The 222,458-nt window shown below is 58.6% G+C and carries 225 protein-coding genes, 6 tRNA genes, 2 other RNA genes and 1 pseudogene (1 of these 234 running past the window's edge); 110 read left to right on the top strand and 124 right to left on the bottom strand.

Features of this window, described 5'->3' with window-relative positions; translation table 11 throughout:
* The 5 genes from mukE to ACF8MC_RS16720 all read left to right on the top strand — a co-directional run.
* Nucleotides 1-475 carry the 3' portion of a chromosome partition protein MukE gene (mukE, locus tag ACF8MC_RS16740; protein WP_033637863.1) on the top strand. 254 nt of this gene lie to the left of the window's left edge, so only the last 475 of its 729 coding nucleotides appear in the window; its start codon lies off the left edge, out of view; the stop codon is at nt 473-475.
* On the top strand, nt 472-4,920 hold the full coding sequence (gene mukB / locus ACF8MC_RS16735; RefSeq protein ID WP_164104759.1) for a chromosome partition protein MukB: 4,449 nt from the start codon (nt 472-474) through the stop codon (nt 4,918-4,920). The genes mukE and mukB overlap by 4 nt, the downstream gene beginning before the upstream one ends.
* 220 nt (nt 4,921-5,140) lie before the next feature.
* Nucleotides 5,141-6,949, top strand: coding sequence for a L,D-transpeptidase (ldtD, locus tag ACF8MC_RS16730; RefSeq protein WP_164104760.1), 1,809 nt, complete (start codon nt 5,141-5,143; stop codon nt 6,947-6,949).
* 180 nt (nt 6,950-7,129) lie between these two features.
* Nucleotides 7,130-7,678, top strand: coding sequence for a YcbK family protein (locus ACF8MC_RS16725; RefSeq protein ID WP_033637866.1), 549 nt, complete (start codon nt 7,130-7,132; stop codon nt 7,676-7,678).
* 64 nt (nt 7,679-7,742) lie between these two features.
* Complete coding sequence (locus ACF8MC_RS16720) at nt 7,743-8,390, top strand: MBL fold metallo-hydrolase (protein ID WP_033646596.1); 648 nt, start codon at nt 7,743-7,745, stop codon at nt 8,388-8,390.
* A gap of 76 nt (nt 8,391-8,466) precedes the next feature.
* On the opposite strand, the gene ACF8MC_RS16715 is transcribed toward ACF8MC_RS16720, so the two are convergent.
* The 5 genes and pseudogenes from ACF8MC_RS16715 to ACF8MC_RS16695 form a co-directional block, all read right to left on the bottom strand.
* Complete coding sequence (locus ACF8MC_RS16715; RefSeq protein WP_033637868.1) at nt 8,467-9,657, bottom strand: amino acid aminotransferase; 1,191 nt, start codon at nt 9,655-9,657, stop codon at nt 8,467-8,469.
* A 244-nt stretch (nt 9,658-9,901) separates the two neighbouring features.
* Nucleotides 9,902-11,011 (bottom strand): annotated as a pseudogene (gene ompC, locus ACF8MC_RS16710) (porin OmpC).
* A 301-nt stretch (nt 11,012-11,312) separates the two neighbouring features.
* Nucleotides 11,313-12,713, bottom strand: coding sequence for an asparagine--tRNA ligase (gene asnS, locus ACF8MC_RS16705; protein ID WP_033637870.1), 1,401 nt, complete (start codon nt 12,711-12,713; stop codon nt 11,313-11,315).
* 213 nt (nt 12,714-12,926) lie between these two features.
* Complete coding sequence (pncB, locus tag ACF8MC_RS16700) at nt 12,927-14,132, bottom strand: nicotinate phosphoribosyltransferase (protein WP_033637871.1); 1,206 nt, start codon at nt 14,130-14,132, stop codon at nt 12,927-12,929.
* Between the two features lie 255 nt (nt 14,133-14,387).
* Entirely contained in the window at nt 14,388-16,088 is a 1,701-nt protein-coding gene (locus ACF8MC_RS16695; protein ID WP_164104761.1) for a GGDEF domain-containing protein, read from the bottom strand.
* 336 nt (nt 16,089-16,424) lie between these two features.
* Here ACF8MC_RS16695 and pepN point away from each other — a divergent pair, with 336 nt between their 5' ends.
* On the top strand, nt 16,425-19,043 hold the full coding sequence (pepN, locus tag ACF8MC_RS16690; protein WP_164104762.1) for an aminopeptidase N: 2,619 nt from the start codon (nt 16,425-16,427) through the stop codon (nt 19,041-19,043).
* Between the two features lie 56 nt (nt 19,044-19,099).
* Here the strand turns inward: pepN and ssuB are convergent, their stop codons facing one another.
* Genes ssuB through ssuE form a run of 5 tightly spaced genes read right to left on the bottom strand, consistent with a single transcriptional unit; the run spans nt 19,100 to nt 23,413 of the window.
* Complete coding sequence (gene ssuB / locus ACF8MC_RS16685) at nt 19,100-19,873, bottom strand: aliphatic sulfonates ABC transporter ATP-binding protein (RefSeq protein WP_033637874.1); 774 nt, start codon at nt 19,871-19,873, stop codon at nt 19,100-19,102.
* Nucleotides 19,870-20,664, bottom strand: coding sequence for an aliphatic sulfonate ABC transporter permease SsuC (gene ssuC / locus ACF8MC_RS16680; RefSeq protein ID WP_033646585.1), 795 nt, complete (start codon nt 20,662-20,664; stop codon nt 19,870-19,872). The genes ssuB and ssuC overlap by 4 nt, the downstream gene beginning before the upstream one ends.
* An 11-nt stretch (nt 20,665-20,675) precedes the next feature.
* Nucleotides 20,676-21,824: an FMNH2-dependent alkanesulfonate monooxygenase gene (gene ssuD / locus ACF8MC_RS16675; protein WP_033637877.1), complete on the bottom strand. Its 1,149-nt coding sequence runs from the start codon at nt 21,822-21,824 to the stop codon at nt 20,676-20,678.
* Between the two features lie 20 nt (nt 21,825-21,844).
* A complete protein-coding gene (locus ACF8MC_RS16670) occupies nt 21,845-22,810 on the bottom strand; it encodes a sulfonate ABC transporter substrate-binding protein (RefSeq protein ID WP_033637878.1) in 966 nt (321 codons plus the stop codon).
* Nucleotides 22,811-22,834: 24 nt separating this feature from the next.
* The gene (gene ssuE, locus ACF8MC_RS16665) at nt 22,835-23,413 is read right to left on the bottom strand and encodes an NADPH-dependent FMN reductase (RefSeq protein ID WP_033654227.1); all 579 of its coding nucleotides are present in this window, start codon (nt 23,411-23,413) and stop codon (nt 22,835-22,837) included.
* Between the two features lie 258 nt (nt 23,414-23,671).
* Here ssuE and pyrD point away from each other — a divergent pair, with 258 nt between their 5' ends.
* Complete coding sequence (pyrD, locus tag ACF8MC_RS16660) at nt 23,672-24,682, top strand: quinone-dependent dihydroorotate dehydrogenase (protein ID WP_019454516.1); 1,011 nt, start codon at nt 23,672-23,674, stop codon at nt 24,680-24,682.
* 176 nt (nt 24,683-24,858) lie between these two features.
* Nucleotides 24,859-25,407, top strand: coding sequence for a cell division protein ZapC (locus tag ACF8MC_RS16655; RefSeq protein ID WP_033637882.1), 549 nt, complete (start codon nt 24,859-24,861; stop codon nt 25,405-25,407).
* A 6-nt stretch (nt 25,408-25,413) separates the two neighbouring features.
* Here ACF8MC_RS16655 and ACF8MC_RS16650 read toward each other — a convergent pair whose 3' ends face one another.
* Nucleotides 25,414-26,517 carry a YcbX family protein gene (locus ACF8MC_RS16650; protein WP_164104763.1) on the bottom strand — a complete coding sequence of 368 codons (1,104 nt, stop codon included), beginning with the start codon at nt 26,515-26,517 and terminating at the stop codon, nt 25,414-25,416.
* Between the two features lie 103 nt (nt 26,518-26,620).
* On the opposite strand from ACF8MC_RS16650, the gene rlmKL reads away from it, so the two are divergent.
* The 6 genes from rlmKL to rmf all read left to right on the top strand — a co-directional run bounded on the left by rlmKL (nt 26,621) and on the right by rmf (nt 34,678).
* The gene (rlmKL, locus tag ACF8MC_RS16645; protein WP_174158912.1) at nt 26,621-28,747 is read left to right on the top strand and encodes a bifunctional 23S rRNA (guanine(2069)-N(7))-methyltransferase RlmK/23S rRNA (guanine(2445)-N(2))-methyltransferase RlmL; all 2,127 of its coding nucleotides are present in this window, start codon (nt 26,621-26,623) and stop codon (nt 28,745-28,747) included.
* A gap of 5 nt (nt 28,748-28,752) precedes the next feature.
* A complete protein-coding gene (locus tag ACF8MC_RS16640; RefSeq protein WP_033637886.1) occupies nt 28,753-30,657 on the top strand; it encodes an ABC transporter ATP-binding protein in 1,905 nt (634 codons plus the stop codon).
* Nucleotides 30,658-30,730: 73 nt separating this feature from the next.
* The gene (gene pqiA / locus ACF8MC_RS16635; RefSeq protein ID WP_071883795.1) at nt 30,731-32,047 is read left to right on the top strand and encodes a membrane integrity-associated transporter subunit PqiA; all 1,317 of its coding nucleotides are present in this window, start codon (nt 30,731-30,733) and stop codon (nt 32,045-32,047) included.
* Nucleotides 32,034-33,680, top strand: a complete 1,647-nt coding sequence (pqiB, locus tag ACF8MC_RS16630; RefSeq protein WP_033646578.1) for an intermembrane transport protein PqiB — start codon at nt 32,034-32,036, stop codon at nt 33,678-33,680. Before pqiA ends, pqiB begins: the two co-directional genes overlap by 14 nt.
* Nucleotides 33,677-34,237 carry a membrane integrity-associated transporter subunit PqiC gene (gene pqiC, locus ACF8MC_RS16625; protein ID WP_039566678.1) on the top strand — a complete coding sequence of 187 codons (561 nt, stop codon included), beginning with the start codon at nt 33,677-33,679 and terminating at the stop codon, nt 34,235-34,237. The genes pqiB and pqiC overlap by 4 nt, the downstream gene beginning before the upstream one ends.
* 270 nt (nt 34,238-34,507) lie before the next feature.
* Nucleotides 34,508-34,678, top strand: coding sequence for a ribosome modulation factor (gene rmf, locus ACF8MC_RS16620; RefSeq protein WP_004928150.1), 171 nt, complete (start codon nt 34,508-34,510; stop codon nt 34,676-34,678).
* Nucleotides 34,679-34,741: 63 nt separating this feature from the next.
* On the opposite strand, the gene fabF (ACF8MC_RS16615) is transcribed toward rmf, so the two are convergent.
* The 4 genes from fabF (ACF8MC_RS16615) to ACF8MC_RS16600 form a co-directional block, all read right to left on the bottom strand.
* Nucleotides 34,742-36,019 carry a beta-ketoacyl-ACP synthase II gene (gene fabF, locus ACF8MC_RS16615; protein ID WP_033637889.1) on the bottom strand — a complete coding sequence of 426 codons (1,278 nt, stop codon included), beginning with the start codon at nt 36,017-36,019 and terminating at the stop codon, nt 34,742-34,744.
* The gene (locus ACF8MC_RS16610; protein WP_033637890.1) at nt 36,016-36,543 is read right to left on the bottom strand and encodes a helix-turn-helix domain-containing protein; all 528 of its coding nucleotides are present in this window, start codon (nt 36,541-36,543) and stop codon (nt 36,016-36,018) included. Before ACF8MC_RS16610 ends, fabF (ACF8MC_RS16615) begins: the two co-directional genes overlap by 4 nt.
* A 313-nt stretch (nt 36,544-36,856) precedes the next feature.
* Nucleotides 36,857-37,375 carry a bifunctional 3-hydroxydecanoyl-ACP dehydratase/trans-2-decenoyl-ACP isomerase gene (fabA, locus tag ACF8MC_RS16605; protein ID WP_004928144.1) on the bottom strand — a complete coding sequence of 173 codons (519 nt, stop codon included), beginning with the start codon at nt 37,373-37,375 and terminating at the stop codon, nt 36,857-36,859.
* Nucleotides 37,376-37,443: 68 nt separating this feature from the next.
* Entirely contained in the window at nt 37,444-39,192 is a 1,749-nt protein-coding gene (locus ACF8MC_RS16600) for a Lon protease family protein (protein ID WP_033646573.1), read from the bottom strand.
* A gap of 210 nt (nt 39,193-39,402) precedes the next feature.
* Between ACF8MC_RS16600 and matP the strand changes: the two genes are divergently transcribed.
* Nucleotides 39,403-39,861, top strand: coding sequence for a macrodomain Ter protein MatP (matP, locus tag ACF8MC_RS16595; RefSeq protein ID WP_004928138.1), 459 nt, complete (start codon nt 39,403-39,405; stop codon nt 39,859-39,861).
* A gap of 88 nt (nt 39,862-39,949) precedes the next feature.
* Here matP and ompA read toward each other — a convergent pair whose 3' ends face one another.
* Nucleotides 39,950-41,029 (bottom strand): porin OmpA, encoded by a 1,080-nt coding sequence (gene ompA / locus ACF8MC_RS16590; RefSeq protein ID WP_033638719.1) that lies wholly within the window; start codon nt 41,027-41,029, stop codon nt 39,950-39,952.
* 357 nt (nt 41,030-41,386) lie between these two features.
* A complete protein-coding gene (sulA, locus tag ACF8MC_RS16585; RefSeq protein ID WP_047568282.1) occupies nt 41,387-41,893 on the bottom strand; it encodes an SOS-induced cell division inhibitor SulA in 507 nt (168 codons plus the stop codon).
* A gap of 229 nt (nt 41,894-42,122) precedes the next feature.
* On the opposite strand from sulA, the gene ACF8MC_RS16580 reads away from it, so the two are divergent.
* Nucleotides 42,123-42,779, top strand: coding sequence for a TfoX/Sxy family DNA transformation protein (locus ACF8MC_RS16580; RefSeq protein WP_033646570.1), 657 nt, complete (start codon nt 42,123-42,125; stop codon nt 42,777-42,779).
* A 4-nt stretch (nt 42,780-42,783) separates the two neighbouring features.
* Here ACF8MC_RS16580 and yccS read toward each other — a convergent pair whose 3' ends face one another.
* Nucleotides 42,784-44,919 (bottom strand): YccS family putative transporter, encoded by a 2,136-nt coding sequence (gene yccS, locus ACF8MC_RS16575; RefSeq protein WP_033646568.1) that lies wholly within the window; start codon nt 44,917-44,919, stop codon nt 42,784-42,786.
* Between the two features lie 26 nt (nt 44,920-44,945).
* The gene (locus ACF8MC_RS16570) at nt 44,946-45,398 is read right to left on the bottom strand and encodes a YccF domain-containing protein (RefSeq protein ID WP_164104765.1); all 453 of its coding nucleotides are present in this window, start codon (nt 45,396-45,398) and stop codon (nt 44,946-44,948) included.
* A 166-nt stretch (nt 45,399-45,564) separates the two neighbouring features.
* On the opposite strand from ACF8MC_RS16570, the gene helD reads away from it, so the two are divergent.
* Nucleotides 45,565-47,619 (top strand): DNA helicase IV, encoded by a 2,055-nt coding sequence (gene helD, locus ACF8MC_RS16565; RefSeq protein ID WP_164104766.1) that lies wholly within the window; start codon nt 45,565-45,567, stop codon nt 47,617-47,619.
* Nucleotides 47,620-47,651: 32 nt separating this feature from the next.
* On the opposite strand, the gene ACF8MC_RS16560 is transcribed toward helD, so the two are convergent.
* On the bottom strand, nt 47,652-48,110 hold the full coding sequence (locus ACF8MC_RS16560) for a methylglyoxal synthase (RefSeq protein WP_015377363.1): 459 nt from the start codon (nt 48,108-48,110) through the stop codon (nt 47,652-47,654).
* 123 nt (nt 48,111-48,233) lie between these two features.
* Nucleotides 48,234-48,899 (bottom strand): DUF2057 family protein, encoded by a 666-nt coding sequence (locus ACF8MC_RS16555; protein ID WP_060429882.1) that lies wholly within the window; start codon nt 48,897-48,899, stop codon nt 48,234-48,236.
* A 255-nt stretch (nt 48,900-49,154) separates the two neighbouring features.
* Between ACF8MC_RS16555 and ACF8MC_RS16550 the strand changes: the two genes are divergently transcribed.
* Nucleotides 49,155-49,568, top strand: coding sequence for a CoA-binding protein (locus ACF8MC_RS16550; protein WP_033637899.1), 414 nt, complete (start codon nt 49,155-49,157; stop codon nt 49,566-49,568).
* A 57-nt stretch (nt 49,569-49,625) separates the two neighbouring features.
* Here the strand turns inward: ACF8MC_RS16550 and hspQ are convergent, their stop codons facing one another.
* Both hspQ and rlmI read right to left on the bottom strand, forming a co-directional pair.
* Nucleotides 49,626-49,943, bottom strand: coding sequence for a heat shock protein HspQ (gene hspQ / locus ACF8MC_RS16545; RefSeq protein ID WP_033637900.1), 318 nt, complete (start codon nt 49,941-49,943; stop codon nt 49,626-49,628).
* A 60-nt stretch (nt 49,944-50,003) separates the two neighbouring features.
* On the bottom strand, nt 50,004-51,188 hold the full coding sequence (gene rlmI, locus ACF8MC_RS16540; RefSeq protein WP_033637902.1) for a 23S rRNA (cytosine(1962)-C(5))-methyltransferase RlmI: 1,185 nt from the start codon (nt 51,186-51,188) through the stop codon (nt 50,004-50,006).
* Nucleotides 51,189-51,567: 379 nt separating this feature from the next.
* Here rlmI and ACF8MC_RS16535 point away from each other — a divergent pair, with 379 nt between their 5' ends.
* The 3 genes from ACF8MC_RS16535 (at nt 51,568) to yccX (ending at nt 53,741) form a co-directional block, all read left to right on the top strand.
* On the top strand, nt 51,568-51,948 hold the full coding sequence (locus ACF8MC_RS16535) for a hypothetical protein (RefSeq protein ID WP_164104767.1): 381 nt from the start codon (nt 51,568-51,570) through the stop codon (nt 51,946-51,948).
* Between the two features lie 394 nt (nt 51,949-52,342).
* Entirely contained in the window at nt 52,343-53,305 is a 963-nt protein-coding gene (locus ACF8MC_RS16530; protein WP_164104768.1) for an acyltransferase family protein, read from the top strand.
* A 157-nt stretch (nt 53,306-53,462) separates the two neighbouring features.
* Complete coding sequence (gene yccX / locus ACF8MC_RS16525; RefSeq protein ID WP_033646563.1) at nt 53,463-53,741, top strand: acylphosphatase; 279 nt, start codon at nt 53,463-53,465, stop codon at nt 53,739-53,741.
* A 34-nt stretch (nt 53,742-53,775) separates the two neighbouring features.
* Here the strand turns inward: yccX and tusE are convergent, their stop codons facing one another.
* Both tusE and yccA read right to left on the bottom strand, forming a co-directional pair.
* On the bottom strand, nt 53,776-54,105 hold the full coding sequence (gene tusE, locus ACF8MC_RS16520) for a sulfurtransferase TusE (protein ID WP_004928095.1): 330 nt from the start codon (nt 54,103-54,105) through the stop codon (nt 53,776-53,778).
* Between the two features lie 111 nt (nt 54,106-54,216).
* Nucleotides 54,217-54,876 (bottom strand): FtsH protease modulator YccA, encoded by a 660-nt coding sequence (gene yccA / locus ACF8MC_RS16515; protein WP_004928091.1) that lies wholly within the window; start codon nt 54,874-54,876, stop codon nt 54,217-54,219.
* A gap of 230 nt (nt 54,877-55,106) precedes the next feature.
* On the opposite strand from yccA, the gene ACF8MC_RS16510 reads away from it, so the two are divergent.
* Both ACF8MC_RS16510 and ACF8MC_RS16505 read left to right on the top strand, forming a co-directional pair.
* Nucleotides 55,107-55,194: transfer RNA gene (locus ACF8MC_RS16510), tRNA-Ser, on the top strand.
* A 227-nt stretch (nt 55,195-55,421) separates the two neighbouring features.
* Nucleotides 55,422-55,637 (top strand): hypothetical protein, encoded by a 216-nt coding sequence (locus tag ACF8MC_RS16505; protein WP_016928277.1) that lies wholly within the window; start codon nt 55,422-55,424, stop codon nt 55,635-55,637.
* A 93-nt stretch (nt 55,638-55,730) separates the two neighbouring features.
* Here ACF8MC_RS16505 and ACF8MC_RS16500 read toward each other — a convergent pair whose 3' ends face one another.
* Together ACF8MC_RS16500 and ACF8MC_RS16495 are read right to left on the bottom strand one after the other, a co-directional pair.
* Nucleotides 55,731-56,213, bottom strand: coding sequence for a hypothetical protein (locus ACF8MC_RS16500; protein ID WP_033654214.1), 483 nt, complete (start codon nt 56,211-56,213; stop codon nt 55,731-55,733).
* Nucleotides 56,214-57,011 carry a winged helix-turn-helix domain-containing protein gene (locus ACF8MC_RS16495; RefSeq protein WP_164104769.1) on the bottom strand — a complete coding sequence of 266 codons (798 nt, stop codon included), beginning with the start codon at nt 57,009-57,011 and terminating at the stop codon, nt 56,214-56,216.
* Nucleotides 57,012-57,414: 403 nt separating this feature from the next.
* Here ACF8MC_RS16495 and ACF8MC_RS16490 point away from each other — a divergent pair, with 403 nt between their 5' ends.
* From ACF8MC_RS16490 to ACF8MC_RS16470, 5 genes are all read left to right on the top strand, one after another.
* Entirely contained in the window at nt 57,415-58,026 is a 612-nt protein-coding gene (locus tag ACF8MC_RS16490) for a response regulator transcription factor (protein ID WP_164104770.1), read from the top strand.
* A gap of 181 nt (nt 58,027-58,207) precedes the next feature.
* Complete coding sequence (locus ACF8MC_RS16485) at nt 58,208-58,792, top strand: fimbrial protein (protein ID WP_164104771.1); 585 nt, start codon at nt 58,208-58,210, stop codon at nt 58,790-58,792.
* 49 nt (nt 58,793-58,841) lie between these two features.
* Complete coding sequence (locus ACF8MC_RS16480) at nt 58,842-59,537, top strand: molecular chaperone (protein ID WP_033637911.1); 696 nt, start codon at nt 58,842-58,844, stop codon at nt 59,535-59,537.
* 15 nt (nt 59,538-59,552) lie between these two features.
* A complete protein-coding gene (locus ACF8MC_RS16475) occupies nt 59,553-62,045 on the top strand; it encodes a fimbria/pilus outer membrane usher protein (RefSeq protein ID WP_049195825.1) in 2,493 nt (830 codons plus the stop codon).
* 18 nt (nt 62,046-62,063) lie between these two features.
* Entirely contained in the window at nt 62,064-63,134 is a 1,071-nt protein-coding gene (locus ACF8MC_RS16470; protein WP_049212751.1) for a fimbrial protein, read from the top strand.
* A 48-nt stretch (nt 63,135-63,182) separates the two neighbouring features.
* Here ACF8MC_RS16470 and ACF8MC_RS16465 read toward each other — a convergent pair whose 3' ends face one another.
* Entirely contained in the window at nt 63,183-63,443 is a 261-nt protein-coding gene (locus ACF8MC_RS16465; protein ID WP_033637916.1) for a DUF1471 domain-containing protein, read from the bottom strand.
* Nucleotides 63,444-63,593: 150 nt separating this feature from the next.
* Between ACF8MC_RS16465 and ACF8MC_RS16460 the strand changes: the two genes are divergently transcribed.
* Nucleotides 63,594-64,523 carry a LysR substrate-binding domain-containing protein gene (locus ACF8MC_RS16460; RefSeq protein ID WP_033637917.1) on the top strand — a complete coding sequence of 310 codons (930 nt, stop codon included), beginning with the start codon at nt 63,594-63,596 and terminating at the stop codon, nt 64,521-64,523.
* A gap of 7 nt (nt 64,524-64,530) precedes the next feature.
* Here ACF8MC_RS16460 and soxR read toward each other — a convergent pair whose 3' ends face one another.
* Complete coding sequence (gene soxR / locus ACF8MC_RS16455; protein ID WP_033637918.1) at nt 64,531-65,001, bottom strand: redox-sensitive transcriptional activator SoxR; 471 nt, start codon at nt 64,999-65,001, stop codon at nt 64,531-64,533.
* Between the two features lie 144 nt (nt 65,002-65,145).
* Here soxR and ACF8MC_RS16450 point away from each other — a divergent pair, with 144 nt between their 5' ends.
* From ACF8MC_RS16450 to ACF8MC_RS16440, 3 genes are read left to right on the top strand one after another with little or no spacing between them, the layout of a single operon-like run.
* Nucleotides 65,146-65,574 carry a DoxX family protein gene (locus ACF8MC_RS16450; protein ID WP_033654208.1) on the top strand — a complete coding sequence of 143 codons (429 nt, stop codon included), beginning with the start codon at nt 65,146-65,148 and terminating at the stop codon, nt 65,572-65,574.
* On the top strand, nt 65,571-66,656 hold the full coding sequence (locus ACF8MC_RS16445) for an efflux RND transporter periplasmic adaptor subunit (RefSeq protein ID WP_164104772.1): 1,086 nt from the start codon (nt 65,571-65,573) through the stop codon (nt 66,654-66,656). The genes ACF8MC_RS16450 and ACF8MC_RS16445 overlap by 4 nt, the downstream gene beginning before the upstream one ends.
* A gap of 10 nt (nt 66,657-66,666) precedes the next feature.
* Nucleotides 66,667-69,747 carry a MexW/MexI family multidrug efflux RND transporter permease subunit gene (locus tag ACF8MC_RS16440; RefSeq protein ID WP_033646554.1) on the top strand — a complete coding sequence of 1,027 codons (3,081 nt, stop codon included), beginning with the start codon at nt 66,667-66,669 and terminating at the stop codon, nt 69,745-69,747.
* A 49-nt stretch (nt 69,748-69,796) separates the two neighbouring features.
* Here the strand turns inward: ACF8MC_RS16440 and ACF8MC_RS16435 are convergent, their stop codons facing one another.
* From ACF8MC_RS16435 to ACF8MC_RS16415, 5 genes are all read right to left on the bottom strand, one after another.
* Nucleotides 69,797-70,597 carry a DNA/RNA non-specific endonuclease gene (locus ACF8MC_RS16435; RefSeq protein ID WP_015377376.1) on the bottom strand — a complete coding sequence of 267 codons (801 nt, stop codon included), beginning with the start codon at nt 70,595-70,597 and terminating at the stop codon, nt 69,797-69,799.
* 152 nt (nt 70,598-70,749) lie between these two features.
* Nucleotides 70,750-72,210, bottom strand: a complete 1,461-nt coding sequence (locus ACF8MC_RS16430) for a TrkH family potassium uptake protein (protein ID WP_033654205.1) — start codon at nt 72,208-72,210, stop codon at nt 70,750-70,752.
* Nucleotides 72,211-72,327: 117 nt separating this feature from the next.
* Nucleotides 72,328-72,642, bottom strand: coding sequence for a hypothetical protein (locus ACF8MC_RS16425; protein WP_033646551.1), 315 nt, complete (start codon nt 72,640-72,642; stop codon nt 72,328-72,330).
* Between the two features lie 236 nt (nt 72,643-72,878).
* Nucleotides 72,879-73,478 (bottom strand): NAD(P)H:quinone oxidoreductase, encoded by a 600-nt coding sequence (gene wrbA / locus ACF8MC_RS16420; RefSeq protein WP_164104773.1) that lies wholly within the window; start codon nt 73,476-73,478, stop codon nt 72,879-72,881.
* 147 nt (nt 73,479-73,625) lie between these two features.
* Nucleotides 73,626-74,201: a helix-turn-helix domain-containing protein gene (locus ACF8MC_RS16415; protein WP_033654204.1), complete on the bottom strand. Its 576-nt coding sequence runs from the start codon at nt 74,199-74,201 to the stop codon at nt 73,626-73,628.
* 67 nt (nt 74,202-74,268) lie between these two features.
* Between ACF8MC_RS16415 and ACF8MC_RS16410 the strand changes: the two genes are divergently transcribed.
* The gene (locus tag ACF8MC_RS16410; protein WP_049235539.1) at nt 74,269-75,192 is read left to right on the top strand and encodes a DMT family transporter; all 924 of its coding nucleotides are present in this window, start codon (nt 74,269-74,271) and stop codon (nt 75,190-75,192) included.
* 50 nt (nt 75,193-75,242) lie between these two features.
* Here the strand turns inward: ACF8MC_RS16410 and cycA are convergent, their stop codons facing one another.
* Nucleotides 75,243-76,643 carry a D-serine/D-alanine/glycine transporter gene (gene cycA / locus ACF8MC_RS16405; RefSeq protein WP_033637927.1) on the bottom strand — a complete coding sequence of 467 codons (1,401 nt, stop codon included), beginning with the start codon at nt 76,641-76,643 and terminating at the stop codon, nt 75,243-75,245.
* A gap of 348 nt (nt 76,644-76,991) precedes the next feature.
* Here cycA and ACF8MC_RS16400 point away from each other — a divergent pair.
* Nucleotides 76,992-77,067: transfer RNA gene (locus tag ACF8MC_RS16400), tRNA-Lys, on the top strand.
* A gap of 220 nt (nt 77,068-77,287) precedes the next feature.
* On the opposite strand, the gene ACF8MC_RS16395 is transcribed toward ACF8MC_RS16400, so the two are convergent.
* Nucleotides 77,288-77,791 carry a DedA family protein gene (locus ACF8MC_RS16395; protein WP_039566658.1) on the bottom strand — a complete coding sequence of 168 codons (504 nt, stop codon included), beginning with the start codon at nt 77,789-77,791 and terminating at the stop codon, nt 77,288-77,290.
* A 74-nt stretch (nt 77,792-77,865) separates the two neighbouring features.
* Nucleotides 77,866-79,179: an MFS transporter gene (locus ACF8MC_RS16390; protein WP_164104774.1), complete on the bottom strand. Its 1,314-nt coding sequence runs from the start codon at nt 79,177-79,179 to the stop codon at nt 77,866-77,868.
* Between the two features lie 382 nt (nt 79,180-79,561).
* On the opposite strand from ACF8MC_RS16390, the gene ACF8MC_RS16385 reads away from it, so the two are divergent.
* On the top strand, nt 79,562-79,864 hold the full coding sequence (locus ACF8MC_RS16385) for a putative quinol monooxygenase (RefSeq protein WP_033637930.1): 303 nt from the start codon (nt 79,562-79,564) through the stop codon (nt 79,862-79,864).
* Nucleotides 79,865-79,974: 110 nt separating this feature from the next.
* Here the strand turns inward: ACF8MC_RS16385 and ACF8MC_RS16380 are convergent, their stop codons facing one another.
* From ACF8MC_RS16380 to ACF8MC_RS16350, 7 genes are all read right to left on the bottom strand, one after another.
* A complete protein-coding gene (locus tag ACF8MC_RS16380) occupies nt 79,975-80,535 on the bottom strand; it encodes a hypothetical protein (protein ID WP_060430799.1) in 561 nt (186 codons plus the stop codon).
* The gene (locus ACF8MC_RS16375) at nt 80,519-81,085 is read right to left on the bottom strand and encodes a GNAT family N-acetyltransferase (RefSeq protein WP_060420529.1); all 567 of its coding nucleotides are present in this window, start codon (nt 81,083-81,085) and stop codon (nt 80,519-80,521) included. The genes ACF8MC_RS16380 and ACF8MC_RS16375 overlap by 17 nt, the downstream gene beginning before the upstream one ends.
* A gap of 122 nt (nt 81,086-81,207) precedes the next feature.
* Entirely contained in the window at nt 81,208-81,927 is a 720-nt protein-coding gene (locus tag ACF8MC_RS16370) for an enoyl-CoA hydratase-related protein (protein ID WP_164104775.1), read from the bottom strand.
* A complete protein-coding gene (locus ACF8MC_RS16365) occupies nt 81,920-83,092 on the bottom strand; it encodes an MFS transporter (protein ID WP_033646543.1) in 1,173 nt (390 codons plus the stop codon). The genes ACF8MC_RS16370 and ACF8MC_RS16365 overlap by 8 nt, the downstream gene beginning before the upstream one ends.
* Nucleotides 83,089-84,300, bottom strand: a complete 1,212-nt coding sequence (hemA, locus tag ACF8MC_RS16360) for a 5-aminolevulinate synthase (protein ID WP_164104776.1) — start codon at nt 84,298-84,300, stop codon at nt 83,089-83,091. Before hemA ends, ACF8MC_RS16365 begins: the two co-directional genes overlap by 4 nt.
* A gap of 15 nt (nt 84,301-84,315) precedes the next feature.
* Nucleotides 84,316-85,527, bottom strand: coding sequence for an acetyl-CoA C-acyltransferase (locus tag ACF8MC_RS16355; RefSeq protein WP_033654197.1), 1,212 nt, complete (start codon nt 85,525-85,527; stop codon nt 84,316-84,318).
* Nucleotides 85,528-85,536: 9 nt separating this feature from the next.
* Nucleotides 85,537-87,066 (bottom strand): 3-hydroxyacyl-CoA dehydrogenase NAD-binding domain-containing protein, encoded by a 1,530-nt coding sequence (locus tag ACF8MC_RS16350; protein ID WP_164104777.1) that lies wholly within the window; start codon nt 87,064-87,066, stop codon nt 85,537-85,539.
* Between the two features lie 335 nt (nt 87,067-87,401).
* Here ACF8MC_RS16350 and ACF8MC_RS16345 point away from each other — a divergent pair, with 335 nt between their 5' ends.
* The 3 genes from ACF8MC_RS16345 to ACF8MC_RS16335 all read left to right on the top strand — a co-directional run bounded on the left by ACF8MC_RS16345 (nt 87,402) and on the right by ACF8MC_RS16335 (nt 89,586).
* Nucleotides 87,402-88,118 (top strand): LuxR family transcriptional regulator, encoded by a 717-nt coding sequence (locus ACF8MC_RS16345; RefSeq protein ID WP_164104778.1) that lies wholly within the window; start codon nt 87,402-87,404, stop codon nt 88,116-88,118.
* Between the two features lie 181 nt (nt 88,119-88,299).
* Nucleotides 88,300-88,728 (top strand): universal stress protein, encoded by a 429-nt coding sequence (locus ACF8MC_RS16340; protein WP_033637941.1) that lies wholly within the window; start codon nt 88,300-88,302, stop codon nt 88,726-88,728.
* 177 nt (nt 88,729-88,905) lie between these two features.
* Complete coding sequence (locus tag ACF8MC_RS16335) at nt 88,906-89,586, top strand: hypothetical protein (RefSeq protein ID WP_033637942.1); 681 nt, start codon at nt 88,906-88,908, stop codon at nt 89,584-89,586.
* 45 nt (nt 89,587-89,631) lie between these two features.
* Here ACF8MC_RS16335 and ACF8MC_RS16330 read toward each other — a convergent pair whose 3' ends face one another.
* The 5 genes from ACF8MC_RS16330 to ACF8MC_RS16310 all read right to left on the bottom strand — a co-directional run bounded on the left by ACF8MC_RS16330 (nt 89,632) and on the right by ACF8MC_RS16310 (nt 95,929).
* The gene (locus ACF8MC_RS16330) at nt 89,632-90,645 is read right to left on the bottom strand and encodes an Ldh family oxidoreductase (RefSeq protein ID WP_164104779.1); all 1,014 of its coding nucleotides are present in this window, start codon (nt 90,643-90,645) and stop codon (nt 89,632-89,634) included.
* A 19-nt stretch (nt 90,646-90,664) separates the two neighbouring features.
* A complete protein-coding gene (locus ACF8MC_RS16325) occupies nt 90,665-92,230 on the bottom strand; it encodes an APC family permease (RefSeq protein WP_033646537.1) in 1,566 nt (521 codons plus the stop codon).
* Nucleotides 92,231-92,274: 44 nt separating this feature from the next.
* Entirely contained in the window at nt 92,275-93,891 is a 1,617-nt protein-coding gene (locus ACF8MC_RS16320; RefSeq protein WP_103773890.1) for an aldehyde dehydrogenase (NADP(+)), read from the bottom strand.
* 54 nt (nt 93,892-93,945) lie between these two features.
* The gene (locus tag ACF8MC_RS16315) at nt 93,946-94,866 is read right to left on the bottom strand and encodes a dihydrodipicolinate synthase family protein (protein ID WP_164104780.1); all 921 of its coding nucleotides are present in this window, start codon (nt 94,864-94,866) and stop codon (nt 93,946-93,948) included.
* Nucleotides 94,867-95,074: 208 nt separating this feature from the next.
* The gene (locus ACF8MC_RS16310; RefSeq protein WP_033637947.1) at nt 95,075-95,929 is read right to left on the bottom strand and encodes an AraC family transcriptional regulator; all 855 of its coding nucleotides are present in this window, start codon (nt 95,927-95,929) and stop codon (nt 95,075-95,077) included.
* 389 nt (nt 95,930-96,318) lie between these two features.
* Between ACF8MC_RS16310 and ACF8MC_RS16305 the strand changes: the two genes are divergently transcribed.
* Genes ACF8MC_RS16305 through ACF8MC_RS16290 form a run of 4 tightly spaced genes read left to right on the top strand, consistent with a single transcriptional unit; the run spans nt 96,319 to nt 99,908 of the window.
* Complete coding sequence (locus ACF8MC_RS16305) at nt 96,319-97,266, top strand: 4-hydroxyproline epimerase (RefSeq protein WP_101426773.1); 948 nt, start codon at nt 96,319-96,321, stop codon at nt 97,264-97,266.
* Nucleotides 97,266-98,390, top strand: a complete 1,125-nt coding sequence (locus tag ACF8MC_RS16300) for an FAD-binding oxidoreductase (RefSeq protein ID WP_103773891.1) — start codon at nt 97,266-97,268, stop codon at nt 98,388-98,390. The genes ACF8MC_RS16305 and ACF8MC_RS16300 overlap by 1 nt, the downstream gene beginning before the upstream one ends.
* On the top strand, nt 98,387-98,647 hold the full coding sequence (locus ACF8MC_RS16295) for a (2Fe-2S)-binding protein (protein ID WP_072269985.1): 261 nt from the start codon (nt 98,387-98,389) through the stop codon (nt 98,645-98,647). Before ACF8MC_RS16300 ends, ACF8MC_RS16295 begins: the two co-directional genes overlap by 4 nt.
* Nucleotides 98,640-99,908, top strand: coding sequence for an FAD/NAD(P)-binding oxidoreductase (locus tag ACF8MC_RS16290; protein ID WP_164104781.1), 1,269 nt, complete (start codon nt 98,640-98,642; stop codon nt 99,906-99,908). The genes ACF8MC_RS16295 and ACF8MC_RS16290 overlap by 8 nt, the downstream gene beginning before the upstream one ends.
* Before the next feature lie 41 nt (nt 99,909-99,949).
* On the opposite strand, the gene ACF8MC_RS16285 is transcribed toward ACF8MC_RS16290, so the two are convergent.
* Entirely contained in the window at nt 99,950-100,309 is a 360-nt protein-coding gene (locus tag ACF8MC_RS16285) for a hypothetical protein (RefSeq protein WP_033637955.1), read from the bottom strand.
* Nucleotides 100,310-100,853: 544 nt separating this feature from the next.
* On the opposite strand from ACF8MC_RS16285, the gene ACF8MC_RS16280 reads away from it, so the two are divergent.
* Both ACF8MC_RS16280 and ACF8MC_RS16275 read left to right on the top strand, forming a co-directional pair.
* Complete coding sequence (locus ACF8MC_RS16280) at nt 100,854-101,168, top strand: hypothetical protein (protein ID WP_033637956.1); 315 nt, start codon at nt 100,854-100,856, stop codon at nt 101,166-101,168.
* Nucleotides 101,169-101,339: 171 nt separating this feature from the next.
* Nucleotides 101,340-101,771 carry a hypothetical protein gene (locus tag ACF8MC_RS16275; protein WP_047568120.1) on the top strand — a complete coding sequence of 144 codons (432 nt, stop codon included), beginning with the start codon at nt 101,340-101,342 and terminating at the stop codon, nt 101,769-101,771.
* Nucleotides 101,772-101,789: 18 nt separating this feature from the next.
* Here the strand turns inward: ACF8MC_RS16275 and ACF8MC_RS16270 are convergent, their stop codons facing one another.
* Together ACF8MC_RS16270 and ACF8MC_RS16265 are read right to left on the bottom strand one after the other, a co-directional pair.
* Nucleotides 101,790-102,131, bottom strand: coding sequence for a GlpM family protein (locus ACF8MC_RS16270; RefSeq protein ID WP_033637958.1), 342 nt, complete (start codon nt 102,129-102,131; stop codon nt 101,790-101,792).
* 121 nt (nt 102,132-102,252) lie between these two features.
* Entirely contained in the window at nt 102,253-102,477 is a 225-nt protein-coding gene (locus ACF8MC_RS16265; protein ID WP_164104782.1) for a DUF2594 family protein, read from the bottom strand.
* A 701-nt stretch (nt 102,478-103,178) separates the two neighbouring features.
* Here ACF8MC_RS16265 and uvrY point away from each other — a divergent pair.
* From uvrY to ACF8MC_RS16235, 6 genes are all read left to right on the top strand, one after another.
* The gene (uvrY, locus tag ACF8MC_RS16260; RefSeq protein ID WP_004927947.1) at nt 103,179-103,835 is read left to right on the top strand and encodes a UvrY/SirA/GacA family response regulator transcription factor; all 657 of its coding nucleotides are present in this window, start codon (nt 103,179-103,181) and stop codon (nt 103,833-103,835) included.
* Nucleotides 103,828-105,660, top strand: coding sequence for an excinuclease ABC subunit UvrC (gene uvrC, locus ACF8MC_RS16255; RefSeq protein ID WP_103829385.1), 1,833 nt, complete (start codon nt 103,828-103,830; stop codon nt 105,658-105,660). Before uvrY ends, uvrC begins: the two co-directional genes overlap by 8 nt.
* A 58-nt stretch (nt 105,661-105,718) precedes the next feature.
* Entirely contained in the window at nt 105,719-106,267 is a 549-nt protein-coding gene (gene pgsA / locus ACF8MC_RS16250) for a CDP-diacylglycerol--glycerol-3-phosphate 3-phosphatidyltransferase (RefSeq protein ID WP_033637960.1), read from the top strand.
* A 144-nt stretch (nt 106,268-106,411) separates the two neighbouring features.
* Nucleotides 106,412-106,487: transfer RNA gene (locus ACF8MC_RS16245), tRNA-Gly, on the top strand.
* 673 nt (nt 106,488-107,160) lie between these two features.
* Nucleotides 107,161-107,234: transfer RNA gene (locus tag ACF8MC_RS16240), tRNA-Cys, on the top strand.
* A 10-nt stretch (nt 107,235-107,244) separates the two neighbouring features.
* Nucleotides 107,245-107,330 (top strand) — tRNA-Leu (locus ACF8MC_RS16235).
* A gap of 178 nt (nt 107,331-107,508) precedes the next feature.
* On the opposite strand, the gene ACF8MC_RS16230 is transcribed toward ACF8MC_RS16235, so the two are convergent.
* Nucleotides 107,509-108,849, bottom strand: a complete 1,341-nt coding sequence (locus ACF8MC_RS16230) for an anaerobic C4-dicarboxylate transporter (RefSeq protein ID WP_033646470.1) — start codon at nt 108,847-108,849, stop codon at nt 107,509-107,511.
* Nucleotides 108,850-109,080: 231 nt separating this feature from the next.
* On the opposite strand from ACF8MC_RS16230, the gene ACF8MC_RS16225 reads away from it, so the two are divergent.
* The 3 genes from ACF8MC_RS16225 (at nt 109,081) to ACF8MC_RS16215 (ending at nt 110,473) form a co-directional block, all read left to right on the top strand.
* Nucleotides 109,081-109,533 carry a PaaI family thioesterase gene (locus ACF8MC_RS16225; protein ID WP_033638002.1) on the top strand — a complete coding sequence of 151 codons (453 nt, stop codon included), beginning with the start codon at nt 109,081-109,083 and terminating at the stop codon, nt 109,531-109,533.
* Between the two features lie 141 nt (nt 109,534-109,674).
* Nucleotides 109,675-109,956 (top strand): hypothetical protein, encoded by a 282-nt coding sequence (locus ACF8MC_RS16220; protein ID WP_033638003.1) that lies wholly within the window; start codon nt 109,675-109,677, stop codon nt 109,954-109,956.
* A complete protein-coding gene (locus tag ACF8MC_RS16215) occupies nt 109,922-110,473 on the top strand; it encodes a hypothetical protein (protein ID WP_033638004.1) in 552 nt (183 codons plus the stop codon). The genes ACF8MC_RS16220 and ACF8MC_RS16215 overlap by 35 nt, the downstream gene beginning before the upstream one ends.
* 68 nt (nt 110,474-110,541) lie before the next feature.
* On the opposite strand, the gene ACF8MC_RS16210 is transcribed toward ACF8MC_RS16215, so the two are convergent.
* From ACF8MC_RS16210 to ACF8MC_RS16185, 6 genes are all read right to left on the bottom strand, one after another.
* Complete coding sequence (locus tag ACF8MC_RS16210; protein WP_033654147.1) at nt 110,542-110,811, bottom strand: hypothetical protein; 270 nt, start codon at nt 110,809-110,811, stop codon at nt 110,542-110,544.
* Between the two features lie 91 nt (nt 110,812-110,902).
* Nucleotides 110,903-111,040 (bottom strand): hypothetical protein, encoded by a 138-nt coding sequence (locus tag ACF8MC_RS16205; protein WP_162062229.1) that lies wholly within the window; start codon nt 111,038-111,040, stop codon nt 110,903-110,905.
* Nucleotides 111,041-111,180: 140 nt separating this feature from the next.
* Entirely contained in the window at nt 111,181-112,683 is a 1,503-nt protein-coding gene (proP, locus tag ACF8MC_RS16200) for a glycine betaine/L-proline transporter ProP (protein ID WP_063989496.1), read from the bottom strand.
* Nucleotides 112,684-113,100: 417 nt separating this feature from the next.
* Nucleotides 113,101-114,468 (bottom strand): TolC family protein, encoded by a 1,368-nt coding sequence (locus ACF8MC_RS16195; protein WP_164104783.1) that lies wholly within the window; start codon nt 114,466-114,468, stop codon nt 113,101-113,103.
* 3 nt (nt 114,469-114,471) lie between these two features.
* Nucleotides 114,472-116,409: a MacB family efflux pump subunit gene (locus ACF8MC_RS16190; protein ID WP_164104784.1), complete on the bottom strand. Its 1,938-nt coding sequence runs from the start codon at nt 116,407-116,409 to the stop codon at nt 114,472-114,474.
* A complete protein-coding gene (locus ACF8MC_RS16185; RefSeq protein WP_060418754.1) occupies nt 116,406-117,587 on the bottom strand; it encodes an efflux RND transporter periplasmic adaptor subunit in 1,182 nt (393 codons plus the stop codon). The genes ACF8MC_RS16190 and ACF8MC_RS16185 overlap by 4 nt, the downstream gene beginning before the upstream one ends.
* 239 nt (nt 117,588-117,826) lie before the next feature.
* Between ACF8MC_RS16185 and cho the strand changes: the two genes are divergently transcribed.
* The 5 genes from cho to ACF8MC_RS16160 all read left to right on the top strand — a co-directional run bounded on the left by cho (nt 117,827) and on the right by ACF8MC_RS16160 (nt 120,197).
* Nucleotides 117,827-118,675, top strand: a complete 849-nt coding sequence (cho, locus tag ACF8MC_RS16180; RefSeq protein WP_033647447.1) for an excinuclease Cho — start codon at nt 117,827-117,829, stop codon at nt 118,673-118,675.
* Between the two features lie 112 nt (nt 118,676-118,787).
* A tRNA-OTHER gene (locus ACF8MC_RS16175) sits at nt 118,788-118,884 on the top strand.
* Nucleotides 118,885-119,069: 185 nt separating this feature from the next.
* Complete coding sequence (locus ACF8MC_RS16170; RefSeq protein ID WP_016928230.1) at nt 119,070-119,369, top strand: sigma-S stabilization anti-adapter protein IraP; 300 nt, start codon at nt 119,070-119,072, stop codon at nt 119,367-119,369.
* A 123-nt stretch (nt 119,370-119,492) separates the two neighbouring features.
* The gene (locus ACF8MC_RS16165) at nt 119,493-119,996 is read left to right on the top strand and encodes a YlaC family protein (protein ID WP_033638009.1); all 504 of its coding nucleotides are present in this window, start codon (nt 119,493-119,495) and stop codon (nt 119,994-119,996) included.
* 69 nt (nt 119,997-120,065) lie between these two features.
* Entirely contained in the window at nt 120,066-120,197 is a 132-nt protein-coding gene (locus tag ACF8MC_RS16160) for a hypothetical protein (RefSeq protein ID WP_015377413.1), read from the top strand.
* A gap of 63 nt (nt 120,198-120,260) precedes the next feature.
* On the opposite strand, the gene ACF8MC_RS16155 is transcribed toward ACF8MC_RS16160, so the two are convergent.
* The 5 genes from ACF8MC_RS16155 to mdoC all read right to left on the bottom strand — a co-directional run bounded on the left by ACF8MC_RS16155 (nt 120,261) and on the right by mdoC (nt 125,532).
* Complete coding sequence (locus tag ACF8MC_RS16155) at nt 120,261-120,389, bottom strand: hypothetical protein (protein WP_033638010.1); 129 nt, start codon at nt 120,387-120,389, stop codon at nt 120,261-120,263.
* Between the two features lie 249 nt (nt 120,390-120,638).
* The gene (locus ACF8MC_RS16150) at nt 120,639-122,360 is read right to left on the bottom strand and encodes a potassium/proton antiporter (protein ID WP_033638011.1); all 1,722 of its coding nucleotides are present in this window, start codon (nt 122,358-122,360) and stop codon (nt 120,639-120,641) included.
* Nucleotides 122,361-122,643: 283 nt separating this feature from the next.
* Entirely contained in the window at nt 122,644-122,868 is a 225-nt protein-coding gene (locus tag ACF8MC_RS16145; protein ID WP_033638012.1) for a hypothetical protein, read from the bottom strand.
* Between the two features lie 302 nt (nt 122,869-123,170).
* Nucleotides 123,171-124,187, bottom strand: coding sequence for an acyltransferase (locus tag ACF8MC_RS16140; RefSeq protein WP_033638013.1), 1,017 nt, complete (start codon nt 124,185-124,187; stop codon nt 123,171-123,173).
* Nucleotides 124,188-124,401: 214 nt separating this feature from the next.
* Nucleotides 124,402-125,532, bottom strand: a complete 1,131-nt coding sequence (gene mdoC / locus ACF8MC_RS16135; protein WP_033638014.1) for a glucans biosynthesis protein MdoC — start codon at nt 125,530-125,532, stop codon at nt 124,402-124,404.
* Nucleotides 125,533-125,791: 259 nt separating this feature from the next.
* On the opposite strand from mdoC, the gene mdoG reads away from it, so the two are divergent.
* The 3 genes from mdoG (at nt 125,792) to ACF8MC_RS16120 (ending at nt 130,321) form a co-directional block, all read left to right on the top strand.
* Nucleotides 125,792-127,360, top strand: a complete 1,569-nt coding sequence (mdoG, locus tag ACF8MC_RS16130; protein ID WP_170310366.1) for a glucans biosynthesis protein MdoG — start codon at nt 125,792-125,794, stop codon at nt 127,358-127,360.
* Nucleotides 127,353-129,911 (top strand): glucans biosynthesis glucosyltransferase MdoH, encoded by a 2,559-nt coding sequence (gene mdoH, locus ACF8MC_RS16125; RefSeq protein WP_033638017.1) that lies wholly within the window; start codon nt 127,353-127,355, stop codon nt 129,909-129,911. Before mdoG ends, mdoH begins: the two co-directional genes overlap by 8 nt.
* 164 nt (nt 129,912-130,075) lie before the next feature.
* On the top strand, nt 130,076-130,321 hold the full coding sequence (locus ACF8MC_RS16120) for a YceK/YidQ family lipoprotein (RefSeq protein ID WP_033638018.1): 246 nt from the start codon (nt 130,076-130,078) through the stop codon (nt 130,319-130,321).
* Nucleotides 130,322-130,327: 6 nt separating this feature from the next.
* On the opposite strand, the gene ACF8MC_RS16115 is transcribed toward ACF8MC_RS16120, so the two are convergent.
* The gene (locus ACF8MC_RS16115; RefSeq protein ID WP_033654142.1) at nt 130,328-130,873 is read right to left on the bottom strand and encodes a GNAT family N-acetyltransferase; all 546 of its coding nucleotides are present in this window, start codon (nt 130,871-130,873) and stop codon (nt 130,328-130,330) included.
* A 33-nt stretch (nt 130,874-130,906) separates the two neighbouring features.
* Complete coding sequence (locus tag ACF8MC_RS16110) at nt 130,907-131,284, bottom strand: MysB family protein (protein ID WP_033638020.1); 378 nt, start codon at nt 131,282-131,284, stop codon at nt 130,907-130,909.
* A 210-nt stretch (nt 131,285-131,494) separates the two neighbouring features.
* Between ACF8MC_RS16110 and leuA the strand changes: the two genes are divergently transcribed.
* Nucleotides 131,495-133,183, top strand: coding sequence for a 2-isopropylmalate synthase (gene leuA / locus ACF8MC_RS16105; RefSeq protein WP_164104785.1), 1,689 nt, complete (start codon nt 131,495-131,497; stop codon nt 133,181-133,183).
* Here leuA and ACF8MC_RS16100 read toward each other — a convergent pair.
* Nucleotides 133,134-133,934: a helix-turn-helix transcriptional regulator gene (locus tag ACF8MC_RS16100; protein ID WP_164104786.1), complete on the bottom strand. Its 801-nt coding sequence runs from the start codon at nt 133,932-133,934 to the stop codon at nt 133,134-133,136. The genes leuA and ACF8MC_RS16100 overlap by 50 nt on opposite strands.
* 135 nt (nt 133,935-134,069) lie before the next feature.
* Here ACF8MC_RS16100 and ACF8MC_RS16095 point away from each other — a divergent pair, with 135 nt between their 5' ends.
* The 4 genes from ACF8MC_RS16095 to ACF8MC_RS16080 are packed head-to-tail and all read left to right on the top strand — an operon-like array spanning nt 134,070 to nt 135,630.
* Complete coding sequence (locus ACF8MC_RS16095) at nt 134,070-134,387, top strand: helix-turn-helix transcriptional regulator (RefSeq protein ID WP_033638023.1); 318 nt, start codon at nt 134,070-134,072, stop codon at nt 134,385-134,387.
* Entirely contained in the window at nt 134,377-134,811 is a 435-nt protein-coding gene (locus ACF8MC_RS16090; RefSeq protein WP_033638024.1) for a YeeE/YedE family protein, read from the top strand. The genes ACF8MC_RS16095 and ACF8MC_RS16090 overlap by 11 nt, the downstream gene beginning before the upstream one ends.
* Nucleotide 134,812: 1 nt before the next feature.
* Nucleotides 134,813-135,241, top strand: coding sequence for a YeeE/YedE family protein (locus tag ACF8MC_RS16085; protein WP_060428481.1), 429 nt, complete (start codon nt 134,813-134,815; stop codon nt 135,239-135,241).
* On the top strand, nt 135,232-135,630 hold the full coding sequence (locus ACF8MC_RS16080; protein WP_164104787.1) for a VOC family protein: 399 nt from the start codon (nt 135,232-135,234) through the stop codon (nt 135,628-135,630). The genes ACF8MC_RS16085 and ACF8MC_RS16080 overlap by 10 nt, the downstream gene beginning before the upstream one ends.
* 51 nt (nt 135,631-135,681) lie before the next feature.
* Here the strand turns inward: ACF8MC_RS16080 and ACF8MC_RS16075 are convergent, their stop codons facing one another.
* From ACF8MC_RS16075 to ACF8MC_RS16060, 4 genes are all read right to left on the bottom strand, one after another.
* The gene (locus ACF8MC_RS16075) at nt 135,682-137,235 is read right to left on the bottom strand and encodes a peptide MFS transporter (protein ID WP_033638027.1); all 1,554 of its coding nucleotides are present in this window, start codon (nt 137,233-137,235) and stop codon (nt 135,682-135,684) included.
* A 474-nt stretch (nt 137,236-137,709) separates the two neighbouring features.
* Nucleotides 137,710-138,948 carry a multidrug efflux MFS transporter MdtG gene (gene mdtG / locus ACF8MC_RS16070; protein WP_047568085.1) on the bottom strand — a complete coding sequence of 413 codons (1,239 nt, stop codon included), beginning with the start codon at nt 138,946-138,948 and terminating at the stop codon, nt 137,710-137,712.
* A gap of 201 nt (nt 138,949-139,149) precedes the next feature.
* Nucleotides 139,150-139,434: a YciI family protein gene (locus tag ACF8MC_RS16065; RefSeq protein ID WP_033655070.1), complete on the bottom strand. Its 285-nt coding sequence runs from the start codon at nt 139,432-139,434 to the stop codon at nt 139,150-139,152.
* Between the two features lie 101 nt (nt 139,435-139,535).
* Nucleotides 139,536-140,456 (bottom strand): Kdo(2)-lipid IV(A) acyltransferase, encoded by a 921-nt coding sequence (locus ACF8MC_RS16060; RefSeq protein WP_164104788.1) that lies wholly within the window; start codon nt 140,454-140,456, stop codon nt 139,536-139,538.
* A gap of 261 nt (nt 140,457-140,717) precedes the next feature.
* Here ACF8MC_RS16060 and ACF8MC_RS16055 point away from each other — a divergent pair, with 261 nt between their 5' ends.
* On the top strand, nt 140,718-140,876 hold the full coding sequence (locus ACF8MC_RS16055; RefSeq protein WP_033638031.1) for a hypothetical protein: 159 nt from the start codon (nt 140,718-140,720) through the stop codon (nt 140,874-140,876).
* Nucleotides 140,877-140,995: 119 nt separating this feature from the next.
* Nucleotides 140,996-142,063 carry a rhodanese-related sulfurtransferase gene (locus tag ACF8MC_RS16050; RefSeq protein ID WP_164104789.1) on the top strand — a complete coding sequence of 356 codons (1,068 nt, stop codon included), beginning with the start codon at nt 140,996-140,998 and terminating at the stop codon, nt 142,061-142,063.
* A gap of 45 nt (nt 142,064-142,108) precedes the next feature.
* Here the strand turns inward: ACF8MC_RS16050 and ACF8MC_RS16045 are convergent, their stop codons facing one another.
* Together ACF8MC_RS16045 and ACF8MC_RS16040 are read right to left on the bottom strand one after the other, a co-directional pair.
* Nucleotides 142,109-142,687 (bottom strand): YceI family protein, encoded by a 579-nt coding sequence (locus tag ACF8MC_RS16045; protein WP_164104790.1) that lies wholly within the window; start codon nt 142,685-142,687, stop codon nt 142,109-142,111.
* A 23-nt stretch (nt 142,688-142,710) separates the two neighbouring features.
* Nucleotides 142,711-143,265 (bottom strand): cytochrome b, encoded by a 555-nt coding sequence (locus ACF8MC_RS16040; protein ID WP_004927830.1) that lies wholly within the window; start codon nt 143,263-143,265, stop codon nt 142,711-142,713.
* 442 nt (nt 143,266-143,707) lie between these two features.
* Between ACF8MC_RS16040 and ACF8MC_RS16035 the strand changes: the two genes are divergently transcribed.
* On the top strand, nt 143,708-144,766 hold the full coding sequence (locus ACF8MC_RS16035; RefSeq protein ID WP_033646455.1) for an AI-2E family transporter: 1,059 nt from the start codon (nt 143,708-143,710) through the stop codon (nt 144,764-144,766).
* On the opposite strand, the gene ACF8MC_RS16030 is transcribed toward ACF8MC_RS16035, so the two are convergent.
* The 8 genes from ACF8MC_RS16030 to pyrC form a co-directional block, all read right to left on the bottom strand.
* A complete protein-coding gene (locus ACF8MC_RS16030) occupies nt 144,714-145,718 on the bottom strand; it encodes a zinc-dependent alcohol dehydrogenase family protein (RefSeq protein WP_164104791.1) in 1,005 nt (334 codons plus the stop codon). The genes ACF8MC_RS16035 and ACF8MC_RS16030 overlap by 53 nt on opposite strands.
* Nucleotides 145,719-145,721: 3 nt before the next feature.
* Nucleotides 145,722-145,838: a DUF2770 family protein gene (locus ACF8MC_RS16025; RefSeq protein ID WP_033638034.1), complete on the bottom strand. Its 117-nt coding sequence runs from the start codon at nt 145,836-145,838 to the stop codon at nt 145,722-145,724.
* Between the two features lie 122 nt (nt 145,839-145,960).
* On the bottom strand, nt 145,961-146,587 hold the full coding sequence (locus ACF8MC_RS16020) for a LuxR C-terminal-related transcriptional regulator (RefSeq protein WP_164104792.1): 627 nt from the start codon (nt 146,585-146,587) through the stop codon (nt 145,961-145,963).
* Between the two features lie 216 nt (nt 146,588-146,803).
* Nucleotides 146,804-147,919, bottom strand: coding sequence for an N-methyl-L-tryptophan oxidase (gene solA, locus ACF8MC_RS16015; protein WP_041034628.1), 1,116 nt, complete (start codon nt 147,917-147,919; stop codon nt 146,804-146,806).
* 141 nt (nt 147,920-148,060) lie between these two features.
* Entirely contained in the window at nt 148,061-148,315 is a 255-nt protein-coding gene (bssS, locus tag ACF8MC_RS16010) for a biofilm formation regulator BssS (protein WP_004927812.1), read from the bottom strand.
* Between the two features lie 201 nt (nt 148,316-148,516).
* On the bottom strand, nt 148,517-148,795 hold the full coding sequence (locus ACF8MC_RS16005) for a hypothetical protein (RefSeq protein ID WP_033646451.1): 279 nt from the start codon (nt 148,793-148,795) through the stop codon (nt 148,517-148,519).
* Nucleotides 148,796-148,925: 130 nt separating this feature from the next.
* Entirely contained in the window at nt 148,926-149,165 is a 240-nt protein-coding gene (gene dinI, locus ACF8MC_RS16000; RefSeq protein WP_019455849.1) for a DNA damage-inducible protein I, read from the bottom strand.
* Nucleotides 149,166-149,240: 75 nt separating this feature from the next.
* Nucleotides 149,241-150,287 carry a dihydroorotase gene (gene pyrC / locus ACF8MC_RS15995; protein WP_047568077.1) on the bottom strand — a complete coding sequence of 349 codons (1,047 nt, stop codon included), beginning with the start codon at nt 150,285-150,287 and terminating at the stop codon, nt 149,241-149,243.
* 213 nt (nt 150,288-150,500) lie between these two features.
* Here pyrC and ACF8MC_RS15990 point away from each other — a divergent pair, with 213 nt between their 5' ends.
* Entirely contained in the window at nt 150,501-150,788 is a 288-nt protein-coding gene (locus tag ACF8MC_RS15990; protein WP_033647446.1) for a putative quinol monooxygenase, read from the top strand.
* Nucleotides 150,789-150,850: 62 nt separating this feature from the next.
* On the opposite strand, the gene rne is transcribed toward ACF8MC_RS15990, so the two are convergent.
* Nucleotides 150,851-154,231: a ribonuclease E gene (rne, locus tag ACF8MC_RS15985; RefSeq protein WP_164104793.1), complete on the bottom strand. Its 3,381-nt coding sequence runs from the start codon at nt 154,229-154,231 to the stop codon at nt 150,851-150,853.
* A gap of 552 nt (nt 154,232-154,783) precedes the next feature.
* Here rne and rluC point away from each other — a divergent pair.
* Nucleotides 154,784-155,743: a 23S rRNA pseudouridine(955/2504/2580) synthase RluC gene (gene rluC / locus ACF8MC_RS15980; protein ID WP_033646448.1), complete on the top strand. Its 960-nt coding sequence runs from the start codon at nt 154,784-154,786 to the stop codon at nt 155,741-155,743.
* Between the two features lie 6 nt (nt 155,744-155,749).
* Here the strand turns inward: rluC and ACF8MC_RS15975 are convergent, their stop codons facing one another.
* Nucleotides 155,750-156,331 (bottom strand): nucleoside triphosphate pyrophosphatase, encoded by a 582-nt coding sequence (locus ACF8MC_RS15975; protein WP_128884684.1) that lies wholly within the window; start codon nt 156,329-156,331, stop codon nt 155,750-155,752.
* 141 nt (nt 156,332-156,472) lie between these two features.
* On the opposite strand from ACF8MC_RS15975, the gene yceD reads away from it, so the two are divergent.
* The 14 genes from yceD (at nt 156,473) to ptsG (ending at nt 168,782) form a co-directional block, all read left to right on the top strand.
* Nucleotides 156,473-156,994, top strand: coding sequence for a 23S rRNA accumulation protein YceD (gene yceD, locus ACF8MC_RS15970; protein WP_004927780.1), 522 nt, complete (start codon nt 156,473-156,475; stop codon nt 156,992-156,994).
* A 16-nt stretch (nt 156,995-157,010) separates the two neighbouring features.
* Nucleotides 157,011-157,178, top strand: a complete 168-nt coding sequence (gene rpmF, locus ACF8MC_RS15965) for a 50S ribosomal protein L32 (protein WP_004927778.1) — start codon at nt 157,011-157,013, stop codon at nt 157,176-157,178.
* 11 nt (nt 157,179-157,189) lie between these two features.
* Nucleotides 157,190-158,224, top strand: coding sequence for a phosphate acyltransferase PlsX (gene plsX / locus ACF8MC_RS15960; protein ID WP_071883797.1), 1,035 nt, complete (start codon nt 157,190-157,192; stop codon nt 158,222-158,224).
* A gap of 6 nt (nt 158,225-158,230) precedes the next feature.
* Nucleotides 158,231-159,184 (top strand): beta-ketoacyl-ACP synthase III, encoded by a 954-nt coding sequence (locus tag ACF8MC_RS15955; RefSeq protein ID WP_025302411.1) that lies wholly within the window; start codon nt 158,231-158,233, stop codon nt 159,182-159,184.
* Between the two features lie 18 nt (nt 159,185-159,202).
* Nucleotides 159,203-160,132: an ACP S-malonyltransferase gene (gene fabD / locus ACF8MC_RS15950; protein ID WP_033646444.1), complete on the top strand. Its 930-nt coding sequence runs from the start codon at nt 159,203-159,205 to the stop codon at nt 160,130-160,132.
* Between the two features lie 11 nt (nt 160,133-160,143).
* Nucleotides 160,144-160,878, top strand: a complete 735-nt coding sequence (gene fabG / locus ACF8MC_RS15945) for a 3-oxoacyl-ACP reductase FabG (RefSeq protein ID WP_016928193.1) — start codon at nt 160,144-160,146, stop codon at nt 160,876-160,878.
* 154 nt (nt 160,879-161,032) lie between these two features.
* On the top strand, nt 161,033-161,269 hold the full coding sequence (acpP, locus tag ACF8MC_RS15940; RefSeq protein WP_004719003.1) for an acyl carrier protein: 237 nt from the start codon (nt 161,033-161,035) through the stop codon (nt 161,267-161,269).
* A gap of 82 nt (nt 161,270-161,351) precedes the next feature.
* Nucleotides 161,352-162,593 carry a beta-ketoacyl-ACP synthase II gene (gene fabF / locus ACF8MC_RS15935; protein WP_033638042.1) on the top strand — a complete coding sequence of 414 codons (1,242 nt, stop codon included), beginning with the start codon at nt 161,352-161,354 and terminating at the stop codon, nt 162,591-162,593.
* 145 nt (nt 162,594-162,738) lie between these two features.
* The gene (gene pabC, locus ACF8MC_RS15930) at nt 162,739-163,536 is read left to right on the top strand and encodes an aminodeoxychorismate lyase (RefSeq protein ID WP_164104794.1); all 798 of its coding nucleotides are present in this window, start codon (nt 162,739-162,741) and stop codon (nt 163,534-163,536) included.
* Between the two features lie 13 nt (nt 163,537-163,549).
* Nucleotides 163,550-164,575: an endolytic transglycosylase MltG gene (gene mltG / locus ACF8MC_RS15925; RefSeq protein WP_033646443.1), complete on the top strand. Its 1,026-nt coding sequence runs from the start codon at nt 163,550-163,552 to the stop codon at nt 164,573-164,575.
* Nucleotides 164,565-165,203 carry a dTMP kinase gene (tmk, locus tag ACF8MC_RS15920; protein ID WP_033646442.1) on the top strand — a complete coding sequence of 213 codons (639 nt, stop codon included), beginning with the start codon at nt 164,565-164,567 and terminating at the stop codon, nt 165,201-165,203. Before mltG ends, tmk begins: the two co-directional genes overlap by 11 nt.
* The gene (gene holB, locus ACF8MC_RS15915) at nt 165,203-166,210 is read left to right on the top strand and encodes a DNA polymerase III subunit delta' (RefSeq protein ID WP_033655059.1); all 1,008 of its coding nucleotides are present in this window, start codon (nt 165,203-165,205) and stop codon (nt 166,208-166,210) included. Before tmk ends, holB begins: the two co-directional genes overlap by 1 nt.
* Nucleotides 166,211-166,229: 19 nt before the next feature.
* Nucleotides 166,230-167,006: a metal-dependent hydrolase gene (locus ACF8MC_RS15910; RefSeq protein ID WP_016928186.1), complete on the top strand. Its 777-nt coding sequence runs from the start codon at nt 166,230-166,232 to the stop codon at nt 167,004-167,006.
* A gap of 342 nt (nt 167,007-167,348) precedes the next feature.
* Complete coding sequence (gene ptsG, locus ACF8MC_RS15905; RefSeq protein ID WP_016928184.1) at nt 167,349-168,782, top strand: PTS glucose transporter subunit IIBC; 1,434 nt, start codon at nt 167,349-167,351, stop codon at nt 168,780-168,782.
* 176 nt (nt 168,783-168,958) lie between these two features.
* On the opposite strand, the gene ACF8MC_RS15900 is transcribed toward ptsG, so the two are convergent.
* Nucleotides 168,959-169,207, bottom strand: a complete 249-nt coding sequence (locus ACF8MC_RS15900) for an ogr/Delta-like zinc finger family protein (RefSeq protein WP_072062302.1) — start codon at nt 169,205-169,207, stop codon at nt 168,959-168,961.
* A gap of 45 nt (nt 169,208-169,252) precedes the next feature.
* A complete protein-coding gene (locus ACF8MC_RS15895) occupies nt 169,253-170,407 on the bottom strand; it encodes a phage late control D family protein (RefSeq protein WP_049300621.1) in 1,155 nt (384 codons plus the stop codon).
* A gap of 151 nt (nt 170,408-170,558) precedes the next feature.
* Between ACF8MC_RS15895 and ACF8MC_RS15890 the strand changes: the two genes are divergently transcribed.
* Genes ACF8MC_RS15890 through ACF8MC_RS15865 form a run of 6 tightly spaced genes read left to right on the top strand, consistent with a single transcriptional unit; the run spans nt 170,559 to nt 176,235 of the window.
* Nucleotides 170,559-171,740 (top strand): phage tail sheath subtilisin-like domain-containing protein, encoded by a 1,182-nt coding sequence (locus tag ACF8MC_RS15890; protein ID WP_049300577.1) that lies wholly within the window; start codon nt 170,559-170,561, stop codon nt 171,738-171,740.
* Nucleotides 171,741-172,256, top strand: a complete 516-nt coding sequence (locus ACF8MC_RS15885) for a phage major tail tube protein (protein ID WP_048233361.1) — start codon at nt 171,741-171,743, stop codon at nt 172,254-172,256. It abuts the gene before it with no gap.
* Between the two features lie 56 nt (nt 172,257-172,312).
* The gene (locus ACF8MC_RS15880; protein WP_048233363.1) at nt 172,313-172,612 is read left to right on the top strand and encodes a tail protein; all 300 of its coding nucleotides are present in this window, start codon (nt 172,313-172,315) and stop codon (nt 172,610-172,612) included.
* A gap of 8 nt (nt 172,613-172,620) precedes the next feature.
* Nucleotides 172,621-172,785: a GpE family phage tail protein gene (locus ACF8MC_RS15875; RefSeq protein ID WP_072055827.1), complete on the top strand. Its 165-nt coding sequence runs from the start codon at nt 172,621-172,623 to the stop codon at nt 172,783-172,785.
* On the top strand, nt 172,775-175,729 hold the full coding sequence (locus ACF8MC_RS15870) for a phage tail tape measure protein (RefSeq protein ID WP_049300578.1): 2,955 nt from the start codon (nt 172,775-172,777) through the stop codon (nt 175,727-175,729). Before ACF8MC_RS15875 ends, ACF8MC_RS15870 begins: the two co-directional genes overlap by 11 nt.
* A 14-nt stretch (nt 175,730-175,743) precedes the next feature.
* Entirely contained in the window at nt 175,744-176,235 is a 492-nt protein-coding gene (locus ACF8MC_RS15865; RefSeq protein ID WP_049300579.1) for a phage tail protein, read from the top strand.
* Between the two features lie 93 nt (nt 176,236-176,328).
* On the opposite strand, the gene ACF8MC_RS15860 is transcribed toward ACF8MC_RS15865, so the two are convergent.
* The 18 genes from ACF8MC_RS15860 to ACF8MC_RS15775 form a co-directional block, all read right to left on the bottom strand.
* Nucleotides 176,329-177,414: a phage tail protein gene (locus tag ACF8MC_RS15860; RefSeq protein ID WP_049300580.1), complete on the bottom strand. Its 1,086-nt coding sequence runs from the start codon at nt 177,412-177,414 to the stop codon at nt 176,329-176,331.
* 9 nt (nt 177,415-177,423) lie between these two features.
* Complete coding sequence (locus tag ACF8MC_RS15855; RefSeq protein ID WP_049300581.1) at nt 177,424-178,335, bottom strand: hypothetical protein; 912 nt, start codon at nt 178,333-178,335, stop codon at nt 177,424-177,426.
* Nucleotides 178,332-180,668 (bottom strand): hypothetical protein, encoded by a 2,337-nt coding sequence (locus ACF8MC_RS15850; RefSeq protein WP_049300582.1) that lies wholly within the window; start codon nt 180,666-180,668, stop codon nt 178,332-178,334. Before ACF8MC_RS15850 ends, ACF8MC_RS15855 begins: the two co-directional genes overlap by 4 nt.
* Entirely contained in the window at nt 180,661-181,275 is a 615-nt protein-coding gene (locus tag ACF8MC_RS15845) for a phage tail protein I (protein WP_049300583.1), read from the bottom strand. The genes ACF8MC_RS15850 and ACF8MC_RS15845 overlap by 8 nt, the downstream gene beginning before the upstream one ends.
* On the bottom strand, nt 181,268-182,167 hold the full coding sequence (locus tag ACF8MC_RS15840; RefSeq protein ID WP_049300584.1) for a baseplate J/gp47 family protein: 900 nt from the start codon (nt 182,165-182,167) through the stop codon (nt 181,268-181,270). Before ACF8MC_RS15840 ends, ACF8MC_RS15845 begins: the two co-directional genes overlap by 8 nt.
* Entirely contained in the window at nt 182,154-182,522 is a 369-nt protein-coding gene (locus ACF8MC_RS15835; protein ID WP_049300585.1) for a GPW/gp25 family protein, read from the bottom strand. The genes ACF8MC_RS15840 and ACF8MC_RS15835 overlap by 14 nt, the downstream gene beginning before the upstream one ends.
* Nucleotides 182,519-183,103 carry a phage baseplate assembly protein V gene (locus tag ACF8MC_RS15830; RefSeq protein ID WP_049300586.1) on the bottom strand — a complete coding sequence of 195 codons (585 nt, stop codon included), beginning with the start codon at nt 183,101-183,103 and terminating at the stop codon, nt 182,519-182,521. The genes ACF8MC_RS15835 and ACF8MC_RS15830 overlap by 4 nt, the downstream gene beginning before the upstream one ends.
* Nucleotides 183,103-183,741 (bottom strand): phage virion morphogenesis protein, encoded by a 639-nt coding sequence (locus tag ACF8MC_RS15825; protein WP_049300587.1) that lies wholly within the window; start codon nt 183,739-183,741, stop codon nt 183,103-183,105. The genes ACF8MC_RS15830 and ACF8MC_RS15825 overlap by 1 nt, the downstream gene beginning before the upstream one ends.
* Nucleotides 183,738-184,199 (bottom strand): phage tail protein, encoded by a 462-nt coding sequence (locus tag ACF8MC_RS15820; protein ID WP_049200214.1) that lies wholly within the window; start codon nt 184,197-184,199, stop codon nt 183,738-183,740. Before ACF8MC_RS15820 ends, ACF8MC_RS15825 begins: the two co-directional genes overlap by 4 nt.
* Nucleotides 184,196-184,318, bottom strand: coding sequence for a hypothetical protein (locus tag ACF8MC_RS15815; RefSeq protein WP_255612211.1), 123 nt, complete (start codon nt 184,316-184,318; stop codon nt 184,196-184,198). Before ACF8MC_RS15815 ends, ACF8MC_RS15820 begins: the two co-directional genes overlap by 4 nt.
* A gap of 22 nt (nt 184,319-184,340) precedes the next feature.
* Nucleotides 184,341-184,724: a DUF2570 domain-containing protein gene (locus ACF8MC_RS15810; RefSeq protein WP_049200213.1), complete on the bottom strand. Its 384-nt coding sequence runs from the start codon at nt 184,722-184,724 to the stop codon at nt 184,341-184,343.
* Nucleotides 184,721-185,275, bottom strand: a complete 555-nt coding sequence (locus ACF8MC_RS15805) for a lysozyme (RefSeq protein WP_049300588.1) — start codon at nt 185,273-185,275, stop codon at nt 184,721-184,723. Before ACF8MC_RS15805 ends, ACF8MC_RS15810 begins: the two co-directional genes overlap by 4 nt.
* The gene (locus tag ACF8MC_RS15800) at nt 185,272-185,553 is read right to left on the bottom strand and encodes a hypothetical protein (protein WP_049300589.1); all 282 of its coding nucleotides are present in this window, start codon (nt 185,551-185,553) and stop codon (nt 185,272-185,274) included. Before ACF8MC_RS15800 ends, ACF8MC_RS15805 begins: the two co-directional genes overlap by 4 nt.
* Entirely contained in the window at nt 185,544-185,744 is a 201-nt protein-coding gene (locus ACF8MC_RS15795) for a tail protein X (protein ID WP_033640714.1), read from the bottom strand. The genes ACF8MC_RS15800 and ACF8MC_RS15795 overlap by 10 nt, the downstream gene beginning before the upstream one ends.
* Nucleotides 185,744-186,241 carry a head completion/stabilization protein gene (locus ACF8MC_RS15790; protein ID WP_049300590.1) on the bottom strand — a complete coding sequence of 166 codons (498 nt, stop codon included), beginning with the start codon at nt 186,239-186,241 and terminating at the stop codon, nt 185,744-185,746. The genes ACF8MC_RS15795 and ACF8MC_RS15790 overlap by 1 nt, the downstream gene beginning before the upstream one ends.
* Nucleotides 186,242-186,344: 103 nt before the next feature.
* Nucleotides 186,345-187,214 (bottom strand): phage terminase small subunit, encoded by an 870-nt coding sequence (gene gpM, locus ACF8MC_RS15785; RefSeq protein WP_049300591.1) that lies wholly within the window; start codon nt 187,212-187,214, stop codon nt 186,345-186,347.
* Nucleotides 187,215-187,258: 44 nt separating this feature from the next.
* On the bottom strand, nt 187,259-188,305 hold the full coding sequence (locus tag ACF8MC_RS15780) for a phage major capsid protein, P2 family (RefSeq protein ID WP_049300592.1): 1,047 nt from the start codon (nt 188,303-188,305) through the stop codon (nt 187,259-187,261).
* 39 nt (nt 188,306-188,344) lie between these two features.
* A complete protein-coding gene (locus ACF8MC_RS15775; RefSeq protein ID WP_049300593.1) occupies nt 188,345-189,178 on the bottom strand; it encodes a GPO family capsid scaffolding protein in 834 nt (277 codons plus the stop codon).
* Nucleotides 189,179-189,337: 159 nt separating this feature from the next.
* Here ACF8MC_RS15775 and ACF8MC_RS15770 point away from each other — a divergent pair, with 159 nt between their 5' ends.
* The 3 genes from ACF8MC_RS15770 (at nt 189,338) to ACF8MC_RS15760 (ending at nt 193,891) form a co-directional block, all read left to right on the top strand.
* Complete coding sequence (locus ACF8MC_RS15770) at nt 189,338-191,059, top strand: terminase large subunit domain-containing protein (protein ID WP_049300594.1); 1,722 nt, start codon at nt 189,338-189,340, stop codon at nt 191,057-191,059.
* A 1-nt stretch (nt 191,060) separates the two neighbouring features.
* Nucleotides 191,061-192,116, top strand: a complete 1,056-nt coding sequence (locus tag ACF8MC_RS15765; RefSeq protein ID WP_049300595.1) for a phage portal protein — start codon at nt 191,061-191,063, stop codon at nt 192,114-192,116.
* A 413-nt stretch (nt 192,117-192,529) separates the two neighbouring features.
* Nucleotides 192,530-193,891, top strand: coding sequence for a P-loop NTPase fold protein (locus ACF8MC_RS15760; RefSeq protein ID WP_049300596.1), 1,362 nt, complete (start codon nt 192,530-192,532; stop codon nt 193,889-193,891).
* A 491-nt stretch (nt 193,892-194,382) separates the two neighbouring features.
* Here the strand turns inward: ACF8MC_RS15760 and ACF8MC_RS15755 are convergent, their stop codons facing one another.
* The 13 genes from ACF8MC_RS15755 to ACF8MC_RS15695 all read right to left on the bottom strand — a co-directional run bounded on the left by ACF8MC_RS15755 (nt 194,383) and on the right by ACF8MC_RS15695 (nt 202,468).
* Nucleotides 194,383-195,078 carry a DNA adenine methylase gene (locus tag ACF8MC_RS15755; protein ID WP_049300597.1) on the bottom strand — a complete coding sequence of 232 codons (696 nt, stop codon included), beginning with the start codon at nt 195,076-195,078 and terminating at the stop codon, nt 194,383-194,385.
* Between the two features lie 120 nt (nt 195,079-195,198).
* Nucleotides 195,199-197,739: a replication endonuclease gene (locus ACF8MC_RS15750; protein WP_049300598.1), complete on the bottom strand. Its 2,541-nt coding sequence runs from the start codon at nt 197,737-197,739 to the stop codon at nt 195,199-195,201.
* Complete coding sequence (locus tag ACF8MC_RS15745; RefSeq protein ID WP_049300599.1) at nt 197,736-198,740, bottom strand: phosphoadenosine phosphosulfate reductase family protein; 1,005 nt, start codon at nt 198,738-198,740, stop codon at nt 197,736-197,738. Before ACF8MC_RS15745 ends, ACF8MC_RS15750 begins: the two co-directional genes overlap by 4 nt.
* 38 nt (nt 198,741-198,778) lie before the next feature.
* Nucleotides 198,779-199,039, bottom strand: coding sequence for a DUF3850 domain-containing protein (locus ACF8MC_RS15740; protein ID WP_239504653.1), 261 nt, complete (start codon nt 199,037-199,039; stop codon nt 198,779-198,781).
* Nucleotides 199,036-199,857, bottom strand: coding sequence for a Dam family site-specific DNA-(adenine-N6)-methyltransferase (locus tag ACF8MC_RS15735; RefSeq protein WP_049300601.1), 822 nt, complete (start codon nt 199,855-199,857; stop codon nt 199,036-199,038). Before ACF8MC_RS15735 ends, ACF8MC_RS15740 begins: the two co-directional genes overlap by 4 nt.
* Before the next feature lie 3 nt (nt 199,858-199,860).
* Nucleotides 199,861-200,079 (bottom strand): TraR/DksA family transcriptional regulator, encoded by a 219-nt coding sequence (locus ACF8MC_RS15730; protein ID WP_049300602.1) that lies wholly within the window; start codon nt 200,077-200,079, stop codon nt 199,861-199,863.
* On the bottom strand, nt 200,072-200,626 hold the full coding sequence (locus ACF8MC_RS15725) for a hypothetical protein (protein ID WP_152903375.1): 555 nt from the start codon (nt 200,624-200,626) through the stop codon (nt 200,072-200,074). The genes ACF8MC_RS15730 and ACF8MC_RS15725 overlap by 8 nt, the downstream gene beginning before the upstream one ends.
* Nucleotides 200,627-200,785: 159 nt before the next feature.
* Complete coding sequence (locus ACF8MC_RS15720) at nt 200,786-200,983, bottom strand: hypothetical protein (protein ID WP_049300604.1); 198 nt, start codon at nt 200,981-200,983, stop codon at nt 200,786-200,788.
* A 74-nt stretch (nt 200,984-201,057) separates the two neighbouring features.
* Complete coding sequence (locus ACF8MC_RS15715; protein ID WP_049300605.1) at nt 201,058-201,366, bottom strand: hypothetical protein; 309 nt, start codon at nt 201,364-201,366, stop codon at nt 201,058-201,060.
* Nucleotides 201,367-201,469: 103 nt separating this feature from the next.
* A complete protein-coding gene (locus ACF8MC_RS15710) occupies nt 201,470-201,733 on the bottom strand; it encodes a hypothetical protein (RefSeq protein ID WP_049300606.1) in 264 nt (87 codons plus the stop codon).
* Complete coding sequence (locus ACF8MC_RS15705) at nt 201,730-201,978, bottom strand: hypothetical protein (RefSeq protein ID WP_049300607.1); 249 nt, start codon at nt 201,976-201,978, stop codon at nt 201,730-201,732. Before ACF8MC_RS15705 ends, ACF8MC_RS15710 begins: the two co-directional genes overlap by 4 nt.
* Entirely contained in the window at nt 201,975-202,187 is a 213-nt protein-coding gene (locus ACF8MC_RS15700) for a DUF4761 family protein (protein ID WP_049300608.1), read from the bottom strand. The genes ACF8MC_RS15705 and ACF8MC_RS15700 overlap by 4 nt, the downstream gene beginning before the upstream one ends.
* 11 nt (nt 202,188-202,198) lie before the next feature.
* Nucleotides 202,199-202,468: a hypothetical protein gene (locus tag ACF8MC_RS15695; protein ID WP_049300609.1), complete on the bottom strand. Its 270-nt coding sequence runs from the start codon at nt 202,466-202,468 to the stop codon at nt 202,199-202,201.
* Nucleotides 202,469-202,555: 87 nt separating this feature from the next.
* On the opposite strand from ACF8MC_RS15695, the gene ACF8MC_RS15690 reads away from it, so the two are divergent.
* The 4 genes from ACF8MC_RS15690 (at nt 202,556) to ACF8MC_RS15675 (ending at nt 204,819) form a co-directional block, all read left to right on the top strand.
* On the top strand, nt 202,556-202,855 hold the full coding sequence (locus ACF8MC_RS15690) for a DNA-binding transcriptional regulator (protein ID WP_049300610.1): 300 nt from the start codon (nt 202,556-202,558) through the stop codon (nt 202,853-202,855).
* Nucleotides 202,856-202,919: 64 nt separating this feature from the next.
* Entirely contained in the window at nt 202,920-203,900 is a 981-nt protein-coding gene (locus tag ACF8MC_RS15685) for a tyrosine-type recombinase/integrase (RefSeq protein WP_049300611.1), read from the top strand.
* The gene (locus tag ACF8MC_RS15680; RefSeq protein ID WP_080353583.1) at nt 203,897-204,382 is read left to right on the top strand and encodes a hypothetical protein; all 486 of its coding nucleotides are present in this window, start codon (nt 203,897-203,899) and stop codon (nt 204,380-204,382) included. The genes ACF8MC_RS15685 and ACF8MC_RS15680 overlap by 4 nt, the downstream gene beginning before the upstream one ends.
* A complete protein-coding gene (locus tag ACF8MC_RS15675; RefSeq protein WP_232094701.1) occupies nt 204,382-204,819 on the top strand; it encodes a hypothetical protein in 438 nt (145 codons plus the stop codon). The genes ACF8MC_RS15680 and ACF8MC_RS15675 overlap by 1 nt, the downstream gene beginning before the upstream one ends.
* A 145-nt stretch (nt 204,820-204,964) precedes the next feature.
* Here ACF8MC_RS15675 and ACF8MC_RS15670 read toward each other — a convergent pair whose 3' ends face one another.
* Together ACF8MC_RS15670 and mntR are read right to left on the bottom strand one after the other, a co-directional pair.
* The gene (locus ACF8MC_RS15670; protein ID WP_049194621.1) at nt 204,965-205,330 is read right to left on the bottom strand and encodes a DUF4180 domain-containing protein; all 366 of its coding nucleotides are present in this window, start codon (nt 205,328-205,330) and stop codon (nt 204,965-204,967) included.
* Nucleotides 205,331-205,344: 14 nt separating this feature from the next.
* The gene (gene mntR, locus ACF8MC_RS15665; RefSeq protein WP_033638048.1) at nt 205,345-205,815 is read right to left on the bottom strand and encodes a manganese-binding transcriptional regulator MntR; all 471 of its coding nucleotides are present in this window, start codon (nt 205,813-205,815) and stop codon (nt 205,345-205,347) included.
* A 230-nt stretch (nt 205,816-206,045) separates the two neighbouring features.
* On the opposite strand from mntR, the gene ACF8MC_RS15660 reads away from it, so the two are divergent.
* The gene (locus tag ACF8MC_RS15660; protein WP_004928764.1) at nt 206,046-207,350 is read left to right on the top strand and encodes an Nramp family divalent metal transporter; all 1,305 of its coding nucleotides are present in this window, start codon (nt 206,046-206,048) and stop codon (nt 207,348-207,350) included.
* Between the two features lie 37 nt (nt 207,351-207,387).
* On the opposite strand, the gene ACF8MC_RS15655 is transcribed toward ACF8MC_RS15660, so the two are convergent.
* A complete protein-coding gene (locus ACF8MC_RS15655) occupies nt 207,388-208,137 on the bottom strand; it encodes an SDR family oxidoreductase (protein ID WP_047568056.1) in 750 nt (249 codons plus the stop codon).
* 99 nt (nt 208,138-208,236) lie between these two features.
* Here ACF8MC_RS15655 and ACF8MC_RS15650 point away from each other — a divergent pair, with 99 nt between their 5' ends.
* Nucleotides 208,237-208,614 (top strand): helix-turn-helix domain-containing protein, encoded by a 378-nt coding sequence (locus ACF8MC_RS15650; protein WP_072264913.1) that lies wholly within the window; start codon nt 208,237-208,239, stop codon nt 208,612-208,614.
* On the opposite strand, the gene ACF8MC_RS15645 is transcribed toward ACF8MC_RS15650, so the two are convergent.
* Complete coding sequence (locus ACF8MC_RS15645) at nt 208,611-209,516, bottom strand: transporter substrate-binding domain-containing protein (RefSeq protein WP_164104795.1); 906 nt, start codon at nt 209,514-209,516, stop codon at nt 208,611-208,613. The two genes, ACF8MC_RS15650 and ACF8MC_RS15645, sit on opposite strands and share 4 nt — an antisense overlap.
* A gap of 221 nt (nt 209,517-209,737) precedes the next feature.
* On the opposite strand from ACF8MC_RS15645, the gene hinT reads away from it, so the two are divergent.
* The 9 genes from hinT to ACF8MC_RS15600 all read left to right on the top strand — a co-directional run bounded on the left by hinT (nt 209,738) and on the right by ACF8MC_RS15600 (nt 216,889).
* Complete coding sequence (gene hinT, locus ACF8MC_RS15640; RefSeq protein WP_004928776.1) at nt 209,738-210,088, top strand: purine nucleoside phosphoramidase; 351 nt, start codon at nt 209,738-209,740, stop codon at nt 210,086-210,088.
* Between the two features lie 11 nt (nt 210,089-210,099).
* Nucleotides 210,100-210,489 carry a YcfL family protein gene (locus ACF8MC_RS15635; protein WP_033646437.1) on the top strand — a complete coding sequence of 130 codons (390 nt, stop codon included), beginning with the start codon at nt 210,100-210,102 and terminating at the stop codon, nt 210,487-210,489.
* Nucleotides 210,490-210,515: 26 nt separating this feature from the next.
* Nucleotides 210,516-211,106, top strand: coding sequence for a penicillin-binding protein activator LpoB (gene lpoB / locus ACF8MC_RS15630; protein ID WP_033646436.1), 591 nt, complete (start codon nt 210,516-210,518; stop codon nt 211,104-211,106).
* A complete protein-coding gene (thiK, locus tag ACF8MC_RS15625; RefSeq protein ID WP_101426787.1) occupies nt 211,087-211,953 on the top strand; it encodes a thiamine kinase in 867 nt (288 codons plus the stop codon). Before lpoB ends, thiK begins: the two co-directional genes overlap by 20 nt.
* A 38-nt stretch (nt 211,954-211,991) precedes the next feature.
* Complete coding sequence (gene nagZ / locus ACF8MC_RS15620; protein ID WP_164104796.1) at nt 211,992-213,011, top strand: beta-N-acetylhexosaminidase; 1,020 nt, start codon at nt 211,992-211,994, stop codon at nt 213,009-213,011.
* Between the two features lie 79 nt (nt 213,012-213,090).
* Nucleotides 213,091-213,633, top strand: coding sequence for an alpha/beta hydrolase YcfP (gene ycfP / locus ACF8MC_RS15615; RefSeq protein ID WP_015377468.1), 543 nt, complete (start codon nt 213,091-213,093; stop codon nt 213,631-213,633).
* Between the two features lie 332 nt (nt 213,634-213,965).
* The gene (locus tag ACF8MC_RS15610) at nt 213,966-215,270 is read left to right on the top strand and encodes an NAD(P)/FAD-dependent oxidoreductase (protein ID WP_060420608.1); all 1,305 of its coding nucleotides are present in this window, start codon (nt 213,966-213,968) and stop codon (nt 215,268-215,270) included.
* 338 nt (nt 215,271-215,608) lie between these two features.
* Complete coding sequence (locus ACF8MC_RS15605; RefSeq protein ID WP_004928798.1) at nt 215,609-216,145, top strand: glycine zipper 2TM domain-containing protein; 537 nt, start codon at nt 215,609-215,611, stop codon at nt 216,143-216,145.
* Between the two features lie 264 nt (nt 216,146-216,409).
* On the top strand, nt 216,410-216,889 hold the full coding sequence (locus ACF8MC_RS15600; protein WP_025302433.1) for an Rrf2 family transcriptional regulator: 480 nt from the start codon (nt 216,410-216,412) through the stop codon (nt 216,887-216,889).
* A 65-nt stretch (nt 216,890-216,954) separates the two neighbouring features.
* Here the strand turns inward: ACF8MC_RS15600 and sdeB are convergent, their stop codons facing one another.
* Entirely contained in the window at nt 216,955-220,098 is a 3,144-nt protein-coding gene (sdeB, locus tag ACF8MC_RS15595) for a multidrug efflux RND transporter permease subunit SdeB (protein WP_039566581.1), read from the bottom strand.
* Nucleotides 220,099-220,122: 24 nt separating this feature from the next.
* Entirely contained in the window at nt 220,123-221,310 is a 1,188-nt protein-coding gene (sdeA, locus tag ACF8MC_RS15590) for a multidrug efflux RND transporter periplasmic adaptor subunit SdeA (RefSeq protein ID WP_164104797.1), read from the bottom strand.
* 294 nt (nt 221,311-221,604) lie between these two features.
* Here sdeA and ACF8MC_RS15585 point away from each other — a divergent pair, with 294 nt between their 5' ends.
* The gene (locus ACF8MC_RS15585; RefSeq protein ID WP_004928813.1) at nt 221,605-221,961 is read left to right on the top strand and encodes a helix-turn-helix domain-containing protein; all 357 of its coding nucleotides are present in this window, start codon (nt 221,605-221,607) and stop codon (nt 221,959-221,961) included.
* Between the two features lie 218 nt (nt 221,962-222,179).
* Here the strand turns inward: ACF8MC_RS15585 and ACF8MC_RS15580 are convergent.
* Both ACF8MC_RS15580 and ACF8MC_RS15575 read right to left on the bottom strand, forming a co-directional pair.
* A non-coding RNA gene (locus ACF8MC_RS15580) (RtT sRNA) lies at nt 222,180-222,299 on the bottom strand.
* A 47-nt stretch (nt 222,300-222,346) separates the two neighbouring features.
* Nucleotides 222,347-222,452: non-coding RNA, RtT sRNA (locus ACF8MC_RS15575), on the bottom strand.
* Between the last annotated feature and the right edge of the window lie 6 nt (nt 222,453-222,458).

The following is a 222,458-nucleotide window of genomic DNA, read 5'->3' as shown; positions in this document are numbered from 1 at the left end:
CTCGGTGCTGTCCGAGCTGGATATGATGGTGGGTAAGATCTTGTGCTACCTGTACCTCAGCCCCGAGCGCCTGGCGCACGAAGGCATTTTCAGCCATCAGGAGCTGTACGACGAGTTGCTGAGCCTGGCCGATGAGAACAAGCTGCTGAAGTTCGTTAATCAGCGCTCCACCGGTTCGGATCTCGATCGGCAGAAGCTGCACGAAAAGGTGCGCACCTCGCTGAACCGCCTGCGCCGCCTTGGCATGGTCTACTTCATGGGCAATGACAGCAGCAAGTTCCGCATTACCGAGGCGGTGTTCCGCTTCGGCGCCGACGTGCGCAGCGGCGACGATCCGCGTGAAGCGCAGCTGCGCATGATTCGCGACGGCGAGGCGATGCCGGTTGAAACCAGCCTGTCGCTGAACGATGAGAATGAGGCTGAGGATCAGCAGGTTGATAACGCTCCTGACGGTGCAGAGGATGAACAGGAATGATTGAACGCGGTAAATTTCGCTCGCTGACGCTGGTTAACTGGAACGGCTTCTTTGCCCGCACCTTTGATCTGGATGAGCTGGTGACCACGCTGTCTGGCGGTAACGGGGCAGGGAAATCCACCACCATGGCGGCTTTCGTCACCGCACTGATCCCCGATCTGACGCTGCTGCACTTCCGTAACACCACCGAAGCGGGCGCCACCAGCGGTTCGCGCGATAAAGGCCTGCACGGCAAGCTGCGCGCCGGCGTGTGCTACTCCACCCTCGACGTCGTCAACTCGCGCCACCAGCGCGTGGTGGTCGGCGTGCGTCTGCAGCAGGTAGCGGGGCGCGATCGCAAGGTCGACATCAAACCATTCACCATTCAGGGCCTGCCGACCGCGGTGCAGCCGACCGAGCTGCTGACCCAGACCGTGGGTGAGCGCCAGGCGCGCGTGCTGTCGTTGCAGGAACTGAAGGATCGCGTGGAAGAGATGGAGGGCGTGCAGTTCAAGCAGTTCAACTCCATCACCGATTACCACTCGCTGATGTTCGATCTGGGCGTGATCCCGAAACGCCTGCGTTCGTCCGCCGATCGCAGCAAATTCTACCGTCTGATTGAAGCGTCGCTGTACGGCGGTATTTCCAGCGCTATCACTCGCTCGCTGCGCGATTACCTGCTGCCGGAAAACAGCGGCGTGCGCAAGGCGTTCCAGGATATGGAAGCGGCGCTGCGCGAAAACCGCATGACGCTGGAAGCGATCCGCGTCACCCAGTCGGATCGCGATCTGTTCAAGCATTTGATCTCCGAGGCTACCTCCTATGTGGCGGCGGACTATATGCGTCACGCCAACGAACGCCGCATCCATCTGGACGGCGCGCTGGCGCTGCGCAGCGATCTGTTGGGCAGCCGCAAGCAACTGGCCGCCGAACAGTATCGCCATGTGGAAATGGCGCGCGAGCTGAGCGAACAGAGCGGTGCCGAATCCGATCTGGAAACCGATTACCAGGCCGCCAGCGACCACCTGAATCTGGTGCAGACGGCGATGCGTCAGCAGGAGAAGATCGAACGCTATGAAGCCGATCTGGAAGAGCTGACCTACCGTCTGGAAGAGCAGAACGAAGTGGTGGCCGAGGCGAGCGAGCAACAGGCCGAAAATGAAGCGCGCGCCGAAGCGGCCGAGCTGGAAGTGGATGAGCTGAAGAGCCAGCTGGCCGACTACCAGCAGGCGCTCGACGTGCAGCAGACCCGCGCCATTCAGTATCAGCAGGCGCTGCAGGCGCTGGAGCGCGCACGCGCGCTGTGCCAACTGCCGGATCTGACCGCCGATAACGCCGAACAGTGGCTGGATACCTTCCAGGCCCGCGAGCAGGAGGCGACCGAAGCGCTGCTGATGCTGGAACAGAAGCTGAGCGTGGCCGACGCCGCGCACGGCCAGTTCGAACAGGCCTATCAGCTGGTGGGTAAAATCGCTGGCCAGGTCAGCCGCAGCGAAGCCTGGCAGTGCGCGCGCGAATTGCTGCGCGACTGGCCTTCGCAGCAGCACCTCGCCGAGCGCGTTCAGCCGCTGCGCCTGCGCCTGAGCGAACTGGAACAGCGCCTGCGCTCGCAGCAGGACGCCGAGCGCCTGCTGCAAGAGTTTTGCAAACGCCATGGCCAAGAGTACCAGCCGGACGATCTCGACATGCTGCAGCAGGAGCTGGAAGAGCGCCTGGAAGCGCTGTCGCAGAACGTCAGCGAAGCCGGCGAACGCCGCATGGAGATGCGCCAGGAGCTGGAGCAGATCCAGCAGCGCATCCGTGAGCTGACGGCGCGCGCGCCGGTGTGGCTGGCGGCGCAGGACGCTCTGAGCCAGCTCAGCGATCAGAGCGGAGAGCCGCTGGAAAACAGCCAGCAGGTGACCGAATACATGCAGCAGCTGCTGGAGCGCGAGCGTGAAACCACCGTCGAGCGCGACGAAGTGGCGACCCGCAAACGTGAAGTGGAAGCGCAGATCGAACGTCTCAGCCAGCCGGGCGGCGCGGAAGATCAACGCCTGGTCACGCTGGCCGAACGTTTCGGCGGCGTGTTGCTGTCGGAAATCTACGATGACGTCACCATCGACGACGCGCCTTACTTCTCGGCGCTGTACGGCCCTTCGCGCCACGCCATCGTGGTGCCGGATCTGTCGCTGGTGCGCGAGATGCTGGAAGGGCTGGAAGATTGCCCGGAAGATCTCTACCTGATCGAAGGGGATCCGCAGTCGTTCGATGACAGCGTATTCGCCGTCGAAGAGCAGGAAAAAGCGGTGGTGGTGAAAATCGCCGATCGCCAGTGGCGTTATTCCCGCTACCCGGAAGTGCCGTTGTTCGGCCGCGCGGCGCGCGAAAACCGCCTGGAAGTGCTGCATGCCGAGCGTGAAACGCTGGCGGAGCGCTATGCCACGCTGTCGTTCGACGTGCAGAAAACCCAGCGCTCGCACCAGGCTTTCAGTCGCTTTATCGGCACCCATCTGGCGGTGGCGTTCGACGCTGACCCGGAAGCGGAGATCCGCGGCCTGAACGCCCGCCGTGGCGAAATCGAACGCGCGCTGAACAATCACGAAGCGCAGAACCAGCAGCAGCGTCAGCAGTACGATCAGGCCAAAGAGGGCATTTCCGCGCTCAACCGCCTGATGCCGCTGGTGTCGTTGCTGAACGATGAAACGTTGCAGGACCGCGTCGACGAGATGCGCGAAGAGCTGGAAGAAGCGCAGGACGCCGCGCGTCATATTCAGCAGCACGGCGTGTCGCTGGCCAAGCTGGAGCCGCTGCTGTCGGTGCTGCAGAGCGATCCGCAGCAGCATGAACAGCTGCAGCAGGATTACGCGCAGGCGCAAAGCGTGCAGCGTCAGGCTAAACAGCAGGCGTTCGCGCTCACTGAAGTGGTGCAGCGTCGCGCGCACTTCAGCTACACCGACTCTGCCGGCATGCAGAACGCCAACAACGATCTGAACGACAAGCTGCGCCAGCGTCTGGAGCAGGCGGAAGCCGAACGCGCCCGCGCCCGTGAGCAACTGCGCCAGTATCAAACCCAGTTCACCCAGTACAGTCAGGTGCTGGCTTCGCTGAAAAGCTCGTACGACGCCAAGCGCGACATGCTGAAAGAGCTGAGCCAGGAGCTGGTGGACATCGGCGTGCAGGCCGACGCCAATGCCGAAGCGCGCGCCCGCGCGCGTCGCGACGAACTGCATGCGGCGCTGAGCAACAACCGCGCTCGCCGCAATCAGTTGGAGAAACAGCTGACCTTCTGCGAAGCCGAAATGGACGGCCTGCAGAAGAAACTGCGCAAGCTGGAACGCGATTATCATCAGCTGCGCGAGCAGGTGGTGACCGCCAAGGCGGGCTGGTGCGCGGTGATGCGCCTGGTGAAAGACAACGGCGTGGAACGCCGCCTGCACCGCCGCGAGCTGGCGTATATGGATGGCGACGAGCTGCGCTCGATGTCGGATAAGGCGCTCGGCGCGCTGCGTCTGGCGGTGGCGGATAACGAACACCTGCGCGACGTGCTGCGCCTGTCGGAAGATCCGAAGCGGCCGGAGCGTAAGATTCAGTTCTATATCGCGGTGTACCAGCACCTGCGCGAGCGCATCCGTCAGGACATCATCCGCACCGACGATCCGGTCGAAGCCATCGAACAGATGGAAATCGAGCTGGGCCGTCTGACCGAAGAGCTGACCGCGCGCGAGCAGAAGCTGGCGATCAGTTCGAAAAGCGTGGCCAACATCATTCGGAAAACCATTCAGCGCGAACAGAACCGCATTCGCATGCTGAACCAGGGGCTGCAGGCCGTTTCCTTCGGCCAGGTGAAGAGCGTGCGGCTGAACGTCAATGTGCGCGAAGCGCACGCCACTCTGTTGGACGTGCTCTCCGAGCAGCAGGAACAGCATCAGGATCTGTTCAACAGCAACCGCCTGACCTTCTCCGAAGCGTTGGCCAAACTGTATCAGCGCCTGAATCCGCAGATCGACATGGGGCAGCGCACGCCACAGACCATCGGCGAGGAGTTGCTGGACTACCGCAACTACCTGGAGATGGAAGTGGAGGTATACCGTGGCTCCGACGGCTGGCTGCGTGCGGAAAGCGGCGCGTTGTCTACCGGTGAAGCCATCGGTACCGGGATGTCAATCCTGGTGATGGTGGTGCAGAGCTGGGAAGAAGAGTCCCGTCGCCTGCGCGGCAAAGACATCTCGCCGTGCCGCCTGCTGTTCCTCGATGAAGCGGCGCGTCTGGATGCCAAGTCGATCGCTACGCTGTTCGAACTGTGCGACCGTCTGGAGATGCAGCTGATTATCGCAGCACCGGAAAACATCAGCCCGGAGAAGGGCACCACCTATAAACTGGTGCGTAAGGTGTTCCAGAACCACGAGCATGTGCACGTGGTGGGGCTGCGCGGTTTCGCCGGCGAGCCGCCGGCGCTGGGTGCTGCGCCGGTTGAAACGCCGTAACGCAGAAAAACGCCCTAAAAATCCGAAAATAGCCGCCGCAGGGTGGCTATTTTTTTGTGCGCGTGGATGATAGTCCTGCTTTTTTATCCGTTGAAAAGCGGTTAGTTTAATCACATAAACAGTTATTCGGCGCCCGCAGGGCGAAACGGCCTTTCTGTTTGTATACTGAAACTATATGCAGTTTTTGACGTTTTTTTTGTGAGCATACAGGGGGCAAGGGATGTTGCTTAAAAAGGGAAACTCTCTACGACGTTTGGCGCTGAGTGGCGCTATCGCCTGTAGTCTTGTGTCGTTGTTTTCCGCATCGGCCACCGTCCCGGCGTTGCCGGTGGCATCAGCAGGCATGTCCGTTGCGCAGAGCCGTTCTGAACTGCTGGCCGCGTTGCCGCGCGGCATGGATTTGCACTACCTGTCCACGCTGGCGCCGCTGTATGCGGCGAATCACATGCAGCCGATGTGGCAGGATCGCGAAGCCGTTCAGCAGTTTCAACAGCAACTGGCCGAGCTGGCGATGTCCGGCGTGCAGCCGCAGTTCACCCAATGGGTGAAGATGTTGACCGATCCGGCGCTCAGTGAAGCGGGCCGCGATGCGGTGCTGTCCGATGCGATGCTGGGCTATTTGCAGTTCGTCTCCGCCATCGGTGCCAACGGCAACAACTGGCTGTACAGCAATATTCCCTACAAGCTTGGCTTGCCGCCCACCGCGGTGATCAACCAATGGCAGCTGGCGGTGCGCCAGGTGCGTACTCTGAGCTACGTGAATTCGCTCGCGCCGCAGCATCCGCAATACGCCAAGATGCATCAGGCGCTGCGCGACATGCTGGCGGACAATCGTCCCTGGCCGCAGGTGGGCAGCGGCCCGAGCCTGCGTCCAGGCCAAATGAGCAATGATATTCCGGCGCTGCGTGAGATCCTGACGCGCACCGGTATGCTCGCCGCCGCGGCGCCGGAAGCGGAGCCGGAACCGGCGGTGGTTTCGGCGAAGATCAATGAGCCCGACGACGGCGGGCTGACGGTAGACGAAGAGAAAAGCCGCGTGACGGTCAGCCCATCGGCAGCGCCGGTGACGGAGCTGACCGCGGAACAGACGCCGCCGCAGATTGGCAGCGTGGTGAGCGATAATCTCTATACCGACGAACTGGTGGAGGGCGTCAAGCGCTTCCAGAAATGGCAAGGGCTGACGGCGGATGGCGTGATCGGCGTGCGCACCCGCGAGTGGCTCAACGTGTCACCGAAAACCCGCGCCGCGCTGCTGGCGCTGAATATCCAGCGCCTGCGGATCCTGCCGGGGCATGTCGGCACCGGCATCATGGTGAACATTCCCAACTATTCGCTGACCTACTACCAGAACGGCAATGAGGTGCTGTCTTCCCGCGTTATCGTCGGGCGGCCGAGCCGCAAGACGCCGCTGATGAGCAGCGCGTTGAACAACGTGGTGGTCAACCCGCCGTGGAACGTGCCGACTACCTTGGTGCGTGAGGACATCGTGCCGAAGGCGATGCGTGACGGTAACTACTTCCAGAAACACGGCTATACCGTGCTGTCGGGCTGGAGCAACGATGCGGAAGTGATCAACCCGGCGATGATCGACTGGAGCATGGTCTCTGCGCGCAACTTCCCGTATCGCGTGCGTCAGGCGCCGGGCGCCACCAACTCGCTGGGGCGCTTCAAGTTCAATATGCCGAGCTCGGACGCTATCTACCTGCACGATACCCCGAACCACAGCCTGTTCCAGAAAGACATCCGCGCGCTCAGCTCCGGCTGCGTGCGGGTGAACAAGGCTTCCGATTTGGCGAATATGCTGCTGCAGGACGCCGGCTGGAACAACAGCCGCGTGTCTTCCACGCTGAAAGAAGGGAATACCACTTATGTGAATATTCGCCAGCGTATTCCCGTAAAACTGTATTATCTGACCGCCTGGGTTTCGGATGACGGCCAACCGCAATTCCGTACAGATATTTACAATTATGATAATACGGTGCGATCGGGCGCACAAATTTTGGCTCAGGCCAAAAAATTAATGCAGTAAATGCAGTAATTATAAATAAATAACGGTCAGAATGTTTGGCTATACCGCAGGCCCTCGTAGCCGGGGGCCTGTAAACCTAGGCGTATCGCGGGTTGACTCAGCATACGCAGGCGGTTATGGTTCGGACAGTGCGCTGCTTTGTGCATTTATTTTGACATTCTTGCCGGGTTTAACAGAGTCATGGACAAAATTGATCATCACCGCCGTAAATGGCTGGCGCTAGGTGGCGCCGCTATGGGCATAGCGCTGCTTCCAGGGCAAGCGTTTGCCAGTATTTCCACCGCTCGACCGCGTATTTTAGTGTTGAATAACCTGAATACCGGTGAATCTATTAAAGCCGAGTTCTTTGACGGCAAAGGTTACAATAAAGAAGAGTTGGTGCGGCTAAATCATCTGTTCCGCGATTATCGCGCCAACAAGGTTAAATCGATCGATCCCCGCTTGTTTGATCACCTCTATCGTCTGCAGGGGCTGCTGGGCACCAGCAAGCCGGTGCAGCTGATCTCCGGATACCGTTCCGTAGACACCAACAACGAACTGCGTGCGCATAGCCGCGGCGTGGCTAAGCACAGCTACCACACCAAAGGCCAGGCGATGGATTTCCACATCGAAGGTATCCAATTGAGCAATATCCGCAAAGCGGCGTTAAAAATGCGCGCCGGTGGTGTAGGATATTACCCACGTAGCAACTTCGTACACATCGATACCGGCCCGGTTCGGACCTGGTAATCGCTGTGCCGTCAGTGAATAACGCCGCCCCTTGCGGAAGCGGCGTTATTGTCGTTGGAGCCTTATGAAATACCATCTTATTCCCGTTACCGCCTTTAGCCAGAACTGCAGTCTGATTTGGTGTGAAAACACGCAGCAGGCGGCGTTGGTCGATCCCGGCGGTGAAGCGGAAAAAATCAAAGCGGAAGTCGCGCGTCAGGGGGTGACGGTCACCCAGATTTTGCTGACGCACGGCCATTTGGATCATGTCGGCGCGGCGGCGGAGCTGGCGGACCATTATCAGGTGCCAATCTATGGCCCGGATAAAGAAGACGCGTTTTGGCTGGACGGTTTGCCGGCGCAGAGCCGGATGTTTGGGCTGGAAGAGTGCGCGCCGCTGACGCCGACCCGCTGGCTGTCGGAAGGCGATGAGATGCAGGTGGGCGAGATGACGCTCAAGGTGTTGCATTGCCCTGGGCACACGCCGGGCCACATCGTCTTTATCAATGAGCAGGCGCGTTTGGCGCTGGTGGGCGACGTGCTGTTTAACGGCGGCGTGGGGCGCAGCGACTTCCCGCGCGGTGACCATCAGGCGCTGATCGCCTCTATTCGCACCAAACTGCTGCCGTTGGGCGACGACATGCGCTTTATTCCCGGCCACGGCCCGATGTCGACCTTCGGCCACGAGCGCCAGACCAACCCGTTCCTGCGCGAAGAGCCGGCGGTGTGGTAACGATTATTTCCCGGTAGAAATAATCAAGGGCGCATAGAGCGCCCTTTTTTACGATTTATGACCTGCGTCGATGCCTTTAGAGCACGGCGACGATGGCTTCACACAGCGGCGCCATGTTGTCCGGCGTCATGCCGGCCACGTTTACCCGGCCCGAGTTCACGGCGTAGACGCCGAACTCTTCGCGCAGACGCAGCACCTGTTCTTTGGTCAGGCCGCTGAACGAGAACATGCCGTTCTGCTGGATGATGAAGCTGAAGTCCTGCTGCGCGCCTTTCTCCTGCAGGGTGTTCACGAACAGCTGACGCATGCGGTGAATACGCTGGCGCATGTCGGTCAGCTCCTGCTCCCACATCGCGCGCAGCGCATCGTTGCCCAGAATGGTGGCGACAACCGCCGCGCCGTGTGACGGCGGGTTGGAGTAGTTGGCGCGAATGGCCGCTTTCACCTGGCTGAAGGCGCGATCGGCGGTTTCGGCATCGGCAGCCACAATGGTGCAAGCGCCGACGCGCTCATTGTACAGGCCGAAGTTTTTCGAGTAGGAGCTGGCGACGATCAGCTCTTGATGTTTGGCGGCGAAAATACGCAGGCCCTGCGCATCTTCTTCCAGACCGTTGGCGAAGCCCTGGTAGGCGAAATCGAACAGCGGCAGCCAGCCATTGGCGACGGAAAGCTCAGCCAGCTGTGCCCACTGTTCCGCCGTTGGATCGATACCTGTCGGGTTATGGCAGCAGCCGTGGAACAGCACCACATCACCGGCCTGTGCCTGTTTCAGGCTGTTCAGCAGGCCGTCAAAGTCCAACGCGTGGTTGGCGGCGTCGTAGTAGGCGTACTCCAGCACTTCCAGGCCTACGGCGCTAAAGACGTTCTTGTGGTTTGGCCAGCTTGGGTTGCTGATCCAGATGCGCTTGGCGCTGGTCTGGTTGGCGATAAAGTCTGCCGCCACGCGCAGGCCGCCGGTGCCGCCGGGCGTCTGTGCGGTACGCGCGCGCCGCGCGGTAACGATCGGGCTCTCTTTGCCGAACAGCAGCTCTTGCGTGCAGCTGGCGAACGCCGGGATGCCTTCAATGCCGAGATAGTTTTTGGTGGTCTCGTTTTCCAGCAGATACTGTTCAGCTTTTTTTACGCTGGTCAGCACCGGCGTTTTGCCGGTTTCGTCTTTATAAACGCCAATCCCTAAATTGATTTTATTCGGGCGGGCGTCGGCGCGGAAAATGTCGGTCAGGCCCAGGATCGGGTCGGCGGGTGCGGCGGTGATTTTTTCAAACATGTCAGGTGCTTCCAAATCTCGGAGTTAAGCAGACAGAAGCATCAGGGTAGCGCCAGTTATCGGCTTTGCCAACCGTTTGCGATAAAAACACCGCGATCTTGTGAACGGGAAGGATTCGACAGAAAAAATGATGGGGAAGGGGAAATCTGCAGGATAAAACGTTACCGGGAGAAACAAATAAAAACAGGGCCGAAGCCCTGTTTTTTAACTTAGCCGACGGTAAACCGCCGTTAAGCGAGACAACTTAGAACTGGTACACCAGACCAACGGCTACGATATCGTCGGTAGCGGTGCCGGTTGCTTTGGTGAACTCGTTGTCATCCAGCAGGTTGATTTTGTAATCAACGTAGGTGGACATGTTTTTGTTGAAGTAGTAAGTGGTACCAACAGAAACATATTTAACCAGATCGGCATCGCCGCCGGCGAAGCTTGAACCGTGAGCGGTACGGCCAGCCAGGTTTTTGCCTTTAGACTGCAGGTAAGATACTTCTGGACGCAGACCGAAGTCGAATTGGTACTGTGCGGTCACTTCAAAGTTCTGAGTTTTGTTCGCAATGCCGCTATCGAAATCGCCATACGGAGTCATGTTGCGGGTTTCTGCGTACATCGCTGCCAGGTAGACGTTGTTGGCGTCGTATTTCGCGCCCACGGTCCAAGCGTCAGCCTTGTCGCCGCCAGCGGTTGACTGACGGGTCTAGGCATCTGTGCGGTCAGAGGACGCGTATGCAGCACCGAAGCTTACGCCTTCGCCGATGTCATACGTTGAAGACAGGCCCCAACCGTCGCCGTTTTGTTTCTTCAGCGCGCGGCCATCGTTTTCGTTCTTGCCCTGGTACTGAACGGCGAAGTTCAGACCGTCAACCAGACCGAAGAAGTTGTTGTTACGATAGGTCGCAACGCCGTTGGTACGGCCGGTCATGAAGTTGTCGGAGTAGGTGTAGGTATCGCCACCGAACTCTGGCAGCATATCGGTCCAGCCTTCCACGTCGTACAGTACGCCGTAGTTACGGCCGTAGTCGAAGGAGCCGTAGTCAGCGAATTTCAGACCGGCGAAGCCCAGACGGGTTTTGGTGCCTTCGGTGCCCTGAGATTCGGCGTGGTTGGACTGAACGTTGTATTCCCACTGGCCGTAACCGGTCAGTTGGTCAGTAATCTGGGTTTCACCTTTGAAGCCGAAACGAACATAGGTCTGATCGCCGTCATTGCCTTTGTCGTCGGAGAAGTAGTGCAGACCGTCAACTTTGCCGTACAGATCCAGCTTGTTGCCGTCTTTGTTGTAGATTTCAGCTGCGTTTGCTGCACCAGCAGCCAACAGAGCCGGGATAACCACTGCAAGAATGTTGCGCTTCATCATTATTACCCTCATTGGTGTTATTCGGACACCTTTGCCACTGCCGCCAATAATTCTTTGGGAACTATTGTTGATAGATTGGTGTCGTCCTGTGTCTGAACGCAGTGTTCCATTCACAGGCGGGTTAATCTAGGACGAAAATGATACCAATGTCCCAATCAGGTTGCAAAAGGAAAGTATGTGTAACTAAATGTAATTTTTCGGGAACTTTGTGATGTGCGTCAATATTAAAAAATGCGAAAGGCCAGCGAGGCTGGCCTTTGTTTTGTAACGAAATCGTTTAAAAAACGTTTGATCGTATGAATTAGAAGCTTGCGTTACGTGGTGTGCGTGGGAACGGAATCACATCGCGCACGTTTTGCACGCCGGTGACATAGGCGATTAAACGTTCAAAACCCAGGCCGAAACCGGAATGCGGCACGGTGCCGTAGCGGCGCAGATCGCGATACCACCAGTAGTCTTCTTTATTCAGGCCCATCTCTTCCAGACGTTGATCGAGCATGTCGAGGCGTTCTTCACGCTGCGAACCGCCGATGATTTCACCGATGCCCGGCGCCAGCACGTCCATGGCCGCGACGGTTTTACCGTCTTCGTTCATGCGCATATAGAACGCTTTGATGTCTTTCGGGTAGTTCTTCACCACCACCGGCGCCTGGAAGTGTTTCTCCGCCAGATAACGTTCATGTTCGGAAGAGAGATCGATGCCCCAGGAAACCGGGTTTTCGAAGGTTTGGCCAGAGGCCAGCAGGATCTCAATGGCGTCGGTGTAGTCCACCTGGGCGAAATCGGAAGAGACGAAGCGCTCCAGACGAGAGATTGCGTCTTTATCCACGCGCTCGGCGAAGAATTTCAGATCGTCTGCACGTTCATCCAGCACCGCCTGGAACACATACTTCAGCATGCTTTCGGCCAGGCCGGCGACATCGTCCAGCGTCGCGAAGGCCACTTCCGGCTCGATCATCCAGAACTCCGCCAGGTGGCGGCTGGTGTTGGAGTTTTCGGCACGGAAGGTTGGGCCGAAGGTGTATACCTTGGACAGCGCACAGGCGTAGGTTTCGCCGTTCAGCTGGCCGGAAACGGTGAGGAAGGCTTCCTTACCGAAGAAGTCCTGGCTGAAATCGACGGCGCCCTTGTCGGTGCGCGGCAGGTTTTCCAGATCCAGCGTGGACACGCGGAACATCTCGCCGGCGCCTTCGGTGTCGGAGGCGGTGATCAGCGGGGTGGACACCCAGAAATAACCATTTTCATGGAAGAAGCGGTGGATCGCCTGCGCCAGGGTATGACGCACGCGCGCCACGGCGCCGATCAGATTGGTGCGCGGGCGCAGGTGGGCCACTTCGCGCAGGTATTCGATGCTGTGGCGTTTGGCCGCCATTGGGTAAGTATCCGGATCGTCGACCCAGCCGACCACGTTGATCGCGGTGGCCTGCAGCTCGAAGCTCTGGCCTTCGCCCGGTGAGGCGACGACCTTGCCGGTAACTTCAACTGAGCAACCGGTGGTCAGGTGCAGCACTTCATCCTGATAATTCGGCAGAGAATTATTAACGACGGCCTGTAACGGATCAAAGCAGGAACCGTCATAGACGGCCAGGAAGGAGATACCAGCTTTTGAATCTCTCCGGGTACGTACCCAGCCGCGTACGGTGACTTCACTGTCAACCGCAGCACGACCTTGCAGTACGTCGACTACAGGCACTACGCTCATAGATTTCTCTCTTTAATAATTTGGTTTAGAAATAGCTTACAACCCAAGAATATGGGGGTAATGGCTATGTTACTTGCCGCGGTGCAGAGCACAAGCAGAAATCATCGGATTGGCGCAACATTTATCGTGGCTGGCTGAAAAGAGGGCGGTCGGGATAAAAACAAAAAAGCCGGCGCCTGAACCGGGCCGGCTTTCTCTCTATATATAGAAGGCTCAGCTGGCTTTCTTCACCAGCGGCAGATCGAAGGCCTTGCGCAGAGCCCTGACGAACGCCTGATCCTGGCAAATGGTTTTGCCGGGGCTGTCGGAGAGCTTGGCCACCGGCTTGCCTTTGCACTCGACCAGCTTGATCACGATATTCAGCGGTTTGACGCCGGGAATATCGCAGGTCAGGCGCGTGCCGATGCCGAAGCCGAGATTGATGCGCTGGTAGAAATGGCGATAGAGCGCCAGCGCTTTTTCCAGATCCAGGTTGTCCGAGAACACCAGCGTTTTGCTCATCGGATCGATGCCCAGCTTTTGATAATGGGCAATGGCCTTTTCACCCCACTCGACGGGATCGCCAGAATCGTGGCGCAGCCCCTGATAACGTTCGGCGAACTGCGGGCCGAAGTCGCGCAGGAAGGCATCCATGGTGATACAGTCGGTGAGCGCGATGCCAAGCTGATCCGGGTATTCATCCAACCAGGCTTGCAAGGCGGCGCGCTGGCTGTTGGCCAGCACCGGGCTTATTTGCTGATGCGCCTGGAACCACTCATGTGCCTGAGTGCCGACCGGCGCCAGGCCGAGCTGATGCGCCAGATCGTAATTGCTGGTGCCCGACAGGTACGGGAATTCGGCCTGCAAGGTGCTGACGATGGCCTGTTGCACGCCCTGAGAGAAACGGCGACGGGTGCCGAAGTCCATCAGCTTGAAGCGCGAAAGATCCAGATCGCCCGCCAGCGTCTTGAACTGAGCCAGCTTGGTTTGCAGATGCGCCACCGCCTGTTCCGGCGTCGCCAGCGGAGAGCGCCGACGGTGCACCACTTCGCTGATCACCGCCAGCAACGGCACTTCCCACATGATCACTTCACGCCAGGGGCCGGCGATGCGGATTTGCAGCTTGCCGTCGCGGTTGTCTATGGTGACCTGCTGCGGATCGTAGCGGAACGTTCGCAGCCAGCTCAGGTAATCCTGACGGAAGAAGGGCAGGCCCGAAAGATAAGCGAATTCGGCATCGGTCAGCGCCAGCCGGCTCATCAACGCCACCTGCGCGCGGATCTCGTCGGCATATTCGCCCAGCAGTTCGTCGCCGCGGCAGCGGAATTCCGCCGCCACGCTGATCGCGGGATAGCGATGGAACACTGCTTGCTGCATATGAAGCTTATAAGCATCGGTATCAAGCAGTGATGTCAAAATCGGGGAAGCGTATTGAGTCATAGCGCGTTACAGCATCCTCGTCAGGCGCGTGTCCAAATCCGGATAATCATAAAAGTGGGGGTGGAGTATACCCGGATTATCCTGTTATTGAAGCTGCATCACACCATAAATCACCAAAGCGGGTCGAGGATTAAACGTGCCTTTATGGCGGCCTGATAGCGGCGGGGAGGAAAAAAAGCCAGATATGCCTGTAAGGTGAATGACTTAGCCTAATTAGTCATAAAAATTATAATGTTAATTATTTTAAACAGCGAATCAGATATAGCCGGCCTGGGTATGCACGCTGACCCGATCCTTGCCGTTCTTTTTGCAAAAATAGAGCGCTTCGTCCGCCTGTTTGATCGCCGCTTGCAGCGCGGTGAATGCGTTGACCGGCGCAATGCCGCAGCTGGTGGTGAAACGCACTTGCCGTCCATCGGCCAGATTTAGCGTCAGGCGATGAGTGCGGGCGCGCAATTGCTCCATGATGTCCCGCGCGTTGTCCAACGAACAGTTGCCCAGCAGCACCGCGAACTCTTCGCCGCCGTAGCGGCAGAAGATGTCGCTGGCGCGGAACGCGCGTTGCAGCAGGTGGCCGAATGCCACCAGCGCCCGGTCGCCCACGTCGTGGCCATAGCTGTCGTTGAGCTGTTTGAAGTTGTCGATGTCGATCAGGCAAAAGGCTTGCGGGTAGCTGCCGTCGCCCAGCAGCTGACATTCAAGGAAGAATTTACGGCGGTTGTAAATATTGGTGAGCGGATCGAGGAAAGAAGAGGCCTCGAGCTCTTTAATCAGCAGTTGTTTCTCGCTTTCCAGCGAGACCTTGTCCAACTGGTATTGCCTGAGCTGCTGAATGGCGTCGCTGATGGCGATCAATTCCTGGCTGTAGAAGGCGTCGTTGCGATCGATATTTATCTCGCCGCGCGACAGCCGCACGATATTGTTGTGGGTCTTGGTCAGCCAGCGGTTGATGCTGGTGCAGAACACCAGCGCCGGCAAAATGAACAGCAACACCACCAGGCCGGCGAGTGCAATCATGCCGTAAATGGTCGTCTGGCTGTCGTAAATCTTGTGGCGCGACGCGAGGGTTTCCAGTTCGAAGCTGCGTTGATACAGCGCCTGCGACAGCCCGCTCACATCGTCGACATAGCGCGAAATAAGCGCGGTGGGGTAGGGCTGATGGGTATCGATAGCGGTGTACAGCCCATGGGTAATCTGCTGGAGGCGCTCAGCGGACACCTGGGCGAGCAATGCATTGACGATGTTGGTGATTTGCACATCGTCGTAGTTGATCTTCATGAAGATCAATCGGGTGCTCAGCGCGTTCAGCACGCCGGTCAGCTGAATGGACTTCAGGTAGGCGTCTTTGCGAACGAGCGGTCTGACGTTGACGTCGATAATCTGATCGCTCAATTCCGTCAGTGACATATTCAGCCGGTTATTAAGGCGGATGGCCTCGAGAAACATAAAAGAGTCGGTATCCACCATCCGGGTATCGTAGGTGTAGCGGTAATAGCTCTTACTGGTTTGCGAGATGTAATAGGCGCTGTTGATGTTGAACAGATTGGCGTTGGTGTTATTGACCTGCGAAAGCTGCAGGTTGTCATTATCCAGCAGCTGTTCCATCAGGCTGATCATCGACAGCGCGGCGATTTTTTGCCGAACCCCGAGCTGTCTGGCGACCTCATCGTCCAGATGTTCGCGGATGCGGGTAATTCTTTCGCGCGCCGCCCGATCGGCGGCCAAACATTGCGCTCGGGTGATTTGCGGATCGATCAGGCTCAAGCGTTTGAGGCGGTGCGCCTGCAAGGCAGTCTGAAAGGCTTCGGAGATTTCTTTGGCGCGATCAATTTTGTACAGATTGAGTTGGTTATCGCGGTAGTCGGTATGGGCTTCGAGCAGCTCATCGACGATGAACAGAGAGAAGGAAGTCATCAGGCACAGGGTAAAAAAATAGATTGCGTATTTAATTTTCATAGTGCGAGTCATCCTGAGCCTGATGCCGCAATTATACCACCATGCCGCCTGCGTCGCCTCAACTATGCCGGCGCCCTCCGGTGGCGGTTTTTTAGCATTAAATGCTGATTTTTATTTAGCGATTGGTCACCTGCGCTATCGCCTGGCGGGCGATTTATGATTTGCCTCTGATTTCTCTCTCGTGGTCGCCCGGCGGCTCTGGGCTTTTCGGCCAGCTGTGATACAGTTTATTCACAATTCAGGCCCACCGCGCGCCGCAGGGGAACACTCCGGCTGCGGTACGAAGCAGAAGAGTGGCCTGGCACCTATAACTCACCGAGACGTTTAAGGGTTTTTATGACACAACAGCCACAGGCAAAATACCGCCACGATTATCGCGCGCCCGATTACACCACGACCGATATCGATTTGGACTTCAGTCTGGACGCGGAAACTACGCGCGTGACCGCCGTCAGTAAAATCAAACGTCAGGGCGCGGCCGGCGCACCGCTGGTGCTGGATGGCGAAGATCTGACGCTGGTGAGCATTCAGGTGGACGGCCAACCGTGGAGCGCCTACCGCCAGCAGGATAACCAGCTGATCATCGAAGCGTTGCCGGCACAATTCACTCTTACCATCGTCAACGACATTCACCCGGCGAAAAACACCGCGCTGGAAGGGCTGTACCTGTCCGGCGATGCGCTGTGCACGCAATGCGAAGCCGAAGGTTTCCACCACATTACCTATTATCAGGATCGCCCGGACGTGCTGGCGCGCTTTACCACCCGCATCGAGGCCGACAAGGCGCGCTATCCGTTCCTGCTGTCGAACGGCAACCGCATCGGCCAGGGCGAATTGGCCGATGGCCGCCACTGGGTGCAATGGCAGGATCCGTTCCCGAAACCTTGCTACCTGTTCGCGCTGGTGGCGGGAGACTTCGACGTGCTGCGCGACAGCTTCACCACCCGTTCCGGCCGTAAGGTCGCGCTGGAGCTGTTCGTCGATCGCGGCAACCTGGATCGCGCCGACTGGGCGATGACGTCGCTGAAGAACTCGATGAAGTGGGACGAGACCCGCTTCGGCCTGGAATACGATCTCGACATTTATATGATTGTGGCGGTCGATTTCTTCAATATGGGCGCGATGGAGAACAAAGGGTTAAACATCTTTAACTCCAAATACGTGCTGGCGAAGGCGGAAACCGCCACCGACAAGGATTACCTGAACATTGAAGCGGTGATCGGCCACGAATACTTCCACAACTGGACCGGTAACCGCGTAACCTGCCGCGACTGGTTCCAGCTCAGCCTGAAAGAGGGGCTGACGGTGTTCCGCGACCAGGAGTTCAGTTCCGATCTGGGATCGCGTTCGGTCAACCGCATCGACAACGTGCGCGTGATGCGCGGCGCGCAGTTCGCCGAAGACGCCAGCCCGATGGCACACGCCATCCGCCCGGACAAAGTGATCGAGATGAACAACTTCTACACCCTGACGGTGTATGAAAAGGGTTCCGAAGTGATCCGCATGATGCACACCTTGCTGGGGGAGGAGAACTTCCAGAAAGGGATGCAGCTCTATTTCGAACGCCACGACGGCAGCGCCGCCACCTGCGACGATTTCGTGCAGGCGATGGAGGACGCGTCCAACGTCGATCTGTCGCGTTTCCGCCGTTGGTATAGCCAGTCCGGCACGCCGCTGTTGACGGTGCGCGACGATTACGACGCGGAAACCCAGCAGTATCGTCTGCATGTCAGCCAGCAAACCGCGCCGACCGCCGATCAGCCGGAGAAATTGCCGCTGCATATCCCGCTGGATATCGAACTGTACGACAGCGAAGGCAACGTCATTCCACTGCAAAAGGGCGGCCTGCCGGTCAATAACGTGCTGAACGTTACCGAAGCGGAGCAAACCTTCGTGTTCGACGGCGTGGCGCATAAGCCGGTGCCGTCGCTGCTGCGCGAATTCTCCGCGCCGGTGAAGCTGGACTATCCGTACAGCGATCAGCAGCTGACCTTCCTGATGCAGCACGCGCGCAATGAATTTGCGCGTTGGGATGCGGCGCAGAGCCTGCTGGCGACCTATATCAAGCTGAACGTGGCGCGGCACCAGCAGAAGCAGCCGCTGTCGCTGCCGCTGCACGTGGCCGATGCGTTCCGAGCAGTGCTGCTGGACGAAAAACTGGATCCGGCGCTGGCGGCGCAGATCCTGACGTTGCCGTCGGAGAACGAAATCGCCGAGCTGTTCGCCACCATCGATCCGGAAGCGATCGCCGCGGTGCATGAAGCGATCGTTCGCTGCCTGGCGCGGGAGCTGGCCGATGAGTGGCTGGCGGTATATCACGCCAACAAGACCGACGGCTACCGCGTGGAGCACGCCGAGATCGCCAAGCGCGCCTTGCGTAATGTGTGCCTGGACTATCTGGCGTTCGGCGAAGATGTGGCGCTGGCGGACCAACTGGTAAGCGAACAGTATCGCCAGGCAGACAACATGACCGACTCGCTGGCGGCGCTGTCTGCTGCGGTCGCGGCCCAGCTGCCGTGCCGCGATGCGCTGCTGGCGGCGTTCGACGAGCGCTGGCATCAGGATGGCCTGGTGATGGATAAATGGTTCGTGCTGCAGGGCAGCAGCCCGGCGGCAGACGTGCTGAGCAAGGTGCGCGCGCTGCTGCAACACCGTTCGTTCAGCCTGAGCAACCCGAACCGCACCCGTTCGCTGATCGGCGGCTTCGCTTCCGGCAACCCGGCGGCGTTCCATGCCGCAGACGGCAGCGGCTATCAGTTCCTGGCGGAGATCCTCAGCGATCTCAACCAGCGCAACCCGCAGATCGCCGCGCGCCTGATTGAACCGCTGATTCGCCTGAAGCGTTACGACGCGGGCCGCCAGGCGCTGATGCGCAAGGCGCTGGAACAGCTGAAAGGATTGGAAAACCTGTCCGGCGATCTGTACGAGAAGATCAGCAAGGCGCTCGACGCCTGATCTTTTCGCGCTGAATAGATCAAGGGACGGCCTGCGCCGTCCCTTTTTTCATCCTTTCAATTCGCCGCCCGACGGCCGCTGGCCGCTGTGGCCGGCGGTGATAACACCCGCTCCAGCACTTCGGCCTCCAGTTCCGCCAGCCGTGCGGAACCCTTGCGGCGCGGCCGCGGCAGATCGAGAGTCAGATCCAGCCCGATGCGCCCCTCTTCGATCAGGATCACCCGATCCGCCAGCGCGATGGCTTCGCTGACGTCGTGCGTGACCAGCAGTACGGTAAAACCGTGCTGTTGCCACAGCGTTTCTATCAGCCCCTGCATCTCGATGCGCGTCAGGGCATCCAACGCCCCGAGCGGTTCGTCCAGCAGCAGCAGGCGGGGGCGGTGGATCAGCGCGCGCGCCAGGGCGACCCGCTGCTTTTGCCCGCCGGACAGCGCCGCCGGCCAGTCGCGGGCGCGATCCGCCAAGCCGACCGCGTCCAGCGCCTGCAGCGCCGCATCGCGCCACTGGCCGCGCAGCCCCAGGCCCACGTTGTCGATCACCGTTTTCCACGGCAGCAGGCGCGCATCCTGAAACATCAGCCGGGTATCCTCTTTAGCGGCGGCAAGCGGCGCGTTGCCGCTGAGCAGCGCGCCGCTGCTGGGTTGTTCCAGGCCGGCCAACAGGCGAAGCAGGGTGCTCTTGCCGCAGCCGCTGCGGCCGACCACCGCCACGAACTGCCCGGCGGAAATGCGCAGCTGAATATTGTCCAGCACGGTGCGGTTGCCGTAACCTTTGCCGATGGACTCCAGCGTCACCGGCGTGCCTTGCGCAAGGCGAGCGGGAAGGGTCATAGCGCTTCTCCCTGTTTCAGTTGATAGGCCGGATGCCAGCGCAACCAGACGCGCTCCAGCAGCTGTGCGCCCACGTCCGCCAGCTTGCCGAGCAGGGCGTACAGCACGATCGCCACCACCACCACGTCGGTTTGCAGGAATTCACGCGCGTTCATCGCCAGGTAGCCGATGCCCGAATTGGCCGAAATGGTTTCGGCGACGATCAGCGTCAGCCACATGAAGCCGAGAGCGAAACGCACGCCGACCATAATCGACGGCAGCGCGCCCGGCAGCACCACCTGCGTAAACAGGCGGAAACCGCTCAGGCCGTAGCTGCGGGCCATCTCCAACAGGCCGCGATCGATGTTCTTGATGCCGTGATAGGTATTGAGATAAATCGGGAATAGCGTACCGAGCGCCACCAGAAAGATCTTGGCGGATTCATCGATACCAAACCACAGGATCACCAGCGGGATCAGCGCCAGGTGCGGCACGTTGCGGATCATTTGCACCGAGCTGTCCAGCAGGCGTTCGCCCCAGCGCGACAGCCCGGTAATAAAGCCGAGGATCAGCCCGATGCTGCCGCCGATGGCAAAGCCGATCAGCGCGCGCTGGCTGCTGATGCTCAGGTGCTGCCATAGTTCGCCGCTTTGGCTCAGGCTCCAGAAGGCGGCCAGCACCGCGCTCGGCGCCGGCAAAATGCGGTTGGACAGCCAGCCGGTTTCGACGGCGATCTGCCAGAGGATCACCAGCGCCAGCGGCAGCGCCCAGGGAGCCAGCCGATACAGGATGCGTTGCGCGTTCTTTGCCATCGGGGCGCTCCTCAGCTCTGCGACACTTTTTGCGGAACATAAATGTTGGCCACCACTTCGCCCTGCGGGCGCACCGGCTGAAGGCGCACGGGCGTTTCCTCCTGCGCCAGATCGAGGTGCGGGAACAGCAGTTCGCCGACGCGGTAGGCCTCTTCCAGATGCGGATAGCCGGAGAGAATAAAGGTGTCGATGCCCAGATCGGCATATTCCTGCATGCGCGCCGCGACCGTCGGGCCATCGCCCACCAGCGCGGTGCCGGCGCCGCCGCGCACCAGGCCGATGCCGGCCCACAGGTTCGGGCTGATCTCCAGGTTGTCCTTCTTGCCGCCGTGCAGCGCCGCCATGCGCCGTTGGCCGACGGAGTCGAAGCGCGCAAAGGCCTGCTGCGCGTCGGCGATGGTTTCCTCATCGAGATGTGCGATCAGCCGATCGGCGGCGCGCCAGGCCTCTTCGGTGGTTTCCCGCACGATGACATGCAGGCGGATACCGAAGCGTACCTGGCGGCCTTTCGCCGCCGCTTTGGCGCGCACCTCTTCGATTTTCTCTTTAACCTGCGCCGGCGGCTCTCCCCAGGTGAGATACATTTCTACCTGTTCGGCGGCCAGATCCTGCGCGGCGGCGGAGGATCCGCCGAAATAGAGCGGCGGGCGCGGCTGCTGCACCGGCGGGAACAGCAGTTTGGCGCCTTTCACCTGAATGTGCTTGCCGTCGAAATCGACGGTTTCGCCTTCCAGCACCCGGCGCCAAATGTGGGTGAACTCGGTTGAGGCTTCGTAGCGCTCTTCATGATTGAGATGCAACCCCTCCGCCGCCAGCTCTTCCGGATCGCCGCCGGTGACCAGATTGAACAACGCGCGCCCGTTGGACAGGCGATCCAGCGTCGCCGCCTGGCGCGCCGCCAGCGTAGGGGAGATGATGCCCGGCCGCAGCGCGACCAAAAACTTTAGCCGCTGGGTGACCGGGATCAGCGAGGCGGCCACCAGCCAGGAGTCTTCGCACGAGCGGCCGGTGGGGATCAATACGCCGCCGAATCCCAGCCGATCCGCCGCCTGGGCGATCTGCTGCAAGTAACCGTGATCGACGCTGCGCGCCCCCTGTGCGCTGCCGAGATAGTGGCCGTCGCCGTGGGTGGGTAAAAACCAGAAAACGTTCAGGCTCATCGTCAGTGTTCTCCCATTGTTTATTGCGCGCTTGGGCGCCAGATGCGTTGCGAGATGTCGACCTTCACTGGCACCAGCCGGTTGGCGTAAAACAGGTCGGCGGTTTGCTGCTGCGCGGCGATCGTCTGCGCATCGAGCGGTGTGATGGCGGTCGGCGGGCGGTGATCCAGATAGCTGGCGATCACCGGCTCCGGCAGCCCCATGGCGTTGGCCAGCAGGGTCACGCTTTGCGCCCGGTCGCTGCGGGTGAGCGCATCGGCCTGGGTCAGCACGGTCAGAACCTGGCTGATAAAGCTGCCGTTGGCTTCGGCGTAGGGGCGCGCCGCCAGATAGAAGGAGCCGGTCTGGTTCAGATCGGTGCCGTCGCCGAGCACCCGTACGCCGCCCTGCAGCAGCGCGGCGGAATAATAAGGATCCCAGATGGCCCAGGCATCGACGTTACCCTGCTGGAAGGCGGCGCGCGCATCGGCGGGGGTCAGATAGGCGGGCTGGATATCCGTAAATTTCAGGCCGGCCTTTTGCAGCGATCGCAACAGCAGGTTGTGCGAGCTGGATCCTTTCTGGAAAGCGACCTTATGCCCTTTCAGATCGGCGACGGTTTTGATCGGGCTGTTTTCCGGCACCAGGATCACCTCCGCCTTCGGTTTGGGCGGCTCAACGCCGACATACAGCAGGTCTGCGCCGGCTGCCTGCGCGAAGATCGGCGGAATATCGCCGGTGCTGCCCAGATCGATGCTGCCGACGTTCAAGGCCTCGAGCATTTGCGGGCCGGCGGGAAACTCGATCCAGCTGATGCGGGTGGCGGGGAAACGTTCCTCCAGCAGCCGGTGGCTCTTCGCCAGCACCAGGCTGACCGATCCTTTTTGGTAGCCGATGCGGAACTGCGCCGGATCCTGCGCAGCGGCGGCAGTGGCCCAAACCAACGACAGCAGGCCGGTGAAGGTAGCGGCGCTCAGCCAGCGCCGTAAAACGATGCGTTTTTTCATTCAGGCTCTCCTTTTCCAGGTGTTTCAGGCGGTCTGACGCGCCGCCAGCGGCGAGGCGACGCGCAGCGCGGGCGGTTTGCGGCGGCCAAGCGCCAGATAGAAACTGGCCAGCGCCTCTTCCAGCCGGGCGGCGACGGCGTCGGTGAGCGTGGCGCCTTCGCCGGCCAGTTGGATCTGGCTGTCGTCGGCGAACACGCCATGCAGCACCTCTTGCGCTTTCAGCGCCGCCAGCACCGGTTTCAGCGCGTAGTCCACCGCCAGCATGTGGCCGATCGAACCGCCGGTCGCCAGCGGCAGCACCACCTTATGATCCAGCGCGCGTTCCGGCAGCAGATCCAGCAGGGTTTTCAGCGCGCCGGAGAACGACGCTTTATAAACCGGCGTGGAAATCAGCAGGCCGTCGGCCTGTGCCAGCTGCTCGGCAAACGCCTTGATCGCCGGGCTGTTGAAGTTGGCGTACAGCAGGTCTTCGGCATCGAAGTCGTGCAGGGTATAAGCCGTCACTTCCACCCCTTGCTGCCGCAGCCAGTTCTGACTCAGCGCGAGCAGCGCGGCGGAACGTGATGGGATGCGTGGGCTGCCGGCCAGTGATATAACGCGCATTACCACTCCTTATAACTAAAAGTTAGGTTTAATTAGAAAATCAAAAGGAAGTGTTTTAAACCTACCAGCAACCGGGCGCGTTTTTTAAATCTCATTTTTTGATTTCGATATGCGCAAAAGCGGATTGGCGCCGATTTGGTGGTGAAGAGAGAAAACGATTGCGTAAAAACGGCTTTTTTTGCCTTTAATCAATTCCAATTGGGCGGGGGATACCGGATAATACGCCCCCGGTTTGCAACCGGGAAATCAGGAGAGTCCATGTACTACCCCCTCATCAGGAAAGCGTTGTTCCAGCTCGATCCCGAGCGCGCGCACGAAGTGACCTTTCGTCAGCTCAGCCGTATTACCGGCACCCCTTTAGCGTTTCTTGTCCGTCAGTCCGTGCCGACCAAACCGGTCAGCTGCATGGGGCTGTCGTTCAAAAATCCGCTGGGATTGGCCGCCGGTCTGGATAAAAACGGCGAATGCATCGATGCGTTCGGCGCGATGGGCTTCGGCCATGTGGAAGTCGGCACCGTGACGCCGCGCCCGCAACCGGGCAACGACAAGCCGCGCTTGTTCCGCGTGGTTGAGGCGGAAGGCCTGATCAACCGCATGGGGTTCAATAACCATGGCGTAGACAATCTGGTTGAAAACGTTAAGAAATCCCATTTCGGCGGCATTCTTGGGATCAATATCGGCAAGAATAAAGACACCCCGGTCGAACAGGGTAAAGACGATTATTTGATCTGCATGGATAAAGTTTATCCGTATGCCGGTTATATCGCGATTAACATCTCTTCACCGAATACCCCGGGGTTACGATCCTTACAGTATGGCGAAGCGCTGGACGATCTTTTAGCTGCGATTAAAAATAAGCAGCAGGAATTACATGCGCGCCATCACAAATATGTGCCGGTGGCGGTAAAGATCGCGCCGGATCTTTCAGAAGAAGAATTGATCCAAATTGCCGACAGCCTGGTGCGGCATAATATCGATGGCGTGATCGCCACCAATACCACCTTGGATCGAAAATTGATCCAGGGATTAAATTACTGCGAACAAGCGGGCGGGTTAAGTGGGCGTCCGTTACAATCACGCAGCACGGAAGTGATCCGTCGTCTTTCCACCGAACTTCAAGGGCGCCTGCCGATTATCGGCGTGGGCGGCATCGATTCGCTGACGGCGGCGCGCGAAAAAATGGAGGCCGGCGCGAGCCTGCTGCAAATTTATTCCGGATTTATCTATCACGGCCCGCGTTTGATTAAAGATATCGTTACCCATATCTAATATTTTTCCTCTCATTTTATTCCGGGGGTTTATTTCTGCCCCCGGCTCGTCTATATTTTGTTCGTTAGCATAAATATCGTTCGCGGAATTATCCGATGTTTAAGCTATTTTATCGGTGATAAAATCGCCTTTTAGGGTGAGTGCGGCGTTGGCATAGGCAGCGAGAAGGATACGAAATGAAGATAAAACCTGACGATAATTGGCGTTGGTATTTTGATGCCGAACACGATCGGCTAATGCTGGATTTAGCTAATGGTATGATCTTTCGTTCACGTTTCCCGGCCAAAATGTTAACGCCGGACGCCTTCGATGAATGCGCTTTTTGCGTGGATGACGCCGCCCTTTATTTCACCTATGAAGAACAGTGCAAGCAGATCAAACTCAGCCATGAGCAGCGCGCCGAGCTGGTGTTGAATGCGCTGGTCGCCTACCGCTTCCTGAAACCGCTGATGCCGAAGAGCTGGCATTTCTCGCAGCAGCATTACCCGCTGCAGCCGAAAAACGGCGAGCTGGCGGCGGTGAAGGTGATGGAAAGCGGCGTGGAAGCGCGCTTGCTGGTGGTAGAGGCCGGGGATAACGCTAGCCTGTGCCTGCTGGCGCAAAATCAACTGACGGTCGCCGGCCGCACCATGGTATTGGGCGACGCCATCAAGGTGATGCACGATCGGCTGAAACCCTGCGCGCAGGATGAAAGCGCCGCCCCGGCTTACGACAGGGCGGTATAAGGCGGATTACGCCAACGTCAAATCACTTTTTGGGATACAGCTGCAGCACAGGATGGTGCCGTTGTCGCCCAGCGCGCTTTTCTTCAGCGGCGCGACCTCACCGCTCAACAACGTAATGCGGCAGCTGCCGCAAATCCCGGCGCGGCAGGAGTAAGGCACGCGAATGCCTTGCTGTTCCAGCTGTTCGAGCAGGATCTGCTGGTTGTTGCCGGTAAACACCTTTCCTTCATATTCGATAGTGACGCTGTGCTCGCTGTCTTGCGGCGCCTGCACGCTCTCCACCACTTTGCCGGCGCCATAAGGGCGCGGCGGCTTGGTCGACAGCACTTCCACCGTATCGCCCACGCGGATGATGCCGCTGCTGCGCGCGATCATGTTCTGGCCGAAATCGATATCGCCGTTGTCGGCGGAGCGGAATTTTTGCAGCGTACTCAGCGGTTCGCCGCTCGGGTGCTTGCGGCCGCGCTCGGTGCTGACGGTGGTGAGCACGCAGCGGCTGCAGGGTTTTACCAGATCGAACATCACATCGCCGACGCGGATCACCTGCCAACCGTCCTCGGCCCAGGCGGCTGCGCCGCTCACCACCAAATTGGGGCGGAACTGCTCCAGCTTGATGCTGCCGGGGCAACGCCGCTGCAGATCGTTGAACGAAGCCTGGTTAATCAGCAGATAAGGGTAGCCGTCGGCAAAGGTCAGCGGGATTTCGGAGTGTTTTTTCACCCGGCGGGTCAACTCCGGCCCCAGCCAGCGCAGCTGAACGTCGCGCTGGAAATAGCCGCTCAGCCAGCGGTTGATCTCATCCGGCGCGATCAGTGCGGTGAAATGGTTGCCCCACACCTCGGTCGGCTGCGGCGCGGCGGCGAAGTCGCTGAAGCGAATGGCGGCGCTTTCGCCGTCCGGCGCGGTCAGGAATAGCCCGTCCGGCAGCAGCGCCGGCGTGAACAGCACCATCTGCGGGTATTGGCGCGCGGTAATAAAGGTGCCATCCGGCTCGGTGATCATAAAGTTGCGGTCGAAGGCCAGACCGCTGCTGCCGACCTGGGCGTAAGAAAGCTGCAGACCGCGCAGTGATTTAACCGGATGGACGTAGAGTCTGGAAAGCGTGATCACCCTCATCTCCGTGCGATTATTAAATAGAAGGGAGCAACTTTATGACAAGCGGTGCGGATTAGCTATAATGCGCAACAATTTTCTTTTTGGTGATAAGCACGATATGAACTCTCTGTTTGCCAGCACGGCGCGTGGATTGGAAGAACTGTTAAAAAGCGAGCTGGAAGCGCTTGGCGCTCACGACTGCAAAGTGGTGCAGGGTGGGGTACATTTTCAGGGTGACGATCGTCTTCTGTACCAAAGCCTGCTGTGGAGCCGCCTGGCTTCGCGCATTCTGTTGCCGCTGAACGAATTCCGCGTGCACAGCGATCTGGATCTGTACCTCGGGGTACAAGCGATCGACTGGCCGAGCATTTTTGGCGTGGATAAAACCTTTGCCGTGCATTTCAGCGGCGTGAACGAAGAGATCCGCAACAGCCAGTATGGCGCGCTGAAGGTGAAAGACGCCATCGTCGACAGCTTCACCCGCAAACTCGACCAACGCCCGACGGTTGCCAAGCAGCAGCCGGATATTCGCGTTAACGTCTTCCTGCAACGCGATATGGCCAGCGTGGCCCTCGATCTGAGCGGTGAAGGCCTGCATCAGCGCGGCTACCGCGATCTCACCGGCCAGGCGCCGCTGAAGGAAAACCTGGCGGCCGCCATCGTGCTGCGTTCCGGCTGGCAGCCGGGCACGCCGATGCTCGATCCGATGTGCGGCTCCGGCACGCTGTTGATCGAAGCGGCGATGATCGCCGCCGATCGCGCGCCTGGCCTGCACCGCCAGCACTGGGGCTTCAGCGCCTGGAATGGCCACAACGCCGAACTGTGGCGTGAAGTCACCACTGAAGCGCAGGTGCGCGCACGCCGCGGCCTGCAGGAAACCGCCTCTCGCTTCTTCGGTTCCGATATCGATCGCCGGGTGATTGAGATGGCGCGCGGCAACGCCCGCCGCGCCGGCGTCGCCGAGCTGATCACCTTCAACGTCGGTGACGTGGCGCGGTTGACCAATCCGCTGCCGGAAGGCCCGCACGGCACCGTGATCAGCAATCCGCCGTACGGTGAGCGTCTGGAAAGCGAACCGGCGCTGATCGCGCTGCACAACATGCTGGGGCGCGTGATGAAAAGCGCCTTCGGCGGTTGGCAGCTTTCGCTGTTCAGCGCCTCGCCGGAGCTGTTGAGCTGCCTGCAGCTGCGCGCCGAGCGCCAGTTCAAGGCGAAGAACGGCCCGCTGGAGTGCGTGCAGAAAAACTATCAGCTGGCGGCGAACCCGGCCGGCGCCACTGCCGGCGGCGTGCAGGTGGCGGAGGATTTCGCCAACCGTCTGCGCAAAAACTTGAAGAAGCTCGACAAGTGGGCGAAACAGCAGGGCATTGAATGCTACCGCCTGTACGATGCCGATCTGCCAGAATACAACGTCGCGGTGGATCGTTACGGCAGCAAGGTGGTGGTGCAGGAGTATGCGCCGCCGAAAACCGTCGATGCGCAGAAAGCGCGTCAACGCCTGTTCGATGTGATCAACGCGACGCTGGCGGTGCTGGAATTGCCATCGAATCAGCTGATCCTGAAAACTCGCGAGCGGCAGAAGGGCAAGAATCAGTACGAGAAGCTGGCGCAGAAGGGCGAGTTCCTGCTGGTGGAAGAGTATAACGCCAAACTGTGGGTTAACCTGACCGACTATCTCGATACCGGCCTGTTCCTCGATCACCGTATTGCGCGCCGCATGTTGGGCGAGATGAGCGGCGGCAAGGACTTCCTCAACCTGTTTGCCTATACCGGCACCGCCAGCGTGCACGCCGGGCTGGGCGGCGCGCGCAGCACCACCACGGTGGACATGTCGCGCACCTACCTGGAATGGGCGGAGAAGAACCTGCGCGCCAACGGCCTGACCGGCCGTCAGCATCGGCTGATCCAGGCCGACTGCCTGTCGTGGCTGAGCAACGCCAACGAACAGTTCGACGTGATCTTCATCGATCCGCCGACGTTCTCCAACTCCAAGCGGATGGAGAACACTTTTGACGTGCAGCGCGATCATCTGGCGCTGATGAAAGATTTGAAACGGTTGCTGCGCCGCAACGGGACCATCATGTTCTCGAACAACAAGCGCGGTTTCCAAATGGATATGGCAGGGCTGAGCGCGCTGGGCCTGGAGGCGAAAGAGATCACCGCCAAGACGCTGTCGCAGGACTTTGCCCGTAACCGTCAGATCCACAACTGCTGGCTGGTGACTCACGCCGGCGAAGGAAAATAATTACTATGTCGTTAATCAGCATGTCCGGCGCCTGGCTCTCTTTCAGCGATGCGCCGCTTTTAGACAACACCGAAATTCATATCGAAGACAACGAGCGCGTGTGTCTGGTCGGGCGCAACGGCGCCGGCAAATCCACGCTGCTGAAGATCCTCGGCAAAGAGATCCCGCTGGACGACGGCCGGGTGATCTACGAGCAGGATCTGATCGTGGCGCGCCTGCAACAGGATCCGCCGCGCAATATCGGCGGCAGCGTGTTCGACTTCGTGGCCGAAGGCGTCGCGGAGCAGGCGGAACACCTGAAGGCGTACCATGCGATTTCCCATCTGGTGGAGAGCGACCCGAGCGAGAAAAATCTGGCGCGCATGGCGCAAATCATGGAGATCCTCGATCACCAGGGGCTGTGGCAGCTCGACAGCCGCATCAGCGAAGTGCTGCTGCAGCTGGGGCTGAACGGCGACGCCGAGCTTTCCTCGCTGTCGGGCGGCTGGCTGCGTAAAGCGGCGCTGGGCCGCGCGCTGGTGAGCTCGCCGCGCGTGCTGTTGCTCGACGAACCGACCAACCACCTGGATATCGAAACCATCGACTGGCTGGAAGGCTTCCTGAAAGAGTTCGACGGCAGCATCGTCTTCATCTCGCACGACCGTTCGTTTATCCGCAACATGGCGACGCGTATCGTCGATCTGGATCGCGGCAAGCTGGTTTCCTGGCCGGGCAATTACGATCTGTATCTGCAGAGCAAAGAAGAAGCGCTGCGGGTGGAAGAGCTGCAAAACGCCGAGTTCGATCGCAAGCTGGCGCAGGAAGAGGTCTGGATCCGTCAGGGCATCAAGGCGCGCCGTACCCGTAACGAGGGCCGCGTGCGTGCGCTGAAGGCGCTGCGCGTCGAGCGTTCGCAGCGCCGCGAAGTGATGGGCACCGCCAAGATGCAGGTGGAAGAGGCGACCCGCTCCGGCAAAATCGTGTTCGAGCTGGAAAACGTCAATTATCAGGTGGGCGAAAAAGTGCTGGTGCGCGATTTTTCCGCCCAGGTACAGCGCGGCGACAAGATTGCGCTGGTGGGGCCGAACGGCTGCGGCAAAACCACGCTGCTGAAACTGATGCTCGGTCAGCTGAAAGCCGACAGCGGCCGCGTGCACTGCGGCACCAAGCTGGAAGTGGCCTATTTCGATCAGCACCGCGCGGATCTCGATCCGGAGCGCACGGTGATGGACAACCTGGCGGAAGGCAAACAGGAAGTGATGGTCAACGGTCGTCCTCGTCACGTATTGGGCTACCTGCAGGACTTCCTGTTCCACCCGAAACGCGCGATGACACCGGTGAAGGCACTTTCGGGCGGTGAGCGTAACCGCCTGCTGTTGGCTAAGCTGTTTCTGAAACCGAGCAATCTGCTGATCCTCGATGAACCAACCAACGATCTCGACGTCGAAACGCTGGAGCTGCTGGAAGAGCTGATCGACGGCTATCAGGGCACCGTGCTGCTGGTCAGCCACGATCGTCAGTTCGTCGACAACTCGGTGACCGAGTGTTGGATCTTCGAAGGCAACGGCGTGATCAACGCCTTCGTCGGCGGTTACTACGATGCGCATCATCAGCGCGCCACGGCGAAACCGATTCGTCAGGCGGCGCCGAGCGCGAGCAAACCGGCGGCGGAGAAAAAGGCCGAGCAGCCGAAGAAAGCGGCGGCCAAGCTGAGTTACAACCTGCTGCGCGAACTGGAACAGTTGCCGCAGCGGCTCGAACAGCTGGAGGCGGAAATCGAAGCGCTGCAGGCGCAGATGAGCGACGCCGACTTCTTCACGCGGCCGCACAGCGAAACGCAACAAGTGCTGACGGCGCTGGCTAACGCCGAGCAGGCGCTCGAGCAGGCCTTCGCCCGCTGGGAAGAGCTGGAAGCGATGAAAAACGGCTGACCGTTGCGATACCGCCCGCGCGCTGCTGCGGGCGGTATCGACGTGCCGGTGAGCAACGTTATTTAGGAGGAATATGGTGTGTTCCCACAACAATCATCAGCAGCATAGTCATTCCGCACCTTCGGCGGAGCACCAGGATAACCTGATGCTGTGCCCGCAGTGCGACATGCTGGTGGCGCTGCCGCCGCTGGCCTATGGCAGCAAAGCGGTCTGCCCGCGCTGCAAAACCACGCTCAGCGCCCGCTGGGACGAGCCGCGCAAGCGGCCGATCGGTTACGCCCTCAGCGCCCTGTTCATGCTGGTGCTGGCCAACATTTTCCCGTTTATCAACATGCGCGTCGCCGGCATCGGCAATGAAATCCGGCTGATTCAAATTCCGGAAGTCATGGTGGCGGAAGACTACGCCAGCATGGCCACGCTGTTTATGGTGTTCGTGCAGCTGATCCCGGCGTTTTGCATGGTGGCGATCATTCTGCTGTGTGCCAAAGTGCGTTTGCCGCTGGGGCTGAAAGAGTGGATGGCCCGGGTGCTGTTCCAGTTCAAGACCTGGTGCATGGTGGAAATTTTCCTCGCCGGGGTGTTGGTCAGCTTCGTCAAGCTGATGGCCTACGGCGATATCGGCATCGGCAGCAGCTTCGTGCCTTATTGCCTGTTCTGCCTGCTGCAGGTGCGCGCCTTCCAGTGCGTGGATCGGCGCTGGCTGTGGCAGGACATCGAACCGGCGCCGCGCCTCGATCGCCCGCTGACGGTGGGGCGCACCGGCATGCGGCAGGGCGTGCGCTCTTGCGCCTGCTGCACGGCGATCCTGCCGGCCAATCAGGTGCGCTGCCCGCGCTGCCACACCAACGGCTACGTACGTCGCCGCCACAGCCTGCAGTGGACGCTGGCGCTGTTGGTGACCTCCGTCATGCTGTACATTCCGGCCAACCTGATGCCGATCATGGTGACCGAGGCGCTGGGCAACAAAATGAACTCCACCATCATGGCGGGGGTGATCCTGCTGTGGGGCGACGGCTCTTATCCGGTGGCGCTGGTGATTTTCATCGCCAGTATCATGGTGCCGTCGCTGAAAATGCTGGCGATCGGCTGGCTGTGCTGGGATGCGAACGGCAGGAAGAAACCGCGCGCCGACAGCGAGCGCATGCATCTGATTTATGAAGTGGTCGAATTCGTTGGCCGCTGGTCAATGATCGACGTGTTTGTGATCGCCGTATTGTCGGCGCTGGTGCGAATGGGGCAGTTGATGAGCATTTACCCCGCGACGGGCGCCGTGCTGTTCGCGCTCGTGGTGATCCTCACCATGTTCGCCGCCATGACATTTGATCCCCGGCTGACCTGGGATCGCGCAAGTGAAACAATCAACAAGGAGCCGCAAGGTGACGGAAAATAATCATAGCGTCGCGGACGTCGAGAAGATCAAGCGCTGGTCGCCGGTGTGGATCATTCCCATCGTGACCGCGCTGATCGGCGCCTGGATCCTGTTTTACCACTTCAGCCATCAGGGGCCGGTAGTGACGCTGGTCACCACGACGGCGGAAGGGCTGGAAGCGGGTAAAACCAAAATCAAAAGCCGCAGCGTGGACGTCGGCGTGGTGGAAACCGTCACGCTGAGCGAGGATCTGAGCAAGGTGATGGTGCAGGCGCGCCTTAATTCCGGCATGGAGAAATTGCTGCGCCAGGACTCCGCCTTCTGGGTGGTGAAACCGCAGATCGGCCGTGAAGGCGTCTCCGGGCTGGGCACGCTGCTCTCCGGCGCCTATATCGAACTGCAGCCGGGCAACAAGGGCAAAGACGGCAAAGACAACTATCAGCTGCTCGACGCGCCGCCGCTGGCCTCTCCGGATGCCAAAGGGCTGCGCATCGTGCTGGACAGCGAAAGATCGGGCCAGCTCAACGCCGGCGATCCGGTGCTGTTCCGCGGCTACCGCGTCGGCTCGGTGGAAACCAGCTATTTCGATCCTAAAACGCGCGCCATGCGCTATCAGCTGTTCATTACCGCGCCTTACGATCAGCTGGTTACCACCAACGTGCGCTTCTGGAAAGACAGCGGCGTGGCGTTCGACATGTCGGCGCAGGGCATGCGGGTGGAGATGGGGTCGCTGACCACCCTGTTCAGCGGCGGCGTCAGTTTTGACGTGCCGGAGGGCTGGGATCGCGGCGAACAGGCGAAAGAGAAGGCGGAGTACCAGCTGTTCGACAACCAGCGCAGCACGCAGGATTCGCTGTATACCGTGCATAAGGACTACCTGCTGTTCTTCTCCGATTCGGTGCGCGGCCTGCAGCCGGGCGCCCCGGTCGAGTTCCGCGGCATTCGTCTGGGCACGGTGGCGCAGGTGCCGTTCTACAAAGAGGGCATGGCGCAGCGCCTGGACAACGATTACCGCATTCCGGTGTTGATCCGCATCGAGCCGGATCGCTTCCAGAAAGAGTTGGGCGGCAATTTCGATATCGAAGGGCATTTGAAAGACGCCGAATCCCGCGGCATGCGCGCCTCGATGAAGTCCGCCAACCTGCTGACCGGTTCGCTGTACATCGATCTCGACTTCTATCCGCAGGAGAAACCGTGGAAAGGGCCGCGCGAGCTGTTCGGTTATCCGCTGATGCCGACCACCAGCGGCGGTCTGGCGCAGATCCAGCAGAAACTGATGCAGACGTTGGATAAGATTAATTCGATGCCGATCAATCCGATGATCAACGAAGCGACCAAGACGCTGGCGGAAAGTCAGAAAACCATGAAATCGACGCAGCAAACCATGAAGTCGCTGAACGACATCATCGCCAGCAAAGAGATGCAGGCGCTGCCGCAGGACATGCAGAAAACCCTGCTGGAGCTGAACCGCAGCATGAAAGGGTTCCAGCCTGGTTCGCCGGCTTACAACAAGATGGTGGGCGATATGCAGCGCCTCGACCAGGTGTTGCGTGAGCTGCAACCGGTGCTGCGCACCCTGAATGAGAAGAGCAACGCGCTGGTGTTTGAAGCCGCCGGCAGCACTGACCCTCAGCCGAAGAAGGCCACGAAATGATGAAATGGATCCCGGTAGCCCTGGCGCTGTTGCTCAGCGCCTGCAGCAGTTCGCCACAGAAGACCTACTATCAGTTGCCGGCGCTGGGTGCGCCGGCCGCGGCCAGCAGCAGCGGTGCCTCCACGCGCCAGCTGTGGCTGGAGCACGTGAGCGTGGCGGATTATCTGGCGCAGAGCGGCGTGGTGTATCAGACCAACGACGTGCAGTATGTGATAGCGCAGAACAATCTGTGGGCCAGCCCGCTCGACCAGCAGCTGCAGCAAACGCTGGTCACCAACCTGAGCAGCGCGCTGCCGGGCTGGGTGGTCTCTTCGCAGCCGATGAGTAGCGATCAGGATGTGCTCAACGTCACCGTCAGCGGCTTCCACGGCCGTTTTGACGGCAAGGCGATCGTTCGCGGCGAGTGGGTGCTGAACCGCCAGGGGCGTTTGATCAAACGGCCTTTCAGCCTGGAATTGAAACAGGGCGAGGACGGCTATGATGCCCTGGTGCGCACCCTGGCGCAGGGCTGGCAGCAGGAAGCTCAGGCTATCGCAGCACAGATGGGCGGCATTTAGTCATAATTTGGTCTAAAATCGTCTAATCCCTGTCAGCGTGAAAATTCGTTTTTTTTCGCTGGCAGGGATTTCTATTTAATTTCAAAAAGTTAAACCCTTCCCCGGCAGATCAGCCACTTAGCACTTTCCTCGGGCGTAGCTCACAAATATGACATTGGCGTGAATTTTGCGCATTGATCTTCTCTTCTTTTAGCGCTATTGATTACTCGTGGCTGCGCAAAAAGCAGCCATTGTTTTCTTTCCACCAGACCAAAATGAGGGAAACGAGGCATGAAGAGACAGAAACGCGATCGTCTGGAAAGGGCGCATTCGAGAGGGTATCAGGCAGGTATTTTAGGGCGTTCCAGGGAACATTGTCCCTACCAATCATCGGTGGACGCCCGGTCTCAATGGCTGGGAGGTTGGCGAGAAGCCATGGAAGACAGGGCTGTGACCGCTTAAGCGGCTCCCTGTCAAATAAAAGGAATAACCTCCGCCTTTGGCGGAGGTTTTTGTTTGTGCCGTTTATTCGTCCTGCCAGCGTTTCAGTAAAATACTCGCATTCACGCCGCCAAAGCCAAAGCCGTTTGATAAGGCGTAGGTCATGTCCATCGATTCAGCCCGTTTCGCGACCAGATGCAAGCCTGCCGCCGCCGGATCGGGGTTATCCAGATTCAGCGTTGCAGGAGCTATCTGATCGCGCAGAGCCAGGGCGGTAAAGATGGTTTCCAGCCCGCCGGCGGCGCCGAGCAGGTGCCCGGTCGCTGATTTCGTCGAGGTCACGGCGACAGTCCCGGCGGTGCCAAACAGGTGCTTGATGGCATTGATTTCACCTAAATCGCCTACGGGTGTCGAAGTCGCGTGCGCGTTTAAATGCTGAACCTCTTCTGGGGCGACATTCGCCTGCTTCAACGCGATTTTCATCGCCCGATAGGCGCCGTTGCCGTCTTCAGCACCGGAGGTCATGTGGTAGGCGTCGGCGCTGGTGCCATAGCCGACGATTTCCGCGAGCGGCGTAGCGCCGCGCGCCCGCGCATGCTCCAGCGTTTCAATCACCAGCATGCCGGCGCCTTCCCCCATGACAAAACCGTCCCGGGCGCTGTCGAAAGGCCGGGAGGCCTGTCGCGCCAACTCGGCCGGTGCGGTGGACATGGCGCGCGCGGCGGCGAATCCGCCCAGGCTTACGGTGTCGATAGCCGCTTCGGTACCGCCGCACAGGGCGATATCGGCCTCATCATTGCGGATCATACGCACCGCGTCGCCAATGGCCTGCACGCCGGCCGCACAGGCGGTGACCGGCGCCCCAATCGGGCCTTTGAAGTGATGCTTGATGGAAACGTGACCGGCCGCCAGATTGACCAGGAAAGAGGGGATGGTGAATGGCGACAGGCGCTTGGCGCCGCGGCTGTCCGTAGTGCGCACCGCCTGGGCAATGGCCGGGAAGCCGCCAATGCCCGAGGCGATGACGGTGGCGGTTCGCTCTTGTTTTTCCTCCGTATCGGCTATCCAGCCGGCCTGACGAACGGCTTCATCCGCCGCCGCCATGGCAAACAGAATAAAGCGATCCATTTTCTTTTGGTCCTTGGGGGCGACGGACGCGTCTGGGTTGAATCCCGCCTCGGCATCTTGCGCCAGTTCGGGGACTTGCCCCCCGACCTTGACCGGCAAATCTGCAACGATCTCGTCAGGTAAAGCCCGAATGCCGGACTCTCCTTTTAATAAACGTTGCCAGATGGTCTCCACGCCGCACCCTAACGGTGAAACGGCGCCCATGCCGGTAATAACGATACGACGATTGCTCATGACTGCTCCTTGGTGAGTTCGGATAAATCAGCGAGGCGCCGCTGCCGCATCAGTTCGGCGCGTTGACGTATGCCGTCATTTGCCGCAGGCCCCGGTGCCAACGTAATAAACTGCGGCGGCACCTGCTGTTGGGTCTCGACGTTGATCAACTGGACCTGGATCGGCCGATCGGTGCGGCCGTCGACTAACAAGGCGCTAATGTCACCGTCGATCAAATGGCGATTGCCCCATTGTGAGAGAGCTGCCAGTACGGGAAGAAAATCGTTGCCGCGTTCGGTGAGCAGATATTGATAGCGAACCGGCCGCGTTTGATAACGTTGCTTATGCAGAATGCCGTGGGCCACTAAATCCTTCAGGCGTCGAGCCAGGAGAGTGGGTGAAATCCCCAGACTTTGTTGGAATTCGTCGAACTTGGACAACCCCTGAAAGGCATCACGCAGGATCAGGATGCTCCACCATTCTCCGACGCGATCTAACGAACGTGCGACGGGGCAAGGTGTATCGCTAAAGCGGGTTTTTTGCATATCGCCTCTTTGTGGATACATTTATTGTAGTTACATGATGGCTATACTAGGCGATTTTGAGGGGCAAGAAAATGACCGGATGCAAAAAACCGCTATCGCGTCAGTGCGGGCTGCGGGGAGAGGCCTCGCTCAACTGGCCTGCGTTCGGGTAGGAATAGGGTGGAGACAGGGGGAAAAAACGTTTCGGCAGCGGGCAATTAAAGGAGGTGAGTAGTCTTTAAACGAGAAGAGAAAGAAATGCCATCACGCTGGGCGTGATGGCATGCGAAGAGGATTAGAAAACAAGACGATGGCCGCCTTCTCCTCAGCGTGATCAGAACGCCGTGGTGTCCTTGAACAGACCCACTTTCAGATCGGTAGCGGTATAGATCACTTCGCCGTCAACCAGCACTTCGCCATCGGCGACGCCCATGATCAGCTTGCGGGTGATGACGCGTTTGAAGTTAATGCGGTAGGTCACTTTCTTCGCGGTTGGCAGCACCTGGCCGGTAAACTTGACTTCACCGACGCCCAGCGCGCGGCCTTTGCCTTCGCCACCCAGCCAACCGAGGTAGAAACCGACCAGCTGCCACATCGCATCCAGGCCCAGGCAGCCTGGCATGACCGGATCGCCGATAAAGTGGCAACCGAAGAACCATAGGTCCGGATTAATATCCAGCTCCGCTTCCACATAACCTTTGTTGTGAGTTCCGCCGTCTTCGGTCATCTTGACCACGCGGTCCATCATCAACATGTTACCTGCCGGCAACGGTGGGCCACCGGCGCCGAACAGCTCGCCACGGCCGGATGCTTCGAGGTCTTCTTTCGTATAGGAATCGCGTTTATCTACCATGTTCTCAGTAAGCCTTATTTTAATGAAGGACGCAGGTTAGCTAACACGTGTACGCTGAACAAGTCCGATCAGCCGTGGTTGAACCAGTTGAGCCAGCGCAGCGGCCACGGACGTCGGCGTTCCTGCAGGCTCACCTGCGCAATCCGTTCCTGAATGGCCGCCAACAAGTTCGGCTGTTGTTCGTCAGAGTAGAGGCAACCTGTGAGCAAAGGCAAGGCTTCCGCCGCGCTCTCTACCGCCCACAGATGGAATTGCCCTTCGCGTACCGCGTCGACGACATCCTGGCGCAGGCACAGGTGGCGCACGTTGGTCGCGGGCAATACGACGCCCTGTTTACCCGTCAGGCCGCGGCGCAAACAAACCTCGAAGAAACCTTCGATCTTTTCGTTAACGCCACCTATCGGCTGTACGTTGCCGAATTGGTCGACGGAGCCGGTGACGGCGATCTGCTGGGTGATCGGTTGCTGTGACAGGGCGCTGATCAACGCGCACAGTTCAGCCAGCGAGGCGCTGTCGCCGTCTACTTCACCGTAAGATTGCTCAAAGACGATGGAAGCGGAGAAGGGTAACTGCTGATCCAGATCCAGCTCGGCGATCAAAAACGCCTGCATGATCATCATGCCTTTAGCGTGCAGGTTGCCGCCCAGTTCGGCTTTGCGCTCGACGTCGGTGAATTCGCCGTCGCCGAGATGCACAACGCAACTGATGCGCGACGGTTCGCCAAAACTGCGTGGATGGCCGGGATAATCCAGGACTGACAGGCCGTTGATTTGCCCTATCACTTCACCCTCGGTCTCAATCAGAATCTGGCCCAGCTCGATTTCATCCTGCATACGTTCGGCCAGATAGCTTTCACGCCATTCGCGGGCATTTAACGCCGCTTCGAACGCTTTGGCCGTAATGCGATCTTCTTCGGCATACAGTGCGGCTTCGGACAGCTGCTGGCCAAGCCAAACCGGCGAGAGTGGCAGGATGCCCTGGTCGCCACTGTAACGCACGGCCTGAACGATCAGCGGCGCCCAGGCGTCGCTCGCCAGCATCGGCAACTGCTGGTCGGCAATCACGCCGTTGACGTAGCCGCACCACTGCGCCATATCATCAACTTCAGTCAGCTGCAGATCGTCTTCGAATTCACCGTAGACCGCTTGTTCACTCAGTTCCGGCTCGATATCGTGAAAATCGGCCAGGCCGTGGCGATCGCCGACCACAATCAGCCGCAGCTCCAGCGGCATTGGCGGAATGGCTACCGGCAGCGGGCGGGTTTCGTCTGGCGAAACCCAATGGAACTGACGTTGGCCGATCATTTGCTTCAGCCGCAGCCATAGCAACGGCTGAGCCAACAGGGCGCGGGCCGACAGAATCAAAATGCCGCCGTTGGCCTGGTGCACCAGACCCGGCTGCAGGGTGATGTCGCCATTGTGGATCCGTACGCAGCCAAACAGTTGCTCCGGCTCAACCCACTCCTGGAACAGGCAAGCGCCGCCGGCGGCAAAAGGTTCATCGCCACGGCTGGCCGGCTCTACGCTGACTTTGCCATCCTGAATGACATAGTGGCTGCCGCGGCATGCCGTGTTTTTCGGCAGCAGTGGCGTGACGGCGTGAGCGATCAGTTCCAGATACTCTCGTGTTTCTTGCGCCTTCAACAGCATGAAACGCGGCGGCGATTGGGGGTGGCAAAATAGCGTCAGGGCATTTTCCAGCCGAGGCTGAATGGCGGAAAAGGGCACGGGTGCCAACTGAGCGGCGGTATCAAATATCGCCTGATAAGGCGTTACGTCCGGCAATAAAGATTGCCATTCAAGTCGGTTATTGGTCAAAGTGTTAGATGCAATCGTTAAAAAGGGAAAGGGCGATTATACAAGAATAACGGCGGCTTGATACATGCGGAGTGCCAGTTGGCATCAGGGAGTTTGACATCGCGCGGTGACTGTGCAAAAAACAGTCTAAAAGACGGCTTAATTGCCGGGGAAATTTGGCGCAAAGCTGTTATGCTTATTTGAAGTTACGCGGTCACTGAAGAGCTCAAGATGAAATATCAGCAACTGGAAAATCTGGAGAGCGGTTGGAAATGGAAGTACCTGGTGAAGAAACATCGGGAAGGGGAACTCATTACCCGCTACATTGAAAACAGCGCTGCTCAGGAGGCGGTTAACGAGCTGCTGAAGCTGGAAAATGAGCCGGTAAAGGTACTTGCATGGATTGCCGCTCACATGAATCCGGAACTGGATAACCGGATGAAACAAACGATCCGCGCCCGCCGTAAACGTCATTTTAACGCAGAACATCAGCATACGCGTAAAAAATCTATCGATCTGGAGTTTTTGGTTTGGCAACGATTGGCTGCCCTGGCGCGCCGACGTGGCGTTACGCTGTCGGAAACCGTCGTGCAGCTTATCGAAGACGCTGAACGCAAAGAAAAGTATGCGAACCAGATGTCGTCGTTGAAAGAAGACTTGAAGGCGATTCTTGGCAAAGATCCCAAGTAAGTGCGTGAGCGCGCCTTTGTTGCGCTTGGTTTCAACAATAGGACGAAAAAAAACCCCGCTATGCGGGGTTTTTATTAGGCGAGTAAACTTAGCCCTGAGGCTGAGTTACAACGTCTTTGATACCTTTAACTTCGATCTCTACGCGACGATCTGGTGCCAGGCAAGCGATCTGAGCTTTGGTAGCGCGGCCAGATTTGTAGCCACAGGTGTTGCCAGTAACTGCATCTGCTTCACCCATACCACGTGCAGAGATTTTGTCTGACGGGATGCCTTTGGAGACCAGGTAGTCAACAACGCTCTGTGCACGTTGTTCGGACAGTTTCTGGTTGTACTGGTCAGAACCAACGGCGTCGGTGTAACCCAGAACAACTACGGAACCGTCTTTAGGATCCATGGAGCTCAGCTGGCTGTACAGCTGATCCAGAGCCTGTTGGCCTTCTGCTTTCAGAGTAGACTTGTTGAAGTTGAACAGCACGTCAGACTTCAGAGTGAAACGCTTGGTTTCAACAACTGGAGCTGGAGCCGGAGCTGGTGCTGGAGCAACTACGTCATCCTGACCGAAGCGGTAAGAAACGCCCAGGCTCAGCATGGTGTTGTCTGGACGCGCGCCAACGGTACCTGCGTCACCGATGTTGCTTACGAACTGGTAATCCAGGCGAGTAGCCCAGTTTTTGGTCAGTGCGTATTCAACACCAACAGCAGCCAGCGGAGAAACGCCGGTGTCGTGGTCGCTCAGACGCTGACCAGTACGGCCGTAGTTAGCTTTGGAATCTGCACGCCATACCATACCACCCAGACGAGTGTAGATGTCCAGATCGTCAGCAATTGGGTAGCTCAGTTTAGCGGCCAGTTGAACGCCCTGCGCTTTGAAAGCACCGTTGTTCACGCTGCCTTTGTAAGGCATGCGGCCGAGCCAGTCATAGCCCAGTTCGAAGCCCAGGTATTGGTTTGCCTGGTAGCCCAGGAACGCGCCGGCACCCAGCTGATCTTTGTGGGTAGGACCGTTGCCGATACCGTTCTGGTAACCGTTGCCGTAGAAGCCAACGTCATGGTACTGGGACCAGCCCAGTTTAGCACCGGTGTACCAAGTGTTATCTTTTGGAGCGGCTTGCGCTACGGTAGCGAAACCTGCCAGTGCCACTGCTAATGCGATAGCTGTCTTTTTCATTTTGCGCCTCGTTATCATCCAAATAGGCAATGAGCTTTAAAGCTGTTTTAAGCCCTTGGTTAAATTCCTTCGCCAAGGTTTAAGCCCTCGTTTGTTACTCGCCAGTTTTTCTGACGTTATAGAGCAACCTTGGCGATGTAAAGTCTACAACGTGGCGCGAAAGTTACAAGTGTGATGTGATAAGGCTCTAAAAAAAAACGCGGAATCGTACATATTTGCTAACATTCTTAGCCTAAAAAAACGGCGATTCCTTGGGCGTTTTTACTTGCCAAACCGCAGCCGGACTAGCTTTGTGCCTTCCACCGCAAAGGTTCCGCTTATGGGGTGCGAAAATGATGGGAAAAATCCTAAATTTACTTAATGATACAAAGAAGAGTGAATTTTTAGGGTGGAACAGTGTCCGTGAGTCGGGTTAATGTCACGTTGAGGGCGCATGATAAACCCATAGGCATTACCCAATTCTGCCGCACGTCTTAATCTTAGACGATCCTCCTCCGTTAGCTCGGGCAACCAGCCAAGAACCACGCTGTAATTTCCCGTTTGCAGCGCTTTTTCCATAGCCTCGACCGTATTCACCGGGCTGATTTGGCTCAATTGCACCATCTTATCTACAGGCAGGCCGGATTGCTGCAGCCATTGCTTGCTTAATTTTTGCTGCGGTGTCAGCCACAGAAGCCAGCGAGACTGCTTGCCCAGTTGCAGCAGCAGGGGCAACAGCAATTGAGCCACTGCGGGCTGGCGCTCGTTGTAAACAAGTTCACTGATCAAGCCATTCTCTTTGCCGACATCCGTGTTCTTCTCAACATTGCGCGCTGTAAAAGAGCCTTGGCTGAAATGAGGTTGGTAGAGTGATTGAGTACGCATAAAGTTCCCGCCCGTCGTGTTACTGTATGTTTATACAGTATACCTGATTTGGGATAAGATCAACCCAAATTTTCGTAGCGGCTCGCATAATTGCGATCATTTTTTGTACCGGTGTTTTTTGTGATTGGCATGCGGGTGGATAGTGCGTATTTTCCTAATTAGTTGTTCACGTTACTCTTTTCATTGATAAGAGAAATAATACGACCGGAACCTAAAAAGGAGAAACGCTATGAAAAGGATGTCGATACGAAGGATCGCACAGGCTAAAAATTGCTTCGCGGCGCTGGGCGCCATCACCACGCGGTCACAGTTTGGCGGCTACGGCCTGCTGGCCGAGGGGGTAATGTTTGCAGTGATAGCGGAAGGAGAGTTGTACCTGCGGGCTACGGCGAGCATGGAACCGGCTTTTCGCGCCAGAGGGATGGTCAATATGGTCTATTCCAAGCGTGGAGTGCCCATCACTTTGCGTTATTACTGGGTTGACGAGTCGCTGTGGCGGGAACGCAACGAGCTGGTGGGGCTGGCCTGGCAGGCCGTCAGGGAAGCGCGTCGAGAGCAGCGGCTTAAGGCCGGCGATCACGGTCGATTGAAGGCGTTGCCGAATATCGATGTCAACATGGAGCGCTTGCTATGGCGAGCGGGTATCCGCAACGCCTATGACCTGCGGCTGCAAGGCGCTAAACGCAGCTATCTCCGCCTGCTGCAACAGCAGACCAATCTGGGGCTGCGCGTGCTGCTGTCGCTGGGCGGCGCGATAGCCGGTTATCATCAGGCGGCGTTGCCGGCCGAATTGCGCAACGAACTGGTGCGCTGGTTCGATCATACGATGGCGATGCGCCGCCATGGGCATGAGCCAGTGGTTCAGGGCCCATCGAGCGAGCCCTGAATAATTAGATTGCCTTATTGATTTGGGCGTGGAGTGCGGTGAGCTCCGGCAGCAGTTCGAGCATCAACCCCACCTGTTGCAACACCAACTGCTCTTTGCTTTCAGGTTCCGGAACGGCTCTGCGAATGCGCTCCGCCAGCTGTTCCAGCGCTTGCGCAATGCGCTGGCTGTTCCGTTCTTCCTGATGCAAGGCGCCGTCCACGTAACACACGGCATCATTGAGCAGATCGAGGGTGACAGGGGTATTCAGCCGCTCGCGGTGCGCCCCCAACGCCGAGATATAACTCAGGAGAGTGTGGTTGAGGCAAAGCAGGCGGAAGGCGGCTTCCTGCAATTCCTTGTCGGCCTTGGGATCGGCGGACATGTTGGAGATGACCGAAGCCAGTTCGGCATCGCTGTTGTGGGCATCTCGCCGCGCAATGCGGTAGGCGAGGCCGTTATCCTTACCCTGGTGGTATTGCACCAGAATGGCGTCCAGATAACGGCAGTTGGCATTCAGGGTTTTATCCACCACCGCCGGCAGTTGGCGGAATTTCCAGTCCGGCCAGATAAAGCTGACCGCCGCCCAGGCGATGGCGCAGCCCAACAAGGTGTCGTAAACGCGCGGGGCGGCTACTTCGAATCCTTCACCCAACAGGTTAAAGCATAACAAGACCAGTAGCGTGATGAACATGGTGGCGTGGGCATACTGGACGGTGCGGAAAGCGAAAAATAGAACGCCGGTGATGACGATCAACACCAGCTGTCCTTCCAGTGAAGGCACGAAATAGAGGATCGGCAGGCCGATCAGGATACCGGCCAGGGTGCCGATGATGCGCAGCGCCAGGCGTCGGCGGGTAGCGTTGTAGTTCGGTTGACAGACGAACAGGCTGGTCAACAGGATCCAGTAACCGTGTTGCATGCCGGTGAACTGGATGAAAGCGTAACCCACGCACAGCACCACCGACATGCGGATCGCGTGGCGGAACAGGGCCGATTGCGGCGTCAAATGGCGGCTGATGCGCAGGCGGATATCGCTCCAGCCGGTTAAGCGATCGTCGGCCAGGCTGTTCTCTTCCGCTTGCCCGCTTGCCAGCGTCTGCTCTGACTCAATATTGGCCAGCTGCGCATCGATCGCATGCAGGTTTTTCAGCAGGTGCGCCAGCGCCTTGGTTTGTTCTGAATTGCCCTGGGTTTCGGCGATGCGCGCCAAGGCCTCCTGAATGCGGCTGAAGGCCGGCTCAAAACGCGGGTTGTGCTGGTATTTTTGCCGCAGCAGGATCGATTGTGCCAGTTGGCGGCAGGCGCGCGCCTGCATGCTCAGCAAACGCTGGAAGCGGAATAAAATATCGCTGTGGCGGAATTGCCGGCTGAGCGCGTGATACTGAACGTGGGAAGAGCTGGCGCGTTCGTGGATATCCTGCGCGACAAAATAGTAGTGCAAGGTACGGCGGGTGCCGCGCTGGCCGCGATCGCCTTTCAGGCGCGTCAGCAGCGAGGCTTTGGTCTGGTTAAGCAACGCGACCAACGCGCTGTTGGCCATCGCAACATCCATCCATGGCAGGTCGGCGTCGCGTTCGGCGTCGGGATCGAACAGGTTGGCTTTGGCATCCAGATAGTTGGCCAGTTGATCGTAGCAGCGCGCCAGGTTCTCTTGCAGTGGCCGGATAGGGAACAGCAAGTGGCCCGCCAGCGTCAGCAGGTTGTACCACAGCGCACCGATCACCAGCAGCAGCGGTTGCTGATACCAGGCATCGTACATGGCGGTGCCGAGCATGGTGTAAACCGCGATCAGCAGTGCGCCGAAGGCGATGGTGGCGTAACGTTGCCCCAAGGCGCCCAGAAGGATAAAACCGCAGGTCGACGTGGTTAAGCCAAGGGCGAACAACCAGGGATAGGGGAACAGCAGCTCGATTGAAGCTGAGGCGACAAAGAAGCACACCAGCGTGATCAGCAGGTTGCGTAACCTGCCGGCCAGGCGGTCATCCAAGTCGGTCAGGGCCGCTGCCACCACGCCCAGCGTCAGCGGGATGGTCAGCTTGGGAATGCCCAGCCACCAGGGAACGGCGGTGGTGCCGATCAGCGCAATAAGGATGCGCAGGTGATACAGCAGATTGCTGTTATAGGTGTAACGACGTACTGCGGGTGCAAAAGAGCGCACGAAAAACTCCTCAAACGGAGAAAAAATTAACGCTGATGATAGTGGCGGCGAGCATTCTCAATACGCGCTTGCTGAGCCATTTCTACCGAGACGACGCGGCGCCCCACCGGCCACAGCGCGATGGCGGCAATTTTGAAATTGGCGATGCCGACCGGAATGCCGATGATCGAAACGCACTGCACGATACCGGCGGCGATGTGTGACAGGCACAGCCACCAGCCGAGCAGCACCAGCCAGATAACGTTGAGCAGTGAGCCGCCGGCGGAGAGCAGCGCATTGCTTTTTTCCGGGTAGAGCTCATCGACGTGGATTGCCTCATTGCCGAACGGCACCAGCGACAGCTTGGTGATTTCCCAGCAGGAGCGGGTGAGCGGCAGCGTGATGACCAGCAGCACGCTGAACACCGTGGCGATGAGCCAACCCAGCGTGGTGAAGAAACCGCCCAACACAAAATTAAGAATATTCAGTACAGTACGCATAGACGTCATTCTGCTCTAATGTTGGCCAAACCGCGATGCGGGCGTATTCACGATAAAAACGCAAAATCTATTCTACCCTTTTTTTAGCGCTAGAGTGCCACTGCTTATCGCAGGTAAACTGGCAGATATCCGTTATTTAATCTCAACATAGTCATGGCGCGACGATATGGAACTTAAAGCGACATCGCTGGGGAAACACCTGGCTCAGCACCCTTATAACCGCGTGCGGTTGCTGCACGCCGGCGTTGAGGTGAGCGGGGAAAAACATGAATACCTGATCCCCTTCAATCAACTGATTCAGGTCAGGTGCAAGCGCGGCATCGTCTGGGGCGAGCTGGAATTTGAATTGCCGGACGAAAAAGTGGTGCGACTGCACGGCACCGAGTGGCAGGAAACGCAGCGTTTTTATCACTATCTGCAGCAGGCGTGGCAGCAGTGGAGCGCCGAAATGAGTGAGGTCAGTGCCGGCGTGTTGCAACAGCAGGTGGCACAGATTCAGCGCATTGAGCAGCAAGATAAATGGTTCAAAAAGTCTGAGCTGGGCAAACTGCAGCAGCAAATCCGTGAAGCCTTCTCCGCGCTGCCAATGCCGGTGGCGCGCCTGGAGGAATTCGATAACTGCCGGGCCGATTACCATCTGTGTCTGCAATGGCTGCAGCAGGGGCAACGCAGTGTCGACCAACGCAACCGGCAGTGGACCGATCGCATGCTGGAGCAACATCACGACTTCTTCCAGACCGTCGAGAGCTCACCGCTCAATGACTCTCAGAGCCGTGCGGTGGTCAACGGCGAGGATTCCGTCCTGGTATTGGCGGGGGCCGGCAGCGGCAAGACGTCGGTGCTGGTGGCGCGCGCCGGCTGGCTGCTGCGCCGTCAGGAGGCGGAGCCGGGCCAAATCTTGCTGTTGGCGTTCGGCCGTCAGGCTGCGAGTGAGATGAATGATCGCATCAAAGAACGTTTGGGCGATCTCGGTATTCAGGCCAAAACATTCCATGCATTGGCGCTGCAGATCATTCAACAAGGCAGCCGCAAAGCCCCGGCCATCAGCCGGTTGGAAACCGATGCCAGCGCGCGCAAAGCGTTGCTGATTGCCCATTGGCGCGAGCAATGTGCAGAGAAAAAAGCCCAGGCGAAGGGGTGGCGTCAATGGTTGACCGAGGAGCTGGAATGGGACGTGCCGGAAGGCGACTTCTGGCAGGATAAACGCCTGGCGGACCGGCTGGCGGGCCGGTTGGAACGCTGGCTGGGGCTGATGCGCATGCACGGCGGCAGCCAGGCGGAAATGATTGAGCAGGCGGATGAAGAAATCCGCGATCTGTTTTCGAAACGCATTCGGCTGATGGCGCCACTGTTGAAAGCCTGGAAAAGCGCCTTGAAAGAGGAAGGAGCGGTGGACTTCTCCGGCCTTATTCATCAGGCGGTCAACATTCTCGACAAGGGGCGCTTCGTCAGCCCGTGGAAACATATTCTGGTCGATGAGTTTCAGGATATCTCGCCGCAGCGTGCGCTGTTGCTGGCGGCGCTGCGTCGGCAGAACAAGCAGACCTGCCTGTTTGCGGTGGGGGATGACTGGCAGGCGATTTATCGCTTCAGCGGCGCAGAGTTGACGTTAACCACGGCTTTTGCCACCCACTTCGGCGAAGGGGCGCAGTGCGCGCTGGACACCACTTATCGCTTCAACGAACGTATCGGCGAGGTGGCCAACCGGTTCGTGCAGCAGAACCCGCACCAGCTGAAAAAACCGCTCAACAGCCTGAGCAAGGGCAATAAAAAGTCGGTGGCGATCCTGCCGCACGAGCAGTTGGAGCCCTTGCTGGATAAACTGAGCGGCTACGCCAAGCCGGATGAGCGCATCCTGGTGCTGGCGCGCTACCATCATCTGAAACCGGAAGCGCTGGCGAAGGCGGCCACCCGCTGGCCCAAGCTGGATCTGGAATTTATGACCATCCACGCCAGCAAGGGGCAGCAGGCGGAATACGTCATCATCGCCGGTTTGCATGATGGGCGTGACGGCTTCCCCGCCGTGGCGCGCGAGTCGGTGTTGGAAGAGGTGCTGCTGCCGCAGCCGGAGGATTTCCCGGATGCCGAAGAGCGCCGTCTGCTGTATGTCGCGTTGACGCGCGCTAAACATCAGGTGTGGCTGTTGCAGGATCGTGAACGTCCTTCGGTGTTCGTTGAACACCTGCAAGATCTTGGCGTACCGGTGCAGAAAAAACCGTAAGCCTGGGCCTGGCGGCTGCCAGGCCGCGAGGACTATTTCAGGCGGTCTTGCAGGTAGCGCTGATAGTCGGGGATGGCGATCTCCACCTCGCTTTTGAACAGCGGAGAGTCGATCAGAAAGTCGGCGGTCGAGCGGTTGGTGGCCACCGGAATATTCCATACGGTCGCCAGCCGCAGCAGCGCCTTCACGTCCGGATCGTGCGGCACCGCGTTCAGCGGATCCCAGAAGAAGATCAGCATGTCTATCTTGCCTTCCGCAATCAGTGCGCCAACCTGCTGATCGCCGCCCATCGGGCCACTCAGCATGCTGGTGACGGGAATGCCGCTGGCGCGCTGGATCAGATTACCGGTAGTGCCGGTGGCGTACAGCTGGTGCTGCGCCAGAATGGTCTTGTGGCTTTCTACCCACTCCAGCAGGGCCTGTTTGCGGTGATCGTGCGCCACCAGCGCAATGTGTTTGCGCGCGGCGATAGTGCGGGTGGTCAATTCCATCTCGGTGTCCTTCGCTAATCGGGGAATGTGCGACAGATTACTGAAACTGTTTTTCACTGCCTAGCGTTTGCGCTTGAAAATGCGAAGAAAAGACGCCTTTACGGGGAAAGGCGCCGGGAGGGATCAGCGAATCGGTTGTTTATTGGCCCAGCGCAGAAAACGCTTCTGTGTTTCCTTGTCGGCCTGTTGAAACCAGTATTGCAGCATTTGTTCCGACACGTTTTCACCTTTCAACGTCACCGTCGGGGCGTTTATCGGCGCGCCGGCCAACGCGAGGGCTGAGGCATTGCCCGCGTTCGCCTGAACAAAGCTCGGAACGGAGGCCGGGCGGTTCTGGCGGTTGTAATCGGTCATCACCTTTTCCAAATCGGTATTGAAGGTGACGCTGTCGGGATGCAGCACATCATGCCGGAACGGCAGGGTGTTGCCGTCTTTATCGACCACCAGATAATTCAACGTTCTGTCAAAGCGTTGCGCATCACGATCGTTCTCGATGCGTGGCAGTTCGATCGCCACCTGGCTGATCTTTTGCGTATTGAAGGTGGCAACCAGCGGCAAGGAAGCATAGGCCTGCGTATGCTGGCCGGAACGTACGGTTTTGGTCACTTTAAACAGCAACTGGTGCTGCCCGCCATCCAGTTCAAGGCTGTCGGCGCCTTTTAACAACGAACCTGTCATTTTCTTGCCGTCGACCACCAGCAGGTCGATGTCCGGGGAGAGTTTCAGGGTCGTAGCCGCGGCAGGCATGCTGATGCTGAGCAACGCCGCAACCACCAGACCAAATTTCATCATTATCTCCTTATAAAGTGGCGTAACGCTAAGTGTTGAACACGGCATAGGTTGTGTCAAAATTTTTCAATCGGGTATTTTGTTTACATTTTTACATATTTTATCGCGATTAGACATGACCATGCGCAGCTGAACCGCGACAGCCTCTGACCATAAGATTGCTGTGAAGTTTCCCTTGCGTTGCGTTTAACCGAACGAATGCCGATCGGTTACACTCGAAATGGAAAGTGACGCAGTGATAAACGGGAGTTGAAGATGCAAGATCAAGAGATTGTTGAGCTGTTGCAACAGGTGAAAACTATCGCGCTGGTCGGTGCCAGCGATAACCCATCACGGCCCAGCTATGGGGTGATGGCGTATCTGTTGGCGCAAGGGTATCAGGTGATCCCGGTCAGCCCAAAACTGGCGGGGCAGACGCTGCTGGGGCAGCAGGTTTACCCTACGCTGGCCGCTATCCCGCAGCCGGTGGATATGGTTGACGTGTTTCGCAATTCAGAAGCGGCTTACGGCGTGGCGCAAGAGGCGATAGCGATCGGCGCCAGGGCGCTCTGGCTGCAGATAGGGGTGATTAACGAGCAGGCGGCAGCGCTGGCGCAACAGGCCGGGTTGCGTGTGGTGATGGATCGCTGTCCGAAAATCGAAATCCCGCGCTTAGGGTTGGAGCGCTAAATAAAAAGGGCCAGGCGCGATGCCGGGCCCTCTCGGGTTTCTCAGGTCTTGGCGCGGTCAATTGCGCAAGCGTGGCGCCTGTAGCTGGTGACGGATGGATTCCGCCAGTTCATCCAGCGATGGTTGCTCGGGGTGTGCCTCCTGGGCTTCGCTATCCAGCTGCGCTTCCGCCAGATAGGTGTGTACCGGTTGGCCTTCCTCGTCTTCCATCACCACGTGGTACCAAGGGGCTGAACGCAGTTCATCGTTCGCCGCTATTTCGTCAGCTTTGGGTTGTTCCAAAGAGTATTCCGGGTCGATATCGATCACGACGCCCAAATACCCCAGCAGTTTATGCCTAACCTGTTGTCCGATACCGAATTTGCTGGCAATCATGATGACCTCCTGAGAAACAATGCCTTGCTCATATATGGGGGCAGGGCAGCGCATTTCAAGTTACATCACCCGACAAGCGAATCCTTTCAGATACAGTCCCTCAGGGTATGTGGCGATCACCGGGTGATCGGCAGCCTGTCTGAACTGCTCTATAAATTGTACATCACGTCCGGCATCTACAGCGGCGTCGGCCAAAATTTTCTGGAACAGGTCGGTCGGCATCAGGCCGGAGCAGGAGAAGCTGAGCAGAATGCCGCCCGGATTCAGCAGCTGCAGCGCCAGCATGTTGATGTCTTTGTAGCCGCGGCAGGCGCTGGCCAGCTGATTCTTGTTCTCGACGAATTTCGGCGGATCCATGATGATCAGATCGAATTTTTCGCCTTGAGTGCGGTAGTTGCGCAGCAGCTGGAACACGTCATCGCGAACGAACTCCGCTTTGTTCAGATCCAGCTTGTTGAGCTCGACGTTCTGTTTGGCGATATCCAGCGCCGCCTGCGAGGTATCCACGCTGATCACCTGCGCGCAACCGCCCATCAAAGCGGAAACGGCGAAGGCGCCGGTGTAGGAGAAGCAGTTCAGCACCCGGCGGCCGGCGGAGTAATTGCGCGCCGCCAGGCGGCTGTCGCGCTGGTCGAGGTAGAAACCAGTTTTGTGCCCCTGCTGAATGTCCACCAGCAGCTTCATGCCGTGTTCGGTGATCGGCAGCAGTTCCGGCGGCAGATCGCCCAGCACCGGGCCCTGCGCCAGCGGCAGGCCTTCTTTTTTACGTACCGCAACGTCGGAGCGATCGTAGATCGAACATTCCGGGTAGCAATGCTGCAGGGCGGAAAGCAGGGCCGGGCGCTGGTATTCGGCACCGGCGGACAGCAGCTGCAGCACCAGGAAATTCTGGAAGCGATCGATAGTGATGCCCGGCAGGCCGTCGGACTCGCCGGCGATCAGGCGGTATCCGTCCAGACCGTCGCGCTGTGCGACCCAATCGCGCCAGCTTTGCGCTTGCTGCAGGCGGCGAATGAAGAAATCGATGTTAATCTCTTCATCTTGCTGGAAGGTCCAGACGCGTGCGCGGATCTGCGACTCGGGCGAATAGGCGCCGCGTGCCAGCCACTTACCCTGGCTGTCGAGGATATCGATGGTTTCACCGGAGTGGGCTTTGCCCTCAACGCGTTGAACGGCGCCGGAGAACACCCAAGGGTGGCGACGGAGTAAGGACTTTTCACGTCCTTTGGCGAGATGTAAGCGCATGGTTAAACTACTTTTTATTCAATGGGTTAATTGGCTGGATTAAGCGTTTGCCAAAATAAGTTCGTCATCATAGCTGAATCTGACAGCGTTCACTACCGCGTTGGCTCGGATTGTATCGCATTATCTCTGCGGGTGTCGCACCGAAGAGAGAGAAAGTGCAGCCTTCAAACTGAAGAAATGGCAGCTTAAAAAGGTGTATTATAGCAAGCCAGAGATGAAAGCATGTTGATCAGTGCGTGAAGGCGCTTTGTTACCTGCAGGATTAGATGTTTGACAGGGGATTATGCTTTATAGGGCATAAGGCTACAGAGTGATATATTTATTCTTGTTAAGAGTATTTTTGGCTGTTTTTGTAATATAAAGTGAAGGGAGTGCACCAGTGAGATTCTTTTTGTTTTTCATTTTTTTTATGACGACTCACACAGTATTGGCTAACGAGTGGGTTTTTAGTGATGATGAAAACGCTATAAGTGATGGGGTATTAAGGATTTCGGTTCAGGCTGGGCATTATAAAATTTCATTTCCACCTACTGCGAACCCAAACTCAGGTGCTGTGTCGATTAACGGCGAGCGGTTTTACGGTAACCGTTCTTTTGGATTCGACGGCGAGCAAGCGGACATAATGATTGATAGGTTATTAAAGGTAAAGAGTGCTCAGGTTGAATATGATGATCGTTTTAAAACGAAAGTCGTTCGCAAGTTGGTTGATTTTTCTGACATTACATCATCCCTCGATAGCTTGAAAAATAAAAGTCATTGACACCTCTCACATCATCGACGATAGAGCAGATGGCTTTACTCGAAATAGGAATAGCGCTGTCGTTTGGTTGCCCGGTGGTATGTTTACCCACGACGGCTGGCCGACGGTACGCTTTCTTGTGAGCAAGCAGAGCCCATCATTCAAGAGTGTGGATTGAAGATTACCATTTTGTTTTTAACTAGTTGATTATTAATGTCTTTTGTGGAATTTCATAGTGATTGACTTCAGGCTGAGGTTCGCCTCACGGAAGAAAGCCTATCTCCGGGCAGATGGGGATGTAAGCTTTTTGTAAGTTTTTTGTGAGTTTTAGGTTTTTTCGCATTGACAAAAATCTTAACTTAATCTGTTATTGAGCACCTGATGTTTATTATGCAGATATTAGGATTTTTCTTAAATGTCTAAAGAAAGAAGCTTGTCGTTTGATTTTTTGAAAGGGTTGCTTATCTTGCTCGTCATCGTGGGACATTTATTGCCAGGCAGTGCTGATGTCGGTTTGCGTGGGGCAATATATTATTTCCATATGCCGCTTTTTCTAGGGGTGACGGGCTACTTTGTTCGGCGTTATTTTCTTGATGGCGGCGTGATTAGCGTGCTGAAAAAGTATCAGTGGCGCATGATAATTCCTTATATGTTGGCATTCGTTGTTTACAGTGTTTATTCTCTTTACTCCTCAGAAGAAGTAGGTTTAAAGCAGTTCATCGGTCTATTTCTTTACCCCTACTATCATCTTTGGTATATCCCAGCAGTGATCATATTCGTGCTATATACTATGGTCATTTACAAGAGTAATTTCTTAATTGGTTTCTTTCTGTTCACTTCCGCTGTGTTATCTATTGTCTGGTACTGTTACGCCGACACGCTGGAAAACCAATATGCTTGGCTGAAATTCATTGGTGATAAGCGTTTCTATTATTACTACTCCTTCTTTTTATTAGGTTTCCTGATCGGGGATAAGAATTTTCACGGTAACCCGCTGGCGTTGTTCGCTATCGCGTTGGTCGTAGGCATATTAGGGTACTATGAACCGAACGGGGCACTGCTGGATGCCGCCTCATGGTTTGCCTTTAATGCTGCGCTGTTGCTGTTGATGGTGAGTTTGTGTAAACGCCTGAAGCTGAGAATTGAGGGCGTTGTGGTCAAAATGGGGCAGGTATCTCTACCTATTTATCTTTGGCATGTGTTACCCATTTTGCTTGTCGGAGCAATGGTCGATAAGGATACGCTAGGTTTTTATCTCAGCGTAACGGCCATTATTTTCGCTCTGGTCATCATATTTATCCGCTTGCGTGGCAAAAGCAGATTTATCGACTCTTTCTTTTACGGGGAAAGGGCCAACTGGCTACCTGCCGAAAAATAGCAAGTCTGTCCCGGCCGAGGGAGCTCGGCCGTCTACTTTTTACGTAAGCCTCTATTATACAAATTGTTGTCCTCTGGCTCCCTGCCTCTTTATCTTTTGATTGAGTTTCTATACTCAATACATACTTATTCTTTAGACAAGATAACAGGGGGCGATTATGACACAAGTTTGCATTGCTGCGTATGTGTATGGCGTGGTGCAGGGGGTTGGGTTTCGCTATTCCACCCAGCGGCAGGCCGAGGCGTTGGGGGTGACAGGCTATGCGCGCAATCTCGATGACGGCAGTGTTCAGGTGGTGGCCTGCGGCACACAGGCGCAGGTGGACAAGCTGTTGGAGTGGTTGAAACAGGGCGGCCCGCGCAGCGCGCGCGTCGAACGTGTGCTGGTGGAGCCGCAGGGCCTGGCTGATTACAGCGGGTTTGGCATTCGTTATTAAACGCTCGCCTGCAGCGGCGCTGCGGGCAGAGCGGTCAAATGCATTTTACCGGTTTCGGCAATCCGGCGATTTTGGTGGCTTGTTTGGCCGGCCCTTTCGGGAACAGGCGATACAGATAGCGGCTGTTGCCTTTTTCTTCGCCGTATTTCTGCGCCATCGCTTTGACCAGCATGCGGATAGCCGGTGAGGTATTAAATTCCTGATAGAAGTCGCGCACGAAGCGCACCACTTCCCAGTGTGCTTCGGTGAGCACGATCTCTTCCTGCGCGGCCAGCAGCGGCGCCAGCCCTTCATGCCAGTCGGCGCTGTTTTTCAGATACCCCTGCGCGTCAGTGTCGATAACCTGACCTTCAAACTCCAACATACTGCCTCGATAACGGATAATTCGGAACGGCCGCCAGTTTAGCAAATTTTTTCAGCCGCAAAAAACAAAGCCCCGCCGGAGCGGGGCCTGGAAAGCTGGTGTAACGTGCGATCAGTTGCTGCGGGCGAAGCCCAGAATGCTCAACAGGCTGATGAACATGTTGTAGAGCGACACGTACAGGCTAACGGTGGCGCGAATGTAGTTGGTCTCGCCGCCGTGAATGATGTTGCTGGTTTCCCACAGGATCGCGCCGGCGGAGAACAGGATGAACAGCGCGCTGATGGCCAGGTGCAGGGCAGGGATCTGCAGGAACAGGTTGGCGATCACCGCCACCAGCAGTACCACAAAACCTGCCATCATCATGCCGGACAGGAATGACATGTCTTTACGGGTGGTCAGCACATACGCCGAGCAGCAGAAGAACACCGCTGCGGTGCCGCCCAGCGCCAGCATGATCAGATCGCCCGCGCCGGCGTTCAGGAACGAGCTGAGAATGGGGCCGAGGGCATACCCCATGAAACCGGTCAGCGCGAACGCCGCCAGAATGCCTGCCGGGCTGTTGGCCAGTTTATGGGTCAGGAACATCAGGCCGTAGAAACCAACCAGCATCAGCAGCAAGCCCGGCGCCGGCAGCCCCAGCATCGTGCTGGCGGTCGCGGTCAGCGCCGAGAAAGCCAGCGTCAGGGATAACAGGAAATAGGTGTTGCGCAGGACTTTATGCGTGCTGAGCAGCGAGTCGCGCGAAGAAGATGAGACGACAATGCGGTCCATAATGCTCTCTCTTATCAAGCCATCACAAAATAATCCCGATGATAGGCAGCGCAAGCGCTTGATTAAAGTTTGTTTACCAATCTTTACCCTTAGTTATCATTGTTGCAACAGCAGGGAGGAGCGGACGCGCGTTTGTTTGCCGTTTGCTGCGTCTTCGCCGATTTTTCGCGCGGTTGAACGCGCCCGGGCTTTACAAGCGAATGAGGTCTGTTTATAGTGCGCGTCGTTGCGGAGGGGTGGCCGAGTGGCTGAAGGCAACGGTCTTGAAAACCGTCGACGGGAAACCGTTCCAGAGTTCGAATCTCTGCTCCTCCGCCATACATTCTGACCCCGTGCTCTCTGAGCACGGGGTTTTTGTTTTTGCGTGCGCAGAAACCGAGGCGCTTTTGCAGGAAACGCGATCGGCTATTGATAAGGGCCACGCATCGGTGAGATTATGCGGTCATCAAGGTTGGCTGCTCGGATGCCTGCTGCTGTCAGGCACCGCCGGGGTGATAAACAACGCCGCCTTATCGATTTCGCTTAATGCTCTTATGGAGACAGAGATGAACTGGTATCAAGTCGCCCTATGGACCATGATCTTTCTGAAGTCCGGCGCTTTCCTGGTATTCGTGTGGTGGTGGATGTTCAAACGCGCGACCAAACCTTATGTGCGCCCGCAAGACGTCGTGGTGGACGATACGCCGTATGATGAGAACCTCACCATGGAAGAGGTGATGAAAAACCATGGCATCGTCCGTACGGATATGTCGGTAAAATAGCCCTTCCTCCCCAATCGGTATCTGGGGCGTGTTTGCCATAAGCGCGCCCCATTGCGATCCTTCGCTGTCTCTCTATGGCATTCTGTTCTCAGGTTAACGGCATAGCGTTACCGGGAAAAGCACGCCATGAACGATGTACGCATCTTGCCGAGCTTTACGCATCGAAAAAACGCCGTTCTTAATGCCGAGAGAGATCATGGGGATTTCCTGGGTCAGCTCATCCGGCGCGTTGTCGTCGGGCGTTTTACTGATTTCTCGGTGGGTGGTCATGTAAAACCCGTGATCTAACCTCTTTATATCAAAGTTTATTTTCCTATCCAGGCTGTAGGTTTTTCCTCTCACGGTGATGTCCCCACGCTGCACGATCATGGCATGATGTTCGTCATAGATGAATAAACTACCCGTCACTTTTAATTCCAGGTCATCGCCTGAAGCTAATCGTTTTTTAGTGATCGTATCGGCCTGGCAATTCATATGCACAGGCGCGGCGGGGGTTAAAATGCGAAACAGCACAATGAAGAGAATCACTGCCAAAAATCCGATAGTCAGCATTTTGGGATTGAGCAATGCGGCCATTTATTTTCCGTTGAGAATTTTGTAGGTAACACACTGGGTATATCGATCTTGTGAGCCGAGATAACACACACCGAGGAAGGTGTTATAAGTCAACGTGTGTTTTACGGAGGAAAAATAGATGTCCGCTTTACTGGCTATACAATCCACACCGCTCTCTTCTAGCGCCTGGTTGACCATGCGCTTTTCCAGTTCGTCATCAATATGCTTGTTTGCATCCAAAGAATACAAGGTGCAGCGGTCTTTTTTCCCTAACGAGATTAAATTTTCTCTGGGTTGATCAGGCGGTTCAACAGGATAGAACGCCGCGACGAACAACAGCGGAATAAATGCGCCGCAGATAGCGGCAATAGCGCGAATACTTACCTGTTTCTGCGGCGGCGTGTTATGTGATTCGGCAACCGACGGGAAAGACGAAAGCGGTACTGAGGCGGCAGAAGGGGGCGTTTCGTTAACGGTTGCCTGCGGTGAGGGGTAAATATCAATCATGGCGGTGAAGCAAAAACCGACTTTTGCCAGGGTCTTTATCGGCGAGGTTTCTCTCCCCAACAGTTTGAACGCTTTCCTTATTTCACTGACGGCCACATTGAGGCTGATCGATGAGCCTGAAAAACCATACTCTTCCCATACCTTTTTTATCAATACCTCACGTTTTAATGGGATATTCGGATGAGTCAGCATTTCAATTAACAGGCGCGAGGCCGGATTGGATATCCGTATCGATGACTCATCGTTATCAATGAGTTGGAGACGACACGCATTTGCGTCATAGATCACGCAGAGGTCGATAATATATTTCATGTATTCAGGTTTTTATAATGGTATGGGCTTCCAGGTCGCGGCTAGTATTTAGTGAAACTTCGGTCAGGTCAAGGTTCTGGGTGGGAAACATAAATAATTCAGGGTGTTTTTTATTTCTTCGACGAACAGAATGCATGGTGCATTGCTCTTTTTATTATTCTTTGCAGAGTTAAATTCTGAAAATATCTAACTTATTAGATTATAATAATTAAAATTTGCGTTAATAAAAATAATGTTCCTGTTGTTAATGATTTGATGCAGAATTATCTTAGTGTTTTACGGCGCCTGCTTATGTGCCGGGCGCTTATTGATGGCTCCCAAACGGCAATGCGATTTTTCCAAGAAAACGGCAGGTATTTAGTGCAAGGCATCGCCGTTGTCTTTAGCCATGGATGGAGGAAGTATGCTCAGTATCGGTATCGTATCTGAAAACATCTTTTTCAGAGAGGCGATAAAAAGGATATTGGCGCCAAGGATTTTTCATAAGGATCACGTTATTGCTTACTACGACGATCTGCCTTTGGTCATGGGGCGAAATTGCCACGATATTCTGATCGTCGATGATGCGATCAAAAGCCTGTTGCGTTTCAGCATGGCGGCAGCGTTATTGTCTGCTATTCATGGCGTGAAAATTTTTTTGACGACAGAAGAGAAGCGTCGTCTGTTATTTCGTTCTGTCACGCGTGATGTGGTGGTGCTCGATAAAAGAGTGCGAGTTCCCGACATGAATAAGGAATTGTCTTTGCTGCTGGCTAATATTGCGCAGCATTCTGCATTAAATGGAAACGTTGAGGGTGGGGCGGCCCGCAATACGAAAAGTTGCCTGACTGAAAGTGAAGTGAAAACGCTTCATTTGCTTTCTTTCGGCTATACGGTGACCCAGGTATCCCGAATGCTTGATAAAAGCGTAAAAACGGTCAGCACGCAGAAATGCAGTGCATTACGCAAAATGGGATTGAAGAATCGGGTGCACAATTTATTGGACATTTCATCCGGTTTCTCGGCGGTTATCTAGGAGTTCGTTATTTTGTCGCTTTTATTATCGGCTGATGAATAACGCTATGGCTTGATTTTATAAAAACAGGAATGTGTTCACCCTTTTGCCTCTGTATTACGGGGAGGGATTGTTTCATCCCGCCAGCAGCGGCTGCTTTTTATTTATTCTCTCAAACCAAACTGTTATGGAGTTTTATCTCATGATGAAGAAGATGCTTTCTGTTGCAATCATGGCGGCCGCGGTCGCTGCGCCTGTGGCTTTTGCTGAAGACAATTCCGCCGGTGGCGTGATTAACTTTACCGGCGCCATTGCCGACACCACCTGTACGATTAACGGCGGCAAGAGCGCGGATTTCACCGTAGCACTGAGCCCGATCTCGGTGACCGACGCGGGTAACACCGTCGGGCCAATCACCAAGAACAAGAAGTCCTTCTCGTTGACCTTCTCCGGCTGTTCGCCGGCGGCCGGTACCGCAGGCACCCCGCTGAAAATCTACTTCTCCTCCGCGGATAACATCTCCACCGACGGCAAATATTTGCTGAACAACTCGGTCAACGAGAACGACGCTTCCGTCGCGAAGAACGTAGGCTTCTCTCTGGCGGAAACCGGTTCTTCCACCCCGATCCAGCTGAACGTGCCTTATGTCACCGACATCATGGGCGACAAAGAGGCGCCGGATTCAGAAACCCTGACGCTGGACGCGTACTACTACAAAACCAACGCCGAAGCGGCAAAAGTGGGCGCTCTGAGCTCCAACGTGACTTACACCATTTCTTACCTGTAATCGCGCTGACAGCCAGGCCCTTGATAGGGCCTGGCCACCCGGGGGAACGATGAAAAAATACATGATGATAGCGGCGCTGTTGCTGGGTTCCGTTGGCGCGCAGGCCAATGTGGTGGTTAACGGCACGCGGGTGATCTACCCGGCAAACAACAAGGACGTGATTGTCCAATTGCTGAATAACGGTACCGACCCCTCGCTGGTTCAGGCCTGGATCGACGACGGCGATATCAATTCCACCCCGGAAACCGCCAATGTGCCGTTTTTGCTGTCGCCGCCGGTGGTGAAAGTGAACGGCAACAGCGGGCAGCAGCTGCGTATTCAGAAAGTTGGCGCCGCGTTGGCGGCGGATCGTGAATCGGTGTTCTACCTCAACGTGCTGGATATCCCGCCGACGCCGGAAAACCTGCAGGGCACCAATACGCTGCAGCTGGCGATCAAGTCGCGCATCAAACTGTTCTACCGCCCGCAGGCGTTAACCCGCGGCGTGGAAAATGCGTTGGAAGAACTGACGCTGCAAGCCAATGGCAAAGGCTTCAACGTCATCAATAAAAGCCCGTATTTCATTACGGTAGCGAATATAGGCCAGGGTGCGGACAAGCATCTGCTGGTTGATTCGCTGATGGTCGCGCCGTTTTCCACCCAGTTTGCCGCCAGCAAACGAGCGGTCAGCAAAAACGCCCGTTATGACCTGATGTATATCGACGATCTGGGGGCTTACAAGTCTAAAGCCATCACCGCACACTAACCTGAAAGGACAACAATGAAGCTGAATAAAAAAGTCCTCTCGCTGCTGACCGCCTCTTCATTCTTGTTGCCGGATACGGCCTGGGCGGTGACGTTCGATACGTCGCTGTTGGCCGGCGAATCGCGCGATTCCGATCTCTCGCGTTTTTACCTCAATAATGACATGCCTGCCGGCCGGCAGGAGATCGATGTGTATGTCAACCATGACTGGAAAGGGCGCTATGCGCTGCTGTTTGGCACCCAACGCGACGATATCCAAATCGACTACCAGGATGCGCAGCGGCTGGGCATCGATCTGAGTCAGTTGCCGACGCCTCAGGCGCCCCAGACGACGCTGTCGATCGCCACGCTGGTGCAGGGCGGCCGGTTCGATATGGACGTCGGCGCGCTGAGCCTGCGGCTGACGGTGCCGCAGGCGCGGGTCAACCGATCGGAGGCGGGATACGTGGATCCAGCCTTCTGGAATCGCGGCATCTCCGCATTGACGCTGGCCTACAACGCGACGTACTACCACGCCGAGGCGCGCGGCGACGGCAATCGCAGCAACAACGACGATTTTTATACCGGGCTGGAATCCGGGATCAATCTGGCCGGTTGGCAATTTCGCGACAGCAGCAGCTTTCGCCACGGCAGCGGGCGGGGGAGCCACTGGCAGAACAACACGCGCTATCTGCAGCGCGGCTTCGCCGACATCAAATCCAACCTGACCGCCGGCGATTTTTATTCGCCGGGGGATCTTTTCGACTCGGTGCGCATCCGCGGGGTGGCGCTGGCGTCGGACATCAGCATGCGCCCCAACTCGCAGCAGGGCTTTTCACCGATCGTGCGGGGCGTGGCGCAAACCAACGCCCTGGTGAAAGTGGTGCAGAACGGCAACGTGATCTACCAGGAAAACGTGCCGCCGGGCGCCTTTACCCTCGACAGTATTCAGCCGACCGGCTCGGCGGGCGATCTGTGGGTGACGGTCAAAGAGGCGGATGGGCGTGAACAGTCGTTCAGCGTGCCGTTTTCCGCCGTACCCAACATGTTGAAACAGGGCGTCAGCCAATACAGCGTGCTGGCCGGCAAGGTGAACGAAAGCAATACCGATTACGATCCCGGCTTTGTGCAGGGCACCCTGCAGTACGGTTTCAACAACCTGGTAACCGGCTATGCCGGCAGCATTTTGAGCGACGACTATCAGGCCTGGCTGCTCGGCAGCGGCTGGAACCTGCCGATAGGGGCGGTGTCCATCGACCTGACGCATGCCGATACCCGCCTGAAAAACCGCCGTGAAAGCGGGCAGAGCTTCCGTATCGCCTACAGTAAATTTCTCGATGCCACCGCGACCAACTTCACGCTGGCGGCCTACCGTTACTCCACCCGCGGTTACTACAGCTTTACCGACGCCATTTACTCTAATGACGGTTACCGCCAGCTGGAACGGCAGTTTGACCGCTGGCGCGACGAGGAGGGTTTGTCCGAACTGGATATGAACACCTGGGATGCGCTGCGGTCCGCCCGGCCGAAAAATACCTTTACGCTTAACCTGAACCAGCGTCTTAACGAAGGGTGGGGCACGCTGTTCTTCTCCGGCTCCCAGCGCGATTACTGGACGGCCAACGCGAAAAGCCGCGAATACCAGTTGGGGTACTCCAACAATCTGGGGCGCGTCAGCTACTCCGTTTCCGCCAGCCGGGTGCGCAACAGCCAGCGTGAGGAAGAGACGCGTTATTACCTGTCGTTCAGCCTGCCGCTGTCGGTGTTCGACAACAACGCCTACCTCAGCACCGGCCTGTCGGCGACGGACTCTCACTATCAGCAAAGCACGGTCAGCCTGAGCGGCAACGCGCTGGAGTCCAACCGTCTGAGCTACTCGCTGAACGGCAGCAATCGCAGCGGCGGCGACAACATGGCCGGTGTCAATGCGGCCTACCGCACCCGTGTCTCGACGCTTGGCGTCTCCTACAGCGAAGGCAACGATTATCGCCAGAGCGGCCTCAGCGCGCGCGGCAGCCTGGTGGCGATCCCCTGGCATGTGCTGGCGTCGAACGAAATCGGCAACACCATGACGGTGGTCGAGGCGCCGCAGGCCGAAGGGCTGATGGTCAACGGCGACGAAAGCATCGTGACCAACGCCCAGGGCCTGGCGCTGGTGCCCTATGCCACGCCATACCGGCAAAACTCGGTCACGCTGTCGGATACCGGCCACAGCAGCGGGGCGGAAATCAGCGGCAACGTCGCCAACCACGTGCCTTACTACGGCGCGGTCAGCTACCTGAAATTCGAAACCGATCAACGTCAGCCATTCCAGCTGCGGGCGCAGCGCGCCGATGGCGCACCGCTGCCGTTCGGCGCCGAAGTGCTGGATGAAAACGGCCGGTCGATAGGCTTTGTCGGCCAGGCCAGCGTGCTGTACCTGCGCGTCGAACAGCCGCCAACGGCGTTGACGGTGCAACTGCGCGACGGCCGTTGCCGTATCGCCAAACCGACTCTGGCGCTCGACGCGTCGCCCGGCGTTTGCCGCTAATACAGGATAACCGAACCTATGATCAGGCTGATTTTTTTGCTGCTGCTGTCCGGGTTGTTCAGCGGCTATAGTTATGCCACCTGTTTTGGCAAAGGGATCTCATTTGCACCGGCTTTGAATGTCGATCTCTCCGATAAGCTGAATGCCAACACCCCGGTGTGGGAGGAGCAATACAGCACCCAATATGTCGGCACTTTTGACTGCAGTTCTTCAAAGAGCAAATTTACTTATACGCTCAAGCTGTCGCCCGATAATAAGAATGCGGCTATTTTTGGTTTTAACAACGGCACGCAGTGGATACGCGCGCAAATCGTCAATAAGATTGGCGATCGTGAACTGTCAAAGCGCGGCGAACATTCCGCCGCCGAGTTAAATACGCCGATGACCGTGCGCTACTCATTAGAATCGAAGCCCAAAAATGGCCGTGTGGTGCCGGGGGATACGCTGATGCTGGATGACGCGCTGATGGTCTCGGACATTACCGGCATAAAGATATGGGAATTGCCGATTTGGCTGTTGCAGCAAGTCGGGAAAATACTCAGTTGGCTCCTGACCGGCAACTGGCCTTATGACGAACGCGATATGTACGGCCAGCCGATGAACATCAAATACGCGCCCAAAACCACCACCTGCCGTTTCGACAACGCCGGCCTGACGGTCAGATTGCCGAAAATGGGCGTGGCGCAGGTGCTGAATAACAACCAACCCGGCTACACGCCGTTCTCGCTGAACATCAGCTGCCAGAACATGCAGCAGGAAGGTATCGCCGATCGCACCGTCGAGATGTTCCTGTCCAGCAATAACCTGCTGGCCTCCGACGCCAGCGTGCTGACCAATGCCAACGCGGGCGGCGCGCAAGGGGTAGGGCTGCGCCTGGTCAAACGCGATATGCCGAGCTCGCCGGTGGTACTGTCGCCCTCCAATGTCGATCGCGGCAGCGCCACCTCATTGTTTCACGTCGCCGCCGGCGGCAGCCTGAACAGTCACTTTATCATCGGCATGGGCGCTTATTATTACCCTTATCAGCGCGATGGCGTGACGCAGGGTGAAATCAACACCTCGGCCACGCTGAACATTATTTATCCCTGATGAATGGGTTGGTGCAAAAAAACCGGCAGCCGCCGCTGCCGGGGTTGGTTATTGATAAGTCATCGCGCTGGCGTGCAGCTTGTTATTGCCTACGATCGCGATGATTTTGTAGTAACGGGCGCCTGCCTTGGCGGTTTTGTCCGCCAACATCTTTTCCGCATCGCTCAGATTCGCGGCACCGCTAACGGTAATCACCTGGCGCGGCGTCAGGGCGTCCGCCTGTTGACTATTGATTTGCGTTGCCGCGACTGTTGCGCCTGAAAAGACAAAAGCCCCTAGCAGCATCGTTTTCAACATGACGTTCTTCATGATGTTCTCCCCAAGCGCAATACGCTTGTTCTTTGCTATGGTTGAATCTTTTTGTTTCGTTATGCTAAAGGATAAGCAGCGAGGTGCCGGCGCGGTAGTGCCTGAAAGCGTAATGCATCGTTTCCAAACTGGAAACGATAAGGAGGGGGCATGCAGGATTTGAACGATCTTCAACTGTTTGCTTTGGTGGTGCGACATGGTGGTTTCGCCGCAGCCGAGCGGGCGAGCGGCGAAGCCAAATCCAAACTCAGCAAACGCGTGGCTCGTCTGGAGGCGAGTTACGGTGCGCGGTTAATCGAACGTTCGACGCGCAGTTTCCGCGTCACGGATATTGGCCGCGATGTGTATCGGCAGTGTGAGGCGATTATCGAGCGGTTGGAGGCGGCCGATGCCATTGTCGCCCGTGCGCGCGACGAAGTGAGCGGCTGCCTGCGCATCAGTTCGCCGCCCGGTTTGATGCAGTATTATAATTCCCATCTGCTGTTGGGGTTTATGGCGCGTTACCCGGACGTGCGCGTACAACTGTTGATCCATGAGCGCCATGTGGATCTGATCAACGAAAAGATCGATGTGGCGTTTCGCATTACGAGTCATTTCGACCAGGATCAATCATTGATTAAGCGCGATCTTGGCGTACGGCAACGCATTTTGGTCGCCGGCGCGCAGCTGGTGGAGAAAGCCGGCGGCTTGCCGCAGTCGTTCGAACAGCTGGCCAGCTTGCCGACGTTGTCGATGGGGGAGTGGCTGGATCGCGATCGATGGGAATTCGAGGATAATGCAGGCAATCAACGTACTTTCGTACACGTCCCCCGGCTGTGTTGCGGGGATTACAGCACGTTGCATAGTGCGGCGATTGCCGGGATGGGCGTCGCGTTTTTGCCGATCCATTTGTGTGCCAACGAATTGCGAACGGGTCAACTGCTGCGTCTGCTGCCACAGTGGCGTGCGCCGAGCAGCATTGTTCATCTGGTGTTCACCAGCGGCAAAGGCCTGTTGCCGCCGGTGCGGGCGTTTATCGATCACAGCGTCGCGGTATTCGCCGAAGCCAATCGCCGCCTCTCGATGATGCCGGTTGCCTAGCCGCCTGTCACTGCCCATCCGGGTGTTCGAAAATATGCGCGCCGGCTCCTTGCCGGCCCAATATATCGTTCGGGTTGCGCAGCGGGCAGTCGGCGAGCGACAGGCAGCCGCAGCCGATGCAGCTATCGAGATGGTCGCGCAGCACCGTCAGCCGTTGAATACGCTCATCCAGCGTTTTGCGCCAGGCGGAGGACAGCACTCCCCATTGTTCTGAGGTCAGCTTGCTGCCGATGGGGAAACGGCTCAGCGCGGCGCGGATCTCTTCCAGCGGAATGCCCGCGCGCTGTGCGATCTTGATCACCGCGATATAGCGCAATACCACCGACGGATAACGCCGCTGATTGCCGGCGTTGCGCGTCGCCTGAATCAGCCCTTTACTCTCGTAGAAGTGCAGCGCGGATATCGCCACGCCGCTGCGTTTCGCCACTTCCCCGACGGTCAATAGCCGATTGGCGTCAATCGGTTCATTTCTTGCCATTTTATCTTCCTCAACTTGACCTCAAGTTAACCTGAGGTTTTATAGTTCAGCCTGCCGGGCTTGGCAACCGGCATCTCTCGAGACCTGCCCCCGTCTTATTGGGGAGAAGGATGGCTTTGGCTGTAAAATCAGGAAGAAACCGTTATGCAACGCTTTATCAACACCGCTCTGGACAGTTATTGGCTTTGGCTGCTCGCACGTCTGTGCTTGATGGTGATTTTCATCTCGTCGGGGCTCGCCAAGCTGTTCGACATCGAAGGGAGCCTGGCGGAGATGCGCGCCGCCGGTTTGCATCCGGCCTGGCTGTTCAACCTGGCGTCGGCGGCGGTGCTGCTGACAGGTTCGGTATTGATCCTGCTGAACCGGTGGGTGTGGCTGGGCGCCGGCATGCTGTCGGTGTTTCTGATCCTGACTATCGCGATCGTCCACACCTTCTGGAATATGTCCGCTCCCAATATGCAGATTTCTCTCTACTTCGCGCTGGAACACATCACGGTGATCGGCGGGCTGTGGGTGACGGCCATCGCCAGCCGTTTGCGTCAACGTCTGGCCAACACGCGTGAGGCTGCATGATGAAACGATATCTCATTATTGCGGCGCTGCTGGCGGTACTCGTCGTCGCTGCGGTAGCGATGCGTTCCACCGCGCGTCAAAGCGAAGGCGCACCGGCTTATCCGCCGGTGAAAGTGGCGCTGGCGCCCGCACTGCGTGAACAGGCGGCGCGCAGCTACGCCGGCGTCGGCGAGCTGGAGGCGGCCAGCCAGGTGGAGGTGGCGGCGGAAACCAGCGGCCGCATCAGGCGTATCCTGTTCGAATCCGGCCAAACGGTGCGGCAGGGGCAGTTGCTGGTGCAGCTCAACGATGCGGTCGAACAGGCTGAGCTGGTGCGTCTGCAGGCGCAATTGCGCAACGCCGATCTGCTGCTGGGGCGCATGCGAAAACTGATGAACCTCAACGCCACTGCGCGGCAACAGTTGGACGATGCGCTGGCCGAGCGGGATATGGCGCTTGGCGCGGTGCGGGAAACGCAGGCCAAAATTGCGCAGAAGGCGATCCGCGCGCCGTTTTCCGGCGTCATCGGCATTCGCCGCGTGCATGAAGGGCAATATCTTAACGCCGCCGAGGCGGTGGCGAACCTGGTGGACGCCGATACGCTGCGCGTCAACTTTTCGCTGGACGAACAAAGCAGCGCCGGGTTGGCGCCAGGCCAGGCGGTGTCGGTGCAGGTTGGGGCGTATCCCGATCGCGCTTTCCCCGCCGTCATTACCGCTATCGACCCGATGATCGGCAAATCCCGCACCGTGCAGGTGCAGGCGACGTTGACCAACCGTGAGGGATTGCTGAAGGCCGGCATGTACGCCGGCATTCGCGTCACGCAGCAGCAGCGCGTGGCGGTGTTGACGGTGCCGGAAACGGCGCTGACTTATACCGCGTACGGCGATACCGTGTTTCTGGCCCAGCAGGGTGAAAAGGGCATGACGGTCAAGCGCGTTTCGGTCACCGTGGGTGAGCGCAACGACGGGCGCGTCGAGATCGTCAATGGCCTGCAGGAAGGCGATCGGGTGGTGACTTCGGGCCAGCTCAAGCTGAGCGACGGCATGGCGGCCGAGCCGGTGGCGCAGGATACCCTGAACGCCGCCCAGGCCGGTTCTTGAGGAGAGACCGATGACATTTACCGATCTGTTCGTGCGCCGGCCGGTGCTGGCGCTGGTGGTCAGCACCCTGATCCTGCTGTTCGGCGCGCTGGCGCTCAGCAAGTTGCCGATCCGCCAATACCCCCTGCTGGAAAACTCGACCATCACCATCAGCACTGAATATCCCGGCGCGTCGTCCGAGCTGATGCAGGGCTTTGTCACGCAGCCGATCGCCCAGGCGGTGTCCTCCGTCGAGGGCGTTGACTACCTTTCTTCCTCTTCGGTGCAGGGGCGCAGCGTGGTGACGGTGCGCATGGCGCTGAACCGCGATTCGACCCAGGCGTTGACCGAAGTGATGGCCAAGGTCAATCAGGTGCGCTACAAGCTGCCGGAGCAGGCTTACGATCCGGTGATTGAACGTTCCGCCGGTGAGGCTACCGCCGTGGCCTATGTCGGCTTTTCCAGTAAAACGCTGTCCACGCCGGCGCTGAGCGAATACCTGACGCGGGTGGTGGAGCCGATGTTCACCACCATCGACGGCGTCGCCAAGGTGGAAGTGTTCGGCGGGCAAAAAATGGCGATGCGCCTGTGGCTGGACAGCGATCGGCTGGCCGGCCGCGGCCTGACCGCCGCCGACGTGGCCGACGCGGTGCGGCGCAACAACTACCAGGCGGCGCCGGGCAAGGTGAAAGGGCAGTATGTGGTTGCCAACGTGCGGGTGAATACCGATCTCACCAGCGTTGAGGAATTTCGCAATCTGGTGGTGCGCAACGACGGCAATGGCCTGGTGCGCTTAAAAGACGTCGGCACCGTGGAGCTGGGCGCCGCGGCCACGGAAACCAGCGCCCTGATGGATGGCGAACCGGCGGTGTTCCTCGGCGTCTTCCCTACGCCGACCGGCAACCCGCTGGTGATCGTCGACGGCATTCGCCACCTGATGCCGGCGATCGACAAGATGCAGCCGCCGGGCGTGAAGATGGCGCTGGCGTTCGAAACCGCGCGCTTTATTCAGGCCTCGATCGATGAAGTGGTGCATACCCTGCTTGAAGCGCTGGTGATCGTGGTGGCGGTGATCTACCTGTGTCTGGGGTCGCTGCGCACCGTGTTGATCCCGGTGGTGACCATTCCGCTGTCGATCCTTGGCGCTGCCGGGCTGATGTTGGCCTTCGGCTTCAGCGTCAATTTGCTGACGCTGTTGGCGATGGTCCTGGCGATCGGCCTGGTGGTGGACGACGCCATCGTGGTGGTGGAGAACGTGCATCGTCATATCGAAGAGGGGAAAACGCCGCTGGCGGCGGCGATGATCGGCGCGCGCGAGGTGGCGGGGCCGGTGATCGCCATGACCCTGACGCTGGCGGCGGTCTATGCGCCGATCGGCCTGATGGGCGGGCTGACCGGCGCGCTGTTTCGCGAGTTTGCGTTGACGCTGGCCGGGGCGGTAGTGGTGTCCGGCGTGGTGGCGCTGACGCTGTCGCCGGTGATGAGCTCGCTCCTGCTGCCGGCCAAACAGAGCGAAGGGCGCGTGGCGCACGCCGCCGAGTGGTTCTTCGGCGGTCTGACGCGGCGCTATGCGCGCGCGCTGGATTTTTCGCTGCGCCACCGTTGGTTGACCGGCGCGCTGGCGTTGCTGGTGATGATCAGCCTGCCGCTATTGTACCTGATGCCGCAGCGCGAGCTGGCGCCGACCGAGGATCAGGCCATCGTACTGACCGCCATCAAGGCGCCGCAGCACGCCAACCTGAACTATGTCGAACGCTTTGCCTACAAGCTGGACGAGGTTTACAACCGCATGCCGGAAACCGAAAGCCGCTGGATCATCAACGGCAGCGACGGCACGGCGTCCGGCATCGGCGGCATCAACCTGACGCTGTGGCAGGCGCGCCAGCGCTCGGCGTCGGCGGTGCAGGCCGATCTGCAGCGGGCGGTGAACGACGTCGAAGGCACCAGCATTTTCGCCTTCCAGCTGCCCGCCTTGCCGGGCTCCACCGGCGGGCTGCCGGTGCAGATGGTGCTGCGCACGCCGCAGGACTACCCGCAGCTGTATCGCACCCTGGAAGAGGTGAAGCAGAACGCCAGAAACAGCGGCCTGTTTATGGTGGTGGACAGCGATCTGGACTACAACAACCCGCTGGCGGAGGTGCATATCGATCGCGCCAAGGCCAACAGTCTGGGGATCCGCATGAGCGACATCGGCGAATCGCTGGCGGTGCTGGTGGGGGAAAACTACCTCAACCGCTTCGGCATGGACGGCCGCGCCTATGACGTGATCCCGCAGAGCCTGCGCGAACAGCGGCTGACGCCGCAGGCGCTGGCGCGACAGTACGTCCGCACGCAGGACAATACGCTGGTGCCGCTCTCCACCGTGGTGTCGGTGGCCGTTAAGGTCGAGCCGAACAAGCTGACCCAGTTCAACCAGCAGAACGCCGCCACCCTGCAGGCCATTCCCGCGCCCGGCGTTTCGATGGGCGAAGCGGTGGCCTTCCTCGAACGGCAGGCCAATGCGCTGCCGGCCGAGTTTAGCCACGACTGGCAGGGGGATTCGCGCCAATATACCCAGGAAGGCAGCGCGCTGGCATTCGCGTTCCTGGCGGCGTTGGTGATCATCTATCTGGTGCTGGCGGCGCAGTACGAGAGCCTGAAAGATCCGCTGATCATCCTCATCACCGTGCCGCTGTCGATCTGCGGCGCCTTGCTGCCGCTGGCGCTGGGCTACGCCACGATGAACATCTATACCCAGGTCGGGCTGGTGACCCTGATCGGGCTGATCAGCAAGCACGGCATTTTGATGGTGGAGTTCGCCAACGAGTTGCAGATGCATCAGGGGCTGACGCGGCGCGCCGCGATTTTGCAGGCGGCGCAAATTCGCCTGCGGCCGGTGTTGATGACCACCGGGGCGATGGTGTTCGGCTTGATTCCGCTGCTGTTCGCCAGCGGCGCCGGCGCCGCCAGCCGCTTCGGCCTGGGGCTGGTGATCGTATCCGGCATGCTGGTGGGCACGCTGTTCACCCTGTTTGTGTTGCCGACGGTGTATACGCTGCTGGCGCGCGATCACGCGGTGGCGTCGCCCCGGCAGCGTGAACTGGCCGCGGCGCAAAAAGCGCTGGCGGAATAAACCGCCGGCGCCCGTATGAAAAATAAACCCGCCGCGGCGGGTTTTTTCGTCAGTTTTTGCAGCCCATCAATTCCGGCAGGACGCCGGGCTTGCTCTTCAGCGAGGCCTGCACGTCGTCCGGCAGACCGGCCCAGATGATCAGACCGGTGCGTTTCTCGATCTCGTCCACCGTCACGCGGAATTGGCAAAAATCGGCGCCCTTCGGCGTATTCTGATCGAACAGGAAAGCGGCATAGTGGTTCACCGCCGGGCTGTTGTTGATGAAAATCACTTTCCAGTAGGCGCTGGGGATGGTGTGCGCTTTCTGGGTGCCCGGCAGTTTGCCCATATCGCGCTCATACAGCGGCCCGGTCACGGTATAGACCGAGGAGATATCGGCGCGATCGATCAGCTTGCGTTCCTGATCTTCCAGCCGCGCCCAGGCGCCCTGGTTCAGATCGGACTTTTGCGGCGTGATGTTGGACAGGTAGTTCAGCGACTCCCAATCGGAAACGCCCGCCAGCGAGGCCAGCGGCGCCTGATGACCGCGATCGACCTTCAACGCCGCATTGGCGCCGGTGTAATCGGCGGGCGCCAAAGTGTCCGCCGGGTTGAGCGCCGGATCGGTTTTCCAGTTGCGCGTCTTGCCGCTGGCCGGCGTGTCTTTGGTGATGTGATAGGCCACCCAGTTGGCGAACTTGGTGGTGCTGTTGTTGTTCAACGTATAAGCGTGACGCACGATCGATACGTTGCTGCTGCCGCCGGTCGGGCAGCCGACTGCGCAGTTGTCGATGGATTCGAGCGTGTCGGCCGACGCCTGCGCGGCGAACAGCAGGGCGGCCAGGGCCAACATCTTGTTGTTAAAACGCATATTCATATCCTCAATAAGTTAAAAAATACTGTATACATTTACAGTGAATTAAACTTATCGCAGTGAAACGAATACAACAATGCAACACATTCATGTTGTGAATGTGTCGGCGTTGACAGAGCGGAACGGCGCCCTGTACGCCGCTCGGACTATCAAAAACGCCAAAACGCGCGTGAACAGAGGATCAACATCGGATAGATCTCGAGGCGGCCGAGCAGCATGGCGGCGCACATCAGCCATTTCGCCGCGTCGTTCAGCGTGCCGAAACCGGCGGCGGTTTCTCCGTACCCCAGCCCCATATTATTGATGCAGGCGGCGACGGTGGCGAAAGCGGTGACCAGATCATAGCCCATCAAGTTCAGCAGCCAGATAAACAGACAGGTGAACAGCACGTAAAGGAAGAAGAAGCTCCAGACGGAGCGCAGCGTCCGATCCTGGATCGGCGCATTGCCGACCTTGATGGTGTACATGGCGTTGGGATGCACCAGCTGGTTGATCTCGAGCCGGCTTTGTTTGTACATGATCAGAAAGCGCAGCGCTTTAATGCCGCCGCAGGTGGAGCCGACGCAGCCGCCGAAGAAACTCGCCGCCAGCAGCAGCATGATGGTGTGGGACGGGATCCGGGTGTAATCGGCGATGGCCAGACCGTTGTCGGTCATCATCGAACTGGTGAGGAAAAAGCCGTGCACGAAGGCGTCTTTGACGCCGTACATGCCCGAGCGGTACAGCTCGATACACACGATCGCCACGACGATGGCCAGAATCAACAGGAAAAAGCGCAGCTCGGGGCTGCGGTACAGCGGTTTCAGGCTGCGACGGCCGACGGCAATGAAATAGAGCGTGAAGTTCACCGCCGCCAGAATAGAGAAAATGCCGCCGACCATTTCCACCGCCGAACTGTCATAGTACCCCAGGCTTTCGTTGCGGGTGGAAAATCCGCCGAGCGACACGGTGGAAATGCCGTGGCACAGCGCATCGAACCACGGCATGCCCGCCAGACGAAAGGCGACGGTACAGGCCAACCCCAGCCCAAGGTAGATCAACCACAGGTTTTTCGAGGTATCGGCCAGGCGTGGCGTCAGGCGTTCCTCCTTGAACGGGCCGGGCATTTCCGACTGGTAAAGTTTGGCGCCGCCGATGCCCAGCAGCGGCAGCACGGCTACGGCCAACACGATAACCCCGAGGCCGCCGATAAAATTGAGCTGGGAACGGTAATAGAGGAACGATTTGGGCACGTTCGAGACGTCATTCAGCACCGAGGCGCCGGTGGTGGTGATCCCGGAGACTCCCTCAAACATCGCGTCGACCAGCCGGACGTTCAGCGTGTCATCCAGCCACAGCGGCAGGGCGCTGATCGCGGAAAACAGCAGCCAAAACATCACGATGATCAGAAAGCCGTCCTGGGTGCGCAGCTGCACTTTCGACTGCCGGGTGCTGAACCAGCCCAATCCGCCTAGCGTGGCGGCCACCACCAGGGTATAGAAAAATGAGAAGGCGCTTTTTTCTTTATACAACAGCCCCATCAGCAGGGGCGGGATCATTGAAAGGCTGTAAAGAAGGACCAAAAAGCTGCAAAGATGAATAACGACCAGGATCTGTTTGGTTCTGACCATACTGTTGCTCGGAATGCCTGCCGACAATGCGTCAATTTATTGAAGTGTATCAAGCATAAAGCAGGCGATATAAAAATAACGTAAAAATTCATATCGCCTAATAAGTATGGCGGGGCGTTATTCCAGCAGGTTGTTGACCGTACGGCGCACATAGTGCGTCATCTGCGCCAGATCGTCCGGCGACACCGGGCCGCCGCCGGCGCGCACCACCTGCTGTTCGATCTGGGTAATCTCCTGCTCGACCTTGTTGGCGATCTGCACTTTGACTATTTTGTCCACCGAAGACAGCAGCACCTTCAAGACCACTTTCAGCGCGATGTTCTCGCAGAACGAGTCGTAGTGATGAACCGGCGGCGGCGGGGCCGGAGCCGGCTCGGGCGCGCGCGGAGCCAGAGCCTTGAAGCTGTCTACATTTTCAATAATAAGATCCATGTCTCTTATTAGTTCATCAAAATCTTTAGACACTGACTTATTCCCTTCGCTGTGCGCAAAAAACAGAACGCCCGTCCTCGGGCTGAAAGCGGATGAGCGACGGGCAGAACGAATTCGGGCCTGGCCTTCAGACGCTGAATGGCCGGGGGAGGGGCATTCTAACCTTGCGGCGGGTCGGCAACAAGATGGGGCCGTGCGAATGCGCGGCCCTTTGAATCACAGGCGCAGGAGGGGGCTTAACTTTTCAGCTTGGCGGTGATTTTTGCCACGTGCTCGCCCTGATAGCGGGCAATGGTCAGCTCTTCGTTGCTCGGCTGCCGCGAGCCGTCGGCGCCGGCGATGGTGGTGGCGCCATACGGGGTGCCGCCGCGCACCTGCGAAACGTCAAACAGCTCTGGCATCGCATAGCCGATCGGCACGATGATGAAACCGTGGTGCGCCAGCGTGGTCCAGGTGGAACTGATGGTGTGTTCCTGGCCGCCGCCGGTGCCGGTGGAGGAGAAGACGCTGCCTACCTTGCCGTACAGCGCGCCGGAAGCCCACAGACCGCCGGTCTGATCGAGGAAGGTGCGCATCTGCCCGGCCATATTGCCGAAGCGGGTCGGCGTGCCGAAGATAATGCCGTCATAGTCCGCCAGCTCTTGCGGGGTGGCGACCGGCGCCTGTTGATGTTGTTTGCCCCCGGCTTTGGCGAAGGCCTCCGGCGTCATGGTTTCCGGCACGCGTTTAATCGTCACGTCCACGCCGTTAACCCGATTCGCGCCTTCGGCCACCGCCTGCGCCAGGCTTTCGATATGGCCGTACATTGAGTAATAAAGCACCAACACTTTCGTCATGTTCCGTACTCCCGCTCAGATGATTAACAAAAACCCTTGATAAGCATAGAAGCGAATGACGAACTTGGTTTTGTCGGATGGCGGATTCAGGGCAAGCGCCGCAGCTTGTGCGCCAGCCGCTGTTCCTGCCAGCGTGCCGGCGGGCGGTCAGAAGGCGACGTTGCGGATAAAGCGCAGGGGCAGGTTGCCGTGGTTGGCGTAAGCGTAGCGTTGATCGCTGTTGAAGGTTTGTGCGGCGCCGGCGCTGAGCGTCAGCGTGCCTTGTTCCAGCTCCAGCGTCAGGGTACCGGCAATCACGTAGATCATTTCGCTCCAGCCTTCGGCGTCCGGGGCAGAGTCATAGCGCTCGCCCGGCATCAGCGTCCATTCCCACAGCTCGGCCCGTTGCCGCGCCGGCACGCTGGCGGCGAACAGCGCCTGGCTGCCCGGCTGCGCGCCTTGCCAGGCCAACTCACCCACCAGATGGCTGCCGCGCGCCTCCGGCGCCTGGATCAGATCGGTGAAAGAAATCGCCAGGGCGGCGGCGATCTTGTCGAGCACCGCCAGGCTGACGTTGCGATCGCCGGCCTCGATGCCCGCCAGCATGCGGCGGCTGACGCCGGAAAGCTCGGCCAGCGCCATCTGGCTCAGGCCCGCCCGTTGGCGGTAGCCGCGCAGATTGCTGCTCAGGTATTGCAGCACCTTGGGAGGATCGGTTTTTGCGTTATGCGCCGTATTGCTCATCGCCGGACTTTATCTCATACTGGCAGGATCTGTGCATTATATTGCACTCAGCAGGAAGGGCAAGTCGGTGTCAGCAGCAAAAAAATCCTTTATTTCCGCCGTGGTTCCGCAAATCAGGTTGCCGGAAGCGGTGTTGATTTTCATCACCATGATCTGGGGCGGCACCTTTTTGGCGGTGCATCACGCGATGCAGGTCAGCGGGCCGTTCTTTTTCGTCGGCCTGCGTTTCGCCACCGCCACGCTGGCGCTGACGCTGTTTTCGCTGCGCGTGCTGCGCGGCCTGACCCGGTATGAACTGAAGGCGGGCGTGCTGATCGGGCTGGCGATCATGTTCGGTTACAGCATGCAAACCGTCGGCCTGCAGACCATCACCAGCAGCCAATCGGCGTTTATCACCGCCATGTACGTGCCGATCGTGCCTCTGTTGCAATGGCTGGTGCTGGGGCGCTTCCCCGGCATCATGTCGTGGATCGGCATTCTGCTGGCCTTCACCGGCCTGATGCTGCTGGCGGCGCCGAGCAGCACCGACATGGCGCTGAGCCTCGGTGAAATTCTGACGCTGGCCGGCACCCTGGGCATGGCGGCAGAGATCATTCTGATCGGCGCCTTCGCCGGCAAGGTCAATATCCGCCGAGTGACCATTGTGCAGCTGGCGACCGCCTCGCTGGCCTCCTTTTTGATGATGGCGCCGACCGGCGAGTCGCCGCCGCCGTATTCGGATTACCTGCTGTACAGCGCCATTGGGCTGGGGCTGGCCAGCGCCTTGATTCAGCTGACCATGAACTGGGCGCAGCGCAGCGTTTCGCCGACGCGCGCCACGGTGATTTACGCCGGCGAACCGGTCTGGGCGGGCATCGTCGGGCGGTTGGCCGGCGAGCGTTTACCGGGCGTGGCGTTATTGGGGGGCGCGTTGATTGTAATCGGGGTGGTGGTCAGCGAGCTGCGCGTGCGGCGCAGGGATAAAGCGGCGGTGGCGACGGAAGCGGATTAGCGCAGAGACATAGAAAGCAGGAAGGGGCGGAGATATCCGCCCCTTTTGCATCACGCGGTTTTCTTCTTGCGCAGGAACACGTAAGACAGGCCGAGCACGATGAACCACAGCGGGGTGACGATCAGCGCCTGGCGGGTGTCTTCGCGCAGCGACAGCAGCACCAGCACGAACACGAAGAATGCCATGCACACCCAGCACATCAGTTTGCCGGCCGGCATCTTGTAGATCGATTTCTGGTGCAGCGCCGGGCGCTGTTTACGGTAGACCAGGTACGAGCACAGGATGATGGTCCAGACGAACATGAACAGAATCGCCGATACGGTGGTCACCAGGGTGAAGACCGTCATCACGTTCGGGATCAGGTAAATCAGCACCACGCCGCCCAGCAGGCAGATGCAGGAGAAGGTAAGGCCGTTGGCCGGCACCGCGCGCTTGGACAGGTTGGCGAACGATTTCGGCGCGTCGCCTTCCTGCGCCAGCCCGAACAGCATGCGGCTGGTGGAGAATACGCCGCTGTTGGCGGAAGAGGCGGCTGAGGTCAGCACCACAAAGTTGATCACGCTGGCCGCGGCCGGCAGGCCGATCAGCACGAACAGCTCAACAAACGGGCTCTTGTCCGGCACCACGGAGCTCCACGGCGTCACCGACATGATGACGATCAGGGCGAACACGTAGAACATGATGATGCGGATCGGAATCGAGTTGATGGCGCGCGGCAGCGATTTCTCCGGATCCTTGGTTTCCGCGGCGGTGGTGCCCACCAGCTCAATGCCGACGAAGGCGAATACCGCAATCTGGAAGCCGGCGAAGAAGCCGCTGATGCCTTTCGGGAACATGCCGCCGTCATTCCACAAATGGGTGAATGAGGCCACGGTGCCGGTCGGCGATTGGAACTGCATGGCGATCATCACCAGCCCGGCGACGATCAGCCCGACGATGGCGACGATTTTGATCATCGCAAACCAGAACTCCATTTCACCGAACATTTTCACCGTCGCCAGGTTAAGGCCGAGCAGCAACAGCACGCACAGCAGCGAAGCGATCCACTGCGACAGTTCGGGGAACCAGAACTGGGCGTAGGCGGTGATCGCCACGACGTCGGCGATGCCGGTGACCACCCAGCAGAACCAGTAGGTCCAGCCGGTGAAGAAACCGGCCCACGGGCCGAGCAGGTCCGCGGCGAAATCGCTGAACGATTTGTATTCCAGGTTGGACAGCAGCAGCTCGCCCATGGCGCGCATCACGAAGAACAGCATAAAGCCGATGATCATGTACACGAAGATGATCGAAGGGCCGGCCAGACTGATGGTTTTACCGGAGCCCATAAACAGACCGGTGCCGATGGCGCCGCCGATGGCGATCAGTTGAATATGTCGGTTAGTGAGGTTTCGCCGTAGATGATCTTCTGAAGCGGGCGTCGCGTCAGTCGCTATTTTAGAGTGATCTACCATCTGATGATGTCCTGTTTTACCTGTCATTAGTGAAGTCGCGAGCTCTGAAGTGGCTCTTTTTTATACATTTATCCGGTTGGTCCGGCTTTAGTAAGGTAGTGCAATAACGCCACCTTTGTGCAACATGTTTACAACATTTATACGCGGGATAAAAGTCGATCAATCTTACACGGAGGAGGCAAATCGGACGTTCAGGGAGCGGAAGATTACTCTTCAAAACGTGGGATTAACAGACCTTATGCGGCTTATCTCGTTGATTAAACAAAGGGTTGTAAAATTCGCATGAGAAAAAGTAATGGGTGTAAGCGTTCGACAGCGGCGCCGGCGAGTAAGACAGTTTAGCACGTTGAGTTGTTCGATCAGTCGCTAGAGCCGTTGACTTTTAATCAATGGGTCACAGGTTCGAACTCTGTACGACCCGCCAACCAAATCAGCGTGTTACGCTCGGACTTTTCTCTGTTTGTTTCCTCATTGCGCCGTTTTAAGCGCGCATTCTGCAAAAAAATTCGCATTTTTCGACTGATGTTCAGAAAGGTGATCTGGCGCAAACTGCGATGTTGCACCGCAGTTTATACGGCAAGAGAGGCTGTGCGCTGGCGCAACGTCGGCGCATGGGCCGAACATTTGCCCAAGAATCTTTCAGGTCAAGGTACGGGGAATATATGCGCAGCCGACATCAAGATCAGCGCCCAGGCGGCAGCCGAGAGCGCGGCGGTGGCATAGACGCGCCCCAGCGGCAGTTTCAGCATGCCGGCCATCAGCGGTACGGTATAGCGCATCACCGCCAGAAAACGCGAGGCGAACAGCAGCGGCAGCCCTCTCTTTTGCAAGGCGCGCTGGGCTTTGCGCAGCGGCGCGTGAAAGCGTGCCGGCAGCCGGCGGCCAAGATCGCGGCGGCATAGCAGCGCGCCGCAGTGGAACGACAAGATCGATCCCAGCGCGGCGCCGAGGGCGATGGCCGCCCAAACGGCGCCGAGGGGCAGCGCGTGCTTGCCCGCAACGATGCCCATCAGCAGCGTGACCGAAGCGGGCGGCAGGATGGAGGAAACGAAGATCACGGATTTACCCAGCGCAAACAGGAAAATCAGCAGCAGCAACATCTCCGGCTCCGGACTGTATTTGGCGATAATGTGCGTCAATTCATCCATTTAACACCTGCGGGCGAGGGGGCTGAGTGCCAGTGTCCCATCCGCAGGTTCAATAAGGGTTAAATAACGCGCCGCTATCCGGCAATCTCTGCGTCTTGCTTGCTCACCTCGGCGCGCCGGTTTCTGAGCGCCCACAACAGCGCGGCGCACAGCAGCGAGAAAGCGGCCAGCACCAGCGGCCCGGCATGCGGGCTGTGAAAACGCTGTTCCGCCTCGGTGCGGATCAGCGGGGCTAAAAAGCTGAACGCGGCGCCGAGCGTAGTGCAAAAGCCGATGCCGGCCGCCAGCGCCGGGCCGGTGAGCACCTGAGCGGGAAACGTCCAGAAAATCGGCTGTACCGCCAGGAAACTGACTGCGCAACAGCTCAGGGCGACGATAGCGAGCAAAGGGCCGGCATAGGAAGAGACCACCAACCCCAGCGCCGCCGCGATCATGCAGCCGACGGCGATCGGTAATCTTCTGGCGGTGTTTCTGTCGGCAAAGCGCGGCAGGAAATAGACGCCCAGCGCAGAGAACGCCCAAGGAATGGCGGCCACCAGCGAGGCCTTGAAGCCGAGATGGGTGCCCATCAGCGAGGCGACCTGCGACGGCAGGAAAAACATCAGGCCGTACACGCCAATTTGCAGGGTGCCGTAGATCAGCGCCAGATGCCAAACTTTGCCGCTTCTCATCGCCGCTTTGACGCTGCTGGTTTCGGTCTGCTGCTGTTCGGCGGCCAACTGTGCCACCAGCGCCGCACGCTCTTCCTCGGTCAGAAAGCGGGCCTGCTGCGGGCTATCGTCGAGATAGAAAAAGGCGAAGACGCCGAGGGCGACGGCCGGCAGCCCCTCCAGCACGAACATCCAGAACCAGCCGGGTTTGCCCAGCACGCCGTGCATCTCCAGCAAGGCTCCCGACAGCGGCGAGCCGAGCGTCAGGGCCGCCGGCACGCCAAGCACGAAAATGCCGATCACCGAGGCGCGCACCTTATTGGGAAAATAGATCGACGCGAGCAGCAGGATGCCGGGGTAAAAGCCGGCTTCGGCGATCCCCAGCAGAAAGCGCAAGACGATAAACTGCTGTTCGTTGGTCACCAGCCCGGTACAGGCCGACAGCGCCCCCCACAGCGCGGTGGTGGAGCTGAGCCAGCGTTTGGCGCCCCAGCGGTTCATCAGCAGGTTGGCCGGGATGCCGAACAGCGCATAGGCGGCAAAAAATATCCCGGCGCCCAGGGCAAAGGCGGATTGCGACAGCGCGATATCGATGGCCATCGCGTCCTTGGCAAAGCCGACGTTAACCCTGTCGATAAAGGCGACAAAGTACATGGCGAACATCAAGGGCACCAGTCTGCGCCAGGTTTTGCGGATGGCGGCGTTGAGCGCTGGAGCGGCATAGGTGGCGTGATTCACTGGCGATAACCTCTCTTCTGAGAATGACAAACGTCGGTCACAGGACCGTCCTGATGCCGTTGCCCGCAACACGGCGGTAACCACGGATTTTTTCGTGAGCCTTAAAGGTCTAAAGGACTAATGGTCAGGCCTTTAGGGGCGAAAAAAACGCCGCGTATCGAGTCGGCAGGTTGGTGCAGACATCACCACGGTGAATGGTATGTTGCTTTCTTGTTAATTAAAAGTTCACACAGGGCTATGGCGCGTTCAAGCGCTTTGATCGCGATCTGTGTGCGCTATCACCGAATTGGCAACCCGGTTGTAGACCCGGAGAAAGGCGCTTTCATCTCGTGAGGGGGGGATATAAGGTGAAACGCGGCAAAACAAAATACAGGAGCGCTACATGCTGAAGGTCATCGCTGAAGATTTTATCCACCCGGAACACATTGCAACCGTTATGCCATGGTATCGCGAGCTGGTGGAGAAAACCCGGCAGGAACCTTTGTGCATCAGTTATGAGCTGTGTATCGACCAGCAGGATCCCGGGCATTTTATTTTTATCGAAAGCTGGCCGGATCGCGCCGCCCTGGATGCGCATTGCCAGACCGAGCATTTCACCCGGCTGGTGCCGCAGATCAACCAGCATCAGCGCAAGCCTTGCACCTTCCTGTTTATGCAGGTATTTCCTGAAACAGGTGATAAATAGGCGAAAAAATCCCCGCAGGGGCGGGGTCAATGGCTTCTCACTACTATCTTGTTGTGATTAAAAAATAGGCTGATAATGATTTTCATTCTCTAAGAATGCTCTTAAATAAATCAGCCTGGTGAATGATTCACCGCCGGCTTTTCGCTGACTGTTTTAATGGCGCGCAACATACGGCGGCGTATCAGCCCGCTGACCAGGCGAATCGCATACCAATAGGGGGTAAACCGCCGCCGGCTGGCGTCGTCGGGGCAGAAGATGCGCGTTTCCGTCACCAGGCGGCAGCGGCCGTCCGGCAGAGGGCTCACGACATAACCCAGCGCCAGTTTGGCGACGCCGGGCTGAACGAAGGCCAGAAAGCCCGCCCCGTCAGCGACCTGCTCCAGACCGTATTCAGCCTGCCAAAAGCGGCCGATCAGGCCATAGACCAACGCGCTGTCATCCTGCTCAAGCAGGCAAAAGTTATGCAGGCCAAACGGCGGCGGGCTGGGTTTATTGCGGGGCATCAGCCGCGCGGGCAATTCGCGCAGCGCTATCATGCTGCGGAAAAAACGGTCGTGCTTGGGATCGTAAGCGGCCACGGCCGCCAGGATCCGCGCCTGTGGCGCGGCGATGGCGATCGCATGCCGCTCCGAGAACTGGTATTGCCCAAGGTATTTATTCAGCAGCGTCATGCTTTGCATTCTCCCGCCATTCGCTTTGCAGCAGAGCGAAACCGAATTCGTCGCCCCACGCGCCTTTGAAAAACACGTTTTGCCGCCAATGGGCCTCGCGCCGAAAACCCAGTTTGCCGAACAGCGTGGCGGCGGCAAGATTACGCGCGTCCACCACCGCAGTAATACGGTGCTTCGCCAGCGGCCCGAACAGCAGGGCGATGACGGCGTTCAGCGCCTCGCGCGCCAGCCCTTGACGCTGGTGGCTGGGCGCGAAGGTCACGCCCAGTTCAGCCTGGCGCCCCTCATCGAAGAAATGCACCGCGATATCGCCGAGCAACGCGCCGTCCTCGCGGCGTTCGACCGCCAGTTGAAACCAGCTGTCGTCACGGTTGAATTCGAGCCGCCGTTGCTGTGCGAAAAAGGCCTGCGCATCGGCGGCGCTGTAGTCGCTCCAGCTTTGATAGCGCGCCACGTCCGGGTGGCTGCGGTAGGCGGTAAAGTCGGGCAGATCGTCGGCGGTGAACGGGCGCAGGCGAAGTCTGGGGGTCAGCAGAGGCAAATGGCGCATTGTTTTTCCTTATCAGCGCATTAGGGCTACCGCAGTGTAACCCGGCGCCGAGAGATGGGCTGCGTAAAATGAGCGGTGGCGGAAAAGCGGGAAATGCCGGTTCAGGCGAACCGGCGGGAGAATTATCGGCGGGCGGCAGCCTGGCGCAGGCGCTCGACCGGGCCTTGTTGAAAAGCGAATGAGGGGGCTTCTTGCCGTGCCAGCCCCTGGCGCACGATGGCCTTCACCGTTTGGCTGGCGGCAAGATCTTTTGCGGCGATCTGTTCGGCGATGCGCAGCGCCTCATCCCGGGCCGCCCCCTCGCTGATACGGGAAATGGCGCCGTGCGACAGCGCCTCCCGTGCGCCGACGGTTCTGCCGGTTAGCAGCCAGTCGAGTGCGACATAGGGGGAAATGCGCGTCGGCAAGCGCGCGCATCCACCTTGTGCGGCGACTAACCCGAGCCCGGTTTCGGGGAAACTGAAGCGCGCGTTCTGGCCGGCGACGATCAGATCGCACGCCAGCGCCAGCTCAAAGCCGCCTCCGTACGCGATGCCGTCAACGGCGGCGATGATCACCTTGGCGATCTGCGCATGGATCAGCCCGCCAAACCCCTCCGGCGTGACGATGGGCAGTTCGCCCTGACGGAAGGCGTCGACATCCATGCCGGCGGAAAATACCGCCGGTTGACCGGCCAGAACGATCGCGCGCACCGAGTCATCGTTATCCGCCTGCCGCAGGTAAATGCGGATCAGCTCGGCCATCTGCAGGTTGATGGCGTTCTTTTTTTCCGGCCGATTGAGGGTGATGACCGCAACCTGCTCGCCATGGCGCTCATAAAGCACCGGAAGGGCTTTACTCATTGCCGGTCTCTCCCCGGAAAAACAGCAGTGTCAGCAGCAGGGCGATGGCGCCGAGCGGCAGCGAAAACAGCGGCAGGTAATAGGCCGGCAGCGCGTAGAGCGTCAGGCCGCCCAGCATGCCGCCCGCCGCGATGCCGGCGTACAGCACCGAGCTGTTGAGCGACACGGTCAGCGCGCCAAAGCGTTTCGACAGCGACAACAGGTGATGCTGGATCGGCACCAGGTACATCCAGCCGGTGATGCCCCAGACCAGGAAGATGGCCAGCACCCACCAGGGGGAAGTGACATAAAAGGCCAGCAGAAACAGGGACAGCGTCTGGATCGCCACGGAAAACAGCAGCACGAACTTGCTGCCGAGGGCATCGGTTAACGCGCCGGAGGCAAAGTTGCCGATCACCGCGCCAATGCCGAACACCAGCAGCGCGAGGGGCAGGATCGCCTGCGGGCCGAACTGGGTGTTTTTCAGCAATACGCTGACGTAGCTATAGACGATGTGTTCCGAGCAAACGGCGAAAAAGGTGATCAGCAGCGTGGTCAGCACCGCCTTTTGCCGCAGCGGGGCGAGCCGCTCTTTCAGCGAATGCTTGCCCGGCGGCGCGATGGCGCGCAGCGCCAACGACAGGCCCAGCAGCGCAATCGCCCCCAGCAGGGCGATGAACAGGAAGATTTCACGCCAGCCGATCAGTTTGGCGAGAAAGGTACCGAACGGAATGCCGAGCGCAATAGCCAACGTCATGCCGCCATAGACGATGGAAATGGCCAGGCCGCGGCGTTTTTCCGCCACCAGCCCCACCGCGGCGGCGGCGGCCTGCGGCGTGTAACAGGCTGCTCCCAATGCGGCCAGCACTCTGCCGAGCGAGATCTGCAGGTAGCTGGTGGCCCAGGCGCAGGCCAGGTTGCCGGCGATGAACAGCACCAGCGCCAGCTGCAGGATATGCTTGCGGTTGACGTTGCCCAGCAGCCAGGCGGTCAGCGGCGCGAACAGCATATAAGCCAGTGCGAATACCGATATCAACTGCCCCGCTTGCGCGGGGCTGACGGCAAAGGTGTCGGAAATGTCGCTGAGCACGCCGGCGACGATAAAGGCGTCGGTGCCGATGGCGAACGTGCCGGTCGCCATCAGACAGAGCGTGACCAGATGGCCGTTATAATCCGCTAACGTCATCCCGCCCTCCGCAGATCGTTCGCCGCCCAGACCCGCCCCAGCGCGGCCAGGAACGTCTCCACGTCGGCATGGGAGTGCGCCGAGGTCGGCGTCACCCGCAGCCGCTCGCTGCCTGCGGGCACCGTCGGCGCATTGACCGGTTGCACGTAAATATCATGCTCATCGAGCAGCACTTTGCTGATGTGTTTGTTGCGGTGCGGATCGCCGACCCGCAGCGGCAGGATATGGCTGTCGGCCGACACCAGCGGGATGCCGGCGGCGCGCAGGCCGGTTTTCAGGTGATCGACGATCGCCAGCAGGTGCTTGCGCTGGGTGTCATGCTCGAGGTTGTATTTAAAACTGGCCAGCGCGGCGGCCACCACCGGCGCCGGCGACGAGGTGCTGAAGACGAATGCCGGAGCCCAGCTGCGCACCGCCTCCACCACCGAGCGGGGCGCGGCGATATAACCGCCCGCCGCACCGTAAGATTTGCCGAACCCACCCTGAATAATGGTGATTTTATCCAGCAGGCCCAGCTGTTCGGCGTAGCCCAGCCCCCGTTCGCCATAGACGCCGGCGGAGTGGATCTCGTCGAGATAGGTCAGCGCCTGATATTGCTCCGCCAGCGCCACGATCTGCGCCAGCGGGGCGAAGTCACCGTCCATGGAATACAGCGACTCGAAGGCGATCAGCTTTGGCCGCGCCGGATCGGCGGCCTGCAGCAGTTCGGCAAGGTGTGCCACGTCGTTGTGGCGGAAGATCTTTTTCTCCGCTTTGCTGTAGCGGATACCGTAAATCATCGAGGCGTGATTCAGCTCGTCGGAGAACACGATCAGATCGGGAATGGCGTCGCACAGGGTGGACAAGGTGGCGTCGTTGGCGCCGAAACCGGTGGTGAACAGCAGCGCCGACTCTTTGCCGTAGGCGCTGGCCAACAGCGTTTCCAGCTCACTGTGGTAGACCGAGGTGCCGGAAATGCTGCGGGCGCCGCAGGTGCCCAGCCCGACCCGGTTAACCGCTTCGGTGGTGGCCAGCAGCACTTTGGGGTGGTGGCTCATCGCCAGATAGTCGTTCGAGCACCAGACGTTGAGGCGGCGCTCACCGAGGTGCCCGTGGCTGGTGGCCCAGGGTTTGTCCTGCACGCCGCGTTCAAGGTTGAGGAACTCGCGAAAACGCCCCTGTTTTTTGGTTTCCGCCAGCTTTTCTTCAAGAATGTTCAGTACGCTCATCGTATGTTCCTTGTGTTAAACGGCTTTAAGGTTTAATGACAGCCCCTGACCGACGCCGACGCACATCGTCACCAATGCGTTGCCGGCCTGCCGATCGCGTAGTTCCAGCGCCGCCGACAGCACCAGGCGCGCGCCGGACATCCCCAGCGGGTGACCGAGCGCGATGGCGCCGCCGTTCGGGTTGACCCGCGCGTCGTTGGCGTCGATGCGCCAGTGTTTCAGCGCCGCCAGAACCTGTGAGGCGAAGGCTTCGTTAATCTCGATGATGTCGAAGTCGTTCAAGGTGAACCCACCGCGCTGCAGCAAGCGCTCGGTGGAGGCGATCGGCCCCAGCCCCATCAGCGCCGGTTCAACGCCGGCGGCCGCGCTGTCGCCGATCTCCGCCAGCGGTTGCCACCCTTGGCGTTTCACGTAGCGCCCGGAAGCCAGCAGCAGCGCGGCGGCGCCGTCGTTGATGCCGGAAGCGTTGCCCGCCGTGACCGAACCGCCGGCGGAGAACGCCGGTTTCAGCGCCTGCAGCTGCTGCAGCGTGCTGAGGCGCGGGAACTCATCCTGCGCGAATGTACGCGTGGTCTTGCGATCCGCCGGCACGTCCACGGGCGTGATTTCCCGCGCCAGCCGGCCGCTGTCGATCGCCCGGCGGGCCTTTTGCTGCGAGGCCAGCGCGAACAGATCCTGCTCCTCGCGCGAGATGTGCTGCCGTTGAGCCACGTTTTCCGCCGTGATGCCGAGCGGATCGCTGCCGTAGCGCTCCGCCAGCCGCGGGTTAACAAAGCGCCATCCCAGCGTGGTGTCATACAGCTTCACCCCCTTATCGAACGGCGTGTCGCCCTTGCTCAGCACATAGGGCGCGCGGCTCATGCTTTCCACGCCGCCGGCCAGAATCAGTTCGCTAAGGCCGCTGCGGATTTTCGCCGCGGCGTAGATCACCGCATCCAACCCAGAGGCGCAAAGGCGGTTGAGGGTGATGGCCGGCACCGACGGATCCAGCCCGGAAAGCAGCGCCGCCATGCGGGCGACGTTGCGGTTGTCCTCGCCGGCCTGGTTGGCGCAGCCCAGCACCACTTCGTCCAGCTTCGCTTCCGCCGCCGTATGGCGCTGCAGCAGACTGCGAATGATCGTTGCCGCCATGTCGTCGGGGCGGGTATGCGCCAGGCTGCCGCCATAGGCGCCAATCGCCGTGCGCGTGCCGTCGATCAGATAAACGCCGTCATCGTTAATGCTCATCATGGATCCTTAAGGCGTGGTCATCAGCGCCGGTTGCGCGGCGTGCAGAAGGGTGTAATGCGGCGCATAGCGTGCCGCGTGCAGCAGCTGCGCCATGTTGCTCAGCGTCGTCCTGACGTTTTTCTCCCCCAGGCTATCGAGCCAGCCGAAAATGCCGTCGGCGTAGTTAACGCCGGCGACGGCGGCGACATCGATGTCTTCCCGGCTGCAGACGCCGCTTTCCACCATGATCACCGACTCGTTGATCAGGCTGCTGAGGACGCGGGCGACGATCAGCGCCGGGGAGTCCTTGATAAATTCAACCTGCGGGATTGCCGTGTGCAGCAGGCGTAAAAACAGCGCCTTATTGGCCGCAGAGGCGTGGCGGTTGTGCGCTGCCACCAGATACGCCGTGTCGGCGTAATTCAGGGCGACATCGACCACAAAGGCATCCGCCGCCGTCTGCTCCGCCAACTGGCTCGCCGTGCGGCCATCGGTGACGCTGACGGTGAAAGCCTCATTGATCTGGACGGCCGGCCCCAGGCCCGGTAAGGCCGGCCGTTGCTCCACGCGCAGCCGTGGCCACTGAAGCGCGGCCCGCTGTTGCAACAGGGTAAAAAAAGGGTGTTCGCCGTAAACGCGCAGCGTCTCGACGTCTGCATCGGTGGCGGCCGTTACCGGTAAGGCGTTTTCTTCGGCGGCAAAATAGGAGCGGCCGTTCTTTTTCCCCAACAGACCGGCATCGACCAGCGAACGCTGCAGATGGCCGGGGGTATAGCGCGGATCGTATTGCATGTCCTGCCAGATTTGCCGGCTGACCTGATAGTTGATGTCCTGGCCGATAAAATCGGTCAGCTCGAGCGGCCCCATGCGAAAGTGCCCGCCGGCCTTGAGGGCGCGGTCGATCTGCGGCGCGCGCGCCACGTGTTCTTCCAACAGGCGGAACCCTTCCAGGTAGTAGGGGCGGGCCATGCGGTTGACGATAAACCCCGGCGTGGCCTGGCAGACGACATCGCGTTTCCCCAACGCGGCCACCAGCTGACGGCAACGTTCGGTGGTGGCGCGTGCGGTAAAGTAGGCCGGGATGATTTCAATCAGTTTCATCAGCGGCGCGGGATTGAAAAAGTGCAAACCGATAAACCGCTCGCTGTGCGTCACCGCGGTTGCCAGCTTGTTAAGCGACAGTGAGGAGGTATTGGTGGCGATCAGCGTGTCGGGCTTGACCGCCGCGGCGATGGCCGCCAGCACCTCAAGTTTGGTTTGCTCTTGCTCGGCGATGGTTTCTATCACCAGCTCGCTGTCGGCAATGGTCTCAAACGCCGAGGTGAACACCAGATTGGCCAGCACCGCGCCTTTATCCTGCAGCGCGATCTTGCCCTGTTCGACTTTCTTGTTCAGGTCTTGCACGATATATTCGCGAGCCTGATTGAGGGTATTGCCGTTGCGATTATAAAGCACCGTGCGAATGCCTTTTTGCGCGAAAAGATAAGCGATGCCTCTGCCCATCGTTCCCGCGCCGATAATCGCAGCCGATTGAATTGCCGCATTACTTTCTGCCATAGAAAATCCCCGTCACTGTATGCCATGCGAAATTCGCAAATGCTTATTATCTCTTTGGATTTACGGCGGCACCGGGTGCCTGTCTGGAAAGTAATTGGCGGTGCCCTGGCTGTCTAACGGTAGAAATGACAGGTTTACGCGCCGAGGATATTATGCTATTCGCGTAGTTTTCCTGTGCGGCGCAATAAAAAGGCTTATTTTAAGGGGAATAGCTGTTTTCGTTATAGCGTTGGTATTTTTTATTATATGAAACGGCTACTGACGCCGGACGGCGATATTCTATAGTGAGTCTGACCTATCGATAAATCGGCATCGCTATCTGGAGAACCTGCGTTATGGATACCCGCACTCAACGGCTCATGGCGGAGGTGATTGGCAGCCTGGCCGATCGCGAACGTTTTCTGACGCAGCTGGGGCCCTGCGCTGAGGCGTTGGGGTTTGATTATTTCTCCTACATCGTGTTTTCCTGTTATCCGGCCAGCCGCCCCAAGATGCTGATCGAAGGGAATTTTTCAGCGAACTATCTCGAAGATTATCGGCGGCAGCGGGTGTATTTGCAGGATCCGGTTATTGAGCGCGCTCACCATTCCACGCTGCAGTTTCAGTGGGACGAAAGCTTTTATCACGAGCGGCCGCTGCTTTGGCGGCATATGGCGCAGTTCGGCCTGTGCGCCGGTTGGTCGCAGTCGGTCAAGGATTGCTATGGCCGGCTGGGGATCCTGACGTTTGCCGGCAAAGCGCTACCCGAGCAAACGCCGCAAGCGCGCGCAGTAAATGAAACCTTCTTCCTTTGGCTGGCGCAAACCGCCCATAAAACGCTGCGTGAAGCCTTGATCTCGGTGAACGACGACGCGATAAAAGATGTGCTGACGCTGCGCGAAAAAGACATCCTACGCTGGTGCAGCGAAGGGAAAACGGCGGAAGAGATCGCGCTGTTGATGGGGGTGAGCGAGCGCACGGTCAATTTCCATATCGGCAACTCGATTAAAAAACTTTCTGTCGCTAATAAAACCGCCGCCACCGCCAAAGCGGTTTATTTGCAGCTGATTTAATCTTGAGTAATAAATAATTAAGTCCCTATCCGTTATCGGCGTGATGTTTATATTTTGTTAAATTAAGAGCTGTCCTTATTCAGTATTTACCCCCCGATCACAAAAGCGTGATAAAGCGATTCACCGCCGCCGTGCGCGGCAGTATTCTGTAGGCACCCGGTTTACATAGAAAGGACGTGATATGTACAAGACTATTTTAGTGCCGATCGATATTGAAGAGGATCTGTTGACTGAGCATGCGCTGAAGCATGTGGAATATTTGGCGAAGCTGTCCGGCGCTAAAGTGCATTTCTTCCATGCGCTACCGGATGCCTCGGCTTTTGTTACTGCCTATTCGTTCGGTCTCAAGGAGTTTGAGAATCAGGCGGAAGTGAAGGCGGTGGATAAACTGAAGAAAATCATGTCGGAAATCGATCTGCCGTTGGATCGCCTCAATTACACCGTCAGCTTCGGCTCTGCACGCGATCAGGTGTTGGAACTGGCGGAAGAGATCGACGCCGATCTTATCATCATCGGTTCGCGTCGCCCGAGCGTGAAAACCTATCTGCTGGGGTCTAACGCCGCCGCTATCGTTCGCCATGCCAATATTTCGGTAATGGTGGTCAGATAATCCGTCTTAAGCCCACCGTTTTCGGGCGCGTTCTGCGGTTGCCGGCCGGCAGCAGAGCGTGCCTTGCGCTTTATTGCCATCTCAGCCTGAGCTGCTACGATTTTAGCTGACGTTTTTATGCCAACCGGGCCACCGGCCTTGCGCATATTCTTCATCTCAGCCAGAAGAGGGGCAGCTATGCCATTAGAAGTCGATGGGATTATCAGAGGCGATCGGGGCAGTGAACCGAGCCGTTGGCAACATGCGTCAACCAAACCGCTTATTACGCTGACCTGGCATCACACCATTCCCTGGAACTGTTTGCGTAATGTCTGGAATGGTCTGGTGGCGGGGCAGCATTGGGACGCGCTGGACGAGTTTATGAACCTGATCGGTGTGCCAAACCGCGCCGAAGTGCTCAAACAGATCAAGAATAAAAACCTGCAGGATCGCGATGGATTACACACTCTGGTGACCTGGCAAGGATGGAATATCGTCGAGGGGCCAGGTAATGAGTATCGCGCGCAGGGGGACGATCCCGGTGAAAACTTCGACGGTTGGTCGGGTAAGGGGATGAGCACTAATCAGCAGGCGACGCTGCAGCAGGTCAACGTGTTGTATCAGGTGATGGCGCCGTTGGGAAGCCGGGCGCTGGATGCCGCCAGACAGGCGCCGCCCATTACCGCTGAGGAAGCGGGCGTCTTGCAACGGACGATTAAACAGACCCGCCCAACGTTGCGAGGAAAGGAACCGATCCGGTGGCAAGAAGATATGTGGCATCAGGTGCAGCCGGGTAAAGAGGCGAAACACTTTGCCCGCTGGGACACCAAACCGGTGTGGCGCAAGCGCCTGCACAGCGATCTGGCTCAGGCAGGATAAGCCTTTCCCCGCGCCGGGTTGCCGGCGCGGGGCATTAACCCGGCGCTAATCGCACAGCGCCACGATTTCGTCGTACAACGTCCTGGGGATTTCCACGCCGTATTGCTCGCTCTGGCGCCGCTGCCGATAACGGCGTTCGCCGGGGATGCGTGCGCCTTGCGCCTGCATATCGGCAAACATCGCCTCTGCTCCGGCGAAATATTTCGCCTTATCCGCACCGAGAAAACGCTCGGGATCCAACGCGATGATCAGCTCACCGCCGTAAGGCGACGAACCGGTGCCGTCGTCATAGGCCAGCGATTCCTTGCTGGTCATATCGCCGATCAGCGGCCCGGCCAACAATTCAACCTTCGCCGCCAGCGCCGAGCCCTTATGCCCGCCGAAGGTCAGCATTGCACCCTCCAGCACGCTGGCGGCATCGGTGGACGGATTGCCCGCCTTATCAATGCCCCAGCCTTCAGGCAGCGGGGTGCCGGCGCGGCGATGCAGTTCGATTTCGCCGCGCGCCGCCGCGCTGGTGGCCATGTCGAACAAAAACGGCGGCCGATCCGCACGCGGCCAGCCGAAAGCGATGGGGTTGGTGCCGAACAGCGGTCGCGAACCGCCGGCCGGCGTCACCCACGCGTGGCTGGGCGTGCAGGCCAAGGCCACCAACCCCTGTTCGGTCAGCGGTTCGATGTCGGCCCACAGCGCGGAGAAATGCACGCAGCGGTTGATCGCCAGCGCGGCGATGCCATTGGCGCGCACCTTCTCGATAAAGACCGGCAGAGCGGTGCGGTAGGCCAGCAGGGAAAACGCGCCGCCGGCGTCGGCGCGCAAGATGGCCGGCGCCTGGTCGAACAACCTGGGCATCGCATCGGCAGAGACCTTGCCTGCCCGCAGCGATCGCACGCAGCCCAACAGCCGGTATAGCCCGTGAGAAGCGCAGCCGTCGCGTTCGCCCTGGGTGACATTTTGCGCCACCGCCTCGGCATGCGCCTGATTGAAACCGTTGCTGCGCAGCGTACGCAACGCCAGTTGATAAGCCTGTTCCAGCGACAGCACGTGCATGGATGTCATTTCGATGTCCTCCCCGAGTTCATTCTTCTTCATCGCCGATAAAATTGGCCTGGGGTAAACAGGTATAGGCGCCCCAGTAGTAAATCGCCAGCGCAATCACCGCCATGGTGAGAGTGTCCCACGGGTGGGCAATAGCGCCGATGCCGCCGAAGCTGCTGAGATAGGAAAGCCCGATCACCAGCGCATAGAAGACGATCAGCCACAGCGAGGACCAAATTTGCTGCCGGAGGCTAACGGCATGGGTCGGCACCTGATTCTTGAACAGGATGTAGATGAAGAACATCAGGATCTGCAAGCCGAGAAGCCAGGAGACGGTGTCCCAGCCGGACCAGAAGACGATCAGCGCCGAAATGATAAACGACAGCGGGCCGAGCACGCAGAAACCGCGCACCCGGAACGGACGCGGCATATCGGGCGCATTGCGCCGCAGCCCGGCGGCGGTGACCGGGGCGATGGCGTAGCTCAGCACCAGGGCGGCGGACACCACGCCGATCAGCTTTTCCCACGACGGGAACGGCAGCGTCCAGAATACCGAGAGAGCGAAGGTCAACCACAGCGCCGGGCGGGGGATGCCGGAGTCGCCATCCACCCGGGTGAACAGTTTGAAGAAGGTGCCGGCGCGCGCCCAACCGTAGATCACGCGAGGCGTGGCGTTCATATAGATGTTGCCGGTGCCGCTCGGCGAAACGATCGCGTCGCTGACCACCAGAAACGCCAGCCATCCCATGCCGAGCGTGATGGCGATGTCGCGGAACGGCAGGGAGAACTGTTGGCTGATGCCGGCCCAGCCGCCGCTCAGCATCTCGCTGGGGATACTGCCGAGAAACGCTATCTGCAGCAGCACATAGATGATGGTGGACAGCACCACCGACAGGATCAGCGCGATGGGAATGGTGCGCTGCGGCCGTTGCACCTCGCTGGCGACCGAAATGATCGGCGTCAGGCCGAGGTAGGCAAAGATGATGCCGCCGGCGGAAATGGCGGCCTCAACGCCGGCGGAACCGAAGGGGGCAAAGCCCTGGCTGTGCAGGTTTTCCGGTTTGAAAAAGCTGAACAACACCACGATCACCAGCAGCGGCACCAGAAACTTCAGCACGCTAATCAGGTTATTGGATTTGGCGAAGGTTTTGACGCTGTAATAGTTGAGCGCGAAGAAAAAGCACAGCAGCGCCAACTGCACCAGCCAGCCGACCGGGGTCGGGTCGCCGGAACCCGGCTGGCTGAGGAACGGGAACCAGGCGGCGGCGTACTGCCGGGCGGCGACGACTTCGATGGCGATCAGGCTGGAGAAGGCGATCAGCGTGATAAATCCCAGCAGATAACCCATCAGTTCGCCGTGTGAGAATACCGGATAGCGAATGATGCCGCCGGCGCGCGGCAGGGCGGCGCCCAGCTCGCAGTAGACGATGCCGAGCAGCAGCACCGCCAGGCCGCCGATCAGCCAGGAATAGATGCCGGCCGGGCCGGCGATGGAGGAGACATGGCTGGCGGCGAACAGCCAACCGGAGCCGAAGATGGCGCCCAGACCGATGAACGTCAGATCGGTGAGCGTAAGCTGCTTCTTGAATTTGCCTTGGGTTGTCATGGTATTACCCTTTTGTTATTGAGTGGCAGGCAGATGCGGCCGGGCTAATTTTGGGCAGGTGAAACCAGGGGATCTCGGGTGTAAACGCCGTTCACCAGCCGTAGCAGGTTGAGCGGGTTGGCGTCCTGCAGCGCCGGCGGCAACAGCGCTGCGGGGGTGTTTTGCAAACAGACCGGCCGCAGGAAACGCTCGATGGCCAGCGTGCCTACCGAGGTGCCGCGCGCGTCGCTGGTGGCCGGATAAGGGCCGCCGTGCACCATGGCGTCGCACACCTCCACCCCGGTCGGATACCCGTTGAACAGCACCCGACCGGCTTTGCGCGCCAACAGGGTTGTCAGCCCGGCGGCCATCGCGAGATCGTCGTCGTCCGCCAGCAGCGTGGCGGTCAACTGGCCTTGCAATGCCGCCAGCGCCGCATGCAGCTGCGCTTCGTCATCCATCGCCACCAGGATGCTGACCGGACCGAAGACCTCTTGTTGCAGCAGAGGGTCGGCCTGCAGCAGCAGCGCCCCCTCCGCCTGATAAAGCTGCGCCGCCGCGCGAAGAGCGGGCGTTTCGCTGCGGCCTGCCAGACGCCGCATACCCGGGTGGGCATCGAGGGCCGCCAGCCCGTGACGGTAGTGCTCCAGCGTGCCGGCATTCAGCATCGGCTGCGGCTCGGCGGCGTTGACCAGGGCGCTCATCGTTTCGGTCAGCCGATCGAAGGCGGCGCCGCGCAGCGCGACGATCACGCCGGGCTTGGTGCAGAACTGACCGCAGCCGAGCGTGAAGGAAGAGACCAGTTCCTGCGCGATGCGCTGCTCGCGCCGCGCCAGCGCCTTGGGCAGGATCACTACCGGGTTGATGCTCGACATTTCGGCGAAGACCGGGATAGGTTGAGGGCGTTGCGTCGCCAGATCGAAGAGCGCCCGGCCACCTTGCAGCGAGCCGGTGAATCCCACCGCCTGAATCGCCGGATGTTGGACCAAATCGGCCCCCACGCGGTTGCCGAAGATCATGTTGAAGACGCCGGCGGGCATCCCGGTGCGTTCGCGTGCGCGCTCGATCGCCTGAGCGGTCAGCTCCGCGGTGATCATATGGCCGCTGTGCGCCTTGAACACGATCGGGCAGCCGGCGGCGAGCGCGGCGGCGGTGTCGCCGCCCGCGGTGGAAAACGCCAGCGGGAAGTTGCTGGCGCCGAAGACCGCCACCGGGCCGAGCGCCGTGCGGTATTGACGCAGATCGGGGCGCGGCAGGGGGGAACGCTGCGGCAGCGCGCAGTCGATGCGCACGCCCTCGACGTCGCCGCGCCGCAGCAGCGTGGCGAACAGCCGCATCTGGCCGCTGGTTCTGGCGCGTTCGCCGCTCAACCGCGCCTGGGGCAAGGCCGTTTCCTGCATGGCGAAGGCGAAGAAAACATCATCCAACGCGTCTATCTCCTCGGCGATGGCGTCGAGAAAGTTAGCGCGTAGTTCCGCGCTGAGCTGCGAATAGGGCGCAAAAGCCGCGGCGGCGGCTTCGGCGGCGGCGGCGGTTTCTGCCGCCGTGGCCTGGTGGAAGCGGTAGCCGGTCGGCTGACCGTCGTCGGCGCGCAGGCTGAGCAGCGCCGCTTCCCCTTCGGCGCGGCGCTGGCCGCCGATAAATTGTTGGCCGCTGATGGCGGCATAGCGAGCGTTGGGCATCGGTTCCCCCGGTAGAGAAAGCATGACGCCCGGCATGGCCGGGCGGTGAAGGCGTTACAGGCCGACGTTCGGCAGCGCCGGGCGAGTGGCCAGCGCTTTATCGATCATGGCGTTGATCTCGCTGAGCGTTTCCCCCTGCAGCGCCAGGCGCGGCGGACGAGTGACGGCGCTGCCGCGGCCGACTCGCTGCTCGCAAAGCTTGATGCACTGCACCAGGTCAGGGCGGGCATCGAGGTGCAGCAGCGGCATGAACCAGCGGTACAGCGCCAATGCTTCCTCATAGCGTTTTTCCTTCGCCAGCCGGAACAGGGTTTCCCCTTCGCGCGGGAAGGCATTGGACATGCCGGAGATCCAACCTTGCGCGCCGACGGCGATGCTTTCCAGCACCACATCGTCCAACCCGGCGAACAGCACGAAGCGATCGCCGACTTCGTTGCGCAGATCGATAAAGCGGCGGGTGTCGCCCGACGAGTCTTTGAAGCACACGATGTTCTCGCAGTCGACCAGCGAGGTCAGGATGTCGGGCGTGACGTCATTTTTGTAAATGGGAGGGTTGTTGTAGACCATGATCGGCAGGTCGGTCGCGCCGGCGACGCTGCGGAAATGCGCGGCGGTTTCGTGCGGCTTGGCGGAGTAGACCAGCGCCGGCATCACCATAATCCCGTCGACGCCGGCCTTTTGCGCTTCACGCGTCATATTCTGCGCGAAGGCGGTGGTGAACTCGGCGATGCCGGCGATCACCGGCACTTTACCGTCGGCGGCGTCTCTCGCCACTTCGATCACCGCCAGCTTTTCCTGCACCGTCATTGAGGTATTTTCACCGACGGTGCCGCACACCACCAGGCCGGAGACGCCGTCGCGCACCAGGTTTTTGATCACCGTATGGGTGGCGTCGAGATCCAGAGAGAAATCGTTGCGGAACTGGGTCGTCACCGCCGGGAATACGCCGCTCCAGCTTATGGCTTTATGGCTCATCGTCTTTGTCCTGTCGTCCGTAAGTGTTAATGAAAAGTGAATCTTTGGTAAGGCTCACCGACAGATTGACCGGTATTGCGCAGGGAGGCTTGACGCTTTTCGCCGATTGCCGCGACGAAATTGGCACAATGCCGGCGGAACGCGGGCGTGAAAAATCTGGGCGCCGGCGCACCGTGAAAAGAGGGGGGTAACCAGATAAATCAGCGCGTTAAGCGGAAAGCGTCAGGCGGAAATCGCGCGGCGTGGAGCCGGTCATCGCTTTGAACTGACGGCTGAAGGCGCTGTGATCGGTGTAGCCGCACTGCAGCGCGATGTCGGTGATCGGCAGATCGCCGGCCAGCAGTTCCGTGGCCTTTTCCAGCCGCACTTTATGGATCATCTGGCGCGGGGTGAGGTGGAAGATACGTTTGCAGTAGCGTTCGATCTGCGCCACCGACAACCCGGTCAGTGCCGTCAGCTCCTCAAGCGCGATCGGCCGGGCATAGTGGCGGCGGATGTGTACGTCGATCGCCGCCAGCCGTTGGTAGGCCGGGTGATTGGCCCTGGCCTCCTGCAGATCGTGAGAAATACCCGCCATACCGATGATTTTTCCCTGCGCATCATACAGCGCCAGCTTTTGCGTCAGGCACCAGCCGGTTTCTCGGCCGTTGTACAGGTGCATTTCCAGCTGATCCTGGATCAGCACGCCGTGGCGCAATACCCGCAGATCCTGTTCGGTATAGCCGGATCCGAGCTGAGCGGGAAAAACGTCGGCGGAGGTCTTGCCCAGCAGCGGCGTGACGGTTTTGAAACCGCAGCGCCTGGCCAGCGTGAGGTTGGCCAGCAGGTAGCGGGCCTGGGCGTCTTTGATAAAGAACACCACGTTGGGGATCGCGTTCAGCAACGGCGCGATCAGCGCCAGCGTATTCAGCAGATCGCGCAGGTTGTTCGGGCGCTGCTGCGCCAGCCCGTCGCACAGGCGTGACAGATGTTCGACGGCAAAAACGTCCTCCTGCTCCGGCAGCCCCACGAGTGAAGGCGGCGAGAGAGAAACCGGAGGCTGATAGTCTGAAGTGGATCTCATAGCAGTCCCTTTTCGGTCGTTAGCCGGGAAAACAGGCGGGTCAGGTTGATGTCTTCGCATCAATATTAACTTTTCTGTAACGAATCAAGCGCTATTTCCGGCCACCTGCCAAATATGCGGATTGCCGCATACTTTTGCCGGACGGCGCGTGGCGGTTGCTTGAAAACTGCGGCGTTTCTCGTCATGCGGAGATTTAGCATGAAAGTAACGCCATGATAAATAAGTTATTGTTATGGCATTCGTTAATATCATGCCCGCAACGCGTCAGGCCTGACTTTTGTCACTATGCTGATTTCTTCATTCGCCGCGCCGAAACGCATCAAGCCGTTAAGCCCACATTCGTTCAGGCTAACGCTATTGGTAACATCTCATTAACTCAGGAGACGCCGATGGCACTTTCTGCGCATATCACCGCTTTGCGGGCGATCGATTCTCATACCGGCGGAGAGCCGACCCGCCTGATCGTGGAAGGTTTTCCCGATCTCGGCGCGGGCAGCATGGCGGAACGGCGGGCGCGCTTCGCGCAACATTATGATGATTGGCGCTGCGCGGTGATGCTCGAACCGCGCGGCAATGACGTGCTGGTGGGGGCGTTGCTGTGCCGACCCTGCTCGCCACAGGCCACCGCCGGGGTGATCTTCTTTAACAACAGCGGCTATCTGGGCATGTGCGGGCACGGCACTATCGGGCTGATCGCTTCGCTGGCGCACCTGGGGCGCATCCACGCCGGGCGTCACCTGATAGAGACCCCGGTCGGCCCGGTAAACGCCACGCTGCACGAGGACGGCAGCGTCACGGTAGAGAACGTGGCGGCTTATCGTTACCGCCGCCAGGTGCGGCTTGAGGTGGCGGGTTACGGGCCGGTGACGGGTGACATCGCCTGGGGCGGCAACTGGTTCTTCCTGATCGGCGAGTCGCCGTTGCCCATCGATAAACAAAATCTGGAGGCGTTGACCGCGTTCACCTGGGCGGTGCGGCAGACGTTGGAACTGGCGGGCATTCACGGTGAAGACGGCGGAGCGATAGACCATATCGAACTGTTCGGTGACGATCCGCAGGCCGACAGCCGCAGCTTCGTGCTGTGCCCCGGTAAAGCCTATGATCGTTCCCCGTGCGGCACCGGCACCAGCGCCAAACTGGCGTGTCTGGCGGCGGACGGCAAACTGCCGCCGGACACGCAGTGGCGGCAGGCCAGCGTGATCGGCAGCGAATTCCAGGCCTATTATCGTTGGAAAGGCGATCGCATCGCCCCCTTTATTCGCGGGCAGGCCTACGTGTGCGCCGATAGCCAGCTGCTGCTCGACGAACGCGATCCCTTCGTCTGGGGAATACGCTGATGGGCGCCGAGCGGGGAGCCGATGTCATCGTGGTCGGCGCCGGCATCATCGGCGCCGCCTGCGCCTGGCGGTTGGCGCGGGAAGGCTATCGCGTCTCGGTGGTGGACGATCGCCGCGCCGGCGCCACCGCCGCCGGCATGGGGCATCTGGTGTGCATGGACGATAATCCGGCCGAGCTGGCGTTGAGCGCTTATTCGCTGCGGTTATGGCGTGAAGTGACGGGGCGCATGCCGCAAGCGTGTGCCTGGCGCGGCTGCGGAACGCTATGGCTGGCGGATAAAGCGGATGAAATGGCCATCGCCGAGCAAAAGCGGGTGCGGCTGGCGGAGCAGGGTGTGGCCGCGGAATTGCTGACGGCGGAACAGATCGCCGCCATGGAGCCGATGCTGCGGCACGGCCTGGCCGGCGGACTGCGGGTGCCGGGCGACGGCATTCTGTATGCGCCGCTCGCGGCTCGCTGGCTGTTGGCCGACGGTGGTGCGGCAATCGACGTGGTGCACGGCGAAGCGGCAGCGCTGGAAGAGGGAGCCGTGCGGCTGGCGGACGGCAGGCGCCTGGCCGCGCCGGTGGTGCTCCTGGCCTGCGGCCTTGGGGCCAATGGCCTATTGCCGCAGACTTTGCTGTACGCCAAAAAGGGCCATCTGGCGATCACCGATCGCTACCCGCCGCGGGTGCGGCATCAACTGGTGGAGTTGGGGTATGGGGCCAGCGCGCATGCCAGCGACGGCACGTCGGTGGCATTCAATGTGCAGGCACGGCCCACCGGGCAATGGCTGATCGGTTCTTCTCGCCAGTTCGGCGCCGTCGATTCGGTGTTGGACATGCCGCTGTTGGCGGCGATGCTTGCGCGTGCGCAGCATTTCTTGCCCGCACTGGCGCAGATGAACATCATTCGCTGCTGGACCGGGCTGCGCGCCGCCTCCGCCGACGGGCTGCCGCTGTTGGGCGCGCATCCACGGCATTCCTGGCTGTGGCTGGCACTGGGGCACGAGGGATTGGGCGTCACGACCGCCCTCGGCAGCGCTGCGCTGATCGCTGCGCAGATCGGCCGGCAAACGCCGGAGATTGACGATTCCCCGTATTTGGCGGCGCGGGCGTTTGCCGCCGAGGAGCTGCCTGTATGAATGAAAGACAAAACACGATCACGTTGAGCATCGATGGCGAGCACCGCCGGGTGCCGGTTGGTCTCAGCGTTGCTGCGGCGCTCAGCCTGTGCGGCGACGATCGTTGTCGGTTGTCTGTTTCACATCAACCGCGCGCTCCCTTTTGCGGCATGGGCGTTTGTCAGGAATGCCGTGTGACCATTAACGGTCTGCGTCGCCTGGCGTGCCAAACGCTGTGCCAATCCGGCATGCGCATTGAGAGGAGCGATGATGAGTAACTTAGACTGTGAGGTGCTGATCGTCGGTGCCGGGCCGGCCGGCATGGCGGCGGCGCTGGCCGCGGCGGAAAGCGGTGGCCAGGTGCGAATGATTGATGATAATCCGCATCCCGGCGGGCAAATTTGGCGCGATGGGCCACAGGTGGTTTTGCCTGAAACGGCGAACCGCTATCGGCAGGCGGTGGCGACGAAGGAAAATATTGCGCTGCAGCCCGGTTGCAAGCTGGTGGCGCAGTGTGGCGCTAACCGATTGGCATATGAAGACGCCGATGGCTGCGGCGTGATTCGCTATCAAAAGCTGATTCTATGCAATGGCGCGCGTGAACTTCTGCTGCCGTTCCCCGGCTGGACGCTGCCGGGGGTGACTGGCGCCGGTGGTCTACAGGCGCAAATCAAGCAGGGGTTGGCTATCCGCGGCGAGCGAGTGGTGATAGCCGGCAGCGGGCCGCTGCTGTTGGCGGTGGCGAACAGCGTGAAACAGGCCGGAGGCGAGGTGGTACTGGTGGCTGAGCAGGCGCCGCTTTGGCGGTTGGCGGCGTTCGCCGGCGGCCTGTGGCGTTGGCCAGGCAAGCTGCGTCAGGCGTTTTCTCTGATGCCGCATCGTTACCGTGCCGGTAGCCGGGTGCAGGCGGCGTTGGGGCAAGAACGTTTAACCGCGGTGCGCGTCAATAACGGCGGGCGGGAAAGAACGATCGCCTGCGACAGGTTGGCCTGCGGTTTTGGTCTGGTGGCGAACATTGAGTTGGCGATGCTGCTGGGGTGTCGGATAGAACACGACGCCGTAGCGGTGGATCATTGGCAGCAAACCAGCCAGGTGCAAATTTTTGCTGCTGGGGAATGTACCGGCATCGGCGGCAGTGAATTGGCGCTCACCGAGGGCGCCATCGCCGGTTATGCTGCCACCGGGCAGCAGGAAAAGGCGGATCGCCTGGCGGCGCAGCGGCGGCGATGGCGGCGTTTCGCCACGGCGGCGGCCAGTGCCTTCGCTATCGATGAGCGCTTGGATTCGCTGGCCAAACCACAAACGCTGCTGTGCCGCTGTGAAGACGTCATGCTGGAACAGGTGCGTCATCAACCGGATTGGCACACGGCCAAGCTGGGCAGCCGCTGTGGCATGGGGGCATGTCAGGGTAAAGTTTGTGCGACGGCGGCGAGGCAGCTTTTTGGCTGGCCTTTGCCGCCGCCGCGTGTGCCTTTAACGCCGGTCAGAGCGGAAACGTTGGTTGCGCTGGGGCTGCTTGGCGATGACGACGACGGCTGAATGGGTTAGCGGGCATTCCGCACCCGGCAAACGCCGCTATATCACCATTGCGGCCAATAGTAGGTTTTCTCTCGCCAGCCTTTGCCGTACATGCAGGCTTCGATGGTGGCGTCTCGTGCGGACTGATTGCGATCGGTTTGCACTGTTTTAATCGACGGTTCCTTGTCATAGCGGTATCCCGATGGACAGTCTTTCTTATTTTTCTCGCAAGGAATGTATTTGTTTTCGTAGCTGAACTCCACGTCCCGCACTACGTCCGGCGGAAAACGTTCGTAGCCGCGACTGCGGCATTCGGCATATTCGGCATTTCGGGTACTCTCAACCGCGCCGGGCCTTTCCCATTGGGTGCAGGCGGTCAACATCAATAACGGCAAGGCAATCAAACAACGGCAATTCTTCATGGTGTCCCTAACTCTTTCTCTATCCTGAGGCTCGCTGACTAGGAATGTTCCTAACCGGTGAGGTAGGGCAGTGTAATAAACTGGCGCAATAATTGGAAATGATAATGGTTATTGTTTAGGTATGATTGAGGAAGTGCCGCTTTGAGAGAGGATGTGGCGCATTGAGTGAAGTCTGTAGGAAGCGGCGACCTCATGGCGAGGGCAGGCCGATGTGGCGCTGGTTTTATTCATTCTCTTTTTGCCGCAAGGATCCGAGCTTCATTGCATCGTTATGAGTAGAGAAATAATATGCAGGCTAAGTATTTTCTTAGCTGGTTTGAATATTATCTTTATTTAGGATATTTACCCATGCCAAGAATTTAATTCTCGGTATTAATACCCTATTTTTTTATTTCTGTTTTTTTAATGGGGTTTTATTTTCGGATTTTATCCAGAAGAGAATTTTTAGTTACAGGGAATTCATTTGCATTTTAATTTTGGATTTTTTAAATTCAGTTCAGAGGCAGGATAACCGTTCGCGACAGCTACAAAAAAGGAGTTTATTTTGTCAGGGATAAAGAAAACGCCTGAAAGTCATGACGGTTTACCTGCACCATCAGAGGATTATGATACTTTTAAGCACCTCTCCGATGTTGGCTCCGTGTTGGGATATGGGCGAACTCGCTTTTATCAGTGGTGCCGTAGCCGCGGATTTCTAACTCCGATGAACGTTCCGTCTCATGAAATGATCGCCCTGGGATATATGGTGGCGGTGTTATCAGAGACCGGCCATACCCGGGTTTACGTCACGCAGGATGGTTTCAGTTACGTCAGTGGCGCTTTTGCTGCAGATATCCAACGTGGCATGATCAAGTTTTAAATCTGCAAGAATCGCCTTTATTTCAATGGCTTTAATGCAGAATCTTCTTATCCCTGCAGGTTCGTGGGAGGAGTGGGAAGTTATCCGATTTTTTCGTCTCTGCGGTATGAATGCTACTGGAGACAGCTATTCTCTTGTTACGATAAGCATTATTTTCTTCAGGAGCCAAGGATGAAGCATTACGCCGCGTTGTTATTTGCCTCTGCACTGTTGACGGGATGTGCGACCCAAGCCGTGCCGCCGCAACAGGCTGAGTTGCCCCCCCCAAGCCGTCTGATGCTCTATCAGAATATCCCGGATACGCCTTACGCCACGGTGGTGGTGGTGCGCGACAGCGGAATGCTGGCGGGCAGCTGCCGCACCGGCGTCTATGTGAATGGGGAGTTTGCCGCTTCGCTGGAGGCGAAAGAAAAAGCAGAGTTTCGCGTGCCGCCAGGCAATGTTTCGGTCAGTATCGGGCAAGATATGATCGAGAATCACCTGTGTATTTGGCGTGAGACCGGCGGCAGTATACCGATGACGCTGCGCGCCGGTGAAAGCCGCTATCTGCGTATCGCCGGTGATCGGCAGCGTGGCTTTGTTTTGCAGGCGGGGCGACCGTAATCTGCCCTGGCAAGGGCGTTAACGCCCTTGCCACCATCCCCACAGCGTAATGAGTAGCCACGCTGCCGCAATCCAGCACAGTACCGCCGCCCCCAGAGCCAACGACAGCCGCAGACTGTTGATCAGGAAATACAGCGAGATCAAATACACCAGGTAGGGCAGCACCGCCCACATGCCAAAAATCAGCGTGGTTTTCAGCGCCGCAATGGAACGCTCGTTGCCGACAATGTAATGCGCAATCAGGGCGAAAGTGGGAAAGAGCGGGACTAAACCGGCGATATAATAGTTGCGCGTTTTGGCCAACAGGCCGATCAGAACCACGACCAGCGCGCCGATCAGCGCTTTGACAAGGATGGCCATAACGGTCTCGGGTGTGGGGGAAAGTCAACACACTGCCCGAAAGCACGTGCAAGATCAATGGGGTGTGGCGTAGCGCGGTGAAAAGCAGACCCACAAGAAGTGCGGGTCTGGGACGCAACGCTTACTGACGGTAAGCGTGCTTGATTTGCTGAATGCTGTTCTTGAAGATTTCCGCCTGGGTAGGATCTTCAATCTGGGTGATGAAACGTTCCATGTTGATGATGACTTTCCCGGCGTCGGCCTGGCCGATCGACTTCAAGATCAGCGTCAGCGTAGCTTTGAGGCAGGCAACCTCGGTCGCCAAGATTTCCGGGTTTGCAGACGTAGTGAAATCAACGTTGCTCATTTTCTCTCCTGATTTTTTGAGGCCGTAGCCTGATACAAGCTGCTTTGGCACACCACGCGCGGGCTAAACGTTGCCGCGCGCAGCGGCGAATTTAACTGGGCGCGGAGTATAGCATAGCATGCGTCCGTCATCTGCACCGGGCTTGCTCCGGTCATGCGGGTGGGCAACGTTCGCTCATTGCCATGCTGAATCATCCGCTGTCGGCCAGTTATTTCGAGGTGGTTAACAAGTATTTGTCCGGCACGTTATTGTTGAACAATGGGGGGGATTATAATTATTTGGGCGGGGAACACCGATTTTACCGGCGTTTGCCGAGAATAATAGTTTCGAACGCGGGTTGCCAAACCCACGTTGGCGGCGGATTTCGTTACGCCTTTAAATATCAAATGATTACAAACAGCCAACGGCCGTGTTAATATTATGCATGTCGCGATTGCTTACACAGATTTCTCACGCGCAACATGATTGCCGCGCTATCCTGTGTTTGGTGCAGCGCCGCGCAATTATTTTCGTCGTCCGATCTTTTCCAACGTGACGATTTATCGGCGGCATAGACGGCTAAAATTGAAAAATCAGCTCTGCTCCGCAAAGTTATTCGAAAGTATGTATTAATCTGTGTTCATTCTTGTCTGAAAAACAAGTAATATCTCTGGCGAAAACAGAGGCCGATTGCGTTACTCCCTTTTTTTGGAGATTTTTCCTTGATTAGCGTTCTTCTTGTTGATGACCACGAACTGGTGCGCGCAGGGATACGACGCATTCTTGAAGATATCAAAGGTATAAAAGTTGTCGGTGAGGCTCAGTGCGGTGAAGACGCCGTAAAATGGTGCCGTGGCAACGCTGTCGATATCGTGCTGATGGACATGAATATGCCGGGCATTGGCGGGCTGGAAGCCACGCGCAAGATTGTGCGTTATGCACCCGACGTCAAAGTCATCATGTTGACCATCCATACTGAAAATCCTTTGCCCGCGAAGGTGATGCAGGCGGGTGCCGCCGGTTACCTGAGCAAGGGCGCCGCGCCGCAGGAAGTGATTAACGCCTTGCGTTCCGTGCATGCGGGGCAGCGCTATATCGCGTCTGATATCGCCCAGCAGATGGCCCTGAGTCAGCTGGAGCCGCAGGCTGAAACGCCGTTCAGCTGCCTGTCTGAACGCGAGTTACAGATCATGTTGATGATCACCAAAGGCAAAAAGGTGAATGAGATCTCGGAGCAACTGAGTCTCAGCCCGAAAACGGTGAACAGCTACCGTTACCGCATGTTCAGCAAACTGAATATCAGCGGCGACGTCGAATTGACTCACCTGGCCATCCGACATGGATTGTTCAATGCGGAGACGTTGTTAAGCAGTGAATGACCGTTTTGATGCCAAAGCCTTCCTGAGTACCGTCACCAGCCAGCCCGGCGTCTACCGTATGTACGACGCCACGGGTACGGTGATCTACGTCGGTAAAGCCAAAGACCTGAAAAAGCGTCTCGCCAGCTATTTTCGGCAGCAGGTCAGCAGCCGTAAAACCGAGACGCTGGTTAAAAATATCGCGCAAATAGACGTAACGGTTACCCATACCGAAACAGAAGCGCTGCTGTTGGAACATAACTACATTAAATTGTACCAACCGCGATATAATGTTCTTTTGCGAGACGATAAATCTTACCCACTGATTTTTCTCAGTGCGGATACCCATCCCCGTTTGGCGGTGCATCGCGGCGCCAAACACGCCAAGGGCGAATATTTCGGGCCTTTTCCCAACTCTTACGCCGTACGCGAAACGCTGGCGCTGCTGCAGAAGCTGTTCCCGATCCGCCAGTGCGAAAACAGCGTATATCGCAACCGGTCGCGCCCGTGCCTGCAGTATCAGATCGGCCGCTGTCTGGGGCCTTGTGTTGCCGGCCTGGTGAGCGAAGAAGAATACCGGCAGCAGGTGGACTACGTACGGCTGTTTCTTTCGGGCAAAGATCAGCAGGTATTGCACCAGCTGATTGCGCGTATGGAAGAAGCCAGCAAACTGCTTAATTTCGAAGAGGCGGCGCGCATTCGCGATCAAATTCAGGCCGTGCGCCGCGTCACCGAGCGGCAGTTCGTGTCGGGCGACAGCGACGATCTGGACGTGATCGGCGTGGCGTTCGATGCCGGTATGGCGTGCCTGCACGTGCTGTTCATCCGTCAGGGCAAGGTGCTGGGCAGCCGCAGCTATTTCCCTAAAGTGCCGGGCGGCACGGATATGGGCGAAGTGGTGCAGACCTTTGTCGGTCAGTTCTATCTGCAGGGCAGCCAGGCGCGCACGCTGCCCGGCGAGATCCTGCTGGATTTCAGCCTGCCGGAAAAAGACCTGCTTGCGGAGTCGCTCTCCGAGTTGGCGGGGCGCAAGATCCAAATTCAAAGCAAACCTCGTGGCGACCGCGCCCGTTATCTGAAGCTGGCGCGTACCAACGCGGCAACGGCGTTGACCACCAAGCTTTCGCAACAGTCGACTATTCATCAGCGGCTGGCGGAATTGGCCAAGGTGCTGAACCTGACGGAAATCAACCGCATGGAGTGCTTCGATATCAGCCACACTATGGGCGAACAGACCGTGGCTTCGTGCGTGGTGTTCGACGGTAGCGGCCCGGTGCGAGCGGAGTATCGGCGCTACAATATCAGCGGCATCACTCCCGGCGATGACTACGCGGCGATGACGCAGGTGCTGAAGCGCCGTTACGGCAAGGCGCTGGAAGAGAAAAAGATCCCGGATGTCATCTTTATCGACGGCGGTAAAGGGCAGCTCGGCATGGCGATCGAGGTCTTCAAATCGCTGAACGTTACCTGGGACAAGAATAAGCCGCTGCTGATTGGCATCGCCAAAGGCGCCGATCGCAAGGCCGGATTGGAAACGTTGTTCTTCGTGCCGGAAGGCGAGGGGATTTCGCTGCCGCCGGATTCGCCGGCGCTGCATGTGATCCAACACATCCGCGACGATTCGCACAATCATGCGATTACCGGCCACCGGCAGAGAAGGGCGAAAGTCAGAAATACCAGCGCATTGGAGCTGATTGAAGGCGTAGGGCCGAAACGGCGTCAGGTGCTGTTGAAGTATATGGGCGGACTGCAACCTTTGTTGAACGCCAGCGTGGAGGAAATTGCAAAAGTGCCGGGTATTTCACAAGCATTGGCAGAAAAGATCTACAATGCATTGAAACACTGAGGGCAATGTAGCAACATACTCTTAATTTCCACTCTAGCCAGATAGTTACCGTAGCATTATGCAATTGAATATACCGACTTGGCTTACCCTGTTTCGCGTAGTTCTGATCCCATTCTTTGTGCTGGCGTTTTATCTGCCGTTCAACTGGGCTCCGATGGTTTGCGCCGTTATCTTTGTGTTCGCCGCCGTCACCGACTGGTTTGACGGCTTTCTGGCACGCCGCTGGAAACAAACGACGCGCTTCGGGGCGTTTTTGGATCCGGTCGCGGACAAAGTGATGGTGGCGGTGGCGCTGGTGCTGGTGGCGGAGCACTACCACAGCTGGTGGATCACGCTGCCGGCGGCCACCATGATCGCCCGTGAAATCATCATTTCGTCGCTGCGCGAGTGGATGGCGGAAATTGGCAAGCGCAGCAGCGTGGCGGTATCCTGGATCGGCAAAGTGAAAACCATGGCGCAGATGATGTCGCTGGTGGGTTTGCTGTGGCGGCCGGATCGCTCCGTAGAGTATGTGGCGATTGGCTTGCTGTATATCGCGGCGGTGCTGACTTTCTGGTCGATGTTCCAATATTTGAAAGCGGCGCGCAACGATCTGCTGGAACCGTGATCGATACGCTGCAAAAATCGGCAAACGATCGTGATGAGCCAACAATTTTATTGACTCATCACGTCAGGCAAGTAGAATGCATCGCATCAGACGACAACGATGAATTGCCGAAAGATAGCAAATAAATCAGTCAGTTCTGGTAATGCGGGAATAGCTCAGTTGGTAGAGCGCAACCTTGCCAAGGTTGAGGTCGCGAGTTCGAGCCTCGTTTCCCGCTCCAAACATTAGCCTGTTGAATCCCCGTGATTCGGCAGGTAAGCGAAAAGGGGCTTCGGCCCCTTTTTCGTTTTCTATTCCTTTGCCGTCCGGTGAAACCCTTCTTCATCCGCTAGCTCGATTATTGCCACTATATCTGCTGTCGTTTTCATACCCCAGGATGCATCCGTTGCATGGTGCAATCAGGCACATTTGATTGGGCGCCGTACGGTGCACAATCTGACGTCAGTCTCCAGCCTTGCAGTTGCGTTGGCCGTTCGGGGCAGCGGCACCGGAGATTCATGATAATGTTATGCCTGATATCCCATCACCATAAGCAAGTGAAAAGCCGCAGAGGGCGCGGGTAAGCGATTCCTGCCGAGAAAAAAGATCCGATTTGCCCGTGAATCCCTGAACCGATGCATATAAAATCAACATTTCGCTTGCCTTTCCGTTGGCATTGTGAACAGTGCGCCCACAAAATAAGCAGTTGAAAGCGTTAGAGAACTTTTTGCTATTTCGGGGGGTTGCCAAGGTGGGGGGTTTAGTCCATAATGCAGTCCATCGATTCGGCGGTAACGAAATAAATTACTTAAGAATCAGATGATTAAGATAAGCGATTTCAACATCGCCGATCAAAAGAACAAAACGAAGTGGGTGAATCACCGGCTTTGGCCTGAAAAGGCAAACAGAATAAAGGCGCGTTAACAAAGCGGTTATGTAGCGGATTGCAAATCCGTCCAGTCCGGTTCGACTCCGGAACGCGCCTCCAACTTTCCCGAGCCCGGGTGGTGAAATCGGTAGACACAAGGGATTTAAAATCCCTCGGCTTATGGCTGTGCGGGTTCAAGTCCCGCCCCGGGTACCAGGGAACGAAAATACCGAATAATCAAAGCAATAAGTAGTAATGTCGTAGACCGCCGAGAGGCGGTTTTTTTGTGCCTGAAATTCGCGTTACACCTGTATTCTTCCCTTTTTTGTCATACCCCATGCCCATGGATTGTCATCCTGCTTGCAGGGAGCCCCGCAGGGCTCCGCAGTACCAATCATAAGAAACCGAACGCCGCAGCGAGGATCCAGCCGAAGACGCAGGAGACGCTAACGCCGATCAGGCCGGGCAGAATAAAGCTGTGGTTGATCACGAAGCGGCCGATGCGGGTGGTGCCGGAGCGGTCGAACTGGATCGCTGCCAGATCGCTGGGATAGGTTGGCAGAATGTAATAGCCGTAGCAGGCCGGCGCCGAAGCGACGATATAGGCCGGGTTGACGCCGATCGCCAGCGCCACCGGCACCAGTGCCGCCAGCGCGGCGGCCTGCGAGTTGACGAATTTCGACACCAGCAGCAGGATCAGCGCATAGGCCCAGGGGTACTCTTTCACCAGCACGCCCAGGGTGGCTTCGATCTGCGCCAGGTGCGCGCCGAACATGGTTTCCGCCATCCAGGCGACGCCATACACCGCCACAATGGCGATCATGCCGGAGCGGAACACTTCGTTTTTAGAGATAGACGCCGGGTTGGTGCGGGTAATGATGACGATCAGCGCCCCGGCCATCAACATGCACATCTGGATCACCAGGACCATGGAGAGCGGCTTGCCGCCGAAGCTGGGCCGCAGCTCGGAAAATGCCCCCAGCACCGCCACCAGGGCGATGGTAGCGAGGAAAATCCACATGGCGATCCAGTTGCTGCGTGGCAGCACCCGGTCCAGCAAGGTGGCGGCATCGCCATAGACGTAGCGATGGTTCTCCGGCACCGAGATGAATTTCTGGAACTCCGGATCTTTGTCCAGGTCTTTGCCGCGGAACCAGCTGAAGATGCCGATCGCCAGAATGCCGCACAGGGTGGAAGGAATGGTGATCGACAGCAGATCGAGGAATTCCAGATGGCGGCCATTGAAGGTATAGCTGCTGAGCATCGCCACCAGTGAAACGACCGCTACCGAAACCGGGCTGGCGATAATGCCCATCTGCGCGCCGATCGAACTGGCCGCCATCGGCCGTTCCGGGCGGATGTTATTTTTGATCGCCACGTCATAAATGATCGGCAAGATGGTGTACACCACGTGCCCGGTGCCGCACAGAATAGTGAGAATGCAGGTCACGAACGGTGCGATGATCGAGACGTAACGTGGGTTGCGCCGCAGCATCCGTTCGGCGATTTGCAGCATCACGTCCAGCCCGCCAGAGGCCTGCAGGGTGGCGGAGGCCGCCACCACCGCGATGATCACCAGCATTACGTCTACCGGTGGTTTGCCGGGCTGCAGGTGAAAGCCGAACACCAGGATCATCAACCCGATACCGCCCAGTAACCCCAGCGCAATGCCGCCCTTGCGCGCCCCATACAGCAGGCATGCCAATATAACCGCTAATTGCAGAAAGAAATCCATGATAGATGCGCCTTAATAATGTTGAACTTAACTGCGTTCAGTTTCCGGCGGCGGTTACAACAGAAAGTTGTTTTAAATCTAAAGGCGCTAAAAAATTGTGGTTATTAACGCTAAAGAGTGATGGTGCTCACACTCAGTGAATCAAGGGGGAAGAAGCCACCAGCACGAAAAAGCAAGCCAACAGGTCAGACCTCTACTATATGAAAGGTTTACTGATCCGAGGAGAAAACCATGGACCCGACAAAAATGACCGGGCTGGCGCTGTTACAGGCTGCAATGGCCGGCAAGATCCCAGCGGCCTCGATCGCTGAAACCGTGCCCATGAAGCCGGTTGCGGTGGAAGAAGGGTATATCCGCATCGTGGCGCGGGCAGACGGGCGCCATCTGAATCCGCTAGGTGGCGTACATGGCGGCTTTGCCGCCACGGTATTGGACTCGGTGACCGGTTGCGCGGTGCACAGTACGCTGGGCGCAGGCGTAGGTTACGGCACCGTCGATCTGCAGGTAAAAATGCTGCGCCCTGTGCCGAAGGAGAGTGACCTGATCGCCGAGGGGCGTCTGGTCTATGCGGCGAAGAACGTCGCTTTCGCTGAAGGCACGCTCAAAACGGCAGGAGGGAAGCTGCTGGCTTCGGCAACCGCCACTTGTTTTATCATTCGCCCCACCGAACAAGCACCGCAATAACCTGCTCGTTATCGGGCTTCGGGCTATCAACCCGGGGCCCGATGCATTTCTCTTCGGCTGCATAGATTGCTACGCTACGATGACAGGCGCGATACGCCATTGTGGTCTAGTATTCTTGAGTAAAAATTTATCGGAGTGATTATGCAGCCGTATAAAGAGGTTGAGTTTGATCATGAGCTTTGTCTGGCGATCGGCAAAGCCGTATTAGACGTGGTGGCGCAGGGGGAGGAAACCAGCGCTCCGGCGGTGATGAACGCGATTGAGCGGTCGGTGGAACAGGGGTTGAATGACGACGAAACGGCCATCGCCGACGACGCCCTGGATTTGATGGCTCGTCTCGTTCACGGCTTCAGCTTCATAAATCTAGCGGATGAAGAGGATACTTCCCATGCATTGGTTGAATTTCAAACGCTACAAGAGTGACGTTGCCAAACAGGCCGTGCCGCCGCATTTGAATGCGGCTGAATTTGCGCGGCATTACGCCGACAAGCCGCAAGCCGATACGGAAGAGTATCTTTCGCTGAGCGGGGAGATGTGCTGGGATGCGGTGGTGCTGTGCGCCCACCGTTCAGGCGCGCTCAGCAAGGCGAAATACAAGCAGCTGTGGCAGACGGTATTCGATAAGCAATACAAACATTTCGTCAGCCCGGACGATACCGAGATCCGCACCATGGCGGATATGTTGCGCGCGCCGCAGGGATGTTTTATCGGCATATTTTCCCTGCGTGACGCGACGGCGCCCCGCTTGCTGCATGCCATGATCGGCACCGGTGCAGGCTTTGCCGCCGGCAATAAAAATCTTTGCATCGGCGTGGGGGGCGCGGTCGGCTGGGAAAATCTCAATCTGGCGCGCGATCTGCGCTGGCAGCCGGAAGGCGGTTTTTTACGCCAGGGCGACAACGAAGTGCTGCGCATTTTTTACCGGCCTTTCCCCGCCTGAGCCGGTTCGCCGGCTTTTAGAGTAAAAAAACCGCCGTCTGGCGGTTTTTTGTTGGCGCGTGTCGCCCCTTATTTGAACCCGCCGTTGCGAATGAACTCGAGACCGGCGGCGGTGATCCGCGTTTGATGCGGGTCGATATCATAGTTGTTCTCGTCGATGTCACTCATCACATAGGCCTGTATCAGGCCCTTGGTTTTGAGATAAGAGAAGGGATCGGCGAAGGCGTGCGGGCTGGTGGCGTCTTGTTTCCACAGTTCATAGGTTTTTTCATCCAGCGTGCCGGGGTGATTGGCGGCCAGCCGGGTCAGGATCTGATTGTAGAACGCATAGTCGGTCATGATGCGGTCCTCTTTATCGCGAGCGACAGTCTCGGAAAATGGCGGTAAGGTCTTTCAATCATAGCCGATGTTTTCCGCCGTCGGCATGGGGTTAGCCGCGTTGGCTTTCAATCCAGTGGAACAGACGTGAAATGCTCAAGGTGATATCACCGATGTTGAAGAGTGCGCCAAGCCACAGGGCGAGCATAACCAGGATGCCGATGATGATGGAAAGGTCCATCGTGCTCATGATTATGTTCTTCATTAATAAAGGTGTGCGGCAAAGCGTGCCACCAATCCCGCTTGCCATAAAATGCGCTGCGCATTATTCCTTTTGAAATCAAAGTAAAAAAGCCACCCAAACGGGTGGCTTTTGTGTTTTCGCGCCGATCAATCCAGCTTGGGATGCTGGTCGATCAGGATCTGCTTTTTCTTTTCCAATTCGGCGATCTGCGCGTTGATGTCCTCGACTTTCTGTTCGATGTTGTCGTAGGTCTCCTGCAGCAGCTCTTTCGCTTCTGAGCGATCAGAAGCGGCCGGCGTCGCGCCGCGCAGCGGCTTGTTGGCGGTTTCTTTCATGTACAGACCGGTGATAAGACCGATCACCGCCACCACCATCAGGTAGTAGGCCGGCATGTACAGGTTGCCGGTCGCTTCGACCAGCCAGGCGGCGGCGGTCGGCGTCGCACCGGCGATCAGCACCGAAATGTTGAACGAAATTGCCAGCGCGCTGTAACGGATGTGCGTCGGGAACATCGCCGGCAGAATCGAGGCCATCACCCCGGTGAAGGAGTTGAGCAGCACCGCCAGCACCAGCAGACCGACGAAGATCAGGCCAATCACGTTGCTGTTGATCAGAATGAAGCACGGGATCGCCAGCGCCAACAGGCCGATGCTGCCGCCGATAATGAACGGCTTACGGCCGATGCGGTCGCTGGTCAGGCCGATCACCGGCTGTACGAACAGCATGCCGATCATGATGGCGATGATGATCAGAACGCCGTGATCTTCCGAGTAGTGCAGGTTATGCGACAGGTAGCTCGGCATATAGGTCAACAGCATGTAATAGGTCACGTTGGTGGAAATCACGATACCGACACACACCAGCAAACTTTTCCAGTGTTTGGCCGCGATCTCTTTGAACGAGGTTTTCGGCGGATTTTCGATGGCGTTGCGGTCCTCTTTCTCCATCTTGTCCACGTGCTGCTGGAACGCCGGGGTTTCTTCCAGCGCATGGCGCAGATAGAGACCGATCAGGCCCAACGGCGCGGCGATGAAGAACGGAATGCGCCAGCCCCAGTCGAGGAAGTTGGCTTCGCCGACGATGCTGGAGATCAGCACCACCACGCCTGCGCCCATCACAAAGCCGGCGATGGAGCCGAAGTCCAGCCAGCTGCCCATAAAGCCGCGTTTGCGGTCCGGCGAGTATTCGGCGACGAAGATCGCCGCACCGGAATATTCACCGCCGACGGAGAAGCCCTGCGCCAGCTTGGCCAGCAGCAGCAGGATCGGTGCCCAGATACCGATCGACGCATAGGACGGGATCAGGCCGATACAGAAGGTGCTGACCGCCATGATGATAATGGTCACCGAGAGCACCTTTTGGCGACCGAACTTATCGCCCATGGCGCCGAAGAACAGGCCGCCGAGCGGACGCACCAGGAAGGGCACGGAGAAGGTCGCCAGCGCGGCGATCATTTGCACGCCGGGAGAGGCGCCGGGGAAGAAGACCTGGCCAAGCGCATAGGCGACAAAGCCGTATACGCCGAAGTCGAACCACTCCATCGCGTTGCCCAGGGCCGCCGCGGTGATCGCCTTCTTGAGTTTGCTGTCATCGATGATGGTGATGTCGTTAATGTGCATCGGTTTATGTCGTTTTTTTCTTAACTTCATATAATCATCCCTTAATGAATTATTCGTTGTTCGTGAAAGCGTAATCTCCGTTCACTGTTGTTTTCGAGTTATCAAATCGGCTAATCGAATCGCGGTTCAAGACGATTCATTATCCACATTTAAGTTGGGATGTGGATCACAAAATATCGTCGTTTATGCCAAGGTTATGTCATTTAGGTGACTAATTATTTTGCATCTATAGCTTAACGTTATATCTTGCGCCGATCAAATCCAGCAGTTTAACTTAAGTGTTTGCACCGATTTGGTGCGAGAATGGTCTAATAATTGTGCGATTTGACGGTTTTTCGTCTGATTAGGAATGTTTGAAGTATAGAGAGTACGGGAGATAAAACAGGAAAAATTGATGTGTTCACCGCTAAAAAATCACCTGGCCGGAGGATGGCCAGGCTGTTTGGTTTAGGGTACCGACGAACCGCCGAATTCCAGATAGATTTTCGCCAGGTTCTGGTACTGCGCGAAGCGGTTCTCGTCCATCGCCAGTTCCGCCTGACGGCGCTGCTCCTGAGCATTTAGCCAGTCGGTAATGGTGACGGCGCCCTGCCGGTAACGTACCTCGTTCAGCCGCTCCGATTTGCGCGCCAATGCCAGCGAGGCCTGCAGCTGCGTCTCTTGCGCCCGCAGCTGTGCGCGCAGCGACAGGACGTTATTCACATCGCCCATCGCCTTGTACAGCGCCTGCCTGAATTCCAGCACCTGCTGTTCGTAGTCGTTACGGGCGATCTTGATATCCACCCCCATTTGCCGCCATTGCAGGAACGGCAGCGTCAGGCTGGCACCGAGGCTGCCCGTCGGGTTGCGCAGGAACTCCAGCAGCGCGCTGCTGCTGGCGCCCAGCGAACCGGTCAGGCTGAACGCGGGATAGTACTGCAGACGTTTCTCGTCGACGTTGGCCAGGGCGGCGCGCAACCGCAGCTCTTTGGCGCTGAGATCCGGGCGCCGGCTCAAGACGCTGGCGGGAATGCCGGTGTTGATCTGCGGCATCGCCGTCGTCGGCAGGCGTGCGGGCGCTATGGTGGCCTGGCCTGAAGGCGCGCCCAGCAGCACCGCCTGTTCGTTCAACGCCTGTTGACGCTCGTGTTGCAGCGTCAGCAGCCGGCTTTCCTGCGTCAGCACGTTCTGTTCCGCGTTCACCACGTCCAGCGCCGAGATGCTGCCGGCCCGGTAGCGGGCGTTGGCCAGCCGCAGCGTCTGTTTGGCGTAGGCGATGCTCGCCTGGCTGACGCCGATCTGCTGATTGAGGAAGCCGATGCGCCAGTAATTCGTGGCGGCGTTGGCCAGCAGCGTCAGGCGCGCCGTCTGCAGATCCTGCGCGGAAGCCTGGCTGGCCCACTCGGCGGCATCGCGCTGGCGCGCCAGTTTGCCCCAAAGGTCGACTTCATAGCTCGTAGAGAGCGTCGCGCCGCTGGTTTTATTCCAGGCGGAGGACTCCGACAGCGGGCGATTGATGCCGCTGTTCAACGAGGCGTTGACGTCGGGGGCGGTGCTGATGCCGACGCGTTCCGCCTCGAGCCGCGCACGGTAGACGCGCAGCACGGCGACGGCCAGATCGTTGTTGCTGGCCATCACCTGTTGCAGCCAGCGATCGAGCTCGGGATCGTGGAAATCGCGCCAGTCGAACGGCGTCGGCGCGGCATTGTCGGCGGCGTGCTGCCAGCTCGTCGGATAGTTGACCTGCGGCGCCCGGTAGTCGCTTTTCAGGGCATTGCCGCAGCCGGCGGTGAGCAGGGCGGCGAGGCTTAACGCCAGGGGAGATAAAATTTTCATGGGTTACTCGCTGGCCAATGAAACGACCGGATCCATCCTTGCCGCTTTGCGGGCGGGGAGATAACCGAAGATCATGCCGATTAAGGTTGAACAGAAAAACGCCGTCGCGGCGGCTTGCCAGGAATAGATGGCGGTGAACATGCCGCCCGCCAGCGAGGTGAACAGCGACCCGGCGGCGAACGACAGCGCGATGCCCAATGCGCCGCCGATCAAACAGACCAGCACCGCCTCGATCATGAACTGTTGCATGATGTCGCCGCGCCTTGCGCCGACCGCCATGCGCACGCCGATCTCATGGGTGCGCTCGGTCACCGAGACCAGCATGATGTTCATCACGCCCAGGCTGCCGATCACCAGCGAGATCGAGGCCACCATCAGGATCAGCAAACTGAGCGTCATCGAGGTGCGCTCGATCGATTTACGGAACTGATCGCGGTTGAACGTCATGAAATCTTTTACGCCATGGCGCTGAGTCAGCAACTGCGTGATGGCGCTGACGGCGGCTTCGCTGGCGACGTCATCCTTCAAGCGCACGGTGATGCCGCTGAGCGTGGTTTTGCCGACCATACGGTACATCACCGTGCTGTAGGGCATCCAGACGCTGATGCGGTTGGGCGCGTAGCTGTGTTCGCTTTTGGCGACGCCGACCACCCGTGCCGGCACCGAGCCGAGAAACACGATCTGGCCGAGAGGCTCGACGCCGAAATCGCCGAACAGCGCCTGGCGCGCATTGTCGTCGATGATCACTTCCTGCAGCGCGTTGCGATCGTCGCGGAAGGTGGCGCCTTGCACCAGCGTGATGCCGTTGACGCGGAAATAGTCGCGGCCGACGCCGGTGATTGACGCGGTGGCGGATTTGCTGCGAAAACGGATGCTGTCGGACGCGCTGACTTCCGGGCTGACGCTGTCGACGAAGCTTTGCTGCGCCAGCGCGTCGGCATCGGCCGGCACCAGGGTGCGGATGCTGTCGATGGCGTCGTCGAAGAAGTCACGCCCCGGATAGATGCTCACCACGTTGGTGCCGAGCCCCTTGATATTCTCCAGCGTGCGCTGTTTGGCGCCTTCGCCCAGCGCCACCACCGTGACCACGGCGGCGATGCCGAAGATAATGCCGGTCATGGTCAACGCGGTGCGCAGGCGGTGGGCGTTCATCGCCTTCAGCGCCATGTGCAGCGACTCGCGGGTGCGGTCGATAAGACTTTGCCAGCCGCTTTGCCGGCTGCGGTTCGGCGGCGGCAGCACTGCGGAGGGCGCCGATTGGCGGCCGCTGTCAGCGATGATCTCGCCGTCCCGCAGCTCGATGACGCGCTGCGCATGCTGCGCCACTTTCATATCGTGGGTGACGATCACCACGGTGTGGCCGCGTTGGTTCAGCTCGCTGAGGATCGTCAGCACTTCCTGGCCGGATTGGGTGTCCAGCGCGCCGGTCGGTTCGTCCGCCAGGATAATTTCGCCGCCGTTGATCAGCGAGCGCGCGATGCTGACGCGCTGCTGCTGGCCGCCGGAAAGCTGGCCGGGCTTGTGGTCTTCGCGCCCCTCCAGGCCCAATCGCGCCAGCAGTTGCGCCGCTCGCTGCCGCCGCTGATCGCGCCGGGCGTTGGCGTAGATGGCCGGAATTTCAACGTTGCCCAGCGCGCTGAGATCGGGCATCAGGTGGTAACGCTGGAAGATAAAGCCGATATGCTCGCGGCGCAGGCGGGCCAGTTCGTCCGGCGACAGGTGGGCGGCGTTCTGGCCGCTGATGTAATAGTCGCCGCGATCCGGCACATCGAGGCAGCCCATGATGTTCATCAGCGTCGATTTGCCGGAACCGGAGGCGCCGATGATCGCCACCAGTTCGCCGGCGGCGATGGTCAAATCGATGTCTTTCAACACCGTCAGCGCCTGGCCGCCGTTGGTGTAGGTTCGGCTGATGCCTTTTAGCTCGATGATCGCGTTCACAGGAAGATGCCATCCTCAGCCGGCTTGGCGGCGGGCTGCGACAGCACCACGGTTTCACCGGCTTTCAGGCCGCTGAGGATCTGAATGTCGACGTTGTTGGTGATGCCGGTGGTCACTTTGCGCGTTTCCAGCCGCTGGTCTTGGGTCAGCACCTGCACCTGCTGCTCTTTGCCATCGATTTTATGCACTGCCTGGATCGGCACCAGCAGGGTGTGCTTCGCTTCGCCGAGCAGCAAGGACACCTGCGCGGTCATGGCGATGCGCAGGCGGTTTTCCGGGTTGGGCACGTCCAGCAGCGCGTTGTAATAGACCGACGCGTTCGAGGTGCCGGAACCGGAGGCGGAGCTGGTGCCGGCGAGCGAGTCGTCTTTCATTACCGATTCCGGTGCCAGTTCGATGGTGCGCAGCGTGGCGTCGTAGCGTTTATCCGGATCGGAAAAAATAGTGAAGTACGCCTTTTGCCCCGGTGAAATGCGGGTGATGTCGGCTTCGGAGATCTGCGCCTTGATGGTCATCATATCCAGCCGCGCCAGCTTGACGATGGTCGGCGCGCTTTGGCTGGAGTTGACCGTTTGCCCCTGCTGCGTAACCACGGCGATGACGATGCCGTCCATCGGCGCGACCACGCGGGTATAGCCCAGATCGATTTTTTTCTTGTCGACTTCAATCTGCGCCTGCACCAGGCGGGCATTGAGCGAAAGCTGCTCGGCGCGGGTGGTGGCGAGCGTGGCTTCGGCGGTTTCGAAGTCCTCCCGCGAGCTGGCTTCGTCGTTCAGCATGCGGCGCTGGCGTTTGAAACGCGACTCGGCCTGTTTCAGCTGCGCTTGTTTGGCCTGCAGTTCGGCCTTGATGACGTTCAGCGCCGCCTCGGCGTTGCGCAGATCGTTGCGCTGTTGCAGATCGTCGATGTCGGCGATCGGTTGTCCTTTGGTGACGCGATCGCCCAGTTTGACCTTCAGCGATTTCACTTCACCGGAGACCCGCGCCCCGACGTTAACGCGTTCGACGGCATCCAGTCGCCCGGTGGCCAGCACGGCGTTCTCGATATCGCCCAGGCGGGCCGTTGCGGTAACGTAATCCTGCTGCGGCGGGCGTTGCCAATAGAGGGCCAGCGCGATGGCGACGCAGATGAAAATGATGACGGCGATCAGCGTCAGACGACGGGGGGTGAGTTTCAGTGAAGTCATGCCCAGGTTTTCCATAACGATAAAAGCGGCGGTTCCAGTCTGCCATCATGGCAGCGCCAGCTTGAACTGGCGCTAAACGTGAGGCGCTTTCCCGCTGGAAAGGGGATAGTAAAGGCTTTCCCGATAAAGATCACGGCGAGTTATTATCCTTCGGGGTGCAACCGGCTGTGTGGCGCGTTATACTGGGTAAAAAACCAGTATTCATTCATCAGCAGGATAACGCCGCCGCCATGATGCCAAACCGCCTCGAGCCGGAACTCGACATTTACCAATACCCGGAGCACCTGCGCGCCTGTCTGGCGCCGTTGCCCAAGGGGCCGGGCGTCTATCTGTTCCACGGCGAGAGCGAAAGCCTGCCGCTTTACATCGGTAAAAGCGTCAACGTACGCAGCCGCGTAATGGCGCATTTTCGCGCGCAGGACGAGGCGAAAATGCTGCGCCAAACCCGGCGCATCAGCTTTATCGAGACCGCCGGCGAGTTGGGCGCATTGCTGCTGGAGGCGCAGTTGATCAAGCAGCAACAACCGTTGTTCAACAAACGCCTGCGGCGATCGAAACAGCTGTGTGCGCTGCGTCTACAGGCGGACACGGTGACGATTGCCCACGCCAAAGAGATCGATTTCGCCGTCACTCCCCACCTCTACGGGCTGTTTGCCAATCGCCATGCCGCGCTGGAAAAATTGCGCGCCATCGCCGACGAGCATCGTTTATGTTATGGCAAGCTGGGGATCGACAAGCTGCCCGCGGGGCGAGCCTGCTTCCGCTACAGCCTGCGCAAGTGCGCCGGCGCTTGCTGCGGCGTGGAGTCGGCGCAGGAACATGCGCGGCGGCTCAGCGCGGCGCTTGAACAGCTGCGCATCGCCTGTTGGCCATTCGCCGGGCGCGTGGCGTTGGAAGAACAGGGCGAGACGCTGCGTCAGTACCATGTGATTCACAATTGGTTTTATCTGGGCTCGGTCAGCAGCCTGGCGCAGGCGCAGCGGCTGCAGAGTGCGGCCAGCCATTTTGACAGCGATGGCTACAAGATTTTGTGCAAGCCGCTCATGGCCGGCGATTATCGGATTATTGAGCTGCCGTAATGCCATAACGCTGTCGATAGCCTAAGACTTATCTGTAAATTCAGCGCATTATGCTAAAAAAGCTTGAGTCCATAATGTTGTTATGGATAATGGCGCCCCGAAGCGAAGGAACGCGCTATTAACTCAGTTGGCAGAGTGATTGGTTTTATAATGGCTTGTTTTGGCTTGAAAATTGATAGACGCGGGTTCGAGTCCTGCATAGCGCGCCAGCTTTCTTCCCTTCATCTCACCGCGCTTACCGTAAAGCGCACCCGGGTTGATTTGCACTATCGGCTCCTCGTTGGGATTTTCGGGTGTGCTTTACCGTAACCGCTGGCTTTCCTTCCTCTTTCTCTTTCGATCCTTTGCTAAACTGTAATCAGGCAGGCTTGCTGCCCGGCAACAGGAGGTCGATATGTCTCACTCCGAGCAACTGCAGGAACTCTTGCAACGCGTCGCCGCCCTCGAGGCGAGAGAGAAAGCGCTGAGCGCCGCGTCCAACGCTTATCAGGCGATTATCACCACCATGTTGGGCAATATGGAAAAGACCGAACGCGATCGGATCATCGCGATGATCGATCAGGCCCATGAAATCGCCTACGCCCGCGCCATTCAACGCAGCAACGAACCGCAAAAGCAGAAAATCAAACAGGCCGACGATGTGGCCCAGCGCATGTTCATGTTTGCGCAAGGCAAGGCCGCCCAACCGCGCTGAAGCCGAACTATAACAGTTGCAGCCATTAAGTTGGCTAACTGATCTACCTGGCGAAACTGTACTTGTGTTACTTTTAGCGGTGAGATTTGATGGCAATGCTGTTTCCAGCATAAGGTTGTAACGATGGACGCGATTAAAAGCATCTTGGTTAAAGAGATTGAACAGATCAATCGGCGCGAAGGGCGTGACGGCAAGCCGCGCTTCAACAGCGAATTCGCTCGCACTCACCGCTATCTGTGCCTTGCCATGTTCGCCGGTTATTTCGCGGTGATCGCCGTGATGTACCAGGTGCCGTACATGGGGATATATGCTTTCCTGGGCTTCACCGCTTTTGTGCTGTTCATGTTCGCCATGCTGCTGATCGAGATCCGGCCGGTATACCGCTTCGAGGACATCGGGGTGCTCGATCTGCGGGTTTGCTACAACGGCGAGTGGTACTTTACCCGCGCGCTGTCGCCCTATGCGGTGCAGCAACTGCTGGAGGAGCCGTCCATCGGCGCCGCGCTGAAACAGAAGATGCGCGTGATCATCGGCAACAAGGGCGAAATCGACTTCTACGACGTGTACGACATGGCGTACGGAAAAAAGCCGCAGGATGAGCAGCCGCAGCTGGCGGCGGCAAACTGAAAGGTTTCCGGCCGGCGGCTTGTCGATTATACTCAGCGTTTGAACGAGAAGCAGAATGAGGATCAAGCGATGAGTGATGATATTTTCGATTTTGATATCGATGCCGAACTGGCGAAAGCCGAAGAAAAAGCGGCGCAGAAGGTAAAAGAGGTCCCTGAGTTCCTCGAAGACGAAGCGGACTGCGAAGGTTGCAAGATCTGATCGCCTGCCCCATAAAAAAAACCGCCGCGGCGGTTTTTTTTTATGTCTGAGCGTCGTGGGGTGTCAATCCAGCACGAATCCCCAGATCAGCAACGTCGCCACCAGAATCAGGCAAAGCGCGGACACCGTCACCAGTATTTTCCCCAGAATGTCTTTTTCTTGTTCCTGCTGCGTCACGTTGAAATTATCCAATTAAAAGTCTATGGACCAAACCGGCGATGCTGAGATCGAGCGCCGCTACGCCCAGCGCCATAAGCATCATTACCGAAAGAAATCGAGTCTTGCCGTTCACGTCCTTAATCCCTGTGGACGCCGCTGTTAAGTTTTTATATCAAAGGGATATAATTCAGCGACGCCCTATTTCATGCATCATGATAGTGATTAAGAACGTTCTTAAGGCCAGAAGTTCCCTCGTCTGATAGTGCAGCCGGTGCGGCAGCGTCAGTCGGTTACGATCCGCACGCCTATCTTGCTGACTTGATTGCCGTCCATTTCGGCGATGGTCCAAGTCAGGCCGTCCCATTCCACCTGGTCGCCGATCACCGGTTCGCCGCCGATCAGCTGAATGACGAACTGGCCGAGCGTCTGCTGCTCGTCCACGTCGTCTTGCAGATTGAGGCCATAAAGCTGCGAGATGTCGCTTAAACGGGCATCGGACTGCAGGATAAAGTCGCCGAAGAAGCGCTCGTCGAGCGTCACGGCCGGCGCCTGGCTGAACAGTTTGCCGAGGATGGGCAGGTCGTGCTCATGGCCGATAACGCACAGAATATCGTTCTCCCGCAGGCGGGTACTGCCGCTTGGGTGCAGCAGTTCTTTGCCGCGGAACAGGGCGGCGATGCGGGTATTGGGTGGCATCTTCAGCTCTCGCAGCGCCGCGCCGACGCACCAGTTTTCCGCCGAAAGCTGATACACGAACTGTTCCCACTGGTTTTCCGGATGTACGTCCAGCCCAACGCGGGAGATCGGCGTCAGCGCCGGCGGCACGATCACCTTGGCTTTTTTGGCGGCAAACGACAGCGTGGTGCCTTGCAGCAGCAGGGAGACTAGCACCACGAAGAACGCCACGTTGAAAAACAGCTGGGCGTTGGGCAGCCCGGCCATCATCGGGAACACCGCCAGGATCACCGGCACCGCACCGCGCAGGCCGACCCAGGAAATAAAGCCGCGCTCGCGCAGGGTAAAGCTGCGAAACGGCAGCAGGCCGATAAACACCGACAGCGGACGGGCGAACAGGATCATCCACAGCGACAGCAGCAGGGCAGGGATGGCGATCGGCAGCAGCTCGTGCGGGTTGAGCAGCAGGCCAAGCACCAGGAACATGCCGATCTGGCTGAGCCACGCCAGGCCGTCGAAGGTTTGTACGATGCCGTGCCGGTTGCGGATCGGCCGGTTGCCCAGCAGCAGGCCGCACAGATACACCGCCAGAATGCCGCTGCCGTCCAGCGCGGTGGTCAGCGCAAAAATAAGAATGCCGCCGCTCACCGCCAGCAGCGGATAGAGGCCGTCCGCCAGTTTGATGTGGTTGATCAGCGTCAGCAGCAGCCAGCCGCCGCCCAGACCGAAGACGATGCCCATACCGAACTGCTGCATCAGATGCAGCGGGAAGGCCCAGCTCAGCGCGGTTTCCCCGGCGGCGATCATCGCAATCAGCGTGATGGTGAGAAACACCGCCATCGGATCGTTGCTGCCGGATTCGATCTCCAGCGTGGCGCTGACGCGTTCGTTCAAACCTTTGCCCCCCAAGAGGGAGAATACCGCGGCGGCGTCGGTGGAACCGATAATGGCGCCGATCAGCAGCCCCTGCAGCAGATCGAGATTGAACAGCCAGGCGGCGGCCATGCCGGTCAGACCGGCGGTGATCACCACGCCGATGGTGGCGAGAGACAGCGCCGGCCACAGGGCGACGCGGAAAGAGCTGACCCGGGTACGCATGCCGCCGTCGAGCAGGATCACCGCCAACGCGAGGTTGCTGACCAGATAAGCGACGGGGTAATTGCTGAAGACGATGCCGCCGGGGCCATCGACGCCGGCCAACATGCCGATCGCCAGGAAGATCACCAGGATCGGAATGCCAAGCCGGGAAGAAAATGAGCTGAGCAGAATGCTTGCCCCCACCAGCACGGCACCGATGACGAACAAACTGTTAATGGTGCTGGCATCCAAAATATCGCTCTCCTGAGGCTGGGGGATAGGGGGCACTGCGAGTGTGTCGATGATAACGTGTTTAGTGGGTAAAACGCCAAGGCTGATTGCGAAAACAACCGATCAATTATTGCCCTTTGGTGTGATTAAACGAAGAAAGTGAGGAGAAGAGGGAGATTCCTGCCTTTTATCCAACATTATCAGGCTGCTGTATTTCTGCTTCGGCAACAATGTTCGATCGTGGCTGAGGGAAAAACCATTAAGCCCGCGCAGGCAGGCTTAATGGTTTGCAGGCGCGGTAGGATTAATGATCGAGCGATTCCAGCGCCCGTTTGATCAGCTCGGAGGCCAGCTTGCTTTCCGCTTCGGAAATGCCGTCGAGATTGAAGTTGGAGAGCTCAGCGACCAGAATGCTGCGTTCTTTGCCGCTGATTGAGGCGTCCAGCGCGGACAGCAACCTGCCGAGGATCTTCAGCAGGGTGGCGTTTTCCGCTATGGCTTCCTGAGCCGGGGTGTTCTTGTCGGTCATTCAAAATCCTCTCTGTCGTGACGGAAGGGAGATGCAGCTAACGCCATCGAATGAATTAAACGATCGCGCAGCCCTTCGGGGGTGTTGAGCCCAATCACTACCGTAAGGCAGGGATCCGGATTTCTACTTATGCATTGCAGTTATAACGGCTAGGTTATCTATGCAGCCGTATCACTTTGCCCTAACGGGCGACGTCAGGCTGAGCAATGTGTGCTCTGCATGGCAAGATAGATGGCGCAACCGCGAGGTTGCGCCATCAAGTATAGCGTCGGGAGGAAAATGTGAAGGCGGCGGAACCGCCCTCAGGAGATTTTTTCTTTTCGCAGACGGTTATTGAAGCGAGGACGATCCAAGAGAAAAGTAAGGTGCAGACGCTGTATCAGCGCATAGGCGATAACAGGGGCGATCAGCCCGAATAGCGTGCCGGCGATCGCTTGTGTTGGCCAATGGTCGATATGCATAAATTTGGTCAGTATGATGCGTAAGCCGCTGGCCGCGAGGATATGCATCAAATAGATGACCATGCTCAATTCGCCGAGTCGTCTCAGCCAGGAAAGATTCGTCTTGGCCAGCAGAACCGACAGGCTGACGATCAAGAAGATGGCTTCAACCGCCAGTAACAGGGAGAAACTTCCGGTATCGGTATACAGCAAGCCAGAATAGCCGTGGAATCCCCACTGCAGCGCGATGAACGCGATCAAGGAGGCCAGCAGCGAACCGAAACCCAGATTGGCGATGAGGGAAGCGTAGCGAATGGCAAAAGCGCCAAGCAGGAAGAAGATCAAGAATCGGGTAATGTAATCAAAATGGAAGGCTTTGGTTAGGCTGTCTTGGTAGAGATACAGCCCCGCGCTGATAACGATCAATACCGGCAGGAGATAACGGTATTTTTCTTTGCTGTACAGCAAGGTGGCCAAAACAAAGACCATGAACAAGGCGTACAGGAACCAAAACTGCGCGCGTGGATGCGTAAACAGCGACAGGACATCGCCCAGGCTGGAAGGGTTATTGGTATAGCGCGACAACAGTACTTCCACCATGCCTTGCAGTAGCGACCAGACAACATAGGGATAAACGATGGTGTCTATCTTGCTGATCACAAAGCTGGTTTTTCCCTTTTTATCCAAGGATTGCGTAAAAAACAGACCGGAAAGGAAGAAAAACAGCGGCATATGAAAACTGTAGATAATGCTGTCCGTCAGTAGATAGGATGAACCGGAAAGCTGAATGCCCGCGCTGTATAGACCCCGATTGACGTGGCCAAAAACCACGAGAATGATGCCGATTCCCTTGGCATAATCGACCCATGCTTCTCTCATATGTGTACCTAGCCCAGAAGTAACGCAACTGATTTATAAGTATGAATATGAGCGTAACAGGCAGTTGCCGTTTTGCAATGTATCCCGGGGATTAGGAATAATATTAGGAAAATGCTCAGGGCAGCTACCGCCGCGCCGAGGTAGTGAGGCGTATTATCATTGATGAGGTTAATTTCTGGATGAAAAATCATCACCCAGAAATGGGGTGGGAAGCCTAACGCGGCTTGCCGGAGAACAGGAAGCGCAGCAGCGGAACGCGTTTGTGCAGTTCATATAACGCGAAGGCCAGCGAGAACACAAACAGCAGGCCCAGCAAGAATCCCAACAGGTTGTTGCCGATATAAGGCGTCACGAAAGCGCCATATATCAGGGTCAACGGATGGTGCACCAGATATATAAACAGCGAGGCGTTGACCAGATAGGTGATGCGCGGCGAGTGATAATTCAGCAGGTTATGCCCGAAAGAGAACGCCACGTTGGTCATCAGGATCCCCATTAGGGTTTTGATCACCACTTCCAGCTCGAACATATAGCTGCTGTGCGCCAGCAGCTTTTGGTTCAGCATATATGCGATAAACAGCAGCAGCGAACCGAGCAGCGCCAGCGGTGAGCGGCGCAGAAAAATCTCCTTAAGCCACACATACTTAAACGCATAAGCGCCGAGGATGAAGAACGGCAGGTAGAACATCGTCTCCATCACCACGAAATTGAACAGGCCGTTGGATAATAGTTGCGGTGCAAAAATTAAAATAATGCGGTGCGCGGCCGAATAGCATATCGCATAAATAAAGAAATACAGTGAGATGTTTCCTAATCCACGCATTCTGTTTATTAATGCAGGAATATGTTCACGGGGTTGACGCTTGATGTTGCGGAACAGATAAAAGCAGGCGCAGGTTAACAATGACAGGGTCAATAAGAACCAAAGATGAGACACCAATTCCCAAACTGTTACATTTATTTTCTGATAGAGAGAAAACTCATCCCAGCCGTTTAATTTATCGGTGAAATATTTCAGCATGAAAAACTGCGGCACCGTGATTAGCGGGATGGAACTCAACAGCGGGATCGCCACCCGCTCCAGCCTGACCTTCAGCCACTGGTGGCGCTCGTAGCGCTCGTAAAGCATGTAGGAGAAGTAGCCGGAGATCACGAAGAACACCTGCATGCGGAAGGCGTGGATGAAGTCGTTCAGCACCGTGAGCGAGAAAGAGGGCGACGGGCTGTTCACCGCCCAGGCGTGGCTGGAATAGATCAGGGAGAGGTGAAACGGGATGCCGAGCAACATCAAATAGGCTCTGATGGAGTCGAGAAAAAACTCGCGCTGTTTGCTGCCTTTAGTCATAGATTACCGCTGGTGATTTAATCGAGTGTTCATTAACACGCTTAATAAGTCGTCAAACGTTAAATTGTTATCCGGAACCCTACTATAGCCCCCCGCATTTTTCCATAGCGTCTTGTTGCGCGGCTTGCTACGCTGGTGTTCCATCAGCTGCTTAAACAATGAGCCGTAAACATGAACCATCCATTTATCATGTTGTCGGAAAGCTGAGTAATCCATTAATATGGATTTAAATGATTTGAGCACACGAATAGGGGGGGATGTGCTAGTTAATATATTATCCGGACAACCACGCGCCGCGAGCGTTCGTTGGTTAGGTGCTACCGTATTGTTCACGCTGTTCAGTTCGCCGGCATGGGCCTTTTCTATTGATGATGTGGCCAAGCAGGCGCAGGATCTGGCGGCAAAAGGTTTCGAAGCCCCGAAGAGCAACCTTCCTTCTCAGTTCCGCGAGATGAAGTTCGCAGACTATCAGCAGATTCAGTTCAATCACGATAAAGCCTATTGGAGCAAGCTGAAAACCCCTTTCAAGCTTGAGTTTTATCATCAGGGGATGTATTTCGACACGCCGGTGAAAATCAACGAAGTCACCTCCACCAGCGTAAAACAGATCAAGTACAGCCCGGATTACTTCAACTTCGGTTCGGTCAAACACGACCCTGAATCGGTGAAAAATCTCGGTTTTGCCGGCTTTAAGGTGCTCTACCCGGTCAACAGCGCCGACAAAAACGATGAGATCATGAGCCTGCTTGGCGCGAGCTATTTCCGCGTGGTGGGTAAAGGGCAGGTTTACGGGCTTTCCGCTCGCGGCCTGGCCATCGATACCGCTTTGCCGTCCGGCGAAGAGTTCCCGCGTTTCCGCGAATTCTGGGTTGAGCGTCCGAAGCAGGGCGACAAGCACCTGGTGATCTATGCGCTGCTGGATTCCCCGCGCGCCACCGGCGCTTACCGTTTCACGGTGATCCCGGGCCGCGACACCACTGTGGACGTCGAGTCCAAAGTGTTCCTGCGCGACAAGGTGGGCAAACTGGGCCTGGCGCCGCTGACCAGCATGTTCCTGTTCGGGCCGAACCAGCCGTCGCCGACGTTGAACTATCGTCCGGCGTTGCACGACTCCAACGGCCTGTCTATCCATGCCGGCAACGGCGAGTGGATCTGGCGCCCGCTGAACAATCCTAAACACCTGTCCGTCAGCACCTATACCGTCGAGAATCCGAAAGGCTTCGGTCTGCTGCAGCGCGGCCGCAACTTCAAAGAATATGAAGATCTGGACGATCGTTACGATCTGCGCCCGAGCGCCTGGATCGAACCGAAGGGCGACTGGGGCAAAGGCAAGGTTGAGCTGGTGGAGATCCCGACGGCGGATGAAACCAACGACAACATCGTCGCGTTCTGGACGCCGGATACGCTGCCGGAAGCCAAAAAGCCGCTGACGCTGAGCTACCGCCTGAACTTCACCCGCGATGAAGACAAACTGCATTCGCAGGACATCGCCTATGTGGCCCGCACCATGCGTTCGACCGGTGACGTGAAGCAGTCCAACCTGATTCGCGAGCCAGACGGCAGCGTGGCCTTCCTGGTCGACTTCGTCGGCCCGGTGCTGAAAGGGCTGGACGCCAATACCCCGGTCGCCTCTCAGATCAGCATCGGCGACAACGGTGAAATGGTGGAAAACAACGTGCGCTATAACCCAGTGACCAAAGGCTGGCGCCTGACGGTGCGTCTGAAAGTGAAAGACGACAAGAAGCCGGTAGAAATGCGCGCGGCGCTGGTCAATGGCGATAAGACTCTGTCGGAAACCTGGAGCTATCAGCTACCTGCCAATGAATAAGCCTACTCAACCCGCCCAGGATTATCTTGCGGCGCTGCCTCTGACCGCCGAGCGGTCGGAGGCGCTCAACCCTCAAACGGCGGATGACGCTCAGGCACTGGAGGCGCTCCATCGGCAGATGGGCGCCGCCGACGCCAACGTCAATAGCCTGTCGGCGGATGACGTGGCGCTGGCCTCGGTCAAACCGCGTATCGAAAACGCCTGGCCGGATGCGGTCAGCGATGACGACTTCGATACCGACGCCGAAGGGCGCGCGATTCTGAAGGCGACGCCGCCGATCAAACGAACCACCATGTTCCCGGAAGCCTGGCGCACCAACCCGGTGGCGCGCTTCTGGGATTCTCTGCTGGGGCGTTCGCCGCACAACCGGCACGCCACCAAAGAGGAGGCCGAGGCCGAGAACCGCTGGCGTACCGTCGGCTCCATGCGCCGTTATGTGCTGCTGGTGCTGATGCTGGTGCAAACCGGCATCGCCACCTGGTACATGAAAACCATCTTGCCTTATCAGGGCTGGGCGCTGATCGATCCTATCGCCATGCTGGATCAGGATCTGATGCAGTCGGTGCTGCAACTGCTGCCATATGTGCTGCAAACCGGCATTCTGATCCTGTTCGCCGTACTGTTCTGCTGGGTCTCGGCCGGTTTCTGGACCGCGCTGATGGGCTTCCTGCAGCTGCTGATCGGCAAGGACAAATACAGCATTTCCTCCACCATCAAGGGCGATGAGCCGATCAACCCGGCGCACCGCACCGCGCTGATCATGCCGATCTGCAACGAAGACGTCGAACGCGTGTTCGCCGGCCTGCGTGCGACCTATGAGTCCGTCGCCGCGACCGGTCAGCTGGAACACTTCGATATCTACGTCTTGAGCGACAGCTACGATCCGGACATCTGCGTGGCGGAGCAAAAGGCGTGGATGGAGCTGTGCCGCGATGTCGACGGCCACGGCCGCATCTTCTATCGCCGTCGCCGCCGCCGCGTCAAACGCAAGAGCGGCAACATCGACGACTTCTGCCGTCGTTGGGGCGGTGAGTACAGCTACATGGTGATCCTGGACGCCGACAGCGTGATGAGCGGCGAATGCCTCACCGGGCTGGTGCGTCTGATGGAAGCCAACCCGAACGCCGGCATCATCCAGTCCGCGCCGAAGGCGTCCGGCATGGATACCCTGTATGCGCGCGTGCAGCAGTTCGCTACCCGCGTTTACGGGCCGCTGTTTACCGCCGGCCTGCATTTCTGGCAGTTGGGCGAGTCGCACTACTGGGGCCATAACGCCATCATCCGCGTGAAGCCGTTTATTGAGCACTGTGCGCTGGCGCCGCTGCCGGGCGAGGGCTCCTTCGCCGGTTCAATCTTGTCGCATGACTTCGTTGAAGCGGCACTGATGCGCCGCGCTGGCTGGGGCGTGTGGATCGCTTACGATCTGCCGGGCAGTTACGAAGAGCTGCCGCCAAACCTGCTGGACGAGCTGAAACGCGACCGTCGCTGGTGCCACGGCAACCTGATGAACTTCCGCCTGTTCCTGGTGAAGGGCATGCACCCGGTGCACCGCGCGGTGTTCCTCACCGGCGTGATGTCCTACCTGTCGGCGCCGCTGTGGTTCATGTTCCTGGCGCTCTCCACCGCGTTGCAGGTGGTGCACACCCTGATGGAACCGCAATACTTCCTGCAGCCGCGGCAGTTGTTCCCGGTCTGGCCGCAGTGGCGGCCCGAGCTGGCGATAGCGCTGTTCTCCACCACGCTGGTGCTGTTGTTCCTGCCGAAGCTGCTCAGCATCGTGCTGATCTGGGCCAAGGGCGCGAAAGAGTACGGCGGGGCGTTCCGGCTGTTCATTTCGATGCTGATGGAAATGCTGTTCTCGGTGCTGCTGGCACCGGTGCGCATGCTGTTCCATACCGTGTTCGTGGTGAGCGCCTTCCTCGGTTGGGAAGTGGTGTGGAATTCGCCGCAGCGTGACGACGACGATACGCCGTGGGGCGAAGCCTTCCGCCGCCATGGCTCGCAGATGTTGCTGGGCCTGGTGTGGGCCGGCGGCATGGCGTGGTTGGATCTGCGCTTCCTGTGGTGGTTGGCGCCGATCGTGTTCTCGCTGATCCTGTCGCCGTTCGTGTCGGTGCTGTCGAGCCGCGCGACGCTGGGCATGAAGAGCAAACGCGCCAAGCTGTTCCTGATCCCGGAAGAGTACAACCCGCCGCGTGAGCTGTTGGCGACGGAAGAATACCTGCATCTCAACCGCAATCGCGCGCTGACCAACGGCTTTATGCATGCGGTGGTCAACCCGTCCTTCAACGCGCTGGCGACGGCGTTGGCGACGGCGCGTCACCATCTGCGCGCGACGCTCGATCGCAACCGCGAGGAGCGGGTGAACGAAGCGCTGCAGCTGGGGCCGGAGAAGCTGGCGAAGGGCAAACGTCTGGAGCTGCTGAGCGATCCGGTCACGCTGGCTCGTTTGCACCAGCGCGTCTGGCTGTTGCCGGAAGGCGCCGCCTGGCGTGAGCACTATCAGCAGTTGCCGCACAACCCGCTGGCGCACCCAACGGGCCGGCGTTAATCGCTGAACGGCAACGCCCAGACGGGGAATGTGCATGGCGCATTCCCCGTTTTTTTTACCTTTTGCTTACGTGCGCCGGTGCCGGCGGAGAAAGGGAACTGTGGTAGACTGCGGCCGATGCGTTGTTCACTCGCGAAACAACCCCCTTGCTCAGAGTCAATGTTGTGAATCTCTCTTCCTATCTTCGGCTGGCCTGCGTGGCGGCCGGCGTGATGGCCCTGACCGGCTGCGGCAGCATTATCAGCCGCACCGTGCCCGGCGCGGGGCATGGCCACCAGTACTATCCCGGCGTGCAGTGGGATCTGCGCGATACGCCCTGGCGCTACGTCACGGTGATAGACGTGCCGCTGTCGATGGTGGTGGACACCTTTATGCTGCCGTTCGATGCGCAGCACGGCCCCTATGAATAAACCCGCTCAGCGGGTGGCGAACACCACCAGCTGATAGCCTTTCTGCCCGCAATGGAAAGGCGCCAGCGCCGTCATGCCCAGCCCTTGCACGTGAGCGGCCAACGAATGCGGATTGTCGTCGTCGATAAACAGCGCGCCCACGTCGTAGTCATGGCTGGTATGCGCTTTGACCGCGGCGTAAAGGCGCTTCAGCACGCCTTTGCCGCGCCAGGCGGCGGCGAGGCATACCGGGCCGTAGAGAAACACCCGCAGTTCATTCAGCGCGCGTCCGGCGAAGGATTGCGTGGCGAGCGTCGCCAGCATCGCGTCCACCACCGGCGGGCGCGGTTGCACGTTGGCGGGCATCAGGCAAACAAAGCCCGCCAGTTGGTTTTCCTGTTCAGCCACTAGTATGCCGATGCCGCGGTTGATCGCCGCCAGCTGCGCCTCATTCATGCGCGATACGATAAATCCCTGCCGTTTTTGGCGCTCGTCGAGCGCTTCCGGCACGTTTTCCCCCTGCAGCTGCAAAATGGCGGGGTAGTCGGTGGGGCGAGCCCGGCGAATATTCATGCTGCCTCCTTGGCGATGAGTGTGTAGTGCGGGTTAACGTTCATCCCATTCATCGGCCGCGGCCTGGCCTTCTTCGGTATCCAGCGGCGGCTCGAGCTGGAAGTCGCCTTCTTCCCATTCGTACAGGGTGTTTTCATCTATCCACTCGGCGGTGATCTCCACCTCGTCGTAGTCACCGTCGAAGATCGCCTGCGCCGCCGCACCGCTGCGCAGCGGCAGGCATTCCACCGCTTCGCCTTCTTCCTCGAAGAACTCGGCCTGCCACATCGTGTCGCCATCCTGCATCACGTACTTTTGCAGATTGAACTGCTGCGGCACCGGCGGTTCGTCATCGCCGCCGCCTTCGGCGGTGTCGATAAACTCTTCGCGTGCGGCCTCGATGGCTTCTTCCAGGGTTGCATACAGGCTCATGTTCGCCTCCGTTGACAATGAGAGTAGAGCGCCCGGCGGCACTGCCGGTGCGGTGGGGGAAACGTCAAACCTAATTGTTGTCTCACTGGCGCAGGATGCAAATTTTTTTGTTGTCCGCATTGCGACGATGGTTGTCCGCAAAGCGGGAGAAGAGGCGGCGAGGGCGGGAAATAATGGCGTCATCGTTCATTCAGGCGTCAGGAGAAGCCCATGTTAATCGACCCTTCAAGCAAATATCGACCGTTCCCGCCGGTGGCGTTGCCGGACCGCCAATGGCCTGCGCGTACGCTGCGGCAGGCGCCGCGCTGGTGCTCCAGCGATCTGCGCGACGGCAACCAGGCGCTGGCGGAACCGATGGATAACGCGCGCAAGCGCGAGTTCTATCAATTGCTGTTGCAGTGTGGTTTTAAAGAAATTGAAGTGGCTTTTCCTTCGGCGTCGCAAACGGATTTCGATTTTGTGCGCACGCTGATTGACGAGCAGCTGATCCCGGACGACGTCACGATTCAGGTGCTGACGCAGTCGCGCGACGATCTGATCGACCGCACCTTCGAGGCGCTGCAGGGGGCGCCACGGGCTATCGTGCATCTGTACAACGCCACGGCGCCGATGTTTCGCGACATCGTGTTCCGCCAGGATAAGGCCGCCACCGTGGCGCTGGCGGTGAACGGCGCGCGGCGCATTCGCCGGCAGTGCGAGGCACAGCCCGATACCGCCTGGTGCTTCGAGTATTCGCCGGAAACCTTCTGTTTTACTGAATTGAAGTTCGCGCTGGAGATCTGCGAAGCGGTGGCGGCGGTGTGGCAACCGGGGCCGCAGCGGCCGATGATCATCAATCTGCCGGCGACGGTGGAAGTGAGCACGCCCAACGTGTATGCCGATCAGATTGAATGGTTCTGTCGCCACTTCAGCCGCCGCGCCGATGTAACGATCAGCGTGCATCCGCATAACGATCGCGGCACCGGCGTGGCCTGCGCGGAGCTGGCGCTGTTGGCCGGCGCCGATCGGGTCGAAGGCTGCCTGTTCGGCAACGGAGAGCGCACCGGCAATGTCGATCTGGTTACGCTGGCGTTGAATCTCTATACCCAGGGCGTGGCGCCGGGCCTGGACTTCAGCCGCCTGAAGCAGGTGGTGGAGGTGGTGGAGCTGTGCAATCAGCTGCCGGTGCACCCTCGCCATCCTTATGCCGGCGAGTTGGTGTTTACCGCCTTCTCCGGTTCGCATCAGGATGCGATTAAAAAAGGCTTCGCCGCCCAGCGCCAGCGCCAGGATGGCTGGTGGCAGGTGCCTTACCTGCCGCTCGATCCCGCCGATGTCGGCTGCAGCTATGAGGCGGTGATCCGGGTCAACAGCCAGTCCGGCAAAAGCGGGGCCGCCTGGCTGTTGGAACAAAATCACGGGCTGGCGTTGCCGCGCGGTTTGCAGATTGATTTCAGCCAGGTGGTGCAGCGCGCGACCGACGGCAGCGGCAAGGAAATGAGCGGCGCGCAGCTGTGGCGCTTATTCCGCGACACCTATGGGCTGGTGGAGCAACCGCGCTTGCAGCTGCTGAGCTACCAGACGGAAAGCCACGGCGTAGAGGCCTACAGCTTCAATGCGCGGATTGCCTGTGAGGGAGAGCCGCTGCGGCTGCAGGGCGCCGGCAATGGCCTGCTTTCCAGCGCGGTGGATGCGCTGCGCCAGCGCTTCGGCTTGCCGCTGGCGATCGAGGATTACCACGAGCATACGCTGGGGCACCAGAGCGACAGCCGGGCGGTGGCCTATATTCGCTGCTCGTTGCCGCAGGGTGAGGCGACCTACGGCGTTGGCATCGACGTCGACTCCGCCAGCGCCTCGCTGCAGGCGCTGCTCAACGTCGCCGGGCGCTATCTGGCGTCAACGTCGGCGCGGCCGGGCTGAAATAGTCGCTGGGCGCGACCCCCAGCACTCGACGAAACATGGCGCTGAACGCGCTGGGGCTGTCATAGCCGAGATCCAGCGCCACTTCCAACACCGAGCGGCCGGTCGCCAGCGCGTTCAGCGCCGCCAGCAAACGGGCGCGTCGCACCCAATCGCTAAAATGCAGCCCGGTTTCGCGCTGGAAGCGCCGCGACAGGGTGCGTCCGCTGACGCTGAGATGAGCGGCCGCCTGTTTCAGCGTCCAGGGCTGCGCCAGCGTAGCCTGGATATGGCGGCACAGGGCGAGCAGCGATGCCTCACGCGGTTCAGGCAGGTGCAGCGGCAGGATCGGCAGCATCCGCAACTCATCCAGAATCAGTTCCATGACGCGTTCATCGCGTCCGCCGCTCGGGTAATCGGGCGCAATCTCCATCGCACAGATAATCAACTCGCGCAGCAGCGGAGAAACCTGCACCACCTGGCATTGGGCCGGCAGATCGGCGCGCGCCAGCGGATCGACGAACAGCGTCCTGGCCGCCACCTGGCCGGTAATGCGCAGACTGTGCACCACCTTAGCCGGCACCCAGACGCCGCGGCCGGGCGGCACCACCCAACTGCCGAGCCGGGTCGTGACCTGCACCACGCCGCTCAGGCTGTGAATCAGCTGCGCGCAGTGATGGTAGTGATCCGGCTCGCTGTCGCCGTGGCGATAATCCTTGGCCAACGGCCGGACAGGCTGGTCGGGCGGCAGAACGTCGTGAAACAACAGCATCGTAAGCAGGCTCCGCGCGGCAAAAGGGGGAAGACAGCATGCCATGCGGCGCTGTTTCACACCAGTCTGTGGCGCGGTACGGCGAAATAGTTTATAAAATAATATTATATGATTTTATAAATTGATGGAGGAGCAATGGATATTGACGCGATGCGCAAGGCGGCGGCGCAGGCTGGCGCGATGCTGCGCACCTTGGGCAACGAAGATCGGCTGCTGCTGCTGTGCCGGCTCAGCCAAGGCGAGATGGCGGTGAGCGAGCTGGCGCAGGCGCTGGATATCCGCCAGCCGACGCTGTCCCAGCAGCTTGGCGTGCTGCGCGAGGAGGGATTGGTCTCCACCCGACGCGCCGGCAAGCAGATTTACTATGCGGTGGCCGACGCCAAAGCGCTGGCGCTGCTCCATACCCTGTATCAACTCTATTGCCCACAGCCGGAGAACCGCGATGACCATTGACTGGCAACACTTCACGCCGTATTCCGCGCTGGCGGGAGGAGCCATTATCGGCGCAGCGGTGGCGCTGCTGCTGCTGTTCAACGGCCGGATCGCCGGCATCAGCGGCATTACCGGCGGTTTATTGAGCGCGGGTGGCCGCGAGCGGGGCTGGCGCGCCGCATTTCTTGGCGGGTTGCTGATTTCCCCCTGGCTGTATGCTGCCGCAGCGGCTTTGCCGTCTGCTGAGATCGCGGCCGGCAGCGGCGGGCTGGCGGTAGCAGGGCTGTTGGTGGGGGTGGGGACTCGATTGGGCAGCGGTTGCACCAGCGGGCACGGCGTGTGCGGCGTCGCGCGGCTGGCACCGCGTTCGCTGGCCGCCACGGCGGTGTTTATGCTGCTGGGTTTTACGACCGTGTGGCTGATGCGCCACCTGCTGGGAGGGTGAGATGTTTAAATCCCTGTTGGCGCTGCTGAGCGGCGTGATTTTCGGTCTGGGGCTGATCGTCGCCGGCATGGCCAATCCGGCCAAAGTGTTGGCGTTTCTCGACGTTACCGGCCAGTGGGATCCTTCGCTGGCGCTGGTGATGGTTGGGGCGATCGCGGTGGCGGCGCCGGCCTTCTTGTGGGCGCGGCGACGCGAGCGGAGCCTGTTGGGCGAACCGCTGCAGATCCCGGCCGCCGGGCGTGCGGATTGCCGTTTGCTGGTGGGCAGCGCGCTGTTCGGCATCGGTTGGGGCATTGCGGGCATTTGCCCTGGCCCGGCCTGGGTATTGGCGGGGGCGGAAATACAACGGGTATGGCCGTTCCTGCTGGCGATGCTGGCGGGCATGGCGCTGTATGAGATTATCATGAGGTGGAGGTATTCATGTCGATAGCCAACGCGGTGTTGCGCATTGCGCGCCCGACCGATCGGTTGCAAGAGATTGCCGCGCTGTATTGTCGCGGGCTGGGGTTCGAAAAGCTGGGCGAGTTTGTCGATCATCAGGGCTTTGACGGCATTATGATCGGGCATCCGCAGCATGCCTACCATCTGGAGTTCACGCAGCATCGCGGGGTGCGGGTCGGGCAGGCGCCGACGCAGGATCATCTGCTGGTGTTTTATCTGCCGGATGAGAACGCGTGGCGAGCCGCATGCGAGCGGATGCGGGCGGCGGGATTCCTGGCTGTCACCGCCTATAACCCCTATTGGGATAGGGCGGGGCAAACCTTTGAAGATCCTGACGGCTACCGGGTGGTCCTGCAACATCAGGCCTGGCAAGGATAAAAAAAACCGGCGCCTTGAGCGCCGGTTTGCGAGATAAAAACGGGGTATCCGTCAGGCGCTGGTCGCCGGTTTCTGCGCGCTCTTGGTCTGGGTATTTTCCAGCATGCGGCGAATCGGCACGATCAGCACGATAAGCACGGCGGCGCAGATCAGCAGCGCGACTGAGCAGCGAGCGAACAGATCCGGCAGCATATCCAGTTGGTCGGCCTTGACGTGACCGCCGATCAGACCGGCCGCCAGGTTGCCCAGCGCGCTGGCGCAGAACCACAGCCCCATCATTTGCCCGCGCATTCTCTCCGGCGCCAGCAGCGTCATGGTGGCCAGGCCGATCGGGCTCAGGCACAGCTCACCCAGCGTCAGCATCAGGATACTGCCCACCAGCCACATCGGCGATACGCCGGCGCCGCCGTTGCTCAGCACATTCTGCGCGGCCAGCATCATCAGGCCGAAACCGCCGGCGGCGCACAGGATACCGATCACGAACTTGGTAATGCTGCTCGGGCGCACGTTATTGCGCGCCAGTGCAGGCCAGGCCCAGCTGAACACCGGCGCCAGCAGGATGATGAACAGGGCGTTGATCGACTGGAACCACACCGCCGGGATCTCGAAGCCGCCGACCATGCGATTGGTGTAATCGTTGGCGAACAGGTTGAACGAGGTCGGTTTCTGTTCAAACGCCGACCAGAAGAACGCGGCGGAGATCAGCAGGATAAAGCACACCAGCAGGCGAGCGCGCTCTTTGCGGCTCAGGCCGGCAAAGGCGAACAGATAGATGAAATACAGGGTGACCGACGCGGCGATCACGTACACCAGCACGCTGGCTACTTCGACCGGGTTGATGACGATGGTGCCCTGAGCGATCAGCACGATGACCGCAGCCAGGCCTACCGCCAATGCCAGCAGCCAGGCGCCGACGCCTTTTTTCTTCGCGACCGGGCTGTTCCAGGTGGAATCCAGGCCCACTTCGCGGTCATAGCGTTTCATCGCCGGGACGGCGAACACGCGGAAGATCACCAGCGCCACCAGCATCCCGATACCGCCGATGCCGAAGCCCCAGTGCCAGCCGTGTGACTTGATCAGCCAGCCGGAGATCAACGGGGCGATGAACGAACCGATGTTGATGCCCATGTAGAACAGCGAGAAACCGCCGTCGCGGCGCGCATCGCCTTTCTTGTACAGCGTGCCGACCATCACCGAGATACAGGTCTTGAACAGGCCGGAACCGAGCACGATGAACATCAGGCCGATGAAGAACAGGTTGGTGCCCATCACCGCGGACAGGGCGATCGACAGGTGGCCGAGGGCGATCAGAATCGAACCGTACCAAACGGCCTTGCGTTGGCCGAGCCAGTTGTCCGCCAGCCAGCCGCCCGGCAGCGCCGCCAGGTACATGCTGCCGGCGAAGATGCCGACGATCGCCGACGCGTTCTCGCGCGCCAGACCCAGACCGCCGTCGTATACGGTGGCGGCCATAAACAGGATCAGCAGCGGACGGATGCCGTAGAACGAAAAGCGCTCCCACATTTCGGTGAAGAACAGAGAACCCAGCGGATAGGGATGGCCGAAGAAGGTCCGGCTTTCTGACTTATTGACAGAGGATTGCATAACGATTTCCCAATAAAAAGGCGCTGCATGGCTGCAGCCCGTACTGTGGTTGTATGTGTATTTAATGAAGGCGATCCGCCCAATGCGGATTACCCGACAAAACCGCGGCTGCAACGCTGATAAACCGTGGAAAGCGTGCTGACCTTTTCTTCACTTGGCCGATGGTTCACATCTGGCGTGATATTATTTAACCATTTGATAACTGGTCGTTGGTTTTGTCTAGTACCTGTATCCCATTTTTTAGACGAAAAGTCGACAAGCATCTCCTTTTCTGGTTTTTCTGTTGGTTATGACAGGAATATGATTGACAGCGGGTTTTATGCGCTGAAGGTTAATTAATTGTTGATAAACAAGATGTTGTAGTAAGAATGTTCCGAGTGGGGCGAAAATTCGCCGGCCCGCAGGAAGCATTATTAAAAGTAGGGGAAACGCGCCGTTGATCCGGCCAATCGCGGAAATTGGCGATAAATGCAGCTATTGTTCTTCCTGCAGCGTGTCTTCCCGCATATAGCCCGGCCGCCGCCGCAGACACCACCAGGAATAACCGGCGTTGAACAGCACCACCAAAGCGGTGACGGCGAAGACCGCGCGAAAACCGTAGCCGGCGGAGACCGCGGCGCCGAGCAGCGGGCCGCTGACGTTGCCGACGTCGCGGAACGACTGGTTGTAGCTGAAAATTCGGCCGGCGACCTGATTGGTGCAGTTATAAATCAACAGGGTCTGTACCGCCGGCAGCAGCGCGCCGTCGGCCGCCCCCAGCAGAAAGCGCAGTACGCCGAGCTGCCACGGCGTTTGCACGAACGCCATCGGGATCAGCAGCAGCACCGAGACGATCAGCATAAAGACCAGAATGCGTTCCGGGCCGATGCGATCGCCCAGCTTGCCCAGCCGTGGGGCGCTCATCAATGCCGCGACGCCGGGCACCGAGGCGATCAGCCCGCTGATAAACGCCAGATTATGGGTCGCGCCGGCCAGATCGCGCACATACAGCGTCAGGATCGGGGCAATTGAGCCGGTGGCGATCTGGATGATCATGGTGGTGACGAACAGGCTGAGCACCAGCTTCGGGTTCTTCAGCGAGGCGAACACCTGTTTTGCGTGCAACATGTCGCGCTTTTGCACCGGGGTGAATTGCTCTTTAACATACAGCAGCGTCAGCACGAAGCAGACGAACAGCACCGCGGCGGTGATATAAAACACCGGACGCAGGCCGTACAGATCGGCCAGCAGGCCGCCGATCAGCGGGCCGACCAGCGCACCGCCGACGCCACCGGTAGACAGGGTGCCGAGCGCCCAGCCGCTGCGGTTGCGCGGCACCTGGGTGGCGATCAGCGCGTTGGCGTTGGGAATGAACCCGCCGAGCAACCCCAGCACCGCACGCAGCGCGAGAAACTGCCAGACCGTTTGCGCCATGCCCATCAGCACCATGACTATCGCCATGCCCAACGCCGAGCGCAGCAACATCAGTTTACGGCCGCGTCGGTCGGCCAGGGCGCCCCAGAACGGCGCGGCGATAGCGGAAAACAGGAAGGTAATGCTGAACAGCAGACCGGACCACATGTTGAGCGCCTGATGGCCGGTTACGCCCAGCGTCTCGACGTACAGCGGCAGAAACGGCATCACCAGGCTGAAGGCGGCGCCGGTGAGAAAGCACCCTACCCAGGCGACGAAAAGGTTGCGTTTCCAGTTAACGGGTTCTGCTGCCGAAGCCATAAATGTCCATTGCCGAAAGGTGACGCGTTTTGCCGGCGGCAAAAAGATGGAGGGCAAAACGTGAAAGTTAGCCTGATAAGTATGCGCCGCCGGCGCGGCTACGGCAAACCAGAGGACGGGAATAGGGCGAAAAATGAAATAAAGTTTTAAAAATGACGCTTAAACCTTATTCCGCGCTTGGCGCGCGGAATTTTCAGCGTTTTATAGGCCGGCCAGCGCCTCGAAACCGGCGGCGGTGGTGGTGGCGCTAAAGTCAGTGACCTCGTAGTGAGCCACGGCGTTGAATGGATCTTCGGCCAGGATGGCGTCCAGCCGCGCGCGTTCAATGCCCTTGGCCAGGATCACGCCGCCGGTGCGGGGATTCTTGCGGCCGGAGGCGATGAAGGTGCCGTCCTGAAAATATTTCTTAAGCCAGGCGATGTGCCCGTCAAGGTGGCTGTCGACGTCGGCGATCGGGCGATGGTAGGTCAGGCTGACAATGTACATGGCGGCTCCGGGGTTGGCGGCAAAGGCTTTACCATCCCACCCTCGCTGTCGATTCTCAAGAGGCGCGCAATAAAAAACCCGCCGGCGGCGGGTTTGCTTTATCAGTAGAGCGAAGGCTCGCCTTCCGGGCGGGTCTTGAAGCGGCGATGCAGCCACATATATTGATCCGGCGCCATCAGGATCTCTTTTTCCACCACTTTATTCATAAAGGCGGCGGCATCGAGTTCGTTATCCAGCGGGAAGTTTTCCACCGCCGGCTGCATGATCAGCTCATAGCCTTTGCCGTCCGGCAGGCGGCGCGGGGTGAACGGAATGATCGCCGGTTTGCCCATCCGCACCAGCACGTAACTGCCGGTGGTGGTGGCGGCTTTGTCTACCGCGAACAGCGGCACGAATACGCTGCTGCGCGGGCCGTAGTCGTGATCCGGCGCATACCAGATGATATCGCCCTGTTTCAGGGCGCGGATCATGCCTTTGATGTCTTTGCGATCCAGCATCGATTTGTTGGAACGCATGCGGCCCCAGGTTTGCAGCCAGTCCATCAGCTTGTTGTCGTGCGGGCGGTAAACGCCGATGCCCGGGTTGTGAATGCCGAAGATGCGCGCGCCCAGCTCCAGCGTCAAAAAGTGCAGGCCAATCAGCAACACGCCCTGCTGGTTGTCGCGGGCCTTTTGGATGTGCTCCAGGCCGCTGACCTTGAACCAGCGCTCGATGCGCCAGTTGGGCCAGAACCACGCCATGCCGGTTTCAAACAGCCCCATGCCGACCGATTCGAAATTCTTTACCACCAGCGCATCGCGTTCGGCCTGCGGCATGTCGGGAAAACAGAGCTCGAGGTTACGCTGGGCGATAGCGACGCGTCGCTTGAGAAAGCGCATGGAAAATCGCCCAATCGAGGTGCCGAGCCAGTAGATGACGGGATAAGGCAGCAACACCAGCAGATACAGCAAGCCGATGCCGACCCAGGTCAGCCAGTAGTGCGGGTGCAATAAGGAACGATTGAAAGTAGGAACTTGAGTCATGGGTTCTCTGTTTGAATACGGTTGTTTAAGTGTAATGACAGAGTCATAGCATGGTCTGGCAGCCGGGTGAGCTCGGCGGCAAGGTTCGTTTCTGCCGTTTGTTTGCGACTATTGTGGCATTTTTCTGGCGATCCAGGAAAACACAACGCATTAAAATCCCTTTTTGGGCGTTAAATATGCATCGAATGCCGAATTTTTCCACAATCTTTCCTGCCAAAGATAATGGCGATATTATTGCTGGTAATTATTCAGAGGGTAAATATGTTGGCACCATGGATCAGTGCGGGGCTGCTGGTTTTGGGCGCGGCGGTCGGCAGCGTCGGCGCGCATCTGCAGGTGAACGCGATATTGGCGCTCGCCGGCGTGATGATGGCGCTTGGTATGCTGGCTTCCGCGTTTACCGAAGGCGGCGGACGCTGAACGGGGCGTTTGCGCCAGGGCTGCGCGGCGGCGGTTTTTCGGGTATGATGTGCGCCGCGCGCGGGCCGGCAGGCTGCGCGCGATAATCAGTCACCTCCCGAAAGACAGGAAAGTACACCATGCCAGTGTTACATAACCGAATTTCTAATGAGGAACTGAAGGCGCGCATGCTGGCGGAAACCGAGCCGCGCACCACAGTTTCTTTTTACAAATATTTCTCCATCGACGATCCCAAAGCGTTTCGCGACAGCCTGTACGTTCAGTTCGAAAAATTGAAGGTGTTCGGCCGCATCTACGTGGCGAAAGAGGGCATCAACGCGCAGATCAGCGTGCCGCAGCATAACTTCGACGCGTTCAAAGCCGCGCTGTTCGCCTCGCACCCGGCGCTGGATCAGGTTCGCCTGAATATCGCGCTCGAAGACGACGGCAAATCCTTCTGGGTGCTGCGCCTCAAGGTGCGCGAGCGCATCGTGGCCGACGGCATCGATGACGAGAGCTTTGACCCAAGCAACGTCGGCGAATATCTGCAGGCCGATCGCGTCAATCAGATGATCGACGATCCGAATACGGTGTTCGTCGACATGCGCAACCACTATGAGTACGAAGTCGGTCACTTCGAAAACGCCATCGAGGTGCCGTCGGATACCTTCCGCGATCAGCTGCCGATGGCGGTGGAGATGCTGCAGGACAGCAAAGACAAAAACATCGTCATGTACTGCACCGGCGGCATTCGCTGTGAAAAAGCCAGCGCCTATATGCTGCACAACGGCTTTAAAAACATCTACCACGTGGAAGGCGGGATCATCGAGTACGCCCGCAAAGCGAAAGAGCAGGGGCTGCCGCTGAAGTTTATCGGCAAAAACTTCGTGTTCGATGAGCGCATGGGCGAGCGCATTTCCGACGATGTGATCGCCAACTGCCACCAGTGCGGGGCGCCGTGCGACACCCACACCAACTGCAAAAACGACGGTTGCCACCTGCTGTTCATTCAGTGCCCGAGCTGCGCCACCAAGTTTGAAGGGTGCTGCAGTGAAATTTGCCGCGAAGAGCTGAAGCTGCCGCGCGAAGAGCAGCGCGCGCGCCGTGCAGGCCGTGAAAACGGCGTCAAGATCTTCAATAAGTCGAAAGGCCTGTTGCAGACTACGATGCACATTCCGGCACCGGAAGAAGAAGGCCCAGCCCGCTGAGCCTGAGGAAATGAGAAGCCCGGCCGCCAAGCCGGGCTTTTTTACTTATTTCTCGCGCACGCCTTCTACGGAGATGATCAGCTCAACGTCTTGCGACGCCGGGCCCAGATCGGTGGTGATGCCGAAATCTTTCAGCTTGATTTTGCCGTTGGCTTCAAAGCCGGCGCGGTAGCCGCCCCACGGATCGTTGCCCTGGCCAATCAGTTTGGCGTCCAGCGTAACCGGTTTGGTCACGCCGTTCAGCGTCAGGTTGCCGACCACAGCATAACCTTCGCCGCTTTTCTTCACTTCGGTGGATTCAAACTTGGCCTGTTTGTTCTTCTCCACGTTGAGGAACTCGGCGCTGCGCAGGTGCTTGTCGCGCTCGGCGTGGTTGGTGTCGACGCTGGCGGTATTGATGGTCACGTTGACTTTGTCCTTGGACGGATCTTTTTCGTCGAAGGTGAAGCCGCCGTCAAAGTCTTTAAAGCTGCCGTACAGCCAGCTGTAACCCAGGTGCTGGATGCGGAACTCGATAAAGGCGTGCTGGCCCTGTTTGTCGATCTTGTAGTCCGCCGCCAGTGCGGAACCGGCGCTCAGCAGCAGGGCGCCTGCGGTCAGGCCCAATACGGTCTTTTTCAACATAGCAATCTCCATAAATCCAAAGGTTAATCGGCGCTGCTACCCAGCATCCGTTTCAAAGTGACATCACGATCGATAAAGTGATGTTTAAGCGCGGCCAGCCCGTGCAGTACCGAGAGCACTACCACGGCCCAGGCCAGGTAAAGGTGTATGGCGCCGGCGGTGTCGGCCTGTTCCGCCATGCCGGTCACGGTGGCGGGCACGTCGAACCAGCCGAATACGCTAATCGGTTGGCCGTCGGCGGTCGAGATCAGATAGCCGCTGATCAGAATGCCGAACAGCACGGCGTACAGCGCCAGATGCGCGAGAATGGCGCTGACGCGAGTGAGGCGGCCATAGCTGGCCAGAGGCTTGGGCGGCGGCGAGACAAAGCGCCAGATCACGCGGATCACCATCACGATGAACAGCAGCGTGCCGATGCTTTTGTGGATCTCCGGCGCCTGGTGGTACCAGACGTCGTAATAGCCCAGCGTGACCATCCACAGGCCGAGGGCGAACATGCCGTACACCGTCAGCGCCACCAGCCAGTGGATCAACACTGACACATGGCCGAAACGATCGGCGGTATTTTTCCAGAGCATCCTGTTTCCTTCGATTACCGATTGGCTGGCTGCAATAATTAAACTTTAGGAAACATAAAATCAATAATAAATTTAACTATGTTACTTCTTAGAAATATTAGTCAGTGAATTTGTTTGAGATGTTCGTAGTTCATCAGATAAATCGTTGAAGATGATATGATTTCTTTCACGTGGCGATTATGCTAGTTGTTGAAAATTAGGCTTATTATCTATTAATGTCAGCTTTTGTCATTTTACGTAAACCGTTCATGGATTGCTGGGCGGGATTATTGGTTGGCAAAGGTTATGCCTATTTCTTGCGGCGAAGAGCAGGGCGGAAAGATTAAATTATTCGAACGGTTACGCTAAATCCTCTGCGGCGTGACGGCCGACTTTGCTACCATTAGCGCCAAGAGTCGGCTCTTTGTGGCCGGTTAACCCAGTGAAATAACAAGGAAACGTCATGGGCCGAACCCGAGTAACCGACAGCAGCCTGCGTTTGGCCGTCCTGTTGGCGATGTTGGTGATCATTTTGGCCGGGGTGAAAGCCGCCGCCGACATCGTGGTGCCGTTTCTACTGGCGGTATTCCTCGCCATGGTGCTGAACCCGCTGGTGACGATGCTGGAACGCCGCCGGGTGCCGCGCATCCTTGGGGTGACGCTGCTGGTGACGGCGGTGATCGTGGTCGTGATGCTGTTTATCGGCATGCTGGGCGCTTCGCTGAACGAGTTCGCCCGCTCGCTGCCGCAGTACCGCGGCATGATGATCGAGAAACTGCGCGAGCTGCAGCATTACGCCGATCGCTTCAATATCAGCCTCTCCAGCGAAGCGATGCTGCAGTATGTCGATCCCAGCGCGGCGATGAATCTGGTTACCCGCATGTTGGGGCACCTGTCTGGCGCCATGACCAACGTCTTCCTGCTGCTGATGACCGTGGTGTTTATGCTGTTTGAAGTGCAGCTGCTGCCTTATAAGCTGCAGCAGGCGTTGGATAAGCCGAACGAAGGCCTCGCCGCGATGCGGCGGGCGCTGGACGGCGTGACGCGCTATCTGGTGATTAAAACCATCATCAGCCTGGCCACCGGCGTGATCGTCTGGATCTTCCTGGCGGCGGTCGGGGTGCGCTTCGCCTTTATCTGGGGGCTGCTGGCGTTTCTGCTCAACTATATCCCCAATATCGGCTCGGTATTGGCCGCCATTCCACCGTTGATTCAGGCGCTGCTGTTCAACGGATTGGGCGATGCGTTGGTGGTGGCGGGCGGCTTTATCGCTGTCAACATGGTGATCGGCAATATCCTCGAACCGCGGGTGATGGGGCGCGGGCTGGGGCTGTCGACGCTGGTGGTGTTCCTGTCGCTGATCTTTTGGGGTTGGCTGCTCGGCCCAGTGGGCATGTTGCTGTCGGTGCCGCTGACGATCGTGGCGCGCATCGCGCTGGAGACCACCGAGGGCGGCTATCGGCTGGCGGTTATCCTGGGGGACGGCCGCCCGCCGCGCCAGCCTCCGGCGGCGCCGGAGTGAGGAAGATTTTTCCGTTGACGCCGGGCTGCGCGGCGTGTTGCAGCGCCGCTGCGTACTGATGCAGAGGGTAAATCGCGGCGGGCGGGCGCAGCGCCAGCTGGCCGCGGCGCAGCAGCTGGAATAGCTGATAAAACGCCGTTTGCCACTGCGCCGGCGCCGCATGCGCATTCCATTTACGCAGGTGGAACAGCGAAGCGCGCAGCTTTAACTCATCCACTACGCGCCGCCAGTCCACCTGGCGCCCGCCTAAAAGGCCCAGCGCCACGAAATCGCCGCCGGAGCGAACCGCTCGCGCCAGCTGCAATCCGTCTTCTCCGCCGATGCAGTCGATGGCGGCGCGGGCGCCAAAATGGGTCATCTGCGCCAGCTGCGGCGCTTCGATAACGCGCCAGGCGCCGGCGGCCAGCAGCGCCTGGCGATGGGCGGCGTTGCGCACCGCCACCGCCAGACGAATACCACGCAGCGCCGTCAGCTGCGCCAACAGCAGGCTAACGGCGGAGCCGCCGCCGTTGAGCAGCAGCACGTCGCCGGCGTTGAGCGGCAGCCATTGCGTCAGCAGCACCCAGCAGGTGAGCGGGTTGATGTAAATCTGTGCCGCGTCGTTGTCGTCGATGTCGTCCGGCACCCACACCACCCGATCCTCAGGCAGCGTGACGAAGGTTTGCCAACTGCCGTCACCCGCTACCGCCAGCGCGCGTCGGCCGGTCGAGCGCCCGCTCTGCGGATCGACGATGACGCCTGCGCCTTCATAGCCCGGCACCTGCGGCAGGGCGATACGGTGCGCGTATTGGCCGTGAATCGGGATCAGGTCGGAAGGATTGATCGGGGCATAGCGCATCTGCAGCAGCAGCCGGCCGGGGCGCAGCGGCGGCCTGTTCACCTGCTGCAGCGTCAGCACCTGGGCGGGATCGCCGAAGCGGTTGAAGCTCAATCGGGGAAATGACGACGGCATGGGTTACAGCACGAAGAAAAAGTAGACATCCAGCGCCAGCAGCACCAGCCACAGGCAAAGATACAGCACCAGGTGCTCACGCACGTTGTTGACGATAGCCGCCAGTATTCGGTTTAACATTTCAGCCGCCAGAAGAAAGAGACCTTTGATTATAGTCCTTTTCTCGGCGTCTTTTATAGCGCGCCGCGCATGAGTGCTGGAAGAATGGCGATAAAAAAGCCTGCGTTATCGCAGGCTTGATGTCATACCGCCAGCAGCGCCAACGGCGTCGAGTTCGTAGGCGTGTTCGGCGGGTAGAAATAACGCAGCACGTTATACAACGAGTAGAATTCCAGCCGGTTGCGCGCGTAGATCTTCTCCGTGATGTGGCGCTTGTGCACGTACACCGTATGCGAGCTAATTTGCAGCTTTTTCGCGATGCGGTAGTTGGGCATCTCCGCCATCCAATATTTCATCACCGTCAGTTCCTGCGGGCTGAACAGGGAACGCTCTTCGCCGTCATCGGCCAGCGCCAGCGGATTTTCGCGCAGCGTGCGCAAGGTGAGCGGCAGAATGCTTTTATTGAACAGAAACGCGTTATCGGCGATGCGCATTGGCGTTTCGCTATAAGGGTAAGGCGTATCGAGATAGATAAACATCAAGGCAGACTGGCTGGCCTCCATAAACGCCAGCAGCTGTGCGTCCGCTTCGTTATAGCGGCACTGGTTGCTGAGGTTCACCAGAATGTGGCTCGGCTGAAAGCTGGCCAACAGCGGCGTAGCGCACTCAATGCTGTGGCAGCACTTGATCGTCGTAATCCCACTATCAGCAAAGTAGCTGGCTATACCGACCCGGGTGAAGCAGCATTCGTCCACGACAAGTAGTTTCATGGTGACGTCCTTGTTGAAAGCCGATGGAGCATATCTTCTGTAAAATAGGACTTACACTGCAAGTGTTCAATTCGGAAATTCAACTGCTGAATGCAAGAAATTTCCGTTATAAGAATTTTTACTTGGTATTTAAAAGAGTTAGCAGGTTAAGAAATTGTAACCGTCGGATTTCGCTGCCCAGGGCTCGACGGGAACCAGGACAGCGACAGCCTTTGCTTAGCTAAATCGTTTCAGACCAAAGCTGGAGACGTCGACCGGCGGCGCTTTGTCCTGCGCGAACAGCGCGGCAATCTCGCCCAGTGCGCTGGCGAACTTGAAGCCGTGGCCGCTCAATCCGCTGATGACCATCAGACGATCGCACTCCGGCAGGGTATCGATAATAAAGTCCTCGTCGGGGCTCATGTCATAACTGCAGGCTTCGCCGTGTAAACATACGCCTACACCCGGTAAAAACTGCCGCAGGAAGGTGAAGACTTCGGTGCCGTCGCTGGCGTGGCTGCCGAAAGGTTTACGCTGCTCGGGGGCATCCATCGGCTGGCCACCGTCGTGTTTGCCCACTTTCAGGCCGTCGTTATCCGCCGGGAAGCCGTAATAGTGCGTGCCGTCTTGCGCTTCAACGGTAAAGGCCGGGAAGCGATTGTTCACGCTGTAGCGGCCATCCGCCTGATGCCAGGAGAATACCTTGCGCAATGGCGCAACCGGCAGCTGCGGCAACAGCGCTTTCACCCAGGTGCCGGCGGTGACCACCGCTTTTCGCGCCGTGAAGCGCCCTTCGCCGGTGACGACTGCAACGCCGCCATCGATAGGCTCCACCGCGCTGACCGGGCAGTTGAACAACTGGCTGCAGCCGGCCTCTTTCGCCAGCTTGATCAGGCTGGCCACCGCCAGTTCGGAACGCAGGAAGCCGGCGTCCGGCTCGAAAACGCCGACGTAACCTTCCGGCGTGCGGAATTCCGGCCAGCGTTGAGCAATCTGTTCGGCGCTGAGGGTTTGCGCGTTCAGGCGGAATTTTTGCGCGCTCTGCTGAGCATTGCGAATGAATTCGGAGTGCTGCGGCCCCAGGTTGAGTACGCCGCACGACTGGAACAGTTCCTCGCCGGAATGTTGAATCAGCGCATTCCACAACGCCTGCGCGCGCAGCACCAGCGGCACGTACTTTTCACCTTCGCCGTAAGCGTGACGGATGATGCGGGTATCGCCGTGATGGCTGCCGTTGCGGTGCGGGGGAATGGCGCTGTCGATCATCAGCACTTTCAAGCCGGCGCGGGTTGCGTAATACCCTGCCGCTGCGCCGACTGAACCGCTGCCCACCACAATCAAATCATATTCCACGTGCCGACCCTCTCTGATAGCGATTTCTTATCGCCCCATGATAAAAGGTTGGCGGGCGCAATGCACTGATTGAACGGCGAAAGGCAAAGAAAAAGGCGCCGGGAATGGGGCGCGGCGCCTTAGGGGTTAGGGGACGATGAATCAATGTTTTCTGCGATCAAGATCCTGATAATCCGTAGCTTCAATCTTGGCGATGCCGGCCTCTAAGATATTGATTAATTGACGGGCGACATCTGTGGTCAGCCAAAGCGTTCTGTCTACTTGGGCTTCTTCGGGCGTTTGGTCTAGTGAAGACAGGTAATGAAGGCGTATCATCATGGCGTCGTAAACGTCGACAGTACTGATATCCCAACCGACAAGCGGGTGCGTCTGAATTACTTCATCATTTCTGTCCATAAAGACCCCTTATTGAGTAGTAACTACCGTGAGTGACTAACGAGGATCAATGCGGCTCATCATCATGAGAGCAATTACAGTATACGCATCCGCTTTCATCGGTGGAGGGGGGTGTCACCAAAATTTGCAAAATAAATATTTATTTGAGCAATTATTCTACAAATTTGTATGTGTTGCAGTGGGTGAGTACAGCGCGGCGCGTTATTCCGCGTCGGCAGGTGGCGATGCACCATACAGACATTTTTCCAGCTCTTCGGCCAAATGGGCGAAATGCTTTTGCGTTTCGGCGTCGCGATTCTGGCTGTGCGATTCCAGCTTCAGGCTGTGGATCAGCCGCTGGTTGGCTTTGTCATCCAGGCTGAAGGCCAGATAAGAGAAAGCCACTTCCAGTACGTTCAAGCGCCTTTTCTGATCGGCAATCAACGCCAGCAGTTCGCCAAACGTCATTGCGTCTTCGGATTTCACCTTGTCCGGGGCCATGCTTACTCCTTTGCGTTAAATACAGCGCTGAGGCGGATTTTGTTCCAGAGTAAGGGTAAGCGATGAATGGGCTGGGCGCCAGAAACAAAAAAGCCGGAGAGCGACCCCCGGCAAAAACAGCATTGCAGTGTTATTCTGCGCTGAACCACTCGTCCGCGCTTTCCCAGGTTTCCTGAAGGATTTCCTCGATCAGATCCCGGTCGGTTTTGGCGCCCCCCAGCACGGAGAGCCCGTTGGTGCCGGCATAACGTACGTGCACGACGGCGTCTGGAAACTGGCGATTGACCCGTTTGCCCAGTTCACCGGTCAGCGCCTCAATGGCGCCCGACGGCAGCGGCCGGGTTTTATCTATAGTGACTTCAACACGCATAATTGCCCCCGAAGCGATTTACTGTTTATTTATACAGTTAACCGAGTGCGGGGGCAAGAGGGCGAAGAAAAAATATCAGTCTTTCAGCGACCAGTTCAGGGTTTCACCGGCCAGGAAGGGGATCACGGATTCATTGCCCAGGGCGATCTCTTCCGGCTGGGTGGTCGGCACGCGCTGCAGCTCGATGAAGTCTTCGTTGAGCGGCAGGCCATAGAAACGCGGGCCGTTGAGCGAGCAGAAGGCCTCAAAGTGCGCCAGCGCGCCGAGCTGTTCGAACACCGCGGCGTAAGCCGGGATGGCATTCGGCGCGTTGAAACAGCCGGCGCAGCCGCAGCTGGACTCTTTGCGATGCTTGAGGTGCGGCGCGGAGTCGGTACCGAGGAAGAAACGATCCGAGCCGCTGGCGACCGCCTGACGCAGCGCTTCCTGATGGACATTGCGCTTGAGGATCGGCAGGCAGAACAGGTGTGGGCGAATGCCGCCGACCAGCATGTGGTTGCGGTTGAACATCAGGTGCTGCGGCGTGATGGTGGCGCCGAGGAAACGATTGCCTGCCTGCACATATTGCGCCGCTTCTTTGGTTGTGATGTGCTCGAAGACGATCTTCAGCTCCGGGAACTGCTGGCGGATCGGTTCCATCACCTGCTCGATAAAGCGCGCCTCGCGGTCGAAGATATCGACGGCAGGGTCGGTCACTTCGCCGTGGATCAGCAAAGGCATGCCGATTTTTTGCATCTGTTCGAACAGCGGGTAAATGCCGGTCACGTCGCTGACGCCGTGGCTGGAGTTGGTGGTGGCGTTGGCCGGATACAGCTTGGCGGCAGTAAACACCCCTTGCTCAAAGCCGTTGACCAGTTCACTGGCCGCCAGAGAGTTGGTCAGATAGCAGGTCATCAGCGGAGTGAAGTTGTGACCCTGCGGGACCGCCGCCAGAATGCGATCGCGGTAGGCGCGCGCGGCGGCCACGGTCGTTACGGGCGGAACCAGGTTCGGCATCACGATCGCCCGGCCAAATACCTGGCTGGTATAGGGCACCACCGTTTTCAGCATCTCGTCGTCACGCAGGTGGATATGCCAGTCGTCTGGGCGGCGGATTTTCAGAACTTGAGGTTGTGCGGTCATCTAGCTAGGCTCCGGCGGTCAAATACGTCTAATGAAAAGCGAATAATGGGTTTATTCACGCCGGGGTGTAAGGATAAGCGGAAAGCGCCTGAGATGCATCTGTTTGTTGGCGACAAGTTGAAATCAATAGCGCGGCGGGCGCATAGTAACAGGGATTTCAACGATGCCGACGCCAATACCGTCGACTTTCATCAAGTGGAAAGGGAGAAAGCAATGGAAGTACGCGTTATCGCCACCCTGCAAGCGAAAGCGGGATTTGAAGACGCCGTCAGCGAAGCGGTGCACGACATTCTCGAGCCGAGCCGCCAGGAGTTGGGCAACCTGCAATATGATTTGCATCGCGATCTGGAAAAGCCGGGCGTTTTCGTGTTCTTTGAGCGTTGGGCCAGCAGCGAAGCGCTGGATAAGCATAATGAGACGGCGCATTTTCAGCAGTTCGTCAGCCGGCTTGACGGCAAGTTGGATGTTTTAGACATCAAAAAACTGAAAAAGATAGCCTGAGCCTTTTTGCAGGCAAGAAAAAACCCGCCGATGGCGGGTTTTTTTTAGAGCTGCAGATTAACTTATTCGTTAACCGGCTGCGGCTTGGTGGCCGGCGCGGTGGCCTGGCTCACCGCCGAATGGCCGCCTGCCGAGCCTTTGCCTTCAAAGTTGAAGGAAGGGCGCTGCCAGTCGCTGTGCTTGCGTTCTTCCGGCACGTAGGCCGGCGCAGGCGCTTTGGTCATCGGCGCAGTGGCGATGTGTTTGTACAGTACGTCCTGCACGGCTTTCACCGGTGCCGGCTGCTGAGAAACCACAGGCGCAGGTTCTGCGGCGATTGGCGCCGGGGCTTTTTCGACCGGAGCGGCTTCCACGGCGGCTGGCGCAGGCGCTGCTTCTGCCACTGGCGTTTCTTCCGCTTGCGCAGCTTCTGCCGGCGCAGCGTCGACCACAGGCTCGTCTTCCACCGGCTTGGCTTCAACCACAGGTTCTGCCGCAACGGTTTCAGCTACCGGCTCGGCTTCCACTGCCGGGGCAGTCTCTTCCGCTTTCGGTTCTTCAACTGCGGCAGGTGCCGGCGCGGCTTCCACCAGCGTCGGGGTTTCCTCGGCCGGGGTGGCAACGACAGGCGCTACGGCTGCAGCTTCTTCCGTTACGGTAACGGCCGCAGTTTCAACGGCGGCTTCTGGTGCCGGCTCGTTGACGCTGGCCGCAGCCTGAGTTTCTTCCACGGCAACGCTGTGCTGTTCAACCGCTGCGGCGACAACCGGTGCCGCTGCCTGTTCTACTTCTACGGCTTCGGCCTGCACTTCGGCTTCTTCAACCTGAGCAACCGGGTAGCTTACCCAGACTTTGCCCGATGCCATTTCCGGCGAAGCGAACGCGCCCGCCAGCGGCATTGGGGACTGCAGCGGGTAACGCTCATCGCGGTAACGACGGCGACGCTGGCCGCTGACGCGCAGGTGACGCGGTGAACGACGGGAACGGCGCGGCATGCCTTCGCCGTTGCCACGGTTTTCGCCCTGGGCATCGTCTTCCGGCTGTGCGGCAACGGTTTCCGGCAGCAGCTTGACGCTGTCGTCGGCGGTCGGCTGCGCGACTTCGGCTTTCGCTACCGGCGCTTTCGGCGCCAACAGCTCTTCCGCTGCACGCTGCAGTTCTTCTTCCGCGGACAGGATGCGCACCTTCTGCGACAGAGGGCGGCGCTGGCGGCGCTGCATGTTCTGCTGCTGGCGTTCTTCCTGCTCTTCGTCGGTGCTCTCGACCGCTTCAACGCTTTCCAGCGCTTTCACTTCCTGCTGCGCCTGACGTTTTTCTTCCTGACGACGACGCTGGCGTTCAGCACGCTGCTCACGGCGTTGCTGCTGATCTTCGCGCGGCGCTTTAGCGCTTTCTTCCGAAGCGGATTCCTCCGCTACCGGCGCGTTCTGCTGCTGGTTGCGGCGGTTACGGCGCTGTTCATCGCGGGATTCACGCGATTCACGGCCTTCGCGGTTCTCACGCGGCTCACGGTTGTCGCGCTCGCGATTGTCACGGCCTTCACCGCGCTCTTTACGCTCGCCGCGTTCCGGACGGTCGCCACGCTCACCGCGCTCTTTACGGCCGGTGCCTTGGCGACGCTGACCGCGACGATCCTGACGACGGTTTTCACCGTTGCTTTCCGCCTTCGGCGTTTCGGCCGGTTTGGTTTCTTCGACGGCAGGTTGTTCCTCACCGGCGAACAGGCTCTTCAGACCACCGAACAGGCGGCCCAGGAAGCCCGGCTTGGCGGCGGCCGGCGCTGCGGCTTTAGCTTTGGCGGCGGCAGCGGCAGGCTTGGCCACGGCGACAGGTTCTTGAGCCGGCGGTGGCGCATCGGCGGACAGGGAGAAGGAAGCCAGGGCCGGTTGCTCCGGACGCTTGCGTTCCATCGGCGCGTCTTCCAGCGGGCGCTCCATGTCTTCTTCGTGCAGCTTCGGCAGCAGGTAGCTGAGGGTAGAGGTTTCCTCGCCCTTGCGCACGCGCAGCACCGAGTAGTGCGGGGTTTGCATTTCATCGTTAGGCACGATGACGGCTTTCACGCCACCCTGACGTTTTTCGATCGCGCTGACGGATTCGCGCTTTTCGTTCAGCAGGTACGAAGCAACCTGAACCGGCACGATAGCGTGAACTTCTTTGGTGTTTTCCTTCAGCGCTTCTTCTTCGATCAGGCGCAGGATGGACAGCGCCAGCGATTCGTTGTCGCGAATGGTGCCGGTGCCGTTACAGCGTGGGCACACGTGGTGGCTGGATTCGCCCAGCGACGGGCTGAGGCGCTGACGGGACATTTCCAGCAGGCCGAAACGGGAAATGCGGCCGATCTGGATGCGCGCGCGGTCTTGGCGCACGGCATCGCGCAGGCGGTTTTCCACTTCGCGCTGGTGGCGAACCGGCGTCATGTCGATGAAGTCGATGACGATCAGGCCGCCAAGGTCACGCAGGCGCAGCTGGCGAGCGATCTCGTCCGCCGCTTCCAGGTTGGTGTTGAACGCCGTCTCTTCGATGTCGCCACCGCGGGTGGCGCGGGCGGAGTTGATGTCGATGGCGGTCAGCGCTTCGGTGCTGTCGATGACGATCGAGCCGCCGGACGGCAGGCGCACTTCACGCTGGAAGGCGGATTCGATCTGCGATTCGATCTGGTAGTGGCTGAACAGAGGGATTTCACCGCTGTACAGTTTGATTTTGCTGCTGAAATCCGGGCGGCCCAGCGCAGCGATGTGCTCTTTGGCCAGATCGAGAATTTTCGGGTTGTCGATCAGGATTTCGCCGATGTCCGGGCGCAGGTAATCGCGGAAGGCGCGCACGATAACGTTGCTTTCCTGGTGGATCAGGAACGGCGCGGGGCGGCCTTCGGCGGCTTTTTTAATCGCTTCCCAGTGCTTCAGGCGGAAGGAGAGATCCCACTGCAGTGCGTCGGCGGATTTGCCTACGCCCGCGGTGCGAACGATCAGGCCCATGCCGTCCGGCAGTTGCAGCGAGGAGAGCGCTTCTTTCAGCTCGGTGCGATCGTCACCCTCGATGCGGCGGGAAATACCGCCGGCGCGCGGGTTGTTCGGCATCAGCACCAGATAACTGCCCGCGAGACTGATGAAGGTGGTCAAGGCGGCGCCTTTGTTGCCACGTTCTTCTTTGTCTACCTGAACGATGACTTCCTGGCCTTCGCGCAGCACATCTTTGATGTTCGGGCGGCCATGGGAAGAGTAATTGCTAGGGAAGTATTCGCGGGCGATTTCTTTAAGAGGGAGGAAACCATGTCGTTCTGCGCCGTAGTCCACGAACGCTGCTTCAAGACTTGGTTCAATGCGGGTGATTTTGCCTTTGTAAATATTCGCTTTTTTCTGCTCATGACCCGGACTTTCGATATCCAAATCATACAGCCGCTGTCCATCTACGAGGGCAACACGCAACTCTTCCTGCTGAGTTGCGTTAATCAACATTCTTTTCATCTTAACTTACTCGTTATTTTTACATTATCGACAAAGCTGCGGGCAAAATAACCTCATGGCCGGAGTTAAACCGAAAGCCCCGTGTCTTCTCGCAAAGCCGTCAACCTCACGGTTGTCGCCTGCATAGGGGCGCATTATCTCGGTAAGCCTGCTTTTCTTTGTGAAAGACAGCACTTTTACTAGGGGAATAGCCTCTGATTTACGTCGACAGATCTGATTCCATTTGCCGGCCAAGCTGCAACCCGCAGCCCGCTAATTGTTTGATTTCGCATTACGTCTTACGCCATTGCTGCGTTTTTGCGCGATCAGACAAATTTTATAATTCCACCGTTTTCCCTGTTTAACGAGAATCAACGCGGAAAGTGACTGCATTATTCCACTGCTGATGCCGTTATAGCAAGGTGACTTTTCCTTAACTGCGGAAGAAATCGCAAACGTTCAAACCGGCTTGCTGCCTTATTGTCCGCTGGGGTTTCGCCCGCCGTCAGAGAGACAGTTAAGCACAGAAAAAGATGTGGCGCTATTCACGCGCTCTATTTAGAATCCCGCACCATGAAAACGAACAATCCAGCAGTACAATTCATCACGATTTCCGACGACGAAGCCGGTCAGAGAATCGACAACTTTCTGCTCGCTCGCCTGAAAGGCGTGCCGAAGAGCATGATTTATCGCATCGTGCGCAAAGGCGAGGTGCGGGTCAATAAAGGGCGCATCAAGGTCGAATACAAATTGGCGGCCGGCGACGTGGTGCGCGTGCCGCCGGTGCGGGTGGCCGAGCGCGAAGAGACGCCGGTGTCGGCCAAGCTGGATAAGGTAGCCGCGCTGGCCGATTGCATTCTGTATGAAGACGACCACCTGCTGATCCTCAACAAGCCTTCCGGCACCGCGGTGCACGGCGGCAGCGGCCTGAGCTTCGGCGTGATCGAAGGGCTGCGCGCGCTGCGCCCGGAAGCCCGCTTCCTCGAGCTGGTGCACCGTCTGGATCGCGACACCTCAGGCGTGCTGCTGGTGGCCAAGAAGCGTTCCGCGCTGCGTTCGCTGCACGAGCAGCTGCGGCTGAAGGGCATGCAGAAGGATTATCTGGCGCTGGTGCGCGGCCAGTGGCAATCCCACTGCAAGGCCGTACAGGCGCCGCTGCTGAAAAACATTCTGCAAAGCGGCGAACGCATCGTGCGCGTCAGCAGCGAAGGCAAGCCTTCGGAAACCCGCTTCAAGGTGGAAGAGCGTTACGAATTCGCCACGCTGGTGAAGGCCAGCCCGATCACTGGGCGCACTCACCAGATCCGCGTGCACACGCTGCATGCCGGGCATCCGATCGCCTTTGACGATCGCTATGGCGACCGCGAGTTCGATCGCCAGCTGGCGGGTACCGGCCTGAAGCGGTTGTTCCTGCACGCCGCGGCGCTGCGCTTCGAGCATCCGGCCACCGGCGAAACGATGCGCATCGAAGCGCCGATGGACCAAGAGCTGCGCCACTGCCTGCAGGTGCTGCGCCGGCAGGTGGCCAAGTAATCCGCGTCAGAGCAGCGGGTTGATGCCTTCAGCCCGCAACATGTCCAACAGCGCGATCAACGGCAGGCCGATCAGGGCGTTCGGGTCCCGGCCTTCCAACCTGTCGAACAGCGCGATCCCCAATCCCTCGCTCTTGAAACTGCCCGCGCAGTTCAGCGGTTGCTCCAGACGTACATAGGCGGCGATCTCAGCTTCGCTCAACGCGCGAAAATGCACGTGGAACGGCTCGCACAGGGCCTGCAGCTGCTTGCTGCGGCCGTTGTACAGCGCCAGGCCGGTATAGAAGGTTACGGCTTGGGCGCTGGCCTGGCGCAGCTGCGCCCGGGCGTTTTCCTCGGTATGGGGCTTGCCGGTGATGTTGCCATCGATCACGCAGACCTGATCGGAGCCGATGATCAGATGCTCGGGATAGGCGAGGGCCAGCGCCTGAGCCTTCGCCGCCGCCAGGCGCAGCACCAGCGCTTCGGCGCTTTCGCCCGGCAGTGGGGTTTCATCCACCTCGGGTGCGGCGCAGTCGAAGGGCAGCCGTAACTTCTCCAGCAGCATTTTTCGATAGGGTGAGGTGGAGGCTAAAAGCAATCTCTGCATAATTTTTTTCGCAAACCGTAGCGTAAATGGGTATGGCATTTTAAACTGTCGGCCGCTGTGGAAGCGAATATTGGTGAAAGGAGCCGTTTTACGGCCTTTTTCTTTGACTCTATGTCGTTACAAAGTTAATATGCGCGCCCTATGCAAAAGGTAAAATTACCCTTGACCATTGATGCGGTACGTACCGCTCAGAAACGCCTGGACTATGCTGGTGTCTATGCGCCTGAGCAGGTTACTCGTGTTGCCGACTCCGTGGTCAGTGTGGACAGTGATGTCGAGGTGTCGTTGTCGTTCAATATCGACAATCAACGCCTCGCGGTGATAACAGGGCATGCGGACGTCACGGTAACGTTGATGTGCCAACGCTGTGGAGTCCCGTTCGAACATCAGGTTCACACAACATATTGTTTTAGCCCGGTCGTCAATGATGAGCAGGCTGAGGCATTACCGGAAGCGTACGAACCGATCGAAGTTGACGAGTTTGGCGAAGTCGATCTGTTGGCGATGATTGAAGACGAAATTATTCTTTCACTGCCTGTCGTTCCGGTACATGAATCTGAACACTGTGAAGTGTCCGAAGCGGACATGGTATTTGGCCAACTGCCTCCCGAGGCGGAGAAACCGAATCCGTTTGCCGTATTAGCCAGTTTAAAGCGTAAGTAATTGAGGAGTAAGGTCCATGGCCGTACAACAGAATAAACCAACCCGTTCCAAGCGTGGCATGCGTCGTTCTCACGATGCTCTGACCACGACTACTCTGTCTGTAGACAAAGTATCCGGTGAAACTCACCGTCGTCACCACATCACTGCCGACGGTTTCTACCGCGGTCGCAAGGTTATCGGCTAAGTAGCGATACCTTGACTCGTCTAACCCTGGCGTTAGATGCAATGGGCGGGGACTTCGGTCCCTGCGTCACAGTGCCTGCTTCGTTGCAGGCACTGGCCTCTAATTTACAGCTTCATCTCCTGCTGGTCGGCAATCCCGACGTCATCTCCCCTTTGCTTGCCCACGCCGATCCGGTTCTTCTGGAGCGTCTGCAAGTCGTGCCCGCCGAGTCCGTGATCGCCGGCGACGCCAAACCTTCACAAGCGATACGCGCCAGCCGCGGCACGTCGATGCGCATTGCGCTCGAGCAGCTCAGCAGCGGTAAAGCGCAGGGCTGCGTCAGCGCCGGCAATACCGGTGCGCTGATGGGATTGGCGAAGCTGTTGGTCAAGCCGCTGGAAGGCATCGAGCGCCCGGCGCTGATGACGGCGATCCCGAATCAGCAACGCAGTAAAACCGTGGTGCTGGATTTGGGCGCCAACGTCGAGTGCGACAGCACCATGCTGGTGCAGTTTGCCGTGATGGGCGCGGTGATGGCGGAAGAGGTGATCGGCATTGCGCAACCGCGGGTGGCGCTGCTGAATATTGGCGAAGAAGAGACCAAAGGCCTGGATAATATCCGCGAAGCGGCCGCTGTGCTAAAAAATACTCCGGCAATCAACTATATTGGTTACCTGGAAGGAAACGAGCTGCTCACCGGCAAGACCGACGTGTTGGTGTGCGATGGCTTCGTGGGCAACGTCACCCTGAAAACCATGGAAGGGGTGGTCAGGGTGTTCTTATCGCTGCTGAAATCGTCCGGCGACGGCAACAAGCGAGCGTGGTGGCTGAAATTGTTGGGCCGTTGGTTGCAAAAACGGGTGGTTAAGCGGTTCGGCCACCTGAACCCCGACCAGTATAATGGCGCATGTCTGTTAGGATTGCGCAGCACCGTAGTCAAGAGCCACGGCGCTGCGAACCCTCACGCGTTTGCAGTCGCAATCGAACAGGCTGTGCAGGCGGTGCAGCGGCAAGTCCCGGAAAGGATTGCTGCGCGCCTTGAGGCTGTATTACCTAAGAGTGACTGATCGTACATGTATACAAAGATTCTCGGTACGGGGAGTTATTTGCCCGTACAAGTGCGCACCAATGCTGATTTGGAAAAAATGGTGGATACCTCTGACGAATGGATCGTCACGCGTACCGGTATCCGCGAACGTCGCATCGCCGCTGCGGATGAAACCGTCGCGACGATGAGCTTCCAGGCCGCTGAGAAAGCGCTGGAAATGGCAGGTGTGGCTAAAGAAGACATTGGGCTGATCGTCGTGGCGACCACCACGACCACTCACGCGTTCCCGAGCGCGGCGTGCCTGGTGCAGCAAATGCTGGGCATCAAAGACTGCGCGGCGTTCGATCTGGCCGCGGCCTGTGCCGGCTTTACTTACGCGCTCAGCGTGGCCGATCAGTACGTGAAGAACGGCGCGGTCAAACATGCGCTGGTTATCGGCGCGGACGTCTTGTCGCGCACGCTGGATCCTGAAGATCGCGGCACCATCATTCTGTTTGGCGATGGCGCAGGGGCGGTGGTGCTGGGGGCTTCTGAAGCGCCGGGCATTCTGTCTACCCATCTGCATGCCGACGGCAGCTACGGCAACCTGCTGACGCTGCCGTACAAGGATCGCCAGAATCAAGACAAGCCGGCCTATGTCACCATGGCGGGCAACGAAGTCTTCAAGGTTGCGGTTACCGAGCTGGCGCGCATCGTCGACGAGACGCTGCAGGCCAACAACATGGACCGCAGCGAGCTGGATTGGCTGGTGCCGCACCAGGCCAACCTGCGCATCATCAGCGCAACGGCGAAAAAACTGGGCATGGGGATGGACAAAGTGGTGGTGACGCTCGATCGTCACGGCAACACCTCTGCCGCCTCGGTGCCTTCCGCACTGGACGAAGCGGTGCGCGACGGGCGAATTCAGCGTGGCCAACTGGTGCTGCTGGAGGCCTTCGGCGGCGGCTTTACCTGGGGCTCGGCGCTGGTTCGTTTCTGATTTGGACAGGAAGAAAAAATGACGCAATTTGCTTTTGTTTTCCCGGGCCAGGGGTCGCAGACCGTTGGCATGCTGGCCGAGTTGGCCGCACAGTTCCCGATCGTCGAAGAAACCTTCGGCGAGGCGTCTTCCGCCCTGGGTTACGACCTGTGGCAGCTGGTGCAGCAAGGCCCGGCGGAAGAGCTGAACAAAACCTGGCAGACCCAACCGGCTCTGCTGGCCGCCTCGGTGGCGATTTTCCGCGTTTGGCAACAGCAGGGCGGTAAAGCGCCGGCGCTGATGGCGGGCCACAGCTTGGGCGAATACTCGGCGCTGGTCTGCGCCGGCGTGCTGGACTTCAAGGCGGCGATCCGTCTGGTCGAGCTGCGCGGCAAGCTGATGCAGGAAGCGGTGCCGGAAGGCACCGGCGCGATGTACGCCATCATCGGTCTGGACAACGACGCGATCGCCAAAGCGTGTGAAGAGTCTGCGCAGGGGCAGGTGGTTTCTCCGGTCAACTTCAACTCGCCGGGCCAGGTGGTCATCGCCGGCAACAAAGAAGCGGTTGAGCGCGCAGGCGTCGCCTGCAAAGCCGCAGGCGCCAAGCGCGCGCTGCCGCTGCCGGTGAGCGTGCCTTCGCACTGTGCGCTGATGAAACCGGCCGCCGACAAGCTGGCCGTGGCGCTGCAGGACATCACCTTCAACGCGCCGCAGGTGCCGGTGGTGAACAACGTCGACGTGCGCACCGAAAACGATCCGGAAGCGATCCGCAGCGCGCTGGTGCGTCAGCTGTACAGCCCGGTGCGTTGGACCGAGAGCGTAGAATTTATCGCAGCACAGGGAGTGACGTCGCTGCTGGAAGTGGGGCCGGGCAAAGTGCTGACCGGTCTGACTAAACGTATTGTTGACACCCTGACGGCTGCGGCGGTGAACGACACCGCCAGCCTGTCGGCGGCGCTTGAACAATAAAGAGGAAAATGATGAGCTTCGAAGGTAAAATCGTTCTGGTCACCGGCGCGAGCCGCGGTATTGGCCGAGCTATTGCAGAAACGTTTGTGGCACGCGGCGCCAAAGTGATCGGCACCGCGACCAGCGAGAGCGGCGCTGAAGCGATCAGCAGCTACCTGGGCGCAAACGGCAAAGGGTTCATGTTGAACGTTGTTGATGCGCAATCTATCGACAGCGTGCTGGCATCGATTCGCGCCGAATTTGGCGAAATCGACATTTTAGTGAATAATGCCGGCATCACGCGTGATAACCTGCTGATGCGTATGAAGGATGATGAGTGGGAGGATATCCTCGACACCAACCTGACTTCCGTATTCCGCCTGTCAAAAGCGGTAATGCGCGCTATGATGAAAAAGCGGTTTGGCCGTATCATCACCATCGGTTCCGTTGTCGGCACCATGGGGAACGCAGGGCAGGCGAACTACGCGGCGGCTAAAGCCGGTCTGATTGGTTTTAGCAAATCTTTGGCACGTGAAGTTGCTTCGCGTGGCATTACGGTCAACGTCGTGGCACCTGGCTTTATTGAGACGGACATGACACGGGCGTTGACAGATGATCAACGCGCAGGCATTTTGTCATCAGTTCCAGCCAACCGGCTGGGCGATGCTAAAGAAATCGCCAGCGCTGTTGCATTTTTGGCCTCTGATGAGGCCGGCTATATCACCGGTGAAACGTTACATGTCAATGGCGGCATGTACATGATTTAAAAAATGTGAAAACCATTTGCGTTATTTGAGGCAAAAACCGCAAAATAGCGTAAAATCGTGGTTTGACCAGCCGGGATTTAGTTGCATCTTTTTCAGCATTTTATACACTACGAAAACCATCGCGAAAGCGAGTTTTGATAGGAAATTTAAGAGTATGAGCACTATCGAAGAACGCGTTAAGAAAATCATTGTTGAGCAACTGGGTGTTAAACAGGAAGAAGTTTTGAACAACGCTTCTTTCGTTGAAGATCTGGGCGCTGATTCTCTTGACACCGTTGAGCTGGTAATGGCACTGGAAGAAGAATTCGACACCGAGATTCCAGACGAAGAAGCTGAGAAGATCACTACTGTTCAGGCAGCTATTGATTTCATCAACGCTAGCCAGCAGTAAGAGAACATATCTAGGCGGTCGCTCGACCGCCTAAGTTTTTTCTATCCCTAGTGTCATATTTTTCCCTCCCTGGAGGACAAACGTGTCTAAGCGTCGAGTAGTTGTGACCGGACTGGGCATGTTGTCTCCTGTCGGCAATACGGTAGAGTCCACGTGGAACGCTCTTCTTGCCGGTCAGAGTGGCATCAGCCTGATCGACCATTTCGATACCACTGCCTATGCGACCAAGTTTGCTGGCCTGGTAAAGAATTTTAATTCCGAGGATTTCATCTCGCGCAAAGATGCGCGCAAGATGGACGCCTTTATCCAGTACGGTATCGCTGCCGGCATGCAAGCCATGCAGGATGCAGGCCTGGACATCACCGAGGCTAACGCCAGCCGCATTGGAGCCGCGATCGGTTCCGGCATCGGCGGCCTGGGTTTGATCGAAGAAAACCACAGTTCACTGGTTAACGGTGGCCCACGGAAAATCAGTCCGTTCTTCGTGCCATCCACCATCGTGAATATGATTGCCGGTCACCTGACAATCATGTACGGCATGCGTGGCCCAAGCATTTCCATCGCCACCGCCTGTACTTCAGGTGTGCACAACATCGGCCATGCGGCGCGTATCATTGCCTACAATGATGCGGACGTGATGCTGGCCGGTGGGGCAGAGAAAGCCAGCACCCCATTGGGCGTCGGCGGCTTTGGCGCAGCGCGCGCCCTGTCCACCCGTAATGACAACCCGCAGGCGGCAAGCCGTCCGTGGGATAAAGACCGCGACGGCTTTGTGCTGGGCGACGGCGCCGGCATGATGGTGCTGGAAGAGTACGAGCACGCGAAAAAGCGCGGCGCGAAAATCTACGCCGAAGTGGTGGGCTTTGGGATGAGCAGCGATGCTTATCACATGACGTCGCCACCGGAAAACGGCGCAGGCGCTGCGCTGGCGATGGAAAATGCCCTGCTTGACGCCGGTGTGACCCCGTCACAAATCGGCTACATCAACGCGCACGGCACCTCTACGCCGGCGGGCGACCAGGCGGAAGCGCAGGCGGTGAAATCCGTCTTCGGCGCCGATGCAGAGCGCGTGCTGGTGAGCTCGACCAAATCGATGACTGGCCACCTGTTGGGTGCGGCAGGCGCGATCGAGTCTATCTTCACCGTGCTGGCGCTGCGCGATCAGGCGGTACCGCCAACCATCAACCTGGATAACCCGGATGAAGGTTGCGATCTGGACTTCGTGCCTCACGAAGCGCGCCAGGTCAGCGATATGGAGTTCAGCCTGTGTAACTCCTTCGGCTTCGGCGGCACCAATGGCTCGCTGATCTTCCGCCGAGTGTAACTCGCGCTGTGGATAGCTGATGAAAAGCCCGGTTTTTTAACCGGGCTTTTTTACGCCTATCGTCTGGACACCAACAGGGCTGCGTATCGCCTCGTCGCCTGCTATTCTGCGAGCGTAATGAAATCACCCGGCAACAGGAGGAAGCATGTACTGGATTAACGGACAACGCCACGATGCGCTGGCGCCGAGCGATCGCGGCCTGCAGTTCGGCGATGGCTGCTTTACTACTGCCCGGGTTATCGATGGTAAAATCGAGCTGCTGCCCTGGCATCTGGAGCGGCTGCAGCAAGCGGCGCAGCGGCTGATGCTGCCCGCCACCGATTGGCTGGCTTTCGAGCGGGAGATGGCGCTGGCGGCCGAATCAATTCCGCTCGGCGTGGTCAAAGCGATACTGACGCGCGGCAGCGGCGGGCGGGGTTACAGCCCGACGGGGTGCGAAAACCCGACGCGTATCGTGGCCCGCAGCGGCTACCCTGCGCACTATTTGCAGTGGCGCGAGCAGGGCATCACGCTTGCGCTCAGCCCGGTGGCGCTGGCGCGCAATCCGTTGCTGGCGGGGTTGAAGCATTTGAACCGCCTGGAGCAGGTGCTGATCCGCGCGCATCTTGACCAGACGGCCGCCGACGAGGCGCTGGTGCTTGACACTGCCGGTATGCTGGTGGAATGCTGTGCGGCTAATTTGTTCTGGCGTAAGGGAAAAGCGGTATTTACCCCGGATCTGAGCCAGGCAGGCGTCGCGGGCCTGATGCGGCGGCGGGTGATCGCGCTGCTGGCGGGCTCGGAATACCGTCTGCACTGCGTCAGTGAACCGCTGGAGACGCTGGCCGATGCCGACGAAGTCCTGGTGAGCAATGCGCTGATGCCGCTGCTGCCGGTAAACGCTGCGCAATCATGGCGCTATGCTTCGCGCCAGCTGTATGATTTTTTGCGTCCACACTGTTAACCATGGCTGATTGATGAAGAAAAGAAAGCTGAAGGTCCTGTCTATTATTGTTGTTCTGGTATTGGCGCTGCTGTTTTGGGGCTACCAGAAGATCGAACGCTTTGCCGATACGCCACTGGCTATCCAACAAGAAACCATCTTCAAACTGCCGGCCGGCACCGGCCGGGTAGCGCTGGAAGGGTTATTGGTGCGCGATAAGCTGGTGCGCAACGGCCGCTGGTTCCAGTGGCTGCTGAAGCTGGAGCCGGAGCTGGCGGAGTTTAAAGCCGGCACTTACCGGTTCACGCCGGGCATGACGGTGCGCCAGATGCTGAAACTGTTGGCCAGCGGCAAAGAGGCGCAGTTCACCGCACGCTTTATCGAAGGCTCACGCCTGCGTGACTGGCAGCAGGTGCTGCAGCAGTCCAAATACCTGAAACACACCCTGGCGGGCAAGAGCGAAGCGGAGATTGCCGCCGCGCTCGGCATTCCTGCGGGAGAAACGCCGGAAGGGCATTTGTACCCGGATACCTATCAGTATACCGCCGGCATGAGCGACATCGCGCTGCTCAAACGCGCACACGTGCGCATGAACAAAGCGCTGCAGGCCGCCTGGGCCGGCCGCGACACCAGCCTGCCGTATAAAACGCCGGAAGAGCTGCTGACCATGGCCTCGATCGTCGAGAAAGAGACCGCGGTGCCGGAAGAACGCAGCAAGGTGGCGTCGGTATTCGTCAACCGCTTGCGCATCGGCATGCGCCTGCAGACCGATCCGACGGTGATCTACGGCATGGGCGAAAGCTATAATGGCAACATCACGCGCAAGGATCTGGAGACGCCGACGCCTTACAACACCTATGTGATCGCTGGCCTGCCGCCAACGCCGATCGCCATGCCGGGTGAGGCCTCGCTGCAGGCGGCCGCCAATCCGGCCAAAACGCCTTATCTCTATTTTGTCGCCGACGGCAAGGGTGGGCATACCTTCACCACCAATCTGGCGAGCCATAACCAGGCGGTGCGCGTGTACCGTCAGGCGTTAAAGGAAAAGAATGAAAAGTAAATTCGTTGTTATCGAAGGGCTGGAAGGCGCGGGTAAAACCACCGCGCGCGATACGGTGGTCAATGTGCTGCGCGAACACGGCGTCAGCGACATCGTCTTCACCCGCGAGCCGGGCGGCACGCCGCTGGCGGAGAAGCTGCGCGATCTGTTCAAGCGCGGCATCGACGGCGAATTGCCGACCATCAAGGCCGAAGTATTGATGCTGTACGCCGCGCGCGTGCAGCTGGTGGAAACCGTGATCAAACCGGCCCTGGCGCGCGGCGCCTGGGTGGTGGGCGATCGCCACGATCTCTCTTCACAGGCTTACCAGGGCGGCGGCCGCGGCGTGGATCCGCAGCTGATGAGCTCGCTGCGCGACACCGTGCTGGGGGATTTTCGCCCGGATCTGACGGTGTATCTCGATCTGCCGCCGCTGGTCGGCCTGCAACGCGCGCAGGCGCGCGGTCAGCTGGATCGCATCGAACAGGAGGCGCTGCCGTTCTTCGAACGCACCCGCGCTCGCTATCTCGAGCTGGCGGCGCAGGATAAAACCATCGTCACCGTCGACGCCGCCCAGCCGCTGGAGCAGGTGACCGCGGCGATCCGCGACTGCGTCGGCCACTGGCTGCGGCAGCAGGAAGGCGCATAATGAACTGGTACCCGTGGCTGAACGGCCCTTATCGCCAGCTGATTGGGCAGTACGCCGACGGCCGAGGCCATCATGCGCTGCTGCTGCACGCGGCGGCGGGCAACGGTGACGATGCGCTGGCCTACGGCCTGAGCCGCTGGTTGATCTGCCAGCAGCGCAACGGTGAAAAAAGCTGCGGCGAGTGCCACAGCTGCCGGCTGATGCTGGCGGGAAACCACCCGGATTATCACGTGCTGGCGCCGGAAAAGGGTAAGAGCAGCCTGGGCATCGAGCCGATCCGCCAGGTGATTGAAACGCTGTACGCCCACGCGCAGCAGGGCGGCGCCAAAGTGATTTGGCTGCCGCAGGCGGAACAGCTGACCGAGGCGGCGGCCAACGCGCTGCTTAAAACGCTGGAAGAGCCGCCGGAGAAAACCTATTTTCTGCTGGGCTGCCGTGAGCCGTCGCGGCTGATGGCGACGTTGCGCAGCCGCTGCCTGTATTGGCATTTGGCCAGCCCGGATGAGCAGCTCAGCCTGCAGTGGCTGGGCCGACAGGCGGCCGGCTCTCAGACGGACCGCCTCACGGCGCTGCGCCTGCACGACGGCGCGCCGCTGGCCGCCGAACAGCTGTTGCAGCCGCAGCAGTGGCAACAGCGCAGCGCCCTGTGCGCCACGTTGAGCGCCGCGCTGCCGCAGCGCGATATGCTGTCGCTGCTGCCGGTGTTGAACCATGAAGACGTCGCCGAGCGCCTGCACTGGCTGTGCGCGCTGCTGGTGGACGCGATGAAGTGGCAGCAGGGCGCGCATCACTATGTATTGAATCAGGATCAGCAGCCGCTGGTGCATCAACTGGCCAGCCTGCTGAGCAGCGCCTCGCTGCAGCAGATCGTGCAGCAGTGGCTGAACTGCCGCCATCAGCTGCTCAGCGTGGTGGGCGTCAACCGCGAGCTGCTGCTGACCGAACAGTTACTTCGCTGGGAACAGATGCTTGGCGCCGCCGGCTATTCCCAACCTCATTCGCTGTAAAGTAAAAGAGTTAAAAATTATGTTGTTAGTCGATTCTCATTGCCACCTTGACAGTCTGGATTATCAAACGCTGCACCAGAATGTGGACGATGCGCTGGCCAAAGCCAAGGCGCGCGACGTCGGCTATGTGCTGGCGGTTGCCACCACGCTGCCGGGTTACCGTTCCATGACCGAGCTGATCGGCGAGCGCAACGACGTGGCCTTCTCCTGCGGGGTGCATCCGCTCAATCTGGAAGAGGGGTATGATTACGCCGAACTGCGTCGCCTGGCGGCGGCGGAGCAGGTGGTGGCGCTGGGGGAGACCGGGCTCGATTACTTCTACCAGAAAGACAACCTTGAGCTGCAGCAGGACTCTTTCCGCGAACATATCCGCATCGGCCGGGATCTGAACAAGCCGGTGATCGTCCACACTCGCGATGCGCGCGCGGACACGCTGGCGATCCTGCGTGAAGAGAACGCACAGGACTGCGGCGGCGTACTCCACTGCTTCACTGAAGATCTGGCCACGGCCGAAGCTCTGCTGGATCTGGGCTTCTACATCTCCTTCTCGGGCATCGTCACCTTCCGCAACGCCGAACAGCTGCGCGAGGTGGCGCGCTATGTGCCGCTGGATCGCATTCTGGTGGAAACCGACTCGCCTTATCTGGCACCGGTGCCGCATCGCGGCAAAGAAAACCAACCCGCCTATGTGCGCGATGTGGCTGAATACATGGCGGTATTGAAGGGCGTCAGCCTGGAACAACTGGCCGAAGCCACCACCGCCAACTTTTCACGTTTATTTCACCTCGAACTGTGATCTTTGACCTAGGCTATAGCTGTAGGTCATTGTCTGCGTAATTTTTTTTAAGCTCGTAATTAATCACTGAAACGGGTAAGGTTCCCTCCCGTTTCAAGGTGATTGATGCGTGTTTTTTGGTCTGTTTCGCCAAACAACAGCCGGTTTATGCAAAGTTACCGCGGCTCGATCATCGAAACGTGATTGTCATCAAACATTGCGCAGGCTATTTATTTTACTCTGCGTAATAAATTCAAGGGGTGCTCAGACACCCTGAATTGCAGGGGTTTTCTCCCCCCCTTGCAGCGCGAATCATCGCGACAAGAAGTAGCAAAGCATTATTACTCAGGAGCACACTCAACTATGTTCAAGAACGCATTTGCAAACCTGCAAAAAGTAGGTAAATCGCTCATGCTGCCGGTGTCCGTGTTGCCTATCGCAGGTATCCTGCTGGGCGTCGGCTCCGCCAACTTTAGCTGGCTACCTGCGGTAGTCTCCCACGTGATGGCGGAAGCGGGCGGTTCGGTCTTCGCCAACATGCCGCTGATTTTCGCCATCGGCGTCGCTTTGGGCTTCACCAACAACGACGGCGTTTCCGCGCTGGCGGCGGTGGTGGCCTACGGCATCATGGTGAAAACCATGGCGGTGGTTGCGCCGCTGGTGCTGCACCTGCCGGCTGAAGAGATTGCGGCCAAACACCTGGCGGATACCGGTGTGCTCGGGGGGATTATCTCCGGCGCCATCGCGGCCTATATGTTCAACCGCTTCTTCCGCATTCAACTGCCGGAATACCTGGGCTTCTTTGCCGGTAAGCGTTTCGTGCCGATCATTTCCGGTTTGGCGGCGATCGTTCTGGGCGTAGTGCTGTCCTTCATCTGGCCGCCGATCGGTACGGCTATCCAGACCTTCTCGCAGTGGGCGGCTTATCAGAACCCGGTCGTGGCCTTCGGCATTTACGGCGTGGTTGAGCGTGCTCTGGTGCCATTCGGTCTGCACCACATCTGGAACGTACCGTTCCAAATGCAAATCGGTGAATTCACCAACGCGGCGGGCCAGGTATTCCACGGCGACATCCCTCGCTACATGGCGGGCGACCCTACCGCGGGCAAACTGTCCGGCGGCTTCCTGTTCAAAATGTACGGTCTGCCTGCTGCGGCCATCGCCATCTGGCACTCGGCCAAGCCGGAAAACCGCGCGAAAGTCGGCGGCATCATGATCTCCGCCGCGCTGACCTCGTTCCTGACCGGTATCACCGAGCCGATCGAGTTCTCCTTCATGTTCGTCGCGCCGATCCTGTACGTGATCCACGCTATCCTGGCTGGCCTGGCGTTCCCAATCTGCATCCTGTTGGGCATGCGCGATGGCACCAGCTTCTCGCACGGCCTGATCGACTTTATCGTACTGAGCGGCAACAGCAGCAAAATCTGGCTGTTCCCAATCGTCGGCATCGTCTACGGTCTGGTGTACTACACCATCTTCCGCGTGCTGATCGCCAAGCTGGATCTGAAAACTCCGGGCCGTGAAGACACCGCTGCCGAGCAGACTGCGCAGGGCGGTTCCGAAATGTCCGCGGCGCTGGTTCAGGCCTTCGGCGGTAAAGAAAATATCACTAACCTGGATGCTTGTATCACCCGTCTGCGCGTCAGCGTGGCCGACGTGTCCAAAGTTGACCAGGCGGGCCTGAAGAAACTGGGCGCAGCCGGCGTAGTCGTCGCTGGCTCCGGCGTGCAGGCCATCTTCGGCACCAAGTCCGACAACCTGAAAACCGATATGGACGAATACATCCGTAATCACTGATTCAGGCAGGGGAGTTACCAAGGGAGGCGAAAGCCTCCCTTTTTTGTTGTTTATTTAATTGAAATATATGGTTTTTATATTTTCAGTGACCACATTATTACCCATCTGATTTGCTCTGTGTCTGGCATCTCTATGAAAACAGATGATAAAAAGCCCCGCTCAAAGGCGGGGCCGGTTCACAGTGATAGGTTGAGCTGATCACGCCCATAGTGGGACGTTGGGAAGGCGTCTTGCGGGATAAAGTCGGGCGGTAATTCTTCGCGCGGTCCGCGCTTTGTTACCAGCTTTTCAACGCTGTTTAGCGTCGTGAATGTGATACTGCATTCGAAATTCTGACACTGATGATATTGGCGTATCGTCATTTCACTGAGACGGCGACTGGTGCGGGTGCGGGCCATAGCACCGCAGATCGGGCAAACAAACATGATGGCCTCCCATGGCGGGAGTTGAACTCCCCGTTATTATGGCCGTCACATCTCACTTTCTGCAATCCATTCAGGTATTTTAGCCTCCAGTTCCAGCCGAGTGGTAAAGCCGTTCCCGTCGATCGAATGGCTCGCCCTGGCGATTATCCAATCCTGATTATCAATATCCGTTTTAAATCCCGATACCTTGCCGTGCTGCTCCGGGTATAAATCGGCGCGGCCGTAGGCCAGGGTAAGGGTAAATTCAGCGGCGCCGCGTTTCAGCTGCTGCCATTTTGCGGCCGCGGCACGTTTGGCGGCCGTTTCGTTATTGTAGGTTTTGCGCAGGACATAGACGTTACCGTCGGCCCCCTCGATGTAATCACCCTCGCGGCTCCTGCTGCGCTGCACTTTCTTTTTCGCCGGCTTGCGGGCCTTCACCGTGACCTTTTTCTTTTTCCCGAATTCCAGATCGAGCCAGTACGCGCGCACCCCGGTATAGGCATCACGATCGGCAATGCGGAAGGCATGACGATCGCCGCTGCTGCGGGTGATGGCGAAGGAGGGGAGCGCCTTGCCGGTGGCGCTGACTCCGCCACCGGGCAGGATAAACAGCAGACTGCCATTTTTCACCGTGGCAATGGCGCCCAGCATTTCGGCCATGCGCGTCAGGAAGGACATATCGCTTTCTTGCGTCTGGTCGGCGTGGTCGATCTCCACCTCCATGAGCTGCTGCGAGATGATGGCCTTCAGGTTGTAGCGCCGGGCGATCGCTGACACCACCCGCTCTACGGTGACGTCATGCCAGGACACCTCGCGCTTGACGTTGAACTCATCGCGAAAATCAGCGCTGCGTGCGGTGATCGTCAGCGTGTCAGGCGGCCCGGCGTGCGCCACTTCATCAACGATAAAAATGCCTTTGTAAACCAGCGCTTCACCGTGCCAGCCCATCGAAGCGGACACCTCGGCGCCGCGCGGCGGCAGCTGCAGCTGGCCGTCAGTATCGTCCACGGTGATCGTCAGCTCGTCGGCCTCAAAGCCGCGGTTGTCAGTCATCTCCAGCGACAAGACGCGCTCATCCAGCCTAGTCAGCTCCTTGCCGCCAAGCATGACACTGAACGCCGGCACTCGCGACAGCTCCGTCTGGTAATCGTTGAACGTGCTGGCGCTGCCACCCAGCAGTGATTTGGCTTTGTCGATCGCGTCAGTAGTCAGTGCCATGGCTCCCCCTTTGGCGCTGATGGTTTCATGTGCGCGCGACGGGGAAAACCACGCGTTGTTGTCGCCGTCGGATGACAACCAGCGCCGCGTGTTGCGCCGGCGTTTTTCGGCGAATATCACCACGAACTCACAAGCATGATGGCGGTACAGTATGACCGACAATTTTTTCCATGGTGCGCGCGTCAAAGAGGATACCGACCTGCAGACCGCGATCAATGACGTTGACTCAACGGTCATTGGTTTGGTCGCGGTGGCGGATGATGCTGACGCAACCACCTTCCCGTTAGATACGCCGGTGCTGATCACGCGAGTAATCAGTGTACTCGGCAAAGCCGGTAAAACCGGTTCGCTCTATAAATCCCTGAAGGCCATTTCCGACCAGGTCAGCACCCGCGTGATTGTGGTGCGCGTGGCGGCGGCCGGCACTGAAGACGGCGCGAAAACCCAGTCGCAGCTGATTATCGGCGGTTCCCAGGCGGACGGCAGCTATACCGGCATGTTCGCGCTTTTGACCGCCGAGCAAAAAGTCGGCTACCGGCCGCGCATTCTTGGTGTGCCGATGTATGACACGCAGGAAGTGACCGCACAGTTGCGGGTGATTGCCAAGCAGTTGCGGGCGTTTTCCTACAGCTATTGCGACGGCTGCGAGACCATCGCCGAAGCAAAAACCTATCGCCAGCAGTTTGCCGAGCGTGAGGGCATGCTGATTTGGCCGAATTTCATCGCCTATAACCCGGTGAGTGGTGAGAACGAAGAATTCCCGGCGGTGGCGTATGCGCTGGGGATGCGCGCGAAGATCGACAACGAGCAGGGCTGGCATAAGTCGCTGTCAAACGTGGCGGTTAGCAACGTGCTCGGCATCACCAAAGATGTATTTTGGGCGCTGCAGGCGGAAGACTCCGACGCCAACGAGCTGAACGCCAACGAAGTCACCACGCTGATTAAGCGTGACGGCTTCCGATTCTGGGGCAACCGCACAACGGATAAGGACGAGTACATCTTCGAGGTGTACACCCGCACTGCGCAGATCCTGGCGGATACCATCGCGGAGGCGCAATTTACCACGGTAGACAGTCCGCTTACTCCGGCAAACGTCAAGGATGTGGTCAGCGGCATCAATGCCAAGCTGCAGGGGCTGGTCACCGCCGGCCGGTTGATTGGCGCCGCGTGCTGGTTCGATATCGTCGATAACCCGACAACCAGCATTCGCCAGGGTAAGGCGGTCGTGCGTTACAACTACAGCCCGGTGCCGCCACTCGAAGATCTGACCATGATCCAGACCTTCACCGATCAATACTACGAAGCGGCCTTCGCGTCGCTGGGAGGGGCATAAGTGGCTATCCCTAAAAAGCTTCGGCTGTTCACGCTGTATGTGGACGGCACTAACCACATCGGCAAGATCCCCAGCGTCACCTTGCCAAAAGTCACCCGCAAGACGGAGGACTATCAGGGCGGCGGCATGCAAGGCGCCGTAGCGGTAGACCTCGGCCTTGACGGCGGCGCGCTTGATGCGTCGATGGTGGTCGGCGGCGTCGTTGAAGAGCTGATCCTCAAGTACGGCGGCGATATCGACGAAATGCGCCTGCGTTTCGTCGGTGAAATCTACAGCGGCGGCACCAGTTCGCTGATGGAAGTGGAAATGCGCGGCCGCATCACCGAAATCGATCCAGGTGAGGCCAAGCAGGGCGATGATACCAACCACACCTACGCCATCAAGAACACCTACTACAAGCTGTCTGTGGATGATAAGGCGTTGCTGGAAATCGACCTGCTGAACTTCATCTACAAGCGCGACGGGAAAAACCTGTACCCCGATCGCATTGTGTCAGCCCTCGGCCTCGGCGGCTGAGTTAATCCTTAACCTACTTTGAAGGCGGCACGCGTGGCCGCCTGGAGAACATGCACATGTCAGTAACGCTCACCACACCGATCAAGCGCAACGACAAAGAGATCACCATCGTCTCGATCACTGACACCATCAAGCAGGCCGGCTCGCTGCGTGGCCTGCGCCTGGTCGATGTACTCAACTTCGACTATGACGCCGTTTCAACGTTGCTAACGCGCGTCACCGCGCCGGCACTGACCGCCGCCGAGATCGCCACGCTGGATACCGGTGACTTTGTGGCGTTCATTGAAGAGATGACGCCTTTTTTGACCAAAGCGGCGCCGTCCGTACCGAACGTGGCGGAGACGGGGAACAAGTAAGGGAACCGCTGTTTGTCAGCGTTGACGATCTCATCGCTGACATTGCTGTAGTTTTTCACTGGCCGCCCTCCGAGATGTACGGCATGGAGCTGCGCGAGCTGATGGCATGGCGCCAGCGCGCCGCCATCCGCAGCGGCAACCATGACGATGACGAGGATGACCATGGATCTTAGTATTCGCGTCGCGTTTAACGCGATCGATAAGCTCACCCGCCCGGTTAAAGCCGCTAGCAAAGCTGTTAGCGGCTTGTCTGACTCCCTCAAGAAAACGCAAAACGCCGTTAAAGACCTGGACAAGCAAGCCGCCAGCTTTGACCGCCTGCGCTCGCAGGCCAACGACACGGCACAGAAGATCAACCGTGCGAAGCGCGAGTTTAACGGGCTGAATCAGACCGTTCGAGAGGGCGGGCAACTGACCGACGCCCAGGCCGCGCACCTGGAAAACCTGCGCGGCAAGCTCACCCGACTGACGCAAACCTACAGCCAGCAAACGGCCAAGCTGCGAGAGGCGGCCCAGGCGGTACGTCAACACGGGATTAATCTGTCTGCCGGCAGCGGTGCGGTACAAAGCGCCATCCGGCGAACAGAGCAATATAACCAGCAGCTTGAGCGGGAGCGGCGACAGCTGGCCGCCGTTACCCAGGCGCAAGTAGGCTACACCCGTGCCAAAGATGCCGCCGGCAAACTACGCGGCGCCGGCATGGGGATGGTTGCCGGCGCATCGGTTGCCGGGTATACCGGCGGCCGCTTCCTGGCGCCTGCCGTGGGATTCGATGCCGAAATGTCGCGGGTGCAGGCGCTGACGCGACTGGATAAAAGTTCGTCACAGCTGGCCGACCTACGCGCCCAGGCGAAAAAACTCGGCGCCGAAACGGCATTTACTACCCGCGACGCCGCCAGCGGGCAGGCGTTCCTGGCGATGGCCGGCTTTACGCCGCAGGCAATTCAGGCCGCGTTACCTGGCGTACTCAACATGGCGCTGGCCGGCGGGATGGATCTCGGTGAGTCCGCAGATATCAGTTCGAACATCCTTTCACAGTTCCGCCTCGATCCGAAGGAGATGGATCGCGTCAGTGACGTGCTGACGGGGGCCTTCACCCGCACCAACACCGATCTGCAGAACATCGGCGAGGCGATGAAGTACGCCGGTACGGGATTATCTAACCTTGGCGTCAGCGTTGAGCAAACGACGGCGATGATCGGCGTGATGGCGAACGTGGGCCTGCGCGGCAGTATTGCCGGTACTGGGTTGCAAACCACGTTCTCACGCCTGGCCGCGCCAACGAAAAAGGCCAACGACGCGCTGAAAGAGTTGGGCGTCACCGTGGCCGACTCCACCGGCAAGATGCGCCCGGCCGAGGACGTTCTCACTGACCTTTACAAATCGATCAAGAAGTACGGCGCCACCGATCAGCTCTCGTTCTTCAAGGATATCGCGGGCGAGGAAGCCGCGAAGTCCTTCCAGGCGCTGGTTTTATCTGCCGGCAGCGGTGAGTTACAGAAGTTGCTGGCCGACCTGAAGAAATCGCAGGGCGAGGCGCTGAAGGCTGCCAAGGTGATGGCGGATAACCTCGGCGGCGACCTGAAGGAGCTGGACTCTGCCTGGGAAGGTTTTCGTATTCAGGTAGAAGAGACTGCCGACGGCCCACTGCGCGATCTGACGCAGGGGCTGAGTGAGGCGATCAACGCTGCGAGCCAGTGGGTGAAGGAAAACCCACGGCTGGCGCAATCCATTCTGTTGACCGCCGGCGCCGTCACCGCCCTGGTGGCCGCGCTGGGGATCGCCAGCCTGGCGACCGGCTTGCTGATTGGGCCGCTGGCTAAGCTGCGTTTGGGCTTCACGTTGCTGACGGGCGGGCGCGGTCTGATGGGAACCGTCAGCGCGCTGCGGGGCTTCGTTGGCGCCGGCGGCAGCGCCATGGCGAGGGTTAGCGGCTGGTCGCGTGTGCTGGCTTCGCTCTCCAGTGGCTTCCGTGGGCTGCTGGGTTCGCTGGTGCCGCTACGCAGCATGTTGATGGGCGTATTTATGGCGCCGTCGGCAGCGCTGGGTTCATTGGTGCGAGGTGTGATGGGGCTGGCGCTGCGGCTGACGGGCCTGTCTACGCTGTGGGGGATTCTTACCGGCGCGCTTTCGGCGCTGGGGGCGGTGCTGTCGTTCCTGCTGAGTCCGATCGGGTTGATTGGTGCCGCCTTTGTCGCGGCCGGCGTGCTGATTTGGAAATATTGGGAGCCGATCAAGGCGTTCTTTGTCGGCTTTGGTTCAGGCGTCATGGCGGCGCTGGCGCCGCTGCGTGACGCATTTGCACGTATCGCACCGATCTTTGGTGTGATTGGTGACGCACTCAGCAGCGTGTGGGACTGGTTTACCAAGTTGCTGACGCCGATGCAGACCAGCAAAGAGACGCTGGATAAATGCGCCAGCGCCGGCGAGACGTTCGGGCGGGTGTTTGGTGCAGCTCTGCAGCTGTTGTTTGCACCAATTACATTTCTGATGGATTCGGTCGGCTGGCTGCTTGAAAAGCTGGGGTTAATCCCTGATGGCATCGAGCAAGCCCGCATTAAAGCCGAAAAAATGAAGTTGGAGCTTACCCCGGAAGGGCAGCAGCGGTTGGGTGGCAAGGTAGGGTTACTGGCTGGTGATCTCGCGAGTATTACCAAACCTGCTTCAGTCAGCATTGATGCGCCTAAACCTCCTGCCCTGACAGGTGACACGGGCACGCTACGCCGTCTTAACGAGATCGCCGGCAATACCAAGGCGACCGCCGACAATACCAACGCCACCAAACGCATCGGCCCGGGGGACATTGTCTTCAAAAATCTGCCGCGCGCGCTGGCACTGCGTGGGGCGTACCAGGAAGCGCGGGTGATGCCGCAACCGGTGCCGCGTGTGGCGGCCGCTGCCGGCGGCGGGGTGCTCTCGGTGCCGTCGGCGTCACAGCCGGCCGCGATGACCCCCGTGTCCGCGCCTGGCGGTGGCGGGCCTATCTTCCAGTTGGTCTTTAACGATGTTGGCCAGCGTTCGGATCAGGATCTGGAACGGATGGTGCGTAGCGCGGTGCGCGATGCGATGGCCAGCACAGTCAGGGGTAACCGCGGGTCATTCCGCGATCGAGATTAACGGGAGTCAAAAACATGATGATGGTATTCGGGATGTTCGTTTTTACGCTGCGCACAGCGCCTTACCAGCAGCTGCGCCATTCGCAGGACTGGCGCCACGTCAAGAACGATCGCATCAACCAGTCTGCCGGCTGGCAGTATATCGGGGCAGGGGATGACAGTATCACGCTTGACGGCGTGCTCTACCCTGAGATCACCGGCGGCAATCTGTCGCTGTCGAGCCTGGAAACGATCGGCTTTACCGGCCGGCCCTGGCCGCTGATTGAGGGGGACGGGCGAATTTACGGCATGTACGTGATGACGCGGCTGGAGCGGGGGAAGTCGGAGTTTGACCGCTACGGCAACCCGAAAAAAATCGAGTTCTCCATCAGCCTGAGCCGTGTCGACAGCGATTTTCGCGAGAAGCTACAAATGACGTCGGCGAGTGATGTGCTCGGTGAGCTGCGCACCAGCGCCAGCCGGGCGATCAACTCGGTGACACAATCGGTAAACGGTCTGTTCGGGTGATGTATAGCGCGGTCTGACTGTACTCGATACCGGCAGATATAGACGGCGCCAGCTGTACTGCAGGAGAAGAAAAAGCCCCGAAAGGGGCTTTTTTTATGCGGCGCGATACCAGCACATCAGCTTGATGTGGCTTTCTACAATGCTGAATTCCTTGCCGCCGCCGACCTCGTCAGACGTCAGATCGATGCCGTGAACGTGCGGGCCTATTTCGACAGAGTGAGCGTGCGGGCCCAACTCCATTTCGTGGTCGTGCTCACCGGCTTCATCAGTATCACCTTCCTGGTAAGGGTCGAAGAATACCCGGTTGTTACCGCCTAATTCATAATCGCTATTACGTTTAGGGACGCCATGATGCGCGTGTTTACCACTCGTGCTCGTCCTTTTTGTACCGTAATCAAACTCCGACGTACTTTTGATTCCGTGGTCAAACTCGCCCACCTGGCCGCTGACGCCGTGGCTGTGCTTCGGCATATTTTCAACGCTCAGTGTTACTGTGTCCGAACCGCCGGCGGTCAGCACATCCGAGCCATCGGCCTTGCCGATGCGGATCGTTTTATTCTCGCCGGTATAGTGCCAGGTGGTGCCGGGCCACTTTTCGTTGGGATTCAGGTTCGTCGCAAAGAAGATACTGATCCCCGGCGGGTAAATATCATCAAATGCCGCTTTGCTTTCCGCCAGCGCGTAGGCGTCGTCCGCCCGGTTCTTGGCTTCTCGAAACTTCGTGTCGACGTACTCCACGGTTGCGATGATGACCGTGGGGTCGATCAGTAGCTGCACGTCCTTTGTGCTGCTGACGGCCAGCTCAACACGGATCACTGAATTGCGCCCCGAGCCTTCGGCAAGATGCGATTTGTAGGTGTCGGGCAGGCTACCAACTGCAACCAGCACACCATCATCAGCATAAAGCCCGACTTCCCTGATCCAGAAGCCGCCGAACTCCGGCGGAATTATCATTTCCGCGCTGATCACGTTGGCCGATTCGCTCACGATAGTCAGCGCGTTGAGCGCGGCGCGGTATTGCTCGCCGATCAGCCCGGCCTGTTCTGGTGATGGCGTTGGTGTGGCGCCGGCGCCATCGCCCACGGCCATTGTGCTGATCGCCATAGGCTGACCGGTCTGCGCGGCCAGCGCCAGCTTGGCGGCGCCGGCATGGGTCAGGATGCTGAAGAATTCCGGCATGATCCCCCCTTACATGCCCAGCTTGGATAGGGCGACGGCGTCGCTGTCGTCTGCCGTATGCAGGAAAATGGCTTCGCGCAATGTGCCGTAGCACGGATTTACCTTGCCGCTGGTAAACGTACTGCCGACATAAATCGGCTGCGGGAATGACGTCAAATCAGCCAGCCGCCCCGTCGTTGACGTGTCCCTTGCCTTCAGCGCTCCCGCTTCGTAGCCGCGAATTTCGCCGCCGTCGACGTCAAACAGTGCGGCGGAGGGTACGTAATCCGCATACGGGGTTCTGACCGCGCCCATCGCGATGCCGTTCACGCCCGAGCCATTCCATGTGCTGTCTCGCGTGCCGTAGCGCCAGGCTTCAATGTCCTTTTGCTGGTTAGTGATCTGCGTGCGTAAATAGGCCATCGGTAGCCCGGCAATGCTGATGCCCACCAGAATGCCCAGCGAGTCCGCGCGATCGTTATCCGCCATGCGGCCGCTGATGGCATATTTCCCGCTGCGCTGCACGCGATGGTTTTTCTCAGATCGCAAATACGCGCCGCCGTTGCTGGAAATCTTGATGATCACGCCCGGCGCGTCGCCGCTGTCGTCATACAACACTTGCGCGCCGTCACCCTGCATCACGCTGATGTAGTCATCGTTCGCGAACAGGGAATACAGCTTGCTGACCTCCTTGTTCGCGTTCATCTTGACGCCGAACGCCGGGTTAATGGCGCTTTCGACCTTGCCGTAGATATCGTTGTCGAGTAACCAGGTAATGCGCGCCATACAGCCGGCCTCATCGGGGATCACTCCGCCATCGGCCAGCACGCGGGCCTTGTGCGCATTAAAAATAGCCTGGTCATCCAACACATAGGCCGATAATTTCAACGCCGGGCGGCCGCCCCAAGGGTAAGGGGTGCCGCTATTAAATCCGATAGTCATTCGTTTTCTCCTGATAATGGGATGCGATCCAGCGTCATCCAGTTGTAAAGCGGGAAGGGCGCGCCGTTGCGCGTGATTTTCTTACTGACCATGGGCGATGAATCGCGCAGGCACGTCAGCGGGTAAGTTCGGCCGTTAGCGTGCTGTGTCTTGTTGTTGAAACCGACGAGCAGAAAATCATTTGCGGCCGGTGCTTTATCGCAGGTGATGCGCAAGGTTGTCCCGTCCACCACGTCAACACTGAGGATGGCGGCGGATTTCAGCTCAAGCGAAAGCCCCTGATTTTTTACGTCGCCAATGAATGCGTTATCGATAACAAGCGGTGGATACGGCATTTTGCAGCGCGCTTCGATGACACTGCCTGTCACGGTGACCGACTCGATCGTCGTGTCCGTCCAGGTGCCTTTTTTCTCGTCATCGTACAGATGCCAGTGAATGGCCTGCGCCTGGTATTCGCCCTGCAACACTTTACCGGCGGCGTTGATATGGCTGAGTGAACCGTCGCTATACAGCCAGTTGAGCGGATATTTCGGCCCGTAGCAGATGGCGTTTGCATGCCGGCGCACGTATTCGCGCTGATCGACGGCAGAAATGGAATAGGGCTGTGTGATGACCTCTTCGCCGAGCGGGTTGCCTTCCTCGTCTACTGCCTGCGCTTTACTGTTAAGGCGGCTCCCGACCTGGCCGATCACGATCACAATCTCGTCGGTTTGCCCGGTGATCGCCTTGTAATCCGCTATCCGGCGCGGGAAATAGGTTTCTTCTTTCGCCAGATAATCACCGGGCAGCAGGTTGTCGCCGTTGTCGTTGTCGGTTTCGCCATGCTCAAACAGCAAGACGACGACCTTGCATTTTTTCCCGACCGCGTCAGCGATTTGTTTCGCGCGCGTCACCATGTCGATGCCGTTCTGATACGGCACGGTGCCGGGTGAGATGTTCGCGAATGACTGGCCGCCGGCGGCAGCTGGCGCGTGGAAAAATACCGGCCATGTCTGGCCGTTCTCTGCCAGCTTATCGAGCAGGGTATAGGTTCGCGGCAATGAATGGCCCTGTCGCCAGCCGGCGGCGGGGTATTGCAGATCGTTGGCCGTGTCGCGATCGTCGTCGGTGACGGCTTTGAGATTGCCGCCTTCGGGGCGGCCGTTAGCCAGCGCCAGCGCGTAGCCGCGATAGCGCGGGTCGTAATTCATGATGTTGATATTCGATCCGTTGTGGCTGTCAAAGGACGCCGCCAGCGACTGGCCGTCTTCAGTCGTGATATGCATCTCGCCGCCCGGCACCATTTCGCGCTTCGACTTGATGAACATCACCGCATAGCGCGGCGCGATCTCTCCCGACGGCAGATAGCTGAACAGCACCGCATCGGGGCCGAGATTGTGGGCTGACACGACGGGGTGATCGTTCCACAGAAGCTGTTCGCCGATATGCAGGGCTAATTTTCCCTCTGCCGGCCGGATGTTGGCGGAAATATAGTCCTGCACGGCAGTGGTGCCGAGGCCGGCCAGTATTAACCCGGCATCATTCGCGCGCAGGCCATAGATGATCCTGGGGTCAGCGTCTTTTGAAACCAGCAAGGAGTGCCAGCCCTGAATGCGGCGGGTGATTTTTGTCGACAGCAGGCCGTCCAGGCGTTCCTGTAATACATCATCCATCCACGGAATACGCCACGCGCCATTTTTTTCAATTAGGCCGTAGGAATCATCACCGTTTTCAGCCGCAAAGAAATAAGCCAGCCCTGGATAACGGTTGGTTTTATTCTTTGGCAAAATGCCCAATAAATAATCCTGAACGGCCGCTTCTAACCCGCCCAGCCATAAGCCGGATTGATTATCAAATGCGCCGTAGGTTTCATCCGGCCCGCCCTCGGCATTAAAAATGATGGGGTATTTATCGGAGTGATAACTTTTAATGGACTTGATCCGGTTTTCCAGTGTGCCGACAGTCAGCATGGTTGATACCAGTTGCGTCAGGATCTCCGCGAGGTAGTTGCCTGAGGCCAGAAAACGCCCGGTTGGCGTGGCCAGACCGTTGATGTTCTGATATTCGTCCATCCAGTGTTTGTCATCAGTCGATCGGACGTTAAACAGGGCATCGGCGGGCAGCTTGCCGTTGTCAATATCGCGCTGGGCATCAGACAGGGTCTTATACCAACCCTCGCCGAGGCTGATCGTTGCCATCAGTGAATCGAACAGGTTACGCAAATACTGTGTTCGGGCGGCCAACTGCCCGGCCTGAATATTTACCGCGCCGCTTTCGCCACCTTTTACCCGATCGCTGTCTTCGACCTGGTTAATGGATTCTTCCCATTTTGACTGTTCGTTTAATTTACTCATCGTTCGCGTTCCCGGTGTAGAAATAATGGCCGCTGTGTTTAATTTTGCCGTCGTAGTAAAGGGGGATATCGGGCGTTTTCCCTGCCGGGTATACCGTCAATATTTCCCCCTGATAACTTGCTGCACCGATGTGGATCGTTCCTCGGGACGTCGCCGCAATATTGAGTTGACTCAGATGGCGACTGACCGGTTTGGCATCCGCAACCAGGCGATTTAATTCGGCAAGCGTCTTTTCGGTGATGCCCACCTCGTTGACGTCGACCTCAAGCCGAAAGGTGCCCGGCCTATCGCCGGTGTCGAACCATTCGGCAAAGGTGGCAGAAAATCCCATGCTCTCAATCACCCGCCGCACCGCGGCGCGGGTGCCCTTGCGGCGGTGCTGCCAGAAGGATTGCTGGATCGCCGCTATCTTTTTCTCTGCCGGCCAGTTCTTGTCCCAGCGGTCGACCGACAGCGCCCAGGCGAGATACGGCAACAAATCAACCGGGCAGGCGGTCGGCGTCCACAGCGTGCGCAGCGCGACAGTGATCGCCGACAGTCGCGCAGTGACCGTTTCGGTGTGGCGCATCCAGGCGCCGGCGGAGGGGGGGAGCAGGGTGTTATTCATCCGTCCCGCCGTTCTCTACCGTGTAGCCGATGTTGCGCGCAGCCTGCGTGTCGGAGATCTGCAGGTCAGTCGAGGGCGAACGCAGTACTACACGCTGCACCCCCTGCACATGCAGCGAGGCGGAGATCGCCGACCTGGCAACGTCACGCCCGATCTTCTTGTCGTTATCGGCCAAAAAGCCACGCAGCGACGCCATGGCGGCGTTGATGATGGGTTCCGACTCCGGCCCCGGATACAGGAAAAGCTCGGCATCAATCGAATAGTCGACGATATCCGCGCTGCGAACCGTCACGCGGTCGCCCAGCGGCCGGACTTCTTCATCGTTGACAGCGGCCGTTACGGCGGCCAGCAGCTCGGGCGAGGCGGTGCCGTCGCCGTCGGTCGACAGGATGGCGATCACCACCTCCGCCGGCGCCGGGCTGGTTGCCCTTGCGTCGGCAACCTTGCCGTTGGCACTGCGGGCAAAATATTCATACGCCGCCGACGGGCCGGCCACGCTCATGCCCTCGAATGCGGATTGCGCGCGCAGGCGCAGGGCTTCGTCACTTTCCATCACCGCGTCTGACGTGTCCGTTTCCGGGGTGATCGTCAGGCGCTCGGTGTCGAGGTTGGCGGCCAGGTTGTCCAGGTCGGTGCCTTCGGCGTGGCTCAGCATGCAGGCGGCAGCCCCCTCGTTGATTCGCCGGCGCAACAGCAATTCGCGGTAGGCCATCGCCTGGGCGATCACGTTGAGCGGCTCGGACTCCAGCGACAGGGCGGCGGCGACCGATGCCTGCTGGTCAGCAGGAAAGGCGGCGATCATCACCGCCTTAACGTCAACGAGGATCGTCTCGAAGTCGAGTGGCTCGATGATCTGCGGTGATGGCAACTGCGACAGGTCAATCGTTGGCATCGTTGTGACTCCTTAACTCAATCGTCCCGGCGCTTTTCTCCATGCTTTCCGTCAGCATGCCGGCCATCTCGGCCGTGACGGCGCCGGTGGGCGAATAGCTGATGTTGATAGTGTCCAGCGCAAGGCGCGGCTCCCATGCCGCCAGCGCGATCACGGTCGCGCTCATGAGCTGCAGGCGGGTGACGTCGTTCTGCGGGCTGTCGAGCAGGTCTGGCACCAGCGAACCGTAGTTACGGCGCATGACGCGCGAACCGATGGGCGTCAGCAGAATGTCATTGGCTGACTGCCAGACGTGATCCGCATCGGTCAGCGTACCGGTGCCGCTGTTATTCATGCCGCGGTACTTCTCGCTCATCGGGTGCCCTCCGTCCAGTCGCCACCGCGCTGCACGCCGCCGTGGTCGTGGTCATCAACCTGCACGCCGTTCGACACGAAGGCGCCTCCGGTGTGATTGAAGTCACCGTGCATCTCGCCACCTTCGGTGACGTCGAATCGCTTGGTTTTGAGCAGCTCGGTGCATTCCACGACGGGCGAATCCAGGATCACTTTGACCTCGGCCGTTAATTTGGCTGTTTTGATGCCGCTGACTTCCAGCGCGCCGGCGTCAGCGTCATAACGGAATTTGGCGCCGTCCGGGGCGGTGATCACCATCTCGTTACGCGAGCCGCCGGGGGCGGGGTGATCGTTGCTGTACAGGCTGCCGCCAATAATGGCCGTCTCCGGGTTGCCGCCGATGCACACCAGCCAGACCTGCTCGCCGAGCGACGGCGGCATCCAGATGCTGAATGCGCCGGCGCGCTGCGCATTCCAGCGCAGCCAGGTGGTATCTAATCCGCCGGTGGCGACGCGCACGCGCTTGTTGTCTTCGTCGATCGCCGTGACAACGCCAACGCGGATCAGGTTTTCCAGCAGGCGAATGAGTTCGGCCGCGTCCACTATTTCACCCCCAACGAGTCAATGACCGAACGGGCGATCGCCATGCGGTCGGCTTTGGTGATCCCCAGCACCTCGCGGCGTGGGTAGGACGCCATCGCGCCAGACTTGTTTACCCTATCGCGCAGGCCGTACTGGTGCGTGCGCGCAATACGGCCCGCAACGCCGGTAAAACCGACGGTGGCGCCGCCGGCATCGGCGCGCGCCTTCAGGAAGCGCGCGGTGCGCAATCGGCGAAACATCGGATCGGCCTTGGTGGTGTCCTTGCGCGTCTGGCTGAAGTTGATATCGAGGTAACGCTCGATATCCTCGCGATAGAAGGAGCGGACGGCGCCGCGGCCTTCATCGAAACCGGTCAGCATGCGGCCGCGGCTGCCCTTGGTTGCCCGCCAGTTTTTCAGGCGGCGGGTTTCGCCGTTCCAGATAAAGCCAATCCCGGCCTGTGAGCGCAGCACCTTGCGGCGGCGCTTCTCAAATTTTGAGCCGTCCGGGTTTTCCTGGCGGGCAATGCGCCGCGACTGGCTCTGGCGCAGCATGCGGCCGACTTCACGCGCGGTGCGGATACGCCCGGCGGGGGACATGCCGCCGAGAATATCGGCGAACACCTGATCCAGTTCATGAAACAGCGCGGCATCGGTCATGGCACCAGCTCCCCGCCACTCTCAGGATCGAACACGATTTGCCAGTCGCCGCCGTTGATGCGGGGCTTGTCTTCCGCCAGGTGCTGCGCGACGGGCTTGCCGTTCTCGATAGTGACCATCACGCGTTCCCATACCGGCACCTTCAGCAGAATGTCGGCGCTGTCGTCGCTCACGATATCGGCGTCAAACTCAATCTTTTTGTTGCTGTCCGGGTTCAACAGCAGGTCGGGCTGGTTCTCCCAAATCCACGCCAACAGCGGCAACATGAGGTCATCCAGTTGACCGGAAAAGTCCATTGCCAGCACCTGGATCGGGTACACGTACATGAACGAGCTTTCGCCGGTGGCCTGGATCTCGATATGGCCTTTTTCCACCCATACCGTAAACAGCTCAGGGTTGGCCTTGCACCAGGTGTTGGCCGCGATCAGTGCGTCGCGCAGCAGTTCGGCTTTTTTCACTTCATCCCCCTGGCGATACGCCGTAGTTCGAGTTCTCGTATGGCCGCCTTATCGGCATTGCAGGTGTCCAGCGCATCCAGCAACCGATCCGCCCAGGGCGCCAGGCTGCCGTAAGTCATCGGTGAAGGTGCTGCAGGCGCATCAGTGTTTGCCGTCAGGCTGGCCGGTAAAGGCTCCTGAATAATTTGCGGCGCGGACTTCCGCGGCGCGCTTTTGCAGGCTGTCAGCGACAGCAGCAGGCACAGGAGTAACGGCGCACGTTTCGCCGGCCAGCGCAGTCTTGATAGTTTCACGTCGTTGCTCTCCATTGGTGCCGCGCTTCTCGCTCAGCTTCTTCATTCCGGTCTCAATCTCGCCGACGTCGGCACGCAGGGCGCGCACTTCGGCCAGCACATCCCCGGTTTGCTCGACGGCGCGCTCGGCAATATCGCGGCGCTGTTCGGCCAGTTCCCGCTGATGCTTCTGCCACCCCATCCCGGCCAGCGCCGCCAGAAACAGCAGGATCAATACCGTGACCGCTTTCATTCGGCGCTCCTGAGTGCCGGGTCAGACAGGCACCAGGCTTTAAATTCTTCGCGGCGGTTAACCAGCCCCTGCAGGCGTTTGCCGCCGGAGTTCACAAAGTCGGTCAGGCGCTGGCATACGCCTGGCCAGTTGCCCGCCTGCGCGTATTTCCACAGCGTGGTGCGCTGCTTTTTGCCCTGGCGATCGGTGAACCAACTGATCCCGGTGCAACCCACGTTGAAACTGACGTCGGTCAGTGCTTCAAACACGAATTGCGGGGCGGCGGCGCCGTTAAAGTTGCTGTTGATACACTTTTCCGCGCGTACCAGGTCGTTTACCCAGCGTTCGGCGATCTCCGTTTCCGAGTACTGCCGATCTTCGACGTGGGTCGTTGAGCCTATGCCGATGGTCAGCACCCCGGCGGGGCAGTAGTAGGGCGTCTTGCGGCAGTCCTCATACTTCGCCATTTTTAACTGTGCCGCCTGGCTTGTGCGCACCTTCTCGGGCCACAGGGCACCGGCCAGCGCCACAATGGCGGCCACGCTGCAGGCGATAACACTTTTTCTTCTCACCGGTGGCCCCCTTTCAGCTCGCTGATCAGCTCTTTCACATCCTGCCGGTTCTCGGCATCGCTGCGCACTGCGTCAACCAGCTGCGCCAGCAGGGCGTTGGTGGTCGCCTGGCTGCGCGCCACCCGGCGGCGGTGGATTTCGCCCAGCGCCGCGGCGATAAGGCCGATCACCAGCCCGCCGGTCGCCAGCCATTCGCGCTGCGTCATCATGCCGATGCCCATCAGCACGGTGGAATAGGAGTAGATCACCCAGCTCCAGAGGCGGTCGATTACGTCCATAGCTGCACCGTCTCCTGTTGGGTTGAACGTTCGATCTCCGGCAGCTCGACCACCTGGCCGGCGGTCAAAAATATCTGTTCGGCGATCCCCGGATTGGCGGCCAACACGATTTCGGTCACGCCTTGCGTGGTGCCGTAGTGTCGCTGGCACAGCAGATCCAGCGTGTCGCCCTGCATTGCTTGCACCTTCACTAAAATGCCTCCGCAAAATTGCGCACTTCGCCGCGAATGTCGGCGATAGCCCAGCGGGCATCCCGCCACAGATCTGCCGCCTGCAGCGTCAACCCGGCGGCGCGTTTCTCGCCGGCGTCGCCGGTGGTGTCGACGTCGCGATAGTTTTCGATCAGCAGCGCGCGGGTGATGCTGAATACCGCGCGGCGGTAGCGGTGGATCTTTACGCTCACGTCGTTGATTTGACGGGCTGGCACGGTCTCCAGCGACGCGAAGCCGGCTTTCATCTGGCTTGCTTGCCAGCCCGTCAGCTGGTCGATCACATGGCCTGTCGCCTCAATCGCGGCCTGCTTTAAGCGGGTGGTGGTCACCGCGCCGGTGATACGCATCTCAAGGCGCACGTCCTTGAGCGCAATCGCGGGCCAGAATGGGCCGGCGGTGATGGTCTCGCCGCCATCGTCGGTATCTGGCACATCGTCAGCGGCGGGGGTGACGGTACGCCCGGCAACAAGGCTCATGGCCCAATCTCCTCAAAAGGTGGCGGTGAGCGGACGGGGAAAAGCACACGCGAAGCGCTGCAGATCTCCGCCCGCGCCGCCAGCGCACGGGGCGCAAGTCGTTTTATTCGGTGGTGTCCTGCCTGGCTTTCTTACCGGCGGCCTTGCCGGCGGGCTTTTTAGCGGCTGATGGCTTACGCGCGGTGCTGCTGCGCTGCCGGCGCTGGGTGGCCGGTACAGTCGTTTTTGATGCTGCTGCAGCGTCGGCCGTTGTCGCGGTGCCGGCGGTGTCGGCATCGTTATCGCCGGCGCCGCTGGTTGTCTGGCTGGCCTTCTTGACCTGGCGTGCCAGGCTCTCGATCGCTTTTTTCACGCCGGCGTTAGCGTCCAGTTTCAGCGCCTGGCGTAGCAGTTCCAGCGCCTTCGCCTGGGCGGCATCATCGCCACCGCGCAAGGCAAAGCCGCGCACCTTGAACAGCTTGGCGAGCACGACGTCAGGCATATCCTTGCCATCGACGATTTGCGCGAGCTCGTCCAGCACCTGCAGGTGTGCGGTCAAATCGGTGCTCTCGTCGGCCTTGACCTGCACCAGAATAGGATCGCAAAGCTCTTCAACGAGGGCCGTCGCTGCCGTGCGGCGGAACTGGTCAGGCATCGCGAGGTTGTGCTCGATGACATAGCGGCCGATACGCACCGCCAGCGGGTAATCGCCGGCGTCAATCGCCCAGATCATCAGGGTGACGATGACCTCGTCCTGCCGGCCGCTGTTGCCGTCGAGCGTGCCTTCGATCCAGCCGTCGTACTGCGGTAAAAGCTGCTTTTTCATCTCCGCTTTCGCCTGGTCGGACTGCACGCGTTTGAGTGCACTCTGATCCATGCGCAGGCGGTGAAGGATTTGTTCATGCGCGGTGCGGGCGGCTTCTGTGAACTCCTCGGTCTTACCGTGGCGCTCCGCCATCACGCGCTGAAAATGTCGTTGTGCCGGTGTCAGCATTGTCCTGTCCCCAAAGGGGGGCGGGCAGGTGCCCGCCCGGGTGATTAACCGCCGTTCTCAGGCTGCGCGAAGGTGATGCCGTCGATAAAGGCGACGTTGCCGTAGTCCTCGACCACGAAGTCATCGTTCGATGACTGGTAGGTCGCGACGCGGTTGTACTCCGGCTCTTCCTTGATGGTTCGGCGCAGGCCGCCGCGCTGGTAGTAAATCGACAGGTTCTTGAACGGCGTGATCAGGATGCCGTTGACCGGGAAGAACGGCGCGATAAAGGTCGGCATGTTCCCGACGCGCTCCTGCGCAACAATGAGCTGACCGGCCAACATTTCGGTGTTCGGGTTGGTCTGGCTCATGGCGTTGATTGCCGGGAAATTGCTGGTCGTCAGCAGATCGCCGGCCAGGATCACCACGTTATCCGGGTTACGCTTGTGCCATTCATCCATCAGGCTGTTTTTGGCGTCATACACCGCAGCCGATACGTTGCCGTAGGTGCCTTTGGTGATGATCTTGTTGTCCTCATCCCGCGAGGTGACCGTGATATTTGAAATAACGCGGTGCGGTGCTTCCTTACGGATTTTCTCAAGGAAGCCGATGCCGCAGTCCTGCAGCAGCGGGTTGGCGGCGCGGTTGGACGGATCGGCGTAGCTGGTGCCGTTGAAACCGATCATGATGCGGTCAAGCGACATTTGGCGCGCCATTGCGCTGCTGATCAGCGGCTGGAAGTTAGGCTGATGCGCCCAGGCGTCCAATTGCTCGTAGCTGATGCCGTAGTCGTAGTTGACCTTGCGGCACATGTAGTTGTACGGCTCCATTTTGCTGTTATCGGCCGGGTTGCGGCGCGTGGTGGTGCTGTTGTTCACACCAGCCAGCGGGCCTTTGCTGCCGATCAGCACTTTCTGGCCGATCTGTTGGGTCACGCCGAAGATGTTAATCTTGCTCAGGAATGAGTCGCTTTCCTGCGCGGCGGCTTCCAGCTTCTGCTGCACCGTCGGATCGACAGCGAATTTTGCCGCGACGGCGGCCGGCGATACGCGGTTTAGCTGGGCCTGCCGACTGATGTACTGGTCGAACAGCTCGCGGGTAATGTTTTCCATGTTCGTTTCTCTTGTAGTGAATATCGATCAGGCGCTGGCTTAGTAGTCAGCTAACTGCGCATTGCCACCACCGCCTGCCGGCGGGCGACGGTTGAAGTTACCGTCCGTGGTTACAACCTTCTGCTGCATCGCAGCCAGGTCAGCGGTCAACTTCGCGATGGCCTGCTTGTTGCTGGCGCTTTCCTGCGCGGTGGCGCTGAACTGGTCGGTCAAATCGGCCTGCGCCGTCGCCACGGCTTCTACCGCCTGATGCACCTGGCTGAAGCGTTCATCGTCGGTTTTCTTGCCCTTGCCGAGGATGCCCATGACGCGAGAGAACCACTCGTTGCCGGTGGTTGAGCGCGTCTGGTCTGCCTGCACCAACTCCGTTTCGAAAGCGGTAGTGAACATCGTCGTTTCAGCATCTGCAGCGCTGAATCGCATGATCTCCCCGCGTTTCTCGGCGGTGAATTTCAGCTTGTCAGTGCCCAGACTGGCCGGGGTGTCGGTCATCGCCAGGCCGACCAGATACGGGCCGTTGGTCGTCGGGAATTTGGGATGGATCTCGACGCTGGAAAAGATTTTCTTACCGTCGTCGGTCATGGCCCTCATGCGTGCCGTGGGTTCGATCTCAGCGAACAAAGATGCTTCCCCTGCTAACGGCCCTTCGGAAATATCTTCGGCGGATAGGGCGGCAACATCCCCCATTGCGCAAAACTCGCTGTCTGGGAACGGAGAAAGGTAGTGCTCGATATTGACGCGGGCGCCATAGAGAGACGGGTTATACGACGCCGCCATCGCATGGATCTGATCGCGGGTGACCTGACGGCCGTCGATAGTGACGCCGGAGGTCATAATGCGGAATTTCTTACGGGTGCTCGTTGTGCTTGCCATGTCTGCTTGCTCACGATTCTGTTGAGTTCCCGGTGATGATGGCAGGGCGTCCGGCCCTGTCTCAACGCGTTGTTGTTGTCGGAGAACGGCGACAGCCGGCACCGCGAGAAAGCCCCCGCGCGCGCGGGTTAACCTCCCCGGCAGGACATGGGGGAGACAATGACGGTTCAGGAAACATTCACTAGGCACCGCGCACGACAGCTTTACTGGCAGGGCTACCCGCCGGCGGAAATCGCGCGCCTGATGGGTATCAACCAGAACACGGTTTACGCCTGGAAGAAGCGCGACGAATGGGATGAAACGCCACCGATCCAGCGCGTCACCACCTCGATTGATGCGCGCCTGGTGCAGCTGACCGGCAAGGACAAGAAGAGCGGCGGCGACTTCAAGGAAATCGACTTGCTGACGCGCCAGCTGAAGAAGCTGGACAACGGCACGCCGGCCACCCAGCCGAAAAAGAAGGTGCGCAAGAAGCAAAACTTCTTCTCTGAGTCGCAGATCGCGCAGCTGCGGCAGAACATCCTGGGGTCGCTGCACTGGCACCAGCAAGGCTGGTATGACAATCACCACCACCGCAACCGGATGATCCTGAAGAGTCGCCAGGTGGGGGCGACCTGGTATTTTGCACGCGAGGCGCTGATCCGCGCGTTATCTGATGATGTGAAGTACAAGCACCAGCTCAACCAGATCTTTCTGTCGGCCAGCCGCCGGCAGGCGTACCAGTTCCGCAGCTTCATTCGTTCGGCTGCGGCGGAGGTCGACGTCGAGCTGAAAGGCGGCGACATGATCCAGCTGTTCAACGGCGCGGAGCTGCACTTCCTCGGTACGTCCGCAGCGACGGCGCAGTCCTACACCGGCAACCTGTTCTTTGACGAGTTTTTCTGGGTGGGCCAGTTCGCCAACCTGAAAAAAGTCGCCGGTGCTATGGCGACGCTGAAAGGGCTGACGCGTACCTACTTCTCCACGCCATCGGCGGAAAGCCATGAAGCCTACCCGTTTTGGACAGGGGAGGCGTTCAACAAGGGGCGCGCCAGCAGTAGCCGTGTGGAGTTCGACACGTCCTGGAAGACGCTGAACAGCGGGCTGATGTGTCCGGACAAGATCTGGCGCCAGATCGTCACGTTGCAGGACGCCATCGATCACGGCTGGGATTTGACCGATATCGATGAAATCCGCGACGAGAACAGCCCGGAGGAATACGACAACCTCTACGGCTGCCAGTTTATCCGCAACGGTGAATCGGCCTTTGACTACAACATGCTGCTGACCTGCGGTGCTGATGGTTATGACGACTGGCTCGACTGGAAGCCCTACGCCATGCGGCCACTGGCCGATCGGCCGGTCTGGATTGGCTACGATCCCAACGGCGCCAGCGGGAAGGGTGACAGCGGGGCGATCTCCGTCAACGCCGTGCCTCTGGTCGCCGGCGGCAAATTCCGCACCATCGAGACGCAGCGCATCCGAGGCATGGAGTTCGAGGCGCAGGCCAATCTGATCATTGGCATGCTGGATCGTTATAACGTGCAGCATGTCGGTATTGACGGGCAGGGGATTGGTGAGGCGGTCTGGCAGTTGGTGAAGAAGAAGTTCCCGGCAGCGGTCTGCTACCAGTTCAACCCGGCCAGCAAGCGCATGCTGGTATTGAAGATGCAGCAGCTGGTTCGCGGCGGTCGCTGGGAGTTCGACCGCGGGGAGCGTGACCTGATCACGGCATTCAGCGCGGTGCGCAAAGTGGTAACGCCTGGCGGGGTTATCACCTATGACACAGACCGCAGCCGCGGCGTCAGCCATGGCGACCTTGCCTGGGCGACGATGCTGGCCATTATCAACGAGCCGCTGGGGCAAGATGGCGGCAGCACTATGACGGTTATGGAGTATTAACGTGAGCAAACGAAAAACAGCGCGGCAGCGCCAGCAGCCCGCCGCAGACACGCAGCTTGATCTGGCGACTGAGCTGCAAAAACTCCCTGGCCTGAGTACCTTCTCATTCGACGGCCCCTGGCCGGTCAGCTCGTCCTACGATCTGCTCGACTCGATGTACTGCGCCGACAACGGCCGCTACTACGACACGCCGATCAGCTGGTACGGACTGGCTCGCCAGTTCGGCCACGCCAGCTGGCACCAGTCGGCGCTGATATTCAAGCGTAACGTGCTGGCCGGTTGTTTCATCCCGCACAAGCTGCTGTCACGCCAGGCGTTCTCGGCCTTCGCCATGGATTGGGTGGTGTTCGGCAATGCCTACCTGGAGCTGCGCCGTAACGTGTTAGGCGGGCCGCTGGCACTGCACCACACGCTGGCGAAATACACGCGCCGCGGCTCTGACCTGGATACTTATTGGTTTATCCAGGCGGGGCTTGATGATTATCAGTTTCCTACCGGCGCCGTCTGCCATGTGATCAACCCGGATATTCACCAGGAGATCTACGGCATGCCGGAATACTTCGCGGGCCTGCTGTCCGCGAACCTTTCGCACTCGGCCGACACGTTCCGCAAGCTGTACTACGACAACGGCAGCCATGCCGGCTGCATCGTCTACGTCAACAGCGCTATCGCCGATCAGGAGAGCCTCGACAAGCTCAAGAAGACGCTGACCGACACGCGCCGCGGCGGGGCATTCAAAAACATCCTGCTGCACGCGCCTAACGGCGGTAAGGACTCGGTGCAGATCCTGCCGTTCAGCCAGATTTCGGCCAAGGATGAATTCCTGGGCGTCAAGTCAGCCACGCGTGACGATATCCTTGCCGCTCACCGTGTTCCGCCGCAGCTGATGGGCGCCGTGCCGGAAGGTAACGGCACCTTCGGCGACGTGGAGAAGGCGGCGCGGGTGTTCGCCATCAACGAGCTGACGCCCATCATGGAAGCCATGAAGCACGTCAACGACTGGATGGGGGAGGAGGTGATCCGCTTCAACCCGTATGCATTGCTCGATGTAGAGTAACCCCGGTACTGCAGCACGGCCGCCGCTGTCTATGACGGCCATCCCCCGACAAGTAGCCCCATCAAGCGCTCCGCCCATCACGTCGAACCGCTCCCCACCGCCAGCCGCGCTATGCGGGCCGCTGGCGCGATATCGTCTGTTCATCACGCCCAGGGTAACGTGACGGCGAGAGCCGCACAGCGGCCCATTCAGGCAACACACGCCCCCCTTCCCATACCCCAAAGCGCGCGCTTGCTCCCCCGCCTCGCCTGCGCGCCTCACACCCTCTTTTTTGTGCAAGATCCAAAGTAGATCGAACCCGCACCAGCACTGGCGCAGGTTCGCAATGGGGGGAGATCGAATTATTGTGCAAAATTGTGCACGTTTTTGCATTAAACTCTATCTTACATTCACAATGAAACAAGGAGCAGCATGTGAGAGTAACTGGCCCGGTTATCAACTTTAATGAAGGATTTTCTCAAAAAAACGATATTTTTTATAGAAAACCTCTATACGACCTCATATTAAGGTTTGTTAAAAATTCACCTGACAGTGGTTTAGTCTTGGCTATTGATGATAAATGGGGTAATGGTAAAACAACCTTTCTGAAAATGATGTCTGCTGAAATAGCTAATGACGAAGAGTTAAATATTAATGTGATTTATTATGATGCTTTTGAAAATGATTATCACACAGATCCTTTTGTATCACTGGCCTCTGAAATATATCAATCATTAGATAATGAAAAAAGTAAGTTCGAGAAGGTTAAAGAATCCTTTGTAAAAACTGGGAAAAAAGTAGGGGCAAATCTACTTAAAGGTGGTGTTAACTATGCAGTCACGTCTATTACAGGTGGGCTTCTTTCAGGTGGCACATTAGATGCGGCAAAAGAAAAAATTGCCGGCTCTCTTTCTGATCCTCTTGAGAAATATGTTGAGGAAAAGCTTACCACTGGGAAGGATGAGAAAGACGATTTAGTTAAATTCAAAGATGTAATGAAACGGATTTACAGTGATGGAGGTAAAAAGACCCTTTTTATCATTGATGAGTTAGATAGAGCTAGACCTGATTTTTCTTTAGATTTGTTAGAGAAAATAAAGCATATATTCTCGGTGGAAGGGTTTGTTTTTCTCTTGGCTGTCAATAGAGAACAATTTGAAAAAAGCATAGAGTGGCGATACGGAGGAATTGATTCTAAAACTTACTTGAATAAGTTTGTTCACTATTGGTTTACTTTGCCCAAAGTAAATACACTATCTGCGGCTTGTGTTAACAAACATGAACGTTCAACTATGTCTACTCAATTGCGCCAACTGGATAACGGAACGAATATAATTTCTAGGAATGGTGGTATTGAATTAACGTTAGCATATTTGCTTGATATCAATGGCTGTTCTTTGCGTGAAGCTGAACGCTGTTATTCATTAATGTCATCCATCGATAATAAAGAGGCTATAAATAACTTTAGCGGCTATACATTCCATGCTTTAATGGCGTTGGTTTCTTTTTTGAAAGTGACAAATACAAAACTATTAAATGATATAAGATATAGGTTGATCTCTAAGGATGCTGCCGTTGCAGGTCTAGGAATAGCTAAGGAAAGGATTATGAAAGAAATAGATGCTGGTCAAATTGCACATATACTCGACTATCACTATGCTTCTGAGGAAGAGCTAAAAAAGGGTAGGGAAAGTAAGTTGTTTTCTGATATTGAGTTGTTTAGTTATGGTAACGTTAGAAGAGAGTTGTTTGATGAAATGAGTAGTATTATTGACTATTTACATATTGGTCGCTGATAATGAATAGCCCACATTGTTTATATGTGGGCTGCTGTATATATCATTATGAAGTGCTTTGATGTTTTTTGACTGCATTGCAATGTAAGTCAGGTTACGAAGTCATTTTTTGTAGGTCATGAATTTATTGCATATTTTTGTGATCTCTATAAAGTTATTTTTATATAAAAAGTGAAATGGAGTGTTTTATGCGTAAAGCGTGCATTGAACTGATTTATACAACGAAAGTTGCCTGTTTGCAGGCAGGGGATTTAGGAACGGGTAGGTGCTTATTCATGGTTGTTGTCTCGGAAGATATGTCAAAAGAGCCAAGCCCTGAACAATGGGCGCGAGCACTCCAACGCTGTAAAGAAAAAGCTGTCGAACTAAAATACGAAGTGTCGCGTATCCGTGGAGAGCGGCTCGCAGGGTTGTAGCGCTGCTTGAATTAATACAATCACCTTGGCGCCAGCTGCTTACCCCGCAACCGTTCCCATCCACTACCAATATGCTCACTGATCTTGATGCGTCTCTAATAACGCGGCCATGATAGCTACTCGCTCTGCAGGTGGCAGGGCGCTGTAGTTTCTGGCCCAGCGCTCTGCCTTACGCTTGATTCGCTGGCGGTCGATGTAGTTCGCGCCGGCAAAGGCGTGGCTGTAGGCGTTACCCTCGGCAAAGTTCATCCAAAGCTGTTCGGTTCGGGGCCCGCCGCGGGTCATTACCTGAAACTGGATGCTGCGCCAGTCGCCGAGCAACTCGTCATAGAGCGCGGACGGATAGCCGGAGATCATGACGCTGGCTGGCACGCTGCGCAGCACGTCGATCAGGCTGCGGTGATCGTTGGCGGTATACTCGTGACGATACCGCGCGCGGCTGGTGCGGGTTTCTGGGAGATAGGGTGGATCGACGTATATCAACGTGCGGCCGTATTTTTCAAAAGGAACGGCACGCAGCAGCTTCACCGCGTCACCGATCTCAATCATAAGGCGCTCGGCCTGTTCATCCAGGTAGTCTGGGTTTCCCTGGCAAAATGCTTCAACGGTTTCCGGATCGATATCCCACCCAATGGAGCGGGCCGCGGGTGGTTTACGTAACATGATGGTGCCACCGCCGAGGTGCGTTTCGATGTAAGTATCATGCGGCGGCATTTGGCTGATGATCGCCTGGTATGCTCCGCTCGCCGCCTTGCTCCCCAAATATCCCATTTGTCGGTACCTCATAGTTGTTAATGACGGTGCTGCAGCGCAGCTGTTTTTGTCTATGCGGCGTTATGGCCAGAACAGACAAATTCGTCTGTGCACTCAGGCCTACATCGCCGGCTATGGCTATGAAATGCGGCGCAGCCGCTCGACGCGTGCCAGCAATTCCAGCGATTTGTGAAGATGATCCGGCTGGAGTGCCGACAAACTGCCATCGTGATTTGCGCTATAACGCTGTCCGGCCACGTTTAGCGTGGCGCCGTCAGCCAGGTTGATCGCCTCGCGCTTGGTTAACTCGATGCCAATACTGGATGCGGATTCGGCTATCAGTGCCGCGCGTGGTGCCAGCTGCTCTTGCCGCTTCTGCCGCTGCTCTTTTTGGCGGTGTAAATCATCCTCTGCGCGCTGTTCTTCAACTGATAACGGCGCTTTCTCCGGCGGTGTACCACCGTCCGGATCGTTTTTCAGTCGCCGGAGCAGTGCCCGTCGTTCTTTGCGGTCGAGGTTTTCAAAATCTATTGGTGCGTCAGCTGGCACAGCCGTCGATGGCTGTACTCGATGTATTTCACTCGTGGATAAACTGCCGCCGTTTTTGGTCGGTTCTTGTTCAGACGGACAGTTATTGCCACGAGTCCAAGGGGCGGCGGCTGCGCCGCCACCCTCAACGTCAACCCCCTGGCGCGCGGCTTCGCCACTCGCCGGTTTACGTTTGCGCTTCAGTGTCCAGGTGTCGGGGTGGGTGCAAATGCGCGACGCCTCACCGAGCATCGGTGACCAGACGCCGAAGATCTGAATACCGAGTTCGCCGTAATCGTTGGGCTTTTCCGCCTGGAGGTAGGCGGTGTGGACGATGTGATCGCTGCGCGGCGTCAAGACGCCGCCTTGCTTCAGGATGTACGTTGCGATGCAGCCGGCATCGGCGGCATTCATCACGTCATCCATGGCTTTATCGCTCAGTCGCTGGGTTTTCTTGGCGTCGATACCCTGCCGATCAAGCTGGGTCGCCAACCGGCGCAACTCGCGGTAAACCTGGCGCGATGGGATGCCGAAGAACTGGAATTGGTGCACGCGGTGCAGGCTGGCCCAGCCGAGCGCATGCTCGACCGTGTCGGCCATGCTCTTGCCGCTTTCGTAGTCGACCGGCGGTTCACCGGTATCTTTGTTCGCTTTGCGCAATGGCTCGGCGTCCAAGTTCTTACCGATATAGGTCGCGATGTAGCTGATCGGCGATCCCTTTTCCGCAGTGATCAGTTCAGTCTTGAAGCGCGGTGTTATGTCGTCGCCAAGCTCGGCGCGATCGTCGCGAATGGCGAACTCCTGCAGGATGCTGACAATGTCGTCGCGGTCATCTGGACGGCAAAAAACCATCATGTGCCAGTGGACGGTGCCGTCATGATGCGGCTCGGCGACGCGAATACCGTACCAGCGCAGCCCCTGACGGTTCAGCTTTTTGCGGACGCTGGCAAAGAATCGGTTAACCAAATAATCGTTGCTGTCACGAACGGTTTTCGTTGCCCATTTGGGGTTTAACCGCCCGTCGATCATGGTGGCGTGAAAACGTGACGGCGTGGTAATCGTGCACCATACCGCGCAATCGCCGCGCATCTCGGCAATATCTTGCATGCCCTTGACCGTGGTCATCATCTCTATGCGGCGGTGGCGTGGATTGCTGGGCCCGGCGTAATAGGCATCTTCAAGATCGATGGAAAAGCCGTCTTCGTTGGTGAGCTCGAAGGCTTTCAGAAATTCACGGGTGCGCCGGCGTTGCTCGCGGAAGTGTGTCAGCGCGTCGGCGCTGATGTAGGCGGAATCCTGCTTACGTACCAGACCGGCGGCGCGCAACAGCTCTTCGCGCCAGCGGGAACGTAACGCCCACAAATTCGTAAACCACCAGTTCGCGCAGCACATTCTGGCGATGGCGCCGGGGATTTTGTCGTAAGGCGGTTCGCCGCGTCGGCGCAGATAAGGGTTCAGCGAATGCCAGCAGGGCGGCGTCACGTTGAAGCGTTCGGCCTCAGTACCCAAAGACACGTAAACGCGCAGGATTTGGTCAAGCGTAGTATCGCCGGAAATATGGCGCATGCTCTGCTGCTCGAGCAGGGTTTCAAAGTGGGCGGCGGTGAAGGTTGCGAGCAATTTTACCGCGCGCTTGTCCAGCTCAGGCAGACGCAGCAGATCGTCGAGCCGCTCACGACGGGCAACCAATTGGAGGCCAAAGGTTAGCTGCTTGTCCTGCATCTTCTCAACGCGGGTCAGTATCGTCTTGACCGTCCGCAAGATGTAATTGCGTGACAGCTTTTCACCGTTGCCTTTCTTGCTCTTACGAATGGCACTGATGCGCGCCAGCAGCGGAGAGCGAATAAAATCGGGCTGCGCCATTAGTGCACCAAGCACCAACTGGACTTTGCCTTCACCGCGGCGCTGTTCCGCCAAAATGGAAAGCTGCGAATCGCGATCACGTTCCTGATCCGCGGTGACCTCAAGCCAACGTTGCCGGCGCCGTTGCGCGTCGGTGAGTTTCAGCTCTTTTTCAGCGTCTTCGGTGTATGGGTTGATCCCCTGCTTCGGTGCGTTCCAGGGATAGGGCCAGTCAAAAGCAACCGCGCCGCGTCCCGGATAGGGGCGCGGCGGTGATGGTTCGCGACGGCCTTTGGTGCTTTTAGTCATTCGCAAACGCCGGCATAAACGCTACTGCAAGCGGTGTGATCGTTCATGGCGGCGATCAAATCGAACTGCTGCCCGCCCCTGGTGGTTAGGGCCCAATCGCGATAGGTTTCGATGCCATGCGATTCAACCGTGATGCACTCGATTCGGCTTTCCGCCTTTTTCGGATCTTGAGTCGCAGGAAAGAAGGTGCTGTTCTGGCGACGAGAACAAGCGGCGACCAGTTTTTCCCATCGAGCAACGCGGGCTATCTCCTCCGGCCAACGGGTAAAGATCTCGGCCAGCTCGGATTTGCGTGCGTGAATGCATGGCATGCAGCCGACGCGGCTACAGCCTTGTGTGTACAACGGATTCGGCTTGATGCCGTAATGTTTGGCAATCGCGAAGACATCGGCATGTTTCCAATCGAGAATTGGCCGATAAATATTTAGGCCCAGTGTTTTATCGGCGTCGGATTCCCACGCGGGCAACCCCGCGCGTTGCGGTGACTCCTCCGCCCGAACCCCTTGCCAACTGATCACCTCGTCGTACTCGTCCAGCAAAGGCGCAACCAGCTGATCGCGGATCGGGATGTGCTTTAACTCGAATGTGCAGAAGCGGGCCATTGTTGACGGAAAGCGGCCCTTCCACATACAGAGATCAAGGAATGGCACGCCGGTTGGGTGAAGGGTTTCAAGTGCCAGGGCAACGGTCTTTTTTGCCTCCTGCTCAGTCAGCCCACACTCAGTAACAAGTGATACGGGCCAGTGCTCAGCAATAAACCGGCGCTTACCCTCAATGCGCGCGGCAAAGTCGGCTTTAACGCGGCGAATCGGCCCTAACTTGGATTCCAGATAATCCAGGTATTCCATTGTTAACGGGTGTTCGTGGCCGGTGTCGGCAAATGCGGGAATAATCTTGACGCCGGCAGCAAGTGCAAGCAGCCACTGTGCCAGGCTGTCTTTGCCGCCTGAAATGCTGATAACGTTGATAGCGTCCTTTGCAAAGACGCGATCATCGATCATCGCTGTTCCGGCAGGATATGAGATAGCACGCAAAGGCATCAGCATTTGAACGGCCCCCGCTCGATACTCAGCATCACGTAACCCGGCGCCCATTCGGCCAGGTTGGTTATGTGGGTGATGCGCACCCAGATGTGTTCGCCGGTAAATCCTCCCAGGTGACCTAACTTTGTATAGCCGTTCAGACTCAGCAGATCGCCGATGGCAAAGTCACGGTCGTTAATACGGAATTCGGCTCTTTTCACGCCACAGATGACGGCAGCGAGGTGTTCCGGGTGGATCTTCAGGTGGTGTTTTTTCACGATGCCGCCCTCATGGTCGCGATGATCTCGCCAGCGTCTGCACGGCTGGAAGTTTTGGCGCTGACAGAACGGCGGGCGGTGATCGAGGTGATAGTGAAATCGGCGTACAGTGCTTTGGCTGCGTCCGTCTCGCTGTTCGAGGCAACGACGTGGCGGCCCAGCTTGGCGGCGATGCGAAGCATGCGCGCCAGCTTGCGCTGCTGCTCGCTGGTAAAGCCGTCAGTGTGATAGCTGGTAAAGCTGGCGGTGGCGCTGGCTGGGATGTACGGCGGATCGCAATAAATCACGTCGCCGGCCTGGGCCATCCTGATCGCCTCGGGGAAGCTGCAGCACAGGAAAATGGCTTTCTTGGCCTGCGCTTTTTCCGCGAAGGCTCTGATCTCGTCTTCTGGGAAGTAGGGCGCCTTTCGATGACCGAACGGCGAATTAAACTCGCCGCTCAGGTTGTAGCGGCAAACGCCGTTGAAGGTGTGACGGTTCAGGTAAAGGAACTGCGCCGCACGGTAGATGAAATTGCTGTCACAGCGCAGATTGAAGTCAGCGCGCACGCCGTAATAGCCCTCCTGATCCGGGTGTGCGTTGAACAGATGGCGCGCTTCGCGGATCAGCACCTCAGGATTGTTTTTGGCGACGTTGTGGAAGTTGATCAGATCGCTGTTGATATCGCACAGCAGATAACTGTCATAGTCGGTATTGAGGAAAACAGCGCCGGAGCCGACGAACGGCTCAACCAGGCGCTTACCTTCAGGCAGGTGCTGGCGCAGAGTGTCGATAATACGGGCTTTGCTGCCGAGCCATTTAAGGGCGGTTCTGTTCATGACTTACCCCTTGATATGCCGTGCTTTGGCTTCGTGGATTTCCTGGCAGGTAACGCAACGCGTTACGCCATGGACGATGGCGCGGCGCGCTTCAGATATCGGCGCGTTGCAGATTTCACAGGTGAAGGCAGAAGGCCCGCATTGCTGCGGGCGGGCGTTGGCGATTTGAGACTCAAGAATCAGTTGGTGCCGTTCTTGTGCCATATCGATCTGATCAGCCATTGCGAGGTGCTCCGGCTATGGTTTCGCGATCGCGATAGGAACAAGGAATATTCATCAGCACTTTTACCGCTACGGCACCGAGCTGCGCTGCGGTTCTGCGAACATCCTCAAGCGAACCACGGTGCAAAATGTGGCGGTCGATTGCTGTTTTTAATTCGGCTGCTTTATTAGCAACAACCCACCCTGCCTCTTCAGGAGCATTCATTCGTCTTGGCAGGTTTTCTATTTCCTCAATAATTTGCTTAATAGCTTCAGTTTTCAGCGGTTCATTAGGTAACGCCCATTCACCGACAAACAGTGTCTTTTGATCGCGTAAGCCTGCTGCAAATGCTGTCTTAAACTTGTCGATAGCAGCTTCGTCGATGTTTTCGCAATTAATTACCAACTTCATTTCACTCTTGGCTTCATCTTTGTCCAAGTCTTCAATAAAACTTATTGAGGATTGAAGCTCACAAATTAAAGCCTTGCTGGTGTCGAGCTGCGCATTAGCATAAATAAAGCCAATTGCGCGATTTACAGCGTTCATTGCGTCTTGTTTGTTAGCCATCATTTTCACCTTTAAGTGATTAATCGTAATTACGTTGTTCAGGCTGCAAACACTGCCGATTGAATGCGCGGCAGAATTTGCAATAGCGGTAGGCAACCCAACCAACCAGCCCAAACGCGACAACCGCCCAAACGGCGGCGAGAGTGAAGCAGAAAGCCATCATTGTGGCTTCTCCACTTTTGGTGCGTCGGTAAACCGGCGGATGTTGATCCAGTCCTTCAACGTGTTTAATACTTGGTCGCGGGTGAAGTTATCCGCAGCCAGTCGGTCAAGTTTGCTTTCCAACAGTTCAAGCAGTTGCAGCCGCTCAGAGCGGCGGGCATTCATAAACGCTTTGTGTAATTCGTCGTCTTGCATATCCCCCTCCTGATTTCAGGGTGTAAGAAACCCGCCACCATGAAGGCGGCATTATTTTTAACAACGCTGTTTAATTAATCGCAGTCAGTAATGTTTATTAATGACGGGATATCTCGATTTAACTTTTGTAGAAGTTTTATTCCTCGAAAAACGGCCCGTCTTTCTGCGTAACTCATTTCCTCGAACTTCATTTCGATGTGCCGAGCTGTTAACTTTGTGCGGCTGTCAATATTGCCTAATGTGCAAATGGCTTTTTTTTCACTCGCCATCAGCTTGTTATAAAAACAGGCAGTGTGATTTTTGTTTTTAGCACGCGCCAGTAATGACTTGGCATTATTGACGAAACACTCAACGGATTTTATTTGCTCAACTGTCATGCTCATAAAAGCCTCCACACTATTGCCTATCTGAGAGCACACCCCGCGACGCCCATCGCCACACATTAAAGGAAGGGATGCGCTCTCAGATAGGGCCGGGTGTCCCCGGCTAAGCTGAAATTTCAGGTTGCGGAATATCGCCGTTGTTGCAGCGCATGATTAAGTGATCGATAACAGCGGCGGCCGGGCCATCGCCAGCAGCTTCTGCCGTACTCAGCAGGCCAGTCAGGCCGATGCACAGGCGGAAGGCGTAATCGTTCAGCGAGACCTGGCGAACCTCTGGCGCCAAAGCGGAAGCGCTGTGCAGATTGGTCGCTTTGGTGTGGTACTGCAGCAGCAGCGTGTCGATCAGAATGCGGTAAGGCTGTTTCATGCTGGTGTGTCCTCTGAAAATGTCGCCGGCTTTTTGCCGTAGCACTGCCAATACTTCGCGGCGTTCTCGATAACGATGCTCGCAGCAGGGTGGCCGGCATAGCGCGCGGCGTCTGCGATACGTCCGAGATTGATCACTGCATTTGCCGATTCGCCAACCGCGCGCTCTGGTTTCATGTACTGCATGCGCTTATCGTAAGAAGCGATCACGGCGTTTGCTGCGTCGTAGAATGGGTTGCCGCTCATGCTGGCCTCTTGCCGTTGAGCATCTTGTCCACGGTGCGCATGGCTTCCGCCAGCGCGAAATCACGACCGAAGTAATCCCCGTTGCTCACCAGCTGATAGGCCGTGCGATTCGTTTCGCTATGGCGCGGGCACTTCTGAATCGTGAACCCGCGATAGACAAAGGTGTGCTTTGAAAGTTGGATTAGGGCGCGCGGTTTGATCTCTTTCATCTGCAATTTCCTCACGACCCCATATGCGCGACAAACTTCTCCGCATGACGCTTGGCATTCAGGTATATGGCGTAAAGATTTACCCGGCGTTTGGCACCCGGACGAGCTTGCAAAATCGGCAGGGCGCCAGTGTCTGCTTGAGTGCGAATAGTCTGCGGGTTTTTACCAATGCGACGCGCATATTCGGAGATCGATTCTTCCAGTAATTCACCGAATGGATAGTCATCAGGAAGCTGGCTCCCCCTCGGCACAATCACCTTTTTTTGTCGGTTTTTGCTCATAGTGATAACCTCTAGGATCACGCAGATTTAAGTTATTTTGGGTTCATAAATATGAACCAAGGTGACTTTAGTTCATAGGAATGAACCATGTCAAGCACTCTAGGCGACAAAGTGAAAGCGATTCGTAAAAGCGAAGGGGTCAGTCAGAGCGAATTTTGTGAAATAACAGGCATTTCAATCAGCACAGTGAAGAAGTATGAAACCGGATTGATAGAGCCTGGCGGTGCGACACTGATGAAGATCACAAGCAACCCGAGATTTAAAAAATACACAATGTGGCTAATGACAGGGGATGTCGCGCCGGAAATTGGGCAGATATCTCCTGCTCTCTCCCCTGATGGGCTCGACAGCACATCCAACCGCCAAAAAGGCCAGAAGGCTGGCTAACTGCTTGGCGTATAAAGAATTCATGGGGTAAAGGTGGGATTTGTGCTGAAAGGAGTCTTTGGGGATGAGTATTAAGTCTCTTGGCGCTGACGGTTACATGGTGGATGTGCGGCCCCAAGGTCGAGATGGGAAGCGTGTCCGCAAAAAGTTTAAAACGAAATCTGAAGCGCAGCAGTTCGAGCGCTGGGTGATTGCGACGCAGAACAACAAAGAGTGGCTCGATAAGCCCGCTGACCATCGCCCATTAACAGACCTGATCGATTTGTGGTGGAACCATCACGGTCAGCACCTAAAAGACGGAGTGAAGAGGGCGCAGAAGTTGCGTGTCATGGCGGAGAAAATGGGGCATCCCAAAGCCAGCCAGATCACCCGCACTTTCTTTGCCGACTACCGGGCGCTGCGATTTGCTGAAGGTAAGAAGGCCAAGACAGTCAACCTTGACCAAGAAATGCTGGGTGGTGTGTTCTCCGTTCTCATCGAGCTGGGGCATTACCACGGCGAGCACCCGCTCAAGGCCATGAAGAAAATGAAGCTGCCGGCTCAGGAAATGGGGTTTCTTACCCAAGCCGAGATCGTGGCGTTGCAGGAACGGCTCGACGGTGATCACCTGAAAGCTGTCCGTCTTTGCTTGGCGACGGGCGCCCGCTGGGGTGAAGTGGCGAAGCTGCGAAAGGAAGAGGTGATCGGTAACAAGGTCACCTACCTGAACACCAAGAACAACAAGAACAGGACGGTGCCGATCTCGCCCGAACTCTGCAAAGAGATCACCAGCGGTGTGAAGTCGGGGCCGCTGTTCAAGGATCTGAACTATCCCTATGTCCGGCTATGCGTGAAGGAAGTTGCTCCCGGTCTGCCGGCGGGACAAGCGGTGCATGTGCTGCGACATACGTTCGCCAGCCACTTCATGATGAATGGTGGCAATATTCTGGCGCTGCAACGCATTTTAGGACACTCAAGTATTTTACAAACAATGGTTTATGCACACTTTGCGCCGGATTATCTGGAAGATGCGGTGAGATTTAATCCTTTGGAGAGCCAGCAATGATCACAGTTAAGAAACCAACAGAAGAAGAACTTCGCAATTTTGTTATGCGCAAGTTTCTTGAAGATCAACTGAATAAAGAAACTGAAGAATACAACGAAAAGAAATTAGCTAATTATAAACAAAGGCTTATGAAGGTTACGCCGACACTCTTTCGTAAGTTTCTTGCAGAGAAAGGGGCGGCTTTCCATTGCCTTTCATGCGGTTCTAACGAGCTGACTGTGCCAGAAAGCACAACCTTACAGAGTGAAAAACTTCCGGATAATTTTAGCAGCTTACCGGAAGCTGAGCGGGAAATGATCACTGATGCTCTAATACGTTCTTATGTTTCATATGTAACTTGGGGGAATGAAAATCGTGTATCCGGTCTAAGGAAAAGCTACTATCAAGTACATTGTTTGAACTGTGGTCACCTTAGCCTTTATCGTTCCGCTGCTGTTTTAAACTGGCTTGAAAATATTGAGAAAGCGGGCGAGAAAGAATAATGGCTAATGTAAAAGAGCGTGATGTTCACTTAAGATCTGTTCCAGATAGTGGTATAAGGCCAAGTGATTATACTGTAGCCACGCACGGAGGTGGCGGAGGTGGTGATGTGTTAGATCGATTAGAAAAACGAGTAGAGCGCTTAGAATCTGACGTTGCGCAGATAAAACTGGATCTGGCAGTGCTAACCACTCGCTCCGAGGCATTTGCCACTAAATCTGACATAGAGGCTATTCGTACTGAACATCAGACATTACGGGCTGATGTGGTAAAAGAATTGGCGGCGTCTGAAAAGCGCATTAACGATAAATTCGAAGGCAAGTTCGATAGCGTAAATAAACGACTTGATGGCATCAATGATCGGCTTCTCTGGACGCTAATGGTTCCTGCAATTCTGGCTATCCTTCTTTGGTTTGTGAAAGAGGCTATTCTCAAATAGCGATCCACAAATTGACCCAAACGCCCACGCTATACCCATTTTAAGCACGCAGTTACAGGTATCTAAATCCCTGATAATCCTGTAACTGCTTGTTTTTATTGCCCTCGAAATGGCGGCGAAAGCCTCCCTTTTTTATTGCCTGCCGTCAGGCACCAAGCCGCTGTTCGAGTTCGGCGAGAGAAGGGAGGAACCAGACCTGTTCGCCGCGGTTGGCCTCACGCACGAAATCTTGCAGCGCGTTGCTTTGCGCCAGCCAGGGGGAGATATCGCCCAGCAGCGCAACGCGCAGGCGGTAGTTGATAAATTTCTGCAATACGGCGCCGGCAATGCCGCTTCTGAGCTGGAAAAAGGCGGCGTCGAGGCGGTTGACGGGGAGGGCAATCATCCCGGCATCGTGTTCAAAGGCGGGCGCGATAAACAGGCTGACGTCATTTTCGTCTTTCAATGGCGGTCCGGCTTCGGCGAACATCACCAGGCGCAGATCGTGGATTTGCTGCACGGCGTAGCTCATCGGCGCTCCGGGAGTCAGGGCTTGGCGTGCTTTTGCAGGTAATGCTCGAACACCGCCAGCGTTTCGTCCGAGATATGGTGCTCAATCCCTTCGCTGTCCAGCTCGGCGGTTTCGCTCGGCACCCCGACGCACATCAGCAGATCGACCACGATGCGGTGACGGCGGCGCACCTTCTGCGCCAGCAGCTCGCCTTCCTCGGTTAAAAACACCCCGCGATAAGGGCGCGATTCCACCAGTCCGGCGCTTTTCAGCCGCGCGATATTTTTGATCGCCGTCGGGTGAGACACGCCGAAGCGGCGCGCGATATCGGTGGTTCTGGCTTCGCGGGTGCTTTGCAGCAAATCGGCGATCAGCTCAACGTAATCTTCGATCAGCGCATTGGATTGCGCTTCGCGGGCGCGGCTAAAACGCAGGGCGTGCTCGGCCTCGTCCGGCATGTCGGTCTGGGCGTGGCGATCGGCGTTATCTGGCGCGCGGGTAACCATAGCGTGGGGCGTCCTGTAAGCATAAAAATGGCGTCTCCCGGCAATGCGGGGAGGGTTGCCCTAAGTTAGTCCAAATAGCACACATTATCAATTCGATGCCACGCATTGTGGTAGTTAGAAATATCTCTACACAAAGCCAATGAATTTCGCCTGTTGCATAAAGTGTAGCCGATGCTACATTGTCGGCATGGTAGGTGGAAAAATAACCAGTGAAAGATTGAGGGTAATTCATGCGTGACGCGGCAACCACTCCATCGTTAACCGAACGGACCAACATCGCGATTGGCGCCGCCCTTGCTGGACGCAAGCGCGGCGCCTTTACGCCGTTGCTGTTCGCCGGCCCGGCGGTGATTGCCTCTATTGCCTATATGGATCCCGGCAACTTCGCCACCAATATTCAGGCCGGGGCGAAATACGGCTACAGCCTGCTGTGGGTGGTGGTGATGGCCAACCTGATCGCCATGCTGTTCCAGGCGCTGTCGGCCAAGCTCGGCATCGTCACCAACCGCAATCTGGCGGAGATGTGCCGCGACCAGTTTTCACGGCCGGTAGTGATCGGCATGTGGCTGCTCAGCGAAGTGGCGGCGATGGCCACCGATCTGGCGGAGTTTCTCGGCGGGGCGATCGCGCTGGCGCTGCTGTTCCATATGCCGCTGCTGGCGGGGATGGGGGTGACGGCGGTGATCACCTATGCGCTGTTGATGGTGGAAAAGAAAGGTTTCCGCCCGGTCGAGCTGATGATCGGCGGCCTGGTGGGCATCATCGCGCTGTGCTATCTGGTGGAGATGTTCATCGTACCGGTGGACTGGCAAGCGGCCGGCCTCGGCATGGTGACGCCGCAGTTGCCGGACGCGCAAGCGCTGACCATCGCCGTCGGCATTATCGGCGCCACCGTGATGCCGCACGCCATTTTCCTGCACTCGGGGCTGACCCAGCACCGCAGCCCGGCCAGCGACAACGGCGAGCGGCGCAAGCTGCTGCGTTTTTCCAATATTGAAGTGGTGATCGCGCTGGCGCTCGCCGGGCTGGTGAATATTGCGATGGTGATCATGGCCTCGAGCGCCTTCCACGCCGGTAATAGCGACGTGGCCGAAATTGGCACCGCCTACCATACGTTGACGCCGCTGTTCGGCGCGGCGGCCGCCGGCATCTTCCTCGCTTCGCTGATCGCCTCCGGCATTTCCAGCTCGGTGGTGGGCACCATGGCCGGGCAAATGATCATGCAGGGCTTCGTTGGTTTTCGCATTCCGGTGTGGGTGCGCCGCCTGGTCACCATGGTGCCGGCGTTTATCGTGGTGGCGATGGGCGTCAACGCCACCGACGCGCTGGTCTACAGCCAAGTGGTGCTGAGCCTGGCACTGCCGGCGCCGATGATCGCGCTGGTGATGTTCACCCGCCGCCGCGACATCATGGGCGAGTTCGCCAACGGCCGCTGGACCAGTCTGGCGGCGGTGGTCGGCACGGTGGTGATCGTGCTGCTCAACGTGGTGCTGCTGTTGCAGACCTTCGGCGTCGATATTCCCGGTTTGGGGTGATCTTGCGGGCCGCGCGGGGCGCGGCCGCGTCGCTAAATTATAAATTTCCCACACCACCGTCCATCTGCAGCTCGGCGCCGACCATAAAGGCCGACTCGTCCGCCGCCAGAAACACCGCCGCTTTGGCCAGCTCCAGCGCGCTGCCCATGCGGCCGATCGGTACCAGCGCGCGGATATCGTCGCGCAATGCCTGCTCATCCGCTTCCGCCAACCCCAGCTTACCCAACGCCGGGGTTTCGGTCGGGCCGGGGCTGAGGCCGTTAAAGCGAATGCCGCGCGCGTGCAGCTCACCGGACAGCGTTCTGGCCAGCGACAGCAAGCCGGCTTTGCTGGCGGCGTAGGCGCTGCTCTGCGGCAGGCCGATATGGGCGCTGACCGAACCGCACAGGATCACCGAAGAAGGGTTGGCCAGCAGCGGCAGCAGCGCCTGGATCAGAAAAAACGGTCCCTTCAGATTGATGTCCATCAGCCGCTGATAGCTCTGCTCATCCCACTCCTGCAGCGGGCGATGCGTAACGTCGCCGGCGTTGATGTACAGCACGTCCAGCCGCGGCCACCGTTGCCCCAGCCGCTGCGCCAGTTCGCGCTGCTGCGGAATATCGCCGGCGTCGCTCAGCAGCAACAGCGCCTTGCCACCCAATGCCTGGCCCGCCGCGTCCAGGGCGCTTTGGCTGCGCCCGGTGATCGCCACCGTTGCGCCCTCGGCGATAAACTGGCGGGCGGTTTCCAACCCGATGCCGCTGGTGCCGCCGGTAATCAATGCGTATTTGCCTTGCAGTCGTGCCATAACCGATTCCTCTTTAGCGTCAGTTGCGGCATTATTTGCGCTATAGTTCCTTTTGCATAGTAGGCACCTTTTGGATACTAAAGGACGAGGTGGGATGAAATGACGGCACAAGCGCCATTAGCGGCGGAAAATAATTTGGCGGCGTTGCCGCCGGCGGGCGAACCCTGCCCGATGGTGGACTTCGTCAATCTGGTGTCGGGCAAGTGGGCGATACCCATCCTGTACCGACTGATAATGATCGACGGCCCGGTGCGATTCAGCGAGCTGCAGCGGGCGGTGGCGCCCATTGCGCAAAAAGAGCTGACGCGTCAGCTGCGGCTGTTCGAGCAGCGTGGCCTGGTGACGCGGCAGGTGTTTCCCGAAGTGCCGCCGCGGGTGGAGTATCAGGTCACCGCGCTCGGCAAATCGCTGCGGCCGACGCTGGACTCGCTGGCCGAGTGGATGCGTCGGCACGCGCCGCAGCTGATCGGCGGCTAGTCGCCGATGCCCGGCGGGTTGATGGCGGAGCGCTCGACCTTTTCATCGCCTTCGCCCCAGCACTCCAGCACCTGCGCGTATTCGCCGCTGACGATGACGCCGTTGATGGCGGCGTTGACGGCGTTCACCAACCCGTTGCCTTTTTTGGTGGTGACCGCGACGTAGGCCACGCTGGGGCCGATGCCGACCATTTTGGTCTTGCCGGTCAGCGCCGCCTTGTAGGCGCCGGTGGAGTGGGGGCCGAAGAACGCATCGGCGCGCCCGGACTGAATGCTCAGGTTGGTGGCGGCGTCGTCGGTCACGTAGATCGGCTGCACCGGCGGCAACCCGGCGGCGCGGTTTTGCTTATCCCATCCCAACAGTATGTTTTCCTGATTGGTGCCGGATCCGACGATGACCCGCAGCCCGGCGACGTCCTGCGGCCGGTTGATCGAGGTGATGTGGCTGGTGGATTTGACGTAAAAGCCCAGCGTGTCCACCCGATAAGTGGCGAAGTCGAATTTGGTCTTGCGCAGTTTGGTGACGGCGATGTTGAAGATCGCCGCGTCGTATTTGCCGGTGCTGATGCCCAGAGGCCAATCTTCCCACGAGGTAGGCACCAGATTCAGCTCCAGCCCAAGGCTGTCGGCCACCAGGCGGGCGATGTCCGGATCGCTGCCGATCAGCGTTTTATTGTCCTCGGCGAACAGCGCCAGCGGCGGGGAGTTCTCGAACGCCACCGCCACCGTCAGCTTGCCGGGCACCGCGAAGTGAAAGTTTGCCGGAATCAGTGCGATAGCGGCCGGGTTTTTCTCCGCGCGTATCGGCTCTCGGTTAGCCTGCAGATCGATACCGCCCGCCGTGGCCGCCTGCACGGCGGCGCTCAGCAACAGCGCGCACAGCGCCGAAATCCTCAGTGGCATAGCACCCTCTATCCTTTGTTAATCATGGGGTTACTATTGGCGGCGGCGCGGGGCAAGTAAAGCAACAATAGTGAATAACCAAAGTGAAAAGATGCACAAGCGGGGCGCCGGGCTGCGCGAATCTGCAGCACTCGACGTGGAAAGTGCGCAATCAGGTTGAAAGCAGTAGAATTTGTCACTCATACTGCGTACAGCTAATTGTGTAAAACAAGGAACGCCAGATGGCCGAAGAAACGATTTTCAGTAAAATTATCCGCCGCGAAATCCCTGCTGATGTGGTTTATCAGGACGAACTGGTCACCGCTTTCCGTGACATCTCTCCCCAGGCACCCACCCATGTGCTGATCGTTCCCAACGTGCTGATCCCAACCGTCAACGACGTGACCGTGGAGCATGAAGCCGCGCTGGGCCGCATGATCACCGCCGCGGCGAAGATCGCCGAACAGGAAGGCATCGCCGAGGACGGCTACCGCCTGATCGTCAACTGCAACCGCCACGCCGGTCAGGAGGTCTATCATATTCACATGCACCTGGTCGGTGGCCGCTCGCTGGGGCCGCTGCTGTCACGTTAAGCGAGGAAATCATGCGCGGTAAAAAAACTCTCCGTGGTCTGATGGCGTTGGCGCTGCCCGCCGCGTTGCTGATGGGATGCAGTTCATCGCCCGGCATCGCGGTCAACCAAGGGCAGACGGTGGTGATGGATCCTTCGGTGCTGACCGCCGGCATTTTGGCCGATACGCCCTCGATTTCGAACGCCTCCGGGCGGGTGATGGCGACCTCGGTGCTCAACAACAGCCAAATGACGCCGGTCACCGTACATTACCGCTTCTATTGGTACGACGCGCAGGGGCTGGATATTCGCCCCTTCGAGAAACCGCGCGAGATCGTGGTGGCGCCCGACTCGGACGCCAAAATTTACTCGATTAACGGCAATCTGGACGCTAAAAGCGCGCGTCTGTATCTGTACCTGTAAGCGCTTGCCAGGTTTGGAGAAAAAGCATGAAAAAGTACGTCTTAGTGGCGCTGGCCGCATTAACCCTCAGCGGCTGTCTGTCGCGCCCGCCTGAGCCGGAACAACCGTTGCCGCCGGTCACCGTCGAACCGGAACAGCCGACGCCGCCGGTCGAGCAGCCGCAGCCGCCAACCACCGAGCCGGTGCCGCAGCCGCCGAAAATTCAGCAGCTCGACTGGCTGGGCAGCGTCCAGCCGCTGGTGGGGCAGATGCTGAAGGCCGATGGCGTCACGGCCGGCAGCGTGCTGCTGCTGGACAGCGTCAAGAACAACACCAACGGTTCGCTGCAGATGGGCAAAGCTACCGCGGCGTTGTACAAGGCGTTGGCGTCGAATTCCACCTTCAGCGTGGTGCCGGAAGCGAAGCTGACCAGCGCCAGACAAACGCTGGGCCTGTCGGCGGATGACAGCTTCGGTTCGCGCAGCAAGGCGATTGGCCTGGCGCGCATCGTCGGCGCGCAGTACGTGCTGTACAGCGACGTCAGCGGCGACGTGAAGTCGCCGGCGTTGGATATGCAGCTGATGCTGGTGCAAACCGGCGAGATCGTTTGGTCGGGCAATGGCGCCGTTAAACGCTGAGGCCGCGCTGCGACGATTGATGGAAACCAGACTGCCGGCGGTGAATACCGCCGGTTGTCATTTCAGCCCGGTGCAGGGGCTGACCGGCGAGAGCTGGCGCATCGACGGCGCGGGCGTCACGCTGTTGGCGCGGCAGCACAGTGAGGAAAAACGCGCGCTGGGCGTGAGCCGACGGCGGGAAGCGCGGGTCTTGCGCCGCTGCGCGCCGGGGCTGGGGCCGCGGGTTTTCGCACAGAATAATCAGTGGCTTATCCTCGAATGGCTCGAAGGTGACGTCGTCACAGATGCCGAGTTTGCGGCGCTGAATGAGCGCGGCGAGCTGGCGGCGATGGCGGCGGAACTGCATCGGCGGCCGCTCAGCGGTTACCGGCTGGATCTGCGGCGGCAGTTCCTCCGCTACTGGCCGCAGCTGGATACGCGGCGTGTAACCCCCGCCTGGCTGCGCCTGCAGCGCCATTTTTTGCTAAGTGTGCCGCCACGGCCGCTGCGCCTGGCGCCGCTGCACATGGACATCCACCCGGGCAATTTGCTCGCCACCGGCGAGGGGCTGCGATTGATCGACTGGGAGTATGCCGCCGACGGTGACGTGGCGCTGGATATCGCCGCGCTGTTTCGCGGCAATGGTTGGTCGGCCTGGCAGCAGCAGCGCTTTTTGCAGCACTACGCGCGCCAGGGCTATCACGACGCCGCCCGGCTGCAGGCCCAGGTGCGGGGCTGGCTGCCGTGGGTGGATTATCTGATGCTGCTGTGGTTTGAAGTGCGCTGGCAGCAGAGCGGCGACGCCGAATTTTTACGCTGGGGCGCTGCGGTGCGCCGGCGATTCTGTTTATCATCATCCGAATTCTGAACGAACAATAATGAAGTGAGGTGCCCGTGGGCCCAGTAATGCTAGATGTCGCCGGCTACGAGCTGGATGCAGAAGAACGCGAGATTCTGAAACACCCGCTGGTTGGCGGATTGATCCTGTTTACCCGCAACTTCCACGATGCGGAGCAGTTGCGTGAGCTGGTGCGCCAGATCCGCGCCGCCTCGCACGATCGGCTGGTGGTGGCGGTAGACCAGGAGGGCGGGCGCGTGCAGCGCTTCCGCGAGGGCTTCACCCGCCTGCCGGCAGCGCAGTCGTTCGCCGCGTTGCACGATGCGCAGGAAGGCGGCCAGCTGGCGCAGGAGGCCGGCTGGCTGATGGCGGCGGAGATGATCGCGCAGGATATCGACATCAGCTTCGCGCCGGTGCTGGACATCGGCCACGGCAGCGCGGCGATCGGCGAGCGTTCGTTCCACAGCGATCCGCAGCAGGCGCTGGCGATGGCCGAACGCTTTATCCTCGGCATGCACAGCGCCGGCATGAAAACCACCGGCAAACACTTCCCTGGGCACGGCGCCGTCAGCGCCGATTCGCACAAGGAAACCCCGCGCGATCCGCGGCCGCTGGCGCAGATCCGCGAGCATGACATGGCGATCTTCCGCGAGCTGATCAAACGCCAGCTGCTGGACGCCGTCATGCCGGCTCACGTCATCTATACTGAAGCGGACCCGCGCCCGGCCAGCGGCTCGCCTTACTGGCTGCAGCAGATCCTGCGTCAGGAGCTGGGCTTCGACGGCGTGATTTTCTCCGACGATCTGTCGATGGAAGGCGCCGCCATCATGGGCAGCTACGCCGAGCGCGGCCAGGCGGCGCTGGATGCCGGTTGCGACATGATCCTGGTGTGCAACCACCGCGAAGGTGCGGTCAGCGTGTTGGATAACCTGTCCCCGGTCAAAGCAGAGAAGGTGAAGCGGTTATATCATCGCGGTCAGTTCACCCGTCAGGAACTGCGCGACTCCGAGCGCTGGCAGCAGGCGCACAAGGCGCTCAGCGCGCTGAGCGAACGCTGGGAGGAGCACAAGCAGCGTTCGCAAGGGTGAATCCAGGCGCCGCATTGCGGCGCAGAGCGGAAATGATGAGGGCCGCGCCCGCGGCCCTTGGCTTGTTGCGAGGATCCACATGATTATCTATTTGCACGGCTTCGATTCCACCAGTCCCGGCAATCATGAAAAGGTGTTACAGCTGCAGTTTATCGATCCGGACGTGCGCTTCATCAGCTACAGCACGCTGCATCCGCGTCATGACATGCAGCATTTGTTGAAAGAGGTGGACAAGGCGGTGCAGCAGGGCGGCGACGCGCACCCATTGATCTGCGGGGTCGGCCTCGGCGGCTTCTGGGCGGAGCGCATCGGCTTCCTGTGCGGCATTCGCCAGGCGATGTTCAACCCGAACCTGTATCCAGAAGAGCACATGCACGGCAAGATAGACCGGCCGGAAGAGTATCGCGATATCGCCACCAAGTGCGTGGAGGATTTCCGCGAGAAGAACCGCGATCGCTGTCTGGTGGTGCTGTCGCGGCACGACGAGGTGCTGGATAACCGGCGCAGCGCCGAATTGCTGCATCACTACTACGAGATCGTGTGGGATGAACAGCAGACGCACAAGTTCAAAAACATCTCCCCCCATCTGCAGCGGCTCAAGGCGTTCAAGGCGCTGGGTTAACAGTTTCATAACGCTGCCGTGAGCCGCGCTTCCCGTTTTTCACCGGCGGAAAGTGCGGCTTTTTTGTGCGCCCAGGCAAGATCTTGCGTGGCAATCGGCAAAATTTAAAACTGTGACTCAGCGCTAACTATTTGAATCACAATCGCCAAAAAATCCCCGCGTCCAGCCTTTAACCAAAAAAATTTGATGTACATCAATTTTGGTATGACCAAATAACCTCACATGTTATTCTGGCCTCAGAGAGCCGATTTATTTTAAGCGAACCCTATGTATTCTAAGGATATTATTTATTTACCCTGGAATAACAAATGGTTCACATTTAGGGGGTTATTTTGACAACGCCAAAGAAGAAAATCGTTATTGTTGGCGGCGGCGCCGGTGGCTTGGAGCTGGCGACCAGCCTGGGCCATAAACTTGGCCGCAAGAACAAAGCGGAGATCACGCTGGTGGATCGCAACCACAGCCATTTGTGGAAACCGCTGTTGCACGAAGTGGCGACCGGTTCCCTCGATGACGGCGTGGATGCGCTCAGCTACCTGGCGCACGCGCGCAACCACCATTTCAGCTTCCAACTGGGGTCGTTGACCAACATCAACCGCGAAACGCAAACGCTGCAACTGGCGCAGATCTGCGACGAGCAGGGCGGCGAGCTGGTGCCGGCGCGCGAATTGCCGTACGACATCCTGGTGATGGCGCTGGGCAGCACCTCGAACGATTTCGGTACGCCGGGCGTGAAAGAGCACTGCATCTTCCTGGATAACCCGCATCAGGCGCGCCGCTTCCACAACGAAATGCTCAACCTGTTCCTGAAGTTCTCGGCGCAGCCGGGGCAAAAAGAGCGGGTCAACATCGCCATCGTCGGCGGCGGTGCCACCGGCGTTGAGCTGTCCGCCGAACTGCACAACGCGGTGAAGCAGCTGCACAGCTACGGTTTCGAAGGCCTGGACAACAGCGCGCTCAACGTGACGCTGGTAGAAGCCGGCGAGCGCATTCTGCCGGCGCTGCCGCCGCGCATTTCCGCTGCGGCGCACCAGGAGCTGATCAAACTGGGCGTGCGCGTGCTGACCAACACCATGGTGACCAGCGCGGACACCAAAGGCCTGAACACCAAGGGCGGCGAGTTCATCGACGCCGATCTGATGGTGTGGGCGGCCGGCATCAAGGCGCCGGACTTCATGAAGGATATCGGCGGCCTGGAAACCAACCGCATCAATCAGCTGGTGGTGGAGCCGACGCTGCAGACCACGCGCGATCCGAACATCTTCGCCATCGGCGACTGCGCCTCCTGCCCGAAAGAGGGCGGCGGTTTCGTGCCGCCGCGCGCCCAGTCGGCGCACCAGATGGCCTCGCGCTGCGCCACCAATATCCTGGCGCTGATGAACGGCCAGACGCTGAAGCCATACGTGTATAAAGACCACGGCTCGCTGGTGTCGCTGTCGCGCTTCAGCACCGTCGGCAGCCTGATGGGCAACCTGATGCGCGGCTCGATGATGGTGGAAGGGCGCATCGCGCGCTTCGTCTACATCTCGCTGTACCGCATGCACCAGGTGGCGTTGCACGGTTACATCAAAACCGGCCTGATGATGCTGGTGGGCGGCATCAACCGGGTGATCCGCCCACGTCTGAAAATGCACTGATCCCGCCTTTGTCGACCAACCCGCGCCGGTTCGCCCGCGCGGGTTTTTTTATGGCGGCGGTTGCTTGATTCTTCAGCATAAGCTGTCGTCGGTATGGGTAAAATTCTTAAGATTCCTCCTAAACAGCGGAAAAACGGCCGTTTTCCCGCATTTTTGGTCCCCTTGTCTTATTGCGGGGCTTCAGATCATTGTGCAGACTTTACCTCGTTTACAGACGGCGCGTCGCGCACGCCGTAAACCGGGATACCGCAAGCCGCCCATGCGCAAAATAATAAGCGCGGTGCAGCCGGTCACAGACCCCGGAAAAAATGCGTGGTAACACTTTCAGGAGGTTTCCTGTGAACAAGTCAATGTTAGCCGGTGTTGGGATTGGTATCGCTGCCGCTCTGGGGATTGCCGCGGTAGCCAGCCTGGACGTCTTTTCTGCCGGTCCGCAATATGCGCAGGTGCTCGCCGCAACGCCGATTAAAGAAACCATCAAAACGCCGCGTCAGGAATGCCGCAACGTCACCGTTACGCACCGTGCGCCGGTGCAGGATGAAAACCGCATCGCCGGTTCAGTGCTGGGCGCAGTGGCGGGCGGCGTGATCGGCCACCAGTTCGGCGGCGGCCGCGGGCGCGACGTGGCGACCGTGGTCGGCGCGCTGGGCGGCGGCTATGCCGGTAACCAGGTGCAAGGGGCGATGCAGAATAATGACGTCACCACCAGCGTGCAGCAGCGTTGCAAAACGGTCTATGACAAGTCTCAGAAAATGCTGGGCTATGACGTGACCTACAAGATCGGCAATCAGCAGGGCAAGATCCGCATGGATCACGATCCGGGCACGCAAATCCCGTTGGATAAAAACGGCCAGCTGGTGCTGAACAGAGCCTGATCGCCACATTCGAATTAAGCCCGCGGGCAGTGTTAGTTCTGATCGTTTAACCCGGTTAAGCGAGCGGCGTTAACATTGACGCGGGTTTCTGTTTTCTGCCCGCCCAACAATTTGCGATCGTTCTAATGTCTGCGTGCGATATCACTGGGCAAAACTTCAAAAAAGCCCCCGCGTTTGTTATATTATTGTGCAATTAAGCGGTGTTATCGGCGCCAATCGCCACACCGGCCAAACCCGAGTATTTCGTCTCGCAGAGATAACGACATGTTAGATTTTCGCTTTCCGACAGCGTTGCAAATGGTCCTTAGCGTCGCCGTAGCTGAGAAGCAGGGCATGCGTTCGACGAGCGCCACCCTTGCCGCCGCTCTGGAAGCCAACCCCAGCTTTATCCGCAAACTGATGGTGCCGCTGACCAAAGACGGCATCATCGTTTCCACCCTGGGCCGCAACGGCTCTATCCACCTCGGCCGCCCGGCGGAAGAGATCACCCTGCGGGACATCTATCTGGCGGTGATCGACGACAAGCGCATCTGGGCCTCACGCCCTGAAGTGCCGGCCCGTTGCCTGGTGAGCGCCAATGCCTGCTGGTATTTCAAATCGGTGGTGAACGAAGCCGAACAGGCTTCGCTTGCGGTGCTGGCGCGCCATACCGTGGCCGACTCGCTGGCCGAACTGGAGCGGGGCGACAAGCGCGCCTGCGCGGAGTACGCCGCCGCGCAAGAGGCTGAAACCGCCGACAAATAATCGCGGTTCGCATGCATAAAAAAAGGTCGGGCAATGCCCGACCTTTTTGCATTTTAACGCCGCGTTCAGACGGTCTGCGGCTGCGCTTTGCGCGCCACCAGGCGCCGCAGCGTGACGTAGAACACCGGCGTCAGGAACAGCCCGAACAGGGTGACTCCCAACATGCCGGAGAACACCGTGATGCCGGTGACGCCGCGCACCTCGGCGCCGGCACCGTGGCCGAGGATCAGCGGGATGGTGCCGGCGATGAAGGCGATGGAGGTCATCACGATCGGCCGCAACCGCAGGCGACAGGCCTCCAGCGCCGCCTCGACGATGCCTTTGCCCTGCATTTCCAGCTCGCGGGCGAACTCGACGATCAGAATGGCGTTCTTGCAGGCCAGCCCCATCAGAACGACCAGCCCGACCTGCACGAACACGTTGTTGTCGCCGCCGGTCAGCCACACGCCGAACAGCGCCGACAGCATGGTCATCGGCACGATCAGGATCACCGCCAGCGGCAGCGTCCAGCTTTCGTACAGCGCCGCCAGCGCGAGGAACGCCAGTAGCACCGCCACCGGGAACACCACCAGCGCGGCGTTGCCCTGGGTTGATTGTTGGTAGCTCAGATCGGTCCACTGGATGTTCATGCCGTTCGGCAACAGCTTGCCGGCCATCTGCGTCAGCGCGCCCATCGCCTGGGTAGAGGAAAGCACGCGCGGATCGGCGTCGCCGATCAGATCCGCCGCCGGGAAGCCGTTATAGCGGATCACCGGATCCGGGCCGTAGGTGGTGCCGATGTTGACCATGCTGCCGATCGGCACCATTTCACCCTTGTCGTTGCGGGTGCGCAGGTTGGCGATGTCCTCCACGCTGTCGCGGAACTGGCCGTCGGCCTGCGCCATCACCTTCCAGGTGCGGCCATAGCGGTTGAAGTCGTTGATATAAGACGAACCGAGGTAGGTCTGCAGCGTGCTGAACAGCGCATTGAGCGGCACCCCCTGCGCCTTGGCCTTGTCGCGATCGATTTTGGCGTCCAGCTGCGGCACGTTGGCCTGATATGAGGAGATCGGGAACCCCATGCCCGGCGTTTGCATAATGGCGCCGGACATGGTGTTGATCGCCGTCTGCAGCGCACCGTAGCCCAGCCCGGCGCGATCCTGCACGTACAGCGAATAGCCGGAGCCCTGGCCGATGCCGAGGATCGGCGGCGGCATGATTGAGAAGGCGAAGCCTTCCTGGATCTGTGAAATGCGCGCGTTGATCTCGGCGTTGATCTGCGCCGCGGTGCGGGTACGGGTGCTCAACGACTCCAGCGCGAAGAACACCGTGCCGGTATTCGGCGTATTGGTGAACTGCAGCGCGTTCAGGCCGGGGAAGGCCACCGCATCGGTGACGCCGTCCACGCTCAGACCGATGGCGCTCATCTTGCGGATCACCGCATCGGTGCGTTCCAGCGAGGCGCCTTCCGGCATTTTCACGCCGCCGATCAGGTACAGCTTGTCCTGCGTCGGGATAAAGCCGCCAGGCACGGTCTTGAACATCACCCCGGCGGCGGCCAGCAGCAGCAGGTAGACGACAAACACTGCGCCGCGCCGGCCCAGCACGCGTGAGACGCCGCGCTGGTAGCGTTGCGAACTGCTGGCGAAGAAGCGGTTGAACGGCCGGAACAGCCAGCCGAACAGCCGGTCGATCAGGCGCGACGGCAGGTCTTTCGGCGCGCCGTGCGGTTTCAGCAGCCGCGCCGCCAGCGCCGGCGACAGGGTCAGCGAGTTGATGGCGGAGATCACCGTCGAGATGGCGATGGTGACGGCGAACTGCTTATAGAACTGCCCGGTAACGCCGGAGAGGAACGCCATCGGTACGAACACCGCACACAGCACCACGGCGATGGCGATGATCGGGCCGGAGACCTCGCGCATCGCCTGGTGCGCCGCCGCCAGCGGCGACAGCCCCTCTTCGATATTACGCTCGACGTTTTCCACCACCACGATGGCGTCATCCACCACGATGCCGATCGCCAGCACCAGCCCGAACAGGCTGAGGGTATTGAGCGAGAAGCCCAGCAGATACAGCGCGGCGAAGGTGCCGACCACGGAGATCGGGACCGCCAACAGCGGAATGATCGAGGCGCGCCAGGTCTGCAGGAACAGAATGACCACCAGCACCACCAGGATCACCGCTTCCAGCAGGGTATCCACCACCGCACGGATCGAATCGCGCACGAACACAGTCGGATCGTAAGGCGATTTCCAGCTCATGCCGTCCGGGAAGCGGGTCGCCAGCTCGGCCATCTTGCCGCGCACCGCGTCCGACAGCTCGATGGCGTTGGCGCCCGGCGACTGGAAGATACCGATACCGACCGCATCCTTGTTATTGAGCTGGGCGCGCAGCGCGTAGCTGCCGGAGCCCATTTCGATGCGCGCCACGTCGCGCAGCCGCACGATCTCGCCGTTGTCGCCGCTCTTGAGGATGATGTTGCCGAACTCTTCTTCGGTTTGCAGGCGCCCCTGGGCATTGATCGACAGCAGATAGTCGCTGCGCGTCGGCATCGGCTCCGCGCCGAGCTGGCCGGCGGAGACCTGCACGTTTTGCTCCTGCATGGCGCTCACCACGTCGGAGGCGGTCAGCCCACGCGCGGCGACCTTGTTCGGATCGAGCCAGATGCGCATCGCATACTCACCGGCGCCGAAGATCTGCACTTGGCCGACGCCCGGCAGGCGGGCCAGCTCATCCTTGACCTTCAGGGTGGCGTAGTTGCGCAGGTACAGCGAATCGTACTTGCCGGAAGGCGAGACCAGATGCACCACCAGCGTCAGCGCCGGGGACTGTTTCTGCGTGGTGATACCCTGGCGGCGCACGTCTTCCGGCAGGCGCGCTTCGGCCTGCGCCACGCGGTTTTGCACCTGCACCTGGGCCTGATCGGGATCGGTGCCCGGGCGGAAGGTGACGGTGGTCACCAGCACGCCGTCGGAACCGGCGACCGATTTCATGTACATCATGTTTTCGACGCCGTTGATCGCTTCTTCCAGCGGCGTGGCCACCGTTTCAGCGATCTCTTTCGGGTTGGCGCCCGGGTATTCTGCGCGCACCTGCACGCTGGGCGGCACCACGTCCGGGTACTCGCTGATCGGCAGCAGCGGGATGGCTATCACCCCGGCGACAAAAATCAGTATCGACAGCACCGCGGCAAAGATCGGTCGGTCGATGAAAAAGCGGGAAAAGTCCATGGGTCAGAAGTCTCTGCTGGGAGCTTAGTTAAGTGCGGAGGCGATAGGGTTCATGGCGACGGTTTTCGCGTCGACCGGCATGCCCGGCATAAACACTTTCTGCATGCCGTCGACGATCACCCGATCGCCGTTTGCCAACCCTTTCTGCACGATGCGCAATCCTTCGGCCATGCGGCCCACGTCGATGTCGCGGCGCTGCGCTTTGCCGTCTTTATCGACGATGTAAACGAACTTGCGGTTCTGGTCGGTCATCACCGCTTTATCGTCGATCAGCATGGCGTTGAACTCGGCGCTGCCGGGCATCTGTACCCGGGCGAACAGCCCCGGCGTGAAGCGGCGATCGCGGTTGTCGAGCAGGGCGCGCATGCGGATGGTGCCGGTTCCGGCGTTCAGCTGGTTATCGGTGAAATCCACCAGCCCCTGATGCGGGGTGCCGTCTTCGCCCACCAGGCCGACCTTCACCGGCAGGCGCGCGTCGTGCCGGCCCTGCTGCTGATAGCGCAGGAAGGTGGCTTCATCCACGTCGAAATAGACGTAGACCTTGTCGAGCGACACCAGCGTCGTCAGCACGCTGGCGCTGTCGCCGGCGGTGACCAGGTTGCCGGCGGTGATCATTGCGCGGCTGGCGCGCCCGTCAATCGGCGCGGTAACACGGGTAAAGTCGAGGTTCAGCTGCGCCATGTCGAGCTGAGCCTGCGCTGCCAGCACGTTGCTTTGCGCCTGCGCGGCGGATGACCGGCGCTGTTCCCAGACTTCCTGAGAGATGGCCTGAGTGCCGATCAGTTTCTCGGTGCGCGAGGATTCGCTGCGCGCCAGGGCGGCCTGGTTGCGAGCCCGCACCAGCTCGGCCTGCGCCTGTTCGCGTGCGGCGCGGTAGGTGCGATCGTCGATGGTGAACAGCACCTGGCCTTTTTTCACCTCGTCGCCTTCGGTGTAGTTGACCCGTTCGATGTAGCCGGAGACCCGTGGGCGCAGCTGCACGCTCTGCACCGCTTCGACCCGGCCGTTGAAGGCATCCCACTGGCTGATCGGTTTGACCACCACGCTGGCGGCGCTGATCACCGGCGGCGGTGGCGGGGCGTTGTGCGCGACGCTGTTGTCGCACCCGGCGAGCAGGGCGGCCAGCAGCGCGACCCCGGAGAGCCGCTGGCCCAGAGCGACGGCGCGCGAGCGGCCGCCGGCGTTGAACGATGAGTTTGGTTGATTTGCCATTATTTTTATTCCGATGAGTAAGTGCGGTCAGGCCCCATACCCGGCCCTGTTCTCCGGGATTCGCCCCGCGCCGGCGTGCGGTGAGGGGGCGGCTGTGCCGTGCAGCGGCGCAGCGTTAGGTTTTGAAACACATTGGTGTCACATTAATGTATCAATATCGGTTACATTAATTGGGTGGAGTATAGTGGCGGCTTTCCGGTAAATGCAATAATAAAAATTGCATTTAAAGCGAAACTGTTGCAACGTATGTGCATCGGGCAGAGGGGAACCCTGCCAAATGATGGGAGCATCAGCATGAACACTACGGGCTTTATTACCGATTTGAAGGCGTGGATCGACAACAATCTGGAAGAGAAACTGGATATCAACACCGTGGCGGATCGCGCGGGCTATTCCAAATGGCACCTGCAGCGCATGTTCAAACGCCAGACCGGCTACGCGCTGGGGGAGTATATCCGCATGCAAAAACTGAAAGTCTCGGCGGAGCGCCTGGCCAACAGCGGCGAGCCTATCGTCAGCGTGGCGATTTCGCTCGGCTTCGACTCACAGCAGTCGTTCAATCGCAGCTTCAAGCGCCAGTTCGGCCAAACGCCGGGCGACTGGCGCCGCGCGTTGGCGCAGCCGGCGTCTATGGGGCGCACGCACCACTGAGCGGTTGGGCAGTGGGGATAAAAAAGCCTGAATTTGCGTTCGGGCTTTTTGTCTATGTGGAAGGAGGGATAGATTCGCTGCGCTCACCCTGCGGGCCGCCGTTGGCGGTCCAAAACGCAGGCGTTTTGTCGAACCCAGTCGAGGGTTCTCACCCTCCCGGTCGGTGCGCTATGCATACAAAAAAGCCTGAACGTGAGTTCAGGCTTCTTCGTAGAATATGGCGGTGAGGGAGGGATAGATTCGCTGCGCTCACCCTGCGGGCCGCCGTTGGCGGTCCAAAACGCAAGCGTTTTGTCGAACCCTGTCGAGGGTTCTCACCCTCCCGGTCGGTGCGCTATGCATACAAAAAAGCCCGAACTTTCGCTCAGGCTTTCTCGTTAGAATATGGCGGTGAGGGAGGGATAGATTCGCTGCGCTCACCCTGCGGGCCGCCGTTGGCGGTCCAAAACGCAAGCGTTTTGTCGAACCCTGTCGAGGGTTCTCACCCTCCCGGTCGG

Origin of the sequence: Serratia sp. LACPHL-BACT-2024-00286, from assembly GCF_043109535.1 — a bacterium.
In the GTDB taxonomy this organism is placed as follows: Bacteria; Pseudomonadota; Gammaproteobacteria; order Enterobacterales; family Enterobacteriaceae; genus Serratia; species Serratia sarumanii.
The sequence above is the reverse complement of the archived record's forward strand: the minus strand, read 5'-3'. Positions and strand labels throughout refer to the sequence as shown.

Excerpts from the sequence above, each read along its gene's own strand:
- matP (WP_004928138.1), top strand. The coding sequence starts at position 39,403 with ATGAAATATCAGCAACTGGAAAATCTGGAGAGCGGTTGGAAATGGAAG.
- ACF8MC_RS15855 (WP_049300581.1), bottom strand. The coding sequence starts at position 178,335 with ATGACTATCGGATTTAATAGCGGCACCCCTTACCCTTGGGGCGGCCGC.
- ACF8MC_RS16305 (WP_101426773.1), top strand. The coding sequence starts at position 96,319 with ATGGCACTTTCTGCGCATATCACCGCTTTGCGGGCGATCGATTCTCAT.
- sulA (WP_047568282.1), bottom strand. The coding sequence starts at position 41,893 with ATGCGTACTCAATCACTCTACCAACCTCATTTCAGCCAAGGCTCTTTT.
- ACF8MC_RS16430 (WP_033654205.1), bottom strand. The coding sequence starts at position 72,210 with ATGGTCAGAACCAAACAGATCCTGGTCGTTATTCATCTTTGCAGCTTT.
- hspQ (WP_033637900.1), bottom strand. The coding sequence starts at position 49,943 with ATGATTGCCAGCAAATTCGGTATCGGACAACAGGTTAGGCATAAACTG.
- ACF8MC_RS16325 (WP_033646537.1), bottom strand. The coding sequence starts at position 92,230 with ATGACAACCCAAGGCAAATTCAAGAAGCAGCTTACGCTCACCGATCTG.
- ACF8MC_RS16425 (WP_033646551.1), bottom strand. The coding sequence starts at position 72,642 with ATGGATCTTATTATTGAAAATGTAGACAGCTTCAAGGCTCTGGCTCCG.
- ACF8MC_RS16580 (WP_033646570.1), top strand. The coding sequence starts at position 42,123 with ATGAAAAGGATGTCGATACGAAGGATCGCACAGGCTAAAAATTGCTTC.
- ACF8MC_RS16310 (WP_033637947.1), bottom strand. The coding sequence starts at position 95,929 with ATGAGATCCACTTCAGACTATCAGCCTCCGGTTTCTCTCTCGCCGCCT.
- ACF8MC_RS16370 (WP_164104775.1), bottom strand. The coding sequence starts at position 81,927 with ATGAGTAAAGCCCTTCCGGTGCTTTATGAGCGCCATGGCGAGCAGGTT.
- acpP (WP_004719003.1), top strand. The coding sequence starts at position 161,033 with ATGAGCACTATCGAAGAACGCGTTAAGAAAATCATTGTTGAGCAACTG.
- ACF8MC_RS15745 (WP_049300599.1), bottom strand. The coding sequence starts at position 198,740 with ATGATCGATGATCGCGTCTTTGCAAAGGACGCTATCAACGTTATCAGC.
- ACF8MC_RS16145 (WP_033638012.1), bottom strand. The coding sequence starts at position 122,868 with ATGACCGACAAGAACACCCCGGCTCAGGAAGCCATAGCGGAAAACGCC.
- ACF8MC_RS16315 (WP_164104780.1), bottom strand. The coding sequence starts at position 94,866 with ATGAGCCATAAAGCCATAAGCTGGAGCGGCGTATTCCCGGCGGTGACG.
- asnS (WP_033637870.1), bottom strand. The coding sequence starts at position 12,713 with ATGAGCGTAGTGCCTGTAGTCGACGTACTGCAAGGTCGTGCTGCGGTT.
- ACF8MC_RS15650 (WP_072264913.1), top strand. The coding sequence starts at position 208,237 with ATGACGGCACAAGCGCCATTAGCGGCGGAAAATAATTTGGCGGCGTTG.
- ACF8MC_RS16440 (WP_033646554.1), top strand. The coding sequence starts at position 66,667 with ATGACATTTACCGATCTGTTCGTGCGCCGGCCGGTGCTGGCGCTGGTG.
- ACF8MC_RS15835 (WP_049300585.1), bottom strand. The coding sequence starts at position 182,522 with ATGAGCGAGAAGTACCGCGGCATGAATAACAGCGGCACCGGTACGCTG.
- ACF8MC_RS16655 (WP_033637882.1), top strand. The coding sequence starts at position 24,859 with ATGAAGATAAAACCTGACGATAATTGGCGTTGGTATTTTGATGCCGAA.
- leuA (WP_164104785.1), top strand. The coding sequence starts at position 131,495 with ATGTTAATCGACCCTTCAAGCAAATATCGACCGTTCCCGCCGGTGGCG.
- pabC (WP_164104794.1), top strand. The coding sequence starts at position 162,739 with ATGTACTGGATTAACGGACAACGCCACGATGCGCTGGCGCCGAGCGAT.
- ACF8MC_RS16060 (WP_164104788.1), bottom strand. The coding sequence starts at position 140,456 with ATGACTCAAGTTCCTACTTTCAATCGTTCCTTATTGCACCCGCACTAC.
- pepN (WP_164104762.1), top strand. The coding sequence starts at position 16,425 with ATGACACAACAGCCACAGGCAAAATACCGCCACGATTATCGCGCGCCC.
- ACF8MC_RS16030 (WP_164104791.1), bottom strand. The coding sequence starts at position 145,718 with ATGCCGTCGTCATTTCCCCGATTGAGCTTCAACCGCTTCGGCGATCCC.
- hemA (WP_164104776.1), bottom strand. The coding sequence starts at position 84,300 with ATGAGCGTACTGAACATTCTTGAAGAAAAGCTGGCGGAAACCAAAAAA.
- ACF8MC_RS16005 (WP_033646451.1), bottom strand. The coding sequence starts at position 148,795 with ATGGCCCCGGACAAGGTGAAATCCGAAGACGCAATGACGTTTGGCGAA.
- thiK (WP_101426787.1), top strand. The coding sequence starts at position 211,087 with ATGGCGCCGTTAAACGCTGAGGCCGCGCTGCGACGATTGATGGAAACC.
- ACF8MC_RS16065 (WP_033655070.1), bottom strand. The coding sequence starts at position 139,434 with ATGTACATTGTCAGCCTGACCTACCATCGCCCGATCGCCGACGTCGAC.
- ACF8MC_RS15720 (WP_049300604.1), bottom strand. The coding sequence starts at position 200,983 with ATGCAAGACGACGAATTACACAAAGCGTTTATGAATGCCCGCCGCTCT.
- ACF8MC_RS16115 (WP_033654142.1), bottom strand. The coding sequence starts at position 130,873 with ATGAATATTCGCCGGGCTCGCCCCACCGACTACCCCGCCATTTTGCAG.
- ACF8MC_RS15705 (WP_049300607.1), bottom strand. The coding sequence starts at position 201,978 with ATGAGCGGCAACCCATTCTACGACGCAGCAAACGCCGTGATCGCTTCT.
- ACF8MC_RS16725 (WP_033637866.1), top strand. The coding sequence starts at position 7,130 with ATGGACAAAATTGATCATCACCGCCGTAAATGGCTGGCGCTAGGTGGC.
- ACF8MC_RS16075 (WP_033638027.1), bottom strand. The coding sequence starts at position 137,235 with ATGCAATCCTCTGTCAATAAGTCAGAAAGCCGGACCTTCTTCGGCCAT.
- rluC (WP_033646448.1), top strand. The coding sequence starts at position 154,784 with ATGAAAACGAACAATCCAGCAGTACAATTCATCACGATTTCCGACGAC.
- ACF8MC_RS16170 (WP_016928230.1), top strand. The coding sequence starts at position 119,070 with ATGTCTCACTCCGAGCAACTGCAGGAACTCTTGCAACGCGTCGCCGCC.
- gpM (WP_049300591.1), bottom strand. The coding sequence starts at position 187,214 with ATGCTGACACCGGCACAACGACATTTTCAGCGCGTGATGGCGGAGCGC.
- ACF8MC_RS15750 (WP_049300598.1), bottom strand. The coding sequence starts at position 197,739 with ATGACTAAAAGCACCAAAGGCCGTCGCGAACCATCACCGCCGCGCCCC.
- ACF8MC_RS16445 (WP_164104772.1), top strand. The coding sequence starts at position 65,571 with ATGATGAAACGATATCTCATTATTGCGGCGCTGCTGGCGGTACTCGTC.
- ldtD (WP_164104760.1), top strand. The coding sequence starts at position 5,141 with ATGTTGCTTAAAAAGGGAAACTCTCTACGACGTTTGGCGCTGAGTGGC.
- mukB (WP_164104759.1), top strand. The coding sequence starts at position 472 with ATGATTGAACGCGGTAAATTTCGCTCGCTGACGCTGGTTAACTGGAAC.
- ACF8MC_RS15790 (WP_049300590.1), bottom strand. The coding sequence starts at position 186,241 with ATGAGCCTTGTTGCCGGGCGTACCGTCACCCCCGCCGCTGACGATGTG.
- mdtG (WP_047568085.1), bottom strand. The coding sequence starts at position 138,948 with ATGGCTTCGGCAGCAGAACCCGTTAACTGGAAACGCAACCTTTTCGTC.
- ACF8MC_RS16215 (WP_033638004.1), top strand. The coding sequence starts at position 109,922 with ATGCATTGGTTGAATTTCAAACGCTACAAGAGTGACGTTGCCAAACAG.
- ACF8MC_RS16560 (WP_015377363.1), bottom strand. The coding sequence starts at position 48,110 with ATGGAATTGACCACCCGCACTATCGCCGCGCGCAAACACATTGCGCTG.
- ACF8MC_RS16040 (WP_004927830.1), bottom strand. The coding sequence starts at position 143,265 with ATGCTCTGGAAAAATACCGCCGATCGTTTCGGCCATGTGTCAGTGTTG.
- hinT (WP_004928776.1), top strand. The coding sequence starts at position 209,738 with ATGGCCGAAGAAACGATTTTCAGTAAAATTATCCGCCGCGAAATCCCT.
- ACF8MC_RS15700 (WP_049300608.1), bottom strand. The coding sequence starts at position 202,187 with ATGAAAGAGATCAAACCGCGCGCCCTAATCCAACTTTCAAAGCACACC.
- rlmI (WP_033637902.1), bottom strand. The coding sequence starts at position 51,188 with ATGCGCTTACATCTCGCCAAAGGACGTGAAAAGTCCTTACTCCGTCGC.
- rne (WP_164104793.1), bottom strand. The coding sequence starts at position 154,231 with ATGAAAAGAATGTTGATTAACGCAACTCAGCAGGAAGAGTTGCGTGTT.
- lpoB (WP_033646436.1), top strand. The coding sequence starts at position 210,516 with ATGAAAAAGTACGTCTTAGTGGCGCTGGCCGCATTAACCCTCAGCGGC.
- ACF8MC_RS15800 (WP_049300589.1), bottom strand. The coding sequence starts at position 185,553 with ATGGACGTAATCGACCGCCTCTGGAGCTGGGTGATCTACTCCTATTCC.
- yceD (WP_004927780.1), top strand. The coding sequence starts at position 156,473 with ATGCAAAAGGTAAAATTACCCTTGACCATTGATGCGGTACGTACCGCT.
- ACF8MC_RS16295 (WP_072269985.1), top strand. The coding sequence starts at position 98,387 with ATGAATGAAAGACAAAACACGATCACGTTGAGCATCGATGGCGAGCAC.
- ACF8MC_RS16480 (WP_033637911.1), top strand. The coding sequence starts at position 58,842 with ATGAAAAAATACATGATGATAGCGGCGCTGTTGCTGGGTTCCGTTGGC.
- ACF8MC_RS16415 (WP_033654204.1), bottom strand. The coding sequence starts at position 74,201 with ATGAGCAATACGGCGCATAACGCAAAAACCGATCCTCCCAAGGTGCTG.
- ACF8MC_RS16640 (WP_033637886.1), top strand. The coding sequence starts at position 28,753 with ATGTCGTTAATCAGCATGTCCGGCGCCTGGCTCTCTTTCAGCGATGCG.
- ACF8MC_RS16375 (WP_060420529.1), bottom strand. The coding sequence starts at position 81,085 with ATGCGCCATTTGCCTCTGCTGACCCCCAGACTTCGCCTGCGCCCGTTC.
- ACF8MC_RS15715 (WP_049300605.1), bottom strand. The coding sequence starts at position 201,366 with ATGAGCATGACAGTTGAGCAAATAAAATCCGTTGAGTGTTTCGTCAAT.
- ACF8MC_RS15655 (WP_047568056.1), bottom strand. The coding sequence starts at position 208,137 with ATGGCACGACTGCAAGGCAAATACGCATTGATTACCGGCGGCACCAGC.
- ptsG (WP_016928184.1), top strand. The coding sequence starts at position 167,349 with ATGTTCAAGAACGCATTTGCAAACCTGCAAAAAGTAGGTAAATCGCTC.
- ACF8MC_RS15840 (WP_049300584.1), bottom strand. The coding sequence starts at position 182,167 with ATGCCAACGATTGACCTGTCGCAGTTGCCATCACCGCAGATCATCGAG.
- ACF8MC_RS15685 (WP_049300611.1), top strand. The coding sequence starts at position 202,920 with ATGAGTATTAAGTCTCTTGGCGCTGACGGTTACATGGTGGATGTGCGG.
- ACF8MC_RS15690 (WP_049300610.1), top strand. The coding sequence starts at position 202,556 with ATGTCAAGCACTCTAGGCGACAAAGTGAAAGCGATTCGTAAAAGCGAA.
- ACF8MC_RS16265 (WP_164104782.1), bottom strand. The coding sequence starts at position 102,477 with ATGAGCAACGTTGATTTCACTACGTCTGCAAACCCGGAAATCTTGGCG.
- yccA (WP_004928091.1), bottom strand. The coding sequence starts at position 54,876 with ATGGACCGCATTGTCGTCTCATCTTCTTCGCGCGACTCGCTGCTCAGC.
- ACF8MC_RS15900 (WP_072062302.1), bottom strand. The coding sequence starts at position 169,207 with ATGTTTGTTTGCCCGATCTGCGGTGCTATGGCCCGCACCCGCACCAGT.
- ACF8MC_RS15670 (WP_049194621.1), bottom strand. The coding sequence starts at position 205,330 with ATGAGCTACGCCGTGCAGCAAATCCACGATCTGCGCCTGGTGATGTTC.
- ssuC (WP_033646585.1), bottom strand. The coding sequence starts at position 20,664 with ATGGCAAAGAACGCGCAACGCATCCTGTATCGGCTGGCTCCCTGGGCG.
- ACF8MC_RS15645 (WP_164104795.1), bottom strand. The coding sequence starts at position 209,516 with ATGCCACTGAGGATTTCGGCGCTGTGCGCGCTGTTGCTGAGCGCCGCC.
- ACF8MC_RS15865 (WP_049300579.1), top strand. The coding sequence starts at position 175,744 with ATGATGATGGTATTCGGGATGTTCGTTTTTACGCTGCGCACAGCGCCT.
- ACF8MC_RS15895 (WP_049300621.1), bottom strand. The coding sequence starts at position 170,407 with ATGGCACTGACTACTGACGCGATCGACAAAGCCAAATCACTGCTGGGT.
- proP (WP_063989496.1), bottom strand. The coding sequence starts at position 112,683 with ATGAAGTTAAGAAAAAAACGACATAAACCGATGCACATTAACGACATC.
- ssuE (WP_033654227.1), bottom strand. The coding sequence starts at position 23,413 with ATGCGCGTTATATCACTGGCCGGCAGCCCACGCATCCCATCACGTTCC.
- ACF8MC_RS16610 (WP_033637890.1), bottom strand. The coding sequence starts at position 36,543 with ATGCAAAAAACCCGCTTTAGCGATACACCTTGCCCCGTCGCACGTTCG.
- sdeA (WP_164104797.1), bottom strand. The coding sequence starts at position 221,310 with ATGGCAAATCAACCAAACTCATCGTTCAACGCCGGCGGCCGCTCGCGC.
- ACF8MC_RS16470 (WP_049212751.1), top strand. The coding sequence starts at position 62,064 with ATGATCAGGCTGATTTTTTTGCTGCTGCTGTCCGGGTTGTTCAGCGGC.
- ACF8MC_RS15675 (WP_232094701.1), top strand. The coding sequence starts at position 204,382 with ATGGCTAATGTAAAAGAGCGTGATGTTCACTTAAGATCTGTTCCAGAT.
- ACF8MC_RS15825 (WP_049300587.1), bottom strand. The coding sequence starts at position 183,741 with ATGACCGATGCCGCGCTGTTTCATGAACTGGATCAGGTGTTCGCCGAT.
- ACF8MC_RS16100 (WP_164104786.1), bottom strand. The coding sequence starts at position 133,934 with ATGCTGTTGTTTCACGACGTTCTGCCGCCCGACCAGCCTGTCCGGCCG.
- pyrD (WP_019454516.1), top strand. The coding sequence starts at position 23,672 with ATGTACTACCCCCTCATCAGGAAAGCGTTGTTCCAGCTCGATCCCGAG.
- ACF8MC_RS16300 (WP_103773891.1), top strand. The coding sequence starts at position 97,266 with ATGGGCGCCGAGCGGGGAGCCGATGTCATCGTGGTCGGCGCCGGCATC.
- ACF8MC_RS16460 (WP_033637917.1), top strand. The coding sequence starts at position 63,594 with ATGCAGGATTTGAACGATCTTCAACTGTTTGCTTTGGTGGTGCGACAT.
- ACF8MC_RS16550 (WP_033637899.1), top strand. The coding sequence starts at position 49,155 with ATGCAAGATCAAGAGATTGTTGAGCTGTTGCAACAGGTGAAAACTATC.
- pqiA (WP_071883795.1), top strand. The coding sequence starts at position 30,731 with ATGGTGTGTTCCCACAACAATCATCAGCAGCATAGTCATTCCGCACCT.
- ACF8MC_RS16290 (WP_164104781.1), top strand. The coding sequence starts at position 98,640 with ATGAGTAACTTAGACTGTGAGGTGCTGATCGTCGGTGCCGGGCCGGCC.
- ACF8MC_RS16435 (WP_015377376.1), bottom strand. The coding sequence starts at position 70,597 with ATGCGTTTTAACAACAAGATGTTGGCCCTGGCCGCCCTGCTGTTCGCC.
- ACF8MC_RS15870 (WP_049300578.1), top strand. The coding sequence starts at position 172,775 with ATGGATCTTAGTATTCGCGTCGCGTTTAACGCGATCGATAAGCTCACC.
- ACF8MC_RS15725 (WP_152903375.1), bottom strand. The coding sequence starts at position 200,626 with ATGGCTAACAAACAAGACGCAATGAACGCTGTAAATCGCGCAATTGGC.
- ACF8MC_RS15730 (WP_049300602.1), bottom strand. The coding sequence starts at position 200,079 with ATGGCTGATCAGATCGATATGGCACAAGAACGGCACCAACTGATTCTT.
- ACF8MC_RS15955 (WP_025302411.1), top strand. The coding sequence starts at position 158,231 with ATGTATACAAAGATTCTCGGTACGGGGAGTTATTTGCCCGTACAAGTG.
- ACF8MC_RS15890 (WP_049300577.1), top strand. The coding sequence starts at position 170,559 with ATGACCGACAATTTTTTCCATGGTGCGCGCGTCAAAGAGGATACCGAC.
- soxR (WP_033637918.1), bottom strand. The coding sequence starts at position 65,001 with ATGGCAAGAAATGAACCGATTGACGCCAATCGGCTATTGACCGTCGGG.
- ACF8MC_RS16330 (WP_164104779.1), bottom strand. The coding sequence starts at position 90,645 with ATGACATCCATGCACGTGCTGTCGCTGGAACAGGCTTATCAACTGGCG.
- ACF8MC_RS16335 (WP_033637942.1), top strand. The coding sequence starts at position 88,906 with ATGCCATTAGAAGTCGATGGGATTATCAGAGGCGATCGGGGCAGTGAA.
- ACF8MC_RS16230 (WP_033646470.1), bottom strand. The coding sequence starts at position 108,849 with ATGGATTTCTTTCTGCAATTAGCGGTTATATTGGCATGCCTGCTGTAT.
- ACF8MC_RS15755 (WP_049300597.1), bottom strand. The coding sequence starts at position 195,078 with ATGGGATATTTGGGGAGCAAGGCGGCGAGCGGAGCATACCAGGCGATC.
- ACF8MC_RS15710 (WP_049300606.1), bottom strand. The coding sequence starts at position 201,733 with ATGAAACAGCCTTACCGCATTCTGATCGACACGCTGCTGCTGCAGTAC.
- ACF8MC_RS16475 (WP_049195825.1), top strand. The coding sequence starts at position 59,553 with ATGAAGCTGAATAAAAAAGTCCTCTCGCTGCTGACCGCCTCTTCATTC.
- ACF8MC_RS16530 (WP_164104768.1), top strand. The coding sequence starts at position 52,343 with ATGTCTAAAGAAAGAAGCTTGTCGTTTGATTTTTTGAAAGGGTTGCTT.
- ACF8MC_RS16110 (WP_033638020.1), bottom strand. The coding sequence starts at position 131,284 with ATGAGCCTGTATGCAACCCTGGAAGAAGCCATCGAGGCCGCACGCGAA.
- ACF8MC_RS16285 (WP_033637955.1), bottom strand. The coding sequence starts at position 100,309 with ATGAAGAATTGCCGTTGTTTGATTGCCTTGCCGTTATTGATGTTGACC.
- sdeB (WP_039566581.1), bottom strand. The coding sequence starts at position 220,098 with ATGGACTTTTCCCGCTTTTTCATCGACCGACCGATCTTTGCCGCGGTG.
- ACF8MC_RS15850 (WP_049300582.1), bottom strand. The coding sequence starts at position 180,668 with ATGAGTAAATTAAACGAACAGTCAAAATGGGAAGAATCCATTAACCAG.
- ACF8MC_RS16080 (WP_164104787.1), top strand. The coding sequence starts at position 135,232 with ATGTCGATAGCCAACGCGGTGTTGCGCATTGCGCGCCCGACCGATCGG.
- cycA (WP_033637927.1), bottom strand. The coding sequence starts at position 76,643 with ATGGTAGATCACTCTAAAATAGCGACTGACGCGACGCCCGCTTCAGAA.
- ACF8MC_RS16555 (WP_060429882.1), bottom strand. The coding sequence starts at position 48,899 with ATGAAATTTGGTCTGGTGGTTGCGGCGTTGCTCAGCATCAGCATGCCT.
- ACF8MC_RS16695 (WP_164104761.1), bottom strand. The coding sequence starts at position 16,088 with ATGAAAATTAAATACGCAATCTATTTTTTTACCCTGTGCCTGATGACT.
- ACF8MC_RS16225 (WP_033638002.1), top strand. The coding sequence starts at position 109,081 with ATGGACCCGACAAAAATGACCGGGCTGGCGCTGTTACAGGCTGCAATG.
- rpmF (WP_004927778.1), top strand. The coding sequence starts at position 157,011 with ATGGCCGTACAACAGAATAAACCAACCCGTTCCAAGCGTGGCATGCGT.
- cho (WP_033647447.1), top strand. The coding sequence starts at position 117,827 with ATGATGCCAAACCGCCTCGAGCCGGAACTCGACATTTACCAATACCCG.
- ACF8MC_RS16205 (WP_162062229.1), bottom strand. The coding sequence starts at position 111,040 with ATGAGCACGATGGACCTTTCCATCATCATCGGCATCCTGGTTATGCTC.
- ACF8MC_RS16275 (WP_047568120.1), top strand. The coding sequence starts at position 101,340 with ATGAAGCATTACGCCGCGTTGTTATTTGCCTCTGCACTGTTGACGGGA.
- tmk (WP_033646442.1), top strand. The coding sequence starts at position 164,565 with ATGAAAAGTAAATTCGTTGTTATCGAAGGGCTGGAAGGCGCGGGTAAA.
- pncB (WP_033637871.1), bottom strand. The coding sequence starts at position 14,132 with ATGACTCAATACGCTTCCCCGATTTTGACATCACTGCTTGATACCGAT.
- ACF8MC_RS16380 (WP_060430799.1), bottom strand. The coding sequence starts at position 80,535 with ATGACGCTGCTGAATAAATACCTTGGGCAATACCAGTTCTCGGAGCGG.
- ACF8MC_RS16055 (WP_033638031.1), top strand. The coding sequence starts at position 140,718 with ATGTTGGCACCATGGATCAGTGCGGGGCTGCTGGTTTTGGGCGCGGCG.
- ACF8MC_RS16025 (WP_033638034.1), bottom strand. The coding sequence starts at position 145,838 with ATGTTAAACCGAATACTGGCGGCTATCGTCAACAACGTGCGTGAGCAC.
- ACF8MC_RS15815 (WP_255612211.1), bottom strand. The coding sequence starts at position 184,318 with ATGACTTACGGCAGCCTGGCGCCCTGGGCGGATCGGTTGCTGGATGCG.
- ACF8MC_RS16355 (WP_033654197.1), bottom strand. The coding sequence starts at position 85,527 with ATGAGCATTAACGATGACGGCGTTTATCTGATCGACGGCACGCGCACG.
- mltG (WP_033646443.1), top strand. The coding sequence starts at position 163,550 with ATGAAGAAAAGAAAGCTGAAGGTCCTGTCTATTATTGTTGTTCTGGTA.
- rlmKL (WP_174158912.1), top strand. The coding sequence starts at position 26,621 with ATGAACTCTCTGTTTGCCAGCACGGCGCGTGGATTGGAAGAACTGTTA.
- fabG (WP_016928193.1), top strand. The coding sequence starts at position 160,144 with ATGAGCTTCGAAGGTAAAATCGTTCTGGTCACCGGCGCGAGCCGCGGT.
- mntR (WP_033638048.1), bottom strand. The coding sequence starts at position 205,815 with ATGGTTACCCGCGCGCCAGATAACGCCGATCGCCACGCCCAGACCGAC.
- ACF8MC_RS15680 (WP_080353583.1), top strand. The coding sequence starts at position 203,897 with ATGATCACAGTTAAGAAACCAACAGAAGAAGAACTTCGCAATTTTGTT.
- fabA (WP_004928144.1), bottom strand. The coding sequence starts at position 37,375 with ATGGTAGATAAACGCGATTCCTATACGAAAGAAGACCTCGAAGCATCC.
- ACF8MC_RS16050 (WP_164104789.1), top strand. The coding sequence starts at position 140,996 with ATGCCAGTGTTACATAACCGAATTTCTAATGAGGAACTGAAGGCGCGC.
- fabD (WP_033646444.1), top strand. The coding sequence starts at position 159,203 with ATGACGCAATTTGCTTTTGTTTTCCCGGGCCAGGGGTCGCAGACCGTT.
- ACF8MC_RS15810 (WP_049200213.1), bottom strand. The coding sequence starts at position 184,724 with ATGAAAGCGGTCACGGTATTGATCCTGCTGTTTCTGGCGGCGCTGGCC.
- nagZ (WP_164104796.1), top strand. The coding sequence starts at position 211,992 with ATGCTAGATGTCGCCGGCTACGAGCTGGATGCAGAAGAACGCGAGATT.
- ACF8MC_RS16270 (WP_033637958.1), bottom strand. The coding sequence starts at position 102,131 with ATGGCCATCCTTGTCAAAGCGCTGATCGGCGCGCTGGTCGTGGTTCTG.
- ompA (WP_033638719.1), bottom strand. The coding sequence starts at position 41,029 with ATGAAAAAGACAGCTATCGCATTAGCAGTGGCACTGGCAGGTTTCGCT.
- ACF8MC_RS16670 (WP_033637878.1), bottom strand. The coding sequence starts at position 22,810 with ATGAAAAAACGCATCGTTTTACGGCGCTGGCTGAGCGCCGCTACCTTC.
- ACF8MC_RS16035 (WP_033646455.1), top strand. The coding sequence starts at position 143,708 with ATGGGCCGAACCCGAGTAACCGACAGCAGCCTGCGTTTGGCCGTCCTG.
- ACF8MC_RS16365 (WP_033646543.1), bottom strand. The coding sequence starts at position 83,092 with ATGACGTTAGCGGATTATAACGGCCATCTGGTCACGCTCTGTCTGATG.
- ACF8MC_RS15775 (WP_049300593.1), bottom strand. The coding sequence starts at position 189,178 with ATGGCAAGCACAACGAGCACCCGTAAGAAATTCCGCATTATGACCTCC.
- ACF8MC_RS16020 (WP_164104792.1), bottom strand. The coding sequence starts at position 146,587 with ATGAAACTACTTGTCGTGGACGAATGCTGCTTCACCCGGGTCGGTATA.
- ACF8MC_RS15770 (WP_049300594.1), top strand. The coding sequence starts at position 189,338 with ATGACGGTTCAGGAAACATTCACTAGGCACCGCGCACGACAGCTTTAC.
- ACF8MC_RS16210 (WP_033654147.1), bottom strand. The coding sequence starts at position 110,811 with ATGACCGACTATGCGTTCTACAATCAGATCCTGACCCGGCTGGCCGCC.
- ACF8MC_RS15660 (WP_004928764.1), top strand. The coding sequence starts at position 206,046 with ATGCGTGACGCGGCAACCACTCCATCGTTAACCGAACGGACCAACATC.
- ACF8MC_RS15695 (WP_049300609.1), bottom strand. The coding sequence starts at position 202,468 with ATGAGCAAAAACCGACAAAAAAAGGTGATTGTGCCGAGGGGGAGCCAG.
- ACF8MC_RS15910 (WP_016928186.1), top strand. The coding sequence starts at position 166,230 with ATGTTGTTAGTCGATTCTCATTGCCACCTTGACAGTCTGGATTATCAA.
- yccX (WP_033646563.1), top strand. The coding sequence starts at position 53,463 with ATGACACAAGTTTGCATTGCTGCGTATGTGTATGGCGTGGTGCAGGGG.
- ACF8MC_RS16350 (WP_164104777.1), bottom strand. The coding sequence starts at position 87,066 with ATGGCAGAAAGTAATGCGGCAATTCAATCGGCTGCGATTATCGGCGCG.
- ACF8MC_RS16340 (WP_033637941.1), top strand. The coding sequence starts at position 88,300 with ATGTACAAGACTATTTTAGTGCCGATCGATATTGAAGAGGATCTGTTG.
- ACF8MC_RS16165 (WP_033638009.1), top strand. The coding sequence starts at position 119,493 with ATGGACGCGATTAAAAGCATCTTGGTTAAAGAGATTGAACAGATCAAT.
- ACF8MC_RS16500 (WP_033654214.1), bottom strand. The coding sequence starts at position 56,213 with ATGGCCGCATTGCTCAATCCCAAAATGCTGACTATCGGATTTTTGGCA.
- ACF8MC_RS16085 (WP_060428481.1), top strand. The coding sequence starts at position 134,813 with ATGTTTAAATCCCTGTTGGCGCTGCTGAGCGGCGTGATTTTCGGTCTG.
- wrbA (WP_164104773.1), bottom strand. The coding sequence starts at position 73,478 with ATGACGAAAGTGTTGGTGCTTTATTACTCAATGTACGGCCATATCGAA.
- ACF8MC_RS15585 (WP_004928813.1), top strand. The coding sequence starts at position 221,605 with ATGAACACTACGGGCTTTATTACCGATTTGAAGGCGTGGATCGACAAC.
- ACF8MC_RS15635 (WP_033646437.1), top strand. The coding sequence starts at position 210,100 with ATGCGCGGTAAAAAAACTCTCCGTGGTCTGATGGCGTTGGCGCTGCCC.
- holB (WP_033655059.1), top strand. The coding sequence starts at position 165,203 with ATGAACTGGTACCCGTGGCTGAACGGCCCTTATCGCCAGCTGATTGGG.
- ACF8MC_RS16485 (WP_164104771.1), top strand. The coding sequence starts at position 58,208 with ATGATGAAGAAGATGCTTTCTGTTGCAATCATGGCGGCCGCGGTCGCT.
- ACF8MC_RS15975 (WP_128884684.1), bottom strand. The coding sequence starts at position 156,331 with ATGCAGAGATTGCTTTTAGCCTCCACCTCACCCTATCGAAAAATGCTG.
- ycfP (WP_015377468.1), top strand. The coding sequence starts at position 213,091 with ATGATTATCTATTTGCACGGCTTCGATTCCACCAGTCCCGGCAATCAT.
- ACF8MC_RS16490 (WP_164104770.1), top strand. The coding sequence starts at position 57,415 with ATGCTCAGTATCGGTATCGTATCTGAAAACATCTTTTTCAGAGAGGCG.
- fabF (WP_033637889.1), bottom strand. The coding sequence starts at position 36,019 with ATGAGCAATCGTCGTATCGTTATTACCGGCATGGGCGCCGTTTCACCG.
- ACF8MC_RS15780 (WP_049300592.1), bottom strand. The coding sequence starts at position 188,305 with ATGGAAAACATTACCCGCGAGCTGTTCGACCAGTACATCAGTCGGCAG.
- pqiC (WP_039566678.1), top strand. The coding sequence starts at position 33,677 with ATGATGAAATGGATCCCGGTAGCCCTGGCGCTGTTGCTCAGCGCCTGC.
- ACF8MC_RS15880 (WP_048233363.1), top strand. The coding sequence starts at position 172,313 with ATGTCAGTAACGCTCACCACACCGATCAAGCGCAACGACAAAGAGATC.
- tusE (WP_004928095.1), bottom strand. The coding sequence starts at position 54,105 with ATGTTGGAGTTTGAAGGTCAGGTTATCGACACTGACGCGCAGGGGTAT.
- ACF8MC_RS15845 (WP_049300583.1), bottom strand. The coding sequence starts at position 181,275 with ATGAATAACACCCTGCTCCCCCCCTCCGCCGGCGCCTGGATGCGCCAC.
- ACF8MC_RS16395 (WP_039566658.1), bottom strand. The coding sequence starts at position 77,791 with ATGGATGAATTGACGCACATTATCGCCAAATACAGTCCGGAGCCGGAG.
- ACF8MC_RS16095 (WP_033638023.1), top strand. The coding sequence starts at position 134,070 with ATGGATATTGACGCGATGCGCAAGGCGGCGGCGCAGGCTGGCGCGATG.
- ACF8MC_RS16220 (WP_033638003.1), top strand. The coding sequence starts at position 109,675 with ATGCAGCCGTATAAAGAGGTTGAGTTTGATCATGAGCTTTGTCTGGCG.
- dinI (WP_019455849.1), bottom strand. The coding sequence starts at position 149,165 with ATGCGTGTTGAAGTCACTATAGATAAAACCCGGCCGCTGCCGTCGGGC.
- ACF8MC_RS16715 (WP_033637868.1), bottom strand. The coding sequence starts at position 9,657 with ATGTTTGAAAAAATCACCGCCGCACCCGCCGACCCGATCCTGGGCCTG.
- ACF8MC_RS16570 (WP_164104765.1), bottom strand. The coding sequence starts at position 45,398 with ATGCGTACTGTACTGAATATTCTTAATTTTGTGTTGGGCGGTTTCTTC.
- ACF8MC_RS16090 (WP_033638024.1), top strand. The coding sequence starts at position 134,377 with ATGACCATTGACTGGCAACACTTCACGCCGTATTCCGCGCTGGCGGGA.
- pgsA (WP_033637960.1), top strand. The coding sequence starts at position 105,719 with ATGCAATTGAATATACCGACTTGGCTTACCCTGTTTCGCGTAGTTCTG.
- ACF8MC_RS16195 (WP_164104783.1), bottom strand. The coding sequence starts at position 114,468 with ATGAAAATTTTATCTCCCCTGGCGTTAAGCCTCGCCGCCCTGCTCACC.
- ACF8MC_RS15735 (WP_049300601.1), bottom strand. The coding sequence starts at position 199,857 with ATGAACAGAACCGCCCTTAAATGGCTCGGCAGCAAAGCCCGTATTATC.
- ACF8MC_RS16140 (WP_033638013.1), bottom strand. The coding sequence starts at position 124,187 with ATGAGAGAAGCATGGGTCGATTATGCCAAGGGAATCGGCATCATTCTC.
- bssS (WP_004927812.1), bottom strand. The coding sequence starts at position 148,315 with ATGGACAGAAATGATGAAGTAATTCAGACGCACCCGCTTGTCGGTTGG.
- ACF8MC_RS16720 (WP_033646596.1), top strand. The coding sequence starts at position 7,743 with ATGAAATACCATCTTATTCCCGTTACCGCCTTTAGCCAGAACTGCAGT.
- ACF8MC_RS16465 (WP_033637916.1), bottom strand. The coding sequence starts at position 63,443 with ATGAAGAACGTCATGTTGAAAACGATGCTGCTAGGGGCTTTTGTCTTT.
- mdoC (WP_033638014.1), bottom strand. The coding sequence starts at position 125,532 with ATGACTAAAGGCAGCAAACAGCGCGAGTTTTTTCTCGACTCCATCAGA.
- ACF8MC_RS16385 (WP_033637930.1), top strand. The coding sequence starts at position 79,562 with ATGCTGAAGGTCATCGCTGAAGATTTTATCCACCCGGAACACATTGCA.
- ACF8MC_RS16345 (WP_164104778.1), top strand. The coding sequence starts at position 87,402 with ATGGATACCCGCACTCAACGGCTCATGGCGGAGGTGATTGGCAGCCTG.
- ACF8MC_RS15860 (WP_049300580.1), bottom strand. The coding sequence starts at position 177,414 with ATGCCGGAATTCTTCAGCATCCTGACCCATGCCGGCGCCGCCAAGCTG.
- ACF8MC_RS16495 (WP_164104769.1), bottom strand. The coding sequence starts at position 57,011 with ATGAAATATATTATCGACCTCTGCGTGATCTATGACGCAAATGCGTGT.
- ACF8MC_RS16320 (WP_103773890.1), bottom strand. The coding sequence starts at position 93,891 with ATGCCCAACGCTCGCTATGCCGCCATCAGCGGCCAACAATTTATCGGC.
- ACF8MC_RS16450 (WP_033654208.1), top strand. The coding sequence starts at position 65,146 with ATGCAACGCTTTATCAACACCGCTCTGGACAGTTATTGGCTTTGGCTG.
- pyrC (WP_047568077.1), bottom strand. The coding sequence starts at position 150,287 with ATGACCGCACAACCTCAAGTTCTGAAAATCCGCCGCCCAGACGACTGG.
- ACF8MC_RS15990 (WP_033647446.1), top strand. The coding sequence starts at position 150,501 with ATGGAAGTACGCGTTATCGCCACCCTGCAAGCGAAAGCGGGATTTGAA.
- ACF8MC_RS15600 (WP_025302433.1), top strand. The coding sequence starts at position 216,410 with ATGTTAGATTTTCGCTTTCCGACAGCGTTGCAAATGGTCCTTAGCGTC.
- ACF8MC_RS16505 (WP_016928277.1), top strand. The coding sequence starts at position 55,422 with ATGAACTGGTATCAAGTCGCCCTATGGACCATGATCTTTCTGAAGTCC.
- ACF8MC_RS16045 (WP_164104790.1), bottom strand. The coding sequence starts at position 142,687 with ATGTTGAAAAAGACCGTATTGGGCCTGACCGCAGGCGCCCTGCTGCTG.
- helD (WP_164104766.1), top strand. The coding sequence starts at position 45,565 with ATGGAACTTAAAGCGACATCGCTGGGGAAACACCTGGCTCAGCACCCT.
- ssuB (WP_033637874.1), bottom strand. The coding sequence starts at position 19,873 with ATGACCCTTCCCGCTCGCCTTGCGCAAGGCACGCCGGTGACGCTGGAG.
- ssuD (WP_033637877.1), bottom strand. The coding sequence starts at position 21,824 with ATGAGCCTGAACGTTTTCTGGTTTTTACCCACCCACGGCGACGGCCAC.
- ACF8MC_RS16160 (WP_015377413.1), top strand. The coding sequence starts at position 120,066 with ATGAGTGATGATATTTTCGATTTTGATATCGATGCCGAACTGGCGAAA.
- rmf (WP_004928150.1), top strand. The coding sequence starts at position 34,508 with ATGAAGAGACAGAAACGCGATCGTCTGGAAAGGGCGCATTCGAGAGGG.
- mdoH (WP_033638017.1), top strand. The coding sequence starts at position 127,353 with ATGAATAAGCCTACTCAACCCGCCCAGGATTATCTTGCGGCGCTGCCT.